This window comes from Mangrovivirga cuniculi (assembly GCF_005166025.1).
Taxonomy (GTDB): Bacteria; Bacteroidota; Bacteroidia; order Cytophagales; family Cyclobacteriaceae; genus Mangrovivirga; species Mangrovivirga cuniculi.
Map to the genome: position 1 here is coordinate 115,343 of NZ_CP028923.1, position 230,686 is coordinate 346,028.

General features: G+C 36.7%; 218 protein-coding genes, 1 tRNA gene, 4 pseudogenes and 1 riboswitch (2 of these 224 cut by a window edge). Of the genes and pseudogenes, 103 read left to right on the plus strand and 120 right to left on the minus strand.

The annotated features are described in order from the left end of the window. From DCC35_RS00515 to DCC35_RS00540, 6 genes are all read right to left on the minus strand, one after another. Positions 1-41, minus strand: partial view of a hypothetical protein gene (locus tag DCC35_RS00515; RefSeq protein ID WP_137088935.1) — the 5' end (the start) only. 388 nt of this gene lie to the left of the window's left edge; only the first 41 of its 429 coding nucleotides appear in the window; its start codon is at positions 39-41; the stop codon falls past the left edge of the window. Between the two features lie 1,157 nt (positions 42-1,198). Further along, entirely contained in the window at positions 1,199-1,474 is a 276-nt protein-coding gene (locus DCC35_RS00520) for a hypothetical protein (protein WP_137088936.1), read from the minus strand. 336 nt (positions 1,475-1,810) lie between these two features. After that, entirely contained in the window at positions 1,811-2,050 is a 240-nt protein-coding gene (locus DCC35_RS00525; protein ID WP_137088937.1) for a hypothetical protein, read from the minus strand. Between the two features lie 665 nt (positions 2,051-2,715). After that, on the minus strand, positions 2,716-2,925 hold the full coding sequence (locus DCC35_RS00530; protein WP_137088938.1) for a hypothetical protein: 210 nt from the start codon (positions 2,923-2,925) through the stop codon (positions 2,716-2,718). Between the two features lie 583 nt (positions 2,926-3,508). Continuing rightward, complete coding sequence (locus DCC35_RS00535; protein WP_137088939.1) at positions 3,509-4,444, minus strand: hypothetical protein; 936 nt, start codon at positions 4,442-4,444, stop codon at positions 3,509-3,511. A gap of 23 nt (positions 4,445-4,467) precedes the next feature. Then, complete coding sequence (locus tag DCC35_RS00540) at positions 4,468-5,127, minus strand: hypothetical protein (protein WP_137088940.1); 660 nt, start codon at positions 5,125-5,127, stop codon at positions 4,468-4,470. A 277-nt stretch (positions 5,128-5,404) separates the two neighbouring features. Here DCC35_RS00540 and rplU point away from each other — a divergent pair, with 277 nt between their 5' ends. The 3 genes from rplU (at position 5,405) to DCC35_RS00555 (ending at position 7,394) form a co-directional block, all read left to right on the plus strand. Then, positions 5,405-5,713 carry a 50S ribosomal protein L21 gene (gene rplU / locus DCC35_RS00545; RefSeq protein ID WP_137088941.1) on the plus strand — a complete coding sequence of 103 codons (309 nt, stop codon included), beginning with the start codon at positions 5,405-5,407 and terminating at the stop codon, positions 5,711-5,713. Between the two features lie 12 nt (positions 5,714-5,725). Beyond that, positions 5,726-5,989, plus strand: a complete 264-nt coding sequence (gene rpmA / locus DCC35_RS00550; RefSeq protein ID WP_137088942.1) for a 50S ribosomal protein L27 — start codon at positions 5,726-5,728, stop codon at positions 5,987-5,989. 511 nt (positions 5,990-6,500) lie between these two features. Beyond that, positions 6,501-7,394, plus strand: coding sequence for a TolB family protein (locus tag DCC35_RS00555; RefSeq protein WP_137088943.1), 894 nt, complete (start codon positions 6,501-6,503; stop codon positions 7,392-7,394). Positions 7,395-7,465: 71 nt separating this feature from the next. Here the strand turns inward: DCC35_RS00555 and DCC35_RS00560 are convergent, their stop codons facing one another. From DCC35_RS00560 to pgi, 10 genes and pseudogenes are all read right to left on the minus strand, one after another. Then, positions 7,466-9,658, minus strand: a complete 2,193-nt coding sequence (locus DCC35_RS00560) for a S9 family peptidase (protein WP_137088944.1) — start codon at positions 9,656-9,658, stop codon at positions 7,466-7,468. A 29-nt stretch (positions 9,659-9,687) separates the two neighbouring features. Next, positions 9,688-10,281, minus strand: coding sequence for a rhomboid family intramembrane serine protease (locus DCC35_RS00565; RefSeq protein ID WP_137088945.1), 594 nt, complete (start codon positions 10,279-10,281; stop codon positions 9,688-9,690). A 2-nt stretch (positions 10,282-10,283) separates the two neighbouring features. Further along, the gene (locus tag DCC35_RS00570) at positions 10,284-11,267 is read right to left on the minus strand and encodes a polyprenyl synthetase family protein (protein ID WP_137088946.1); all 984 of its coding nucleotides are present in this window, start codon (positions 11,265-11,267) and stop codon (positions 10,284-10,286) included. After that, positions 11,260-13,428, minus strand: a complete 2,169-nt coding sequence (gene rnr, locus DCC35_RS00575; protein WP_137088947.1) for a ribonuclease R — start codon at positions 13,426-13,428, stop codon at positions 11,260-11,262. The genes DCC35_RS00570 and rnr overlap by 8 nt, the downstream gene beginning before the upstream one ends. A gap of 20 nt (positions 13,429-13,448) precedes the next feature. Then, positions 13,449-15,281 (minus strand): ABC transporter ATP-binding protein, encoded by a 1,833-nt coding sequence (locus tag DCC35_RS00580; RefSeq protein ID WP_317128965.1) that lies wholly within the window; start codon positions 15,279-15,281, stop codon positions 13,449-13,451. Between the two features lie 93 nt (positions 15,282-15,374). Next, on the minus strand, positions 15,375-16,094 hold the full coding sequence (locus DCC35_RS00585; RefSeq protein WP_137088948.1) for a ribonuclease H-like domain-containing protein: 720 nt from the start codon (positions 16,092-16,094) through the stop codon (positions 15,375-15,377). Next, entirely contained in the window at positions 16,095-16,490 is a 396-nt protein-coding gene (locus DCC35_RS00590; protein WP_137088949.1) for a hypothetical protein, read from the minus strand. A gap of 3 nt (positions 16,491-16,493) precedes the next feature. After that, positions 16,494-17,227, minus strand: a pseudogene (gene lipB / locus DCC35_RS00595) (lipoyl(octanoyl) transferase LipB). Between the two features lie 5 nt (positions 17,228-17,232). Continuing rightward, complete coding sequence (locus DCC35_RS00600; RefSeq protein WP_137088950.1) at positions 17,233-18,216, minus strand: type I phosphomannose isomerase catalytic subunit; 984 nt, start codon at positions 18,214-18,216, stop codon at positions 17,233-17,235. 12 nt (positions 18,217-18,228) lie between these two features. Continuing rightward, entirely contained in the window at positions 18,229-19,881 is a 1,653-nt protein-coding gene (gene pgi / locus DCC35_RS00605) for a glucose-6-phosphate isomerase (protein WP_137088951.1), read from the minus strand. Positions 19,882-19,954: 73 nt separating this feature from the next. On the opposite strand from pgi, the gene DCC35_RS00610 reads away from it, so the two are divergent. Then, positions 19,955-20,314 carry a YraN family protein gene (locus tag DCC35_RS00610; RefSeq protein ID WP_246070112.1) on the plus strand — a complete coding sequence of 120 codons (360 nt, stop codon included), beginning with the start codon at positions 19,955-19,957 and terminating at the stop codon, positions 20,312-20,314. Here the strand turns inward: DCC35_RS00610 and DCC35_RS00615 are convergent. The 3 genes from DCC35_RS00615 to DCC35_RS00625 form a co-directional block, all read right to left on the minus strand. Next, positions 20,293-21,171 carry a toxin-antitoxin system YwqK family antitoxin gene (locus tag DCC35_RS00615; protein ID WP_175402668.1) on the minus strand — a complete coding sequence of 293 codons (879 nt, stop codon included), beginning with the start codon at positions 21,169-21,171 and terminating at the stop codon, positions 20,293-20,295. The genes DCC35_RS00610 and DCC35_RS00615 overlap by 22 nt on opposite strands. 113 nt (positions 21,172-21,284) lie before the next feature. Beyond that, entirely contained in the window at positions 21,285-23,186 is a 1,902-nt protein-coding gene (gene htpG, locus DCC35_RS00620; protein ID WP_137088953.1) for a molecular chaperone HtpG, read from the minus strand. A gap of 180 nt (positions 23,187-23,366) precedes the next feature. Further along, a complete protein-coding gene (locus DCC35_RS00625) occupies positions 23,367-23,870 on the minus strand; it encodes a DUF4293 domain-containing protein (RefSeq protein ID WP_137088954.1) in 504 nt (167 codons plus the stop codon). Positions 23,871-23,971: 101 nt separating this feature from the next. Between DCC35_RS00625 and truA the strand changes: the two genes are divergently transcribed. Both truA and DCC35_RS00635 read left to right on the plus strand, forming a co-directional pair. Beyond that, positions 23,972-24,742: a tRNA pseudouridine(38-40) synthase TruA gene (gene truA, locus DCC35_RS00630; protein ID WP_137088955.1), complete on the plus strand. Its 771-nt coding sequence runs from the start codon at positions 23,972-23,974 to the stop codon at positions 24,740-24,742. After that, the gene (locus DCC35_RS00635; protein WP_246070114.1) at positions 24,735-26,495 is read left to right on the plus strand and encodes an ABC transporter ATP-binding protein; all 1,761 of its coding nucleotides are present in this window, start codon (positions 24,735-24,737) and stop codon (positions 26,493-26,495) included. The genes truA and DCC35_RS00635 overlap by 8 nt, the downstream gene beginning before the upstream one ends. Before the next feature lie 2 nt (positions 26,496-26,497). On the opposite strand, the gene DCC35_RS00640 is transcribed toward DCC35_RS00635, so the two are convergent. After that, on the minus strand, positions 26,498-26,956 hold the full coding sequence (locus DCC35_RS00640) for a hypothetical protein (protein WP_137088957.1): 459 nt from the start codon (positions 26,954-26,956) through the stop codon (positions 26,498-26,500). Positions 26,957-27,214: 258 nt separating this feature from the next. On the opposite strand from DCC35_RS00640, the gene DCC35_RS00645 reads away from it, so the two are divergent. The 10 genes from DCC35_RS00645 to rodA all read left to right on the plus strand — a co-directional run bounded on the left by DCC35_RS00645 (position 27,215) and on the right by rodA (position 37,243). Further along, positions 27,215-27,808, plus strand: a complete 594-nt coding sequence (locus tag DCC35_RS00645) for a hypothetical protein (protein WP_137088958.1) — start codon at positions 27,215-27,217, stop codon at positions 27,806-27,808. A 4-nt stretch (positions 27,809-27,812) separates the two neighbouring features. Further along, positions 27,813-28,601, plus strand: a complete 789-nt coding sequence (locus DCC35_RS00650; protein WP_137088959.1) for a Rossmann-like and DUF2520 domain-containing protein — start codon at positions 27,813-27,815, stop codon at positions 28,599-28,601. After that, complete coding sequence (locus DCC35_RS00655; protein ID WP_246070116.1) at positions 28,582-29,289, plus strand: geranylgeranylglycerol-phosphate geranylgeranyltransferase; 708 nt, start codon at positions 28,582-28,584, stop codon at positions 29,287-29,289. The genes DCC35_RS00650 and DCC35_RS00655 overlap by 20 nt, the downstream gene beginning before the upstream one ends. Before the next feature lie 202 nt (positions 29,290-29,491). Continuing rightward, positions 29,492-30,076, plus strand: coding sequence for a phosphoribosylglycinamide formyltransferase (gene purN / locus DCC35_RS00660; RefSeq protein ID WP_137088960.1), 585 nt, complete (start codon positions 29,492-29,494; stop codon positions 30,074-30,076). A gap of 31 nt (positions 30,077-30,107) precedes the next feature. Further along, positions 30,108-31,637, plus strand: coding sequence for a bifunctional phosphoribosylaminoimidazolecarboxamide formyltransferase/IMP cyclohydrolase (gene purH, locus DCC35_RS00665; protein WP_137088961.1), 1,530 nt, complete (start codon positions 30,108-30,110; stop codon positions 31,635-31,637). Between the two features lie 95 nt (positions 31,638-31,732). Next, positions 31,733-32,761, plus strand: a complete 1,029-nt coding sequence (locus tag DCC35_RS00670; RefSeq protein WP_137088962.1) for a rod shape-determining protein — start codon at positions 31,733-31,735, stop codon at positions 32,759-32,761. 28 nt (positions 32,762-32,789) lie between these two features. Beyond that, positions 32,790-33,623, plus strand: a complete 834-nt coding sequence (gene mreC / locus DCC35_RS00675) for a rod shape-determining protein MreC (RefSeq protein ID WP_137088963.1) — start codon at positions 32,790-32,792, stop codon at positions 33,621-33,623. Next, positions 33,613-34,137: a Rod shape-determining protein MreD gene (locus tag DCC35_RS00680; RefSeq protein ID WP_217495899.1), complete on the plus strand. Its 525-nt coding sequence runs from the start codon at positions 33,613-33,615 to the stop codon at positions 34,135-34,137. Before mreC ends, DCC35_RS00680 begins: the two co-directional genes overlap by 11 nt. Beyond that, positions 34,137-35,954: a penicillin-binding protein 2 gene (gene mrdA, locus DCC35_RS00685; protein ID WP_137088965.1), complete on the plus strand. Its 1,818-nt coding sequence runs from the start codon at positions 34,137-34,139 to the stop codon at positions 35,952-35,954. Before DCC35_RS00680 ends, mrdA begins: the two co-directional genes overlap by 1 nt. 2 nt (positions 35,955-35,956) lie before the next feature. Then, a complete protein-coding gene (gene rodA, locus DCC35_RS00690) occupies positions 35,957-37,243 on the plus strand; it encodes a rod shape-determining protein RodA (RefSeq protein ID WP_137088966.1) in 1,287 nt (428 codons plus the stop codon). A 45-nt stretch (positions 37,244-37,288) separates the two neighbouring features. Here the strand turns inward: rodA and DCC35_RS00695 are convergent, their stop codons facing one another. Continuing rightward, positions 37,289-38,377: a hypothetical protein gene (locus DCC35_RS00695; RefSeq protein ID WP_137088967.1), complete on the minus strand. Its 1,089-nt coding sequence runs from the start codon at positions 38,375-38,377 to the stop codon at positions 37,289-37,291. 126 nt (positions 38,378-38,503) lie between these two features. On the opposite strand from DCC35_RS00695, the gene DCC35_RS00700 reads away from it, so the two are divergent. Genes DCC35_RS00700 through recO form a run of 4 tightly spaced genes read left to right on the plus strand, consistent with a single transcriptional unit; the run spans position 38,504 to position 42,270 of the window. Further along, positions 38,504-38,836: a 2Fe-2S iron-sulfur cluster-binding protein gene (locus DCC35_RS00700; RefSeq protein ID WP_137088968.1), complete on the plus strand. Its 333-nt coding sequence runs from the start codon at positions 38,504-38,506 to the stop codon at positions 38,834-38,836. 15 nt (positions 38,837-38,851) lie between these two features. Continuing rightward, the gene (locus DCC35_RS00705; RefSeq protein ID WP_137088969.1) at positions 38,852-39,448 is read left to right on the plus strand and encodes a thymidine kinase; all 597 of its coding nucleotides are present in this window, start codon (positions 38,852-38,854) and stop codon (positions 39,446-39,448) included. Beyond that, positions 39,396-41,585 (plus strand): type IX secretion system anionic LPS delivery protein PorZ, encoded by a 2,190-nt coding sequence (porZ, locus tag DCC35_RS00710; protein WP_175402669.1) that lies wholly within the window; start codon positions 39,396-39,398, stop codon positions 41,583-41,585. The genes DCC35_RS00705 and porZ overlap by 53 nt, the downstream gene beginning before the upstream one ends. Position 41,586: 1 nt before the next feature. Beyond that, the gene (gene recO / locus DCC35_RS00715) at positions 41,587-42,270 is read left to right on the plus strand and encodes a DNA repair protein RecO (RefSeq protein WP_137088971.1); all 684 of its coding nucleotides are present in this window, start codon (positions 41,587-41,589) and stop codon (positions 42,268-42,270) included. 50 nt (positions 42,271-42,320) lie between these two features. On the opposite strand, the gene DCC35_RS00720 is transcribed toward recO, so the two are convergent. After that, positions 42,321-43,136, minus strand: coding sequence for a phosphopeptide-binding protein (locus DCC35_RS00720; protein ID WP_137088972.1), 816 nt, complete (start codon positions 43,134-43,136; stop codon positions 42,321-42,323). A 91-nt stretch (positions 43,137-43,227) separates the two neighbouring features. Between DCC35_RS00720 and DCC35_RS00725 the strand changes: the two genes are divergently transcribed. Both DCC35_RS00725 and chrA read left to right on the plus strand, forming a co-directional pair. Beyond that, positions 43,228-44,199, plus strand: coding sequence for an isopenicillin N synthase family dioxygenase (locus DCC35_RS00725; RefSeq protein ID WP_137088973.1), 972 nt, complete (start codon positions 43,228-43,230; stop codon positions 44,197-44,199). A 15-nt stretch (positions 44,200-44,214) separates the two neighbouring features. After that, a complete protein-coding gene (gene chrA / locus DCC35_RS00730) occupies positions 44,215-45,375 on the plus strand; it encodes a chromate efflux transporter (RefSeq protein WP_137088974.1) in 1,161 nt (386 codons plus the stop codon). On the opposite strand, the gene DCC35_RS00735 is transcribed toward chrA, so the two are convergent. The 12 genes from DCC35_RS00735 to DCC35_RS00790 form a co-directional block, all read right to left on the minus strand. Continuing rightward, positions 45,365-46,273, minus strand: a complete 909-nt coding sequence (locus DCC35_RS00735; RefSeq protein ID WP_137088975.1) for a S66 peptidase family protein — start codon at positions 46,271-46,273, stop codon at positions 45,365-45,367. The genes chrA and DCC35_RS00735 overlap by 11 nt on opposite strands. 71 nt (positions 46,274-46,344) lie before the next feature. Next, a complete protein-coding gene (locus DCC35_RS00740) occupies positions 46,345-46,887 on the minus strand; it encodes an OmpH family outer membrane protein (protein WP_175402670.1) in 543 nt (180 codons plus the stop codon). A 25-nt stretch (positions 46,888-46,912) separates the two neighbouring features. Then, positions 46,913-47,446 carry an OmpH family outer membrane protein gene (locus tag DCC35_RS00745; RefSeq protein ID WP_137088977.1) on the minus strand — a complete coding sequence of 178 codons (534 nt, stop codon included), beginning with the start codon at positions 47,444-47,446 and terminating at the stop codon, positions 46,913-46,915. Next, entirely contained in the window at positions 47,446-49,710 is a 2,265-nt protein-coding gene (locus tag DCC35_RS00750) for a BamA/OMP85 family outer membrane protein (RefSeq protein ID WP_246070117.1), read from the minus strand. The genes DCC35_RS00745 and DCC35_RS00750 overlap by 1 nt, the downstream gene beginning before the upstream one ends. A gap of 415 nt (positions 49,711-50,125) precedes the next feature. Next, a complete protein-coding gene (locus DCC35_RS00755; protein ID WP_137092566.1) occupies positions 50,126-50,866 on the minus strand; it encodes an isoprenyl transferase in 741 nt (246 codons plus the stop codon). A gap of 104 nt (positions 50,867-50,970) precedes the next feature. Continuing rightward, positions 50,971-51,660, minus strand: a complete 690-nt coding sequence (porG, locus tag DCC35_RS00760) for a type IX secretion system protein PorG (RefSeq protein ID WP_175402671.1) — start codon at positions 51,658-51,660, stop codon at positions 50,971-50,973. A 66-nt stretch (positions 51,661-51,726) separates the two neighbouring features. Continuing rightward, positions 51,727-52,788, minus strand: a complete 1,062-nt coding sequence (locus DCC35_RS00765) for a hypothetical protein (protein ID WP_137088980.1) — start codon at positions 52,786-52,788, stop codon at positions 51,727-51,729. A 40-nt stretch (positions 52,789-52,828) separates the two neighbouring features. Then, positions 52,829-53,707, minus strand: coding sequence for an NAD kinase (locus DCC35_RS00770; protein ID WP_137088981.1), 879 nt, complete (start codon positions 53,705-53,707; stop codon positions 52,829-52,831). 3 nt (positions 53,708-53,710) lie between these two features. Beyond that, positions 53,711-54,376 carry a CBS domain-containing protein gene (locus DCC35_RS00775; protein WP_137088982.1) on the minus strand — a complete coding sequence of 222 codons (666 nt, stop codon included), beginning with the start codon at positions 54,374-54,376 and terminating at the stop codon, positions 53,711-53,713. Next, a complete protein-coding gene (locus DCC35_RS00780; protein ID WP_137088983.1) occupies positions 54,373-55,140 on the minus strand; it encodes an alpha/beta fold hydrolase in 768 nt (255 codons plus the stop codon). Before DCC35_RS00780 ends, DCC35_RS00775 begins: the two co-directional genes overlap by 4 nt. A 53-nt stretch (positions 55,141-55,193) precedes the next feature. Then, the gene (locus tag DCC35_RS00785) at positions 55,194-55,727 is read right to left on the minus strand and encodes a CvpA family protein (protein ID WP_175402672.1); all 534 of its coding nucleotides are present in this window, start codon (positions 55,725-55,727) and stop codon (positions 55,194-55,196) included. A 7-nt stretch (positions 55,728-55,734) separates the two neighbouring features. Then, complete coding sequence (locus tag DCC35_RS00790; protein ID WP_137088985.1) at positions 55,735-56,187, minus strand: GatB/YqeY domain-containing protein; 453 nt, start codon at positions 56,185-56,187, stop codon at positions 55,735-55,737. A 57-nt stretch (positions 56,188-56,244) separates the two neighbouring features. On the opposite strand from DCC35_RS00790, the gene DCC35_RS00795 reads away from it, so the two are divergent. From DCC35_RS00795 to metK, 4 genes are all read left to right on the plus strand, one after another. After that, entirely contained in the window at positions 56,245-56,958 is a 714-nt protein-coding gene (locus DCC35_RS00795; protein WP_137088986.1) for a pyridoxine 5'-phosphate synthase, read from the plus strand. After that, a complete protein-coding gene (locus tag DCC35_RS00800) occupies positions 56,955-57,728 on the plus strand; it encodes an alpha/beta fold hydrolase (RefSeq protein WP_137088987.1) in 774 nt (257 codons plus the stop codon). The genes DCC35_RS00795 and DCC35_RS00800 overlap by 4 nt, the downstream gene beginning before the upstream one ends. After that, complete coding sequence (locus tag DCC35_RS00805; RefSeq protein WP_137088988.1) at positions 57,718-58,434, plus strand: SAM-dependent methyltransferase; 717 nt, start codon at positions 57,718-57,720, stop codon at positions 58,432-58,434. The genes DCC35_RS00800 and DCC35_RS00805 overlap by 11 nt, the downstream gene beginning before the upstream one ends. 67 nt (positions 58,435-58,501) lie before the next feature. Further along, positions 58,502-59,755 carry a methionine adenosyltransferase gene (metK, locus tag DCC35_RS00810; RefSeq protein WP_137088989.1) on the plus strand — a complete coding sequence of 418 codons (1,254 nt, stop codon included), beginning with the start codon at positions 58,502-58,504 and terminating at the stop codon, positions 59,753-59,755. Between the two features lie 51 nt (positions 59,756-59,806). Here the strand turns inward: metK and hpf are convergent, their stop codons facing one another. From hpf to DCC35_RS00830, 4 genes are all read right to left on the minus strand, one after another. After that, on the minus strand, positions 59,807-60,106 hold the full coding sequence (gene hpf / locus DCC35_RS00815; RefSeq protein ID WP_137088990.1) for a ribosome hibernation-promoting factor, HPF/YfiA family: 300 nt from the start codon (positions 60,104-60,106) through the stop codon (positions 59,807-59,809). Positions 60,107-60,131: 25 nt separating this feature from the next. Beyond that, complete coding sequence (locus DCC35_RS00820) at positions 60,132-61,028, minus strand: tyrosine-type recombinase/integrase (RefSeq protein ID WP_137088991.1); 897 nt, start codon at positions 61,026-61,028, stop codon at positions 60,132-60,134. A gap of 78 nt (positions 61,029-61,106) precedes the next feature. Then, a complete protein-coding gene (gene rpsU, locus DCC35_RS00825; RefSeq protein ID WP_137088992.1) occupies positions 61,107-61,304 on the minus strand; it encodes a 30S ribosomal protein S21 in 198 nt (65 codons plus the stop codon). Positions 61,305-61,369: 65 nt separating this feature from the next. Continuing rightward, on the minus strand, positions 61,370-62,509 hold the full coding sequence (locus tag DCC35_RS00830; protein WP_137088993.1) for an acyl-CoA dehydrogenase family protein: 1,140 nt from the start codon (positions 62,507-62,509) through the stop codon (positions 61,370-61,372). Positions 62,510-62,708: 199 nt separating this feature from the next. On the opposite strand from DCC35_RS00830, the gene DCC35_RS00835 reads away from it, so the two are divergent. From DCC35_RS00835 to galE, 3 genes are read left to right on the plus strand one after another with little or no spacing between them, the layout of a single operon-like run. Then, a complete protein-coding gene (locus tag DCC35_RS00835; RefSeq protein ID WP_137088994.1) occupies positions 62,709-64,022 on the plus strand; it encodes a UDP-glucose dehydrogenase family protein in 1,314 nt (437 codons plus the stop codon). Beyond that, entirely contained in the window at positions 64,019-65,011 is a 993-nt protein-coding gene (locus tag DCC35_RS00840; protein ID WP_137088995.1) for a UDP-glucuronic acid decarboxylase family protein, read from the plus strand. The genes DCC35_RS00835 and DCC35_RS00840 overlap by 4 nt, the downstream gene beginning before the upstream one ends. Before the next feature lie 6 nt (positions 65,012-65,017). Further along, the gene (gene galE / locus DCC35_RS00845) at positions 65,018-66,049 is read left to right on the plus strand and encodes a UDP-glucose 4-epimerase GalE (RefSeq protein WP_137088996.1); all 1,032 of its coding nucleotides are present in this window, start codon (positions 65,018-65,020) and stop codon (positions 66,047-66,049) included. Positions 66,050-66,085: 36 nt separating this feature from the next. Here the strand turns inward: galE and DCC35_RS00850 are convergent, their stop codons facing one another. Both DCC35_RS00850 and cysS read right to left on the minus strand, forming a co-directional pair. Continuing rightward, positions 66,086-67,093 carry a M28 family peptidase gene (locus DCC35_RS00850; protein ID WP_137088997.1) on the minus strand — a complete coding sequence of 336 codons (1,008 nt, stop codon included), beginning with the start codon at positions 67,091-67,093 and terminating at the stop codon, positions 66,086-66,088. Beyond that, a complete protein-coding gene (cysS, locus tag DCC35_RS00855) occupies positions 67,083-68,567 on the minus strand; it encodes a cysteine--tRNA ligase (protein ID WP_137088998.1) in 1,485 nt (494 codons plus the stop codon). Before cysS ends, DCC35_RS00850 begins: the two co-directional genes overlap by 11 nt. Positions 68,568-68,756: 189 nt before the next feature. Here cysS and DCC35_RS00860 point away from each other — a divergent pair, with 189 nt between their 5' ends. The 3 genes from DCC35_RS00860 to infB all read left to right on the plus strand — a co-directional run bounded on the left by DCC35_RS00860 (position 68,757) and on the right by infB (position 73,580). After that, positions 68,757-69,239, plus strand: coding sequence for a ribosome maturation factor RimP (locus tag DCC35_RS00860; RefSeq protein ID WP_137088999.1), 483 nt, complete (start codon positions 68,757-68,759; stop codon positions 69,237-69,239). A gap of 8 nt (positions 69,240-69,247) precedes the next feature. Then, a complete protein-coding gene (nusA, locus tag DCC35_RS00865; protein ID WP_137089000.1) occupies positions 69,248-70,489 on the plus strand; it encodes a transcription termination factor NusA in 1,242 nt (413 codons plus the stop codon). A 97-nt stretch (positions 70,490-70,586) separates the two neighbouring features. Further along, positions 70,587-73,580 carry a translation initiation factor IF-2 gene (infB, locus tag DCC35_RS00870; RefSeq protein WP_137089001.1) on the plus strand — a complete coding sequence of 998 codons (2,994 nt, stop codon included), beginning with the start codon at positions 70,587-70,589 and terminating at the stop codon, positions 73,578-73,580. 204 nt (positions 73,581-73,784) lie between these two features. Here the strand turns inward: infB and DCC35_RS00880 are convergent, their stop codons facing one another. Further along, a complete protein-coding gene (locus DCC35_RS00880; RefSeq protein ID WP_137089003.1) occupies positions 73,785-74,438 on the minus strand; it encodes a hypothetical protein in 654 nt (217 codons plus the stop codon). Positions 74,439-74,499: 61 nt separating this feature from the next. Beyond that, the gene (locus DCC35_RS00885) at positions 74,500-79,611 is read right to left on the minus strand and encodes an amino acid permease (RefSeq protein ID WP_137089004.1); all 5,112 of its coding nucleotides are present in this window, start codon (positions 79,609-79,611) and stop codon (positions 74,500-74,502) included. A gap of 104 nt (positions 79,612-79,715) precedes the next feature. On the opposite strand from DCC35_RS00885, the gene DCC35_RS00890 reads away from it, so the two are divergent. Continuing rightward, the gene (locus DCC35_RS00890) at positions 79,716-81,077 is read left to right on the plus strand and encodes a cation:proton antiporter domain-containing protein (RefSeq protein ID WP_137089005.1); all 1,362 of its coding nucleotides are present in this window, start codon (positions 79,716-79,718) and stop codon (positions 81,075-81,077) included. 30 nt (positions 81,078-81,107) lie between these two features. Here DCC35_RS00890 and def read toward each other — a convergent pair whose 3' ends face one another. From def to DCC35_RS00905, 3 genes are all read right to left on the minus strand, one after another. Further along, on the minus strand, positions 81,108-81,659 hold the full coding sequence (gene def, locus DCC35_RS00895) for a peptide deformylase (protein WP_137089006.1): 552 nt from the start codon (positions 81,657-81,659) through the stop codon (positions 81,108-81,110). A gap of 95 nt (positions 81,660-81,754) precedes the next feature. Next, entirely contained in the window at positions 81,755-82,123 is a 369-nt protein-coding gene (ruvX, locus tag DCC35_RS00900; protein ID WP_317128966.1) for a Holliday junction resolvase RuvX, read from the minus strand. Between the two features lie 3 nt (positions 82,124-82,126). After that, positions 82,127-82,885 (minus strand): iron-sulfur cluster repair di-iron protein, encoded by a 759-nt coding sequence (locus DCC35_RS00905; protein ID WP_137089007.1) that lies wholly within the window; start codon positions 82,883-82,885, stop codon positions 82,127-82,129. Between the two features lie 135 nt (positions 82,886-83,020). Here DCC35_RS00905 and DCC35_RS00910 point away from each other — a divergent pair, with 135 nt between their 5' ends. Together DCC35_RS00910 and DCC35_RS00915 are read left to right on the plus strand one after the other, a co-directional pair. Continuing rightward, positions 83,021-84,658: a S41 family peptidase gene (locus tag DCC35_RS00910; protein ID WP_137089008.1), complete on the plus strand. Its 1,638-nt coding sequence runs from the start codon at positions 83,021-83,023 to the stop codon at positions 84,656-84,658. Positions 84,659-84,697: 39 nt separating this feature from the next. Continuing rightward, complete coding sequence (locus DCC35_RS00915) at positions 84,698-85,858, plus strand: homogentisate 1,2-dioxygenase (protein ID WP_137089009.1); 1,161 nt, start codon at positions 84,698-84,700, stop codon at positions 85,856-85,858. A gap of 72 nt (positions 85,859-85,930) precedes the next feature. Here DCC35_RS00915 and DCC35_RS00920 read toward each other — a convergent pair whose 3' ends face one another. From DCC35_RS00920 to DCC35_RS00930, 3 genes are all read right to left on the minus strand, one after another. Then, positions 85,931-86,662, minus strand: a complete 732-nt coding sequence (locus tag DCC35_RS00920) for a 1-(5-phosphoribosyl)-5-[(5-phosphoribosylamino)methylideneamino]imidazole-4-carboxamide isomerase (protein WP_137089010.1) — start codon at positions 86,660-86,662, stop codon at positions 85,931-85,933. Positions 86,663-86,735: 73 nt separating this feature from the next. After that, positions 86,736-87,431, minus strand: coding sequence for a response regulator transcription factor (locus DCC35_RS00925; protein WP_137089011.1), 696 nt, complete (start codon positions 87,429-87,431; stop codon positions 86,736-86,738). Next, positions 87,418-89,091 carry a sensor histidine kinase gene (locus DCC35_RS00930; protein WP_137089012.1) on the minus strand — a complete coding sequence of 558 codons (1,674 nt, stop codon included), beginning with the start codon at positions 89,089-89,091 and terminating at the stop codon, positions 87,418-87,420. Before DCC35_RS00930 ends, DCC35_RS00925 begins: the two co-directional genes overlap by 14 nt. Positions 89,092-89,285: 194 nt before the next feature. Here DCC35_RS00930 and lysA point away from each other — a divergent pair, with 194 nt between their 5' ends. Beyond that, a complete protein-coding gene (gene lysA, locus DCC35_RS00935; protein ID WP_137089013.1) occupies positions 89,286-90,521 on the plus strand; it encodes a diaminopimelate decarboxylase in 1,236 nt (411 codons plus the stop codon). On the opposite strand, the gene DCC35_RS00940 is transcribed toward lysA, so the two are convergent. Next, entirely contained in the window at positions 90,518-90,868 is a 351-nt protein-coding gene (locus tag DCC35_RS00940) for a hypothetical protein (protein WP_137089014.1), read from the minus strand. The two genes, lysA and DCC35_RS00940, sit on opposite strands and share 4 nt — an antisense overlap. 81 nt (positions 90,869-90,949) lie before the next feature. Between DCC35_RS00940 and DCC35_RS00945 the strand changes: the two genes are divergently transcribed. Further along, the gene (locus DCC35_RS00945; protein ID WP_137089015.1) at positions 90,950-93,445 is read left to right on the plus strand and encodes a bifunctional UDP-N-acetylmuramoyl-tripeptide:D-alanyl-D-alanine ligase/alanine racemase; all 2,496 of its coding nucleotides are present in this window, start codon (positions 90,950-90,952) and stop codon (positions 93,443-93,445) included. Here DCC35_RS00945 and DCC35_RS20525 read toward each other — a convergent pair whose 3' ends face one another. Then, positions 93,446-93,598: a hypothetical protein gene (locus DCC35_RS20525; protein ID WP_175402673.1), complete on the minus strand. Its 153-nt coding sequence runs from the start codon at positions 93,596-93,598 to the stop codon at positions 93,446-93,448. It abuts the gene before it with no gap. A gap of 34 nt (positions 93,599-93,632) precedes the next feature. On the opposite strand from DCC35_RS20525, the gene DCC35_RS00950 reads away from it, so the two are divergent. Genes DCC35_RS00950 through DCC35_RS00970 form a run of 5 tightly spaced genes read left to right on the plus strand, consistent with a single transcriptional unit; the run spans position 93,633 to position 98,976 of the window. Next, positions 93,633-95,423: a MutS-related protein gene (locus DCC35_RS00950; RefSeq protein WP_137089016.1), complete on the plus strand. Its 1,791-nt coding sequence runs from the start codon at positions 93,633-93,635 to the stop codon at positions 95,421-95,423. Between the two features lie 30 nt (positions 95,424-95,453). Further along, on the plus strand, positions 95,454-96,596 hold the full coding sequence (locus DCC35_RS00955) for a 5-(carboxyamino)imidazole ribonucleotide synthase (RefSeq protein ID WP_137089017.1): 1,143 nt from the start codon (positions 95,454-95,456) through the stop codon (positions 96,594-96,596). Next, positions 96,593-97,096 (plus strand): 5-(carboxyamino)imidazole ribonucleotide mutase, encoded by a 504-nt coding sequence (gene purE / locus DCC35_RS00960; RefSeq protein ID WP_137089018.1) that lies wholly within the window; start codon positions 96,593-96,595, stop codon positions 97,094-97,096. Before DCC35_RS00955 ends, purE begins: the two co-directional genes overlap by 4 nt. A gap of 6 nt (positions 97,097-97,102) precedes the next feature. Further along, positions 97,103-97,426, plus strand: a complete 324-nt coding sequence (locus DCC35_RS00965; RefSeq protein ID WP_137089019.1) for a hypothetical protein — start codon at positions 97,103-97,105, stop codon at positions 97,424-97,426. Beyond that, complete coding sequence (locus DCC35_RS00970) at positions 97,426-98,976, plus strand: hypothetical protein (protein WP_137089020.1); 1,551 nt, start codon at positions 97,426-97,428, stop codon at positions 98,974-98,976. The genes DCC35_RS00965 and DCC35_RS00970 overlap by 1 nt, the downstream gene beginning before the upstream one ends. Positions 98,977-98,982: 6 nt before the next feature. Here the strand turns inward: DCC35_RS00970 and DCC35_RS00975 are convergent, their stop codons facing one another. The 4 genes from DCC35_RS00975 to gpmI all read right to left on the minus strand — a co-directional run bounded on the left by DCC35_RS00975 (position 98,983) and on the right by gpmI (position 104,109). After that, complete coding sequence (locus DCC35_RS00975; protein ID WP_137089021.1) at positions 98,983-99,954, minus strand: TerC family protein; 972 nt, start codon at positions 99,952-99,954, stop codon at positions 98,983-98,985. Positions 99,955-100,094: 140 nt separating this feature from the next. Next, the gene (locus tag DCC35_RS00980; RefSeq protein WP_137089022.1) at positions 100,095-101,900 is read right to left on the minus strand and encodes an ABC transporter ATP-binding protein; all 1,806 of its coding nucleotides are present in this window, start codon (positions 101,898-101,900) and stop codon (positions 100,095-100,097) included. After that, positions 101,901-102,479, minus strand: coding sequence for a hypothetical protein (locus DCC35_RS00985; protein WP_137089023.1), 579 nt, complete (start codon positions 102,477-102,479; stop codon positions 101,901-101,903). 97 nt (positions 102,480-102,576) lie between these two features. Beyond that, positions 102,577-104,109, minus strand: a complete 1,533-nt coding sequence (gene gpmI / locus DCC35_RS00990; protein ID WP_137089024.1) for a 2,3-bisphosphoglycerate-independent phosphoglycerate mutase — start codon at positions 104,107-104,109, stop codon at positions 102,577-102,579. A gap of 155 nt (positions 104,110-104,264) precedes the next feature. On the opposite strand from gpmI, the gene DCC35_RS00995 reads away from it, so the two are divergent. The 7 genes from DCC35_RS00995 (at position 104,265) to DCC35_RS01025 (ending at position 108,668) form a co-directional block, all read left to right on the plus strand. Next, entirely contained in the window at positions 104,265-104,666 is a 402-nt protein-coding gene (locus DCC35_RS00995) for a DUF4783 domain-containing protein (protein WP_137089025.1), read from the plus strand. Further along, positions 104,663-105,523 carry a carboxylating nicotinate-nucleotide diphosphorylase gene (nadC, locus tag DCC35_RS01000; RefSeq protein ID WP_137089026.1) on the plus strand — a complete coding sequence of 287 codons (861 nt, stop codon included), beginning with the start codon at positions 104,663-104,665 and terminating at the stop codon, positions 105,521-105,523. Before DCC35_RS00995 ends, nadC begins: the two co-directional genes overlap by 4 nt. A 191-nt stretch (positions 105,524-105,714) precedes the next feature. Then, complete coding sequence (locus tag DCC35_RS01005; protein ID WP_137089027.1) at positions 105,715-106,188, plus strand: YcxB family protein; 474 nt, start codon at positions 105,715-105,717, stop codon at positions 106,186-106,188. Positions 106,189-106,215: 27 nt separating this feature from the next. Then, complete coding sequence (locus tag DCC35_RS01010; RefSeq protein WP_137089028.1) at positions 106,216-106,407, plus strand: hypothetical protein; 192 nt, start codon at positions 106,216-106,218, stop codon at positions 106,405-106,407. A gap of 2 nt (positions 106,408-106,409) precedes the next feature. Beyond that, the gene (locus DCC35_RS01015; RefSeq protein ID WP_137089029.1) at positions 106,410-106,880 is read left to right on the plus strand and encodes a regulatory protein RecX; all 471 of its coding nucleotides are present in this window, start codon (positions 106,410-106,412) and stop codon (positions 106,878-106,880) included. 3 nt (positions 106,881-106,883) lie between these two features. Next, positions 106,884-107,603: an NRDE family protein gene (locus tag DCC35_RS01020; RefSeq protein ID WP_137089030.1), complete on the plus strand. Its 720-nt coding sequence runs from the start codon at positions 106,884-106,886 to the stop codon at positions 107,601-107,603. A gap of 36 nt (positions 107,604-107,639) precedes the next feature. Continuing rightward, entirely contained in the window at positions 107,640-108,668 is a 1,029-nt protein-coding gene (locus DCC35_RS01025) for a radical SAM/SPASM domain-containing protein (protein ID WP_137089031.1), read from the plus strand. On the opposite strand, the gene DCC35_RS01030 is transcribed toward DCC35_RS01025, so the two are convergent. From DCC35_RS01030 to DCC35_RS01045, 4 genes are read right to left on the minus strand one after another with little or no spacing between them, the layout of a single operon-like run. Continuing rightward, entirely contained in the window at positions 108,665-109,873 is a 1,209-nt protein-coding gene (locus DCC35_RS01030; protein WP_137089032.1) for a lipoprotein N-acyltransferase Lnb domain-containing protein, read from the minus strand. The two genes, DCC35_RS01025 and DCC35_RS01030, sit on opposite strands and share 4 nt — an antisense overlap. Beyond that, complete coding sequence (locus DCC35_RS01035) at positions 109,870-110,664, minus strand: inositol monophosphatase family protein (protein WP_137089033.1); 795 nt, start codon at positions 110,662-110,664, stop codon at positions 109,870-109,872. The genes DCC35_RS01030 and DCC35_RS01035 overlap by 4 nt, the downstream gene beginning before the upstream one ends. Next, a complete protein-coding gene (rsmI, locus tag DCC35_RS01040; protein WP_137089034.1) occupies positions 110,664-111,356 on the minus strand; it encodes a 16S rRNA (cytidine(1402)-2'-O)-methyltransferase in 693 nt (230 codons plus the stop codon). Before rsmI ends, DCC35_RS01035 begins: the two co-directional genes overlap by 1 nt. Continuing rightward, the gene (locus DCC35_RS01045) at positions 111,356-111,586 is read right to left on the minus strand and encodes a 4a-hydroxytetrahydrobiopterin dehydratase (RefSeq protein WP_137089035.1); all 231 of its coding nucleotides are present in this window, start codon (positions 111,584-111,586) and stop codon (positions 111,356-111,358) included. Before DCC35_RS01045 ends, rsmI begins: the two co-directional genes overlap by 1 nt. Before the next feature lie 245 nt (positions 111,587-111,831). On the opposite strand from DCC35_RS01045, the gene DCC35_RS01050 reads away from it, so the two are divergent. Further along, positions 111,832-112,140, plus strand: coding sequence for a hypothetical protein (locus DCC35_RS01050; RefSeq protein WP_137089036.1), 309 nt, complete (start codon positions 111,832-111,834; stop codon positions 112,138-112,140). Positions 112,141-112,145: 5 nt separating this feature from the next. Here DCC35_RS01050 and DCC35_RS01055 read toward each other — a convergent pair whose 3' ends face one another. The 9 genes from DCC35_RS01055 to DCC35_RS01095 all read right to left on the minus strand — a co-directional run bounded on the left by DCC35_RS01055 (position 112,146) and on the right by DCC35_RS01095 (position 121,822). Beyond that, the gene (locus DCC35_RS01055) at positions 112,146-112,418 is read right to left on the minus strand and encodes a DUF493 family protein (RefSeq protein ID WP_137089037.1); all 273 of its coding nucleotides are present in this window, start codon (positions 112,416-112,418) and stop codon (positions 112,146-112,148) included. Between the two features lie 81 nt (positions 112,419-112,499). Next, the gene (locus tag DCC35_RS01060; RefSeq protein WP_137089038.1) at positions 112,500-114,632 is read right to left on the minus strand and encodes a peptidylprolyl isomerase; all 2,133 of its coding nucleotides are present in this window, start codon (positions 114,630-114,632) and stop codon (positions 112,500-112,502) included. Between the two features lie 97 nt (positions 114,633-114,729). Next, on the minus strand, positions 114,730-116,013 hold the full coding sequence (locus DCC35_RS01065) for a hemolysin family protein (protein WP_137089039.1): 1,284 nt from the start codon (positions 116,011-116,013) through the stop codon (positions 114,730-114,732). A 1-nt stretch (position 116,014) separates the two neighbouring features. Next, positions 116,015-117,235: an arginine deiminase gene (locus DCC35_RS01070; protein ID WP_217495900.1), complete on the minus strand. Its 1,221-nt coding sequence runs from the start codon at positions 117,233-117,235 to the stop codon at positions 116,015-116,017. Between the two features lie 41 nt (positions 117,236-117,276). Next, positions 117,277-119,817, minus strand: a complete 2,541-nt coding sequence (gene ccsA, locus DCC35_RS01075; RefSeq protein ID WP_246070118.1) for a cytochrome c biogenesis protein CcsA — start codon at positions 119,815-119,817, stop codon at positions 117,277-117,279. A 5-nt stretch (positions 119,818-119,822) separates the two neighbouring features. Further along, a complete protein-coding gene (locus DCC35_RS01080) occupies positions 119,823-120,239 on the minus strand; it encodes a cytochrome c maturation protein CcmE domain-containing protein (protein ID WP_137089040.1) in 417 nt (138 codons plus the stop codon). 8 nt (positions 120,240-120,247) lie between these two features. Next, positions 120,248-120,493 (minus strand): CcmD family protein, encoded by a 246-nt coding sequence (locus DCC35_RS01085; protein ID WP_137089041.1) that lies wholly within the window; start codon positions 120,491-120,493, stop codon positions 120,248-120,250. Continuing rightward, positions 120,493-121,164 (minus strand): cytochrome c biogenesis protein CcsA, encoded by a 672-nt coding sequence (ccsA, locus tag DCC35_RS01090; RefSeq protein ID WP_137089042.1) that lies wholly within the window; start codon positions 121,162-121,164, stop codon positions 120,493-120,495. Before ccsA (DCC35_RS01090) ends, DCC35_RS01085 begins: the two co-directional genes overlap by 1 nt. Before the next feature lies 1 nt (position 121,165). After that, positions 121,166-121,822: a heme exporter protein CcmB gene (locus DCC35_RS01095; protein ID WP_246070119.1), complete on the minus strand. Its 657-nt coding sequence runs from the start codon at positions 121,820-121,822 to the stop codon at positions 121,166-121,168. Between the two features lie 270 nt (positions 121,823-122,092). Between DCC35_RS01095 and rfbA the strand changes: the two genes are divergently transcribed. Genes rfbA through DCC35_RS01130 form a run of 7 tightly spaced genes read left to right on the plus strand, consistent with a single transcriptional unit; the run spans position 122,093 to position 128,470 of the window. After that, a complete protein-coding gene (rfbA, locus tag DCC35_RS01100) occupies positions 122,093-122,956 on the plus strand; it encodes a glucose-1-phosphate thymidylyltransferase RfbA (RefSeq protein ID WP_137089044.1) in 864 nt (287 codons plus the stop codon). Next, entirely contained in the window at positions 122,953-123,510 is a 558-nt protein-coding gene (rfbC, locus tag DCC35_RS01105) for a dTDP-4-dehydrorhamnose 3,5-epimerase (RefSeq protein ID WP_137089045.1), read from the plus strand. Before rfbA ends, rfbC begins: the two co-directional genes overlap by 4 nt. 1 nt (position 123,511) lies before the next feature. Further along, positions 123,512-124,525: a dTDP-glucose 4,6-dehydratase gene (gene rfbB, locus DCC35_RS01110; protein ID WP_137089046.1), complete on the plus strand. Its 1,014-nt coding sequence runs from the start codon at positions 123,512-123,514 to the stop codon at positions 124,523-124,525. Further along, positions 124,525-125,775: a nucleotide sugar dehydrogenase gene (locus DCC35_RS01115; RefSeq protein ID WP_137089047.1), complete on the plus strand. Its 1,251-nt coding sequence runs from the start codon at positions 124,525-124,527 to the stop codon at positions 125,773-125,775. The genes rfbB and DCC35_RS01115 overlap by 1 nt, the downstream gene beginning before the upstream one ends. A gap of 4 nt (positions 125,776-125,779) precedes the next feature. Beyond that, positions 125,780-126,922 (plus strand): DegT/DnrJ/EryC1/StrS family aminotransferase, encoded by a 1,143-nt coding sequence (locus DCC35_RS01120; RefSeq protein WP_137089048.1) that lies wholly within the window; start codon positions 125,780-125,782, stop codon positions 126,920-126,922. Next, positions 126,912-127,499, plus strand: coding sequence for an acyltransferase (locus DCC35_RS01125; protein WP_137089049.1), 588 nt, complete (start codon positions 126,912-126,914; stop codon positions 127,497-127,499). The genes DCC35_RS01120 and DCC35_RS01125 overlap by 11 nt, the downstream gene beginning before the upstream one ends. Before the next feature lie 8 nt (positions 127,500-127,507). Next, positions 127,508-128,470, plus strand: a complete 963-nt coding sequence (locus tag DCC35_RS01130) for a Gfo/Idh/MocA family oxidoreductase (RefSeq protein WP_137089050.1) — start codon at positions 127,508-127,510, stop codon at positions 128,468-128,470. A 32-nt stretch (positions 128,471-128,502) separates the two neighbouring features. On the opposite strand, the gene cysQ is transcribed toward DCC35_RS01130, so the two are convergent. Next, the gene (gene cysQ, locus DCC35_RS01135; RefSeq protein WP_137089051.1) at positions 128,503-129,270 is read right to left on the minus strand and encodes a 3'(2'),5'-bisphosphate nucleotidase CysQ; all 768 of its coding nucleotides are present in this window, start codon (positions 129,268-129,270) and stop codon (positions 128,503-128,505) included. 98 nt (positions 129,271-129,368) lie between these two features. Here cysQ and cysC point away from each other — a divergent pair, with 98 nt between their 5' ends. The 5 genes and pseudogenes from cysC to DCC35_RS01160 all read left to right on the plus strand — a co-directional run bounded on the left by cysC (position 129,369) and on the right by DCC35_RS01160 (position 134,468). Continuing rightward, on the plus strand, positions 129,369-129,971 hold the full coding sequence (gene cysC / locus DCC35_RS01140) for an adenylyl-sulfate kinase (protein ID WP_137089052.1): 603 nt from the start codon (positions 129,369-129,371) through the stop codon (positions 129,969-129,971). 57 nt (positions 129,972-130,028) lie between these two features. Then, positions 130,029-130,934, plus strand: coding sequence for a sulfate adenylyltransferase subunit CysD (cysD, locus tag DCC35_RS01145; protein WP_137089053.1), 906 nt, complete (start codon positions 130,029-130,031; stop codon positions 130,932-130,934). A 20-nt stretch (positions 130,935-130,954) separates the two neighbouring features. Further along, positions 130,955-132,235 (plus strand): sulfate adenylyltransferase subunit CysN, encoded by a 1,281-nt coding sequence (cysN, locus tag DCC35_RS01150; protein WP_137089054.1) that lies wholly within the window; start codon positions 130,955-130,957, stop codon positions 132,233-132,235. A gap of 13 nt (positions 132,236-132,248) precedes the next feature. Further along, positions 132,249-133,273 (plus strand): annotated as a pseudogene (gene pheS / locus DCC35_RS01155) (phenylalanine--tRNA ligase subunit alpha). Positions 133,274-133,409: 136 nt separating this feature from the next. Further along, the gene (locus DCC35_RS01160; protein WP_137089055.1) at positions 133,410-134,468 is read left to right on the plus strand and encodes a hypothetical protein; all 1,059 of its coding nucleotides are present in this window, start codon (positions 133,410-133,412) and stop codon (positions 134,466-134,468) included. A gap of 52 nt (positions 134,469-134,520) precedes the next feature. On the opposite strand, the gene DCC35_RS01165 is transcribed toward DCC35_RS01160, so the two are convergent. The 8 genes from DCC35_RS01165 to guaB form a co-directional block, all read right to left on the minus strand. Then, the gene (locus tag DCC35_RS01165) at positions 134,521-135,486 is read right to left on the minus strand and encodes an AAA family ATPase (protein ID WP_137089056.1); all 966 of its coding nucleotides are present in this window, start codon (positions 135,484-135,486) and stop codon (positions 134,521-134,523) included. Between the two features lie 3 nt (positions 135,487-135,489). Beyond that, complete coding sequence (locus DCC35_RS01170) at positions 135,490-136,863, minus strand: peptidylprolyl isomerase (RefSeq protein ID WP_137089057.1); 1,374 nt, start codon at positions 136,861-136,863, stop codon at positions 135,490-135,492. Next, complete coding sequence (locus DCC35_RS01175) at positions 136,835-137,719, minus strand: peptidyl-prolyl cis-trans isomerase (protein ID WP_137089058.1); 885 nt, start codon at positions 137,717-137,719, stop codon at positions 136,835-136,837. Before DCC35_RS01175 ends, DCC35_RS01170 begins: the two co-directional genes overlap by 29 nt. Beyond that, a complete protein-coding gene (locus DCC35_RS01180; protein ID WP_137089059.1) occupies positions 137,694-139,598 on the minus strand; it encodes a peptidylprolyl isomerase in 1,905 nt (634 codons plus the stop codon). Before DCC35_RS01180 ends, DCC35_RS01175 begins: the two co-directional genes overlap by 26 nt. Before the next feature lie 86 nt (positions 139,599-139,684). Further along, complete coding sequence (locus DCC35_RS01185; RefSeq protein WP_137089060.1) at positions 139,685-140,104, minus strand: ATP-binding protein; 420 nt, start codon at positions 140,102-140,104, stop codon at positions 139,685-139,687. Beyond that, entirely contained in the window at positions 140,094-140,438 is a 345-nt protein-coding gene (locus DCC35_RS01190; RefSeq protein ID WP_137089061.1) for an STAS domain-containing protein, read from the minus strand. Before DCC35_RS01190 ends, DCC35_RS01185 begins: the two co-directional genes overlap by 11 nt. Before the next feature lie 31 nt (positions 140,439-140,469). Then, positions 140,470-142,497 (minus strand): PP2C family protein-serine/threonine phosphatase, encoded by a 2,028-nt coding sequence (locus DCC35_RS01195; protein WP_137089062.1) that lies wholly within the window; start codon positions 142,495-142,497, stop codon positions 140,470-140,472. Positions 142,498-142,597: 100 nt separating this feature from the next. Continuing rightward, positions 142,598-144,073 (minus strand): IMP dehydrogenase, encoded by a 1,476-nt coding sequence (gene guaB / locus DCC35_RS01200; RefSeq protein ID WP_137092569.1) that lies wholly within the window; start codon positions 144,071-144,073, stop codon positions 142,598-142,600. Between the two features lie 132 nt (positions 144,074-144,205). Here guaB and pnuC point away from each other — a divergent pair, with 132 nt between their 5' ends. Both pnuC and DCC35_RS01210 read left to right on the plus strand, forming a co-directional pair. Beyond that, entirely contained in the window at positions 144,206-144,832 is a 627-nt protein-coding gene (gene pnuC / locus DCC35_RS01205) for a nicotinamide riboside transporter PnuC (protein WP_137089063.1), read from the plus strand. Continuing rightward, positions 144,787-145,323, plus strand: coding sequence for an AAA family ATPase (locus tag DCC35_RS01210; protein ID WP_137089064.1), 537 nt, complete (start codon positions 144,787-144,789; stop codon positions 145,321-145,323). Before pnuC ends, DCC35_RS01210 begins: the two co-directional genes overlap by 46 nt. On the opposite strand, the gene DCC35_RS01215 is transcribed toward DCC35_RS01210, so the two are convergent. After that, complete coding sequence (locus tag DCC35_RS01215; RefSeq protein ID WP_137089065.1) at positions 145,316-146,110, minus strand: SDR family oxidoreductase; 795 nt, start codon at positions 146,108-146,110, stop codon at positions 145,316-145,318. The two genes, DCC35_RS01210 and DCC35_RS01215, sit on opposite strands and share 8 nt — an antisense overlap. Before the next feature lie 74 nt (positions 146,111-146,184). Next, positions 146,185-146,282: riboswitch (TPP riboswitch) on the plus strand. A gap of 72 nt (positions 146,283-146,354) precedes the next feature. Here DCC35_RS01215 and DCC35_RS01220 point away from each other — a divergent pair. Genes DCC35_RS01220 through DCC35_RS01230 form a run of 3 tightly spaced genes read left to right on the plus strand, consistent with a single transcriptional unit; the run spans position 146,355 to position 150,353 of the window. Next, positions 146,355-148,718, plus strand: coding sequence for a TonB-dependent receptor (locus DCC35_RS01220; protein WP_137089066.1), 2,364 nt, complete (start codon positions 146,355-146,357; stop codon positions 148,716-148,718). 1 nt (position 148,719) lies between these two features. Beyond that, positions 148,720-149,763: a DUF6687 family protein gene (locus DCC35_RS01225; RefSeq protein ID WP_137089067.1), complete on the plus strand. Its 1,044-nt coding sequence runs from the start codon at positions 148,720-148,722 to the stop codon at positions 149,761-149,763. A gap of 23 nt (positions 149,764-149,786) precedes the next feature. Beyond that, on the plus strand, positions 149,787-150,353 hold the full coding sequence (locus DCC35_RS01230) for a hypothetical protein (RefSeq protein WP_137089068.1): 567 nt from the start codon (positions 149,787-149,789) through the stop codon (positions 150,351-150,353). Here DCC35_RS01230 and DCC35_RS01235 read toward each other — a convergent pair. Continuing rightward, the gene (locus tag DCC35_RS01235; RefSeq protein ID WP_137089069.1) at positions 150,345-150,743 is read right to left on the minus strand and encodes an Hsp20 family protein; all 399 of its coding nucleotides are present in this window, start codon (positions 150,741-150,743) and stop codon (positions 150,345-150,347) included. The genes DCC35_RS01230 and DCC35_RS01235 overlap by 9 nt on opposite strands. 95 nt (positions 150,744-150,838) lie before the next feature. Here DCC35_RS01235 and DCC35_RS01240 point away from each other — a divergent pair, with 95 nt between their 5' ends. After that, positions 150,839-152,596 (plus strand): M14 family zinc carboxypeptidase, encoded by a 1,758-nt coding sequence (locus DCC35_RS01240; protein WP_137089070.1) that lies wholly within the window; start codon positions 150,839-150,841, stop codon positions 152,594-152,596. A 115-nt stretch (positions 152,597-152,711) separates the two neighbouring features. On the opposite strand, the gene DCC35_RS01245 is transcribed toward DCC35_RS01240, so the two are convergent. Beyond that, positions 152,712-154,373 (minus strand): carboxypeptidase-like regulatory domain-containing protein, encoded by a 1,662-nt coding sequence (locus DCC35_RS01245; protein ID WP_137089071.1) that lies wholly within the window; start codon positions 154,371-154,373, stop codon positions 152,712-152,714. A 162-nt stretch (positions 154,374-154,535) separates the two neighbouring features. After that, a complete protein-coding gene (locus DCC35_RS01250) occupies positions 154,536-156,131 on the minus strand; it encodes a hypothetical protein (protein ID WP_137089072.1) in 1,596 nt (531 codons plus the stop codon). Between the two features lie 293 nt (positions 156,132-156,424). Between DCC35_RS01250 and DCC35_RS01255 the strand changes: the two genes are divergently transcribed. Together DCC35_RS01255 and DCC35_RS01260 are read left to right on the plus strand one after the other, a co-directional pair. After that, a complete protein-coding gene (locus DCC35_RS01255) occupies positions 156,425-157,831 on the plus strand; it encodes an MATE family efflux transporter (RefSeq protein ID WP_137089073.1) in 1,407 nt (468 codons plus the stop codon). After that, complete coding sequence (locus tag DCC35_RS01260) at positions 157,831-158,067, plus strand: hypothetical protein (protein ID WP_137089074.1); 237 nt, start codon at positions 157,831-157,833, stop codon at positions 158,065-158,067. The genes DCC35_RS01255 and DCC35_RS01260 overlap by 1 nt, the downstream gene beginning before the upstream one ends. A 42-nt stretch (positions 158,068-158,109) precedes the next feature. Here the strand turns inward: DCC35_RS01260 and lgt are convergent, their stop codons facing one another. Next, on the minus strand, positions 158,110-158,967 hold the full coding sequence (gene lgt, locus DCC35_RS01265; protein WP_137089075.1) for a prolipoprotein diacylglyceryl transferase: 858 nt from the start codon (positions 158,965-158,967) through the stop codon (positions 158,110-158,112). A 169-nt stretch (positions 158,968-159,136) separates the two neighbouring features. Between lgt and DCC35_RS01270 the strand changes: the two genes are divergently transcribed. The 5 genes and pseudogenes from DCC35_RS01270 to DCC35_RS21120 all read left to right on the plus strand — a co-directional run bounded on the left by DCC35_RS01270 (position 159,137) and on the right by DCC35_RS21120 (position 163,911). Further along, the gene (locus tag DCC35_RS01270; protein WP_137089076.1) at positions 159,137-160,792 is read left to right on the plus strand and encodes a hypothetical protein; all 1,656 of its coding nucleotides are present in this window, start codon (positions 159,137-159,139) and stop codon (positions 160,790-160,792) included. 128 nt (positions 160,793-160,920) lie between these two features. Beyond that, entirely contained in the window at positions 160,921-161,373 is a 453-nt protein-coding gene (locus tag DCC35_RS01275; protein ID WP_137089077.1) for a MarR family winged helix-turn-helix transcriptional regulator, read from the plus strand. Between the two features lie 39 nt (positions 161,374-161,412). Next, positions 161,413-161,835, plus strand: coding sequence for a DoxX family membrane protein (locus DCC35_RS01280; protein ID WP_137089078.1), 423 nt, complete (start codon positions 161,413-161,415; stop codon positions 161,833-161,835). A gap of 167 nt (positions 161,836-162,002) precedes the next feature. Continuing rightward, the gene (locus DCC35_RS01285; protein WP_137089079.1) at positions 162,003-162,848 is read left to right on the plus strand and encodes a UDP-2,3-diacylglucosamine diphosphatase; all 846 of its coding nucleotides are present in this window, start codon (positions 162,003-162,005) and stop codon (positions 162,846-162,848) included. Then, a pseudogene (locus DCC35_RS21120) lies at positions 162,845-163,911 on the plus strand (glycosyltransferase family protein). Before DCC35_RS01285 ends, DCC35_RS21120 begins: the two are co-directional and overlap by 4 nt. Before the next feature lie 9 nt (positions 163,912-163,920). Here DCC35_RS21120 and DCC35_RS01300 read toward each other — a convergent pair. The 4 genes from DCC35_RS01300 to DCC35_RS01315 form a co-directional block, all read right to left on the minus strand. Then, the gene (locus DCC35_RS01300; protein WP_137089082.1) at positions 163,921-164,607 is read right to left on the minus strand and encodes a response regulator transcription factor; all 687 of its coding nucleotides are present in this window, start codon (positions 164,605-164,607) and stop codon (positions 163,921-163,923) included. 181 nt (positions 164,608-164,788) lie between these two features. Then, positions 164,789-166,213, minus strand: a complete 1,425-nt coding sequence (locus tag DCC35_RS01305) for a zinc-dependent metalloprotease (protein ID WP_137089083.1) — start codon at positions 166,211-166,213, stop codon at positions 164,789-164,791. Positions 166,214-166,332: 119 nt separating this feature from the next. Continuing rightward, entirely contained in the window at positions 166,333-167,199 is an 867-nt protein-coding gene (locus DCC35_RS01310; RefSeq protein WP_137089084.1) for a DUF5117 domain-containing protein, read from the minus strand. A 78-nt stretch (positions 167,200-167,277) separates the two neighbouring features. Beyond that, positions 167,278-167,766, minus strand: a complete 489-nt coding sequence (locus DCC35_RS01315; protein ID WP_137089085.1) for a DUF6702 family protein — start codon at positions 167,764-167,766, stop codon at positions 167,278-167,280. A gap of 86 nt (positions 167,767-167,852) precedes the next feature. Between DCC35_RS01315 and DCC35_RS01320 the strand changes: the two genes are divergently transcribed. The 3 genes from DCC35_RS01320 (at position 167,853) to DCC35_RS01330 (ending at position 172,979) form a co-directional block, all read left to right on the plus strand. Next, positions 167,853-168,422, plus strand: coding sequence for a HupE/UreJ family protein (locus DCC35_RS01320; protein ID WP_137089086.1), 570 nt, complete (start codon positions 167,853-167,855; stop codon positions 168,420-168,422). A gap of 44 nt (positions 168,423-168,466) precedes the next feature. Then, entirely contained in the window at positions 168,467-170,680 is a 2,214-nt protein-coding gene (locus DCC35_RS01325; RefSeq protein ID WP_137089087.1) for a M1 family metallopeptidase, read from the plus strand. Positions 170,681-170,762: 82 nt separating this feature from the next. After that, entirely contained in the window at positions 170,763-172,979 is a 2,217-nt protein-coding gene (locus DCC35_RS01330; protein ID WP_137089088.1) for a M1 family metallopeptidase, read from the plus strand. Between the two features lie 133 nt (positions 172,980-173,112). Here DCC35_RS01330 and DCC35_RS01335 read toward each other — a convergent pair whose 3' ends face one another. The 4 genes from DCC35_RS01335 to polA all read right to left on the minus strand — a co-directional run bounded on the left by DCC35_RS01335 (position 173,113) and on the right by polA (position 179,827). After that, positions 173,113-174,741 carry an ArnT family glycosyltransferase gene (locus DCC35_RS01335; protein WP_175402674.1) on the minus strand — a complete coding sequence of 543 codons (1,629 nt, stop codon included), beginning with the start codon at positions 174,739-174,741 and terminating at the stop codon, positions 173,113-173,115. Positions 174,742-175,020: 279 nt separating this feature from the next. After that, a complete protein-coding gene (locus DCC35_RS01340; RefSeq protein ID WP_137089090.1) occupies positions 175,021-176,094 on the minus strand; it encodes a twitch domain-containing radical SAM protein in 1,074 nt (357 codons plus the stop codon). Beyond that, a complete protein-coding gene (locus DCC35_RS01345) occupies positions 176,094-177,044 on the minus strand; it encodes a pyridoxal-phosphate dependent enzyme (RefSeq protein WP_137089091.1) in 951 nt (316 codons plus the stop codon). Before DCC35_RS01345 ends, DCC35_RS01340 begins: the two co-directional genes overlap by 1 nt. Before the next feature lie 2 nt (positions 177,045-177,046). Further along, positions 177,047-179,827 (minus strand): DNA polymerase I, encoded by a 2,781-nt coding sequence (gene polA, locus DCC35_RS01350; RefSeq protein WP_137089092.1) that lies wholly within the window; start codon positions 179,825-179,827, stop codon positions 177,047-177,049. A gap of 147 nt (positions 179,828-179,974) precedes the next feature. Between polA and DCC35_RS01355 the strand changes: the two genes are divergently transcribed. After that, complete coding sequence (locus DCC35_RS01355; RefSeq protein WP_137089093.1) at positions 179,975-181,111, plus strand: hypothetical protein; 1,137 nt, start codon at positions 179,975-179,977, stop codon at positions 181,109-181,111. Positions 181,112-181,178: 67 nt separating this feature from the next. Here the strand turns inward: DCC35_RS01355 and DCC35_RS01360 are convergent, their stop codons facing one another. The 3 genes and pseudogenes from DCC35_RS01360 to DCC35_RS01370 all read right to left on the minus strand — a co-directional run bounded on the left by DCC35_RS01360 (position 181,179) and on the right by DCC35_RS01370 (position 183,818). Beyond that, positions 181,179-181,409 carry a hypothetical protein gene (locus DCC35_RS01360; protein WP_137089094.1) on the minus strand — a complete coding sequence of 77 codons (231 nt, stop codon included), beginning with the start codon at positions 181,407-181,409 and terminating at the stop codon, positions 181,179-181,181. Between the two features lie 2 nt (positions 181,410-181,411). Next, entirely contained in the window at positions 181,412-181,993 is a 582-nt protein-coding gene (locus DCC35_RS01365) for a thioredoxin family protein (RefSeq protein ID WP_137089095.1), read from the minus strand. Positions 181,994-182,509: 516 nt separating this feature from the next. Further along, positions 182,510-183,818 (minus strand): annotated as a pseudogene (locus tag DCC35_RS01370) (DEAD/DEAH box helicase). 58 nt (positions 183,819-183,876) lie between these two features. Between DCC35_RS01370 and DCC35_RS01375 the strand changes: the two are divergent. From DCC35_RS01375 to DCC35_RS01390, 4 genes are all read left to right on the plus strand, one after another. After that, entirely contained in the window at positions 183,877-185,217 is a 1,341-nt protein-coding gene (locus DCC35_RS01375) for a dihydroorotase (RefSeq protein ID WP_137089096.1), read from the plus strand. Between the two features lie 65 nt (positions 185,218-185,282). After that, a tRNA-His gene (locus tag DCC35_RS01380) sits at positions 185,283-185,358 on the plus strand. Between the two features lie 93 nt (positions 185,359-185,451). Beyond that, on the plus strand, positions 185,452-185,808 hold the full coding sequence (locus DCC35_RS01385) for a hypothetical protein (protein ID WP_137089097.1): 357 nt from the start codon (positions 185,452-185,454) through the stop codon (positions 185,806-185,808). A 17-nt stretch (positions 185,809-185,825) separates the two neighbouring features. Further along, positions 185,826-186,056: a hypothetical protein gene (locus DCC35_RS01390; RefSeq protein ID WP_246070120.1), complete on the plus strand. Its 231-nt coding sequence runs from the start codon at positions 185,826-185,828 to the stop codon at positions 186,054-186,056. On the opposite strand, the gene coaE is transcribed toward DCC35_RS01390, so the two are convergent. The 7 genes from coaE to DCC35_RS01425 all read right to left on the minus strand — a co-directional run bounded on the left by coaE (position 186,029) and on the right by DCC35_RS01425 (position 191,090). Then, positions 186,029-186,637, minus strand: a complete 609-nt coding sequence (gene coaE / locus DCC35_RS01395; RefSeq protein WP_137089099.1) for a dephospho-CoA kinase — start codon at positions 186,635-186,637, stop codon at positions 186,029-186,031. The two genes, DCC35_RS01390 and coaE, sit on opposite strands and share 28 nt — an antisense overlap. After that, entirely contained in the window at positions 186,624-187,583 is a 960-nt protein-coding gene (locus tag DCC35_RS01400) for a YbbR-like domain-containing protein (protein ID WP_137089100.1), read from the minus strand. Before DCC35_RS01400 ends, coaE begins: the two co-directional genes overlap by 14 nt. A 5-nt stretch (positions 187,584-187,588) precedes the next feature. Continuing rightward, positions 187,589-187,915, minus strand: a complete 327-nt coding sequence (gene yajC, locus DCC35_RS01405; RefSeq protein WP_137089101.1) for a preprotein translocase subunit YajC — start codon at positions 187,913-187,915, stop codon at positions 187,589-187,591. 24 nt (positions 187,916-187,939) lie between these two features. Continuing rightward, positions 187,940-188,473, minus strand: coding sequence for a DUF1573 domain-containing protein (locus DCC35_RS01410; RefSeq protein ID WP_137089102.1), 534 nt, complete (start codon positions 188,471-188,473; stop codon positions 187,940-187,942). A 10-nt stretch (positions 188,474-188,483) separates the two neighbouring features. Continuing rightward, positions 188,484-188,774: a YtxH domain-containing protein gene (locus DCC35_RS01415; RefSeq protein WP_137089103.1), complete on the minus strand. Its 291-nt coding sequence runs from the start codon at positions 188,772-188,774 to the stop codon at positions 188,484-188,486. Between the two features lie 7 nt (positions 188,775-188,781). Then, complete coding sequence (nusB, locus tag DCC35_RS01420) at positions 188,782-189,888, minus strand: transcription antitermination factor NusB (RefSeq protein WP_217495901.1); 1,107 nt, start codon at positions 189,886-189,888, stop codon at positions 188,782-188,784. 80 nt (positions 189,889-189,968) lie between these two features. Continuing rightward, a complete protein-coding gene (locus DCC35_RS01425) occupies positions 189,969-191,090 on the minus strand; it encodes a Glu/Leu/Phe/Val family dehydrogenase (RefSeq protein WP_137089105.1) in 1,122 nt (373 codons plus the stop codon). Between the two features lie 190 nt (positions 191,091-191,280). On the opposite strand from DCC35_RS01425, the gene DCC35_RS01430 reads away from it, so the two are divergent. Both DCC35_RS01430 and DCC35_RS01435 read left to right on the plus strand, forming a co-directional pair. Next, positions 191,281-193,080, plus strand: coding sequence for an ABC transporter ATP-binding protein (locus DCC35_RS01430; protein ID WP_137089106.1), 1,800 nt, complete (start codon positions 191,281-191,283; stop codon positions 193,078-193,080). Then, positions 193,077-193,823 carry a hypothetical protein gene (locus DCC35_RS01435; protein ID WP_137089107.1) on the plus strand — a complete coding sequence of 249 codons (747 nt, stop codon included), beginning with the start codon at positions 193,077-193,079 and terminating at the stop codon, positions 193,821-193,823. Before DCC35_RS01430 ends, DCC35_RS01435 begins: the two co-directional genes overlap by 4 nt. Here DCC35_RS01435 and DCC35_RS01440 read toward each other — a convergent pair. Both DCC35_RS01440 and ribD read right to left on the minus strand, forming a co-directional pair. Beyond that, positions 193,820-194,302, minus strand: a complete 483-nt coding sequence (locus DCC35_RS01440; RefSeq protein ID WP_137089108.1) for a GAF domain-containing protein — start codon at positions 194,300-194,302, stop codon at positions 193,820-193,822. The two genes, DCC35_RS01435 and DCC35_RS01440, sit on opposite strands and share 4 nt — an antisense overlap. Before the next feature lie 2 nt (positions 194,303-194,304). Beyond that, a complete protein-coding gene (gene ribD / locus DCC35_RS01445; RefSeq protein ID WP_246070121.1) occupies positions 194,305-195,342 on the minus strand; it encodes a bifunctional diaminohydroxyphosphoribosylaminopyrimidine deaminase/5-amino-6-(5-phosphoribosylamino)uracil reductase RibD in 1,038 nt (345 codons plus the stop codon). A 37-nt stretch (positions 195,343-195,379) separates the two neighbouring features. Here ribD and prmC point away from each other — a divergent pair, with 37 nt between their 5' ends. After that, a complete protein-coding gene (gene prmC / locus DCC35_RS01450) occupies positions 195,380-196,237 on the plus strand; it encodes a peptide chain release factor N(5)-glutamine methyltransferase (RefSeq protein WP_137089109.1) in 858 nt (285 codons plus the stop codon). On the opposite strand, the gene DCC35_RS01455 is transcribed toward prmC, so the two are convergent. Further along, entirely contained in the window at positions 196,234-197,130 is an 897-nt protein-coding gene (locus tag DCC35_RS01455; protein ID WP_137089110.1) for a DMT family transporter, read from the minus strand. The genes prmC and DCC35_RS01455 overlap by 4 nt on opposite strands. A 7-nt stretch (positions 197,131-197,137) precedes the next feature. After that, the gene (dusB, locus tag DCC35_RS01460) at positions 197,138-198,133 is read right to left on the minus strand and encodes a tRNA dihydrouridine synthase DusB (protein WP_137089111.1); all 996 of its coding nucleotides are present in this window, start codon (positions 198,131-198,133) and stop codon (positions 197,138-197,140) included. A 35-nt stretch (positions 198,134-198,168) separates the two neighbouring features. On the opposite strand from dusB, the gene DCC35_RS01465 reads away from it, so the two are divergent. The 4 genes from DCC35_RS01465 to DCC35_RS01480 all read left to right on the plus strand — a co-directional run bounded on the left by DCC35_RS01465 (position 198,169) and on the right by DCC35_RS01480 (position 202,164). After that, a complete protein-coding gene (locus DCC35_RS01465) occupies positions 198,169-199,128 on the plus strand; it encodes a CPBP family intramembrane glutamic endopeptidase (protein WP_137089112.1) in 960 nt (319 codons plus the stop codon). Between the two features lie 93 nt (positions 199,129-199,221). Next, a complete protein-coding gene (locus DCC35_RS01470) occupies positions 199,222-200,052 on the plus strand; it encodes a phosphatidate cytidylyltransferase (RefSeq protein ID WP_137089113.1) in 831 nt (276 codons plus the stop codon). 82 nt (positions 200,053-200,134) lie between these two features. Beyond that, positions 200,135-201,409, plus strand: coding sequence for a Glu/Leu/Phe/Val family dehydrogenase (locus tag DCC35_RS01475; protein ID WP_137089114.1), 1,275 nt, complete (start codon positions 200,135-200,137; stop codon positions 201,407-201,409). Between the two features lie 98 nt (positions 201,410-201,507). Then, positions 201,508-202,164 carry a phosphatidylserine decarboxylase family protein gene (locus tag DCC35_RS01480; protein WP_137089115.1) on the plus strand — a complete coding sequence of 219 codons (657 nt, stop codon included), beginning with the start codon at positions 201,508-201,510 and terminating at the stop codon, positions 202,162-202,164. Between the two features lie 9 nt (positions 202,165-202,173). Here the strand turns inward: DCC35_RS01480 and DCC35_RS01485 are convergent, their stop codons facing one another. From DCC35_RS01485 to DCC35_RS01500, 4 genes are all read right to left on the minus strand, one after another. Beyond that, a complete protein-coding gene (locus DCC35_RS01485; protein WP_137089116.1) occupies positions 202,174-202,383 on the minus strand; it encodes a hypothetical protein in 210 nt (69 codons plus the stop codon). Beyond that, the gene (gene lptC / locus DCC35_RS01490) at positions 202,376-202,924 is read right to left on the minus strand and encodes an LPS export ABC transporter periplasmic protein LptC (protein ID WP_137089117.1); all 549 of its coding nucleotides are present in this window, start codon (positions 202,922-202,924) and stop codon (positions 202,376-202,378) included. The genes DCC35_RS01485 and lptC overlap by 8 nt, the downstream gene beginning before the upstream one ends. Before the next feature lie 86 nt (positions 202,925-203,010). After that, positions 203,011-204,315: a tetratricopeptide repeat protein gene (locus tag DCC35_RS01495; RefSeq protein ID WP_137089118.1), complete on the minus strand. Its 1,305-nt coding sequence runs from the start codon at positions 204,313-204,315 to the stop codon at positions 203,011-203,013. A 12-nt stretch (positions 204,316-204,327) separates the two neighbouring features. Further along, complete coding sequence (locus DCC35_RS01500) at positions 204,328-205,536, minus strand: hypothetical protein (protein ID WP_217495902.1); 1,209 nt, start codon at positions 205,534-205,536, stop codon at positions 204,328-204,330. Positions 205,537-205,757: 221 nt separating this feature from the next. Here DCC35_RS01500 and DCC35_RS01505 point away from each other — a divergent pair, with 221 nt between their 5' ends. From DCC35_RS01505 to DCC35_RS01515, 3 genes are all read left to right on the plus strand, one after another. Continuing rightward, positions 205,758-206,846 carry an anhydro-N-acetylmuramic acid kinase gene (locus DCC35_RS01505; RefSeq protein ID WP_137089120.1) on the plus strand — a complete coding sequence of 363 codons (1,089 nt, stop codon included), beginning with the start codon at positions 205,758-205,760 and terminating at the stop codon, positions 206,844-206,846. Positions 206,847-206,903: 57 nt separating this feature from the next. Beyond that, complete coding sequence (locus tag DCC35_RS01510) at positions 206,904-208,130, plus strand: Glu/Leu/Phe/Val dehydrogenase dimerization domain-containing protein (protein ID WP_137089121.1); 1,227 nt, start codon at positions 206,904-206,906, stop codon at positions 208,128-208,130. A gap of 202 nt (positions 208,131-208,332) precedes the next feature. After that, on the plus strand, positions 208,333-209,916 hold the full coding sequence (locus DCC35_RS01515; RefSeq protein ID WP_137089122.1) for a sodium:proton antiporter: 1,584 nt from the start codon (positions 208,333-208,335) through the stop codon (positions 209,914-209,916). A 76-nt stretch (positions 209,917-209,992) separates the two neighbouring features. On the opposite strand, the gene DCC35_RS01520 is transcribed toward DCC35_RS01515, so the two are convergent. The 4 genes from DCC35_RS01520 to pdhA all read right to left on the minus strand — a co-directional run bounded on the left by DCC35_RS01520 (position 209,993) and on the right by pdhA (position 213,694). Further along, positions 209,993-211,321, minus strand: coding sequence for an aspartate kinase (locus tag DCC35_RS01520; protein WP_137089123.1), 1,329 nt, complete (start codon positions 211,319-211,321; stop codon positions 209,993-209,995). Next, positions 211,321-211,809 carry a 6,7-dimethyl-8-ribityllumazine synthase gene (gene ribH / locus DCC35_RS01525; RefSeq protein ID WP_137089124.1) on the minus strand — a complete coding sequence of 163 codons (489 nt, stop codon included), beginning with the start codon at positions 211,807-211,809 and terminating at the stop codon, positions 211,321-211,323. The genes DCC35_RS01520 and ribH overlap by 1 nt, the downstream gene beginning before the upstream one ends. Positions 211,810-211,881: 72 nt before the next feature. After that, entirely contained in the window at positions 211,882-212,589 is a 708-nt protein-coding gene (locus DCC35_RS01530) for a YfgM family protein (protein ID WP_137089125.1), read from the minus strand. Positions 212,590-212,656: 67 nt separating this feature from the next. Beyond that, positions 212,657-213,694, minus strand: coding sequence for a pyruvate dehydrogenase (acetyl-transferring) E1 component subunit alpha (pdhA, locus tag DCC35_RS01535; RefSeq protein WP_137089126.1), 1,038 nt, complete (start codon positions 213,692-213,694; stop codon positions 212,657-212,659). A gap of 115 nt (positions 213,695-213,809) precedes the next feature. Here pdhA and recF point away from each other — a divergent pair, with 115 nt between their 5' ends. Together recF and DCC35_RS01545 are read left to right on the plus strand one after the other, a co-directional pair. Then, entirely contained in the window at positions 213,810-214,919 is a 1,110-nt protein-coding gene (recF, locus tag DCC35_RS01540) for a DNA replication/repair protein RecF (protein WP_137089127.1), read from the plus strand. 36 nt (positions 214,920-214,955) lie between these two features. After that, positions 214,956-215,273, plus strand: a complete 318-nt coding sequence (locus tag DCC35_RS01545; protein WP_137089128.1) for a DUF721 domain-containing protein — start codon at positions 214,956-214,958, stop codon at positions 215,271-215,273. On the opposite strand, the gene ftsY is transcribed toward DCC35_RS01545, so the two are convergent. From ftsY to DCC35_RS01580, 7 genes are all read right to left on the minus strand, one after another. Further along, the gene (gene ftsY, locus DCC35_RS01550) at positions 215,268-216,239 is read right to left on the minus strand and encodes a signal recognition particle-docking protein FtsY (protein WP_137089129.1); all 972 of its coding nucleotides are present in this window, start codon (positions 216,237-216,239) and stop codon (positions 215,268-215,270) included. The genes DCC35_RS01545 and ftsY overlap by 6 nt on opposite strands. Before the next feature lie 124 nt (positions 216,240-216,363). Next, complete coding sequence (locus tag DCC35_RS01555; protein ID WP_137089130.1) at positions 216,364-216,519, minus strand: DUF4295 domain-containing protein; 156 nt, start codon at positions 216,517-216,519, stop codon at positions 216,364-216,366. Positions 216,520-216,521: 2 nt separating this feature from the next. Next, the gene (gene rpmG, locus DCC35_RS01560; protein ID WP_137089131.1) at positions 216,522-216,704 is read right to left on the minus strand and encodes a 50S ribosomal protein L33; all 183 of its coding nucleotides are present in this window, start codon (positions 216,702-216,704) and stop codon (positions 216,522-216,524) included. 27 nt (positions 216,705-216,731) lie between these two features. Further along, a complete protein-coding gene (gene rpmB / locus DCC35_RS01565; RefSeq protein WP_137089132.1) occupies positions 216,732-216,971 on the minus strand; it encodes a 50S ribosomal protein L28 in 240 nt (79 codons plus the stop codon). Between the two features lie 114 nt (positions 216,972-217,085). Further along, on the minus strand, positions 217,086-217,769 hold the full coding sequence (gene mnmD / locus DCC35_RS01570; RefSeq protein ID WP_137089133.1) for a tRNA (5-methylaminomethyl-2-thiouridine)(34)-methyltransferase MnmD: 684 nt from the start codon (positions 217,767-217,769) through the stop codon (positions 217,086-217,088). 3 nt (positions 217,770-217,772) lie between these two features. Next, complete coding sequence (ispF, locus tag DCC35_RS01575; RefSeq protein WP_137089134.1) at positions 217,773-218,249, minus strand: 2-C-methyl-D-erythritol 2,4-cyclodiphosphate synthase; 477 nt, start codon at positions 218,247-218,249, stop codon at positions 217,773-217,775. Beyond that, positions 218,246-219,490 (minus strand): M16 family metallopeptidase, encoded by a 1,245-nt coding sequence (locus DCC35_RS01580; RefSeq protein ID WP_137089135.1) that lies wholly within the window; start codon positions 219,488-219,490, stop codon positions 218,246-218,248. The genes ispF and DCC35_RS01580 overlap by 4 nt, the downstream gene beginning before the upstream one ends. Positions 219,491-219,628: 138 nt before the next feature. Between DCC35_RS01580 and DCC35_RS01585 the strand changes: the two genes are divergently transcribed. The 4 genes from DCC35_RS01585 to ytxJ all read left to right on the plus strand — a co-directional run bounded on the left by DCC35_RS01585 (position 219,629) and on the right by ytxJ (position 223,875). Continuing rightward, positions 219,629-221,605, plus strand: coding sequence for an alpha-ketoacid dehydrogenase subunit alpha/beta (locus tag DCC35_RS01585; protein WP_137089136.1), 1,977 nt, complete (start codon positions 219,629-219,631; stop codon positions 221,603-221,605). 162 nt (positions 221,606-221,767) lie between these two features. Then, positions 221,768-222,910, plus strand: a complete 1,143-nt coding sequence (locus DCC35_RS01590; protein WP_137089137.1) for a hypothetical protein — start codon at positions 221,768-221,770, stop codon at positions 222,908-222,910. 88 nt (positions 222,911-222,998) lie between these two features. Further along, positions 222,999-223,589 (plus strand): hypothetical protein, encoded by a 591-nt coding sequence (locus tag DCC35_RS01595; RefSeq protein ID WP_137089138.1) that lies wholly within the window; start codon positions 222,999-223,001, stop codon positions 223,587-223,589. Beyond that, complete coding sequence (gene ytxJ / locus DCC35_RS01600) at positions 223,525-223,875, plus strand: bacillithiol system redox-active protein YtxJ (RefSeq protein WP_137089139.1); 351 nt, start codon at positions 223,525-223,527, stop codon at positions 223,873-223,875. The genes DCC35_RS01595 and ytxJ overlap by 65 nt, the downstream gene beginning before the upstream one ends. On the opposite strand, the gene DCC35_RS01605 is transcribed toward ytxJ, so the two are convergent. Next, positions 223,868-224,275 carry an OsmC family protein gene (locus DCC35_RS01605; protein WP_137089140.1) on the minus strand — a complete coding sequence of 136 codons (408 nt, stop codon included), beginning with the start codon at positions 224,273-224,275 and terminating at the stop codon, positions 223,868-223,870. The two genes, ytxJ and DCC35_RS01605, sit on opposite strands and share 8 nt — an antisense overlap. 60 nt (positions 224,276-224,335) lie before the next feature. On the opposite strand from DCC35_RS01605, the gene DCC35_RS01610 reads away from it, so the two are divergent. The 3 genes from DCC35_RS01610 to DCC35_RS01620 all read left to right on the plus strand — a co-directional run bounded on the left by DCC35_RS01610 (position 224,336) and on the right by DCC35_RS01620 (position 226,733). Beyond that, positions 224,336-225,070 (plus strand): hypothetical protein, encoded by a 735-nt coding sequence (locus DCC35_RS01610; RefSeq protein ID WP_137089141.1) that lies wholly within the window; start codon positions 224,336-224,338, stop codon positions 225,068-225,070. Between the two features lie 45 nt (positions 225,071-225,115). Next, positions 225,116-226,003 (plus strand): lipoyl synthase, encoded by an 888-nt coding sequence (gene lipA, locus DCC35_RS01615; protein WP_137089142.1) that lies wholly within the window; start codon positions 225,116-225,118, stop codon positions 226,001-226,003. 178 nt (positions 226,004-226,181) lie between these two features. Then, entirely contained in the window at positions 226,182-226,733 is a 552-nt protein-coding gene (locus tag DCC35_RS01620) for a hypothetical protein (protein WP_137089143.1), read from the plus strand. 77 nt (positions 226,734-226,810) lie between these two features. Here DCC35_RS01620 and gcvP read toward each other — a convergent pair whose 3' ends face one another. Beyond that, complete coding sequence (gcvP, locus tag DCC35_RS01625) at positions 226,811-229,726, minus strand: aminomethyl-transferring glycine dehydrogenase (protein WP_137089144.1); 2,916 nt, start codon at positions 229,724-229,726, stop codon at positions 226,811-226,813. Positions 229,727-229,917: 191 nt separating this feature from the next. On the opposite strand from gcvP, the gene DCC35_RS01630 reads away from it, so the two are divergent. Then, positions 229,918-230,686, plus strand: the 5' portion of a protein-coding gene (locus DCC35_RS01630) for a M28 family peptidase (RefSeq protein ID WP_137089145.1). It continues 749 nt past the right edge of the window; 769 of the gene's 1,518 nt are visible here — the first part of the coding sequence; its start codon is at positions 229,918-229,920; its stop codon lies off the right edge, out of view.

Sequence of the window (230,686 nt, forward strand, 5' to 3'; positions counted from 1 at the left end):
AAGTATCCTGAAAGCTTCAATAAGTATTTAAATAATTGCATGGTAAGATGGATTGAATACTAGCTAATTCTTAAAAATCATTACGTTTTCATCGTCTATAAAACCACCCAGTCCATTGAGATTATTTAGTGACAGACTATAGATATTATTAAAAGACAAAAAATAAAACCTGGGCAAAAGATTTGTTCTATTACCCAGATTCATTCAATATTAATAGTTATTTACTTTTTTTAATCAATATTTTCGCTAATAGGTAATCGAAAAAGACTAACAGAAGACACTGCGATAAGATAAAAATCACAATATATATATTTATCATTCCGAATGAAATATTTGAAGAAGTTATGATATATAAAATAATAGGCGTGATTATACTGAAAATAGATATAAAATATTTATTGATTTTAGTTTTGTTTTTTAAAACATAAAATATTGTTGTAGGTATTAAATAGTACCAAAATGTTATTAACAAAATCAGTGGGCTGATACTATTAAAACTACTTGATATAATTTCAGTTTTAATCATAATTAATATCAATGAAGTAGAAATAAAATTCCACATAAAACTGACTAGGAAAACTTTTTTTAGATATTTCATTTACTTAGTTACACTCTAGTTCACTAATTTCTTTACTTCCATCTAATACTGCCTCCAAATCTTCAAAATTTACCCCGCTGTTTGGAGTGTTCCACAGGAAAACTCCGAACTTTTTTATGAAATGCAGAGTCTGTGACTCGGGCATGCTAAAACTAGATAACATTATTTAAACCGTGTTCAAGATTATAAAGAAACAAGCTTTTTTAATTGACCGGGATACAATCCCTGCTTTTCATTTTTAAAGTCTGAAGTTATGCTGTTTCTAAACTCCAGACAGCATGTGGATGCTTGGTTTAGACGATCGCTATTGTTGACTTAATAAAAAACTTCCTGGAATGGGGCACCTCTAAAAAAGAGATTCATATATAACCAAAATAAAAATTAACTTAAAAGGAAAGACCAGCCTGTTAGTCTGTAAATCTTTCTCAAATCTTGTGACTTGTCATTTCGTAAAAGCGCTAACCAAATTAAGAAGAGACATACTATTAAAATCCAATAATATCCTATTGTTAGATTCATGTATCCTTCAGATATATAAATCATAAATACTGGCCTTAGCCATAATATTGTAAGTGTACTAATTAAAAAGGTTTTCATATCTTAATTGCATGGAATAACTTGTATAACATCATCTATTTGTGCCTTGCCATCAAAAAAATCTTTTATTTCCTGAAAATTAGGTCTCTTGTAAAATTCCACGCTTTCATTTGCTATACCCCCGCTTTCTATTACATAGTTTTTTACTGCACTCTGTAGTGCGTTCCATCGTCGGCTGCCCTGATCCAAAAGGTCATAAATTTCAGTGGCATTTAAAGCATCACGAACAAAACCAGATAGTTGATCTACAGCCCTATCAGTACCTCTTGTATAGAACATATAACCACAGTCAGGTTTAGGTTCTAAACCGAACATCCTATTTCCACTTACAGGAAGAGACCATTTTTTTCAATCCACGGAATCACAAAAATATCTTCATAGCTATTATTACGCCCGTAAGGATAAATAAAAATGACCATCCATATATTCTGTATAACCTTTTCTCAACATTATTTTTATTATGTTTAAGCAAGGCAAGCCATATTAAACTCATACATATCCATCCAGTTATAATGTAAATATGAGCCATGTAAATGTAGCCTCTAATTATATAATATAAATTGAAGCCAAAAGTCAGCCAAATGATTGCAATTGCTAAAGTCAAAAATACTCTCATTAGATACATGGTATTATGTTAGTGATTTCTTCCAAACTTTTTGTCCCGTTGAGAAAATCTTCTATATCATCAAAATTCGGTCTTCTGTTAAAGTCCACTCCAATACTTGATTGCCCTTCCTGCTCTTGTATATATTGATGGATTTTTGCTTGTAAAGCTCGCCAAGGCTTACTGCCCTGGTCTAATAAATCAATATCTATAGCCCCCGCTGTTTGGAGTGTTCCGCAGGACAACTCCAAACTTTTGCATGAAATGCTGAGTCTGTGACTCGGAAATGTTAAAAATAAATATCATTAATCAATCAAGGTTCGGATTATAGCGATTCACATTTAATTCACCGGGATGCAGTCCCTGCTTTTTATTTTTAAGTCCCAAGTTACGCTGTCGCTAAACTCCAGACAGCATTGGGATTAGATATAAATCAAACGAGCTGACTATACAAAAAAATAAACCTGGATTAAAGATGCGTTTTCTTAACCCAGGTTTATCCAACATTAATAGTTATTTAGTTTTTTTAATCAACATTTTCGCCACCAGATAATCGAAAATGACTAACAATACAATTTGAGTTATAAGAAAGGCAGGAACCCGCCAAACCAATTCCTGAAAATATTCATTATCCAAAATTAGAGGGGTTATTATCAATAAATATATGACAATTACCCCAATTGATGCTGTAATCCATATATTCCACTTTAATTTATTATTCAGTATTAAATGAATATAAACTGCTCCTAAATAAAACCAATAAGTAAGAACAAATAAGGCAAGAGGGTTAACCAATGGAATATATCCCTGAGGTTGTATCACATTTGTTAAAATAAGAATTGTTCCTATACAAATAATAAATACACACCATAATAAACTAATTAGTATTGCGTGTTTCCACATATTATCAAATCTTTTAATTATTACATTTTAATTGATCTACTGATTTTTCTCCATTAAGTACAGCTTCTAAATCCGCAATATCGATTCTTTCCACAGTAGTCGGCAATTTGATAGAATTCCCTCCATTTTCGGGATCATTGATCCAATTATCAAGATTTGATTGCAATGTACTCCATAATTCTTCCCCACCGTCAAATGCACTATATCCTGTATAATCAGCCACCTTTTCATCTGTCCATTCAGCAATTCTATCTACACCGCTAGTATAAAAGGTATAACTTCCATCTGCATTATATACTAAGCCAAATTCACGATTTCCGCTAACAGGGTGATCATAGTCTTGACTTGTATGAATTGTAGAAAAAACCCATGATTGGTGTTGTTGGTCCGTACAGAGAACTGAACCATCTTGTTGGGCAATTTGAATACCCTGCTTTTCATTTTTAAAGTCTGAAGTTATGCTGTTTCTAAACTCCAGACAGCATGGGAAAGCTTACATCCAATCAATTAGTCTCTTAGCTCCGTTCCAAATAGTAAAAATTAGAAAAAGATTCCTCCCTTAAAAAAAAGAATAGTGCCAAAATAATTTATAAGGTTAGAAATCAATAATGACCATCCAAAAATTTGATAAAATCTATTTTTCCTTAAGGCTTTTTTTGTGGAATAACTAAGCCAAAACAAGAGAAGAACTATACTTCCAATTAAATGATATCCGAAATAAATACTAGCATACCCACCTGATGTGATAAAATATATGACAGTACTTATCCAAATGAGGAGAATGCCACCTATTAATATGATATTTTTCATTTGCATGGAATTGTTAGTTCATTAATATCGATAGTTCCATCGAAATATCTATTTATGTCTTCAAAATCTGGTCTTTTATAATAATCTTCTCCTATTTGAGCACTGCCTCCTTTAGAATCAATATAGTTTTTGATGACTTTTCTTAAAGCAAACCAAGGTCGACTACCCTGATCAAGTGGATCAATGGTTTCTGCAGTGATCCAATTAGCGAAATCGCGAAAACCTCCTGATAGCTCGTCTACCATCCTATCTGTACCCCTTGTATAAAACGTATACCCTCCAGAACCATTTGGTTCTAAACCAAATTGTCTGTTTCCACTTACTGGATGTGAGAGATTGTAGGGATCGCTAATGGTGGCAAACGTCCAGGAGTAAGTATCATGATCAATACATATTACCGATCCATCGTTAGCGGGAAATGCTATATCAATACTAAATATGGATCCAATGGCCGGAATGTTTGTCCATTCTGGATTTGAATTTTCAAATAAAGGATGGGGACTGAAAGTAGTATTGTCCAGCGTCTCAAAAAAGAGCTCGGTTCGGATATGTTCAAACAGATCTTGCGCACTCTGGCCCGGAGGTAACTGGTCGATTTCTACAGAGAAATAATCCATATTGATCACTGCTCCTCCAGCATCTTCCAGGTCTTGAATTGCCCAATCATTATTTGTCCAAAAATTATCCCAGTCATTGTTTGGGGTGGTATCTTCCAATTCCTCTAATCTATCTGTTACTGCCTGCGGTACGGGGGTGGTAGCTAATGCTTTCCATTTCTCAAGTTCATCACAATCAATATCTAACAACAAGTACGGGTTTTCATCAAGGGCTAGTTCGAGTGCTTCTACTCTACGCTGATAAGCTAATTCTTCCTCTATATCAATATTGTTTTCTTTAACGCATGTTCCTTCCTGCATTACATACCCATCCAAACATTCCAGGCCTTCAATAACACCTATAACATCTCCTCCATCAGCATCGCCAAGGTCATTACTATTGCTATCAGATGATCCATCTCCTCCACCTCCGGAAGAATCATAAATTTCTTCTCCAATACCATCACCGGACCAAAATCTCCAACTTCAGTAACAGGCACATAATAGCAATTACAAAGTTCATATGTTTCCGAGGTGCGACTATTCATATCAGAAGAAGATATTAACCTACCCTGTTCAGAGCATGCCTCGTATTTTATATTCCTTTCCATATCTAAAATACGAAATGTTCCATTAAATTTTTCTAAATCATTTAGACTAGACAGGTTATCGCTGGAGTATTGGATAATATATGCTCTGTAACCATTGTTGATTTTATTTAAAATTAAATATTCTCTTGAATATGGCAATGGGTTTTCAGGGTAAAGAGGAATTGAATAGGTTGTCTTCCCACTACTTGTTACGGTTTTGACAAATTTCTTAAAGTTTAACTCACCGAGTGTTGAGAAATCCAACCGAGAGTTTGGAGAGTGAAAAAAATTATTTAATGAGGGTTCGCTTTTTAAACTTGTAATAATTATTCCATCCGTATCTTCTGAGGGCTTGATTTTTTCTTTTTGACATGAGCAAAATAAAAATAGTAAAAAAATAACCCATACAGGTATCATTCCACTTTTCATAAAATTTATATTTATTTAGTTGATAAAATTGTTATTCCTAAAAATTGAAAGATTCGTAATCATAGTATAATCAAATAAGAAATAAAAAAAATCTATTAAAACTATTTCAATAAACATGAATGCCATAAATGCTATAAGAATAAAGTAACTTTCAATTAAATTCCTTGTTTAAACACTGCTGCCAAGTAACTAATTATCATAAAGTTTAAGCATTTCTTTGTTTTATTTTATTAGTTGACTATTTTTGCAAACCATTTAAAAATGTAAAGTTTTTATCATGTACGCAATTGTAGAAATAGCCGGAAAGCAGTTCAAAGTAACGCAAGACCAGTCTATTTACGCTCCAAAGATGGAGGGTGAGGCAGGCGCTTCCGTAGAGTTTGACAAAGTATTGTTGACTGACGACAATGGCACCGTAAGTATCGGAGAGCCAACAGTAAAAGGTGTAAAGGTCAGCGGTAAGATCGTTGAGCACGTGAAAGGTGATAAGATCATTGTTTTTCACAAGAAAAGAAGAAAAGGTTACCGTAAGAAAAACGGACACCGTCAGCAGTTCACTAAAGTATTAATTGAAAAAATAGCTTAAACGAAGTAAACTATGGCACATAAGAAAGGAGCCGGTAGTAGTAAAAACGGTAGAGAGTCGGAAAGTAAACGACTAGGCGTAAAAATATACGGTGGCCAGGATGCCATCGCAGGAAACATCATCGTTCGTCAGCGTGGTACTAAACACCACCCGGGTGAAAATGTAGGTATGGGTAAAGACCACACCTTATTCGCTCTTACTGACGGAACTGTTGAGTTTAAGAAAAGCCGAAACAGATCTATCGTTTCTGTTACTAATGGAAAGGCAGAAGCTTAAGAAAGCTACGGAAAAAACAAAAGCTCTTCTCTAATCAGGGAAGAGCTTTTTTTTGCTCTGATTTGAATTCTATAATAAGATTAATAAACGTATGCCACCCTAAAATTGCTGGATGAAGTAATGTATACTAAACTTTCATGGAAAACTAAAAGTATACTAGATACCCAAAACGGATAAATTTACTTGCTGAGTGAATTACTTCACCTGGTTTTTTTATATCTATCAGGCTACAGGCTAGTGGACCATCATACTTACTGAATGGTTTTATTAGAGTTAATCTTATTCACTAATACTTCAATTCTTTGGTTCGGTTTTGTGCTATTCATCACAGGTCTTCCTCCGACTGGCCAAATAACTATTCCTCGTTCCATTTCAAAATAACTATTCGGGCTTTTTTTATTATTTGGCAGAAAAAGTGGAAGGTATTACTAACTAATTAATCAATTATTGATGATAAAAATTTGACTTATGATTATAAAATATTTAATATTAGGCCTTATCAACATCAACTATGCGATTTTACAGTTTATTATTAATAACAGTTTTGGTATGTATTTCATGTGCAAACCCACCCTTTCCTGAAAAACATCCCCAGAATTATGAACTATTTGTCACTCAGCGAGACACTTATGCTGCCGTTTCTCCTGATGGGGCTAAAATTGCTTATTATCATAGTAGTGGGCAAATCCCTGAACCAATAGATTACCCTTCTGGTCTTTATGTAATAGATAAAGATGGCAATAATAGAAATTTAATTATTCGTGGTTCTATATTAGATCCATCATGGTCTCCAGACGGACAATGGATAGTTTTTTCTCGTTTAGGAGCAATTCAAAAGATCAAATTAAACGGTGATAGTTTAACCACTCTGGAGAACCCAAATTCTTATGGTTTTTTTCACCCTGATTGGTCACCAGATGGTCAAAATATATATTTTGACCGCGCTGATGCAATTGGAGATTTAAGTAGCATATATAAAACCGATAGTGATTTAAATAATGCAACTCCTATTTTAAGTGGTATAGGGGTTGGGTTAAGGGCTCCAGAAATCTCCCCAGATGGACAAACTCTAATAGGTATGAAAGCATCTCATGAGTTTGAAGGTTGGCAGATATTTACAGTTAGTTTTGGTGAAGATAGTATAGAGCAACAATTAACTTTTAATGGTGATAATAGAAATCCTACATGGTCAAAATCAGGGAATGAAATCTGCTGGAGTAAAAATGTTCAAATATTTATCATGGATGAAAACGGCTCCAATTCCAAATTTTTACATTATGGTATTAGTCCAGATTGGTTAAATGCCAATACAATTGTTTTTAGTTTTGCTAATGGAGATTATAGTAAAGAGGTTCTTTACACTATAAAAACTGATGGGTCTGAAATCAATCAACTAACATTTTAAATTTTATAAATTCTATGAAAAGAGTCCGGTGATGTGATTCAACGGACTCTTTCATAAATTATCTGATATTACTATTTCAAATACTTATCCAGGTAGTCTACATACTGCTGATAAAGAAGCAAGTAACTTGGACCACTATAAGCAACTCCATGAGCTCCAGGAGGATAAATTCGTAAATCGGCATCTTTACCATTGTCAATCAGTTTTTTAACTAACTGGAATGTGTTTTGAACGTGCACATTCTCATCCATCGTACTGTGTGCGATAAACATATGGCCATCAAGATTACCAGCATAGGATTGCGGACTGGAATCGATCCATTTTTGATCATTTCCGTCAATTAATCCCATATATCTCTCCGCATAAATACTATCATACAATCTCCAGTCTGTAACCGGTGCACCAACTAGAGAAACTTTGAATATTCCAGGATGCCTCAACATAGTCATCGATGACATGTAACCGCCATAACTGTGTCCTCTGATTGCCATATTATCACCATCGATCCAGCTATGAGTATCAGCAAGATGTTTTACTGTTGCCACAAAGTCCTTACTTTCATAATTACCGAGATCCTCGTAAACTATCTTTTCAAATGCTGACCCGTAGCCTCCGCTACCTCTGTTGTTCACACTAACAATCACGTATCCTTCCTGGGCAAGATATTGTTCCCAGCCATTGGTCGCGAATTCATTATATACAGACTGTGCACCAGGACCTCCATAAATATTTAATACTAATGGATATTTCTCATTTTCATCAAAATCTATTGGCTTAATAATATAACCATCTAGTTGAGTACCATCTTCAGTGGTAAAAGAAAACAATTCTTTATCCGCATAAATATGATTCTCTACATATTCCTTTACCTCTTTATTATCTACGAAATGCTTTATCGTATTATTCTTTTTTACATCTTTTAATATTACCTGTCTTGGTGTATTGACATTACTGTAGTAATCAAGATACATTTCTGAAGATGGAGAAAAATCAATTTTATGACGACCAGGTTCAGTTGTCATTTTTGTCTTTTTCTTTCCGTTGAATTTTATACTATATAAATGTCTTTCCAACGGTGATTCTTCAGTCGAACTATAATAAATAGTTTTTGACTTTGGATTTACCTCATAGACATAAACTACTTCCCAATTTCCATCAGTTACCTGGTTAATTAATTCGCCATCGTAATCATATCTGTAAATATGGCTAAACCCATCCCGATCAGAAATCCAGAAAAACTCTTCTACATCTTCTGGAAAAAAGAACAGGTGATCTATACCTGCAAAAAAGTCAAAAACATCAATCCAGGCATCTGACTTTTCTTCAAAAATTACCTTTGAATCACCGGATTTAATATCCGACATAAATAGCTTCAAATGATTTTGCTTTCTGTTCAAGTGAACAATCGCCAGTTTTGAATCATCAGCTGTCCAGTAAATTCTTGGGATGTAATCATCATTCATCGGGACTTTCATCCACTCTTTAGAACCTGAGTCAATATTAATTACACCGATTCTAACTTTTGGATTAGTATCTCCAACTTTTGGATACCTGATTTTTACATAATCATTGTGTCCTGTGTTTTGATAATCAGTCATTCTGAATACTGGAACCTCTCTTTCGTCAGACTGCCAGAATGCAATATTCTCACTGTCTGGAGACCATGACCACGCCTGTGCCAGGCCAAATTCTTCTTCGTATGCCCAGCCAAAACGACCATTGTAGAACTGATCTTCTGCATCATCAGTTAGCTGAGTTTCTTTTTCTGCCTCCAGATCGTATACAAACAGGTTTCCACCTCTTTCATATCCGACTTTTGTACCATCCGGTGATAATTCAGCAGTTTGAGCATCCTTGGCAACTAACTTAAAACTCTCATCCTCCAGGCTGTAAAGAAAATAATCTGAAATTCCGGATCTTCTCCAAACAGGTCTGAAGTTGGTCTTGAAAAGTATAAATCTCGAGTCTTGAGACCACTGAAATGAATTATAAGTGAATTCAGTGGCAGTGTTTGGAAATGTCTTTCCAGATGGATCGAATATGACACTTTCACTTCCGGTAGAAGGATCATATCGTTTAATAATATTTCCATCCATAAAAGAGAATTGCTCTCCTTCATTGATCCAGTTTACGCTCGCCGGTCCGGACTGACCAGATAATTTTCCGGCATTGAATAATGCATCTCTGAGATCACTATATCTCTCTTGTGCATCTAATGCTATAAAAGAGATAAAAAACAATACAGCTATAAAACGTTGCTTCATGAATCTATCGTGGTTATTTGTTGTTTCAATTAAAATAATTCACTCAAAAAAGAACCAAAAAGACCTGGTTCAAGTATCAAAGTAAATATTATTCCAAAAACCGCACCATAAAAGTGTGCGTCGTGGTTGATCTGATCCCTGGCATTCCTTGTCTGGTACCATGAATAGATCAAGTAAAGCACGCCAAAAACTATTCCAGGAACAAAATAAATCTCTCGCCATGGGTCAAAAATAATACATGAAAAAATCACTGCGGCTACTGCTCCAGAAGCTCCAAGGCTGTTATAACCTGGGTTTTCCTTGTGCTTTAAAAACGTCGGTATTTCAGATACAATTATAGCAACAAGGTAAAGTCCCAGAAATACAAATGGGGCAGAATCACCAACAAGGACCCTTAAATAATATTGTTCCAGGTTTCTTCCGAAAAAGAATAGAGTAAACATATTAAATCCCAGGTGTACATAATCGGAATGAATAAAACCGGACATCAGAAACCGGTCATATTGGTTATTTCTATTTACCTGGTATGGATTCATCATCCATCGATATTGCTTATCCGGATTATTCCAGGCATAGAAACTGATTATTACCGTTACGGCAATTATTATTATAGTAAGACTCATAATTAACTTTCTCTTTTAATCAACGCATCTGCCAGTAATCTGATCTTATCTTTTTTGCTCTCTGCCACAGGAAAATGATCTAAATTATTAAATGCTTTACTGAAATAATCATTCATTCTTTCTTCGATTGCATCTTTTACGCCTAATCGATTATAAAGATCAGTTACCGCCTTTACCTTTTCTTCATTATCAAACTTCTCAGCATTCAGCCACTTCTCAAGCTCCTTCTTGTCTTCTCCTTCGGCTCTTTTTAAAGCCTCGATCAGCAGCATGGTTTTTTTATTGGCAATAATGTCTCCACCAACCTGCTTACCGAATTTTTCCTGGTCAGCATAAACATCCATCAGGTCATCCTGAAGCTGAAATCCGATTCCAAGATTTATCCCAAAATCTCTTATCTGACGACAAACTACTTCTGTTGCCCCGGCAATTTCTGCACCAACTTCAAGCGCAAAACCTAAAAGCACTGAGGTTTTCTTCCTTATCATCTCCAGGTACTCTGATTCAGAAACGTTATCGCTGGTCTCGAAATTCATGTCTTCCTGCTGTCCTTCGCATACCTCTGCGGCACAAACATTGAATTTACCGAGGATGGATTTTAATTTTAATGGATCGATATCTAACTCTAGAAATTGATCATAAACTTTCACCAGCATCACGTCACCGGAAAGAATACCAACATTTTGATTCCATTTGCTATGAACAGTTGGTTTACCTCTTCTTAATGGGGCTTCGTCCATGATATCGTCATGAACGAGAGTGAAATTATGAAAAAGCTCAACAGCTACCGCAGCAGGCATTGCTTTTTCTATATCGTCTGAAAAAAGTTTATATCCCAGTATGGTAAGCAATGGTCTCATCCGCTTACCTCCTAAATTCATTATATATTTTATGGGATCATAAAGTTCTGCCGGCTGGTGCGGTAGCGACATTTCATCGATTTGCTTGTTTAGCTCTTCAATGAGCGGATTGAATTTTTCAATCATTATTTACTAATTCGAGATCTATGTTTCGTTTATCTAAATCTGTTCTTACTACCTTGACTTGCAATTTGTCACCAAGGGTAATAATTCTTTTATTTCGCTGACCAATAAGTCTCATGTTTTTTTCATCAAACTCATAGTAATCATCTTCAAGGTCTGATACACGAATCATTCCTTCACACGCTGTATCGACAATTTCTATGTAAACACCCCAATCTGTCACCCCAGACACAATGCCTTCAAAATCTTCACCTATATGGTCAGACATATACTCAACCTGCTTGTATTTTATGCTCGCTCGCTCAGCCTCAGTGGACCTTCGCTCCATTTCTGAACTATGTCTGCATCTGTTTTCATAAAGTCCTTTTTCAGCAGATTCCTGGTCATCGAGGTATCGTTGTAACAATCTATGCACCATTACATCCGGATATCTTCTGATAGGGGAGGTAAAGTGAGTATAATGATCAAAAGCTAATCCAAAATGACCTTTTGGTTCAGTTGTATAAATAGCTTTAGCCATCGTGCGAATTGCAAGTGACTCCAGAATATTCTGCTCGGGTTTTCCTTCGATGTCATCCATCAGACTATTCATTGCCTTTGCAATATTATCTGAATTGAGATTCAGTTTATGGCCAAATCGACCGGCAAATTTGCTAAATGTCTCCAATCTGTCGGGATCGGGATTATCGTGAGTACGGTATACGAAGGTCAGTTTATCATTTCCTTTTTTCTTATGATAAACTTTTTCAGCTACTGATTTATTCGCAAGAAGCATGAATTCCTCGATCATTTTATGAGCATCTTTTCTAACCTTTGGTATTACACCAAGTGGTTTCCCTTCCTCATCAAGTTTGAATTTCACCTCAACTGTCTCAAAGTTGATCGCTCCTTTATTATATCTTTTTTGTTTTAACTCCTTAGCAATATTATTGAGTGTCCGGACTTCATGAGCAAACTCACCATCTTTGCCTTCGATCAGTTCCTGAGCATCTTCATAGGCAAACCTTTTATCTGAATGAATCACTCCTCTTCCAAACCATTTTTCTTTTACATCTCCTTCAGCATTCATCTTAAATGTTGCTGAAAATGTTAACCTGTCTTCGTTTGGCCTTAGTGAACAAAGATCATTTGATAGTCTTTCCGGCAACATAGGTATAGTTCTATCTACAAGATAAACCGAAGTTGCCCTGGAAAAAGCTTCTTTATCTAGAATGCTGTCTGGTGTGACATAATGAGAAACATCAGCTATGTGAACGCCAATTTCAAACATTCCATTTCCAAGATCAACAAAGCTTAAAGCATCATCAAAATCTTTTGCATCAGCCGGATCGATCGTAAATGTCGTCGTATCTCTAAAGTCTCTTCGCCTGGCAATTTCATCGTTGGTGATTTCGCCGGGTATCTTATCTGCTGCTTCAATGATTTTTTCTTCAAATTCAAAAGGCAAACCGAATTCAGCCATAATACTGTGCATTTCTGCAGTATTATCACCGGCTTTACCAAGTATGTTAACTACTTCACCAATTGGACTTTTTTCACCTTCAGGCCAGCTTACTATCCTGACAATAACTTTATCATTATCCCGGGCACCTTTTAGTTTACCTTTGTGCACAAAAATATCAGTGTGCATTCTTTTATTATCCGGTATTACAAATGCAAACCGGTCACCCATATCCAGTCTTCCGACAAACTCCATTCGAGACCGTTTAATGATCTGAACCACGCGGCCTTCCGGATTTCGTCCATCGACTCCTTCTTTAAACACCTGGACTTCAACTTCGTCACCATCAAGTGCCTGTCCCATATCTCTGGAAGACACCTTGATGTCGTCATCTTCACCTTCCACTACAATAAAACCAAATCGTGGATTTACAAAGTCAACCTTCCCGGTTAATAATTCTCCTTCGAATATAGATGTGTAGTATCCTTTACCGGTTTCTCTGATTTTTTCATCGAGCTCTAAGTCCACAAGGGCGTGAACAACCATTGCTCGGGCTTTTTTATTATCTGCACCGGTTTTTCGGGCTATTTGTTTTTCGGTAAATGCTTTACCTGAATTGCTATTTAATAATTGGAGTATCTTATTTTTATAAAATTCAATATTATCCTTGGTGCGTTTCTTCTTCGAACGCTTATTACTTTTTCCTTTTCTTTTTCTACTCATGTTGTGAATATTTTTTCACATTAATAACCGTATGTGTCGGTTTTCGCTTTTCGCTGGAGAGTACGCTTTCGTATATCTTCGATGTTACCATGTGGGATAGCATTCATTAATTTGATGGTATAATCAGATTTTGGCGCATCGTAAATACTTTCTGAAAATCCGGCCTCAACTATCTTTCCTTCATTCATCACCATAATACGGTCTGCCATAAATTTGACAACCGACAGGTCGTGTGAGATAAAGATATAAGTAAAGTCGTGATTTTCCTTAAGTCTGTTGAGAAGATTCAGTACCTGTGCCTGAACTGACACATCAAGTGCTGAAACTGACTCATCGCAAATAATGAATTTAGGATCAACAGCCAAGGCCCGGGCAATTACAACTCTTTGTCGCTGACCTCCACTGAATTCATGGGGATATCTTGTATAAAAATCAGCAGAAAGACCTACCTCTTCCAGGAGATTCTCTGCTATGCTTTTTCTTTCCTTATCTGAAGAACCGATTCTGTGGAAACGCATCGGCTCTACAATTGCGTCACCAATTGTTTGTCTTGGATTTAATGATGAGTAAGGATCCTGAAAGATAATCTGCATATCTTTTCGCAGTTGCATCATTTCTTTCTTGTTATAATCCAGGATATTTTTACCAAAGAAAAGGACTTCTCCTTCTGTTGGCTCAATAAGCCTCATCATGCTTCGTCCGAGTGTTGTTTTACCACATCCTGACTCTCCAACAAGACCAAGTGTTTCTCCTTCGAAAACCTTGAAGCTTACATCGTCAACTGCTTTAATTACTTCCTTACTCTTTTTAAAGATCCCTTCTCTTACCGGAAAATACGTTTTTAAATTCCTAACCTCGATTATCGGTTGATCCTTTAGCATTTTCAACTGCTTTTCCTGGACCTCATCTTCTGAAACAAGGTTGCTTAGAACGGCTAATGCGGCAGATTTATATTTCGAATCTTTCTTTTCAACAATTTCTCCTTCCTGGTTTACTTCCATGAAGTCAGATACGGTAGGCAACTCTCTTAATTTTACATCAAGTCTCGGACGACATGCTAATAAACCTTTCGTATATGGATGTTGAGGGTTATTAAATATATTAAATATTGGCCCTTGCTCGACAATCTTTCCCTGGTACATTACAACAACTTTATCTGCAATATCAGCAATAACACCGAGATCGTGGGTAATGAATATTGTCGCCATATCATTATCCTCATTCAATTCTTTCATCAGATCTACAATACTCCTCTGAACAGTTACATCAAGAGCAGTGGTAGGCTCATCAGCAATCAGAACTCTTGGATCACATGACATTGCCATGGCAATCATTACTCGTTGCTTTTGACCACCTGAAATCTGGTGAGGATAGGTATCGAATATTTTTTCCGGGCGAGGTAGCTTTACTTTCTTAAATAAATCGATTGTTTTCACCCGGGCCTCTTTTCTACTCACATTCCTGTGAAGCATAATAGCTTCCATTACCTGGTTGCCACAAGTATAAACGGGGTTTAACGAACTCATAGGCTCCTGAAATATCATTGCGATATCTTCACCCCTTATTTTTCTCATGGTCTTTTCATCGACCTTAGTTACATCTACCGGGCCAAGGCCAGGGCTATTTAATATAATATCTCCACCTTCTATGGAAGCCTGAGGTTTAGGCAGAAGTCCCATCATTGTAAGGGCTGTTACCGATTTTCCCGAGCCACTTTCTCCTACTATCCCAATCGTTTCTCCCTTATGAATCGTAAAACTGATATCATCCACTGCTTTCACTACTCCTCTTTTGTTAGTGAAATAAGTTTTTAGATTTTTTACATCAAGAATTACATTTTCCTTCATCGCCATCGCTCAAATATTAAAAAGTGGTCGAGTTATTTTAGCTCTACCCTGTTATTATAAGAGCCTAAAATACTAAATCCATATGAGTTATAAAACGGTTCAAACGTATTGTGTTGTACTGATGTCAGTCTTACCGATCAATTTCAGATAAATATGCATCATAACCTCCACATCTTGCATGCAATATGTGGATATAGCCTCCAGATTATTCTCTTTGTAGTAAGCAGAATGAATCTTACTTCCATCTAAATTGCTCTTACTGGTTGGAATGTCAAATATAGCAGCCAGTGCTTCCAGGGAGGTGAAGTTTTTGCGGTCTCCAAATTTCCAATAGTCCATTGTGTCAAGGTGTTGCACTTCCCATGGCTTTTTTCCAGCGAGATTTAAGACATAAGGAATCTGGATCTGGTTAACTACCATCCTACGACATAAATAAGGAAAATCAAATTCCTTTCCGTTATGGGCACATAAAAAAAGTTTATCCTGATTGAACTTTTCTCTTACAAGGGTGGAAAACTGATGTAAAAGTTCATTTTCGTTATCATTATTCAGATGCGTAATTCGCATTTGCCATTCGTCATCGACCTGCCTTATCACTCCAAGGCCAATACAAATAACTTTACCGAATTCAGCATAGATAGCAGCTTTTTTACTCCATATTTCTTCGGGTGAATACATTTCGGATTCGCGCAAAGTCTCTGCCTTCCTGATCCAGATTTTCTGCATTCTATCTGAAAGCATACTAAAATCAGGCTCTATTGCTGCTGTTTCGATGTCTAAAAATAAAATGTGGTTGAGAGGTGGTTGAAATATTTCCATTTATAATCTACTGAGGACCACATCTTGCCCTATCTCTGCTACAAATTCTGTATTATCTTTTTTAATAGAACCGGATTCAAATGTGATCACACCATCATAAAGTTGATTGTCTTTAAAATAAGTAATTTTAAATTCGTTATCCAACTTAAATACCTCCTCAACCATTGACTCAAAAGCCACAGCTTTATTTGGACCAACACTATCAATAATGTGTCGCAATACTGAAGTTTTCACTTCTTTCCCTTCAATCTCTCCCGTCCCACAAGAATTTATCAACACATTTTTTAAGCTGGTATCATGAAAGTTTATAAAGTATACAGTCCAATCACCAGTTTTTTGTTTTGATAATGCCACTCCTATCTTTTCGGCCTTTCGTTCTAAAATATCTTTTTTCATATTTTATGCCTCCTCGATAGGGTTATATATCTTCATTTCAAATATTTCAATCAAGTGTCTTTTTACTTTCTCTTTAACTTCATTCATGTCAACTTCACGTCCTAACTCCTTGTCTAATGAAGTTACTGCTTTATCATCAATCCCGCACGGAATAATATGACCAAAATAGGAAAGATTAGCATTAACATTGAAAGCAAATCCGTGCATTGTGACCCACCTGCTTGATTTTACCCCCATGGCACAAATTTTTCGTGGATTTTTTTGCTCTTCATGGTCTAGCCAAACCCCGGTAAGACCATCTATCCTTCCTGATTTAATCCCGTAATCATCTAATGTTTTAATTATACCCTCTTCCAGAAAACGCATGTATTTATGAATATCTGTAAAAAAGTTTTCCAGATCTAAAATGGGGTATCCAACAAGTTGCCCGGGACCATGGTATGTAATATCTCCTCCACGGTTAATTTTATAGTAAGTAGCCTCGTGTTGTTTTAACCCTGTTTCATCTAACAACAAATTTTCCGGCTTTCCACTTTTCCCCAGCGTATAAACATGGGGGTGTTCACAAAATATTAGGTAATTATTAGTTTTCGTTTGTTCCTCAACCGGCACCTTTCTGTTAGCTATTTTTGATCAACTGAACGCTTGAACATAACTTCCTGCTGATCCCATGCCTGTTGATAATCAATCAGGCCCCAGTCAATTATTTGTACTTCTTTATTTATTATTTCATTCATTTCTTCTACAAAATGCAGGACTTTAATGCCTTTGCACTACCTTTTTTTGCTTCAAGGATAATTTCTTCACATGATGCAGGAAGAAGTATCGATTCACCTTTTACAAGATCATATTTTTTATCCTGATAAGTGATTGCAAATTCTCCTTCAATACCCATCATTACAACAAACGAATCAAGTGACTGTGGGTTTATCTTATAAGACGATTTTACCTCCAGCAGTGTGGTAGAAAAATATTCATTTGATACAAGAGTTACTTCCGAATCCGGGTGTGGCTCAGGGTGTGTTTTGTATTGTTCTTTTAATTCGTAATCCAGGGCATCATATGACTGTTCAAGATGCAACTCCCTTTTTTTTCCTTCTTTGTCAACACGATCAAAATCATAGATTCTGTAGGTAATATCAGAGCTTTGCTGTATTTCGGCAAGCAAGATGCCTTTGCCAATAGTATGAATTCTTCCGGCCGGGATATTGAAAACATCGCCTGCTTTAGCTTTATGTTTTAATAAAACTTCCTCTAAAGTACCTGCTTCCACATTTTGCTTTAACTTTTCCTTATTCATTTCTTCTTTGAAGCCGGAAATAAGGGTTGATCCTTTTTCAGCATCAAGAATATACCACATTTCATTTTTACCAAAAGGCAATCCGTGCTTTTCTTGAGCAAGCTTATCATCCGGATGGACCTGAACAGAAAGATCTTGTCTGGCATCCAGAAACTTAAATAGTAAGGGAAATTCTTTGCCATATTTTTGAAAAACCTTCTTTCCCATCAAACCAGCAGGATCCTTTTCGACCAAATCAGTAATTTTCATACCATCAAAAGGACCGCTTTTGACCACACTTTCTTCACCTGGACATCCGGAAATCTCCCAGCTTTCTCCAACAGAATCAGTGTTATCAACTGGTTTGTTGAGTTTGGTTTTCAGTTTATTACCGCCCCATATTTTTTCTTTTAATATGGGATGAAATTTTAATGGCTCAAATTTCATGTTCTAAAAAAATTATTTCCTGAATTCTTTATAAGCGTTAATCAATCCATTTGTTGAAGGATCATGTGTTGTAATTTCATTTTCATTTTCTAATTCAGGCAGGATGTTCTTAGCTAGTTGCTTACCTAATTCTACTCCCCACTGATCGAAACTAAAAATGTTCCAGATAACGCCCTGGACAAACACTTTATGCTCATACATGGCTATTAACGAGCCGAGTGTTTTAGGGTCTAGCTCTTTAAATAATATTGAATTCGTCGGACGATTACCCTCAAATATTTTGAATGGCAATAAAAACTCAATTTCTTTTTCAGACTTACCGGCTGATTTAAGTTCTTGTCTAACCTCTTCTTCCGTTTTCCCTTTCATTAATGCCTCTGTTTGGGCAAAATAATTTGAAAGAAGCTTTTGATGATGATCCCCTATTAGATTATGGGTTTTAGCCGGAGCAAGAAAATCACATGGTATCAATTTGGTTCCCTGATGGATAAGCTGATAAAAAGCATGTTGTCCGTTAGTACCTGGTTCACCCCAGATTACAGGACCTGTTTGATAATTAACATTTCCACCTGATCGATCTACATATTTACCATTGCTTTCCATATCTCCCTGTTGGAAATAAGCTGCAAAACGATGCATGTATTGATCATAAGGCAGGATAGCAAGCGATTCAGCCCCGAAGAAGTTATTATACCAGATGCCTAACAAAGCCAATATTACCGGTAAATTCTCATCTGCTTTCGATGTTCTGAAATGTTCATCCATGTCGTGAGCACCCTCTAATAAAGCTTCAAAATGATCAAACCCGATTGTACAGGCTATTGACAAACCAATAGCTGACCATAGAGAATATCGGCCTCCTACCCAGTCCCAAAATTCGAACATATTATCCGGGTCAATTCCAAATTCCTGAACCGATTCTGTATTGGTACTAAGTGCGACGAAATGTTTTTTTACAGCTTCTTTATTATCAGCTGCTCTTAGAAACCATGCTTTTGCTGTTTCAGCATTAGTCATCGTTTCCTGTGTCGTGAAAGTTTTAGAAGCTATAATAAATAAGGTATTTTCAGGATTAACTGCCTTTAACACTTCTGCAATATGAGATCCATCAACATTTGACACGTAATGGGTTTTGATATGAGGAACCGCGTACGGCTTTAATGCTTCTGTAACCATATATGGCCCCAGATCACTACCACCAATCCCAATATTAACAATATGCTCTATCCTTTTGCCTGTAAATCCTTTCCATTCACCACTGATCACCTTGCCACTAAAGGATTTCATTTTCTCTAAAACCCTGTTTACTTCCGGCATTACATCCTCTCCATCAACTTTTACAGATTTACCAGAACGGTTTCTCAAAGCTGTATGCAATACTGCACGGTCTTCGGTTTCGTTTATGTGTTGCCCGGAAAACATCGACTTTATAGCATCACTGATCTTGCAATCTTCTGCAAGTTCATTAAGCAAAGACATTGTTTCACTGTTAATTCTGTTTTTAGAATAATCAAGCAAGATATTATTAAATCGAACAGAAAATTTCTCAAAACGCTCCGGATCTTCACTGAACATATCTTTCATATGAACATTATTGATCTGTTTAAAATGAGCTTCAAGTTTCTTCCAGCTTTTTGTTTCTATTGGATTAATTTTTGGTAGCATGTTCCTTGCTTTTTATTCTAATAATAAATGTCTATTGTGCTATATTAGTCGATTATCAACTATAAATGTAAAATTGGAAAGAATTTTTAATAGAAACAGGCAAATTGGCAATAAAGGTGAAGAGAAAGCATCATTATTTTTAATTAGCCTTGGATATGATATCCTGGAAACTAATTACCGATACCGTAGATCTGAGATTGATATCATTGCTATCAAAGAAAAAACCATTCATTTTATTGAAGTGAAAACCCGTTCTGACGACAGATTTGGCAATCCTGAAGAAGCTGTCAATAACAAAAAAATCGAATCAATTATGACAGTAGCAGATCACTATGTACATGAAAACAACTGGGAAGGAAATATTCAATTTGATGTGATTTCAATTCTTATTGGCAAGGAACTCAGAATCGATCATTTCGAAGACATCAGTTGAACATACTTTTCCGGAACTTCGGCATTATATACCGGATTATATTCAAATATCAACTTTCCTCTGATATCCCATTCTCTTACTATATAAGGTATAAAGTCGTTGTCATATGGGTTTTTCCTGTATTGTATCTGTCTTTTCCTTCTTCTCCTTTCATAATATTCTGTCCAGACACCTACTTTCTGCCCATTTTCATATTCACCAACCACGGCAGGAAGTCCATTTTCATGAAAATAGTAGTAATACCCTTCTTTTTCTCCAAACTCAATCGGAATCACTTCTTTAAGCTTTGTGCGGTCGGCATCGTAATAGCTGGCAAAAGAATTCTTTGGCCATCCGCGATAGTATTTTTCTTTATCCTTCAGGACATAGTAGTCATACATTTTACCAAATGATTCCCACCGTCCATGCTTCGTGCCTTTATAAAATATTCCCTCCATCAGGGTATGTTCACTATTAAACTGTCGAAATGGCCCATGAAGAAGCGGGCCCAGCTCAGAAGTATATTTATCAGGGGTTGTCACCTTTATACTGCGATCCTCATAACTGTAATAATGTATATCCCTGACGTATTTATTTGGCTTTTCATTCTCTTTTAACACATAAAATTTCTCATAAACCACTTTGCTCCCAACCCCTCGTTTGGTAAACATTTTCCTGGTTTTAATGCCGTAAAAAACCTTCTTTTTCCTCTTTTTTTTCAGTTTTACTTCTTCCTCCTCCTCTTCCTCTTTACCAATATCAAGATTTACAGACTCAGGAACATCCGAACTGATGACCGAATATTCAGTATCCTGACCCATAATTGCGCCGGAAAACAAGAGGATTATAATACCTGATATATAAAGTGTTCGATTCATCTAATATTTATAAACGTATCAGATTGAAAAAGATTTCATCTGTCAGAACTGAAAGTAAAAAAAAGAGGTCTCGCCTGAATTAGCAAGACCTTCTTTATTTAATTTACTAATAATTACCTGGCAAGGTAGTCAACGCTACGCTGAATAAATTTAGTCAATGACTCCCCTTCAAGCATATTTTGTGAAAGTAAGGCAAGATCAAAAACCTGTTTAGCTAATCCTACCTGCTTATTTTCATCACCGGCATTTAGAATCTTTTCTGCCATAGAATGGTTTGCATTTACAGAAACTTCGAATTGATCTGGCATTGCTCCATACATGTTCATTCCCCCTCCGGTTTTAGCCATATCTTTCATTCTTCGCATAAACTCCGGCAAGGTTACAACTAATGGCATTTCAGATTCATCCATCGGTTCTACTTTAACATTGTAGTTTTCATTACCAATAGCTTTCTCTACTACAGACTTCAATGAATCTTTTTGCTCATCAGTCAATTTAGATTCTTTTTCTGTTCCTTTGTCAATAAGCTTGTCGATCGTTTCTGAATCCACTCTCTTCAAGGTGATATTTTCAAGCTTTTGCTCCAGCATATTGATAAAATGACTGTCAATCACTCCATCGAGCTTCAACACATCATACCCCTTGCTTTTAGCAGTTTCGATATACGTATTCTGCTTGGCAACATCGGTAGAGTAAAGGATAACGATCTTTTTATCTTTATCAGTTTGCTCAGGCTCAACTGCGGTCTTATATTCTTCAAAAGTGAATTTTTTGTCATCAACATTTGTTAGTAATGCAAAGTCTTTCGCCCTGTCATAGAACTTATCTTCACTAAGCATACCATACTTTACAAATACGCTAATGTCTTCCCACTTTTTCTCAAATTCTGATCGCTCATTCTTAAAGATCTCTGAAAGTTTTTCAGCCACCTTTTTTGTGATGTAGTTGTTGATCTTTTTAACGTTGCTGTCAGATTGTAAATAACTTCTGGAAACGTTTAGTGGGATATCCGGTGAATCAATAACACCATGTAACAGCATTAAGAATTCAGGCACAATATCTTTTACCTCATCAGTAATGAATACCTGGCGGCTATAAAGCTGGATCTTATTTCTGTTAACATCGATATCGTTTTTAATCTTAGGAAAATATAAAACTCCGGTAAGATTAAACGGGTAATCCACGTTTAGATGGATCCAGAATAATGGCTCTTCTGAAAATGGATAAAGCTTTCTATAGAAGTTTTTATAATCTTCATCTTTCAATTCAGATGGAGCTACAGTCCAAATCGGGTTGGTATCATTAATTATGTTATCAACCTTTACTTCCTTGTATTTAGGATTTCCCTCATCATCTTTACCATCCTCAATTCTTTCATCCTTCTGGCCAAATCTTATTGGAACAGGCAGAAAACGGCAATATTTTTCAAGAATATTATTTATTCTGGCTTCTTCAAGGAATTCTTCACTTTCACTATTGATGTGAAGAATGATTTTTGTACCTCTTTCTTTTTTATCAATTGAAGCAATCTCAAATTCGGTACTCCCATCATTTATCCATTTGGCAGGTGAAGCACCTTCCTGGTAAGAGAGAGTTTCAATTTCTACTTTCTCTGCTACCATAAAAGATGAGTAGAAACCTAATCCGAACTTACCAATGATCTCATTCGCATCTTTTGCATCCTTGAATTTTTCAACAAATTCTGTTGCTCCGGAAAATGCGATCTGGTTAATATATTTCTTAATTTCTTCCGCAGTCATACCAATACCGCGGTCTTCAATTGTTAGCGTTTTTGCTTCTTTATTTATACTGATATCAATGGTAAGATCTCCAAGCTCTTCAGTCATTTCTCCCAGAGAACTCAACCTTTTGAGCTTCATAGTAGCATCTACTGCATTCGAAACCAATTCTCGGAGAAAAATCTCATGATCAGAATACAAGAATTTTTTTATGATCGGAAAAATATTTTCCGTGTGGATTGATATCGTTCCTTTTTCTTCTTTCACCTTACTCATATCAAATTTTATTTTAATATTTTATTCAGGGTTTATCAAAAGACATACCGAATACCAAAAAGTGACAACAAACTGACAACATGACACTTTTCATTCACTTCAACTACAATTTCATTGACAAATGGACATAAAAAAAGAGCCATCAGACATCGAATGGCTCTTTTCTTATGATATTATTTTTTATCTCAATCGATCTACTGACCGTACGAGCTTTTCATCTTTCCTGATAAAAATATTTGACAGGATATTGCAGATCACTGCTCCTGCAGGCAACAATAAACTGATGATATAGTAGGTTCCAGGTACTTCAGGATTAAATAAATTCTTTGCATCTGTAACTAAAAGCAAGGGAACTATTAATGAGGCAAGCATCAATAATGAATTAAAGGCATTTAACTTTAATTGTGTTAAGCGCTTTTTAAAGCTAAATAATGAAAACAAAGCAACTACCGCAGACAGAACTGCTATCCCGGCTACGTACATAATGTTAGTTCGCTCCTTAACTTCTGTAAAGACTATCCCTTGTGAATCAGGCTCAATATTTCCATACTTTATTTCAAAAGTACTCATTACCACAGCCTGGTTATTTTCTTTATCAACCTTTTCCCAGATAGGCATTACTGCGTAGGTTCCCATAAACACTGCCACAAGCAGAAGAAAAATTGTCTGAATTCGTTGAATCATAACTCGATAAATTATTGTTAGACCCTGCAAAAGTAGTTAATTATTTATTTTGGGCTAATATTTTAAACAATTTAGAGCGCTACAACTTAATTTTGCGGCTCATGGAAATTAACAGGTATCTATTTTGCACTGCTTTTAAAGGCACAGAGTATACTGGCTGGCAAACTCAGCCAGACAAGCGATCTGTGCAGGATGCAATTGAGAAAGTGTTTCATCAGCTTTACGGAGATTCAAAATTATCTTTGATGGGTAGTGGCCGGACTGACACTGGGGTTCATGCAACAAATCAATATTTTCACATAGATCTGCCAGAAAAATTTGATATTGAGACGTTAATTTTCAAAATGAACCTGATGCTTCCGGGCGATATCCTGATCAAAAATTGCCAGATTGTAGATGAAAGTTTTCATGCAAGGTTCTCTGCAAAATCCCGAAGCTACATTTACTATATCAGTAAACAAAAAAACCCTTTCAGGCAAAATGAAGTTTATGTTTTTAGCAAGGAGCTGGATTTAACTAAAATCAATAAAGCCTGTAAATATTTGATCGGAGAACAGGATTTTAAAAGTTTTTGCAAGAGCCGGACTAATAATCACCACTTTAGGTGTAACGTTACAGAAGCTTTTTGGGTAGAAGGGAACCAAGGATATGAATTTCACGTTAGTGCCAACAGGTTTCTTAAAGGGATGGTAAGAGCGTTGACAGGAACGTTAATCAATGTTGGACTTGGGGATTTACAGCCTGAAGACATTATTGAAATAATAAATAAAAGAGACCGGAAAGCAGCTGGCAGAGCAGCACCCGCAGATGGACTTTATCTTACAGCGGTGGAATACCCGGGGTTTAATATTAAAAACGACAATCTTGAATAAGGAACAAGGAAATAGAAAAATATACGACTACGCAGTTTTAAAAAGACTTCTGTCTTTTGCAAAACCTTATAAAGGAAAGTTTTTTTTATTGATCTTCCTTACTTTAATGGTTTCTATCCTCGGACCGATCAGACCTGCTATAATTGGCTGGACAATAGATAACCCAGTGGCTGAAGGCAACTACGAGTTATTGGTACAGATGATCCTTATCCTTCTTGGCCTTTTGATATTCCAGTTTATAGCGCAATATTTTCACACCTATTTATCAGGATGGTTAGGTCAGCATGTGATAAGAGATATCAGAATTCAACTTTATCGCCATCTGTTAAAACTTAAATTAAAGTTTTTCGACCGTACTCCTATTGGCAGGCTCGTAACGAGAAATGTTTCAGATATAGAAACCCTGGCCGATGTATTTAGCCAGGGATTTGCTGCAATCATCAGTGATCTGCTACAAATAATAATCATTCTTGCAATTATGTTCTGGACTGACTGGAGACTTACTTTAGTCACGCTATCTACTTTTCCATTGCTTATTATTGCAACATATGTATTTAAAGAAAAAGTCAAGTCTTCTTTCAACGCAGTAAGAAATGCTGTTTCAAACCTTAACAGCTTTGTTCAGGAACATATAACAGGAATGAACATCGTTCAAATCTTCAGTGCTGAAAAAAAGGAGTTTGGTAAATTTAACGATATAAATAACGAGCATCTACAAGCTAATTTACGCTCTGTTCTTTACTACAGTGTTTATTTTCCTGTAGCAGAGTTTATCCAGGCTACGGGGATCGCCCTGATTATTTGGTATGGTGGACGAGGAGTGATATTCGAACAATTTCAACCAGGTGTTTTAATTTCTTTCATTCTATATGTTGGAATGTTCTTCCGACCGGTGCGTCTTATAGCTGACAGATTTAATACACTCCAAATGGGAGTTGTTTCAACAGAGCGGATCATGAAGCTTCTGGATAATAATGATTTCATTACAGATGAAGGTGACCATGTTCCTGAAAAGATCGATGGCAATGTTGAATTTAAAAATGTCTGGTTTGCCTACAATGAAGGCGAAGATGTATTGAAAGATATCAATTTTAAAGTTGCACATGGAGAGAGTTGCGCATTGGTTGGAGCGACCGGAGCCGGTAAATCCTCTATTATTAATCTACTCAATAGATTCTATGACATAAATGAAGGAGAAATTCTGGTCGATGGGACAAGCGTTAAAGATTATGATCTGGCCTCACTAAGAGAAAATATTGGTGTTGTAATGCAGGATGTATTCCTGTTTTCTGGTTCCATCAGAGAAAATATCAGACTGGGAAACACTGATATTACTGATAAACAAATTGAAGATGCTGCGAAGCTTGTGGGTGCTGATAAATTTATAGAAAAATTACCAGGTGGTTTTGATTACGATGTAATGGAAAGAGGAGCCACGCTTTCTGTGGGTCAGCGACAATTAATCTCTTTTGTCAGAGTTATGGTTTATAATCCGAAAATCATTGTTCTGGACGAAGCAACCAGTAGTGTGGACACTGAAACTGAAGAACTCATTCAGAGTGCGATTGAAAAAATGATGAAAGGACGTACAAGTATCGTAATTGCTCACCGATTATCTACCATTAAGCATGCTGATAAAATCATTGTGCTTGATAAAGGCGAAATAAAAGAAGTGGGTAATCACGACGAGCTTCTGAGTAAAGACGGGTTTTATACCCAGCTTCATAAAATGCAATACAAAGAAGTTGTTTAAATCTACTTCTTGAGGACCAGGTTTGCTTTCTTAATTTTTAATGTTGGGTTTTCAGAAGCTATGAGCACTCCTTCAAAAGTATAATTACCATTTTCCTCGATCTCTATTGAAGTGTTTTTACCGAAAAAACTCCAGTCTGTATCTCCATTGATCGTTTTCTTCACCTCTCCGAGAGTAATATTCTTATCAAATGGATCTACCTCAAATTGTCGGTAATCTTCCCCGTTTTTATAAATTTTTATTCCAAACCTAAGTTGTACCGTGCCTTCAAACGCCAGATCCATATCTGACCAGATTCCTATTTCATCACCTTTATTTAATGCGACGCTGGCCTTTTTAATCCTGAGGTCATTTTCATTGCTTACTTTATCAATTTCTAATCTGGCGATTTCTTTACCTGTAAGGGCCTCACAGGAACTGAATAAAAATGGGATCATCAACAGTAAAAAATACCTTTTCATTAATTCGGATTTTTAAGTTTAAAATTAAGTGAAAGCGAAAATATGAATTGTTAATCACAATTTAAATTTTCAGAACTTCCCAAAGTTGAGTCCGGTTTAAATATTATTCCTCCTCAATCCTTACATATCCCTTTTCCCGAGCTTTTAAACGACTATATTTACTTTCTCAAACCAGCTATTTTTATGAACAGAAAGATATTTTTTATTCTGTGCTTTACTTTTTCTATCCTATCTTTTCAGGATTTAAAAGCTCAGAAAATGAGGCACAATAAAAGACAGCAAGATGTTTTATTATGCCCGATTAAATATAAAAGGAAACTATTTACTCATTCGCTTGGAGCCAGGATCGGAGAGCCGTGGGGCCTGAGTTACAAATTATCTTATAAGCAGAAAATCGCTGCAGAAGTAGTAGCAGGAGTTGGTTTTTCAGGATTATTTGACCCCTATCTTGAAAATCAATTTTATCAGCAAAGCTTTGTCGAAGATCTGCAATCACCAAAATACCTTGATCATTCCGGCAACATTTATGCTCTATTGACTCGAATAATGTATCAAGGTAGAATAAGCAAAGACTATACTGCTGACTGGTATGCAGGCATTGGCTTTTCATTCAGGAGATTTGAGACCAAATACCTGTATGATTATCAAACCCAGGAGGGAGTAACTTCCGAACCTACCTCGAGAAATACAGAAGTGACTTTCAGAAGTCCGGATATATTTGCCGGCTTTGAATACAGCCATCCTAAAACTCCGGTGTCAGCATTTGCAGAAGTGGGCTTGTTTGTTAATTTTGGAGGTGCTGACGCTGCACCTGATTTTCAGGGAGGCATGGGAATCAGATATACACTTTAAGTAAATGTTCGGAACAAAACATTTTAATATTTGCCTGGTTGGAACCGGGAATGTTTCACAAGCCCTTTCTTCAATTTTAGAAGAAAAAGGCCATACTGTCTCGGCTGTTTACAGCAGGCAATATGAACGTGCGGCCAATATAACCCGCTCACTTTATGAGGCAGAACCTGTTACCGATCCGGACTTCAGAGCTTTCGATCCGGATATTGTTATCATAGCCGTAAAGGATGATGTTATAGAAGAAGTTTCACAATCCATTGTTGTTCCTGATGATACAATTGTAATTCATACTAGTGGAGTAAAATCATTTGAAGAATTAAGGCCTCATTCAAATATTGGAGTTTTTTATCCATTACAGACTTTTCTGAGAAAAAATCCTCCGGATTGGCAAAACACTCCTTTCCTTGTAGAATCTGATGACCCACAAATTGTAAAAGCATTACTTTCACTGGGAAAAAACATTGGGAGATCAGCTGAGGAAATGAGTTCAGAAAAAAGAGCTAAACTTCATGTTGCGGCAGTGTTTGCATCTAACTTCACCAACCATATGGTAAGAGTGAGCAAAGAACTGGCTCAAAAAGGCAAGCTAAACTTTGACCTATTGGAACCTCTAATAAGACAAACGATAGAAAACAGCCTTTCGTTTGGACCTGAAAAAGCACAAACCGGACCAGCAAAAAGAGGGGATCTGCAAACTCTTGACAAGCACCTTGAATCACTTGATTTTGATGAAGGAATAGCAGAAATATACAAAGTCATTAGTCAACACATTCTTGATACATATAATTCCTGAAATGTCGTTAACTACTAAATTTCTAGCCTTTATTAAAGTTACCCGCTGGCCGAATCTTTTGATTATCGTCCTTGGTCAATACCTAACCGCCATATTCCTGATCGAATACAGTGACTGGCAAAGCATCCTTTTTAGTCCAAGGATGGCTGCTCTTTCATTCTCAACAGTCATTCTTGCTGCATCAGGTTACCTGATCAACGATTATTATGATATCAAAATTGACTACGTTAATAAACCTCAGGAAGTAATAATAGGAAAGTATATAAAGAGAAGGCATGCGATGCTCGCTCATACCACTTTAAACTTTCTGGGTATATCCATCGGACTTCTGATCGATTATAAGGTAGGACTGGTAAACGTACTCGCAGCCTATTTACTCTGGCTCTATAGTAATCGATTAAAAAGACTCCCTTTTTGGGGTAATTTCTCTGTGGCAATTCTGACGGCTCTAAGCATCTTTAGTGTTTTCCTTGTATTTCCTCAAAACATAGAGAAGGTACTGTTATATAGTTATTTCGCTTTTACACTTACCTTAATCCGTGAAATAATTAAGGATATGGAAGATATAAAAGGTGATGAAGAATTTGGATGCAGGACGATTCCAATCGTTTTAGGATTGAGAAAAACAAAAAAATCCTTTATGGTATCATTATTTTTTTCACATTCAGCTGTGTTTTTGTGTGTTTGATATATAATTTAAAATCACTTGGTATATTTTTCACTATATTGAGTTTGCCGTGGATATTTTTCATCTATCAAATATACCGGGCGGACACTAAACGATCGTACAGATATTTAAGTACAACTGCTAAGCTGATCATGCTTCTCGGATTAGTCAGTATGACAATGCTTTAATATATTTGCAAAAGAATTTTCAAATAAATTCAGTATTGAAAACCAGGAGAAAAAAAATAGCAATATTTGCATCGGGATCCGGAACAAATGCCAAAGCAATAATTGATCATTTTAAAGATTCCAAAGAAATCGAAGTTTCACTTGTTCTCACCAATAAGCCTGATGCAGGAGTAATAGATTACGCAGTAGAAAACAATATCTCTCACCTGGTATTTAACCGCGAATCATTATACGACAGCAACGAACTGATTATTCTAATGCAAAGTGAAGGCATAGACCTGATCGTCCTTGCAGGCTTTCTCTGGTTGATCCCGGAATCCATGGTTAAAGCCTTCCCCGGTAAGATCATTAACATACACCCGGCCTTATTACCAAAATACGGGGGCAAAGGAATGTATGGTAAAAAAGTCCATAAAGCAGTAATCGAAGCTGGCGAAAAAGAAAGTGGCCTTACCATTCATTATGTTAATAACAATTACGATGAAGGAGATGTAATTTTCCAGGCTAAGGTAAAGGTTGAACCGAAAGATACACCCGAAACTCTTGCCCAGAAAGTTCTTCAACAAGAGCACAAGCATTACAAAAAAGTTATAGAAAAAATATTAACTGATAAAGCATAACACCTAAAACGCTAAAAACAATTATCACATCATGTCTAACATAAAAATCTCTTCAGCATTAATTTCAGTTTTTTACAAAGACGGGTTAGCCCCGATAGTGAAAAAACTTCATGAAGAAGGAGTAACTATTTACTCCACTGGTGGAACTCAAAAATTCATCGAAGATCTTGACATTCCTGTAGTTCCGGTTGAAGACCTTACTTCTTACCCATCAATTTTTGGAGGAAGAGTTAAAACACTTCACCCGAAAGTATTTGGAGGAATTCTTCAGCGACGTGATGATGATAATGATAAAAAACAAGCAGAGGAATATAAAATCCCTTCTATAGACCTTGTAATCGTAGATCTTTATCCTTTCGAAGAAACTGTTGCCAGCGGTGCAGTTGAACAGGATATAATTGAGAAGATCGATATCGGAGGTATTTCCTTAATAAGAGCTGCCGCCAAAAACTTTAAAGATGTCTGGATAGTATCTTCCCGTAACCAATACGATGATGTCCTAACCGTTCTGGAAAATGGCAAGGGCAACACTGATATTAGTACGAGGAAAAGATATGCTGCTGAAGCATTTCATATAAGCTCACATTATGACAGTGCGATCTTTAATTATTTTAATGAAGAAAACACTGTCGAAGCATTTAAAGCCAGCTATAGTGAAGGGAAAACATTGAGATATGGAGAAAACCCTCACCAAAAAGCTGCTTTTTACGGACCTTTATCTGATCTGTTAAACCAATTGCACGGTAAGGAATTGAGCTACAATAACCTTGTGGATATTGACGCAGCTATTAATTTGATCGAAGAATTTGATGAAAGTGACACTGCATTTGCAATCCTTAAACATACAAATGCCTGTGGATGTGCTACCGGGGCAACTGTGAAAGATGCATATTTAAGAGCCTTTGAAGCTGACACTATTTCTGCATTTGGCGGAATACTAATTACTAACAAGCCGGTAGACAAAGATGCTGCTGAAGAAATCACAAAATTATTTTGTGAAGTTTTGATCGCTCCATCTTTTGATGAAGATGCTTTAGAGATACTTAAGACTAAGAAAAATAGAATTTTACTCGAAAAGAAAGCGAATCTTACAGATAAAAAACAGTTTAAATCACTTCTTAACGGCGTAATCGTTCAAGACAGGGATCTTAAAACTGATCAAAAAGATGATTTCGAAACAGTGACGAAAAAAACAGCTACCGAAGCAGAAATTTCTGACCTTGTTTTTGCTTCTAAAGTTTGTAAGCATACTAAGTCAAATACAATTATTCTTGCTCGCGGAAATCAGCTTTTAGCTAGTGGAGTTGGCCAAACATCACGCGTAGACGCCCTTAAACAGGCAATTGAAAAAGCTAAGCAGTTTGGTTTTGAGCTTGAAGGTTCGGTAATGGCATCAGATGCATTCTTTCCTTTCCCGGATTGCGTGGAAATAGCTGATAAGGCAGGAATTACAGCAGTGGTACAGCCAGGGGGATCTATAAAAGATAAAGATTCTATTGACTACTGCGATAGTCATAACATGGCAATGGTCTTTACCGGTACCAGACACTTTAAACATTAATCTTACAATCTTTCCTTTGAAAAATAAGATATTTGTATATTGCAACTTTTAATGGAAAGAAAGACTTATTAAAATAGCCTAATTAAATTCACAGCATGGGATTGTTTGACATTTTTTCAAGCGACATTGCAATTGACCTCGGAACGGCCAACACCCTTATTATTCAAAGGGATAAAATAGCTGTTGATGAGCCAAGCATTATCGCTATTGATAAAGCAACTAATAAAGTACTTGCAATTGGCCGACAAGCCATGCAAATGCACGAAAAAACTCACGAGAGTATAAAAACCATTCGTCCACTTAAAGATGGTGTTATTGCAGACTTCCATGCTGCAGAACACATGATCAGAGGAATGATCAAGATGATTGATGGTAGCAAGCGTAGTTTTCTTCCTCAGTCACACAGAATGGTTATTTGTATCCCCTCAGGAATTACTGAAGTAGAAAAACGTGCTGTCCGTGACTCTGCTGAACACGCAGGTGCAAAAGAGGTATACATGGTTCACGAACCTATTGCCGCTGCTATTGGTATTGGAATCGACATCGAACAACCAGTTGGATCAATGATAGTTGATATCGGTGGTGGTACTACTGAAATTGCTGTTATTGCTCTTTCAGGTATTGTTTGTGATCAATCAATACGTGTTGCAGGTGACTCATTTAATAAGGATATTCTCGACTATATGAGGAGACAGCACAACCTACTGATTGGTGAGCGTTCTGCAGAAAAAGTTAAGATAGAGGTTGGCGCAGCGATGACTGAACTTGATGATCCTCCTGAAGAATACGAGATCAGAGGTCGTGATTTAATGACAGGTATTCCTAAAGTTATAAAAGTATCTTATAGCGAGATCGCATTTGCTCTCGATAAGTCTGTTTCAAAAATAGAAGAAGCAGTTCTAAAAGCGCTGGAGATTTCTCCACCAGAACTTTCTGCGGATATCTATGACAGAGGTATTCACCTGACCGGCGGTGGGGCACTACTTAGAGGACTGGACAAGAGACTGGCACTTAAGACCAAACTACCTGTACACATTGCAGATGATCCGTTAAGAGCAGTTGTTAGAGGAACAGGACTTGCTCTTAAGAACCTCAATACATTCAAAAACGTATTATTGACCTGATTTTTTAATTTAAGACTGACCGGAAGGTATGCAGCAGTTGTTTTTATTTCTAATCCGGTTTAGAGCTTTCTTTGTTTTTGCAGCATTGGAAATTCTATGCTTCTTTCTGATAGTAAATAACAATAGCTATCAGTCTGCAGTATTCTTTAATTCCTCATCTGCAGTGGCTGGAAGGGTAGCTGAATACACTCAGAATGTGAATGACTATTTTACTCTGAAAAAAGTCAATGAAGAGCTCGCCAGGGAAAACGCTTTATTAAAAAGACAACTGATTAAATACTCGGATAAAATCCATAGTGACAGTGTTGAAAATCTATTGGTTTTTGATAGAAAGTTTGAAACTATGGCTGCTGAAGTAGTTGATAATTCAGTAAACAGATTTACCAATTATATCACTCTGGATAAAGGGTCAGATCACGGCATAACTCCTGAGATGGCAGTTATTGGCACAGATGGTGTTGTGGGAAAAGTGATGCATGTTTCTGATCAGTATAGTGTCGTTAAATCGGTATTGCATACTGGCACCAATATCTCTTCTACAATAAGCAGATTTGGTAATTTTTGTACTCTGACCTGGGATGGCAAATCTCCGACGCATGGGAAAATATTATATGTGCCCAGACACTATGATATTCAGGAGGGAGATTCAGTTTTTACAAGTGGATATAATTCAATTTTTCCTAATGACATCCTGATTGGAACCGTATCCGAATACTCCATTGATGAAGGAGATATTTTTTATGACATAACAGTGGAGCTTAGCACTGACTTCCAGGCACTTTCTTATGTTTTCGTTGTAAAAAGCTTTAAAAAGCAGGAGTTAGACAGTCTTCAACAAGTAACTATACCAAATGAGGAGTAATAGTAACCTAAAATATATTTTGGGATCATTACTAATTATTTTGATCCAGATAACCATATTGAAGAATATTGTGCTTTTTGATGTTGCTTTTTGCTTCTTATATGTAGCCATATTATTGAGTATACCTTTTACGGTCGGAAGAGTCTGGCAACTTATAATTGGTTTTTTAGTAGGACTATTAATCGATGTTTTTTACAATAGTATTGGTATCCACGCTTCTGCCTGCCTGCTATTGACTTTTATAAGACCAATATTTTTACAGTATAACTTTCCAAGAACTCCGGACCCGATTAATGTTCCCAATGTGAAAAACACAGGGTTTAGTTGGTACATCGGTTATTCTTTCTTTCTTGTTTTCTTACACCAGTGCGTAATCTTCTTCGTAGAGGCTTCTAACAAATCACTTTTCTTCTTAACTTTATATAAAGTTTTTGCCAGTACTATTTTTACGGTACTTGTTATTCTAATTGTACAATATTTAACCGTTAGTGGAAGAAAAGAGAGGCTACTGTAATGTTTAAAGAGAGAAAGGTAATCATTCAGTCAGTGGTGATTTTTGTAGGAATTATTCTTCTGACGCGACTCTTTCATTTACAAATCATAGACGAAACATCCAGACTTGCTGCTGATAATAATAGCCGTAGAAAGTTTGTTGAATACCCCTATCGTGGTCTGGTCTACGATCGAAATGGGGAAATAATAGTTTACAACAAACCTGTTTATGATATAATGGTGGTGCCCAGTGAAGTCGACATGGAAGACACCACTAAATTTTGCTCACTTCTTGATATAGACAAGCAAAACTTTATTGAAAGAATGTCTGAGGCTAAGGGATACAGCTATGTAAAACCTTCAGTATTCTATTCGCAAATGTCAAATGAAGAATTTGCCAGAATCCAGGATAGATTTTCCGAATACAGTGGCTTTTATGTCACTCCAAAAACCAATAGGTATTATCCATATAGTGGAATGGCGAATGCCCTTGGCTATATCGGAGAAGTAACTCCGGGAATTCTAAAAAGAGACACGACCAATTATTATAAGAGTGGTGATTTAATCGGTATCAGCGGACTTGAATCCAGATATGAAGACGCTCTTAGAGGAAAAAGAGGGGTTTCATATAAAATGATCAATGTTCATGGTGTGGTCAAGGGTAAATATAAAGAAGGAAAGGCTGACACTATTCCTGAACCGGGATTGAATATTACTACAACAATTGATAGCGAACTGCAAAAATATGGTGAAAAATTAATGGATGGAAAGATCGGTAGTGTGGTGGCAATAGAACCGGCAACCGGAGAAATCCTGTCAATCGTATCTGCTCCTTCTTATAATCCCAATTTACTTACTGGTAGGGAATTTAGTAAGAACTATTCTTTAATTAATTCTGACACCACAAAACCATTATATAACCGTCCTATCCAGGCGGATCAATATCCTCCCGGTTCAATTTTTAAAATGATCCAGGCATTGATAGCATTGGAAGAGGGTGTTATAACTCCGCAAACCAGGGTTGTTTGTAATCGAAGTATTATAAACTGTCACGGACCTCATAGCTATGAAGACCTTAGAGGCGCAATTAAGCACTCATGCAATCCTTATTTTTATGAGACTTTTAAGAGAATTATTCAACAAGGGGAAGTCAACTCTTTTAATGCTGACGCTGCTGTAGGTCTCGAAGGCTGGATCAAGCACCTCAAAACTTTCGGATTAGGACAAAGGCTGGGTATCGACCTACCAAACGAACGAACAGGTGTTGTACCAACAGTAAGTCTTTATAACAGAATTTATGGAGAAGGATCATGGAACTTTTTTACAGTTTACTCCCTATCTATTGGTCAGGGTGAGCTAGGGGTTTCACCTTTACAAATGGCAAACCTGTCAGCAATCATCGCTAACAGAGGCTTTTATATAACACCTCACCTGGTTAAAGAAATAGGCGGCTCTAAAGAATTAGTACCTGAAAAATATAAAAAGAAAAATTATACATCTGTATCTCCGGACAAATATGGAGTTGTGGTAGATGCGATGGATGCTGTGGTTAACAGTGGGTGGTCAGGTACTGGCGCAAGAGCACACATTGATGACATTGTTGTATGTGGAAAAACCGGTACAGCTCAAAACCCTCATGGAGAAGATCACTCTGTATTTATGGCTTTTGCACCAAAGGATAACCCAAAGATTGCAGTTTCAGTTTATGTAGAAAATGCAGGCCAGGGAGCAAGGGCTGCAGCATCGATAGCCGGACTAATGATAGAAAAATATCTGAAAGGTGAAATAGAAAGAAAGAACATTGAAGATTACGCACTTGAAGGCGACTTTATATATTAAAAATGAGAGAAAGAACAGATATATTTGCTAATGTAGACTGGATCACAATATTCCTTTACTTTGCCCTTGTCCTGTTCGGGTGGTTTAATATTTATGCTGCGGTTTATGATGCATCAGCAAATCAGAGTATTTTCGATCTTAATCTGAATTCCGGAAAGCAGTTAGTATGGATTGGTGCTTCTGTCGTTACCATAATTATCATCTTTTTTGCTGATTTCAGGTTGATAGACTCATTGGCCTATGTTGCCTTTGGAGTTGTTTTACTGTTACTAATAGCTGTATTATTCTTCGGAAGGGAAGTGGCAGGTTCTACCTCATGGTTTGAAATTGGCAGCTTCAGATTCCAACCCTCAGAATTCGCTAAATTTGTTACTGCATTAGCTCTGGCTAAATATTTGGGAGACCCCCAGGCAAAGCTCGACCGAATCCCTGATCTTATGGCAGTCGGCGCTATTTTGTTTTTACCTGTTGCTTTGATCCTTCTTCAAGGGGATGCGGGTACTGCAATGGTATTTAGCATTTTTATTCTGGTATTATTTAGAGAAGGATTATCCCCAATACCACTAATACTCGGGGTACTGGGGGCTATTGTATTTTTACTTGCAATTTACCTCACGCAGATTCTAGAGTTAAATCAAATTTATATTTACTCAGGCATAATTGTTATAGGTGCTTTAGCAACATTTTTAAACAGGGCTAAGCGATCTAAATTAATAACATCAATTCTGATAACCGTTGCAATCTGTGGTGTTGTTAGAAGTGTGGATTTTGTCTTTGAGGATGTACTTAAGCCCCACCAGCAAACAAGGATCCTGGTACTATTTAATCCTGATCTTGATCCACAAGGTGCCGGGTATAATGTTAACCAGTCAAAAATTGCAATCGGCTCCGGAGGTTTTGATGGAAAGGGGTTTTTAGAAGGTACTCAAACAAAATACGACTATGTTCCTGAGCAAAGTACTGACTTTATATTCTGTACTATAGGAGAAGAACATGGTTATATCGGTTCATTTATAGTAATCGTTTTATTTAGTGCTCTTATCCTTAGAGTAATTCAATTAGCCGAGAGACAGAAGATGAGGTTTAGCCGGGTTTATGGATATTGCGTAGCAATGATCTTGTTTTTCCACTTTTCCATCAACTTAAGCATGACTATCGGGCTTTTCCCGGTAATTGGCATACCTCTTCCATTCTTCAGTTATGGGGGTTCATCTCTTATAGCTTTTACAGTATTGCTATTCACAATGGTAAAACTGGACTCACATAGAATGCAAGTCCTGTCTCACTAATATTAACTAAAACTGTTATATTAAATTCAAATTAAGATTTGGCTATTAGTCAGGAAATCTTCGATTAACCATGTGCATAAATTCACTTACCTCATAAGAGTCCATATTCCAATGGTTGTTTGGAGCAAACTCTTTTTCTATAAGGCTGATAACTTCGTTGTATTCCGAGCAATCATCTAATTTTTCTATCGCTTGATCAAACATTTGTGGATCACCACCAAAAAGTTCTCTGGTGAACATATATCTCTGGTTAAGTGAAAGCCCTTTTTTAATTGAATTTAGATTTTGATCGGCAAGTGTCTTCACTTTCCCTCTTTCAGAAGCCACCTTATCATTTAAAGTTTCATAATCAGACTGATATTTATCCACTATAGGTTTTGGGTTGTTTGAATCCTCCTCCTCTATATTTTCGTTGATCATTTCATCTGTTTCTTTCAGACTAACTTCACTTTCAACTACTTTTTCTTCGTGAACAGGATCAGCATCATAATCTCCACGACTCTCTGAATAGAGCTTACCCTCTTCTATTGGCTGATATTCACCCAAATCTTCAATTATATGGTCTATCGAATCGGGTTCATGACCACTTTCTTCGCACACCTTATTAAACTCAGATTCCAGATAGCCCGCTGTAAATTCTTCTTCTGAGGAATTTTTCAAACTTGCAATTAATGAATCCCATAGTTTCTTATTTATAGTCAGATACTTTCCTTTTTCCTCAAGTGTTTTAACCTTTAAAGGAGCTGACTGCTTAAATTCAGCAATGAAATAATCATAAGGAGAATACATCAACATCAAAGTATCCTTCACAGACTCTTTAACTAATGGCTCAAGGTCATTCTCAGCAATCAAAATATGATTTGAGACCTTATTTTTAAATGTGATTAGCGCTTCTTTAACTTCGGGATGATCATAATTAAAATAAGGACTGGCAGTGATTTGCTTCATCTCCTTTTTCCAATTCTGGAACAGATATTTGATAACGAAATAATTGACCTGCCTGACTGAAGTAAGCTTTTTAATATCAGAACCCGAGACTTTCTCTGTTTCTGAAAAAGTAGCTGCACAAATCTGCCGTGCTACATTGCTTGCATAATCGTTAAGGTAATATTCATTTAAAGCAGGTGAAGACATAATTCTTAGTTTTATTCCAAAAATCAATACCAAAAAAAGTATCCTTAAGCAATGTTAGAATTTATTTCTATTTTAACGAACAATTTGTAAGGTTATTGATTAATCTGATAGATCAATTTATGGATAATGGAAAATGTAATTGTAATTACAAGTCTAAAAGATAGGTCTATCATTTTTTCAGATAACGAAGAGTCATTCCTGGACATTTTTAAAAAGGAAAAAATTCAATGGATGAACATCTGCGGGGGAAAAGGTAAATGCACAACCTGTAGAATGTTAGTGGTGAATGGTAGTGAGAACATTTCAAAGCCTGCCGAGGTAGAAGAGAGGTTCCTGTTTTTAAATAGATTAAAACCGGGAGAAAGGCTTGCATGTCAGGCCAAACCGATAAAAGGACGTATAGAAATAAAAACACCTCGAGATTATAAACTTCCACATATTAATTATTCCGATGATTAGCTTTATCTTTGGAGCATGTTTATTGAACCATCTTTAGAGCAATATGGAGACGGAGAGAAATACTCCGGTTGGATAGAGGTGATTTGCGGATCGATGTTTTCCGGAAAAACTGAAGAGTTAATCAGAAGACTTAATCGTGCAGTCCTGGCAAATCAGAAAGTAGAAATTTTTAAACCTGTCATTGATAATCGGTATTCTGAATCAGAAATAGTTTCCCACAACAAAAATGCTATTCGTTCAACTACGGTTAATTTTGCAGATGATATTTTATTAAAAGCCGGAGATTGCTCGGTAGTTGGTATCGATGAGGCTCAATTTTTTGATAAAAGAATTGTTGATGTCTGTAATGAACTTGCAAACGAGGGAAAAAGAGTAGTTGTTGCGGGTTTAGACATGGACTATATGGGCAGGCCTTTTGGTCCTATGCCTTATTTAATGGCTGTAGCAGAGTTTGTCACTAAAGTTCATGCGATCTGCATGAAAAACGGATCCCTTGCTAATTATTCTTTCAGAAAAGTAATCAATGATGATAAAGTCCTGGTTGGAGAAACCGAAAGTTATGAAGCGAGATGTCGAAAATGCTTTTTTACCGGCCTTAAAAATTCTAACTAGATTCTTAAGGTTTATTTTACCTTCCCTATTCTTTCTGAATATTTCAGCACAAAATAATATTCCGACAGGTACATGGGAAGCACATTATTCCTATAATACTACAGAATTTGTAGTCGGGTTTAACGATGAAATTATCGGAATCAGTAACCCGGGTATTTTCTCCTACGTCCCGATTGAAGGATGGATCTCTAAAGTTAATACTGATGAATTACCGGCTGAAAACATATCTTCTGCTTTTAGCTCCTCTGATTATCTTATTTATGGCTTCGCAGATGGTTCTTTATATAAAGTTCAGAAAAATGAAATAATCATAAATAATGAGCTTGTTTCTCCATCAACCAATTTTTACATCAATTCAATCAAAGAGTTTAACGGTCTTCTCTATCTGGCTACAGATGAAGGATTAGTATTAGCTAATTTAGAAGATCTTTCTATAAGAGATGCTTTTTTGCAAATTGGAGATAGTGCCAAATCTGTTAAAGTATTTGATATCACTTTTCTATCTGACAGTATTTATATTTCGACCGATGAAGGAATCAAAGCAGCTTCAAGGAATTCTAATCTAGCTGACTTTAATCAATGGAAAGTCAGGTCAGAAATTGCAATAAAAGAGTTTTTTGAATTAGGAGGTGAAGTTTTAGCAATAACTAAAGCTGGAGGTCTCCTGAAAAAATCGATTGATGGAACCTGGTCAACTGTAGAAAACCAACCGGTAGATGGATGGATAGCTGGATCTACTTACAATTCACAATTATTTCTTGTCAACGAAAATAATGTTTACACCTGGAATAATGGTGTTTTTACAAACATAGCAGACCTCTCGTCCACTATAGACCCGCTTGATATCGTTGTTAATAATGACATAGTGTTTCTGGGCACCAGAAATTCAGGATTGATCAGGATTGATAATAATAATACTACATCCCTGAAACCTGATGGACCGGAGAATAACTTTCCTTCAGCAATTCGATTTACCGGCAGCAATCTATTCGCCCTTAATTCTAATGAAGCTGAATTAATTTCATATTTAGAAAACTCCGAATGGAAAGAAACTTCTTTATTCGATGCCATAATTACCGATGTTGCATACCATAACCAGAAATATTATTTCGCATCCATCTCCCGTGGTCTAATATCAGACTTAGAAAACCCCGTACTGTTAACAGGAGAAACGTTAGAAATAGATGTAATAGCCGGTGAAGGCCCTAACGATTATGAATTTACTGCAATCACTTCTTTTGCGGATAAATTATTATTTGCTCAGACAAATAGTACAGCCTATTTATACACCGAAGATCTGGAAACCACTACTCCCTTTCCAAAAGCAGATAGCAGATTAAACTATATAAGAAACCTCAAAATAGTTGACGGAAATATCATAGCCTTAACAAGCCAAAATCCAGATGGTAAAATAGTAATTATTAATCCTGAAGATCAGGAATTTCGGATATTAACCTCCAGTGAGAACAATGGTGGCTTACCTGGTACGATCTATAATTTAGGTTCGGATAGCGATGGGAGAATATGGATTGCTTCCAATAATGGCGTTTGGTTTTTAGATGTTCCATTTGGGGTATTTGATTTTGTTGCAATGAATGCTTCAAGACCAATTATAGATGGCCGCTACTTATTAGAAGGCAGAAAAGTGAATGATTTATTTATTGATACCGGCGACAGGCTCTGGACTGCAACCGCATTGGGAATACGATTATTTGACTCTAATCTGGAAGAGGAACTTGCTTTTTTTAATACCGAAAATTCCCTTCTGCCATCTAATAATGTATTACAATTAGAATATGACCCTTCTTCTGGTAAGGTTTATGCATTAACAGATAGAGGAATAGTCGCATATCAAAGTGATGCCACATTACCTGCTACAGATTATAATTCCGTAAACATTTATCCAAACCCTTTCTCTGTTGAAAGAAATGAAATCATAACCATTAGTGATATCAAAGGGAACAGCAATATTAAAATCACGACTGCATCAGGAGTTTTCGTTGACGAAATTGAAAGTAAAGGAGGCTCTGCTTCATGGAATCCACCTTCGAATATACCTCCGGGAGTTTATCTTTTTTTCATGGCAGACCAATTCTATGAAGATGGCTATATTGGTAAGGCTGTAATTATTCCGTAAAATGCTTACTAATACACAAGGAATAGTTTTCAATTACATCAAATACGGTGAATCATCAATAATATGCAGGATTTTCACCAGGGATAAAGGATTGAAATCCTTTATTATTAACAGTGCCAGAACATCTAAAGGAAAAGGTAAAATCGCTCTTTATCAGCCTTTGAATCTTCTTGAAATGGTTATTTATGACAGAAACGATGATAAAATAACCAGGATAAACGAAGCCCGAATTGATTTTCATTATAAAACAATTCCATTTGACCCGGTAAAAAGGGGGATTGGCTTATTTTTATCTGAGATTCTTTTCAAAATAGTAAAACAAGATCAGGACCCACAACCTGTACATGACTTCATTAGAAACTCAATTTGCATTTTCGATCAGATCGACCAGGACATTAATAACTTTCATTTAAAATTTCTGATAAAACTAAGCCCTTACCTGGGCCTAAATATGGAAAGCGGATATGTCCTGGCTGATGAAATGGAATCATTTTATAACCTGAAAATCAACCAGCCAATTTTGGATGGATTTGAAGAGTTGAGTTCCTCTGATTATGGAGAAAAATCTGAAATAAGTAATACGGTAAGAAGAGAGTTACTTCATGTATTGATCGATTTTTACAGGTATCACCTGGACATCGGTGAACTAAAATCTCTTCCCGTTTTAATTGAATTATATTTATAAAAAAACCCGGCATTGCACCGGGTTCGTTTATATTATTAGTGGATTTCTTTCTATTCTGTCAATGTAATGGTTCTTTCAACAGTATTGAATGGACCAGGAACTACATTTCCCTCGCTGTCGATAAGTTCTAACATAATAGTGTTTTCTCCCATCGGCATTCCTTCAATAAAATAAGGTTGCCATTTATCAATAAGGAAAGTTTCTTCGTTTATGGTAGCTCTTACCTTGTTACCATCTGCTGAAAGGTCAGTATTTAACAGGTAAAAATCTAAAAGCACCTTTTCTGTATTTGCTCCACTGTACTCACCTTTAGGTCGGCTATAAAACATATGAGGCTGTGTTAAATCAGCAGGCTCAGCGTCAACATCTCCAACTGTGAACTGACGAATTACATATGCATCAGGATTTTTAAGACTCTCATGGTAAGATCTAGAAAGAAAAGCCAGAGCCACGTAGTGACCTTCTTCCATTTCTTTGTCAAACTGAGCGTCGTAGTGAGCAGAATAAGGCTCATTATTTAAAATAAGGTGAATATGTTGTCCTTTATCTGAATTTGCACAATTCTTTATATCGGCATCAGGAGTCTGACTAGCCAGAGTATAATTCTTCACATTAAAATTAAAATTCACAGTACCAGGTTTTAGTTCTGCTGATTCTGATGGTGAATTCATTTCCAACATCGAATCATTAAATTCTGGAGAATTTGTTACCGGTGAGATGCTGATTGGAGCATCCTCAGTCATTGTTTCTTCTGCCATTGCAGTTGAATCTTCTGCAGATTCCTCATCCGATCCTTCCTTAGTGTTACAAGAAGTAACTGCTAAAATAGCTAACAAACAGATAGTTGTTATTCTAATTTTCATCATATCTTGTTGATTTTGTCGATATTGTGTGTATTTCGGTTTATTAATATTAAGAAAAAATAAGTAGTTTGCAATGCAATAAATACATTATAAAATGTCTGACATACTATATAACGATATTCCATCACTGGATTTGAATGACTTCAGGAGCAATGACCCTGAAAGGAAAGCTGAATTTGTGAAGGCTTTAGGAGATGCTTATCAGAACATTGGTTTTGTAGCAGTCAAAAACCATGGACTGAGTGACGAACTCCAGGAGAAATTATATAATAATGTGAAAGAGTTTTTCCGCCTGGACGACGAAGTGAAAAAGAAATATGAGAGACCGGATATCGCTGGCCAAAGAGGATATAACGGTAAGATGAAGGAGCATGCAAAAGGAAGAAATGTTGGTGACTTGAAAGAATTCTACCATGTAGGACAACCAAATGACTCTTCTCATCCACTTACGGATGAATATCCTGATAATGTATGGCCGGAAGAAGTTCCTGAATTTAAAGATGCCTGCCTTCATGCTTTCAAAACGCTTGAGCAAGCAGGATTAGATATGCTAAGTGCTATTGCTATTCACCTTGGCCTTCCTGAAAATTACTTCCAGAATAAGGCTTCATATGGTAATAGCATCCTCAGAGCAATCCATTATTACCCAATCACTAACCCTGACGAAGTACCAGATGATGCTGTAAGGGCCGCCGAACATGGGGATATTAATTTGATCACACTCTTAATGGGTGCAAGTGCTGATGGACTCCAGGTATTGAGAAAAGACGGTAAATGGATTCCAATTACTGCTCTGCCAGATCAAATCATTGTTAATGTTGGAGATATGCTGGCAAGACTTACTAATGATAAGTTAAAGTCTACCATCCATAGGGTGGTGAATCCTCCAAAAGAAAAAATGAACACTTCCAGATATTCAATTCCATTTTTCATGCACCCAAGATCAGAAATGGATTTAACATGCCTGGAAAGCTGTATTGATGAAGAAAACCCGAAACAATATGAGGATATGACAGCTGGTGAATTTCTGGATCAGCGATTAGCTGAAATCGGATTAAAAAAATAAGCCCGATTTTCCTTTATGCGGAAAATTCGATCTTTAATTTACCTCAAAGAAGTGTTAAAGTTAGGTGTGTCTGCCTTTGGAGGCCCCCAGGCACACCTGGCTTTATTTTTTGATATTTTTGTTGATAAAAGAGCATACCTGACTAATAAGGAATTAATTGAACTTCATGCTCTTTGTCAGATCCTGCCAGGCCCTACTTCCACTCAAACAATTACAGCAATAGGTTATAGAATCGGTGGGCCAAAACTAGCCTACTTAACTTTATTGGTTTGGTGTTTACCTGCTGTAACAGTGATGACTGGCGTTGGGTTAGCATTATCGTATTTGAACGACCCCCTGTCTGTTACAGAATTTATTCAACCAATGGTGGTAGGAATTGTAGCCGTTGCAGCAATTAGGGTCAGTAATAAAGTGGTAGTATCAAACCATGGAATGATTGTCTTGGTTCTAACTGCAGTAGCTGCCTATTTTTACAGAAGTCCTTTTGCCTACCCGGCGTTAATTATTTTTGGAGGGCTTTCAACAGCTATAAATTTCAGGTTACACCCGAAGGTTGAAGACAAAGCCTTAAAAATTAACTGGAGCAATTTCTTACTCTGGGGTGGTGTCCTGATTTTCGCAGCTTTGTTAGGAGCAATAACTCATAAAAGAGAAATTCTTTTATTCGAAAACTTTTATAGAAACGGATCTCTGATTTTTGGAGGCGGGCAAGTTCTAATACCTTTACTCTATACAGAGTTCGTCGAGTTTAAGCAATATCTCACTTCAAACGAATTTTTATCCGGGTATGGATTTAATCAGGCTGTTCCGGGCCCGACTTTTAGTTTTGCTGCATTTGTTGGTACATTATCAATGCGCGAATTCGGTCCATTAGCCCAGGTAATAGGAGCTCTTTTAAGTGCTGCAGGTATATTTCTTCCAGGCACTTTTTTAATCTTCTTTATTATAAGGTTTTGGGATGACCTTAAAAAATATAGAATAATTAAGGCGTCACTAGAGGGAGTAAATGCCGCCGGGTCAGGCCTGGTTGTTGCTGCTGCATTTTTGTTATATGAGCCTATCGATAAAAACCCGATGAGTTTTGGGATAATTCTTATTACTGTAGGGCTGATGCTAATCAGGGTAAGAACGCCTTATATTATTATCGCCGGAATAATCGCTGGATTTATTTTTTAACGATCAAGTGCACCTTTTCTTTATCAGCCCTTATCTTAGATTGAAGTCCGCAAGGAATCAAATGATTTTCATCTATGTGGCCAAAGGGAACATCAAAATATACGGGGAAATCATAATCACTAACATGACTTAAAATAATTTCATTTGCTTCCAACCCAAACGGTTCTTCATCATATGGTACATCCGTTACACCTCCGACTAATAATCCACTAATTTCACTTAAAATACCTGCCCTTTTTAATTGAACCATTGACCTGTCTATCCGATATAAATCTTCACCCACTTCTTCCAGAAAAAGAATCTTATTTTTAAAAGTCAGAGGAAAAGACTTTGTCCCAATATTATTAGCAATCATTGAAAGGTTTCCTCCTATAAGGCTACCATCACAATTATGAACTCGATCAATTGAAGTTTGATCCCATTCTAACTTATAATCTTCAGGCTCCATTAAAAAAAGCCTGATAGAATTGAGTGCTTCCTTACTTGTCTTATTTTTAAAAAGTGCTGGCATTGAAGAATGAGCAGAAGCAACTCCTAATCGCTCCAATTGCAATAATAATGTTGTTATGTCAGAAAAGCCTAGTATCCATTTAGGATACTTATAAAGAGGTTTAAAATCGATATTATCAACAATTCTGGTAGTTCCATAACCCCCACGGACACAAAAAACAGCTTTTATGTCAGGAGATGAAATAGCATATTGAAGATCTTCCGACCTGGCGGAATCTTTACCGGCAAACCTAAAATCTTTGTTAAGAAGGTTTTTACCTTTAAGAACCTTCAAGCCCCACTGTTCTAAAATTTCTACTGCATGATCAACAGCAGTAGAATCAACAGCTCGGGCAGTCGCTACAATAATTACTTTATCGCCTGGAGAAAGAAATTCCGGTATGATCATATTTGAAAAATATTGATTAAAAACAAAAAAAGCCTCAAAAAGAGGCTTTTTTTATTCTTAGGAATATTTTTTTACTCAGTTGGAGGAGTTACTCCAAGTTTAACGAAGATTTTATCTGTTACATCAGATTCATCATTTGCAAAAAGAAGAATATCAGTACCAGGAGTTCCACTGTTAAAAATGTGAGTATAACCTTCTTCCTCAGCTACCTGCTTAATTGCAGTCTCTATTTTTTTGTATAGAGGCTGTAATAGCTCAGTGTACTTAGCCTGCATACTCTTTTGAGCATCCTGAGCAAATTTTTGAAGATTTTGATCCATTTGCTGAAGCTCTCTTTCTTTGTCAGCTCTTACTACATCTGACCACTGATTAGCCTGAACATTTTGTTCATATTCAGTCACTTTACTTCTAAGAGTTTGTTGTTTAGCCTGAATCTGATTCTGCAGTTGCTTTTGATATGTCTCAAACTCGCTTTGTACATTCTTCATTTCAGGCAAGTTAGAAAGTACATAGTCAACATTTGTATAACCTATTTTCAGCGACTGGCCTTGAGCCGACATGCTGAATCCGGCGATAATAATTCCAAAAACAATAAGAAAAAATTTACTTTTCATCATTCTCCAATTTAAATTATAAGTTTTACTCAATAGTGTCATTTTTGTCTCCCAACCCAAGTTCTTCTAATACATAATCTGTATAATCATGAACAGGATTGGTATAAATCATTACCAGATCACCTGACTTATCAAATACGATCTGGAGTCTCTTATCTTTTGCGACCTTACTGACCGCTTCAAAAACCTGATCCATCACAGGTTTTATTATTTCTTCTTTCTTCAAATAGAAAAGGCCTTTAAAACCAAATACCTTTTGCTGGTAATCCTGAATTTCTTTTTCCTTTTCCTTTATTTCTTCTTTCCGTTCTTTGATCATTTCTTCAGTAAGAAGAACTTTTTCTGCTTCAAGAGCCTCATACATCGATTCCTTCTCAGCAATCATCTCTTTTATTTCCTCCTGCCAACTTCGTGCCAATTCTTGAATTTTTGATTGAGCCTCCTTGTATTCAGGCATTTGATTCAATACATAATCTGTATCAACATAGCCGAATTTCTGGCTAAAGCCAGTAAATGAAAGGCCTATAAAAAGAAGATGTAGAAGAAATATTTTTCGCATTATCTTAACTGATTTCCAATTGTAAAGTGGAATTGTGGTCCACTTATATCAATCTGGCCAGGCAACTGATCGAACCCATATGCCCAGTCAATTCCAATCAAACCAAATGCCGGCATAAATATTCTGGCACCTACACCAGCTGAACGATATAAATTAAACGGATTAAAGTCCTGATAATTATTCCAGTTATTTCCTGCCTCAGTAAATCCGAGTACATAAATAGTTGCACCCGGGTTAGTTGAGATCGGATATCTTAATTCCATAGTGTATTTTGAGAACACAACACCACCATAAATTTCATCACCAGCAGGTGAGGCACTTCCGCTGTATGCAGGAGGTGTAACAGCATTATCATCGTATCCTCTTAATGCAATAATTTCCTGGCCGATCTGGAAATTTGTTCCTGCCAGTCCACTACCTCCCATAACATATCTTTCAAAAGGAGAAATTCCTTTATCTATATCATAGGTCCCAAGGAATCCAAAATTAGCTTTTGCATGAAACACAAGGTCTCCGGCTATAGCAGAAAAATAACTTATATCCAGATCCCATTTATGATACTCAATCCATTCATTAACCTCTTCTGAATCTTCCACTTCTGCGCCTTCGGAAAAGTCGAAAGATGAAAATGGAGGTGTTAATGCAACAGATAAACTAATCGATGAGCCTGATCTGGTGTAAATCGGGTTATCAATGTTACTTCTGGATATAGTTGTGTTTAAAGTTAAGCTATTGAATCTACCGTCGTCCACGGAAAGACCCAAATAAGGATAATTATCCAGATCGTAAATAGAATAGGCTATTGAATTTGATACCTGGAAGAAATCATCAGGCCACCTTACTCTTCTACCTAAACCAACAGAAAGAGACGTAAGCTTTAAGCTACCTGTGAAACTAGTCGGATCAAAAAAGCTCGCACCTGACCTTACCACAGTGTGACTTAAGTTAACTGAAAATGCATTTGGCTTTCTTCCTCCGAGCCATGGTTCCTGGAAAGAAAATGAATAAGACTGGAACTGTCGTCCACTAGCCTGGACTCTTATACTAAGTCTTTGACCATCACCTCTTGGAACTGGTCTCCATTTACTTAAATCAAATAAATTTTTTGTTGAGAAATTATTCAGAGATAATCCCAGAGTACCAACAAATCCATAAATACCTCCCCAACCTCCAGACAATTCAATCTGGTCATTTGATTGTTCAGCCAGAACCCAGTGAATATCTACAGTACTTTCTTCAGCATCCGGAAAATATTGCGGCTCTATTTGCTCAGGATCGAAAAACCCTAATTGAGCAAGTCTCTGGTTAGTTTTAATCAAATTGCTTCGACTAAACTTTTCTCCTGGCCTGGTCGATAATTCTCTTAATATAACATGGTCATGTGTCTGATTATTCCCTTTTACCAGCACCTGGTCTATGGTAGCAATACTACCCTCCATTATTCTCATCTCAATATCTATAGAGTCTCCCTCTACTAACACTTCGACTGGTTGAATATTGAAGAATAAGTAACCATTATCCGTGTAAAGTGAGTTGATATCACGATTACCGGTAGGGTCGAAATTCAACCTCTTACTTAACTTTTCTTTATCGTATACATCTCCCTTTTCAATTCCAAGAACAGTTGATAAAGTTTCATCAGTATACAGGTAATTTCCTGTCCAGATTATGTCTCTGAAATAATATCTATCTCCTTCGTCTACCGTAATATTCACATTAATATTTCGGTTGTCATTGTAGTAAACCGTATCACTAACAATTTCTGCATCGCGATATCCTTTGCTATTGTAGAAATCAACAATCAGGTTTCGGTCATTGCGATATTCCTTAGGAATAAATTTTGATGCATTAAAAAAGTTTAATTTGACATGTTCATTCACATATTCTGTCACTTTATCTTTTGTGATTGAACCTTCAGGAGTTAAAACCTGGGTGACATTTTTAGGTTTGAAATTAAACAGTCTGGAAAACATGTCTTTGAATATGCTAACTCTGGCATATTCATTTGTTTTCTTCATCTTATTTCTCAAACGGACATCCGTAAAATGGTCATTGCCATCAAAGCTTACTTCATTTATTCTTACTTTAACTCCCTTGTCAATATTAATACGCAATTTGGCATAATTGCTTAACGCCGTATCTGCTACCTGAATAATTTCAACATCAGCTTTTGGGAAGCCTTTCTCAACAAAATATTTTTTTATTGTGAGCTGAGTGTTTTTCTTTAGTACATCAGTAACAACACTACCCCTTATCAGTCCCATCTCATCTTGCAGATTTTCCTGGGTAGTTTTGTTTACTCCATTAACTTCATAAGTGGAAAGCCTTGGTTGTTCCTTTAATGCAAGTTCAAGATAAACCTTTTCTCCCTGAACTTTGGTTATATTGACTTCTACATCACCAAGGATTCTTTGTTTCCAAAGATTCTTTACTGCATTTGAAATTGCCTCCCCAGGAATCTTAATCTTATCACCAACTTTTAATCCTGAAAGGGATATTAAAGCATTATTATCAAGATACTCAACGCCCGAAACTGTTATTTCAGCTATTTCGTATTCCTTTGGGTCTGAATAATTCAGTTCAAATTTCTTATTTTCTTTTTCTGAAATCTGTCCAACCCTATTTGTCCAAAAGCGGTTGATACAAAACCTGCTAAAAAAACAAAAACTATTAATTTTCTCATGCGTCGCTTTTCAATTGTTCACTGATTTTTCCAAAACGTCTCTCTCTTCTTTGGTAAGAAAGAATAGCTTTTGCTAATTCTTCCTTATTAAAATCAGGCCATAATGTCTCAGTAAAGTATAATTCAGTATATGCTGACTGCCATAACAGATAATTACTTATCCTCATCTCACCACTGGTCCTTATCATTAGTTCCGGATCAGGAAAATCGGCAGTCATCAAGTTATTTTTAATTGTATTTTCATCAATATCTTCAGTCTTTAAATTTCCTTTTTCAACCTCTGAAGATATTTTTTTCATAGCCTGGGTTATTTCCCATCTACCGCTATAACTTATTGCCAAAATTAAATTTAAACCGGAGTTCTCGCGGGTCCTTTCTATCGCTTCCAATAACTCCCTTTTACATTTTTTAGGTAAAGAATCAGTATCCCCAATTGTATGGAGTTTAACATTATTCTTTGTTAGTGTCTTTAACTCCTTACGAATTGTACTAACTAACAGTTCCATTAAACCAGTCACCTCGTCTTTCGGGCGACTCCAGTTTTCTGTGGAGAATGCATATAACGTCAGATACTCAACTCCAATTTCTGCACACCCTTCAGTCACATCTCTAACTGCATTTACTGCATTTCGATGACCGAATAAACGGACTGCGCCCTTTTTCTTGGCCCATCTTCCATTTCCATCCATAATCACAGCTATGTGAGAAGGAATATTTGACTTATCGATATGCTCCATTAAATGTTCCACAACCCGCAAAAATATAGCGCAATCTACAAAAAAGCTATGGTTAAGCTAAATAAGATGAAGTTAATCTTTGTTAAGTTGAAATTTAAGGATTTTTAGTTCGGATCGACGGGGCAAGGAATCTTTATTATGACATAGTTGAGGGTAAAATGAAGGTTATAATACCAGTCATTATCATACTTATTGCCATATTGATAACTATACCCATTGGCACCTTTATTTAAACCGGCATTTGTATCTGGCAACTCAGATACTCCGTCTATATAATCAAAGAATGTTTTTCTGAAACCCAACTCAACGCCCAGATGCCAATGGCGATTCAGCTTCCATTTCATTCCGGCTCCAAATGGTATGACTGGTTGAATATTGCTATAGGAATAAGGCCCGGGATCGTCTCCAAATAACCAGAAGCCTCCAAGCCCAGCAAAAATATAAGGACTGGTTTTATAAGGTGATTTGATCTGTCGATAGTCAAGAAAATGAAATTCCCCAACAGCCATCAATTCTAATATCGAAACATTAAAGGATGAATTTCTTCTGTCACTGAAGTTATCAGCAGGTCTTGAATCGTCTCCTGATAAATTATTGTAAGTTAGCTGTGCCCTCCACCCCATAAATTCATTCATGTTTTGTCGATAAAACATTCCTATTGAAGGCCTTAAATAAAGTGGATTAACAGATTTAACAACTTCTCCGATATAGGCTGCACCTCCTGCTGCCACACCGACTTCTTTATATGTCGGCAATTCTTGTGACTTCAGGTTAGCTCCAGTAAAAAAAATCACCAAAAAAATGGGAGTATGTTTCCAAGTTTACTCCCTAATATTTTAATTAAATTATTATGATTCACTTTATCTGAATTTTGATCTTCTAATTCTACCAGATCCCAAAATATACGACAACTTAACCCTGGTTACAATAAATATATCATTATCATCCTGATTTCCTCTCATATTAGCCAAATCACCTTCACCTCCCCGGCTTCCAAAGCCTCGGTAAACGTTATATCCACCAACATTCTCCATATTAGCACTAGTCATCAGTGAGTTTCCAGGCCTGGCTTCACCCTCAGAAGAAAAATCCTCATCTGACCTGTAGGACATCGCTCTGGCTAAATCAGAGTTTAATTCATTCAGATCGACATAATAGCCACTTACATCATCGATATAATCGGTAAAAAGTAAATTATACTCAAACTCAACAGCCAAATTTAATGAATTAGTAAGCTTGAATGTAGTACCTATACCGAATGGAACTGCAATAATAGTTTTACTGTAGGGTTCAACGTTATAGGCATCGCTATATTGTCCTTCTGTACCTAAAGGTTCCAGATCAACCCATTCACCTGCCTCTGCAAGTGTATTACCCCAGGAATCTACTTCTCCAACTTTTCCCTGTGGATTATGAAAAACAGCTGATACACCCGCAAAGATGTATGGGTTCCAATCATTTCGAGTTACATAGGTGCCGTTGTTACTGTAAAGAAATAATTCAGCTCTGGCTCCTACCTGAAAGATTCTATTTCTAAAACTTAAATTTCTTACATACCGATATTGCCCATCATCATCATTTGGATCTGCAGATTCAAAATCATCACCTCTTAGGGTACCATAAGTGAAAAATCCTGATGCTTGAAATCTTTGCCCCAGTCTTCTTGTTACTGATAATGTAAATGCAGGTCGGGTAAATTTTAGATCGGTACTAAATGAGCTGGAGGTAGGAGTAATGTCTCCAAAATAATTCATTGCTCCTATGCCAATATCTATCGTAGTATATTGAAATCTACGATCAAACTTTTTCTTAAACCCTCTGAAGTTCGATACAGTTTGGCGACCGCGACGGCCCTGAGCATATGTGTCAGCTACAGATATAGATAAAAAGAGAATTACAAGTGAAAATATTAAGGATCGCATATATTTTTAGATATCTTATCAGAAAGTTAATTGATTTATATTAATTTCTTAAATCGAGACCCCAATTTAATTTTTGCCTCAATGTATTTAAAAAATTAATTCCCTCCAATTTTATTAGGTTACAATGAAAACTTTCTCGACGAACTGCCATTTCAATACTATCATCCACTGTGAATGACCTTGAATCCAGAGATACCAGAAAGTTTTTTGCTCTTCCTTCTATTTCAAAAGAAATCACACTGTTATCACTAACAACTAATGGCCTGACATTTAAATTATGCGGACTGATCGGTGTGATGATGAAATTTTTGGACTCAGGCATTACAACCGGACCCCCACAGCTTAATGAATACCCGGTGGAACCGGTAGGTGTTGCAACAATCAGACCATCAGACCAATATGAATTTAAATATTCCCCATCTATATAAGTATGCACCACAATCATTGAAGAAGTATCCTTTTTTGTGATAGCAATTTCATTTAATGCAAATCGCTGGTTACCAAAAATTTCGCTTTCAGACTCCAAATGCAGTAAGCTCCGGTTTTCAATGCTGTATTGGCTGTTTAGCAACATGTCGATAGCATTTTCAATATTCTCCTTTGGAGTTGAAGCAAGAAAACCCAGTCTGCCAGTGTTGATCCCAAGAATTGGAGTCATCAGACTACCAATATGAGTCACCGTTTCAAGTAGGGTTCCATCTCCACCCATACTTATCATAAATTTTGCATTCCGAAGATCATCTCTTCCATCATAGACTTTGATTCCCTCTAAAGCATTTTCAGAGATGTCTTTTAGGTAATTTCCAAAGTCCTTGGAAACCAGGATGTGTATGCCGTGCTTTTTAAGGAGAGAGGTAACTTGTTTGAAATATTTCAGGATTCCGGAATCACCCGTACGTCCATTTATAGCTATTTGCATAAATCAAATATCAAGAAACTTGAAGAGAATATCCAACCTTTCCTGGTTTACATCATTCCCGAGACTCTCCTCAAATGTTGCGATTATTTTATAATTAAATCGTTCCAGTGTTGCGACTGTTCTGGATACGTCAATCGTATTAAGTTTTAATGTTAACTTAATTTTTTCCGGGTCTAAAAGATCACTTTGTATACTACTTGATAAGATTTTAACATCATCTGCCTCAATCAATCTGGCCAATTCGGCCATTGAATAATCGATTTTTTTCATTGACAAAACCAGTATTCCCCCCTGACTTTGAACTGCAGCAGATTGAGCGAAGGCAATCAATGCATCCTGAATAGTAATCACACCAATATATTTATCTTCCTTATCAAGTACAGCTACAACTTGTGAATCATTATCGGTAGAAACTTTCATTACATCATATAGATGTTTGTCTTCGTAAACAAAACAGCTTTGACCTGAAAGTAAAAAATCACCGACTTTAGAAGAAAGCTCGTTAGAAGTAAAAATTATATCTTCAGATATTAATCCCTTGAAACTTTCCTCATCAATAACCGGAAGCTCCTTGACCCGCAGTTCCTCCATCCAGGTGATTGCTTTCGCAGAATCATCTGTCAGTTTTAAAGGAGGAATCATGTGATTGATCAATTCGTGAGCGATCATACAGTTACGTTTTCCAGAAAGTCTTCAAGTATTTCATTAAATGTTTCAGGGTGTTCCATCATTGGAGCATGACAACATTTATCGATAAATCTAAGTGTGCTATTTGGTATAAGTCTGTTAAATTCATGTGCCACCATCGGTGGAGTAATAGTGTCATTTAACCCCCATATTAACAATGTCGGAGCTTTAATGTTTACTATTTCTTTAGCCATGTTGTTTCTTTGGGCACTCTTGGCAATAGCTACAATTCTCATACACTTAGGAATGGAATTCGTAGTTTCAAATACCTCATCAATATATTCGTCAGTAATTACTTCAGGATCATAAAAGGTGTATTCAACACGTTCTTTTATGTATTCATAATTTCCTCTTTTTGGAAATGATCCCCCCATGCTATTTTCAAAAAGTCCTGAAGAACCTGTAAGTATAAGGCTTTTGACCTTATCAGGATGCTTTAAAGTATATATTAAAGCTATATGACCTCCAAGAGAATTCCCCATCACAGTCATATCATTTATTCCCATTTCATCAACAAAGCCTTCAACATATGCATTCAATCCTTCCAATCCAGCCTGTCTTAAAGGCATTTCATAAATTGGTAACAGAGGAATCAAAATCCTGTAGCGATCAGAAAAGTGATTAACAACACTATCCCAGTTGCTTAGCGCACCAAATAGTCCATGCAAAAGAACTAAAGTTTCTCCTTGCCCTTCATCGATATAGCTGTAATCCTTTATTGTTTTTATATCTACAGTTTTACTCATCTGTGTTTCTTTCTAAATAAATATAATTAAAAAACCTTTAAAATGTAGTTATGTTATGCCTCTTCTTCTCCGAACATATCCTTTATATCATAGAACATTTCATTGATAGATGGAATTATTTTACTGAGTAAAACACCTATCTGAGGCGCTATCGGCTCAACCATTGGGATCATTAGCGAGCCTTCCACAAAACTCAATGGCAATTCTACATCCAGTATTGCTATGATCCATAAGATTATACTTGCTCCCAGCGCCCACTTAAAGGCTCCAAAAACAGCACCGGCTAATTGATCAACGTTGCCTAAAATTGTCTTGTCAAGTATTGACTTAAATAACTTTACAAGGGTATTGACCAAAAATATTACCCCAACAAAAATGATTATAAAAGCAATTAAGGGAATTAATGGCCCCAGGCTTTCAAAATATGTCGAAAGTAATCCAATACTAAAATGTAATAGCTTAAATCCTAAAACTATTGCCAGAATAAATGCCACCAGACCGGCAAACTCAAGTAAAAACCCTTTTTTATATCCACTATAGGCACCAATGCCCAGTAGTATAATAATAACAATATCTATTATTGCCACTCTATAATTATTTATTTAAAAGTTGCTTCACTTTATCGGCAATCACTTTACCGTCAGCTTTTCCTGCAAGCTTCTTCGTAGCAGCACCCATTACTTTACCCATATCCTGTGGGCCTGAAGCTCCAACTTCTTTAATAATATTTTCGAGCTCTATTTCTATTTCCTCCTCACTCATTTGCTTCGGCAGGAACCGTTCTATTACAGCTAGTTCCTTTTTCTCCTTATCGGCAAGATCTTCCCTGTTTTGCTGCTCAAAAAGCTCTATCGATTCTTTTCTTTGTTTAGCTGCTTTTGTTAATAGCTTGATCTCCTCACTCTCTCCAACTGCACCTTTACCACCTTTTTCAGTCTCTGCCAGTAGAATTAATGACTTTATTGCTCTCAAAGCTCTCAATTCATCCTGGTTTTTGGCTTTCATTGCAGCTTTTATTCCTTCTTCTACCTGTTGTTTAAGACTCATATCTGTATCTTTGAAATAAAGTTAGTTTGTCGCAAGATATACATTTTGAAATAAATTATGACAAAGCTTAGTGTAAATGTCAATAAGTTTGCCACTATCAGGAATGCTCGTGGTGGCAATAATCCCAACTTAATTCAAGTAGTAAAAGATTGTGAGCGGTTTGGTGCTCAAGGCATTACTATACATCCACGGCCAGATGAAAGGCATATTACAACAAAGGATGTTTACGATATAAAACCGTTAGTTACAACTGAGTTTAATATAGAGGGATATCCCGATGAAAGATACCTGAAACTGGTTAGGGAAAATAAACCTGCTCAGGCTACATTAGTTCCTGATGGGCCGGATGTACTGACTAGTAATAAAGGATGGGATACTATCAAAAATGAATCATTGCTTTCAGAAATTATTGCTGAGATCAAATCATACGGAGTACGGACTTCAATTTTTGTTGATCCGGATCCTGAAATGGCTGAAGGCGCTGCAAAGGTAGGAACAGACAGGGTAGAGTTATATACCGAAGACTTTGCAGTCAATTACGAAAAAGATAAAAATAAAGCCATCGAACCCTATCTAAAAACAGCAGAAATTGCTAAAAACGCAGGATTAGGAATAAATGCAGGGCATGATCTTGACTTAACCAATCTAAAGTTTCTGGTGGAAAAAATTCCTTTTATCGATGAAGTATCAATCGGCCATGCGCTGGTATGTGATGCGCTCTACTACGGATTGGAGAACACTATTCAGCTTTATCTAAAACAGCTATCATGAATTTATTTTACAGAGAATATGGGAGTGGAGATAATACACTTGTAATTCTCCATGGATTATTTGGTTCATCTGACAACTGGATGTCAATAGCAAAAACGCTAGAAGATGAATTTCATATTTATGCTATTGACCAACGTAACCATGGCCAGTCACCTCATAGTGATGAATGGAATTACGAAGTTATGGCACAGGACATTTCAGAATTCATTGATGAACACATCGGCCATTCTACTGCAGTACTTGGGCATTCAATGGGCGGGAAAGTTGCCATGACACTTGCCATGCAACACCCTGAAAAGGTAAAAAAACTATTGGTGGCTGATATTGCTCCACGACATTACCCGGTACATCATCGCCAAATTCTTGACGGGTTACTCAAAGTAGACAAATCTAATCCATCAAGCAGAAAAGAAGCTGATGATGTCCTATCAGATTATATTTCTGAAAAATCCATCAGAATGTTTTTATTGAAAAACCTGGGGAGGGGCGATGATAAAAAGCTTAAATGGAAAATTAATCTGCAAGTTATCGATGATAATATCGAAGAGGTGGGCAAATCACAAGAAGAGCTCGAACCAACGAATGTTCCTACTCTTTTTGTAGGAGGTGAAAAAAGTGACTATATAAGAGATGAAGACAAGGATCTAATCAAAGAATTGTTCCCAGAATCAAACGTAATCCAGCTAAAAAATGCCGGCCACTGGCTACATGCTGAACAACCTGAATCCTTTACTACTGTTATAAAAGATTTTATGAATTATGACGGCTAAAGGAAAGCTATTTCTACTTCCATTACCGATTAGTACCGGTGAAATAGACAAAAGTATCACTCCATTTGAAAGGAGCCTGATCAAAAAACTTAAATATTTCGCTGCTGAAAACATTCGCACAGCACGGCGGTTTATCAGTAGTTTAAATGAAGAGATCGTTATTGAAGATTTGATTTTTTTTCAGGTCGACAAAAAAACAGATCAGCAGAAAGTTAATGAAATAATTAATTTGATAGAAAAAGGAAATAATGTTGGAATGATGTCTGAAGCAGGTTGCCCGGGTATTGCAGACCCAGGCTCAATGCTAGTAGACCTGGCGCATAAAAATAATATTGGAGTAATACCGGTATCCGGACCTTCCTCGATGTTTCTGGCTTTAATGAGTTCAGGATTTAACGGGCAGCAATTTGAGTTTTGTGGGTATATTCCCGTAAAAAATCCGTCAAGAAAAGTTGCAATTAGCAAAATGGAAAAAAAAGCTTCGAGCGAAAATATAACACAAATTTTCATGGATACACCATATAGAAATAACGCTCTTTTTAACGACATCCTTGCAAATTGTAATCCCAATACCTTTTTATCGATCTCATGTGATTTAACTGGAGAAAATGAATTTATTAAAACGATGAGAATCAAAAACTGGAAAAAGCAAACAATTGATTTACATAAAAAGCCTGCATTATTTTTATTCGGGCAATGTCTTTAATTGATATCATTAATATTTTACCTTAAAAAAATTATCTTTGCATCTTTAATTAGAAATCAAACTTCATATGTCATATTTCTTTACATCCGAATCAGTATCTGAGGGACACCCTGATAAAATAGCCGATCAGATATCTGACGCTTTGTTAGACAATTTTTTGGCTTTTGATAAAAACTCAAAAGTAGCACTTGAAACTTTAGTTACAACCGGACTGACGGTATTGAGTGGCGAAGTAAAATCTGACGCTTATGTAGACGTTCAGCAAATCGCCCGAAATGTAATCAATAACATCGGTTATACTAAAGGGGAATACATGTTTGATGGTAATTCTTGTGGCGTTATCAGTGCGATACATGAGCAATCACCTGATATAAGCATGGGAGTTGACAGAGGAGCCCCGGAGCTCCAGGGTGCTGGTGATCAAGGTATGATGTTTGGATATGCAACAGATGAAACTGAAGCATTAATTCCATTACCCCTTTACCTTTCTCACATGATATTGCAGGAACTTGCAGATGTGAGAAGAGAAAATGCTGAAATTAAGTATTTAAGACCAGATGCTAAATCTCAGGTAACAATTGAATATTCAAACTCTCACAAACCTCAAAGCATTTCCTCAATAGTTGTTTCAACTCAACATGATGAGTTTGACAAAGAAGAAGAAATGCTGGAAAAGATCTATAAAGACATTAAAGATATCGTCATCCCAAGAGTGAAAAATAAGCTTTCACCTGAATTGCAATCTTTATTTAACGATAAGATCAAATACCACATAAACCCAACTGGTAAATTCGTAATTGGTGGACCTCATGGAGATACCGGGTTAACTGGCCGAAAAATAATTGTAGACACGTATGGAGGACGTGGTGCCCATGGAGGTGGAGCATTTAGTGGTAAAGATCCTTCAAAAGTAGACCGCTCAGCTGCCTATGCCACAAGACATATTGCAAAAAATATGGTTGCAGCAGGAGTCGCTAAAGAAATTCTTGTTCAGGTTAGTTATGCAATTGGTGTAGTAGAGCCTACAAGTATTTATGTAAACACCTACGGAACTTCAAAAGTCGATCTTACAGACAGCGAAATAGCACACAGAGTAAGTGAAATTTTTGACATGCGCCCATTTGCAATTGAAAACAGATTAAAATTAAGAAATCCGATCTATTCGGAAACAGCGGCATATGGTCATATGGGAAGAACTCCTGAAACTAAAAATGTCACTTTTACTGATAGTTCAGGAAATAAACGAGACTTTGAGGTGGAGACTTTCACTTGGGAAAAGCTCGATTATGTGGATGATATAAAAAAGGCTTTTGAGCTATAAATAAAAAAGGGGCGATGAAAATCGCCCCTTTGTTTTTTAGGTTACACAATTTTATCTTCCTAGTTGTTTTTCTTTATATTTTTTAATCTGTCTTCTTAATGCTTCAACAGCTTTATCAGCAGCTGCTTCAAAAGATTTTGATTGCTCACTTGCAAACAATTGATTTCCGGGAATATTAAGCATTATCTCAACGATTTTATTCTCCTTCTGGTCATTTTTCTCAATTCGGAAAAAAACCTCTCCATCAGTAATTCGATCATAAAATGTTTCCAGTTTTTCAGTTCTTTTTTGTACAAAGTCCAACAGCTTTTGATCAGCGTCGAAGTGGATGGAGTGCATTTGTAATTTCATAATCGTTAAAATTTAATAGTTAAACTTATGCTTTAGGGTGAGCTTGTTCAAAAACTCTCTTCAGCTCCTTAATGGAACGGTGTGTATAGACCTGCGTAGCTGCAAGTCCAGCATGACCCAATAATTCTTTAACTGAGTTAATATCCGCACCATTAGACAGCAGATGTGTTGCATAGCTGTGTCGGAGCACATGCGGACTACGCTTGTTAACCTTTGTTTTCTGTGCATTCAAAAGCTTTTTGATTGTAGTTTGAACAAGCATCGGATATGATTGATCTCCACTATTATTAACGATTAAATAGCTACTATCGTTGTTATTAAAGTGGAGTTTTTTTAATTCAATATATTTTTTTACATCTTTTAGAATAAACTTAGGTAAAGGAATAATACGTTGCTTATTTCTCTTACCTGTAACTTTAATTCTTGCATTAAAAAAATTTATATCCTCTTCTTTCAGGTCAATTAATTCTGCCCTTCTCATACCAGTAGTATAAAGAAGAGAAAAGATAATATATTGCCTCCAGGCATTGAAATCTTTCTCATTCTCCTCGGAAGGTTTGATATCATCAAGTAATTCAACAATATCCTCCTCCAGAATAAACTGAGGTAACCTGGATGGCTTTTTTAAAGACCGAACCATCAACGCAGGATTAGATTCGATCACTTCGTGTTTCAATAAATACTTGTAAAATGCTTTAACCGAAGCGAGTTTTCGGTTTATCGTGGTTGGTTTAGCATCGACCTCAATCATTGAAACTATCCAGCTTCGTATATGATTGTAATCGGCTTCTGCCTCATCTTTTATTTCAAAGGTTTCTTCCAGATAGGTTAGATATTGACTTAAATCTCTTTGATACGCCTCTACCGTGTTCCCGCTGTACCTCTTCTGATGTGATATATAATTTAAGAAAGATTCAAGCATAAAAAATTAGTACTACATAATCACTAAGATTGCGTAGTACTAATCTATTAAAAAAGAGTCAAAAAGAATAACTAATTCTTAGTTATTGTTATCCTGATCTCTCATTTTTTGACGGTAAGCCGCCTTAATCAATTCGTTTCTTCTACTTACAGAAGGCTTTTCAAAATATGAACGGCTTCTTAGTTCTCTTAAAACTCCAGTGCGCTCAAATTTTTTCTTAAATCTTTTAAGTGCCTTCTCTATTGACTCGTTTTCTTTTACGTTAACTATAATCATGTTATTTCTTGTTTCGCTTCCAAACAGGGGTGCAAATTTAGGTAAATTACCAACAAATCAAAACCTTATTTGAGAATTTCTCTTGAAATCACAAGTTTTTGTATTTCAGAGGTTCCTTCTCCGATTGTACACAGTTTTGAATCACGGTAAAACTTCTCTACAGGGTAATCTTTAGTGTATCCGTATCCTCCAAAAATTTGCACTGCTTCAGTTGAGGCTTTTACCGCTACCTCGGATGCAAAATACTTTGCCATTGCAGAAGCTTTGGTTACTTTCTCTCCAGCATTCTTTAATTTTGATGCATTTTCTATCAACAATCTTGAAGCTTCGATTTCAGTAGCCATGTCCGCAAGTTTAAATGAAATGCCCTGGAATGATGAAATTGGCTTATTGAACTGTTTTCTTTCTTTTGAATATTGCACAGCAGCCTCATATGCTCCTATCGCTATACCAAGACTCAAAGCTGCAATTGAAATTCTTCCACCATCTAATATTTTAAGAGCCTGCTTAAAACCATCTCCAACCTCACCCAAAATATTTTCTTTAGGTACTCGACAATCAGTAAAGATCATTTCAGCAGTTTCACTAACTCTCATTCCCAGCTTATTTTCTTTTCTGCCTCCTTCGAATCCCTTCGTCCCTCGCTCTACTACTACAGCAGTTGAATTTTGACTTTCCCCCGGGTTTCCTGTTCTGGTCATTACAACAGCTATATCTCCACTTATACCGTGTGTAATCCAGTTTTTTGCTCCTTCAATTACTACTTCGTCTCCCTCTACTTTAGCAGTTGTCTGCATATTACCTGCATCAGAACCGGTATTTGGTTCAGTTAGCCCCCAGGCTCCAAGCCATTCGCCTGAAGCCAGTTTGGGAAGCCACTTTTTCTTTTGTTCTTCAGTACCAAACTGCATAATGTGTCCGGTACAAAGAGAATTATGCGCGGCAACGCTGAGTCCGATTCCGGGATCAACCTTACTGATCTCTACTATTATATCAACATATTCATGATAGCCAAGACCGGCTCCACCATATTCCTGAGGTACTAAAACTCCCATCAGGCCAAGCTCTCCAAGTTGTCTGAAAAGATCCCTTGGAAACTCTTGTGTTTCATCCCACTCCATGACATTAGGACGGATATTCCTCTCGGAAAAATCCCTTACCATGTCTATGATCATCTTTCTGTTTTCAGCCACTGCCGTTGCCATAATCTTTAAAGGTTTAGTTGTTTATTAATAGGGCGCATCAAATATAAGAAAATTTTAAGAACTAACTAACGCTTGTTAGTATAAACTTTCTTCTAATAAATATAATTATTTTAGTTTTTTGTTTCATATTGATGTTATCCCTTGTATTTTAGCCACTTCAAATTTTTATGCTATCTAAAACAACCGAAATTATACTTTTATGAAAATAGCAGTCGTAGGAACAGGTTATGTCGGTCTTGTTACCGGAACATGCTTCTCAGAAACCGGAAACAACGTTACATGTATTGATATTGACGAATCTAAAGTTGAAAAACTTAAAAACGGAATCATTCCAATATATGAGCCCGGTCTTGATGTTTTATTTGAAAGAAACGTTAAGCAAGACAGACTTCATTTCACTACTAATCTTAAAGAAGGAATAGAAGGAGCAGAAATCATATTCCTTGCGCTGCCTACACCTCCTGGAGAAGATGGCTCTGCTGACCTTCAATATGTTTTGAAAGTTGCTGATGACCTGGGACCTTTATTGAAACAATATACTATTATAATAGATAAGAGTACAGTACCTGTCGGAACAGCCGAAAAAGTTCACAATGCTATAGCTAAAAACGCAAAAGTTGATTTTGATGTTGTTTCAAACCCTGAGTTTTTAAGAGAAGGTGTTGCCGTAGAAGATTTCATGAAACCGGACCGCGTAGTCGTTGGAACGGAATCTGAAAAGGCTAAAAAAACAATGGAAAGGCTATACGCCCCTTTAGTAAGGCAGGGGAATCCAATAATTTTCATGGACGAAAGATCAGCTGAATTGACTAAATACGCAGCTAATTCATTCCTTGCTACCAAAATTACTTTTATGAATGAAATAGCTAACCTTTGTGAATTACTTGGCGCAGATGTTGACGCTGTAAGAAGAGGTGTTGGTACAGATAGCAGAATTGGAAAAAGATTTTTATTTGCAGGGATAGGATATGGCGGAAGCTGCTTTCCAAAAGACGTACAAGCATTAGCCAAATCAGCCAAAGACGTTAATTACGATTTCAGAATTCTTAATGGCGTCATGGATATTAACCAAAAGCAAAAAACTAAGCTGATACCTTCCATAAAAGATTATTTTAATGGCGACCTGAAAGGTAAGAAAATTGCAATTTGGGGACTGGCCTTTAAACCTTATACTGATGATATTCGTGAAGCTCCGGCTTTATATAATATTGAAGAATTAATCAAAGAAGGAGCAGAAGTAAGTGTTTTCGATCCGGAGGCAATGGAAAATGTCAAAGGTATCATGGGAGACAAGATCACCTATGCCGAAGATCAATATTCTGTATTAGAAGATGCAGATGCTTTAATGATTGTAACCGAATGGCCGGTGTTCAGAACGCCTGACTTCAACAGAATGGATTCACTTCTAAATAATAAGGTGATATTTGATGGAAGGAATCTTTACGAACTTTCTTCAATGGAAGAATTAGGTTATGAATATTTCAGCATTGGAAGAAAATCAGTAAAAAAATGAATAAAGGCAGAGTTTTAATTACCGGAGCAGCAGGTTTTCTTGGCTCTCATTTATGTGACAGATTCATAAATGAAGGCTTCGAGGTTGTGGGTATGGACAACTTAATCACAGGAAACCTTGAAAACATTGAGCATTTGTTCGAACTGAAAGAGTTTGAATTTTATAATCACGATGTCAGTAAATTCGTTCATGTTAGTGGCGAACTCGATTATATCGTTCACTTTGCTTCTCCTGCAAGCCCGATTGATTATTTAAAGATCCCGATACAAACTTTGAAAGTAGGTTCTCTCGGCACTCATAATTGCCTGGGCCTTGCAAAAGCAAAAAATGCACGCATAATAGTAGCCTCTACTTCTGAGGTATATGGAGATCCACTCGTACATCCACAGACGGAAGATTATTATGGCAATGTGAATCCGATAGGCCCGCGTGGTGTATATGATGAAGCAAAAAGATTTCAGGAGGCCATGACCATGGCATACCACACTTATCATAAACTGGAAACAAGGATAGTCAGAATCTTTAACACATACGGACCAAGAATGAGGCTGAACGATGGCCGGGTACTTCCTGCATTTATTGGCCAGGCCTTAAGAGGTGAAGACTTAACCGTATTTGGTGATGGTTCACAAACCCGTTCTTTTTGTTATGTAGATGATCTTGTTGAAGGCATCTACCGATTATTAATGAGTGATTATCCTTACCCGGTTAACATTGGAAACCCTGATGAAATAACCATCAAAGAATTTGCTGAAGAAATCATTAAACTAACAGGGACTGAACAAAAAGTTATTTACAAACCTTTACCAAAAGATGACCCGATGCAAAGGCAACCTAACATTGACCGCGCAAGGGAAATCCTGGGCTGGGAACCAAAGGTATCCAGGGCTGAAGGGTTAAAAATAACATATGATTATTTCAGATCTCTTCCTGATGAAAAGCTCTATAAAAAAGAGCATAATGATTTTAAAGACTATATAAAGAAATAGCATTACATGCCCGATAAAATCTTAGTTACCGGTGGAGCAGGTTACATTGGCTCTCATACTGTTGTAGAACTAATTAACGCCGGATATGAACCTCTGATTATTGATGATTTTTCAAATTCAGATCCGGCAGTGATCAGCCAGTTAGAAAGAATCACCGGAAAAGCTGTTACTTTTTATGCATTAGACTGCAATAATCCTGATAACCTCAGTAAAATTTTCAGGGAGCATCCTGAAGTTACCGGCGTCATTCATTTTGCTGCTTTTAAAGCTGTAGGAGAGTCAGTGTCCGAACCACTTAAGTATTATAGGAATAATATCAGTTCCCTGGTCACATTATTAGAGTCGATGGTGAATCACAATATTTCCAACCTTGTTTTTTCTTCCTCTTGTACAGTATATGGCCAACCAGATGAATTACCAGTAAAAGAAGAAAGTCCAAAAAAACAGGCTGAATCTCCGTATGGTAACACTAAGGCTGTATGCGAAGAAATACTTGAAGACTCATTTAACGCCAAGATACCGGTAAAGTCAATGGCATTAAGGTATTTCAACCCAATCGGTGCGCATCCGAGTTCATTGATTGGTGAATTGCCAAAAGGGGTACCAAATAATCTTGTACCTTTTGTTACTCAGACTGCTGCAGGCTGGAGAAATGAGCTTACTATTTTTGGTGATGATTACGACACAAAAGATGGCACCTGCGTCCGTGATTATATCCATGTTGTCGATCTCGCCAAGGCCCATGTTAAAGCGTTAAATTATTTAGAAAGCAAACAAAATGAAATAGCACATTTTGAGGCAGTAAATATTGGCACTGGAAATGGAAATAGTGTAAAAGAGGTTGTTGATACATTCGAAAAAGTAAATAATATCTCTCTCAATTATAAGTATGGAGAAAGAAGGCCCGGTGATGTGGAAAAAGTTTATGCTGACGCATCAACTGCAAAAAAGGTACTGGGCTGGAAAGCTGAAAAGTCGCTCGAAGAGGCACTAGAAGATGCCTGGAATTGGCAGAAGACATTAAAAAAGCCCGAATAGTTTCGGGCTTTTTTAATCTTCTTGGTAGTAAATCTTTTATTCTCTGTATATAACGGTTAATACTGTCTGTCCAACCGCCTCCAATGTTTGTTTTGAAATCACATCCATATTATCATTATGAGTATGATGATATTTCCCAAATGTCATTTCCTGATCAAAATCAATAATATCAATCATTGGTATCTTTCTATTCTCAATGATTGGAACATGATCATCTTCTATTGGCGCTCCATCCTGATCAATAAAATATTGGGAATAACCTAATTCCTTCCCAGTATTCCACACGTGCCGAAGTATTCGTGGAGCATACTCCTTACTATATAATTCGTAATGAAATTTTGCATTCTTTGCCCCAACCATATCCAGCAGGATACCATAATAGGCAGAATAGTTTGGCTTATGAGGGTTTTTTGACCAATATCGAGAACCCAGGCACCAGTTTTTAAAAAGCTTACCAGTTTCTAACAACTCAACATTTTGTGAAGCTGCACCATTATCTTCCGCATCAAAAAATATGATGTCTACTCCAACATTTCCTAAGCTATCTGCATTGATCTGTCTGGCTACTTCAAGTAGAACTCCCACTCCACTACCTCCATCATTAGCACCATCGATTGCTTCTGACTGCCTGGCACTATCTTTATCAGCAAATATTCGGGTATCCCAATGTGCTGCCAGTAAAATTCTTTTTTGAGCTCGTGGATTAAACTCTCCGATGATATTAATGAAGTCAAACTGTTCTCCCGAATTATTTTCTGCTGTAAAGTCCTGTTGGGTAACTTTAGCGCCAAATTCTTCAAGCTTGTTACTCAGATATTCTGCAGTTTTTTCATGAGATTCACTTCCGGGAACTCTCGGCCCAAAAGAAACTTGCTTTTCAATATAATGATATGCAGAATCTTCATTAAAGTCAGGAACATAAATATTCCTTATCTCTTCTCGAACTTCTTCATTGCTTGTTTCGGTGTCACAACTAACTAAAAAAATTAATAAGCTGAGTACTGACAAGGAAAATACTGTATTTAAAAAATTTTTATTGTTCATCGTAAGCCCAGTCAATTTTATGTTTCATATCCTTAACAACAACGCCAGCCGATTTTAGCATCGCCCTGATCTCATCAACCTTATCGTATTCTTTTTCTTCTTTCGCTTTTTTATAAATTTCCAGAAGGCCATCAATAAGTTCCTCCGTATTATTTACCTTTTCTTCCTTAAAGCCCAACACATCAGTCACCATCTCGCGATAAACCTTCAGCATTTTATTAAAAAGTTCTTCTCCTAAGGCTCCCGAACTCAACTGCCCGGTATATATTGAATTGATCTTCTTCAATAAATTAAAAAGTTGTCCGATAGCCAATGCAGTATTGAAATCATCATTCATGGCGCGGTAAATATTTTGGATGATCTTTTCAACTGTATTCTTTACTTTATCATCCTCTTCTCCTGCCTCAAATGTTAATTCATTGACAACCTTCAACCCATTGATCATTTTCTTGTATCCTTTATGAGCTGCAAGTAATGCTTCATTACTAAAATCAAGTGTGGAAGCATAGTGAGACTGCAGCATAAAAAACCTGACAGTCATCGGGCTATATCCACGATCCAGTAATTTATGATCACCGGTGAATAACTCCCTGGGTAGGAAACTATTGCCTAAGCTTTTACTCATTTTCTGACCATTAACAGTCAGCATATTTGTGTGAAGCCAGTATTTAGCAGGTGATTCTTCATTTGCTCCAACACATTGAGCGATTTCACATTCGTGATGAGGGAATTTCAAATCCATTCCGCCACCATGAATATCAAATTTATTTCCAAGATATTTAGTACTCATTACCGAGCATTCCATATGCCATCCCGGAAATCCTAATCCCCAAGGTGACTCCCATCGCATTATATGCTCAGGAGATGCTTTTTTCCATAATGCAAAATCGATCTTATTTCTTTTCTCATCCTGTCCATCTAATGATCTGCCACTATCCATAAGATCTTCTATCTTTCTTTTAGACAGGATACCATAGTTGTGTTCCTTATTATATTTTTCAACATCAAAATATACAGATCCATTCACTTCATATGCAAGACCTTTTTCTACGAGTTTTCTGGTCATATCAATCTGTTCGACAATATGACCGGTGGCTGTTGGTTCAATACTTGGCGGAAGGATATTAAAACTTCTTAATACATCATGGAAGCCATTGGTATACCTTTGAACGATCTCCATTGGTTCTAAATTTTCCAGCTTTGCCTTTTTAGCTACTTTATCCTCTCCTTCGTCGGCATCATTCTCGAGGTGACCAACATCAGTAATATTTCGGACATACCGTACTTTATATCCTAAATGAATTAAATAGCGATACATCACATCAAAGCTTAAAAAAGTTCTGACATTGCCTAAGTGTACATCATTATATACTGTAGGTCCACAGACGTACATTCCAACATATGGAGCGTTGTAAGGTTCAAATACCTCTTTATCGTGAGTTAGCGTATTATAAACTTTCAATTTGTCTTGCATGCCGCAAAGATAGTTAAAAAGGTTTTGTAATGTATAAACTTTTAAACCATAACGTAGACATAAAAGATTGGTTTAATGGAATCAAAGTATTGAGTTTGACAAAAATAATATCTATATTTGCAGAGATTTTAGACCAATGTAATGAGGGGACAATCGAGTCCCCTCTTTTATTATGGTTTTTTTGAAAATATGATGAAAGATAAAATAACCACATTTGTTGAAAAGTATTTACCAGATGAAAGTCACTATATTGTTGACATTATCACTAAAGGTAATGAACAACAACAAAAAGTTATCGTATTGATAGACAGTGACGAAGGGTTAAATATTGACACTTGTGCCTCAGTAAGCCGTCAGTTAGGAGCAGATGAAGATTTCGATAATTTGTTCGATGGCCCTTACAGACTTGAAGTTTCATCTCCAGGCGTAGATTTTCCGATTAAACTTGAGAGACAATATAAAAAGAACATCGGAAGATCTGTTAAAGTGACCCTGAATGAGGATGAAAAAATTATAGAAGGTTCGTTAAGCAAGGTAGAAGATGATGGAATTATTCTTTCACCTGAACCTAAAATTATTAAAGGAAGAAAAGTTAAACCTGATCTAAAAGAGGATACTAAGATCAATTTTTCGGATATTAAGGAAACTAAAATATTAATAACATTTAAGTAGTAACGATAATGAACTCATCAGTTTTAATTGAATCGTTTGCCGAATTCGCGAAGCAGAAGAACATAGACAGACCAACTATGATCAGAATTCTGGAAGATGTTTTCAGAACTATGATCAGGAAGAAGTATGATCTTGACGAAAACTTTGATATTATCATTAACGTGGACAAGGGAGACCTTGAAATTTGGCGTACGCGAATTATCGTTGACGATGATTCTGAAGATATCTGGGATCCGGATAAAATTCCTTTATCAGAAGCGAGAAAAATAGAAGCTGACTTTGAAATAGGAGAAGAAACAGCTGAAGAAATAAAACTTGAGGATTTTGGTCGCAGAGCAGTAATGACAGCTCGCCAGACTCTTATACAAAAAGTTAAGGACCTGGAGAAAGATCTTATCTTTAATAAGTATAAAGAACTTCTAAATGAGATGATCACTGGAGAAGTTTACCAGATTCTTAACAGGGAAGTTCTTTTAATAGATGGAGAGGGGAACGAATTATCGATTCCTAAAAACGAGCAGATTCCAAAAGACAGATTTCGTAAAGGCGAAACTGTCAGAGCGGTTGTAGATCGTGTAGAAATGATCAATAGTAATCCTAAGATCATTTTGAGCAGAACTTCTCCTGTATTTTTGGAAAGATTGTTTGAAAATGAGGTTCCAGAAGTTTATGATGGACTTATAACAATAAAAAATGTAGTTCGTGAACCAGGCGAAAGAGCGAAAGTAGCTGTTGAGTCTTATGATGATAGAATTGATCCGGTCGGTGCCTGCGTTGGTATGAAAGGATCACGAATCCACAGTATTGTTCGAGAATTACAGAATGAAAATATTGATGTGATCAACTTCACTGATAATAAAGAGCTTTATATAGCCAGAGCATTGAGTCCTGCAAAAATTTCCACTATGGAAATCGATGAAGAAAACTCAAGAGTATCTGTTTATTTAAAGCCTGATCAGGTTTCATTAGCAATTGGTAAAGGAGGTCAAAATATTAAGTTGGCATCCAAACTAGTTGGTCTTGAGATTGATGTATTCCGTGAAATGGTCGGTGAAGATGAAGAAGATGTGAAGCTTGAAGAATTTTCTGACGAAATAGAAGCTTGGATCATTGACATTTTAAGAAAAGTTGGTTTAGATACAGCTAAAAGTGTTTTAGCAGTACCTAAAAGTGAACTTTTAAGTAGAACAGACCTCGAAGAAGAAACAGTTGACAATATTTACAGTATTCTAAAACAAGAATTCGAATAAATAAAAATGGCTTATCGCCGATCTTTCGCTATTTTTGTATTTTAGTTTATTAGGGGTCATAAAAACAACGACTTAGAGAAAAGGGAAAAATTAATATATGGCAGAAGAAAAAACCATGCGTTTAAACCAGGTAGCCAGAAAACTCAATGTAGGTATATCTACAGTTGTGGAGTTTTTGGGTACTAAAGGACATGAAGTCGAAAGTAAACCTACCAGCAAGATTACTCAGGAACAGTTTAATTTGCTGGCTAAGGAATTTGAGGCTTCTGCACAAGAAAAAGAAGAAGCGTCCGGTTTGAAAATTGGCGCAAAAAGAAAGGACGAAGCCAAGAACGAAACGATTACTTACAAAGACGAGACCACTACGCCGGAAACTTCTGACGATGATGAAGAGGAAATTTTCATCAAAAATGTTCCCTTGGAAAAGAAGTCGGCCCCTGAAGCTGCTGAAGGTGAAGATTCTACCGATGAAAAGAAGAAAGAAGACACCTCTGATAAAAAAGAAGAGTCTTCTGAAAAGGTTTCATCTGAATCTCATAAACTAAAAGGCATTAAGGTTGTAGATAAGATTGATCTCGAATCTGTGAACAAGGCAAAATCTTCTAAGAAAGAAGAGAAAAAAGAGGAGCCTAAGAAAGAGGAACCTAAAGCCGAAGCTAAAAAAGAAGAAAAGCCAGCTGAAAAAGCTCCGGAAAAAGAGGAGCCTATAGCTAAAAAAGAGGAGCCTAAGAAAGAAGAAAAGAAAGTAGAGGCTAAAAAAGAAGAGCCTAAGGGTAAAAAAGAAGAGAAAGCTCCTCAGGATAAAAAAGAATCAAAAGACAAAAAGAAAGACAAACCTAAAAAGCCAAAGGCAGAAGGTAAAAAGTCTGATGATTCTGAAAGCAAGAAGAAATCCGACAAAAAAGAGGATAAGGAAGATAAGGAAAGTAAGATTCATGGTAAAGCTGACCAGCTTAAGGGTCTTACAGTAGTTGGTAAAATTGATCTTCCTGAGAAAAAGAAAAAATCTAAAGGTAAACCTGTAGCTTCTTCTGATGATAAAAAAGAAAGAAGGAAGAAGAAACGTAAGCGTATCTCTAAAGATTCTCCTCAGGGACAAGGAGGAAATCAGGAGAGAAGAGGTAGATACCAAAATAAACGCGGAGATAAAGGCCGCAAAAAACCTGTTAAAAAGGAGGAGCCTACTGAAGCTGAAATTCAGGAGCAAATCAAACAAACACTGGCTAAACTAAGTGGTGGTAAAGCAGGAGATAAAGGTAAAGGTTCAAAATACAGAAGAGAAAAGAGGTCTGCCAAAGCTGAAGCTGCTGAAAGACAGCAACAGCAAGAGCAGGATGAAGCAAAAGTATTGCAGGTTACCGAATTTATTTCGGCTAACGACCTTGCTTCTCTAATGGATATCAGCGTAAATGATATTATCAGTGCATGTATGTCACTTGGAATGTTCGTTTCGATCAACCAGAGACTGGATGCTGAAACAATTACTATTATAGCAGACGAATTCGGATACGAAGTTAAATTCTCTTCTGATGAGGAAGAAACTGATGTCGTTGAAGAAGAAGATAGCAAAGAGGATCTTGAATCAAGAGCTCCGATCGTTACGATAATGGGTCACGTTGACCACGGTAAAACATCTTTACTTGACTTTATCAGAAGCTCTAAAGTGACTGAAAGCGAAGCTGGAGGTATTACTCAGCACATCGGTGCTTATGATGTAATGACAGAAAGCGGTAAGCGTGTTGCCTTCCTTGATACACCAGGTCACGAAGCATTTACAGCGATGCGTGCCAGAGGTGCAAAAATCACAGACGTTGCAATTATCGTAGTTGCTGCTGATGATAACGTGATGCCGCAGACTAAAGAGGCATTAAATCACGCTCAGGTTGCAGGCGTACCTATTGTAATAGCAATAAATAAAATTGATAAACCAAACGCCAACCCGGATAAAATTCGTGAAGAATTAGCCAATAATAATGTATTGGTTGAAGATTGGGGTGGTAAATATCAGTGTCAGGAAATATCTGCCAAAACTGGTCAGGGTATTGAAGACCTGTTAGAAAAAGTTCTTCTGGAAGCAGAACTTCTGGAACTTGAAGCTAACCCTGAAAAATCAGCTGTTGGTACTGTTGTAGAGGCTTCTCTTGATAAAGGCCGTGGTTATGTTGCCACAGTGATGGTTCAGGCCGGCACTCTTAAGATAGGTGATGTATTACTTGCCGGAAGTCATTTCGGTAAGGTTAAAGCCATGTTTGATCACCGAGGTAAAAAGCTTGATGAAGCTGGTCCTTCAACGCCAGTACTTGTACTTGGTCTGGATGGAGCACCTCAGGCTGGAGACAGATTTAATGTGATGGAAACTGACAGGGAAGCAAGAGAAATTGCTAATAAGAGATCTCAGATTCTCCGTGAGCAAACTCTAAGAACCCGCAAGCACATTACTCTTGATGAAATTGGTCGTAGATTGGCTATCGGATCGTTTAAAGAACTTAACATTATTGTTAAAGGTGACGTGGACGGTTCTGTTGAGGCACTTTCTGATAGTTTATTGAAATTGTCTACTGAAGAGATTGCAGTAAACATCATCCATAAAGGTGTAGGTCAGATCTCTGAATCAGATGTGCTATTGGCTTCTGCTTCTGATGCAATTGTAATTGGTTTCCAGGTTAGACCATCTGGTGGAGCAAGAAGAATTGCAGAAACTGAAGAAATTGAAATCAGACTATACTCTATTATCTACGACGCAATTAATGACGTTAAGGATGCGATGGAAGGAATGCTTGCTCCTACTGTTGAAGAGGTTATTACCGGTACTGTAGAGGTTAGAGAGATCTTTAAAATATCTAAAGTTGGTACTGTTGCAGGTTGTATGGTTACTGAAGGCTATGTGAAGCGAAACAACCAGATCAGACTTATCCGTGATGGTATTGTGGTCTACACCGGAGATATCGATCAGCTTAAGCGATACAAAGATGATGTAGGAGAAGTTAAGAAAGGTTACGAATGCGGTATGAGCATTAAAAATTACAACGACATTAAAGTTGGTGATGTAATTGAAGGCTTTGAAGAAAAAGAGATCGCTCGTAAACTTTAATATAAATATTCAGAAATTGAAAAAGGTTGTATCTTTAAATAATGGATACAACCTTTTTTTTATTGGTAATAAAAATTACGATCTATTTTTTAGCCTTCTGTATTGTTCTTGGGTTAATTGAGCCCTGGAGAGCTTTATGGTGGGCAGAAAGACAAAACAGATTACTCGTCTTGAAATATTACGGTATTCCTTTAGTCTTACTGATTATTGTTTTACTGATGGTAGATTAAATTTATCTTCCAATGCTGCCTCAAGTATTTTAGCCGCACGGTCATTGATAGTATGAACAACTAATTCCAACTCATAAATACCCTCTTTTTCATCTACGATAGTAATTGTTGGATTATGCTTTGTTAAAATATAGGGAAGTGATAGAGTATAATCTTTTATTTCACTGATTCTATTTTGTAGCGTTTGAAAAGAATCAGCTTCAACAAAAAGCTTAACCAGATTACGGTTTTTATATTCTGCACTTTGCTTTTTATAAATATAATTGCTTAATATCTGATCATAAGAAATCTTAACCCGGTCACCCTGATTGGTCTCTATAATTACAAATAATAGATACATACCGACCAGCTTTCCATCAAGATGAGTTGTTTTTATGCCCTCTCCTAACTTAAAATTAAAATGATATCTGAAAAGAACTCCCATTAATGCGATTCGGTGTACATACCAAAGGATTAAGACTATCAACAGAATGATTGGAACACTAAAAGACCACGGAATTTCTCTAAACTGGATAGTGAATTTCCATACCAGGAAAAAGAAAAAGCTCGTGTAAAAGATCAATTCAAGATACGCCAGATTCAAGCTGAAATAAATCTTTTTGTCCGTTTGGCCATAGATCAGTCTCACTATCTTGTTGATTAGGCGAAAAGCACCCCAAGCTATTACGAATATTAAAATATAATTCATCTTAAATAAATTCTTTTTCTCTTAATACCTGAATGATAAAATGTTCAACATGACTGTTTACCCCAAAGATTTTATTATTCTTTTCCTGTACCAGTCCCTGTCTTTTAAGATTGTCCAGTTTGATTAGGCAGTTTTGTCTGTCATTGAACATTATCTTAGCCATTCTGTTTACGCTTAATCTCTTATGCAGCACAAATTGCTGGAGATAAGACAGGTCTTCATCGGTTATATTGTACAATATTTTAAAACCTGTTTTGTCCGGAGTCTGGATTTCAATTTTGCGATCAGTAGCTGCTGAAATATTGGCTAACCATGATTTTAGAGCTATACCAGGTACGCCGTTAGAATAATCGAAGTACGCATTAAACAAGGACGCAAGTCTCATTTCAGAGATCTCATCTTCTTCTCTACCTTTCCAGGTAAACTTAATCCCACTGCTTCGATGTCTCAATAATAATAAATGCTTGATCTCTTCGGCATCAAATGGTTTACAGTATAATTCATTAAGAAAATACTTATTAAAATCTCTTTGGTTGATCATTAATCTATAGAAATACGGATTACAATTGATCATGAAAAATATCTTTTCAGAATATTTATCAATTGCATTTGTTATAAGGTCGATCACTTCCATACCACCTTCTTTACGTGTCCACCACAGCTCAAGGTCGCAGATCATTAATACAGAACCATGAGGCATCGATTGAAAAATTCTTTCAGCATTGCCATTAAAACCAGTTACGTCTCTTAGAGATTTTTCAAATGTCTTAACTAAAGAAGTGCCATCAGCCATAGGCCTTAAGTGGTAGGTATGCTTATGACTAAAAAATTTGTTGGCTATTTGCCTGGCTAAAGCTGTTTTACCAGCATTTCGTTCACCCAGTATGATCAGGCCTCCAGAAAGCCCTTTTTGATGTCTTTTATATGCCTGATTTGCCACAGCCATTTCTTCAGGTCTTTCTACCCAGAAATCCCCACTCACAAAAGATCGACCGCTAAACAGATTTTGATAATAAACCGGTAGTTTACCAATGATCTTTCTATCAGGACTAATTTTTTCAACAAATGACAAGACTGAAGAGACTGTATAAAAATCCTGTCCATTAGCAACAATGCTTTTCGCCAAAATAACACCTTTACTTTTAGAATACAGTAACCTGGTAAGCTTTTCCTGGGCGGTTGTAGCTAATTTCTCAGACCATTCAGTGAATTTACCTCTTACTTGTTTATTCTTATAATCAACAATAAACTGTTTATAGTCTTCTGTATTTGCGGATAAAATAAATACAGAAAGCGGGTCAAGTGCTTCTTCAAGATCTGCTTTTATTTTACGTGTTGCGTTGTTGATCTCTTCTTTTAACTTTTCAACGTCTTGCTCTATCAACCTTGCGGATTGATCCAGAACCGCCTTTTCCTTTTCTTCCTTATCCTCACTTAGTTTATTATTTGTTAAAATAAAATCATGTTGATAGTTAGTGTGATTTACAAGGTCTTTAAATGCATTATTATACTTTATGATCACCTGCTCAAATTGAACTACCTCTTGCTGAGCTGGAACGATGAGCTTTGAGTCGATCAAAAACTCGGAAATCCTTTTTACTTCAATCGTAACAGGTTCCGGCTCACCTGTAAACTTTCTGTCCTGCGACAGATGACCGGTTTTTAATACTTCACTTTCCTCGGGTAATTGTCTGAATAAATCCGTTATAGTTTCTGAAACAGCAGAAAAACGGGTTTCCAGGTCCATTGCTGAATGACCTTCAAACTTTAGTTTTAACTCGACATCGTTACCAACCTCTTCAGATGATTCTTCAATTTCAGCCTTTAATTTTTCTGCTGGCCTGATGAGATGGTGTTTAGTATCATTCTCCAGAGCCTCTATAAACTCCATTATTTCTTGTCGAACCCTATATTTAAAGCTATTGAGTTGAACTTCAAGATTTAGAGCGCCAATGTACCAACTCAACTCCTCATAGGTTGAACTGCTGAAGTTTCTATTATTAACTTCAATATTTTGATAAACCTTTTGGCGTTTTGCAAGATTTGATAAAAGTGGTTTTACATTAAGCTTCGACAGATTGAAAGCCAGTTCCTGAGTCATCTTTCTCCAGAGTAACCTTAACCTGTTTTGAAGCTTTTCATATTGTTTTTGTTCAACCTCTTTCATTTTATCCAATTGATCATAAACAGGTTGAAGAAGTGCCTCAATATCTATTTCTTCATTCTTTTCCTGATCAATCTTAATATGAAGCTTTTGTAATGCCTGGTCTATACCAATCAGGTAACCCCGGATATTCTTTAAATTATCTCTCTCATATCTTTTTACCTCAGACAACCAGCCTGATAGATATCTTTGCCACTGTCCGTATAGTGCAAACTCAACTGTCTTGCGGAACAATACTTTCCTGTTGATCGATTGGACGCCCATACTTCGCTTTATACTTAACCATCTTTTATATACCCTCAGTCCAAAAGAATCTCCCTTATTAATCTTTACATCCTCAGTTTTAAAGGTTACAGAAATGTTTTGAGGAGTTCGTTCGATATCTTGTTTTAGTTTATCAAGGTACCAATTGACGGCCACCTCCATTCGCTGACCGTTATTTTGTAATCCATCTTCTGATAATTGTTCCAGAATTTCTTTACTGTGGTAGTAAAAATCGTTTTTGATTTTAATAAGCTGCTTTTGAGCACGATAATCAGCATCTGTAGATTTTACCTTTTTCAGATGATCCTTGATTGAATTAACCTGCTTTTCCCACTTGTGAATATATTCATTGTAGTTTCCGTGAAGCTCTCCTATTCCTTTTGCAAAGAAAACATCGAGTTCTTTTAACCCGTGTTTATCAATGAGCATCACATCAGAATTAATATTTTCATATCGAGTTGGAAGCAGTCTTGGCAATTCAACAAGATAATTTTTTTCCTCAGAAACAGGTGCTCGCTTAGTAGTCAGGCTATCAATAGCGATTGTTTCAAATTTTTCTGATGGAAGAGTAAGGATACTGGTTCCGAGCCTGTTTGATAAAAGATGGTTTTTAATAAAATGTTCTTCTTTATCAATTTCATCCTCATCAAGGCCCACTATAACAAGATCTACATTTTTGGATTCCCGCTCCATTATTTCTGGTACAGGACCATTTTCCAGGGAATTATCAATGATCTTGATTTTATAATCCAGACGGAACTTTTCCAGGGTACTTTTTAACAGGGAATATAACTTTTCATCCTGATCGGCAGTCTGACTAATGGCAAGAACACGGATTCTAACGTCTTTCCAATCAGGAGAGCTTTGTAAATGTCTTAGCAGACTGAAATGGAAAGTAAGTCCCTTGCCTTTTCCTTTCCACCACAAATCGATAAATTTTTTCCTTCCAAAGCCTTTTTCCTTATCGTAATTCAGCCAGATTCCATTTAGGTCTTCCTTATGAATTGTCTGAACTAACTGCCTGAAATCTTCCTTATTGCTCTCATCTGCAGTCCATCCCATCAAAACAGTATTAGGCCTTACTCCTGAAAAGCCATAAACCCTGATGAGACCTTCCATTCCATCATAAATCTTTTTGCAGTCGACAGTATATTTAAAATAACCATTGCCTGTATCTGCAATATCTTTCCATTCACCCTCACTGCTTATTCTTAAGGCGTCTCCTTTTTCTTTTAATTCAAAGGCAGTCATTATGCCGAGTCTTCCGCTAATAGCGGTCCCAAACTCAATTAAATGCTTTCTTTGAACTTCATCGCCTGAAAAAACAAGACTGTTTGGCCTCCAGTTGCGATAATGCTCTTGCTTTTGAGTAAGGTTTTGTAATCCACTTTTCACCAGTGAAGACCAAACACCACTCCATGAGTCCCCACTTTCAAGAACCATCTGCTTTCTCCTGAAATAAACATATATTCCGCCTAATAGAACCACAGCGCCAATCATTGCAGGCAGGTCAAGTTGAATCATGACTATTAAACAGGCAAGTGCACCTAAGATACTTACCCAGGCCGGAGTTTTGAATTGAGGCCTGAAATCAGCACTGGTTAGTTTTTCAAATGCACAACTGAGGTTGATAAAACCATAAGTGGTAATAAAGAATATCGAGACAATTCGTGCGATCACATCCAGTTCTCCAATCAAAATCCCTAATTCAGCAATTATAAAAGTCAGGATTAGAGCATTCCTTGGTTCATTTGCTTCGCCGGTACCTTTTGCAAACCATTTCCATGTGATTTTATCAATCGCCGTAGCCTGAAGGATTCTCGGAGCCCCCAATATACTTCCCAATGCAGAAGAGATCGTTGCTCCCCAAACACCAGCGATTACCAATTCAGGTATCCATGCAATTTCAAAAAGTACATTTGGATTGTTTTTTAAAGCTTCGCCATCGACTGTAAAAGCGAAAAAAGTTGCAATGATTATATAGGCAATCAGTCCAAATACGATTGCGGATATTGTACCAACAGGAATTGACTTTTTCGGATCTTGTAAATCCCCTGACATAGACACACCAGCCTCAAAACCTGTAACAGCAGGGAAGAAGATACCAAAAAGAAGCATGATACTGGTTTCTCCGCTGAAGGGTTCAAAAAGTGGCTTGGATGTTTCGTGAGCATCGTTTCCAATAAATATTGACAACAAGGATAATCCAATTGCTGCCATTATAAAGAACTGTGATTTTATTGCTAAGGACGTACTAATAAAAGTAATCGCTGTTACCGTAAATAAGGCTATACTTCCTACAAGCCGGATGGTATTTTTGTCAGTAGGCAGATCGAAATAAGAAAGTAAACTTTCACTAAAACCGATCAAATACAGAGAGGTACTAAATGACAATCCTACAAAAAGTGCGAGCCCTAGAGTACCACCGATAGGTAATCCCAGACTTCGGCTTATTATATAATATGTTCCTCCTGCTTCAACTTTTTTATCTGTCGCAATGGAAGAAACACTTAGTCCTGTACTGGCTGAAATAATATGTGCTACTAAAATAATACCGAGAGTGTACCAAAGTCCGGCAGAACCGACTATCATTGGTAACCTCAGATACATTATAACACCTAAAATAGTTAAAATGGATGGGGTGAAAACACCACCAAAAGTTCCAAACTTTTTGATTTTGGCCATAAAGGTCAAATTTTATTATATAAAATATCTAAAGTTATCGTTAATTTAATAATTTGAATGCAACCTGAAACTTTAATTTTCAGGATTGTTGTAAAATATACTACATGGAAGAGTTAAACCAATTATCACCTTATATTCTTGTTATCGCTGCCTCAGTGATAATTATTGTCTCCTATTTATTTAATATAGTGAGTCAAAAAACTAATATTCCAAGTGTAATATTATTGATTTTAACCGGAATTGGAATTAATCAGGGACTTAAATATATCGGTCTTGATATTGAGAACATTCTATTCAAGACTCTAGAGATACTCGGAATTCTTGGTTTGATCATGATTGTACTTGAAGCAGCTCTGGATCTGAAACTAGGCCGTGATAAACTTAAATTAATAACAAACTCCTTCCTTGTGGCTTTTATCAGCCTTGGAGTCACCTGCTTTGCTATTGCCTATATCCTGGTGTATTTCCTGGAAATGGATATGTTAAATGCGGTATTATACTCCGTGCCTCTTTCAGTAATGAGTAGTTCAATCATTATACCTAGTGTTGCCAATTTAATTGGTTCCAAAAAAGAGTTTCTGATCTACGAAGCTACCTTTTCAGATATTCTCGGCATCATGGTTTTTTATTTTATCATTGGTAATGCACATGCCAGCGATGCTAAAGAAGTATTTGTTGATATATCAAGTAATATTACCTTAACAGTAATACTTTCAGTTATTTTAGGGTATGCATTAGTTTATCTCATCCAAAAACTGGATTCCAAAGTAAAATTATTTTTGCTTATATCATTTTTGATCCTTCTATATTCTGTAGGTAAATACTACAAACTATCTAGTTTGATTATAATTTTGTTGTTCGGTCTGATATTAAACAACCATAAATTATTTTTCAGAGGTTGGTTTAAAAGGCTCACTAATGAGAAGAAACTAAATGAAGCCCTCGAAGACCTCCATTTAGTAACACTTGAAACTGCCTTTGTAGTTAGAACATTTTTCTTCGTCATTTTTGGAATGACATTGAAACTTGACACACTTCTTAGTCTTCAGACTGCAATCGTAAGTTTGATCATTATATTGGCAACTTATATAATCAGGTGGCCACTATTAAAAATCTTTTCTAACAGATCTTTAAAACCTGCGTTCTTTGTCACTCCAAGAGGGTTAATAACAATATTATTATTCTTTAGCATCCCAGCTGAATTTACTTTCGAAGAATTCAGACCGGGAATTTTACTTTATGTAATTATGTTGACGAACATAATAATGACCTATGGTTTAATCACTGATAAATCCGATAAATCCGAAGACATTGAAAAACTTGAATTTGACGACTGGGACGAATTAGACGAGGAATTAAAAATGCTTAAAAATGAAGATCAGGATGACCCCGATGATTCAACTTCCACAGATTCATCAGAGGATTCAGAAAGAACCCGAATAGAACAGGCAGAAAGTAGAAAATAAAAAAAGGGAGCAATTAGCTCCCTTTGAATTTTATTTTAATGAAGGAAATTTCATTCTGTAACCAACTTTGACCTTTCCTTTTGAAATATTATTAAGCTTTCCTTTTAAAAGCCTTTTTTTCAACCCACTAAGGTAGTCGGTAAATAATACTCCTTCTATGTGATCATATTCGTGCTGAATTATCCTGGCAGCGACACCTTCATACGTTTCAGTGTGTTCATTCCAGTCTTCATCGAAATATTTTATGGTAACTGTTTCTGGACGATATACATCTTCACGAATTCCGGGAATGCTAAGACAACCTTCTTCAAAAGCCCAGTCATCTCCATCTTCATCAATAATTTCAGGATTAATAAAAGCTTTTTTAAAGCCTTCAGTGGTCTCATCTTCCATAGGCTCTCCATCTACAACAAAGATTCTTAAACCTTTGCCAATCTGAGGACCAGCAAGACCAACTCCACTTGCAGAATACATTGTTTCGAACATGTCTTCCACAAGCTCTTTAATATCAGTGCCTTTTTCTATATCTACTGCTTTCTTCTTTAAAATCGGGTGTCCGTATGCAACAATCGGATAAATCATAAGTACCTTTTCATTTTAAAGCTGCAAATCTACTCAAAATACCTCAAATAGTTAAGATACAGACTCAAGGTATTCTTGAAGTATCAATACGGCACTTACCTTATCAATGTTTTCTTTTTTCTTCTATCCTTTTTTTTAGATCCGGCAGCAATCATAGATTCCATAGCCCTGACCGAAGTAAAAGCTTCATCCACTTCATAAACAGGCATTCCGGGAAATTGCTTTTTGAGAGTAGTAATAAATCCTTTGCAGTGCTGGGTGTTGTTTGTCGGTGATCCATCTTCTTTATATGGAACTCCAACCACAAATGCTTCGACGTCTTCTTTAGAAAGGTAATTTTTTAAATAATCTACAACGTCTTTTGAATGAACTGTATCCAGGCCGGTTGCAATTATTTTTAATGGGTCAGTTACTGCGAGGCCAACCCGTTTAGTTCCATAATCGACAGCTAAAATTCTCGCCATAGATCAGTTTGACCCTTTATTATCGGAAAGCATTTTTTTAACTTCCTTTTCCAGCATCAAGGCTTTTGGAAAAAGAATTTCATCTTCTATTGACGCGTGGATCTTCAATTCTTTTTCAAAAGACTGCAATTCTTTCATGATTACATTCATGTGAATGTCACTTTGATCTTTCAAATCAAAATTGTTAGTAATCTTCTTAAGTCCCTCAAGCTCATCTTCATGAATCTCGTGATCAACAGCATATTTTCTAACGGAATGTTTCTCCAATTCAAAAAACAACTTAGCAGCAGGAAGATCTCCGGAAACTACTTTTTGAAGTTTGGTTATATAAGTAAAAAGTGTGTCCTCTTCCTGATAAATATGGTGAATAAAATCTTCGACAAATATGGGATAAACGAATTTCAGATCCTGAATGATCTGTTCGTGTTCAGGCTTAACTTTTTCAGCTCCTCTAAGAAGACTTGATATATAAGGCAACCTTCTTTTAATAAAAATATGATGAGCGTGTTTTAAATATTCAATAATAAGATCTACAGGTAAGGTAAATAGCTTTAAAGACTCTATACTGTTGTCATCCTTATATTTCTCAAGCTGACTGATGACTTTTTCAATTAAAAGCCCCCGGTTCTTACATACTTCCTCAAGGGTAAGTTCAGGATATTCATAAAACCTGATACCGAAGTCATTAAGAATTGAAGCAAAAATATGATTTGCTCCTACTAATTCATTTAAAGTCTTATACTTGTATATTTTGTAGTCCATTATTTTGCAAAGATAATGTATAATATAGATAAATAACTGACTTAAGTCACCTCTTTAACAAACTGTTGTGGTTTGAATGCGTTAAATATTTACTAAATATGTAGATTTGTTATAGTGCTTTAGAATTAAATATATATGCTTAAGGAGAATAAGTCAAGAAATAAAAAATTTGTCAGGCTTCCGATATACCTAGCAATTGCAGTGGTAGCGGGGATGTTTATGGGTACTACATTAAGTAGTAGCGACTCAACACCAATCAGCTTTAAGCCGAAATTAATGGGTGACAAAGTGAGGGAAGTGATGGCACACATTCAAAAGCATTATGTTGATGATGTTAACGAAGATGAGTTATCAGAAAAGGCAATACAGGCCATACTTTCAGATCTGGATCCACATAGTGTATATATCCCCAAACAGGATGCAGAATTAACAAAATCACAATTTGAGGGTGCTTTCGAAGGAATCGGAATTGAATTTACAATACTAAATGACACTCTCACTGTTGTGGCTCCATTAATTGGTGGGCCTTCTGAATCAGCTGGAATTATTTCAGGTGACAAAATAGTGACTGTTGACGGTGATACTATTGCCGGAACAGGCTTAACCAATCGTGATGTTTTTGAACTATTAAGAGGAGAAAAAGGATCAGAAGTGACCTTAGGCATCAAACGAAATGGAAAATCCAGTCTTCTTGATTTTACTATTGAAAGAGATGAAATACCTCAATATACAGTTGAGTCTGGCTATAAAATAAACGATTCTACAGGCTATATAAAGGTTACTCGCTTCGGACTTGAAACGTATAATGAGTTTGAAAAGAAGGTAAGGGAATTGAAGATGAAAGGAGTCAAAAATCTCATTGTAGATCTTCAGGGAAACCCCGGGGGAATCATGAGTTCGGCAGTAAATATGGCAGACGAGTTTCTCGAAGAGGACAAAATGATTGTCTATACAGATGGCCGGATTGATTCATACGATGATGAATATAAATCTACTTCAAAAGGGTTATTTAAAGATATGCCGGTTATTGTACTGATAGATGAAGGTAGTGCTTCAGCTTCAGAAATAGTCGCTGGTGCTTTACAAGATAATGATAGAGCATTGATAGTTGGAAGAAGGAGTTTTGGTAAAGGGCTGGTTCAAAGCCCGATAAGATTGAAGGATGGAAGTACTATCAGGTTAACCATATCAAGGTATTACACACCAAGCGGACGATCCATTCAAAAACCATATAGCGATAATTCCGAATACACGAATGATATAATGGACCGGTATGAAAATGGTGAATTCTTTTCTCCTGATAGTACCCAATTAAATGATTCATTAGAATACAAAACGCTGCATGGCAGGATCGTCTATGGAGGCGGAGGCATTATGCCAGATGTATTTGTTCCATTAGATACTACCAATACAGCTGAAGTTTTAAATAACTTGATTTATAAAAATATTCTTTCTTCATACGTTATCTCTTACCTTGAAGAAAACAGGGCAGAGATCAAAAAAATGGGACTCGGAAAATTCATTAATGACTACGAAGTCTCTGACAAAATGATTAACGAGCTAATCATTAAAGCCCAAAATTCGGAAATGGAAGTAAAAGATGCAGAAGTAATAGAAGCATCTGACTTAATTAAGTTACATATTAAAGCACAGATTGGTAGAAATATCTGGCGTGGTGATGGTTATTACCCTGTTATCAATCAAATGAACGAATCATTACAAACTGCTTTAAAACTATTGCCAGAGGCTGAAAAGCTTAATGATAAATTGTAACTTTATATTGATATATTAAACAACAACTAACCCCTAATTATGTCTTACTATTACAAATTGGGAGATATACCTCATAAAAGGCATACTCAATTCAGACAGCCTGACGGTTCTTTGTATGAAGAAGAATTGGTAAGTAGTATCGGTTTTTCGGGAATTTATTCATTGCTTTATCACAAGCATCCTCCTACTAAAGTTATTAGAGTGGGAGATCCTGAGCCTTATAAGGTAGAAATGCCAGAGGAATCTCCATTACTTCAAACACATTTAAATACTTCCGGACTGAAAACCACCGGTAAGGATTATTTAGATTCCAGACTTACTCTATTAAAAAATAAAGATTGTTCAATGTCCATCTGCATGCCTGAAGAAAGAAGTATGGATTACTTCTACAAAAATGGTGAAGCAGATGAAATCGTGTTCATCCACGACGGCTCCGGAACTTTGATTTCTCAATTTGGTAAAATTGAAGTTAAGCCGGGTGATTACGTAGTAATACCAAGAACGACGATTTATAAGTTCGATTGGGAAGACAAACCATTAAGGTTATTGATTATTGAGTCAAACAGCCCCATAGAAACTGTCAAACGATACAGAAATGAAATGGGACAGTTACTTGAGCACTCTCCATACTGTGAGCGTGACATCAGGCCACCTGAGGAACTTGTACATGAGGATGAAAAAGGCGAATATCTTATTAAAGTAAAAAAAGACGGATACTTACATAATTATTATTACGAAAACAGTCCTCTTGATGTAGTTGGCTGGGATGGTTGTTTGTATCCTTATGCGTTGAGCATCCATGATTTCGAGCCCATTACTGGAAGAATACACCAGCCGCCGCCGGTTCATCAAACCTTCCAGGCCGCAGGATTCGTAATTTGCTCGTTTGTGCCAAGATTATTTGATTATCACCCGGAAGCAATTCCTGCTCCTTATAACCATAGTAATATTGATTCTGACGAAGTGTTATATTATGTTGAAGGTAACTTCATGAGTAGAAAGGGTATTGACAGAGGATCATTTACGATGCACCCCGGCGGGCTTCCACACGGACCTCACCCAGGTACAGTAGAAAAGAGTATCGGCGCCAAAGAAACACACGAAATTGCTGTAATGCTTGATACTTTTGGTCCTTTATATGTGACAAAAAAAGGAATGGATTACTTCGATAAAAATTATCCAATGAGTTGGAATGAATAATCCTTGAAATAATTATAAACTAAAAAGGAGGCCTAATGACCTCCTTTTTTTTATTTCTTACTAATCTGATCTTTATACTTTTCGGGATATAAATTTCTCAAGATCTTTTAATTTAAGTCTGTCCTCATAAAAAGCTTTTCCAAAGAACACACCATAAACCCCAATATCTTCAAGCTTTTGAATATCATCAACTGAACGAACACCACCTGAAGCAAATAGCTTAAGATCAGGAAACTGCTCAAGTATTTTTTCATAAAGGTGTATTGATGGTCCTTCTAAAATACCATCTTTGGCAATATCTGTTGTCTTAACATACTTTAAACTATGGCGATAAAAATAATCAATATGCTCGATGAGATCAGTTTTGGTGCTGGTCTGCCATCCTCTGATTGCTATTTTACCTTTAAGTGCATCAGCACCCATTATGATTTTCTCTCTTCCGTAGCTGATTATCCATTGAGCAAATAGGTCAGGCCTTAGAACAGCAATCGTCGCAGCAGTAATAGAAACAGCACCGTACTCAAAAGCTTTAGTTACATCACCATCAGTGTGTAATCCTCCACTAAAATTCACTTTTAGATCTGTGTAAGAAGCTATTAGCTCCAGAGTATCATAATTAACCGGGGTTCCTTTTTGAGCACCTTCAAGATCTACAAGGTGAATTGTATCCAACCCGGCATCTTCAAATTGCTTGGCTACATCCAAAGGAGAAGCCTCATATTCTCTTTTTTTGTCAAAATTACCCTGCTGCAGGCGAATTGTCTTTCCTTTAATAACCGATATTGAAGGAATAATTTTTATCATAATGTCAGTTTTATATCTTACAAAACTAACATTTATTCGGATATCTCCTTAAAAGATTTTCTTTTTTTCTGCTCTATTCTTTCAATTCTATCAATTTAAACCCCTCTCCATGAACAGTTAGAATCTGAACTGTATCGTCTGGCTTAAGCATTTTACGAAGTTTAGCAATATAAACATCCATACTTCGGGCATTAAAATAGGAATCATCTTTCCATATTCTGTTCAACGCTACACTTCTGTCTAAAGTCTTATTTTTATTTTGAACAAGTAATTTTAAGAGTTCAGCTTCTTTAGTGGTAAGCTTGGTTGTATTTCCCTTAAAGTTTAGCATCCGTTGGGTATAGTCGAATTCGAAATCTCCGAATTTCATTTCTTCTGAACTCGAATCAATTTCAGATGCCCCGCTTCTTTTTAAAATATTATTAAGTCTCAACAACAGTTCTTCCATACTAAAAGGCTTAGTGATATAATCATCAGCACCAATCCTTAAACCATGAAGAGTATCCTCTTTCATTGATTTTGCAGTCAAAAATATCACTGGAATATCTCTGTCAATTTTTCGGATCTTTTCCAACAGAGTAAACCCGTCCATTTTTGGCATCATGATGTCAAATAAACAAGCATGATACTCTTCCTTTTTATAGGCTTCTAAACCCTCTTCTCCATCCCTGCACAAGTCAGTTTCAAAACCCTTGATTTCCAGATATTCTTTCAGGATCTGCCCTAAATTCGGATCATCCTCAACGATAAGTAATTTATATTTGCTCATTGTATAGTGGTAAACTTATTTCAAATGTACTTCCTTTTCCTGGTTCACTTTTTACTATAATATTACCGCCATGTGCATTAACCATGGTTTTAACATAGGTTAATCCTAAACCAAAACCTTTTACATCATGAAGGTTGCCAGTAGGAACCCGGTAAAATTTTTCAAATATTTTATCTATTGTATCCCTGGTCATACCAATACCATTGTCAGAAACTTTTATTCTCACATCTCCATTCAAATTATAAGTTTGAATAGAAATTTTAGGTTTGGCAGGTGAATATTTATTAGCGTTATCCAACAAGTTGTGAATAATATTAGTTAAATGAACTTTATCAGCATAAACTTTGTGCTCATTTGCTTTGAGAGCAAGTTCAATATTACCTTTCTTTTTCTCTACCTGGAGATTGATATTATCCAGTGCTTTCGAAATAACCTCCTCAACATCCACAATATCTTTCTTGAGCTTAATGTCTTCTTTCTCCAGGGTCGCCATCTGCAAAACCTTTTCGACCTGTGTCCCTAATCGATTGTTTTCATCCTTTATAATTCTCAGATATCGATCGTGAAATTCAGGGATCTTTCTTATTTCAGGGTCCTGGAGCGCTTCACATGCAAGAGAAACAGTAGCAATTGGTGTCTTGAACTCATGAGTCATGTTGTTGATAAAATCATTCTTGATCTCACTGATCTTCTTCTGCCTGATAATTATAAACAAGGCATATCCGAAACAAATCAGGATTATAAATATCAAAACGCCGGATGATCCCAATGTAATTGCGCTTTGCTTCAATAGATAGCCTGTTTCGTTAGGAAAATAAAGATATAGAAAACTAGCTTTCCCTATAATGTCATTAGGAAACAGTTTAGTCTTAAAATTCGATTCAAGTAAATTTTCCCTGTTTGAGGTATGTGCAAACATGAGTGTATCCTGGGAAATATTAGAAACACCATATTCATAATTCAGATCTATGCCATTGTTACGAAGCTCTGCAGCTAAAAGACTATCAAGTTCTTCAGGCTTTATCCTGTTAGTTATTGTCCTTTTGCCGTAAAAAAGTTCATTTAAAACAACCTTGACCATATCTGATTTATTTAGTGCTCTTGCCAGTTTAATGTCGTAATCCTGAACTTTATTTTTTAAGCTGTCAAATTGATCATAGAAATTGAGAATTTCTTTCTTGAGAGTGGCTTCATCATCATTTCTATTAAGGAAAACCTCTTTCTCCATTTCAAGATTAAATGAGCCGGTTCCATCACTAAAGGAATACTCAAAGCTTGGCTGGCCCTTGATAGATCCAAACGTTTTATTCTTTTCGGGAAACTTTATCTCCGCCTTTGGTAAAGGAGCAATTGTAAAAGAATCGGTTTCTCCGGATAAAAAGAATTTTATCGAATAATCAAGGCCGGTATAGGCATTATATAACATTTCCTGTTGCTCCAATTTCTCGGCAACATTATTCAATGCCTCCTGTACTTCCTGGTCAAACCGCTGCTCATTGATCGATAACGAATTTTTGATCCAGTATAACTGAAATGCAATTAATGCAGACAGTGCTATACTCATCAGCAGGATAATAACTATTAATGTTCTTCTCTTCTTCATTCCTTCAATTACCAAAACGAATTTATCTGCACCGGAGTTATCCCCTGAACAGAGCAATTGATTTTAAAATTAAGCCCTTAAAATCACTGTTTTATCCATTTAACAATATTTAACCCGCATTGAAAGAATGAGCAAAATGGTTAAAAGGTTGTTTAAAGCCAAAAACCATTTCCTTTAATAAACCATCTATTCAAAGTTGAGTTTGTTTTATTAGGGTCTATCGATGTATTTTTGCAAAAAAATTTGATCAGATGCAATTAAAAAATAACACCTACCAAATTCAGGGCATTGATGTTTTGGACATCTGCGAAGAATTTGGAACGCCAGTTTACGTATATGATTCGGAAAAAATCAAAGAAAGGTATGATTCACTAAAAAGTGCTTTTAGTGGACAACCTGTAAAGATTAAATATGCGGCAAAAGCTCTGACAAATATCAATGTATTAAAATACATCAAGAAGCTTGGGGCTGGTCTTGATGTAGTATCTATTCAGGAAGCACATCTAGGAGTTAAAGCAGGGTTTGATCCTTCTGATATAATGTTGACCCCGAATTGCGTTTCATTTGATGAAATAAGGGAAGCAGTTGACCTTGGGGTACAGATTAATATTGACAACATACCCCTTCTCGAGCAATTTGGTCATGAATACGGTGATAGTGTGCCTATCTGTGTTAGAATTAATCCACATATTATGGCTGGCGGAAACGCAAAAATCTCCGTCGGACATATTGACTCTAAATTCGGTATTTCAATACTTCAAACCAGGCATCTGTATAGAATAGTTGAAACTCATAATATCAGAGTAAATGGTGTCCATATGCATACCGGATCAGATATCCTCGATGCTGAAGTATTTTTACGAGGCGCCCAGGTAGTGTTCGATATAGCTAAAGAATTTAAAAATCTGGAATTTCTTGATTTTGGAAGTGGATTTAAAGTCGGTTACCGTGATGGAGATGTAACCACTGATGTTTTTCTTTTAGGGAAAAAACTCGGTGATGCAATCGACAAATTTGCCGAAGAATATGGTAGCAAGCCAGAAATATGGTTTGAACCGGGTAAATATCTTGTTAGTGAATCAGGGTTTCTGTTCGTAAAAACCAATGTGATAAAAACCACACCTGCTACTGCTTTTGTTGGAGTAGACAGCGGGATGAATCATTTGCTACGACCTATGATGTATGATGCTTATCATGACATCATTAATGTATCTAATCCTGAGGGAACAAAAAGAGTATATTCTGTGGTAGGATACATTTGTGAAACTGATACTCTTGGATGGGACCGGGCACTTAATGAAGTAAAAGAGGGAGATATCCTGGCTATAAAAAATGCCGGTGCATACAGCTTTTCAATGTCTTCCAATTATAACTCAAGATTCAGACCTCCCGAAGTAATGGTTTACAATGGGAAGGCAAATTTGATTAGGAAGAGAGAAACATTTGATGACCTGATCAGAAACCAGGTAGAAATTAGTTTTGATTAAAATGAAAAATCAAAATCAAAACTGATATCAATATATTCTGACAATTTAATTTTTGAAAGGACATTTAAAAAGAAATTATAAGAAAGTGGAGACACTTCTTCTTCACTATTTTCCTTTAATTTCTTTTTAGCTTCAACAGCTTTTTGTTTATCTGTTACTTCATTTGAAGTATTCTTATCGGTACTCTCCACTTGCTGATATAAGCTATCAGATTTTAAATGGATAGATTCGATGGTTGTGTTTGAAAGTTCTTTCGCAAACAATTGGTTGGTATTAATTCTTGCCCCTGCAAGAATCAAAACCACAGCAAATACAACTAATAATTTTGGCTTTATAGATTTGTGCATGTTTAAAATTAACAAACATTGTGCAATTTTAAAGTGAAATATTGAAATTTTACTCGCTAATAATCTAAAATTTTCGATTGAATGCCTGATATCAATAATAACGAGAATAATATTCCCTTTTCTAACCTTGAGAAAATTACTGATGGTAAAATTCTCAAATTAGACATTGAACAAAGAAGTGTGAAATATTTAATTACTGATAGTCGCAGGCCAATAATACATTCCGAATCTGTTTTTTTTGCAATAAAAGGGAACAATCATGATGGTCATGACTATATACCTTCAATGATTAACAATGGAATTAATCAATTTATTATTGAGGATAAAACTGCTATAAAGCATTTCGAGAGTAATGATTTTAATGTTTGTCTTGTAGATAGCTCAATAAAAGCATTACAAGATCTTGCATCTTATAAAAGATCATTAACTAAATCACCTATTATAGCTATTACCGGGAGCAATGGAAAAACAATTATTAAAGAATGGATCTCTCAATTACTCTATGATTCAGAAAAAGTAATACAGAGTCCCATGAGTTATAACTCTCAGATTGGTGTACCGATATCAGTTTGGGGAATAGAATCATTTCATACTGTTGGTATTTTTGAAGCTGGAATTAGTCAACCCGGGGAAATGAAAAAATTGGAAAAAGTAATTAAACCAACCCATGGTATTTTTTCTAATATAGGCTCTGCTCATGAAAGTAACTTTCATTCTATAGATCAAAAAGCTGCTGAAAAGGCTATTTTATTTCAAAACTGTGAACGGATAACCTATTGCAAGGATCATGAAATAATTCATAATGCATTAATTAATTATGACAAATCAAAATTAAACGGTTGGTCAGCTATAGATGAAAGCAGTAATTATTTTGTAGCCTATGATAAGACCGAGGATAATTTTACAAACATCACCATCCACCACCATAAAAAGAAATCGATTTTTACTGTAAAATTTACAGACCCGGGAGGTTTAGAAAATATAACTCATGGCCTGGTTTGTCTTCTGGATATGGGTTATAAAAGTGATTACTTAAAAAATCAATTACCCAGAATAAAAGAAGTTGATATGCGTCTCACAATTAAAAGAGGCATTAATCAATCTTTTATAATTGACGACACCTATAATAATGACATGGCTGGCCTGGAAGCAGCTCTTTCCAGGGTGAACCAGTTTCCCAATGTCGACAAAAGAATTGTCGTGCTATCGGATATCCAACAGAGTGCAGCTACGAAAGAAAAACTTTATGAACAGGTGAGCAACTTGTTAGAATCTTTCAAAGTTGAGATGGTAATAGCCATTGGAATTGAAATAACTCAGTATTTAAATTATAAATCCGGAGAGAAAATTTCATTCCAAAATACTAATGAGGCTCTGAATAATTTTGCCTGGGATGAAATTGAAAACTCACTCATTGTGGTAAAAGGAGGCCGGGTATTTCAGCTTGAAAAAATTGTACGGCGACTAGAGAAAAAAATCCATGGGACTACACTGGAAATCAACCTTTCAGCACTTACCAACAATCTCAACTTTTACAGGAGCAAAATCAAACCAGGGGTAAAACTTATGGTTATGGTAAAAGCTCTTGCCTATGGAAGTGGGGCAGTAGAAATTGGTAAAATTCTTCAGTTTCACCGTGTGGATTATCTGGCTGTTGCCTATCCGGACGAAGGAGTTAATTTAAGGAGAAACGGAATCTACCTACCTATAATGGTGATGAATCCTTCTCCTGAAAGTTTTGATATGCTTCATCGCTATGACCTTGAGCCAGAGGTTTATAGTCTCTCTTTTCTTAAAAAGCTTGACACTTATACAAAAGAAGAAAAAAAGTCATTTAAAGTGCATATAAAACTGGATACAGGAATGCATCGACTCGGGTTTAATACAGAAGACCTGAAAAAAGTAATAGAAATTATTTCTGCTAATAAATACATTCGTGTAGCAGCTGCTTTCAGTCATCTTGCCGGAGCTGACAGTTTTTCACATAATGAATTCAGCAAACAGCAAAATAATCAGTTCGGAAAAATGTCTGAAGTACTGATAGATGGGCTTGGGCATGGTATAATAAGACATCTTTGCAATTCAGCCGGTATAATCAGATTCCCGGAATTTCAATACGATATGGTGCGGCTAGGAATCGGATTATATGGCGTTGAAGTTACTGAGATGGAACAAAAAAACTTACTTCCCATCAGCAAACTAAAAACAATAGTATCACAAGTCAAAGAAATTAAAAAAGGACAGACTGTAGGATATGGAAGAGCCGGAGTGGCACAGAAAGACATGAAAATCGCTACAATTGCTATTGGCTATGCCGATGGTTTCAGCAGAATATTTTCTCAGGGAAACGGTTCTGTCTATATCAAAGGTGTCAAAGCTCCTGTCTTTGGTAATGTTTGTATGGATATGACCATGGTGGACGTCACTTCAATTGAAGATATTAAAGAAGGAGATGAAGTGGTGGTTTTTGAGACAACCGAACAGCTTTTAGAATTAGCTGAAGCTGGAAAAACAATCCCGTATGAAATTTTAACAAATGTAAGTGAGAGAGTTAAGCGTGTGTTTCAATCGATTTGATCAACCTCCACAACCCATTAACTTACGAAGATCAAAATCATCAGGCAGATTATCTAAGCCTTTAGGATCTTTCTCTTTGTTTTTCTTTTGGGATGAAACTTCCTCTTTTGACTTATTTTGAGCCTTTTTGGATTTCTTTTTACTATCTTTCATGGTTTATCTAACGCAATAAATAAAGATTCGATCAATGAAATTTGATAATAGTCTTAGTTATTTCAAAAGTCAAATTGAAATAGCAGATACCAAACTTCAATCATTAAGAAAAAAAGATAAGCGATTAGCATTTCTCAGACTCATCTCATTTTTAGCAGTTATCGGTTTATCGGTTTATTTTATTTCTAATTCTGAAATGCTTGTTTTCTCAATAATGCTATTTATTGCATTAATTGCATTTGGATATTTATTGAAGAATCATCAATTCATAAGAAACACAATACAATCAATAACTTTATTAAAAGAAATTAATCAAACGGAAATATCCAGATTGAAAAGAAAGCTTTCTGATATTCCGGGTGGTGATTATTTTTTTAACCCTAAGCATCCTTACCATCAGGATCTGGATATTTTCGGGAAAAACAGTCTTTATTCTTTAATTAACCGAACTACCTCAAAGGAAGGTGCTGAATTACTTGCTCACAGACTATCCAATGGAATTACTGATAATAGTAAAATAACAAATACGCAGGAAGCTATTAAAGAACTGGCACCAAGAGTCGATTGGAGGCAAAAGTTTGAAGTATTGGGGCAATCAATTGAAGAAAATCAAATTCCCGATAGTGAATCTTTAAAGACTGAAAAAATATCGACCTTCAGAAAGGTCATTCAAATATTTCTAAACCTACTCTTGCTATCGAATATTATTCTGGTAGCTCTGGATATAACAGATGTGAGGTTATTAATATTGAATATAATTGTCAATATTATTTCTACCTACACTTTCATATCTAAGACAGTCAAGCCAGCTAATGATGCAATAGTATTTTCAACAAAACTGAATAAATATAAAAACATCTTCAGGCATATTGAATCTGAGAACTTTGAATCTGAATTAAATAAAGAATTAAAAACGCGATTATATTCTCAAAGTATCTCAGCAGGTAAAAGTCTTGAGCAATTAGGTTCTATTGGGTATTGGTTAGAAAACCGGGGCAATCAGCTCTATCAGATTATTAATGCCCTATTTAATATTGATCTGTTTATTTTTATCCGATTACACAGGTGGTTTAAAAATTACCGGTCACATATTCCTGAATGGTTTCAAGTGATGACGGAATTTGAAGTGCTTAATAGTTTTGCCGGATTTTATTATGAAAGCGAAAGTTCTTATTCCTTTGCCGAAATCACAGAAAAACAATACTGTCTTGAGATAAAACAGGCTGCTCACCCTTTATTAAAACCAGGAGAAACTGTAAAAAATGATTTTTCTATGGAGGGAACAGGAGCCATTGGCTTAATCACTGGCAGCAATATGTCCGGGAAAAGCACTTTTTTAAGAACTTTAGGCGTCAATATGGTTTTAGCTTATTGCGGAGCACCTGTTATAGCTGAGAAGTTAGTCGTTTCGAGAATGCAGATTTTTACATCGATGAGGACTCAAGATTCGTTAACAGAGCACATTTCTGCTTTCTACGCAGAGCTTTTAAGAATTAAGGCTTTATTAGATGAAATTGAAAAAGGCCAGCCGGTATTTTATTTACTGGATGAGATACTTAAAGGAACTAATTCAGATGACCGGGTATCGGGTTCGTTGGCATTGATAAAGCAATTAATAAAGCTTAACGCTATGGGATTGATCGCAACACACGATCTTCAGTTAAGTGCCCTGGAAAAATCTTTACCGGAAATGGGTAATTATCATTTCAGTAGTGAAGTAAGCGGAAAGAGTATTAATTTTGACTATAAATTAAAAGAAGGTCCTTGTGAAAGCTTTAATGCAAAAGCATTAATGAAGAACATGGGCATTCAACTCGAAGATTGAGCAGTTTTAGTTATATTAAAATTTAAAGTAGTGGAAAAATTTTACCAACAATTTAAACTTGGAGTATTAGGCGGAGGACAGCTGGGAAGAATGTTGATCCAGTCAGCAATTGATTTCAATATCGATGTTCATATAATTGATCCGTCACCAAATGCTCCTTGCGCCAATATTGCTACCTCTTTTACCACAGGTGACTTACAGGATTTTGATGCCGTCTACAACTTTGGCAAAAATTGTGACGTGGTTACAATTGAAATTGAAAAGGTAAATACTGAAGCACTTAAAAAACTAAGAGACGAAGGAGTGCAGGTTTTTCCAGAACCTGAAGCGATCGAAATGATCCAGGATAAGCGTATTCAAAAAACTTTTTACAAAGAAAATAACATACCGACATCTCCATTTATTCTAATAGATAACAAAGACGAAATAAAAAATCATACTGATTTTCTTCCTGCGGTAAATAAGCTCGGTAAAGATGGCTATGATGGAAGAGGCGTTCAGGTAATTAAATCTGAATCTGATATTGAAAAAGGATTTGACAGACCTGGTTTATTAGAAAAGTTTGTAGACTTTGAAAAAGAACTCGCTGTTATCGTAGCCAAAAATTCAAAGGGAGAAATTAAAGCATTTCCTCCTGTTGAACTGGTTTTTCACCCTGAGGCAAACCTTGTAGAATATCTTTTTTCACCGGCAGATATATCACCAGAGATTTCTAAAAAAGCAGAAAAACTGGCTATGAAGGTTATTGATAAAGTGGGTATGACTGGTTTATTAGCTGTAGAAATGTTTCTGACCAGTGATGGTGAGGTTTTAGTAAATGAAATCGCTCCACGAACTCACAATAGTGGTCACCAGACAATTGAAGGGAACACAGTAAGTCAGTACGAACAGCACCTCAGAGCTATATTGGGAATGCCTTTGGGTGATACAGACATTCGGATTCCTTCTGCAATGGTCAATCTATTAGGTGAAGAAGGGTATACGGGAGAAGTTGAAATTGAGGGATTAGACGATGCTCTCGCTACCAAAGGAGTTCATTTCCATCTTTACGGAAAAAAAGACACTAAACCATTCAGAAAAATGGGCCATATTACGGTAACCGATGTGGATATTAAAGCACTAAAAGATAAAGCACTTAAAATTAAATCAATAGTAAAAATTAAAAGCAAATGAGTCAGGTAGGAATAATAATGGGCAGCAAATCAGATCTTCCTGTTATGAAGGAAGCTGCTGAAATTTTAGAAGAGTTAGGAGTAAGTTTTGAGATCGATATTGTTTCTGCTCACAGAACTCCTGAAAAAATGGTTGATTATGCTACTACTGCTCGAAAACGCGGACTAAAAGCTATAATCGCAGGAGCAGGTGGTGCAGCTCATTTACCAGGTATGGTAGCCTCGATGACCTCTCTTCCTGTTATCGGTGTTCCGGTAAAATCCAGAAATTCAATTGACGGATGGGATTCGGTATTATCTATTTTACAAATGCCTGGTGGAATTCCTGTTGCTACAGTCGCTTTAGATGGAGCCAAAAATGCCGGAATTCTTGCTGCAAGTATTGTAAGTACCTTTGATGATGAAGTTGCTGCTAATCTCGATAAATATAAAGCGAGCCTGAAAGAAAAGGTATTGAATACGGCTGATGAGTTAAAACAATCGGGTTATAAAAACATTTAATTATTAATGGATTCTGGCAAATTTATCTGGCTGATTTTTGCTTTGCCATTTTTAATTAATGGCCAGGATTACTATGATGACCCCGGAGATAAATATCAAAAATATTGTGAAGATTGTGTTATAACTCTCAACCAATTACCATCCACTATTGAATATGGCCTGACAGGCCATGGTGATAGCATATTTTTTGTAACCAATGAAAAAGAATGGTTTTTTGAGGAGTTAATCACCTCTTCAAAGGATGGTCTTGTGGTTGATGTGGTTAGTAAAGAGCTTTATAAGTGTGGGGAAAAAGTAGGTTACTCACAACGTAGTCTCCATCGGGGATAATGCTTCCACCGGTTTATGAAGATGATCTTAAAGAAAGAATTGAACAAAGAGATAATGGATATTATTATATCTATCTTGGTTCTGCCAGAGATATAAAACTGGAGTCTGATAATCTTGAATACAACCTAATTATTTTACAAAAGGGGTATCATTGTTTTTACAATACGTTTTATGATTTACCTCCACCTAACTGGAAACTTCCCCTTTCATTTTTCAGGGTTCAGGACGATACGGTATTCCTTACAGAAAAATATAAATGGACAGGTAAAGACACAGTCAGGTTCTCAGTTCCATTTGAAAAAGCAAAGAGTAGCATTAACAAACTCGCTTTAAATAAGCTGTTGTTTAATCTAAACCTTTTTCAAAATAATATTGACAGCGTTGTTATCTATGGATTTGCTTCTATTGAAGGTAGTGAGCAGCGAAATAAGATACTACAAATTAACAGGGCAAGGTCTGTAGCCGGATACATAAGGGGCTATTCTGACAACAGATTTCCAGTTGAAATTCTGACAGAAGAAAACTGGGCACAATTTTACAGAGATATAAGCAAAACATCATGGGCCTATTTGGTTGGAAAGCCTAAAACAACCATTCGAAACTATGTCAATGCAAATAGTGGAGTTTTTGAGCCAATTTTAAAAAATCACAGAGCTACTGTCGTTGACTTATACCTCAGTCCACGAGAAACCGAGATAAACAATTATGATAAAATTCCTGAAGACTTTTTTCAGTATCCCCCAACTCCCAGCAAAGTCGATGGAATTTTAGATTACATTAAGAGAAAAAACATTTCCATTGAAAACCTTCTGGGAAAGGTATTTGACGAAGCCAGAGAACCCTATAAATGGCTAAATGAAATAGTGTTAACAACACATTTTCGAAATGAAATTCCTGTAAAAGAGGCCTGGTGGTATTTTGAAAGAGCCGGAAATTATGGAGAACTCCCAAATTGGTATAAATACAACATTCTGAATTTAACCTGCAAGCTATTATTTCATGGTGATAATTTTTCTACTATAGAAGAACGAAAACATTTTAACCGATTAGATGATGTACCGGATAGTCTTGTTGAGCAGGCTTATTATAAAATCAGATTAAACAAATTCTTACTAATGGCCGAAAGAGCCAAGCAGCAAAAGGATTATAAAGAACTTGACCTGATACTTCAGGTATTAGAAATGACCCTCAAAAAAACTGAGCTTACTCCTAAAGAAACTCAACAAACAGCACGGTTTCTGGAGTACTTTGGTTTTAGTGAAATGGCAATAGATGTACTTTCAGAATATGCATATCAACAAGGAGTCAATCCGGGTGTGGTAAGCGATTACATTGCCTTTACAATTACAAGAGAGGCTTTTATGAGAAGTCCTGCATACAGGGAATTATTGAAGCGATTTTCACAAAGGGAAAAATCCTTATTTTGCAGGTTGTTTAATTCTTATAAAAATGGAGGCATTAGTTTCCAGCTCCTTGAAGACAGATACCTTAGAGACCTGTATTGTAAAAGCTGCAGTTCTCCAGAAATAATAGAAAGTGATGGCAATTAAAAAGTATTAGGATTTATTAGCTAATTTCTTTGGAAGAATAACAGACATTACAACTGATAAGAGCATCGTTCCAATAATAATGATAAAACTAACTACCGGCTCTATTAGTGGTTCTTCTCCGGGCTCTTCAAACCATGTCAGTAGCATCTTAACTCCAATAAATACCAAAATCAAAGAAAGACCTTTTTGTAAAAGATAGAATTTATCCAGAATACCCGCCAGGAGGAAAAACATCGCTCTTAAGCCTAGAACGGCAAAAATGTTCGAGGTATAAATAAGAAACTCATCAGTAGTAATTGCAAAAGCTGCAGGTATAGAATCTACAGCAAAAATCAGGTCTGTTGTTTCAATAAGTATTAAAACCAGAAATAAAGGAGTAAAGAATAATGCTCCATTTCTTATAATATAAAATTTACCTCCATAATTACCTTTAGTAATTTTAAGGTGCTTTCTGGTAAACTTAATTATCGGATTCTTCTCAGGGTTAATCTCGTCATCCTCGTTTTCGAAGAGGAGTTTAACCCCGGAATAAATAAGGAATATCCCAAAAATATATAATATCCAGTGGAACCTCTCAACAAGGGCTGCACCTACAAATATAAATACACCTCTAAATATTAAAGCACCGAGAATACCCCAGAACAGGATCCTGTGGTAATGTTTCTCTTTTACCTTGAAATATCTTAAAATTAAAAGAATAACAAAAATGTTGTCAAGGCTCAAGGCCTTTTCGAGAAGATAAGCTGTTAAATAAAGGAAGAAATTCTCTTTGGAGGAATATTGTTCAGTACTGTATTCAAAATATATGAGCACACCAAAAATAAGGGATATTATAACCCAGAAAATAGTCTGATACAGCGCACTTTTAGTACTTATTTTGTGGGATGACTTGTTTAGAACACCCAGGTCAATTACTAAAAACCCAATAATTACTACTGAGAAAATCCCTACTAATGTGTAATCAACTTCCTGAAACATAAAAAATCTTTACAACTTCGATCACGGCCTTACCTAGCTTAAAAAGTTGTTAATTATTTAACTCCTGGCTGAGAATGGATTATGATTATCCTCGCAAGATACAATAATAATTGAATTATCAATGTTTTTTTATGACTTTTTTAATCTTGAAGCTGTAATTGAACTAGATTTCGATAAACACCCTGATCTCTCTGTTTTAATTCTTTATGCGTACCACTTTCTGCTATAACACCATTCTCAATAACAAAAATATTATCAGCCTTTTTAATGGTTCCCAACCTGTGGGCTACAATTATAGTTGTACGATTCTCCATTAGTTTTTCTAGAGCATCTTGAATTAAATATTCAGACTCCGCATCTAAAGCACTGGTGGCTTCATCTAGTATTAATAGTTTAGGGTCCTTTAATATCGCTCTTGCTATAGCTATTCTTTGTCTTTGTCCACCAGAAAGCTTCACACCACGTTCTCCGACAAGGGTGTTAAATCCTTCAGGAAAAGAATTAATAAAATCTAATGCATTAGCCTTTTTGGCTGCCTCAACAATAGCTTCATCTGATGCTTCCGGGTTACCATAGCCGATATTTTCTCTAATTGTACCACCAAACAAAATAACTTCCTGAGGCACTACGCCAATCAAAGACCGGTAAGATTCCAGATCGATGGATTGAATATTTGTTTCTCCAACACAAATCACTCCACTATCGGGATTATAAAACCTCATTATAAGTTGAGTGATCGTTGACTTTCCTGCACCACTCGGCCCTACCAATGCAACTTTTTGTCCCGGGTTGATTCTGAAATTAACATCTTTCAGAACCTCCATTTCTTTCCGGGTAGGATAAGCGAATGAAACATTTTCAAATGAAACTGAAAGCTTGGTTTCTTTAGTTATCTTATTTTCATCTTCTGTTCGTGAAGGCTCACTTTCTTCATCAATGATTTCAAGAACACGTTCAGAGGCACCAACTGATCGTTGAATTTGAGGTATAATATTCCCGATTCCTGCAATTGATCCTCCCATAAATGCAGTAAAGAAAACAAAACTAGTGAGGTCTCCCATGCTTATTACTCCATCCTGAACAAGAGTGGCACCATACCAAATCACTCCAATTATACCTCCCATCATAAAGAAAATTATAAAAGAAACAAAAAGTCCCTGGTATGTTGATGTTTTAATTGCAATGCCCACTAATTCCTTTACAGACTTGCCAAACCTTGAATATTCGTACTTTTCATTCACGAATGCCTTTACTGCATGAATACCATGCATACTTTCGTCTGCAATTATATTAGTTGCAGCAAGCTTGTCCTGTGTTTTTCGTGACATTTTTCTGATAAACTTGCCGAAAATCATTGCTACGATAATTATAAGCGGAAATGTAGCAAGCATAAATAAGCTAAGTTGTGGTGTCATTATAAATATGATGACAGTACCAACCACTAAGGTTATTATTTGTCTGAAAAACTCTGCTAATGTAGTTGTAAAGGTAGTCTGGAGCTGAGAAATATCTGCAGTTAATCTTGAGACCAATTCTCCCACACGATTTTTATCATAAAAACTCATCGGTAGCGAAAGAAATTTCGAAAATAAAGCCTTTCTTAAATCGGCCATTCCCCGCTCACTAAAATTTGCAAACAGATATATTCTTAAAAATGAAAAAATACTTTGAACAAAAAGTATTCCCAAAAGCAATAAACCGAGATTTGTAATGCCCTTCACAAACCAGGTATTTACACCCTGGGCCTCATCCACGATCTTACCGATAACATAAGGTAAAGCCAATAATACACTAGATGAAACAAAAAGCGTCAGCATCCCTAAAATGAAAGTTTTCTTATAGGGAAGTACATATTTAAATACTCCGTAAACCTTACGAAGATTCTTCTTATTTAATTTTCTCTTTTCCCCTTCTTTAAGAGGTTCTCTGAATCTACCCTTCGCCATCTATTTATTAATACTTGCTTTTATACTATATTCATTAATGCCTCTTAAAGACATATCCTTCTCTTCAAAATAAAAGTAATTCCTCAGTCTTTTACTCTCAGGATCAAAATCCAATTCAATTACTTTTTCTGTGTGATAAAGAATATTTTCATCGCTGATTTCAGCACCTATGTGAGTAATCCGGTCACCTTTTAATTCAACAACAAACTTTCTTAAATTAAAATATGAGGTGTCAGTAACAATATATGTTCGTTTTTCGAATCCGCTATTCAGCTTCTCAATAGTGGAGTCAACTGCTTTAGCTCTAAAAATCTTTTCAGGCTTAAATTCTGAGAGGAAGCCAAGCTCCTTTTTCCAGTTAATTTCTTCAAGCAATACAGTTTCCTCCTTACTATTATAAGTAACTGTTTTGGTTACTTTCAGATCTTTTTCGGGGAGAATTTCCCGGTTTAAAGAATCCAACAACTGTAACTGGTGGGTAATAGGATGAACTTTATAAGCAGAGTAAGTATCCGATTTTTCCTTCGAACACCCGACTACTGTTAATATTAATGCAAATAATAAGAAACGTATTGCCATGCCTTAATAACCTGTGCCGATACAAATAAGTTGCAAACTTACAATAAAAATAAAAAAAGCCCGATCAACGGGCTTTCTGATTTTATTAATTTCTTAATTACTGACTTACAGGTTCTTTTAATAAGACATCACCGGTCATTTCTTCCGGGATATTAAGATCCATCAATGTTAAAATTGTTGGGGCAAGATCACCGAGTTTACCATCTTTCATTTTGACAGGAGATTTACTCACATGAATAGAAGGTACCAGGTTAGTGGTATGTGCCGTATTTGGAGACCCGTCTTCGTTGATCATATAATCGCTATTTCCGTGGTCAGCAATAATTATAGAGTCATAACCATGGTCAAGACCTGCTTCTGCCACTTCTTTAGCACATTGATCAACAGTTTCACATGCTTTCACTGCTGCGTCAAAATCACCCGTATGACCCACCATATCCGGGTTTGCAAAGTTCAGACAAATAAAGTCAGTTTCTTCATTCTTGATTTCTTCAACTATAGCATCAGTTATTTCACGTGCACTCATTTCTGGTTGCATGTCATAAGTTGCTACTTTTGGAGAAGGAATTAATATTCGTTTTTCACCATCGAATTCCTTTTCTCTGCCACCAGAAAAGAAAAATGTAACATGAGGATATTTTTCTGTTTCTGCGATACGAATTTGTTTTTTACCCTGGTCAGCCAGAGTTTCTCCGAGTGTTTTTCTAAGATTATCCTTTTCAAAGATGACACGCACTCCTTCAAAAGTATCGTCGTAACGAGTCATCGTCACATAGTGTAAATCAAGTTTATGCATATTCTGCTCAGGAAAATCTTGCTGAGTAAGAGCCATTGTAATCTCACGGCCTCTATCTGTTCGGAAGTTAAAACAAATTACCACATCTCCTTCTTCTATAACTGCCTTGGCTTTAGATCCGTCATCAGAAGCTATAATTGGCTTAATAAATTCATCTGTTACTCCCTCATCGTATGATTCTTTCAAGGCAGCTAAAGGATCCTTGCTGATTTTCCCTTCACCCTTCACCATTGCATCATATGCCAGTTTGACACGCTCCCAGCGCTTATCTCTGTCCATTGCATAATATCTGCCAATAATAGAGGCTAACTCTCCGGAAGTGTTTGATAAATGATCCTGAAGTTCTTTTATAAACTCTTGTCCACTTTTTGGATCAGTATCTCTACCATCTGTGAATGCATGAACAAAAACATCCTTCAGACCATATTCATCAGCGTAACTTACTAACCCTTTCAGATGATTGATGTGCGAATGGACACCACCATCAGAAACAAGGCCGATCAAATGAACTTTTTTATTATTCTTTTTAGCATAATCGTATGCCTCATTTAATACATCATTTTCCTTAATTTCTCCCTCTTCAATGGATTTGTTGATCTTGACCAAATCCTGATAGACAACCCTTCCGGCACCAATATTCATGTGGCCGACTTCAGAATTACCCATTTGTCCTTCCGGTAATCCTACTGCCATTCCGGAAGCATCCAGTTTGGAATGTGGATATTTTTCAAATGCACTATCCATAAACGGTGTATTTGCCTTGGCAATTGCAGACACTTCAGGATTTGTTCCCAGTCCCCAGCCATCGAGAATCATCAGGATAACTTTTCTCATATCAGTAGATTATATTTATTTTTAATGTAAATTTAGCAATTCGGATTCAGCAATTTTAATTTAATAGTGCCAAATTCCTTAGTTCTATTTGTTTTTTGCAACTAACTGGCATAGTTTTAGCTGAATTATGAAGATGACAATATTTTTAAAATTTCATGTTTAAAATTAAACATCTTTTTTACGGGCTAGTGTTATTTTTTGCTGCTTCAAATGCGATAGCTCAAAACGGTGCTGCATTAAATAACATTCAGGAAGCCATTAAAATTGGATCTTCGAGGGAGTTGGCAAAATATCTCAGTAACAACGTTGAGATCAATTTTGATAACGAAAGTGCTATATATTCCCAAAATCAGGCGGAGTTTGTGCTCAAGGAGTTTTTTATGAAATATCCTCCCAGGGATTTCCAGGTTAGTCACCAGGGCTCTTCCAGCAAAGGCCAATTACGATACGCTATAGGAAAATATATATGCGAGGACACAAGTTTTGTTGTCCTTATTCGCATGAAGAATATAGATGGTGAATATATTGTAATTAACCTGACATTCAATAAAGAATGATGGATTACCTTACCAAAGAATCAATTAATACCTTTATTTCTGCTGCATTAAAAGAAGATGTAGGGAATGGCGACCACAGCACTCTTGCAAGTGTTCCTAAAGAGGCAAAAGGAAAGGCTCAGCTTATTGTTAAAAATAACGGTGTTATTGCTGGCATTGAAATGGCAAAGCAGATCTTTAAATATTTTGACTCCGATTTAATAATACACTCAATAGTAGATGATGGTGCCCCCGTAAAGGAAGGCGATATTGCTTTTACTGTTGAAGGTAACGCCCGTTCTATCTTAACCACTGAGAGGCTGGTATTGAACTGCATGCAAAGAATGAGTGGCATTGCAACTTATACAAGAGACCTCAACGATCTTATATCGCATACTGAAGCAAAGCTTCTGGATACCCGGAAAACGACTCCCAACTTCAGGCTTTGTGAAAAATGGGCTGTCATAATTGGTGGTGGAAAAAATCACCGCTTCGGTCTTTACGATATGATCATGTTAAAAGATAATCACATTGACTTTGCAGGCGGCATCGATGAAGCTATTATTGCAACAAAAAATTATTTAAGCAAAAAGGGCCTGAACTTAAAGATTGAAGTTGAAACCAGAAATCTGGATGAGGTTAAACAGGTCTTGCAACATGATGGAATTTATTCTATCCTGCTTGATAATATGAATCCAGCAGAATTAAAAGATGCGGTAGAATTAATCGACGGCAAAGTTGTTACTGAAGCCTCAGGAGGCATAACAGAAAAAACTATTTCTGAAGTAGCCGAAAGTGGTGTTGATTTCATTTCCGTTGGTGCACTGACCCATTCAGCCGGAAGTATGGATTTAAGTTTAAAAGCTGTAGATGAGTAATCGATCTAAAAGAAATCTAATCACAGTATTTATAAATGCTATACTGGTCACTATCATGGTAATTTTCTTTTTTATCAATGTGTGGGATAATCAGGCGAACAATATCAAGCCTAATTATTTTATCAACCAATACAATGGAAAAAAGCCATTATTTAGCTAGTTTTGCCATCCGTTAAAGAGTAATATTCAAAATGTTAATAAGAACAAGGAAATACCAATTACCAACTAATACTTATATCAAGTTGGGAATGGTTAATGTATTAAAAGAACAGTGGTGGGTATTTTTAATCTATCTCACCATCAATGCCGGAGCTTTAATCTTGCCATCCTGGTGGTGGTTTATAGGATCAACCATCGCTTTAGTCCTTTATTTGTTATTCTGGTTAATACAATTTGCCGGCTTAACTCAGCATGAACAAGGTAAAATGCTTTTCGAAAAGTTAAGCTATGAAATCACCTCACAACAAATACTTGTGAAAATCAGCACAAAGCAGGGAATGCCAATAAAGTGGGATATGCTTAAAAAGGCAGAAAAGAAGAAAGATTCTTTTGTCTTATTCGTCAATAAAGCTCAAATTATTCACTGGCCATTTAAGCTGTTCAAATCTGAAGGTGAAATAAAATTCATCGAGGCAATACTAAAAAGAAAGAATTTAATTAAATAAATTAACCGGGTAACACCCGGTTTTTTTATGGCTGAACGAATATTTCTTTTTTTACTCGGACTTTTACTTGCCAGCCCTGGCCTGCTTACTCTTTATATTGTCCGCAAAAATCCCAGGGCATTTATACGGGAAGGATTTACCGCTTATTTGAAATTAATTCTGATAATAGCGGGCTTTGCCCTGATGATCATTTCTCTATTCGGATACTTTGCATCATAATTATGACCGACCTTATTATCAAAGAAGCTCTGATTAAATATTCCAGATACTGCGCCTGTCGTGAGGTATGTGCCACAGATCTTAAGAAGAAAATCCTTATGGATAAAAAGTTACAAGTCACATCATCGGAAGTAGAAAAAATCATAGACCAATTAATTGACGAAGGTTTTATAAACGAAGAGCGATTTGCTTCAGCTTTTGTTAATGATCATTTCAGGTTTAATAAATGGGGTAAAATCAAAATACGCTACCAATTAAGATCTAAGGGAATTCAAGAAGATTACATCCAAACTGCTCTCAACACAATTCCTGCATCTGATTACAAAGAGCTACTGAAAGAGCTTGCTTTAAAAAAATGGGATAAATTAGCATCTGAAGACGATATTCATAAAAAAAGAATGAAATGTGCTAACTACCTTTCTTCAAGAGGATTTGAATCTGATTTGATCTTCAGTGAACTAGAAAAGCTTTAAATAATGTGTACTGTAAGTTTTGTTAAAGCTGCCAACGGGGTTGAAATTACCAGTAACAGGGATGAAACCACATTAAGGTCAAATGCCATGGCTCCGGCAACTTATATTTATAAAAAGAAAGAATTAATTTTCCCTAAAGATCCTCAGGGAGGTGGCACCTGGATTGGAGGCAATAAGCAAGGAAGAATGGCTTGTCTGCTAAATGGCGCTTTTGACTTTCATCATCACCGTCCACCGTATCGCCACAGTAGAGGGATAGTTCTATTAGATGCCCTGGTTGCTGAAAATAAAGATGAATTTATAAGCAATTATGACCTTCACAATATTGAGCCTTTTACTCTGGTAATATATCAAAATGATACTTTAACAGAATTGAGATGGGATGAAAGAAAAAAGCACATCAAAGAACTTAATCCTGAAGAAACACACTTATGGGCCTCAGCTACCTTATATGGTCCGGAGATAGTGCAAAAAAGAAAAGAATGGTTTCGAAAATGGGAGAAAGGGCATGAAATATCTGCTCCATATAGCATTCGGGATTTTCATTATCATGCAGGGGAGGGAGATCCCGAAAACGATGTTGTCATGAAGCGAGGATCGTATCTACAGACAGTCAGTGTTACTTCAATGAGGCTGGATAGTGAAAAAATCAGTTTAATTCATGATGATCTTGTGGGAGATAATTCCGGTAGCAAAGAATTACTTATCGATATCAGCAAATAATTGTGATGCAATTACTAATTCGATAACTTCACATCTATGGAATTCCTTTCATCATACAAAGACGGCATAAACTTTATTAGTAAGCTCACACCTTCAAAAATACTTAATGGGATGAAGGTGGTAGGCAGCTATTATCGTTCGAGGTGGACAGGAAATGTTAGTCATCAAGGCCTTCCGGTTTCGATGAGTGTTGAACCTACTACATCATGTAATTTGCGGTGTCCTGAATGTCCCAGTGGACTACGATCTTTTACAAGAGATACCGGAGCACTTACGATAGACACATACAAAGCTCTGATTGAGGAATTAAAAGGTCAGTTAACCTACTTACTTTTATATTTTCAAGGTGAACCTTATCTCAATAAAAACTTTTTTGAGATGATAGAAATAGCTTCAAAAAATAAGATTTATACTGCTACTAGTACCAATGCCCACTATTTGACTACCGTAAATGCTGAAAAAACTGTAAAATCCGGAATCGACAGGGTAATCATAAGCATCGACGGAACAACCCAGGAAGTATATCAGCAATACCGTGTGGGAGGCAAGCTTGATAAGGTTATCGAAGGAACAAAAAACCTGGTTAATGCCCGAAAAGCGTTAAAATCGAAAACTCCATTTATTATATTTCAATTCCTCGTTGTACGACCTAATGAACACCAGATAGAGGATATAAAAAAGCTGGCGAAAGAACTACAAGTTGACAAGGTAGCTTTCAAGTCAGCTCAGATATATAACTATAAAAACGGTTCTCCTTTAATTCCTTTAAATGAAAAATATAGTCGGTATAAGAAACAAAATGATAGTTCTTACAAACTAAAATCTGAACCGGACGACAGCTGCTGGAAAATGTGGCACAGTTGTGTTATGACATGGGATGGTAAGATCGTTCCTTGTTGCTTTGACAAAGATGCGCACCATAACATGGGATCAATTAACGATAAATCATTTAAGAATATTTGGCATAGTGAACCATACGATAATTTCAGAACGCAACTTTTTGAATCACGTAATCAAATCGAAATGTGTAAAAACTGTTCAGAAGCCAGTAAGGTTTGGGTTTAAAGTTTTATCTGAAGACCTTCCCTTTTTGTTGTAATCAGATAAATATAAAAAGATCGCAAAATTGAAGTTAAAATCAGTGGAAGAAAAGCCGGATGATACCACTGAGGTAAAATCCCCCAGAATAAAACTAATAAGATCATTAACCATCCATGGACTAAGAAGTATCGCCTTAAGTAAACAGGATAACTCTTTTTTAACAGGAGAATAGCAAATACCAAATGTGTTGGCCATGCCCATAGTAAATTAAAATTATTTTCTGCTGCGCTATGATCAGTAAAAAACCAAAGCAGGGTTAAAAGCAGGCCAACAGCTCCAACAATAAAGTACCAAATAACATCGATAGCTTTTACCCATTTATAATTCTTGTAACCGATAAGGGTAATGATAAATATTATTGCAAATACAGCCCAAAAAGCAGTCATTGGAGTAAAAAGACCCGGCTTTTCATCCATTGCCAGACCTTCATTCCTGGTGTAATGGATGATCAGGCTTTCTTTATTTGCAAGAGATCTTCCAGATACCGTAGAATTAAGAAATGATTTCTCAACATATTCAGGTAAGTAAGTATACTCACGAGGAGTCATTTTTTTATCTATTGGCAAGCCAAGACAAAGATTTATCCCGAAACTTCCCCACGGTTGCCAGCCTAATAATTGATTAGTACTTTCCCTGAAACTTAGATTACTATCAATAAAAGACCAGTCAGTCGACATTTCATCTCCAAGAACCTGGTCAAATACATCATATACTTTAGTAGCACAATTATTATAGTAGTAATCGTAATAATAATTTTGATTCTCCGGGCGGATATTATTTTTAAGATATTGATGAATAGCTTCTGCCTGGTCCATTGTCAGGTTAAGGGGTAATTCTCTTACCGTCCGGTTTTCTTTTATACTGTAGTGATTTACATAGGCAGGAAAGGAAGCGCCTCCAAGCTTATATAAAAGATAACCTCGTGCAAAATTTAAATAGAAGTTTGGCTGGTTAAAATCAAATATTCCATAGTTATACATAAAGTCTATTCCTCTTACAGGGTCATAAACCCTGATACCTGAATGACCAAATGCAGCATATAATTCTCTTTGACCTGGTTCGATGGTTATTAAACTGATCTTAGCCTCATCACTAAGATCCCTGATTTGAGTAAATAATGCCTGAGAAGATAAAAGTAAGGCAAACAGGGAAAAAATTATTTTATTCATTCTTGCCAGTATTTTCTTATAGTTTCAAGGATTTCAGGATGTACTGGATTGGCAGCAACAATCTCCCGGCCAAAAACATAATCACTTCCACCGGAGAAATCAGACACAACACCACCTGCCTCGCAGACGATAAGAGCCCCGGCCGCAACATCCCAAGGCTGTAAGTTATATTCAAAAAACCCTTCAAATCTTCCACAAGCTACATAGGCAAGATCGATAGCTGCACTACCCATCCTTCTAACCCCATGAGAACTTCTCATAAAAGCCTTGAGAATCTCAACGTAATCATCCATTTTACCAAAATCATAATAAGGAAATCCAGTAGCTATAAGAGAATTAGCCAGGTCAGGGACCCTGGATACAGAAATGGGTTCATCGTTGAGAAAAGCACCCTGATCTTTTATAGCATGAAAAAACTCATCTTTTGAGGGTTCATATATAAAACCTGCCAGGATCTCTTCATCTTCCATTAAGGCCACGCTAACACAATGGACGGGAAGCCCGTGAGTGAAGTTCGTTGTTCCATCCAAAGGATCAATTATCCACCTGAAACGCCCTCCTTCTTTATCGATTGTACCTTCTTCTGCTATAAATCCTGCTCCAGGGATAAGCTCAACAAGATTTTCAACAAGCTGCTTTTCAGCTTCCTTATCTACGTAGGAGACCAGGTCATTAAAACCCTTCTTCTCGATATCCTCAATTTTGAAATTTTTTGATTCTTCTAAAATGAAGTTTCCTACATCAGAGATGATGATCTTACATTTTTCGATCAAATTACTATCTACCTGCATTAGTTTTTTCCTTGAATGATCACAACAAATTCCCCTTTGACCTTGGAAGGATTTTCGTTAAAATAATCTATTACCTCTTTGACACTACCGTTAACCGTCTCCTCGAACTTTTTAGTCAACTCACGACTAACTGATACGATTCGGTCCTCACCACATTCTTCAGATAAGGCATTGAGCAGTTTAATAAGCCTGTGCGGAGATTCGTATAGAACAACAGTTCTTTCCTCTCCGGCAATATATTTAATTCTTGTTTGCCTTCCTTTCTTTTGAGGTAAAAACCCTTCAAAGCAAAATTTATCAGATGGTATTCCAGACTTAACAAGTGCCGGAATGAAAGCAGTCGCACCTGGAAGACACTCGATTTTGATATTTTCATTCATGCACTCACGAGCTAAAAGAAAGCCGGGATCTGATATTCCCGGTGTACCTGCATCTGTAATCAGAGCAAATACTTTTCCTTCTTTCATTTGTTCAATAATATTACCCAATGCTCTGTGCTCATTATGTGCATGAAAGCTTTTCATTTGGGTATTGATCTCGTAATGAGAAAGAAGTTTACCGCTGGTTCGGGTATCCTCCGCCAGAATGGTATCCACTTCTTTCAAAATTCTAATTGCTCTTAAAGTTATATCTTCCAGATTGCCAATCGGTGTTGGCACCAGGAATAATTGAGTCGAAGAAATTTCTTCCATTAAACCAATTTATCTATTGCCTCAGCTAAATCCCTGTCTTTGTCGGTAATGACATTACCTTCATCGTGTGTAGTTAATTCAATAGTAACCTTATTGTAAACATTACTCCAGTTTGGATGGTGCTGACGCTTCTCTGCTTCAAGTGCCACACTTGACATAAAGCCGAAAGCTTGCACAAAATCATCAAACTCAAATGTTCTCGTCAGTTTATTATCTTGTTCTTTCCACATATTTTAGTTTATTTATGGTTGATAATTAATTAATTAGCCTATTTTAAATTATTGTTTTATAAATTAGGTAAACTTTTTAACTCTTTAGCGTTATAAAGTTATAAAAAGGAGCATAGAATGTCTCAGCCACTTTCAAATATTGACAAAAACGAATTTAATCATGTCAAACAGGCATATTATAATATTTATGCATTCGTAAAAAATTTTTACGACGACAATAATTCATATAAAGCCTGTATTGATAAATGGGGGAGCAATTACACATTCCTGAAAGTGCCTTGGAAGAAAGAGAAATCAGAGAATTTAAAAAGCCTTCTGACAAACTCTATGCACTCGAAGAAATTTACGACATTGTTTACATGATCTACCTCGATGGAGTGGTAGAAGATGTTGAACTTTCACTTACGATTAAGTTCGCTGAAAAGTTAGGGTTCGAAAAACACGTAGTTGGTGATTTACTAAAAGCAATCGTCACTGCTCCTTATGATGGCATTCCTAAAGAAGAAGTAAGGAACGAACTTACTACATACCTCAAACAGATTATGGAAGAGTAAATTAATTACAAAGAAATAATCCCTTCTATTTCTGAAGCTTTCAAATATACGTTTATAATGTCATCACTTGATGGTGTCATAATATCAGCCGTAATACTAACATAATTTCCCTTTTTTGAAGGTTTCGTGATCACTTCAGTTTTCGGGAATAATGCTTTTACTTCATCTACCTTATCAGAAGGAACGATAAATTTATATTTGTATAATGCAGGCCATTGATAGCTGGCATCAAGTTGATCTTTAAACTTTTTTATATCTAATTCCTTTTTGCTAGTCATATTAGTTCCTCTTTAGTGGCATAAAGTTACAAAAAAAGCCATGAGCGATTGCCCATGGCTTTAATTCAATTTATGTTTTTTTTAGAAAAACTTATATCTCAGATCTTCGATGTCAGCTGTTTCTTCAAGAACAACATTTAAATCACCAGCGATCTCACTTCTTTTTCTTTGTAGTAACTCATTTTTAACAGATGTGTAATCGGCAATTTCAGGAGCTTCAGATTTATTAGTTACTTCCACCACTATTACACCTCTTTCCTCTTCTATAGGCTGACTTCTTTGTCCGGTCTCAAGACCAAAAGCAACACCTACGGCTTTTGGAGAAGCTCCAACGGTTGTTCCAATACTAGAAGAAGTTAATTTAAGATCAGCAGTAGAATATACTTCACCATCTGCCCCAAAAAGATCTGCAAGCTCTTCCAGAGATCCTGTTTTACCCTCAAGCATTGATTTTATCTTTGCAGCTTTCTTCTGATTCTTCACTTTATCTGTTACGATAGGTCTGACATCAGAAACCTTTGCTACTCCCTCTTCTCTTTCACCAGTCATTACAGCAACAACAAATTTAGTTTCGAAATCAAAAACATCAGATACTTTCCCTGTTTCCGCTTCATTGTATAACCAGGTTACCAAACCTCTGCTGTTACTAATTCCTTTAACGTTTCTTGATTGTGCCAGTACATCATTGTCATCAAAAACACTTATTCCTTCTTCGTCTGCTTTAGATTCAAATGACTTAGCATCATTCACTTCAGACTGGAATCTTGCTGCTTCTCTGTATATGTTGTTATAAGTTTGTTTGCTAGGCACTAGTTCCTTAGTCACATTAGCAATTTTATATAATGTTTTTGTTTTAGCTTCATCAACTTTTATGATGTGAAATCCTATTTCTGATTCAACTACTTTAGGAACGATTCCCGTACCACTAAAACTAAATAACTCATCACTAAATTCTTCAAGTCTGATCTGACCTTCTTTTATCCATCCAAGCTGTCCTCCCTGGTTTTTAGATTGCTGGTCATCACTATGAGCAGCAACAAGAGAAGCAAAGTTTTCTCCTTCCAGTGCCTGAGCTAAAACATCATTTGCTTTCTCTCTCAATTCATCATTCTGAACTGAATCAGCTCCTGTTTTCTTTTCAAATAATATATGAGAAGCTTTAACAGAGTATGCAGTATCTTCTGCTACATCCGAAAACTTGTAAATAACCATTGAGTTACCTTTTTGAATTGGCCCTATAATTCCACCGGCTCTCAGACCTGGAATAGTATCCTGCAGTTCCTGTGGTAGTTCATGGTATCTTACAGATGCATATGGAACTCTCGCTTCTGATACAGCAGTTGCAATTAGTGAATCGGGTGTTGATGAAGATTTTAGATCCTCAAAGGCCTGATTCATTGCATCCATTACTACAGCAGAATCCTTTGCTGAAGGAACTACGTCAAATGAAACATACTTTAAAGAACGAGCTCTGTCCACCTGGAACATTTCTTCATTCTCATTTATATAAGCTTGTAACTCATCGTCTGTAGGCTGCTCGATTTCCGAATCAGGAATCGCAACATATGGCACATACAAGTAATTAGCTTCGACTACGCTATTATTGTTTTTATAATAATTTTTAGCTGTTGGAGTAGATACGAATGCAGACCCAACGAAGAAATTATCATACTTAACTCTTTGTCTGGCATCTCTGATTGATTTCTCAATCATTAACCACTGCTGATATTGAGCTGAGTTTATGTCCTGCTCTTTTAATGAGTTTAGGTATTGCTGAACAAAAGCTTTATCGAATTGTCCAGTCTGAGGATTGGTGAAATACTGTCTGATTTCCGGACTAATATTTTGTCCCTGAACAGCATCTTTCAACTCTTCTTCTGTTACTGTAATTCCAAGATCTTCGAATTGTTCATTGAACAATACAGTGTTGATCATGCTTTGCCAAGCAGTATTTCTCAATGAATATCGCTGAGCTTCATTTAAGCCCATTCCGCCATATTGCATTTGTTCTAATTGGTCGACTCGTGCAGAAAATTCATCAACGCTAATATCTTTCCCGTTAACTGTTCCTACAACTCTTTCATTACCCGACCCTAAAATTCCTGTTTGCTGATTGAATAAATCAGTTAAAATAAATGCTAACAGGGCCAGTCCAATTACTACCAACAAAAGGGTAGCCATCCGCTGTCTCAAAGTATTAATAATTCCCGCCATTCGTATGAGTTATTTGGTCTTTTTTAATATATAAGATTTTTCCAAAATCGTGCAAAGCTAACCAAAAGCAGCCTTATAACAAAAAATAAAGTTCTATTTAGCTCTCTCTTTCAGAATTTTTAACTTTTAATTCTACCGTGTCGATTCTGGCTTCCTCAATAGTTTTTATTGTTATTTTAAAAAATTCATTCTCAATCACCTGACCCTCCTCCGGAATATCCTCTGTTATCGAAAGAATATATCCTCCCAGAGTGTCGTAATCACCTTCCTGAATCGGCCAATCATGACGATCAATAAGGTCATCAATTTCATGTCTGGCGCTTAATAAGTAGGTGCGATCATCAATCTTTCTTTCAAGCCAGTCTTCCTCATCGTGCTCATCCTGGATATCTCCGAAGATCTCTTCAATAATATCCTCGATCGTCACGATTCCTGAAGTTCCTCCAAACTCGTCAACCACAAGCGCCATACTTTTATGCTCATTAATAAACTGAATTAATAATTCGTTGGCTTGCATAGTTTCCGGAACGATCATTAATGGATTAAGCATCTGTTCAAGGTCTTTTGGCTTTTTAAAGAGCTCCATTGAATGGCAATATCCTTTCATGTCATCTATAGACTCTTTATAAACCAATATCTTTGAATGTCCACTATCAATAAATGACTGTCTGACTTCCTCAATGTCCACATCATCCATATCGATTGTTATGATCTCAGTTCGAGGCACCATACACTCTCGCACTTTGACTGTTTTAAATTCAAGTGCATTGGTAAGTATTTTAGTATTTACCTCAACCTTCACATCATTGTCATTGGACTCTAATGTTTCTTTAACGTAATATTCCAAATCATTTAATCCAAATGCAGGTCGGTCTTCCGCATAGTTTAATCTGAATAGTTTATTAATCACAAACCTGGATAAAATCTCAATCGGGTAAACAAACAACAATAAAATGTGATATAGCACATTCATTATAGGAGCAAAAAATGACAACAATGCATTTGGATTGACAAGAAATATACTTTTAGGAAGAAACTCTGCTATTGCGAGAACTAAAAGAGTTGAAATACCTGTCTGAATGATCAGGGTAATTACTTCATTATCGACATAACCCGGAAGCCATTCATGAATAACAGGCAATAATATTTTAGCCATGAAAATACCATAAACAACCAAAGCTATGGTATTTCCTGTTAGTGTTGTGGCGATGAATAATGAAGGCCTTTTGGTAATGTTTCTCAAAGCCCGAGCAGTTATCCCAGTTTCATTCTTACCCAGTTCAAGATGCAATTTATTTGCAGAAATAAATGCGATCTCAATTCCGCTGAATAAAGCAGAGAACAATAAGCTGATAATTATAATGATTAATTCTGTACTCATTTTAGAATAATTGCCTTTCAATTGGCATAGTCATGCAACGTGGTCCACCAAGGCCCCGGCTCAGTTCGCTACTGCTTATTTCTAACACTTCAACACCGGCATTCCTCAACGCACGGTTAGTGTGTATGTTTCTATTATACGAAATTACTCTTCTAGGTCCAATTGCAAAAACATTTGCTCCATCAAACCATTGCTCCCTTCTTGCATAGTCAGGATTTCCATCTCCGGTTTCAACTACTTCAAGATGATCTATTTCATTTTGCAATACTTTCAATATTGAATCATTGATTTCTTCCTTATGAAGACTCACATTCCCTTCGGAATCTACATCATCCAATCTGTAAACATTGGTTTGAAGTACGGATTGCATAGCATCCGGGTAAGTCACAACCAGATTTTCATCTATTATGGTAAAGACCGTATCGAGATGCATACAATTTCTAACTTTCGGAAGATGTACTTCATAAACACGCTCAACACCCCCTTTTTGCAACACCTGTCTGGCGATTGCTTGAATTGCTTTAGTATCTGTTCTCTCAGAATGACCGATGGCCAGTGCTTTATCTGACAAAACTATCACATCTCCACCTTCAATACAGGTATTCACTCCTTCACCCGTATCCAGAAAATTCACCCTGCCTTTAAAGAGATCATGATTTTCGAATATGCTTCTAAGTAATTTAGATTCTCTTTGTCTACCAGGGAATTTCATTTTACTACTGATTACACCAGTTTGAATCACTGCGGCAGGATCCCTCATGAAATAAAGGTTTGGGTTTGGCTTGATCAGGTAATCATAGTCGTCGAACTTATTTAGATCTTTATGCTGATATTTTCTTTTTAACTCATTTACTTTTATCCCGTGAAGCAATATGCCTGCACATTCTGAAGTGCTATACCTGGCTATGAATTCCTCGGAGTGTTCTTCGATACCACTGCCATCCAAAGCATCAGTCATTGTTTTTAACAATAAATTATCATCGATAAGTACATCGATCAATAATTCATGCAATCGATACACTTGCGCACCTGCAGCTTGTTTTATTAAGACAGTAAACTCATCATGCTCCTTTTGCATTTGTTGTAAAAAGGGAACATCATCAAAAAGTAGTTCGGATTTATTGTATGGAGTAAGCCGGTCAATTTCTTTTCCCGGCCTGTGCATAATTACAGATTTTAACGTTCCAAACTCGGAATGTAGCGCAACTCTATCTTCAGGCATATATTATCGATTTTGCGCTAATTTAACGAAATGAGATTCAATTAGGCAGCCTTTTTTGCAGATTCTTTAAATCGTCTGTAAGTACTGATCCCAAATCCAACAGCAAGAATAATTGTTCCAAGCCATAATAAATTGATCCATGGCTTTTCAATCGATTTAATAACAACAAAGTCTTTCTGAGTAGTATATGGAATAAATTTAAATTTCTCTGTTTGCGGATCAACACCAAGGAACTGAACTTTTATTCCAAGCTCAATTAATTCATCCTCTAAAGAGGCTCCCATATCATTCCGGATCACTATCAATGGTTCAACATAATGAGTCATTGATTGGCTCGTGATCTCAAATTCGGCTTTAAGTGCCAGATCATTTTTATCAAGGCCTCTAAATTCAAGCTCCTCCGCATCAAGCTTCACTACTTCTTTTAATGTTGTAACATAATCATTGATAAAGAATTCTTCTCCTACAGAGATAACCATGGTATCACCGGCTACCCATTTTAATTCATCATCACTCGGAGGAATTACAGTAGCATAGGTGTAAAAATCCCTGGTAAAGGTATGAAGAAGGTCTGGTGATACAACTTTACCCATATCCGGATTATCCTGAACTCTCGGATACATATCAATAATTTCATCACCTCTGACATGCCTGATTTTATAATAAGTGTTTTCAGGATTCAATGAGAATGTATCTGCTTTGCTGGCAATTAACTCATTCTCATCGTTAAATATATCTCTGGATGCAACTACCTTATACGGATCATCGGTTGGAAGGACATCTGAAATTCTAACATATTCACCATTCTCATCCAGCTTGACATGCCTGCCCAGATAATTCAGGTCGTACTCTGCCATCTTTGAAGTCTCATCGAACCATAATACAAGATTTTCCCTGTTTTCCTGTGTGGTCATATTTTTATTTATAACCAGACCGGAGGTGTTTTCTGAAACCACATTTGAAAATCCTGTTGAATATAAAATTCCTACAACCATGAAAGCTACTCCGATGTGAGTTACTGCACCTCCACTCAAAACTGGTTTTTTACGCAGTAATTCGATCAATACATGTCCATTCGCTAACAAAGAAAAAACTCCTGCAATGAGCATAATGATCAATCGGAAATCACTGTAGGTAAAGCCTATTTGTAAAATGATTAATACAATTACCATCGTCAATATGATCGATGGCACAAAAGAAGCGAGGGCTTTACCCTTTTTGATATTTTTCCACCAGAAATATTGAGCTATTCCGGATGTAATTGTCAGTAGTATTGCAAACCAAATCTGGTACTTGGAATATTCAGCCGGATCAGATGGAGCTGCAGCTGTTGATATACCACCAAAAAACTCTACAATCTTATTATAAACAGGGATTGAAGTAGGTAATAATACCTGAATACCCATTAAAATCAATATTAAGGCACCGATAAATACCCAAAATTCACCTGAATATGTTTCGATATCTTTTTGTGAACTTGGTATTTTTCCTCCGTGATAAATAAGAAGGACCACACCTCCAATAAAGAAAAACAAAAGGTATATCAGCAACTGTCCGCTTAAACCAAGATCTGTAAAACTATGTACCGAAGACTCACCTAAAACACCTGACCTGGTAAGAAAAGTACTGTATAGAATCAGGGTGTACATAGAAAGCACCATGATCATCGAGGCCATTAATCCGGACTTGCTTCTTCTGAAAACAATCATAACGTGATATGAAGCAACCAGGAAAAGCCATGGTATGTAAACTGCATTTTCTACGGGATCCCAATTCCAATAACCCCCAAAGTTAAGAGTCTCATAAGCCCAATAGGCTCCCATTAGAATTCCAACGCCTAAGACACCTGCTGCCAGTAAGGTCCATGGAAGAGCAGGTTTTACCCACTCCCTATATTTACGGGTCCATAATCCCGAAATCATAAAACTAAACGGAACAAGGGTTAAAGCAAACCCGAAAAATAAAGTTGGCGGATGAATTACCATCCAGATATTTTGGAGCAAAGGGTTAAGTCCACGACCGTCTTCCGGCACAAAATCAGGATTTGAAATAAATGTCGGATCATCCAGTACGTCTCTTAATAGCATAAAAGGACTACTTCCCAATTTAAGTTCAATCCCTGGAAGAACAACACCCAAAACCATTGAGGTCAGGAAAGCCTGAACAATTGAGAAAACAGTCATTACCGGAGCTTCCCATTCCCCTCCTTTCCCCATGATAAAGACAGCTGTTACCACATGCCAGAATATCCATAAAAGGAAACTACCTTCCTGGCCTTCCCAAAATGAAGAGATCATATAATGAACCGGAAGATGTCTGCTGGAATGACTCCATGCATAGTGATATTCGAAGTAGTTATTATAAATTATTGAAAATAGGGTAGCCACTATTCCTAAAACTGCCAGACCATGAATAGCAAATAAAATTCTAGCATATTTTAATGCGCCAGATGCTTCAATAGTATTTGATTTCTTGTAGGCATTATAATATGCCCATGAAGAAGCCAATGCAGTAACAAAAGATACAATAACGAAAAGGTGACCTGTGTCACCTATCCAGTTATGAACCAGGGAAAGGATCATGCTGTTTATAATTGAGCGTTAGGATTAAGATTTTCTTCCTGATATTTCGACGGGCATTTCATCAGGATCTGGTCAGCAACAAAAACATTCTGACGGAAACTTCCCACAACTACCACTTTCTCGGATTTCATGAAATCCTGAGGCATTGGCTCGTTGTAAAAAACTTGTTTTTCTTCCTTATTGTCGTCTACTAAAGTAAATGAGAAGCTTAGCTTATCAGGTGATGGGTGAATTCCGATTACTTCTCCGGAAGCATCTTTTTTTAATTCACCAACAACATGATATTGCTTATCACTACCGTTATCAGCAAGTTCTTTGGCTTCATTGAAGGTAACATATGAACCTGCATCGAAAGAAGTAGCAAAAATAAATGCAACTACTGCTGCTACTATGACCAAAATAAAAATATATTGCTTTTTCATAATTAATATTATTTCAATTCTTCACTTTCCAACTTCTTGATTTTTCTTTCTACACGGAATAAATATGCAAATAAACCGACCAGTATTATAAGCAATACTGCCACTACCACATATATCTTTCCATCTGCTCTCAGGGCATCAGCCATGGCAACATCACTATTTACAGGAACTTCTTCTCCATTCCCTGACTGCGCCAGAGTATTAAAAGAGATCCTGGTTATTATGTTCATTAAAATTGAAAAAAGCTTATGCATTATTCTTCTTCAAGTTTGTGTTCAATTTTACGGATTCTGAAATGCAACGTTGCAATCCAGTAACCAAGAAGTGTCCACCCGATAACAGCAGGGTAAAACACCATTCGCAATCTGCTATCAAGGTCGTAAGCGTTAAACCCAGGATTTCCCGCATTGCCGGGGTGTAGTGAGTTTTCTGCCAGCCTCGGAAGGATAAACAAAAGGGATATCATTAAAGGATAAGCGAAAATATTGTAAACCGCACTAACCCTTGCTCTTTTTTGTTCATCGTTGAGACTCGATCTTAACAATAAATATGCGAAATATATTAATAAGGTAACAAATACAGCGGTGATCTTAGGATCTGCAAGCCATCCGGCCATTTTACCCCAGGTATAAGTAGCCCAAACAGCGCCAGTCACTAATCCGAGAACTCCATACCAGATTCCCACTTTAGCCAAAACGTCAGCTCCTATATCTTTGTTCAAATCATTTGAACTTAAATATCTGATAGACTGGATTACTGATCCTGTCAGAATTATAACCATGCCAAACCACATCGGAACATGGAAAAATAAATTTCTTATCGACTCATTTAAAATATTGAGCCTTGGTGCTTCGATCAAAAAACCGGCTACTACGGTGTAGATCAAAAGAACAATAGTAAGATATTTCCACCAGTTTTTCTTCATATTAACTCCTCCATAAATATGGAAACAATACCAGGCCGACAACCACTATTATAATATCGAGTGCAAAAATGCTTAATAAAGGTTTCCATACCAATAGAATCTCAAAATTGTCAATTGCCGCTTTTGAAATTTTAATAGACAACAATAACAAAGGTACCATGATGGGCAACGACAATACAGCCATTAAGGTTGCTGTATTTTCAGCATTTGATGCGATTCCTGATACCATTGTAAGAATTGCAGCAAATCCGACGGAAGTTAACACCAGATTTATCAAAAAAAGAGGTGTGTTAGCCACCGGATTACCCATGACAAATGAATAAAATACAAACGATATTAATCCGAAAACTGTAAGTAGTAAAATGTTATATGCAGACTTAGCGGCAAAAAGCAACTGAGGATCAACCAACGAATACATATATAACTGCTGTCTCTTTTCATCACCCGAAAAGCTTTTAGCAATCGCATTAATTGCTATAAATGAAAAGATGATCCAGAATATAGAATTCCAGGTTAAGGGATGAATAAGACCTCTTTGAACTCCAAGGGATAAGTAGGTGATAAAAATAGTGGTAGCCAGGTACAAAAGGATACCGTTGATGGCATATTTTTGTCTCCATTCGATTAAAAATTCCTTGCTTACCAGTTTCCTGAACACGATCTTAAAAATTCTGCCTTTACTGACAGGTGAAAATCACTTTTTTATATCTCAGAACAAAATTATACGTCTAACCATTTTTGTAGACATTCTTTTATAACTTTATCCCCTTAATTTGCTGATATTGAATATCGATGCAAAATTAGGTCATATTGAATTATTAATGAAATTTTTTTGTCAGTCATCCTATAATTGATAATTATTAATAGTATTCAAAAAATTTCATAGATTAGCATTTTGAACTATACCACGTAAAAATTTAACAATTCTATGAAAGGAATTATTCTTGCCGGTGGATCCGGCACCAGGCTTCACCCTCTCACTATCGCAGTAAGTAAGCAGCTCATGCCTATTTACGACAAACCAATGATCTATTATCCATTGTCGATATTAATGCAAGCTGGTATTAAAGAGATCCTAATCATCACAACACCTCATGATAAACCTTTATTTCAAAAACTTTTGGGCGATGGTACTGCTTTAGGATGTAAATTTGAATATGCTATTCAGGAAGAGCCTAACGGACTTGCTCAGGCCTTTGTAATTGGTGAAGACTTCATCGGCGATGACAAAGTTGCCCTGATACTGGGAGATAATATTTTTTATGGTTCCGGATTAAAAGAATTACTCCAGGCAAATAGTGATCCTGATGGAGGCGTGGTTTACGCTTACCATGTATTAGATCCCGAAAGATATGGTGTGGTAGAGTTTAATGATAACCAGAAGGCTATTTCGATTGAAGAAAAACCGGCTAAACCGAAATCTAATTTTGCGGTACCGGGTCTTTATTTCTATGATAATGATGTAATTGAAATAGCAAAAGGCTTAAAACCCAGTGCAAGGGGTGAATACGAAATCACAGATATTAATAAAGAATATTTACGAAGAGGAGATCTTCATGTTGGAATATTAGACAGAGGTACAGCCTGGTTAGATACAGGTACTTTCCCTTCTCTAATGGAAGCTTCACAGTTTGTTGAGGTTATCGAAAACAGGCAGGGATTAAAAATTGGCTGTATTGAAGAGATCGCTTATCAAATGGGCTTTATTGATGATCAACAGCTAAGAGATCTTGCAGAACCTTTGGTTAAAAGTGGATACGGAAAATATTTATTAAATCTGATAGAGGAATGAAGGTAACGAAGGGCAAGCTTAATGGAGTGTTTATCCTTGAACCAACTATTCACGGTGATGACAGAGGGTATTTTCTTGAATCTTACAATAAAAAGACTTTCAATTCATTAACCGGACTTGATGTAGATTTTGTTCAGGACAATCAATCTCGTTCAAGAAAAGGAGCTCTGAGAGGATTACATTTTCAAAAAGGAGAGCATGCACAAGCAAAACTGGTGCGGGTATTGAGTGGAAGAGTACTGGATGTTTTTGTTGACATCAGACCTGAATCGGAAACTTTTGGTCAATGGGAAGCTCATGAATTATCATCTGAAAATCAAAAGCAAATTTTCGTTCCCAGGGGGTTTGCACATGGGTTCGCAACGCTGAGTGATTCAGTAGATTTTTTCTATAAATGCGATAACTATTATAATAAAGAATCTGAAGGCGGCATTTTTTATGCAGATAAAGATCTTGATATAGATTGGCAGCTAGACGATATTTCACCAATAATTTCAGAAAAAGACTTAGCTTTACCAACGTTTAAGTCTTTTAAAGAAGAAATAACTAACTAAAATGAAGACAGTACTTATTACAGGCGGCGCCGGATTTATAGGCGCTAATTTTGTGCCTTATTTTCTGGATAAATATAAAGACTACAAAGTCATTAATTTAGATAAACTAACCTATGCTGGAGACCTCGCTAATTTAAAGGAAGTCGAAGGTCATTCCAATTATCACTTTGTAGAAGGAGATATTTGTGACTACAATATCGTAAACCAGCTTTTTAAGACAAATAATATCACTGATGTTATACATTTTGCAGCTGAATCTCACGTAGATAACAGTATTTCCGGGCCAGAGGCCTTTGTCAAAACTAACGTTAATGGCACTTTTACCTTACTAGATGCCGCACGCAGGTACTGGATGGATGGACCATTTGAAGTAAAAGAAGGAATGGAAAACAATCGCTTCCATCATATAAGTACAGATGAAGTATACGGTACACTTGGAAAAGAAGGACTTTTCACTGAAGAAACTCCGTACGCTCCAAATAGCCCGTACAGTGCTTCTAAAGCAAGTAGTGATTTCTTTGTAAGAAGTTATTTCCATACTTATGGACTAAATGTAGTTACAACGAATTGCTCCAATAATTACGGCCCTAAGCAGCATGATGAAAAATTGATTCCTACTATTATTAAAAAAGCGATTAACGAAGATAGCATTCCTATCTACGGGGATGGAAAAAATGTTCGTGACTGGTTATACGTTTTAGACCACTGCAAAGGAATAGACCTTGTATTCCATAATGGAAAATCAGGAGAAACATATAATATTGGAGGAAGAAACGAAAGAGAAAACATTTACATTGCCACTACCATTTGTGAAATTCTCGATAATAAGAGACCTTTGCCAGATGGAAAAAGCCACAAAGATCTGATCACTTATGTTAAAGACAGGCCGGGCCATGACCGAAGATATGCTATAGACGCATCAAAACTGGAAAACGATTTGGGCTGGGAAGCTGATGAGAATTTTGAAAGTGGTATTGAAAAAACAATTGAGTGGTATCTGGAAAAATATAATTAATGGATAAGATAGGAATTATTGGTTTAGGCTATGTCGGGCTACCGTTGGCAGTAGAGTTTGGCAAAAAAGTAAATACTCTTGGATTTGACATTAATCATAAGCGAATCGAAGAATTGCAAAAAGGAAAAGACAGAACGTTAGAAGTTGATCCTGATGAATTAAAAGAAGCTGAACATTTGGTTTATTCAAGCAATCTTGAAGACCTGGCTAGCTGCAATATATATATCGTAACGGTTCCAACACCGATAGACAACTACAAAAAACCCGACTTGAGACCACTAATCGGAGCAAGTACAACAATTGGGAAAGTGTTAAAGAAAGGAGATATTGTCATTTATGAATCGACCGTATATCCTGGATGTACTGAAGAAGATTGTGTTCCGGTACTTGAAAAAATCAGCGGGCTAAAATACAATGAAGACTTTTTCTGTGGTTACTCACCTGAAAGAATTAACCCGGGAGATAAGCAACACAGACTTCCGACTATTAAAAAAGTAACCAGTGGGTCAACTCCTGAAATAGCTGAAAAAGTAGATAATCTTTATAAATCGATTATTACGGCGGGAACTCATAAAGCATCTTCAATTAAAGTTGCTGAAGCAGCTAAGGTGATTGAGAATGCTCAAAGAGATATAAACATTGCCTTCGTAAACGAGCTAGCAGTAGTATTTGATAAAATGGATATTGACACCACAGAAGTACTTGAAGCTGCAGGAACCAAGTGGAATTTTCTTCCATTTCGACCAGGCTTAGTTGGAGGTCATTGTATAGGGGTCGATCCATATTACCTGACACACAAAGCAGAAAGCCTGGGTCATCATCCTGAAGTAATCCTTTCCGGTAGAAGAATAAATGACCAGATGGGATTGTTCATTGCGAGTAAGGTTATTAAGCTGATGACTCAAATGGATAATCCGATTAAAAATGCTGACATCCTTGTTATGGGTATTACTTTCAAAGAAAACTGCCCTGACATACGAAACAGTAAGGTCATTGATGTAATCAGGGAACTTCAGAGCTTTGGTGCAAATGTGGAAGTATATGATCCACTTGCCGATCCGGAAGAGGTTCAAGAAGAATATGGTTTAACTTTGATAGAAAAACCATCTAAAAAATATAATGCCATTGTGATGGCGGTAGCCCATAATGAATTTGAATCACTCGACTGGTCAGAAATTAAAAATGGCAATACCGCTGTTTATGATGTAAAAGCTAAACTTGATAAGTCAACAATAACAGCCAGACTTTAATTATATGGGTAAGATTCAAATGGTCGATCTTAAGAGTCAGTATCTGAGATTAAAACCTGAGATAGATAATGCAATAGAAGATGTAATTATGTCTTCTGCATTTATTAATGGTCAGCCAGTAAAGAATTTTGCAAGCAATCTAGAAGAATACCTGGAATGTAAGCACGTAATCCCTTGTGGAAATGGAACAGATGCCCTTCAGATAGCCATGATGGCACTGGGTTTCATTCCCGGTGATGAGGTTTTAGTCCCGTCGTTTACATATGTGGCAACTGTTGAGGTTATCGCTCTTTTAGGGTTAAAGCCCGTCTTTGTTGATGTAGATCCGGATACCTTTAATATTGATACCGAGGATCTGAAGAAAAAGATTACTCCTAATTCAGCAGGAATTGTTCCCGTTCACCTTTACGGTCAATGCGCGAACATGGAGTCAATAATACAGATTGCCGGGGATAACGATCTGAAAGTAATTGAAGATACTGCCCAGGCCTTAGGAGCTAATTATACTTTTTCCAATGGAAAAGTTCAAAAAGCAGGGACGATAGGAGATATTGGCACAACATCATTTTTTCCCTCTAAAAATCTGGGATGCTTCGGTGATGGAGGAGCTATAATGACCAATGATAGTGATCTCGCAGATCTTCTAAAAATGATCGCTAATCATGGTCAGAAAGTGAAATACCATCACGATACTATTGGTGTAAACTCAAGATTGGATAGTATCCAGGCTGCGGTCCTCAATGTAAAGCTCAAAGAATTAGATGATTTTGCCGGTAGAAGAAGGCAGGTTGCTGATAAGTACGACGCTGCATTTAAAGACAATGATCTGATTAAGACCCCAAGTCGTTCGGAGCAATCAACCCATGTTTTTCATCAATACACCCTGATTCTTGATAAGTCGATCGATAGAGATAAGTTTAAAGAAGACCTTGCTGAAAAGGGAGTTCCAAGTATGATTTATTATCCTCTTCCGGTACACCTTCAAAAGGCTTATAATAATTATGGTTTCAAAGAAGGGGATTTTCCGGTTTCTGAAGAATTAAGTAATAGAGTAATTTCACTTCCGATTCATACAGAAATGAGAGAGGAAGATCAGTCAATCATTATTGACGCTGTTTTAAATACTATAAAAGATCATGTCCGATAAAAACAACGATTATTTTGCTCATCAAACAGCAGTTATTGACGACAACTGTGAAATTGGATCTGGCACCAAGATCTGGCATTTTTCCCATATTATGAGTAATTCAAAAATAGGAGAAAAATGCAATATTGGTCAAAATGTTGTTGTGTCTCCGGAAGTAATCCTTGGTAACAATGTGAAAGTTCAGAACAACGTTTCAATCTATACAGGTGTAACTTGTGAAGATGATGTATTTCTGGGACCTTCTATGGTTTTTACTAATGTTACAAACCCACGTAGTGCTGTCAATAGAAGAGGTCAGTATGCAAAAACCCATGTTGGGAAAGGGGCTACGATCGGAGCCAATGCCACAGTAGTTTGTGGTCACGACATTGGCGAATATGCTTTTATCGGAGCAGGAGCTGTAGTAACAAAAACTATTGCCCCATATGCATTAGTAGTGGGTAATCCTGCAAAACAAATGGGCTGGATGAGCGAATACGGACATAAACTTGATTTCAATGATGATGGAATTGCAATTTGTCCTGAAAGCAAAGAAAAATATGAATTAAAAGATGGCCGGGTGATCAAACTTGGCTAAAATTGAATATGAAGGATTTCGCATTAATAGGAGCCGGAGGATATATCGCTCCCCGGCATATGAAAGCCATAAAAGACACTAACAACAATCTTGTTGCTGCCCTGGATCAATTTGACAGTGTGGGAATTATAGATAGTTTCTTTCCAAATGCAGACTTTTTTGTTGAATTCGAACGATTTGACAGACATATCGATAAGCTAAGAAGATCGGGAAAGCAAGTAGATTATGTGAGCATTTGTTCTCCAAATTATCTTCATGACAGTCATATAAGGTTCGGATTGAGGCACAATGCAGATGTTATTTGCGAAAAACCTATCGTTCTCAACCCATGGAATATTGATGCTCTGCAGGAAATTGAAAAGGAGACTGGCAAAAATGTTTATAATGTACTACAGCTTCGATTACATCCGTCTATTATTGCCTTAAAAGAAAAAATCGAAAACGGTCCAAAAGATAAAATATACGATATTGACCTGACCTACCTTACCAGCCGCGGTAATTGGTATTATACTAGTTGGAAAGGGAATATTGAAAAATCGGGTGGTATAGCCACAAATATCGGAGTCCATTTTTACGATATGCTCACCTGGATATTTGGCAAGCCTCAGAAAAACACAGTAAATATTCATACTCACGATCGTGCTTCCGGATATCTGGAACTTGAAAAAGCTCGTGTGAAGTGGTTTTTAAGCATCAACTATGATGTTATCCCGGATAAAATTAAAGCTGAAGGAAAAAGAACTTACCGATCGATTACAGTTGATGGCCAGGAAATAGAATTCAGTACCGGCTTTACCGATCTTCATACAGAAACTTACAAAGATATTTTAAGCGGTAACGGATTTGGGCTTGAAGAAACAAGGACTGCTATTGAAATCGTACACGATATAAGACATGCACAACCAGTTGGCCTGAAGGGGGAATACCATCCAATGGCCAAGTTGCCACTGGCCGAGCATCCATTTAAATAAAAAATGCCTCAGAGATTTTCTGAGGCATTTTTTTATTCTTCAAATCCCAAAACCAGGAAAGAGGGATTAAGCAAATCCTCCCGGTTATAATGAAATCTCTTTTTATTATCAAACCTAACTACTTTTCCGCCAGCAGCTTCAACCACGGCCTGTCCTGCGCCCGTATCCCATTCCATTGTGGGGCCATGACGATAATACAGATCAGCTTTTCCTTCTGCTACCATGCAAAATTTCAACGAACTACCTATTGAAATACTATTTGTACAATCATAGGCATTTAATACATCTTCTTCTTCCTCACTGGCATGTGAAGCACTTCTTACAGCAGTTCTGTCACTGGGTTTATTATTGACAACCAAACTGGAGATTTCTCCATTTTCAATTTTATACGCTCCTTCGCTATCACCATAATAAACTATGTCCGTAACAGGGGTATACACAATGCCAAGCTCCGGATAATTATCTCTGATCAAAGCTATATTTACAGTAAATTGTCCGTTTCTCTTAATAAACTCCTTTGTTCCGTCAAGAGGATCTACAAGCCAAAATTCTTTCCAGTCTTTTCTTTCATCGAAAGGAATGCTTCGACCTTCTTCAGATAAAATAGGAATATCCGGATAATATTCTTTTAGCATTTTAGTTATTACCTCATTAGCTGATTTGTCTGCCTGAGTAAGCGGTGAATCGTCAGCTTTAAAATCTACCACATTAGAAAAATCATCAAGCCGGTATACCTCCATAATGGCTTCTCCGGCAGATTTTACGATGTCTGTAAGTTGCTCTTTTACTTTATTTTGCATGATTTTTTTTAATTCAACCCTAAATCTATAAAATTAGTAGAGATTTTACTTAACCGTTATGATTTTATCAATTAGTTTTGTGTCTTTAATAAAATAATATGGCGGAAAATATACACCCTATATTCGATACTATCCTTGCAAAAAGTGATAAAGAAAAGCTCCTCAATCAAAGAGGAGTTGTTGTATGGATGGTTGGATTAAGTGGAAGTGGAAAAAGCACCCTGGCCAGAGGTCTTGAGAAAAAACTTCATGACGAAGGTGTTTTGACAATGCTTCTTGATGGAGATAACCTTAGAACAGGGGTTAATAACAACCTGGGTTTTTCAGATGAAGACAGAACTGAAAACATTCGTCGCGCTGCAGAAGTGTCAAAATTATTTTGTGAGTGTGGTGTGGTAACGATCTGTTCACTTATCAGTCCGACCAACTCGATTAGAAAAATGGCTAAAGAGATTATAGGAGAAGAAAATTACCTTGAGATCTTTGTTAATGCAAGTCTTGAAGAGTGTGAAAAAAGAGATGTGAAAGGTTTATATGCCAAAGCAAGAGCCGGTGAAATAAAATCTTTTACGGGTATAGATTCACCATTTGAGGTTCCTTCAAAGCCATTTTTAGAAATTATTACAGAAGGAAGTACAATTGAAGAATCATTGGAAACACTTATTGAAAGAGTATATCCAAAGATCCAATCAGGAAATTAAAAAATCATAAATAATTATTTTTAGCGTAAGAGCTACAAACAAACAAAAATCTATCAGATGAAAGCGTACAACCTAACACATCTGGAAGAACTGGAATCAGAGGCAATCTACGTAATACGTGAAGTTGCTGCCCAGTTTGAACGTGGAGCATTATTGTTTTCGGGTGGAAAAGACTCAATAGTTATGGCACACCTTGCCAGAAAAGCTTTTTATCCTGCAAAACTTCCATTTCCTTTAGTCCATATCGATACAGGCCACAATTTCCCTGAAACTATTGCATTCAGAGATAAATTTGTGAAAAAAATCGGAGCTGATCTTGTTGTCGGTTCAGTACAAAAAAGTATTGATGAAGGAAAAGCTGTTGAAGAAAAAGGATACAACGCTTCAAGGAATGCACTCCAAACAGTAACACTTTTAGACACCATCGAGGAGCACAAATTTGATGCTTGTATGGGTGGTGCACGCCGTGATGAAGAAAAAGCAAGAGCAAAAGAAAGATTTTTCTCTCACAGAGATGATTTCGGTCAGTGGGAACCAAAAAATCAGCGCCCTGAGCTTTGGAACATATTTAATGGTAAAAAGAACTATGGAGAACATTTCAGAGTCTTTCCAATTAGTAACTGGACTGAAATGGACATCTGGCAGTATATACTTAAAGAAAATATAGAACTTCCTCCGCTTTATTTTGCACACGAAAGAGAAGTATTTGTAAGAGATGGTGTGATCATGTCAACTGGAGAATTTATGAACCGTAAAGACGAAGAAAACATCATTAAAAAAGTTGTTCGATTCAGAACGATCGGAGATATGACCTGTACAGGAGCTGTTGAATCTGAAGCAGATACACTGGAAGGAATAATCGAAGAAGTTGCAGCCACAAGAGTTACAGAACGAGGAACACGAGCAGATGACAAGCGTTCAGAAGCTGCAATGGAAGATCGTAAAAAACAAGGATACTTTTAACCAACACTACATTGAAAATTATGAGTACTTCAAATAATAATACAGATGGATACCTGGACATGGAGCTACTTCGCTTCACCACTGCTGGAAGTGTTGATGATGGAAAAAGTACGCTTATAGGTAGACTTTTATACGACAGTAAATCAATATTCGAAGATCAATATCAGGCAATTGAAGAATCTTCAAAAAGAAAAGGTGACGAAAACGTTAACCTTGCCCTCTTAACTGACGGACTCAGAGATGAAAGAGAGCAGGGAATTACTATAGATGTAGCTTACCGCTATTTTGCTACTCCAAAAAGAAAATTTATAATTGCTGATACTCCGGGGCATATCCAATATACCAGAAATATGGTTACTGGTGCTTCAACAGCTAACCTGGCAATTATTCTTATTGATGCACGTAAAGGAGTTGTAGAGCAAACCAGAAGACATACATTTATTGCAGCTCTTCTTGGCATTCCTCATATTGTTTATTGTATTAACAAAATGGACCTTGTCGACTTTGAAGAGGAAAGTTTTGAAAGTATAAAAAAAGAGCTTGAGGGTTTTTCCAGTAAGCTGGACGTTAAGGATGTTCGTTTCATCCCGATCTCAGCATTAAAAGGAGATAACGTAGTAAATAAATCTGAAAATATGCCATGGTACCAGGGAAGTACTTTACTGTATCTCCTGGAAACTATTCATATCGGTAGCGATCACAATCATATAGATTGCAGATTTCCAGTACAGAACGTTATCAGACCACAATCTGATGAATGGCATGATTACCGAGGATATGCAGGCAGAATCGCAGGTGGCGTTTTCAAACCTGGTGATGAAGTTACCGTACTGCCTTCAGGATTCAATTCTAAAATTAAAAGTATTGATACATTTGACGGCCCGCTTGATGAAGCGTTTGCCCCACAATCTGTTACAATAACCCTGGAAGATGACATTGACATCAGCCGTGGAGACATGATTGTAAGAGAAAACAACCAGCCTTCCATTGGTCAGGATATAAACCTGATGCTTTGCTGGATGAATGACAAGAAAATGGTGCCTAGCGGAAAATATGCTGTAAAGCATACTACGAACGATGCCAGAGCCATGATCAAAGAAATAAACTACAAAGTTGATATCACCAGTCTCCACAGGGTTGAAGAAGATAAAGAGATTGGCATGAATGATATCGCCAGGGTAAAAATCAGAACTACTAAACCATTACTGTTTGATCGATATGATAGAAACAGAATTACAGGTAGTGTGATTTTAATTGACGAAGCAACTAATGAAACAGTTGCAGCGGGAATGATAGTTTGATTATTTTTGTGCCATGGAGAATATTGAAGCATTAAAAAAAGAAATTAAATCGTTTAAGGTTGAAAATGAGCAGCAGCTTGAAGAATACCGACTGAAATTTATTGGGCGAAAAAATATCATAAATGATTTATTTTCTCAGCTTAAAGACGTACCCAACGATCAAAAGAAAGCTTTTGGTCTTGCTGTAAATGAACTTAAAAACCTGGCTAAGGATACTTTCCAGGCACATATAGATGAATTAAATAATAATAAAGCAGGTGGCGCTCAATCATTTGATTTTGATCCGACTCTACCTGTTGCTCCAAACCAAACCGGGGCCTTCATCCCCTTACAATAGTAAGAAACAGAATCGTTGAAATTTTTGAACGAATCGGGTTTACGGTTGCTGACGGACCGGAAATTGAAGATGACTGGCATAACTTTACCGCTTTGAATTTCCCGCCAAATCACCCGGCGAGAGAAATGCAAGATACCTTTTTCATTGAAAGAGACCCGGACATTGCTCTAAGAACTCATACTTCATCAGTACAGGTCAGACTTATGGAAACTGACAAGCCTCCGATCAGAGCCCTAATGCCTGGTCGAGTATTCAGAAATGAGGCTATATCAGCGAGAGCACATTGTGTCTTCCATCAGATAGAAGGACTTTATATTGATGAAAATGTAGGGCTTACGGATTTAAAACAAACTCTTTATCACTTTGCTAAAGAGTTGTTCGGGCCGGATACCCAGGTGAGATTCAGACCTTCTTATTTCCCATTTACAGAACCTAGCGCTGAGATGGATGTTTCCTGTAATATTTGTAAAGGTAAAGGCTGCAATGTATGTAAATATACTGGCTGGCTGGAAATCCTTGGTTCAGGCATGGTCGATCCGAATGTATTAGAAAACTGTGGTATAGATTCAGAAAAATACACAGGTTTTGCATTTGGAATGGGAATAGAACGACTCGCAATGCTAAAATACAATGTTAAAGACCTGAGGTTGTTTACAGAAAACGATGTCAGGTTCCTAAGGCAATTTAAAGGAGCAGAATAGATATTAAACCGAATCAAAATGATTCGGTTTTTTTATGCATTTTGTAATTGATCAATTAATTCTTATCATGTAATTAAAAGCTTCAAGGCTTGTAGTTACAAGCCAGCTTCAAACTTTCAAACCAAATTGATTAATTATGAAAAGAACTATGCTAATGACTGTAGCTATTGCTATGGTGATCTTAAACTCCTGTACAAATAATGATGAAATAGTTCCTGAAAAACAACCTGAAAACTTTAAGATAGAGACGGCGAACGAAGACTTATTCAATGAAAGACACACTCAGCTTCCTGAAGAAATAACGATAAATTTCCCTGGTCTTTATCCTGAGGGAATTGCATTCAACCCCTGGAAGAAAGAGTTTTATGTTTCTTCTGCAAGAAAAGGCATTATAACCAGTGTAGACTTTGAAGGAAATATAGTGCCATTAACGGAAAAAGGTGATCTAATCACGACAACCGGAATGGACTTTTCCTATTTCACCCAAAAGTTATATGCCTGTAACGGGGATGCCGGGGTAAGTGAATATAGTTCACCATCTACTATCGCCCAATTAGCTGAGGTAGCTGCATTAAAACAAAAGCACAATTCTGATATTGAACTTAGTGGATTCGACTTATCCGGAATTTATCCGGGTCCACAATTTTTAAATGACCTTGTTCGTGATTGGTATGGCAACACTTATATCACAGATAGTTTTTCCCCTGTGATCTACAAAATTGATCGATATGGAAACGAGTCTGTATTTGCGGAAAGCGAGTTATTTCAAGCCCCTGCGGGAAATTTTGGATTAAATGGCATCATCTGGTCTCCAAAAGGATATCTTATTGCTGCAAAATATGATGAAGGAAAACTATTTAAGGTGTCAACTATTTATCCAGCTAAAATTCAGGAAATTCAAATTGATCAAAACATTGCTTCTCCGGATGGACTATTAATGATAAACCCCAACACAATACTTATGGTGGGTAACAACCTAGGTCAGGCAAATGGTCCGGTTGGTGTTTATAAGTTACAATCCTTTGATAACTGGAAAACGGCTAAAGTTGTAGATTTTATGCCTGTAAACAATAGCTTTCCAACTACGCTTACCAGAGTATATAATGAGGTTTACGTGTTGTATGGCGAAATAAATAAGCTTTTAACAGGAGCACCGGAAGTACAAAGTTTCAAGATAAAAAAGGTGAAATTTTAGCATTAAAAAAGGGGCAGTAAATCGCCCCTTTTTATCTATAATTATTTTTATACTATAATAACTTTTCAATTATTGCATCATTGTCAAGGTCTTCAGCATCAGCTTTGAAGTTAGATACAATTCTATGTCTAAGAACAGCTTTAGATACAGCTTGTACATCTTCTATATCCGGGGCAAACTTTCCATTTAATAGTGCATGACATTTAGCGCCGAGAATAAGATATTGGCCAGCCCTTGGGCCTGCACCCCACTCAATATATTCTTTAGTTATAGGGTCTGCCAACTCACTTGTTGGCCTTGTCTTATGAACTAAATTAACTGCATATTCTATCACATGGTCAGTGACCGGGACTCTTTTTACCAAATCCTGAAAAGACTGCATTTCTTCCGCTGAAAGAATAGGTTCTACTTTTTTTACACTGCCATCTGTTGTGCTTTTAACTATTTGAACTTCCGAAGCATAATCGGGATAGTCAAGCACAATGTTGAACATGAACCTGTCAAGCTGAGCTTCAGGAAGTGGATAAGTGCCTTCCTGTTCGATCGGGTTTTGTGTAGCTAAAACAAAAAATGGTTCAGGCAAACCGTATTTCTGTCCTCCGACAGTTACCTGGTGCTCTTGCATTGATTCCAGTAATGCAGCTTGAGTCTTTGGAGGAGTTCGGTTGATCTCATCTGCCAAAACGATGTTGGCAAACACAGGGCCTTTTATAAATCTGAAATTTCGATCTTTATCAAGAGTTTCAGCACCAAGGATATCCGAAGGCATCAAGTCTGGCGTAAACTGAATCCTGTTAAAGCTTAGATGCAATGCATCAGCAATAGTGTGAATTAATAGTGTTTTAGCCAATCCGGGCACCCCTACAAGTAAGCTATGGCCTCTGGAGAATATCGATATCAAAAGCAGGTCTACAACCTTTTCCTGACCGATAATTATTTTTCCAATTTCTGATTTTAGATCACTGAAAGCTTTTTGTAAAGCTTCGGCAGCTTCCTTGTCTGAGTTAAAGTTCTTCATATATTATTGCATGATCTTACATTCTTTGTATTCAGGATCAATAGCAATATAAACTTCATCTCTCGCATCCAAAAACCACTCCTCTTCTTTTTTGCCCTGTTTTTTTATCAGAGCTGCTCTTTTGATCCTTTCGAAATCATCCGTAAGGTTAGCCTCGTGAGGCTGAAACCTTTCTTTATAGTAAATAATTCTTGCTGCATCCTGTTGGTGCATTACCGTTCCCGGACTTGAAACTGTAAAGGTAAGAGGTTTTGAAATATCACCTACCTCCATCGTGTCAATTGCAAAATAAATATTTGCATCCATTTCTTCAGCCAGGACTCGTGGCACCCCACTTTGATCTGTAAAATAACCTCCTGCATCAGCAGTGTATTTATCATCGCTATATTCTTTTGCTGCCTCTTCAAAAGAAAGACTATCTTGTAATATAAGTGTTCTCATGCTGTCGAGGTAATTTTTGGCATCCTCAACATCTGCTGATGTAATCTTCGGAGCTATCAAAATATGTCTGCTTCGATATTCATTTCCTCTTCTGTCCAGTAATTGAATCAGGTGAAATCCAAAATCTGACTCCACCGGATCACTGATTTCTCCTTTTTCAATACTATATACTGTTCCTTCGTATTCAGGAACGAAATTCCCTCTTTTAGTCCATCCGTATTCTCCACCTTTCGCGGCAGAGCCAGGATCCTGTGAATATTTCATTGCAGCATCTGCAAAAGACAGTTGTCCGGATTCAATCTGGCGTTTAAGATCATTGAGGAAATCGATAACACGTTGCTTCTCTTCCTTATTGATTTCCGGATACTTGACGATCTGACCAGCTGTAACCTGTGTTGAAATAAAAGGTAATGAATCCGATATACTTTTATAAAACTGCTGAACCTCCCTTGGTGTAACAGATACATTAGCAGTAATCTCCTGCTGCATTCGCTGAATGGTCATTTGTTCGCGAATTTGATCTTTCAATTCATTTTTAATAGATTCCAGAGAACGGCCATAGAGCTGCTCCAATTGCGCTTCATTTCCTCCGACCGATTGTATAATTGAAGCTACACGTCGGTCAAGATTCGCTGTAACATCTTCATCAGAAACAATAACTGAATCAATTTCAGCTTTGGCAAGCATCAGCTTTCCAATAACCTGCTGCTGCAGAATACGACACTTCGTTTCTTGTCCGCCATAGTTACCCCGGCTTAAAAAGTCAAGGTATGCTTTTTCAAGATCGGATTTTAGTACTATGTAATCATCTACTTTCGCAATAATCCCATCTGCAGTTATTACTTCTTCATTATCCTGCGCATTAACATTTATGCATAAAAAGAATAATGCTACAACGAATGATACCTTACTGTCCAAATATTTCAAAATCTTCATTTTCTTTTGCACTTTCATATATGTCTTCTTCCAACTTATTGGATAGCTCCACTTTTCTTTTATTAATAATTATCGTTTTGATCTGATCCCTGACCACATCTACAGGAGAAATCTCATCGGTAATTTTATAATCTTTAATTCTTAAAAAATACCTGAAATTATCATCTGAAGTTTCATAAAATTTATTCCCCTTCAAAAATTGAACCTTATTAGGTATATCAGAAATTGGTGTTCCAATAATCAATTCATCAAAATTATGCCAGGTAGAATCATCAAGCATATATACCTGAGCATTATTATAGCAATATTCCTGAAGTTCCTCCTCATCTATATTAGCCGCCCTGAATTTAGTTCTGAATTCAGAAATTTTAGGGGCTTCCTTAGACAGTTTTACAAATCTTCCTTTGATAATATTTTGCATTAACTTGAAGTTGTCAGAGTGCTTTTCATAGTATTCCTGAATTTCTTCATCTGACACTTCCTGGTCTAATTGCTCATTAACATGTTTTTTCTTGTATTCGTAGATCAGTAATGAATATTTGTATTCAAGCAACCTTCTGTCAAGCTCTGCCTCGTCCATAACCATATTATCTTCAGCTTTGGCTATAATCAGTTGCTGTCGCACCCATTTATTAATATACTGACTTACCCTGTTTATACTGTCAGCAGCACTCATTTCATTACCGGTAAGCCCTTTAAGATCTGATTTATACAAATATTGATCTTCTACTTTGGCGATCGGTTTTTCGCCTTCCACCGGACTGTCATCTTTAAACTGTAACCAGTCACAAGAAGACATCAGTAGCATAACTACAATAAAAGCTATTCCTTTAAATCCTTTGCTCCTCAAGTTCATTTATAACTGATTGTAATAATTCTTCATTTACAATAACCTCATACTTTTCTTTGAGATTATCCAACCACTGCTCCTCAAGGTTTTTTTGATACCTGGAAACAACTTCTCCGCGTACTTTTGACAGTGGTTTATTTATAGCGGATAATTTCTCTTCGATAAATATTATTGCAAAATACCCATCTTTATTAACATACTGCAAACCTTTCTGCCATGGAGAGTTTTTAAAATATAAATAATCAGATCTGTCAAACACACCGTAATCAACAACTACATTTAAGGCTTGCAAATCTTTGCTAAGTATTTCTCTTTTATTCTTGTTACTAACCCAGGCTTCATCATTATCTATCAACCTCGTAACACTATCTGCAATATCTTTATTTTTAATCACTGTATACCATAACCTGGCAGATTGATCAGCAATATATTCATCTTTTATTTCTTCATAATAACTATACAGGCCTGTGCTATCATTATTGGCTTTATCCCACACTTCTCTTTCCATCGCTTCAAATAACACCATACCATCTGAATATTCATCAAGAAGGAATTTGAAATCAGAGTTCGTCTCATACAAATAGATTACTTCATTCTCTTCCAAGGCATAATCTACTGCTTTATTTATCTTTTGCTGGTTACTTCCGGCTAGCTTCTGTTCTAAAATATATGACAGAGAATAAGGCTTCTCATTTATATAAAATAAAGTGGTTGTATCAGGTATATTTTCACCCGAAACATACTTATTAAAATATTCTGTCTTTTTGAATCCAAACTTTTTTTTGAGTGAGTCTTGCAAAGACATTTCCAATTCTTTCATTCTCGACGAATTGGCTAGTCTAATTTTTAATTCTCTTTTAGTTTCTTCTAAACCGGGTACTGGTTGTTTCTGGATAAGCTTTACAATATGCCAGCCGTATCTAGACTTTAATGGTTTGGTATAATCACCGGGCTTTTCCAAGCCAAATGCCGGATCAAGGATCTCCGGATCAAGTTGCCCGGTTCCAAACCATTGTAAACGACCTCCGGCATCTTTTGATCTGACATCTTCAGAATATTTAGCGGTTAATTCATCCCAATCTTCTCCTTGTTCCAGTTTATTGTAAATCTCAGTAATTTCTTCTTCGGCTTGTTGAGAGTTATTATTATCCGCTTTTTTGTATATGTGGGCAATCAATACTTTACCCTGAGCCTTTCGTACATTCTCTACTTTAACGATGTGATATCCAAATCGTGTACGTACAGGATCTGAAATTTCTCCAACGGGTGTATTGTAAACAGCATCCTCGAAAGGCTCTACCATTTGAAAAGCTGTAAAATAACCAAGTTCTCCACTGTTAATTTTCGCAGAAGGATCTTCTGAATATTCCAATGCTATTTGACCAAAGTCAGCACCTTGATCAATTTTATTCTTCAGTTTTGAAATTTTATTATACGCTTTTAAGGTGTCCTGAGGTGAGGCCTCTTCTTTGACAGTGATTAGAATATGTGATGCCTTGATCTCTTTCTGAGTTCGGTCATACATCATCTTTACTAAAGAATCAGATACCTGAGAGGTTAAAAGATAAGGTTTGACCAGTTGACTTTTATATTGCTTGTATTCTCTTTTGAATTTTTCTGTGGTATCAACCATCATTGATCTTCCCTCAGCTACTTTCAACTTAAAATCAATGTATAAATCCAGATAATTTCTCACTCTGGAGTTTACAGACCCTGATGTATCACGGTTGTTTTTATTAAAAGCATATAAAAACTCAGCAACACTAATGCTGTCATTAGCAACCACCAATAATGGTTCTGCCTCCTCTGTTTCAAAAGTATTCACCCGGCATCCAAAAACCAGGATCGCCATCAATAAGGAAATTGTTGATAAGCTTCGGATCATCAAAAATTTAAGTTGATTATATGCAACCTGCAATGTTAAGAAAAAGTAGATGTTTAATGGAAAGGAAAGCTGTTTTTTTGCAAAGTTTAACTTAATGAAAGCTTTTTATATAATACGCAGCGGTTACCAAAGTCATCACTCTCTAATTCAATCTTATCGATAAGTCGCTTTACAAGCATTAATCCCATGCCGCCTTTGCTTCTTTTTTTAATCAAATCGTTAAGATCCGGCATTTTGTATCCATTAATATCAAATATGCATGAAGGATCTACAATATCAACGCGAATGAGATCTTTCTCTTTTTTACTGATATAAACTTCGAATATTTGTTTTGTATTACAATCATTGCCGTGGATAATAAGGTTAGCGCATACTTCATCTATGGCAGTCACTAAATTGTAGACGTCAGTTTCTGACATTTGCCAATTAGACAAGGATGTAGATACAAAATCCCTGATATGCCTTAGATTGTTTTTTCTGCAACTAGCTTTATATCTAAATTTCATTTAAATATCCCTTTGCCTCCTCTTCAGTTTGTTTTATTGTTAACACCTGGTGTAAACCAAGGATCTCAAATGTATTATATACTTTGGTGCTAAGTCCAAATATCACCATCTTCAAATCTTCCGCCTCCATTGGTTCTACATATGACATGAAAACCCCCAGCCCTGCAGAAGATATATACGATAATCCGGTACAATTGATTAGTAACTTGTTCTCGCCTTTATCCAAAGCCATTGAAATCTGCTTATCGAGTTCTATTGATGAACTTGCATCTACCTCACCTGTAATAATAATATGGTATATGCCTTCTTGTTTTTTAGTGCTGATTTCTAGCATTTTGTACGAAAAAATTTATAGTTAGTTATATCTATTTAAATTTAATTACCATCATGGTATAGTCATCCTTCAACGGATTGGTGTCACAAAAATGGTAAACTTCTCTAATAATGGCATCTTGAATATCAAGTGCGCTAAGGTCTTTGAACCTGGTTAGACAATGTTGTAATCTATCATAGCCAAACTCTACTCCATCGGGATTTGTTGCTTCAGTAATACCATCAGTATATACCACCATTATATCGCCGGATTGATAAATTGATTCAATCTCCTGAACGAATGGCAGATATTCCTTTTTCCTGATCACGCCAAGTCCTAGTCCTTTATTCTTAAAATAGAAAGTTCTGTCTTCTTCTTTTGAATAATATAAAGTCGGACAATGCCCTGCCCGAACGAATCGAACTGATTTCTCTTGTGTATTTACTATAAAATACGATAAAGTAACAAAATTATTTTTTTCAAGAATACGGCTTAGCGTTTCATTGGCCCTGACAATAAAATCTATCGGGTCAAGTCCAAAGGGTACAAGACTATGAAAAACACCTTTCACCTGAGACATATTAAATGCAGCTGAAGTTCCCTTTCCGGAAACGTCTGCTATCACCAGGGCTATGTTTTCTTCATCGATTCTGAACGTATCGTAATAATCACCTCCAACTTCATCGGCAGCCTGTGAAAAGCTGGTAATTTCATAACTTTCATGTTCGATCAGCCTGTCCGGAAGCAGACTTTCAGATACCTTCTGGGCAATCTTTAGTTCCTCTTTATATCGCTCAGTAGTTATTGCCTCTTCCATTAACCTGGCGTTTTCGATCGAAATCACAGCCTGGGCCGTAAATGTTTCGATGATCTCAAGCATATCTTTATTAAAGCCGTCCTTAACTTCTTTTAAAAGGACGAGGTCTCCGGCTGATACACCTTGAATATTAATCGGACAGACCAAAACAGATTTATATGCTCCTTTATTTAATGAATAAATCTTTCTTCTTCTGAAAATCGAGGATTTCTTATCTTTTGATGTATCAATATTAGTTTTTATTGCTGCGATATCTGAACCGGAAATTTCATAATGCAGCAACAACTCCTTTCCTTTTTCTGTTATTTCTAACCATCCGGCATCTGCCAGTACTGCACTCATCGAGCTGTTAAGCAACACATCAAAAACAAATTCATCTTTTTGTTCTGAATGAAAGGTTTGGGAAAGATCTTTAAACCTCAATACATCTCCGAGTTTTTGTTCGAAAACAGAACTTGTCGGCAGATTGAAAAGAAGAACTAACACTGAGAAAACCACATAGACCGATACAAATGTGAATAAAGCAATTATTGTCACATTAGACTGAAGAAGTGTAATGCTTGCTTCCAGATTTACTCTTACCAGTACCAGATTGATAAAGTAGTATAAATAAACCCCGGATAAAGTAAGCAACAGGATACTTTTTAATTTCTGATTGAAATTGAGATAAGCAACCCATTTCATATTTACCGACAGAATAATACTCATCACTGTCAGAAAAAAGAATACAGAAAGCGAAAAAGGCTCTGTAAATTCAAGGTCCCAAAAATTCAATAACACTGAGGCCAGTAATGTATATTCAAAAACATTCCATATTCTTAATAATGAAATGGTTTTCTGGTAAAGGATCAGTCGCTTGAATACATGATAGGATGAAATGAGCAGCGCACAGATCACTCCAATGTTTATATGATATTGAATATTAAGAACAAATGGATTTACTGCGAAACTATGGCCTTCAAAGATTGAAAGGAAATACGAAAGACCTATTGAAACAAAAATTGCCAGTAGCCCGGTAATGAAAACCCTCCAAAGCAGATCAATGAAGTTACTACTGGCATAGCGTTGTACCTGGAAATGATAGTATACAAAAAGAAATATTATAAACGAATCCAGAAATGCCCGGGAAAAGAAGTTTTCAATATTTACCGCCAGGGCATTTTTAGTGGTAAAAAGAATGACCACGTCGACAACTGAAAGGCCTATCCAACTGAATAAGGCTCCGAAAAATACCAGTCTTCTTATGATCTTCGTCGATAACATGGCGCCAATATAATATTTAACTTTTTTAACCGGAAACAAAAATAAAAGAGCTGCCCGAAGAGCAGCTCTTTTTTATCGTTATTTTTTGTTAAGTCGCTATTTAATATTTGACACTGTAGTTAGGTGCTTCTCGTGTAACCTGAACATCGTGAGGGTGACTTTCTTTTACACCGGCAGCAGTAATCTTGACGAATTTAGCTTCTTTCATTGCCTCGATATTTCCTGCACCGCAGTAGCCCATTGAAGCCTTCAATCCTCCAACTAATTGATAGATAACTTCGGAAACAAGCCCTTTGAATGGTACTCTACCGACAATTCCTTCAGGAACTAATTTCTTAATATCATCTTCAGCATCCTGGAAATATCGATCTTTTGAACCTGATTCCATTGCTTCCACAGAACCCATCCCGCGGTAAGTCTTGTATTTTCTACCTTCGTAAATCACTACCTCTCCCGGAGCCTCTTCTGTTCCGGCAAGTAATGACCCGATCATAATGCTATCAGCTCCGGCAGCTATTGCTTTTGCAATATCACCTGAGAATCTAATACCACCGTCAGCAATTACCTTTGTTGGACGATCTTTTAGCGCTTTTGATGCTTCATATACAGCAGACAACTGAGGTGCACCCACTCCGGCAATCACCCGTGTAGTACAAATACTTCCTGGCCCTACACCGACTTTTACACAATCTGCTCCGGCATCTGCCAATGCAATTGCTGCTTCAGCTGTAGCGATATTTCCGACGATCATATCAAGGTCAGGAAATTTATTCTTAATTGACTTCGCCATATCGATCACTCCTTTAGAATGTCCGTGAGCAGTATCAATACTTACTACGTCAACGCCTGCTTTTACAAGCAAAGTAATTCGCTCTTCGATATCAGGTGTAACACCTACAGCAGCTCCGACTCTTAATCTTCCAAAAGAATCTTTACATGCATTAGGCCTGTCTTTATTTTTAAGAATATCTTTATATGTAATAAGCCCGATTAGATTATTATCCTCATCAGTGATCGGTAGTTTCTCGATCTTATGTTCCTGTAGGATTGTTTCGGCCTCTTCAAGGCTGATTCCTTCGCTTGCTGTTACTACATGATCTCTTGTCATGATATCTTTGACAGGAAGGTTTAGATTTTTCTCAAATCTCAAATCCCTGTTCGTAATGATACCCACAAGCTTATTATTTGAATCCACTACCGGAATTCCTCCGATCTTGTTTTCTTTCATAATAATTGCAGCATCTCTTACCTTGGCATCAATCGCAAGGGTGATCGGATCGATGATCATACCACTTTGTGATCGTTTTACCTTCCTAACCTGCTCAGCTTGTTGTTCTTTGGTCATATTTTTATGAATAAAACCAAGACCTCCCTCAAGAGCCATAGCAATAGCCAGCTCTGATTCAGTAACGGTATCCATTGCTGCAGAAACCAGTGGAGTATTAAGCTTGATGTTTGGGGTTAAGTAGGTACTCGTATCAGTATCGCGAGGCAATACATCTGAGTAGGCCGGTACTAAAAGCACGTCATCATAAGTGAGCGCTTCGTAGAGAAATTTTGATGAGTCTATTGACATAGCAAATAACTTAATAGGAACTATTATTTGCCGTGCAAAATTAGCTTTAGTCCACCACATTTAAAACAAGTTTGGATAAATTATTTTTTATTTAGTTAGTTTTGCCTTTCATATGTCAGAAATAGTCCAATTATGATCGAATTTTTTGTTCAGGGTATTCAAAATGGTATTCAAAACATGACCTGGCTCGAAGTCATCGGAGTGGTATTTGGAATTACCAGTGTCTTTTTCTCTATCCGGAAAAGTATTTGGGTATATCCGACGGGAATTATTTCTGTGGTAGTCTATATCTACATTTGCTATAAATTCAAGCTCTATGCAGACATGGGTATCAATACCTATTATTTTATAATGAGTATTTATGGATGGTATGTCTGGTCACGGAGAGACCCAAACGACCCTGCCCATCATACTCCTGTCACAATTAATTCGACAAAAGAAAATATCATCTCTATTCTGATGACCGGGTTATTCTGGGTAACAATCGTAATGATATTAAGTCTTACTGACAGTGATGTGGTATATTATGATGCATTTACATCTTCTGTAGCGATGACCGGGATGTATTTGATGGCAAAGAAAAAAGTTGAAAACTGGATAGCATGGATCATCACAGACCTTGCCTCCGTTCCATTATATATTCATAAAGAACTGGCATTTACTGCCTTTCAATATCTTGTATTTTTAATTATGGCCGTTGTCGGGCTGATTGAATGGATAAAAACTTACAAAAAGGAACACAATTACGAATCGCAGTAACAGGACCTGAGAGCTCAGGTAAAACCACACTTACTAAAAAGCTGGCTGAGCATTTTGATGCCAGCTATGTTCCTGAGTATGCCCGGGAGTATCTTATTAATATTGATCGGGAGTATGAAGAAAGTGACCTGCCCGAAATTGCTAAAGGGCAGTGGTGGAGCTGGAATAATATCCGCAAAGACAAAAGCAACTTGTTCATTGCAGATACTGAAATGCTTGTCATTAAGATCTGGAGTGAATATAAATACGGGAAAACACACCCATTCATAAAATACCTGCTTAAAAAGCAGAATTTCGATGCCTTCATCTTAACCAAAGCAGATATTCCCTGGGAAGAAGATGAATTGAGAGAAAACCCCTTAGACAGGGACATTCTGTTTGATATGTATTTAAAAGAGCTCAAAAATCAGCCAAAGCCTTTCATCATCGTGGAAGGTGAAGACCCTGAAAGAACTCAAAAAGCAATTGATTTTATTAATTCACTCAGGTAACATCTATTTTCTCCAATACCTTAGCCATCATCCCCGGCCACAATCTTTTAAGAACCAATCCACTAGATTCTTTAAGCCCTGCTATATAGACTTCCCGCTTATTTTTCTTTAGCGAGCGAACGATTTTTCTCGCACACTTATCTGCTGGAATACCGTGAAGATTTCCAGGCTCAAGAGTTCCCAGTGGACTTCCATCAGCAGTAACTGCCTTTAATGTGATCGGCGTTTTTATAAAGCCCGGGCAAACCAGTGTAACATTTATCCCGTGTTTTGAATTTTCAGCCCGAAGAGAATCAAAATATCCATGAAGAGCATGTTTACTTGCAGCATAAGTTGATCGATAAGGTGTGCCATATTTTCCGGTAACACTACTAGTCGCTACAATGTGTCCGGCATTCCTTTCAATAAAATATGGTAAAACTATGCGAGTCAGGGCAACAGCACTAAAGAAATTTACTTCCATTATTTTTCGTGTGGCAGAAAGATCGGTTTCTGCCGCAAGAGACCGTTGGGTTACACCTGCATTATTGATCAATATATCTAAAGAGCCATATTCATTTAATACTTTATCAAATGCAGGCTGTAGGGTTTCAACATTCGTCACATCCAAAGGCAAAATCATATGACCTGTTCCTTTACATTGAGACCTGACCTTTTCAAGTTCTTCTTCTCTTCTTGCCGAAAGAATAACTTTAGCCCCATTTTCACTTAGCTCTATAGCAAGGGCCTCACCAATTCCGGAGGACGCCCCGGTAATCCAAACAATAGAATCTTTTATTTTTGTCATAGATGTTTATTTGTTCCAAAATAATATTTTCTAAACATTATTGCAGAATATGCGTCCTTATTATTAGAATTGCACTGCAAATTCAGGGGTGCCCTAAAAATTTCGGGCTGAGATCATACCCTTATCACCTGATTCCGGTAGTGCGGACGAAGGGAGTAAGATTTAAGATTAATAACAAACACCATTGAGGTTAAGGTTCAGCTACCCCTGTCTTGCTGATGTTAAACCTTTAAAACCTTAAATTATGTTTCGCTTAACTCTATTAAGCATTTTCACTTTTGTATCATTCATGATACAGGCTCAACATTCATTTTCCGGGAGCATTTCGGATGTAAATGGCGAGCCGGTTGTCGGAGCTTACGTATTGCTGGGAGAAAAATCCAAAACTGTTACTGATGCAGATGGAAAATTTGAATTCCAGGATATTCCTTCTGGCAATTACATGCTCAAAATCAGCCATATTAGTTTCCAAAAATTCAGCAAGGAAATTTCGATACCTGAGCAATCCTCTATCGATGCTGTATTAAAGGAGCAGGTAATTCAAAATCAGGAGGTGACGGTATCTGCATTAAGAGCTGGCGCAAAAACTCCAACCACTTATCAAAACATTGATAAAAAAGAGCTCAATGAACTAAACCTTGCCCAGGACATGCCATTTCTGCTCAATTTAACACCTTCTGCTGTATCAACTTCCGATGCCGGAGCTGGTGTAGGTTATACCGGGATCCGTATTCGGGGTAGTGACGCTACGCGAATTAATGTAACAATTAATGGTATTCCAATCAATGATTCTGAAAGCCACGGTACTTTCTGGGTCAACATGCCCGATCTTGCCTCTTCAGTAGAAAGTATCCAGATCCAAAGAGGTGTAGGAACTTCAACCAACGGCTCAGGTGCATTTGGAGCATCTGTGAATATAGAAACTAACAACATGCAGGATGATGCATATGGCGAAGTAGCCCTATCTGCAGGGTCTTTCGATACTTATAAGTCGACCGTAAAATTTGGATCGGGATTACTCAACGATCATTTCATTATTGAAGGTCGTTTGTCAAAAATTGAAAGTGATGGATTTATTGATCGGGCAAGTAGTGACCTAAGATCTTTAAATCTTGCTGCTGCATATACTTCTGACGATCACTTATTGAAATTTATTGTGCTTTCAGGAAGAGAAAGAACCTACCAGGCATGGTATGGAGTCAGTGCAGAAGATATCGCTACCTTCGGAAGAACTCATAACTGGGCAGGTTATTATTTCAACCAGCTTGGCGAAGAAGGGTATTATGATGACCAGGTGGATAATTATGGCCAGGATCATTACCAGCTTCTTTATACTTATAGTGGGCTGGCTAACTGGAAAATTAATACTGCATTACATTATACTCGTGGTAAAGGTTACTATGAAGAGTATCATGGTTCTGAACCATTTAGCGATTATTATCTTGAACCATTGGTTTTCCAGGATAGCACAATTAATCAAACTGACCTGGTCAGACGCAAATGGTTGGATAATCATTTTTATGGTGCCACTTTTTCAGCAGAATTTAATCCGGATGCACCTTATCAATTAACTTTTGGTGGTGCTATCAACAGGTATGACGGAGATCATTTTGGAGAGGTAATCTGGGCAAGATATGCTTCTCAGACAGAAAACGATTACGAATGGTATCGAAATACCTCTGTAAAAGATGATTACAACTTTTATGTTAAAGGATTATACGACTTCAATCAAAAGTTATCGGTTTTCGGTGATATCCAATTCAGAATGATCGATTACACAATGGAAGGCGTTTTTGATGGTTCTCCTGAAATGAGATCAATGAATTATGACTTCAACTTTGTTAATCCGAAAGTTGGATTAAACTATGCTATTAGTAATAATCTGAGCCTGTATGCCAGCTATGCAGTTGGAAGAAGAGAGCCAGTGAGAAGTGATTTTGTTGATGCTCCACAAGGTGAACAACCTAAACCTGAAAAGCTTAATGACTTTGAATTAGGATTTAGAAGCCAGGGATACAAATTTGCCGCAGAGGTTAATTCTTATTTTATGTATTATGAGAATCAGCTTGTACTTACCGGTGCTGTAAATGATGTTGGAGGATATATCAGGCAAAATGCAGGAGAGAGCTACAGGGCCGGAATTGAAGTAAGTGGTCTTTATAATTTCAGTAATCAGTTTACAGTTGAAGGAAATATTAGCTTTAGTAGAAATCGAATTGAGGAGTTTAGAACATTTGGAGAAACAGACCTCGTTACTTATGAAGATACTCCGATTGCATTTTCACCTAATGTAATCAGTTCGGTAATCCTGCGATATAATCCAACAGATGATCTGTCTATTAACCTGATCAATAAATATGTTGGTTCTCAATACCTGGATAATTCAGGAAGAGAAGTTAGTAAACTTGATGATTACTTTGTAAATGACCTGAAAGTAGGATACAATATTCCAATAAAATCAGGTATTAAATCACTTTCATTAGATTTATTAGTGAATAATATATTTGATCAGGAATATGCAAATAATGGCTATATGTGGGGAAGCACTCAGTACTTTTACCCTCAGGCCGGTAGAAACTTCCTTGTTGGTTTTACAGCCAGATTCTAGAATGAAATTCGTTCCGTTTCATAATATACCAGAACCAGAAAAGTGCCTTGCGGTGGATTGTACCCATCGTAAGGCACTTCCTTTAAGTCATTGGCGAGGGTCTTCTTCACCTGAAGACCTTCACGATGACACTTCGGCAGCAATATGCCTGAATGCAATAGAAACAGGACTTACCCAAGAGTATAAGTATGTCACCAATAATCATTTTGATATTGATGGCTTCTTAGGCGTATGGTCAGTTATAGAACCGGAATTAGCAATAAAGAATAAACAACTAATCAGACAGGCTGCCCTAATCGGAGATTTCAGAGAATTACCCGACCTGACTGATCCAATAAATGACAAGGCACTTAAACTAGTTTGCCTGATTAACAAGATTGAAAAAGATCATTTTTACGCTCCTTTTGAAGCACAGGATCAAGAGGATAAAGAAAGTTCTGCATGCATAGAAAAGTATGAGTATTTCCTTCCGAGATTAAAATCGTATTTGAATGACATCAATAAATATGCTGATTATTGGAAAGAAGAATACGATAGTGTTTTAGATGGTCTGACAAATATTACCTCAAACGACTATGACGAATCCATTCGACTCACAGTTATTCATGCTGAAAAACCTATACATTATTATTCCCTGTTCAAAGAAACTGAAAATTCCGACATGGTTCTTTCCGTTTATCCTGAAAACAGGTTTGAATTGGAATACAAATATACCACTTGGGTGGACACCAACCGCTTGAGTTATCCCCGTGTTGACCTGACTCCTTTAAGTGAGAAATTAAATGCCTTAGAGAAAAATCCGGGCATCTGGGCAGGGGATAAAATTACAGATACAGGCCCAATTTTAAGGTTATCTCGTGAAAAGCTTTCAAAAGCGCAACGGTTTGACCATCCTTTTAGTCGACCGATTCATAAGAGCAGTATTCCTAAAGAAGAGTTCCTGGATATCATCCGATCCTTCTTTGAAGAAGCTTATGGCAATGTCAAACCTCAGAATAATTACACCTGGGAAGAAATAAAAGAATGGAATAGGCTTAGGGTTTAAAACCTAATTTCTAGATTTGAGCCATGTCTTCACATCACGTAATCAGAGAAGGTCAGGAGCCAGCGATCTATTTAAGGAATAGTAACAGTATAATTCTTAAAGTTCTTCATAATCTACTTGAATGGAGTCCTTACCTAATTGTCAATTCCGAAACTATAAGCTTTTGTAATGCTCATGGCATAAAACCGGATGCTATTGTGAACGAAACAACAGATGACATTGACTTTTTTATAGAAAAAATTCCTTATATAAATAATTCAACTGATCTTGATCGCATCCAGGATTGGCTAAAAAATAAGAATTGCGATCAGTTATTGATATTTGATGACATTAATGAATTAAAAAGCCTGATAAGCGGAGACCCTTTATTTGGTGTTATCGATAGAGATATTAAATACTCGATGATCAGAGATAATATTGCCAAATGGTTTCCTGAAGGACAAAGATTGACATTGATCAAATCTGAGCCAGAACAAAAAATAGAATATATTGGTCTTAAAAAAACAAATCAGGCCTTTTTAGTAGAAACTAAAGGCCTGATTAAATTAAGTTCTAATAATTTTTTTTACCTGGGTGAGCATTTAGAATGATCTACCATCAGGATATTGTTTAACATTAATCTTTTTATAAAATCCTCCACCATCATGGTTAAAAGGAAGGTTAACAACTAATTTCTCATCTTCTCCATAAGCTTCAATACGCTGATAATCAACATCTCTTGGTAAAGTCACCATGGCATATACCCTGGGAACTTTAACATTTGATTCGTAGGTATCAATAAATTTACTAACGGTCAATTTATCATTAAATATATCTACGTTGAGTTCATCAGGATTTATCCCCGGAACTCTGACAATCAACCTGTAATTATCTTTTAATCGCTTAAAATTAACTTTGGCTTGTACACTACCTCCATTAATTGTATTCATGAAGTCCGTTGTTAACAATAGTTCTTTTGGAATTTTGTTATAAATTTTCATATCAACCTCAACTTTCTTCAATTAATTCATGATATTTAGTGCAAAGTTTGTTCCAAATAATTTTTTCATTTGTTATGACAAATAAAATAGCCAAAATGTCATCTACAACACCTTTAAAAGACTTTCTGTCAGCATCTACACTTTTATTAATCGTTTTTACTTTCTCATTTAATTTTGCATCGGGACAAAACTCTACAGTTTTTGAGCAATCCGGGGGAACAAAAACAGCTTCCTACGAGGAGGGTATAGAATTTTATAGAAACCTTGCGCAAAAACACACTTCCATTCAAATGGATTCTGTCGGAATAACAGATTCAGGAAAGCCTCTTCACCTGGTTACTTATTCTCAAAACGGTGTTTTTAACTTTCCTCAATTACACAGAAATAATAAGAAAATATTAATGATCAACAATGCCATTCATCCGGGAGAACCTGATGGTGTAGAGGCTTCTATGATGCTTTTGAGAGATGTCGCAAATGGAAAAATCGATATTGATGAAGATATAGTAATTGCTATTATTCCATTTTATAATATTGGAGGAGTTTTAAATAGAAACAGTTATACCAGGGCGAACCAAAGTGGCCCGGAAGAATATGGGTTCAGAGGCAATTCAAGAAACTTTGACCTTAACCGGGATTTTATAAAATCTGATACTAGAAACGCTTTTGCTTTTCAAAATACATTTCATCGGGTAAAACCACATCTGTTAGTAGACACACACGTTTCCAATGGCGCCGATTATCAGTATGTGATGACAATGGTTTATCCACAAAAAGATAAACTGGGAGGAGCTACGGCAAAATTGCAAGAGGAATTATTAATGCCTTTCCTGTTTGAGAAAATGGAAAAAGCAGATTTCCCAACTGTCCCCTATGTCAATGTCTTTGGAAGAACGCCGGATTCAGGCTGGAGGCAGTTTCTCGATGGTCCGCGATATTCATCAGGCTATGCTGCTCTTTTTCAAACTATTGCTTTTCAAAGTGAAACTCATATGCTAAAACCATTTAAGCAAAGAGTACTTGCTACCTACGAATGGTTAACAGCTTGCTTATCTGCTCTTGAAAAACACGGTGATGAAATAGTTGAGGCTCAGAAAAAAGATCGCCAGAATTTAATGGATCAAACAAGGTTTTCCCTTTCCTGGGAAATTGATACTACAAATTACCAGATATTAAACTTCAAAGGATACGAAGGAGAGATCATTAAAAGTGACATATCAGGTGGAGAACGTTTGTATTACAACCATGATAAGCCGTTTGAAAAAGAGGTGAAGTTCTATGATTCGTATAAGCCTAAAAATATTATAAATGCACCCTCACATTATGTAGTCCCTCAACAATGGCATGAAGTAATCAGAAGATTGAAAAATAATGATGTAGCACTCAACCCGATACAAAAAGATACCTCTATTTTAGTGGCTGCATATACTATCGAAACCTATGAAACCAGCCGGATGCCATATGAAGGGCATTACCTTCACTATAATGTGAAAATAAGTAAGGATCAAAAACGGGTAAACTTAAGAAAAGGAGATTACCTGATTGATGTAAACCAACCTTCCAAACGATACATCATCGAAGTTCTCGAACCAGAAGCGCCGGACTCATTTTTTGCCTGGAACTTTTTTGACACAAAGCTCCAGCGCAAAGAGCATTTTTCGCCATATGTGTTTGAAGACCTGGCAAAGGAAATACTAGAAAATGATCCGAAGTTAAAACAAGTCTTAGAAAATGCGATCAAAGAAAATCCTGAATTAGAAGGCAATGCCTACGGTCAGTTAAAGGTGATTTATGAAAACTCTCCTTACTCGGAGGAAGCATATATGGAATATCCGGTTTACCGAATCGAGTAAAAAGTATAAATGATCAAAGCCATGGTTAAATATTATTATTAAAAGAAGGCATTTATGTCAGATATTGCCTTACTCAACCATAGCTTTATATAGCTTAGGCGCGAATTAGAAATGTTTATAACTTTTCACAATGTTTATTATACAAACTCAATGCACCCTGATCATAAACTTTGATTTTGTTTAAGTCGGTGCATCCCTTTTTTATATCTCCGATTTCAAAATACATGCCTGCTCTATCTAGATAATACTTTATTTCTATAGGATATTTATCTATAGCTTTTGAAACCAGTTTTATTGCTTTTTCTATATCTCCTTTTTTATATTTTTGCAGGGCTCTAAAATGTAATTGATCTGCATTATGCATAAAGTGAGAACTTTCTAAGTAAAATGGAACTCTCACCTTAACTTTAGTTTCAGGTGGTATTTTGCCTCGTGAAAATGTCCAATTAGGCATTTCAGATATTATTCTTAATGCTTCACGGTCAAGCTTTTCAGTGAGTCCTGATAAAATTCTTTTATCTAATATTTTTCCATAATCATTGATTGTAATTTCTACAAATACATTACCACCAGTTCTATTTGGTGGGATATCATATTCAAAATCCTTCCTGGTCTTTTCAATAAATCTTTGAAGTGCTTCGTATCCACCGGGAAATCGGGGTGTAGCATTCATTAAATTATGCCTTTCGGAATTATCTGAAATGTTATAATTAATCAAAACACCCTTTTTATATTTTTCCGGAATTTTCTCTACATATTGCTGACTATTCTGAGTGCTATTGTCAATAATATGAAAGGGAAGGTAAACTTTTATCGGTTCCGGTAACAACTCATATCTATTTAAGTCCCACCCTCCGAAGGAAGTAATAGCATTTTTTATATTCTGTTTAAATTCTTCATGAGCTGAGCTACATTTAACATCCGTTATTTCACCATTAATCTGAATTATAAACTCAGTTATGACAGTGGTGCTAACATTTCTATTTCGCAAGTCAAAAGGGGGGTCAATATCTTTTATCAACCTATCATAGAATAAACTCAGCATTTCACTGGTTAACCCAGCTTCTTCAAAATATATTGGTTCGATATTTTTATTTCCGTAAGATACAGGAAAGCTTACACGTTGAAAAGTAGCCATATCATTCTGTATAGCTGGTAACCAGGAGTCCATTTTATACAATGCCCTTTTCAAAATTTCAGACTCTTTAATTCCTTTCGGGAAAACTTCTAAATTCATTATTTCTGCTGTCTCACTGATGGTAAACTCAAGGACAGCATCAAATGCTCTTTTATCAAAGGAGGAGTCAGAGACAACGTGCTTTTCAAATTGAGTATAAAACTCCTGCCAACCACCTTTATATGAAACATCAGCATAGGGACCTCTTTCTGATGGTGATATTTCTAAGCTGTCTTGAAATGGCAATTGAACATTACTTTCAATATCCAACCTTGGCATAGCTGAAATTGACGGTTCTATAATAACAGCGAACTTATCTTTTTCGGGAATAGAAACCCTTGACCTTTTGAAAGCAACATGCTCAATCCATAAAAATTTAGTATTATAAGATATTTCTAATTGAAAATATCCTAAGGCATTAGTATGAGCTGACGTTAGAGATTTTTCTACAAACACTTTCGCATTGAGAACCGGCTGCTGGGTTTGTTCATTATAAACTCTTCCTGTGATCTTTCTAACTTGGGCATAAGTTAAAACAGGGTTCATTAACCAAAAGACTAATACAATAGAAAGCTTAAACAATAGAATTTTTCTTAGCATATTTTATCCATAGTGATTAAAAAACTCTGCTCTAAAAATGAAATTATGGTTGAATTAAAAAGTGAAAGACAAATTTAAGTAATATTATACTTAATGCCTTTCTGGAGTATTTAACCAAATGAAAAAGGGACCAGAATATGGCCCCTTTTATCATAATGTTTTTTATTGACCTAAATTCTCATTACCGGAATTAATTAACTCTAAGAGCAGAAAGCATTCTTTCCTTCCTTTCATAGTATAAATAAACCGTCGGTTTTCATCAAGTTGATGGCCTTTAATTGGTTGGTAATAAAGCTTAACTTCATCTTTTTCAAAAAGAACACTTTTTTCAACATTTGCATTTTCATCTACCCTTACCAATAATGTAGCTAAACCATTATAACCACCTGCAGCCTTTGCCTTTTCACCTTCTTTCAAATTTATATTTGCTTTAGTACCATTATACAACAAATAAACATCATTTTTATTAACAAAAGCATTATAGGAACTCACATATTTAAGACGTTGGTCTTTTGCAATCTTTTTCCCCCATAAAAAATCACCTTTTGAAGACAATTTAACAATCAATATATCTTCAAAATGATGATATTCATCAACATCATTGGAACTCAGGGTAGAAGGAGGAGGTCCCATAAAGTTTCTAAATTTATGATTAATTATCTTTTGATTAAGTGACTTATAATAAACGTTTGAATAGTATGACTCGCAAGTAAGCATTACGGAACTATCGTCTAATACTAAAACATTATCTAAATAATAATCTTTTAATTCTATTGTATTCTCTGATTTTAAATTGTCAGGATACATTTTCCTAATTAAATCAGGAAGCCACTTTTCAATAATTTCATTATCCTCTCTGTCAAATTTCAAGTAGTAAATCCCATCTACATCTCTAGCATTTGAGTTTGAGAAGTATCCTGAACAAATAATATTTCCTTCATGATCTAATTGCAGCTGTAAATCATAAAACCTTTCATCATCTTCACCAATATCAGTTATATTTTTATCAACTCCTTTTTCTAATATCTTGACAAGCCTATAATTATTTTTGTCTGATTCATCAGAAGCATCTTCAGTTAATACATAATAATCACCCTTTTTATTAACTTTTATATTTCTTAAAACAATGTTTTCTGAATATTCAGAAAAAGCAATGTTTTTTTGCCAAATTTCATCAAAATTTGAATTGAACATCTTCACATCATATACTACGTTTTTACTTGAGTTACCTGGAAAAATAGTAGTAATAGCTACTTTACTCGAATCAGGTGAAAAGTTTATTATAAAATCATAATTACTACTCAATAAGGGGATGCTTTCTATTCTACTCAAAATTTTATAATGGCTCTCATCAACCTCAAAAGTGTTTTTATTCACTTTATGAGCCACAAGGTCAAGTCCGTTAGTTTCTTTGTTTTTAACAGAAGAAATTGCTGTTAATTGACCATTCAAAAGCAGCAATTTTTGGATTGCACATTTTTTACCGTTTACCTTGACTTTGAACTCTTCTTCTTTAACCTCATTCAGGTTGTTATCTAATTTTACAAAATAGGTTTTGGTGTTAAATGCTAAAGCTTGCGAATTTACTATATAATGTCCATTCTCATCATGACCGGCATAGTGTTGGAAAGATTCCTCAGCTCTTCTTCGCTGTTTCTCTCCCCATTTTAAATCGTATTGTATATTTCCCTTTTGGGCATAGGTGTGATTATTAAAGAATAATAAAGCGACAAAAAGCGCTAAACAGATCTTTTTCATAGTTTAAAAAATTTATAAGCTCCTAATTGACAAAAACTTAAGACAGTTTATAACAAGTTATTCTAATAACTGTCTTAACATGCAAATTAAATTGCAGTTTCAAATTTCGGAAAATATGAAAGGAGAAAAAATCAATTAATGAAATAAAATTCTTATTTTTGACAAATTACATTTCACTCATGATTCTATTCATGCCAAATATCCCCGTCACCCCCGAGGTGAAATAAACTGAGAAGAAAACTTATTCTTCTCATCTGAAAGTCAATTCTTTCTCATTATTTATTTCAATAGGCATGAATAAGTTTTTACAAAAATCTCGTCATATATTATCTATTTTCCGGCAGTCATTGAGTGGAGAAGATTACTCATTTACATCAGGAAGCCTGAAAAAAGCACTTTTTATCCTTGCTGTACCGATGATTCTGGAAATGATCATGGAATCATTGTTTGCAGTAATCGATATATTCTTTGTCAGTAAAGTAGGCACTAGTGCAGTAGCCGCAGTAGGACTTACAGAAACTGTCATTACACTAGTTTATTCCCTGGCAATCGGAATCAGCATGGCTGCTACAGCTACAGTTTCCAGAAGGACTGGAGAGGGAAAGCCACGTGCTGCATCTAAGGCGGCTGCTCAAAGTATGATCGTTGGACTATCTGTTTCTATTGTTTTAGCAATAGTTGGACTAACATACGATCAGGAAATATTGTTATTAATGGGAGCAAGCCCTGAACTTGCTGAGTATGGCAGTGTATATCTACAATGGATGTTTGGAGGAAACATCTTCATAGTGTATCTGTTCGTCATTAATGGAATATTCCGTGGTGTGGGCAAACCACATCTGGCTATGCAGTCTTTGTGGTTAGCAAATGGACTTAACATCATCCTTGACCCTTGTTTGATTCTTGGATTATGGATCTTTCCTGAGTTAGGATTGAAAGGTGCAGCCATTGCAACAAATATCGGACGGGGTGTTGGTGTGCTCTTTCAGTTATACCACTTATTTAAAGGACGACACTCATTAAAATTAAAGTTGTCAATGTTCCTTCCTAAAATATTACTGCTTAAAAGATTAATCAAAATTTCTGCAGGGGGAGTGGGACAGATGCTGATCAGTTCTGCTTCATGGATATTCCTGGCAAGAATAGTTGCCGAGTTTGGCCAGGCAGCATTTGCCGGGTATACAGTAAGTATTCGTGTTATTATTTTCGCTATCTTACCTGCATATGGGCTTGCCAATGCCGCTGCAACGATGGTTGGGCAAAACCTTGGTGCTAATAAACCATTGAGGGCTGAAAAATCAGTTTGGCTTGCAACCAAGGCGAATTTCATTTTCCTTGGTATTCTGGCTTTAGTCTTTGGAATATTCGCCAGAGATATTGTGAATTTATTCGATGATACACCTGAGGTGGTTAAAATAGCGACGCTTAGTTTACAAATAATTTGTGTTGGATATATACCTTTTGGGTTCGCTATGGTACTAAGTCAATCCTTTAACGGAGCGGGAGATACAAAGACTCCCACTGTCATTAATTTTATATGTGAATGGGTATTTCAGATCCCTTTGGCATATCTTATGGCTAAAACTTTTGGTCTTGGTCCGTATGGTGTATTTTTGACCGTTGCATTGACATCACTAGTGATGGCAAGCTTATTTTTTATTAGATTCAGAAAAGGAAACTGGAAAACTCAGAAGGTGTAATGGATAATAAAAAGCTTTTTATTTTAGATAGAGTGGCGTCAATGGGATTTTTTATAACATTGATCATTTACATGAACTATAAGTCACTAACAGTATTGTTGGTTACAACTTACGTTTTATTAGTAACTGCCATCGTGACCAAATATTTCCTGTTTAAAAGATCAGGCCAGAAAGTGTATTTATTATTTGCCTTTCTTTACCTGGCCCTCGTCGCAGCAGTATTTTATTTTAAATAACATAAAAAAAGCCATGATTCGAAATCATGGCTTTTTATATAATTAGTCCGATTGCTTTTTCTTTTTCATCCCCAGTTTAGGAACTCCCGGAGGTTTATTCCATTGTTTATACATGACATATAATCCCCCAAGGAAAAACGGAATACTTAGAAGCTGCCCCATGTTTATGAACATATCATCTTCAAATGATTTCTGATTGGCCTTGAAAAATTCTAATACGAACCTTGCTCCAAATAATAAGACGAAGAATAGTCCAAATATCACCCCTCTACCAAGCTCCTGATATTTTTTATGATATAAAATATTCAAAATTATAAAGATTCCCAGGTAAGCAAGGGCCTCATATAATTGTCCGGGGTGCCGGGGCACGTTATCTACCTGAACAAATATAAATGCCCAGGGAACGTCTGCTGGAGCACCAACAATCTCACTATTCATCAGGTTCCCTAACCTAATACACATTCCTGCAAGTGGACCAACCAATGCAAGCATATCAAGCAACCACCATTTTTCAATTTTCTTGTTTTTTGAAAACCATAACAGTGCTAATAACACTCCTAAAATACCTCCGTGACTTGCCAGACCTCTGAAACCAGTAACCTCAAATTCAGGTTCGAATCTAAAAGGTAAAAATATCTCAAGTGGATGTTGAGAAAAATAATCCCAGTCATAAAAAATACAATGCCCAAGCCTTGCACCAATTATAGTACCCAGAACTACATAAGTAACAAGAGAATCGAGATAGTCCTGCTTAAGTCCCTGGTTCTTAAAGTACTTGTTTAAAATGATATAACTTAAAATAAACCCTCCGGCAAATAGCAGGGAATAATAGTGTATGGCCAAACTTCCCAGGTCGATTAAAATTGGGTTTGGATTCCACTCTATAAAATTTAATAGCATATTTAAGTTCTGATTAAATTACTCTGGCAAATATAAAGGTAAATATTAATGAAGCTAAACCAGTCGGAGAAAATAGCCGATTATTAATGATTTTTTAATTTAAATAATACATCATGCTCTCTAAAATTATATTATTTTGTTATTTTGAGGTGAATTTTTAATATACGAGATGAGACTGTTATTTTTAATCGCCATCGTAATAAATGGATTTTTTAACTGCCTGGGGCAGGAAAAGCCTACCGTAGTAAGGCAGGTTACATATATAAACCTTCAGGATTCTGCTAATCAACCTTTCTTCAAAAGCGGCATGGAACTTTCCAAGATATTGATTGAGGCATGCTATGAAGGAGATTTGGACGCATACTATATCGATTATAAAGATAATAGTAAGATCATTGAACTGTCTCCGGAAGAAGTTGCAAATGCTCTTACCGCTGAAAGCGATGGAGAAGTAAACCCAAAGCTTTTTAATGCATGGGATGACGATAAAAGATACTCAAAAGGCGATATTGTTCTTTTCGAGGACATGCTATACATGGCTACAAAGAATGTTAGGGGAAGAAATCCTAAAAAGAATAAACGGTGGAAACTCGTAGATTCAGGAATCGGTCAAATTCCTTATAATTCTCTTTACCTTATGGGTATTGACGAAACTGTTCTGACTCATTCAGGTAATATCAAAAGATTATACAATTACATTAACTTATACCTTCATCCTTTACAAACCGGAGAAGACATTGAGTACCTGGTGTCATTTGAATTTGACGATGTCAGAAAGTATTTAAATAAAAACGACCAATTCATGTGGTATAGAAATAACCACGGATCTTGGTGGTCAGGGTCTGTTTTCAGTGATCCCGGATTAAATTATCTTCATCATACAGATTTTCTGGACGACGTTCTTCACGTTAGTAAAAACACATCTTTAAAACCTTTTTTACTCGATCAGGAAGGATATAGAGTCGACGTTCCGATTGATAATCTCAGTTCCCTACAAGAAAATGATTATTATTTGTCATTTGTAGAAGATGGGGTGATTAATGGTGAAAATATCGACTATATCGAGGTACTTAATAATGAAGGTAAATTAATTTCATTATTTGATTTCTCAGAATATAAAGCTGCGGTTTCGAAGATGTATCAGATCCAGTTTACTCCGATAATTTGCACTTTCGATATAGCTCTGATTCAGCGATACTTTCAAACAAGCTCTCTCTTCAATCCGATGGAAATTGGAAGAAACGGGGTATTTCTTTATGACGAATCAACTGAAGATCCATTATCTCAAAGCTTTACATTCGGTACTGAAACTGACTTCACACCTGTAGAAATCAGTGGACCTTTTGAAAATGAAAAAGTATCACGACTCATTCCGGGTATTCCTGGAACAGAGGCTATCGAAACCGGTTTTATGGATGAACTGGTTAAGGCTATCATTAATAAGGAAATCGAAGCTTATGAATCATTTAAGTTTGAAAAAGCCTTAAGCCTGAATTCTTTAAAACAAATCTGGCAGGATGCTAATAAGAATGCAATTGATAGTAGTAAACCTTTGGAACTACACTTTGATCACTATCAAAATGTACAGTTTGATAAATTTGGTCAAAATAAAAAATATGATTCAGAGGGATTAGCAGTAATTATTCCATATTGGGCCAATCCTGCAGGTTTTGACCAGCCTTTAGCGTATTTCACCTGGAAAGATATCAATAAACTTTTCAGAAATCAGGATAAGTATCCGAATGGAAAAGCATTTCTGAATGCCCTTGAAAATGATGATCTTCAAACAATCTACCTGTATAATACTTACATCCGAACAAAATAAAGCAGTCCGTTTTTTGCTTAGTAAACTGAAAGTCAAAGACTTGTTTAAACAAAATTTTTAAATGCGAGTTGTTTATTCATTGATATTTGTTATACTATAGCTATATTTGTTTAGACAAAATTTGTAATATGAAGATAGAGGAGGCAATTAAAACAAAAGGACTGAAAGACAATTATGAAAAATTATTTGTCAACATCATCTACACCAGCAACTGGTTCAAGTCAAAATTAAAAGATTTATTTAAGCCTTACGGAATAACTCAAACCCAATACAATGTACTCAGAATTCTTCGTGGGAAATATCCTGAGCCATGTAATCCTGGGTATATTACGAGTGTAATGATCGAAAAAATGTCTGATGTAACCCGACTCATCGATCGCCTTATTGAAAAGAAACTGGTAAAAAGAATGGTCTGCGAGACAAACCGTAGAATGGTTGAGGTATATATTACTAAAGAAGGTTTAGAACTACTGGAAAAACTTGAACCAGTGGTTGAAAAATCTAGAGATGACCTGAAAGTTTTAACAGATGATGAGGCAAATCAGCTCAGTCATTTATTAGATAAATTGAGAGGGCATTAATTTTTAACCCAAATTCATTTTTCATATAATAAATCAACAATGATCACCCAAATTTCATTTTTACAAGATCCATGGACTGTCGAATTAATCATCAAGATATGTCTTTCACTTTTTTTGGCTATTTTATTTTTGCAGTCGGGATTAGATAAAATTTTTAACTATAAGGACAATGCAGACTGGTTGAAAGGGCATTTTGCAGAAAGCCCAATTTCAGGATTGACACCATTAATGATACCGCTGATTACCCTACTTGAAACAGCCGCTGGTATTCTTTCAGCAATCGGAGTTGTTATGCTAGTTGTTTCTCAATCTGGTACTTTTGCGTTCATAGGTGCTCTATTGAGTACCATAAGCATTATCAGTTTGTTTTTCGGCCAAAGATTAGCCAAAGACTATGAAGGGGCAGCAACCTTAACAGGTTATTTTCTGATATGTATTGTCACAATGTTTATGTTTATATAACAGATCCAAAATTATTTAGAAGGGCCGGTAAATCCGGCCTTTTTTATTTTCAATTAATATTAATAACATCTACTAAACAGTAACTCCTCAAAAGAAAACACTTTCATCAATATCAGGTAATAATTGACTAATACTGTACCCTTACTTTTGTGTAAAACCATAATAATATGGACTTCAAAAGAAAAGTCGAAGTATTAGTTCTTTCTGATATTCATCTGGGTACTTATGGATGTCATGCCGATGAGCTTCTAAAATACCTCAAAAGTATCGACCCTGATACAATTATCCTTAACGGAGATATAATCGACATATGGAATTTCAAAAAAAGATATTGGCCCAAAAGCCATATGCTTGTCTTAAAAAAATTCATGTCAATGATTGCCAAGGGAAAAGATGTCATTTATATCACTGGAAATCATGATGAGACCATCCGTAAATTTTCAGGTTTTGAGTTATCTGGATTAAGAATAGTTAACAAATATTCCATGACGATTGGAGGAAAAAAAACCCTCTTATTTCATGGGGATATTTTCGACGTGGTCATGGAGCAAGCTAAATGGCTGGCTAAATTAGGTGCTATAGGATATGATGCGCTTATATTACTAAATCATTTAACCAACAAAGGATTAAAACTCATAGGAAAACCTCCAATCTCAATGAGTAAAAAAATCAAAAACTCTGTAAAAAGTGCAGTTAAATTCATCAATGATTTTGAAAAAGTTTGCGGCGAGCTTGCTATTGAAAACGGGTATGATTCTGTGGTATGCGGCCATATACATCAACCGGCTATTAAAAAAGTATCATGCGAAAAAGGATCCGTCGATTATCTCAACTCCGGGGATTGGATCGAAAACCTTTCATCTCTCGAATACGCAAATGGGGAGTGGAGACTATATGATTTCAGAAAAGACACCATTGCATCATCAATAAAAATTGAATCTGAAATAAAATCAGCATTAAACAACAAGCAATTGTTCTCTGTGCTTCAACAGCAATTTTATAATGCATCATGATTAAACGACCGAAAGTTTTATATGCCATTCAGGGTACTGGCAACGGACATATTGCAAGAGCACGTGATCTTGTTCCAAAATTTGCTCATTATGCTGACCTTGATGTTGTAATTAGTGGTAATCATTGTGAAGTAGAGCTCGGTTACCCTGTAATGAAAAGCTACCAGGGGCTGGGATTTTATTTTGGAAAGAGGGGTGGTATTGACTGGGGAAAGACACTTCGCAAAAACAACATCAGAAAATTTATTAAAGAGATATTATCGATTGATTTGACTCAATACGATTATATTATCAATGACTTTGAACCTGTTACTGCGTGGGCAGGAAAATTAAAAGGATTACCTGTTATTAATCTTTCCCACCAGGCAGCAGTTATTTCAAGGTTATCTCCGAAACCCTCGGAGAAAGACCGTGCCGGTCTGACGATATTAAAACATTATGCTCCTTCAAATATTTCCTTTGGTTTTCATTTTAAATGCTATGATCAAAAAATATATACTCCAATAATCAGGGATGAAATTAGAGCCCTAAAACCACGACAAATAATCACTTTACGGTTTACTTACCCGCATTAGGTGATAAAAAAATCATTAAAGTGCTTTCAAAAGTAAAAACAGATCACGAATGGCATATCTTTTCAAAACATGCTAAACAACCTTTCAGTGTAGATAATATTAAAATTGAACCTGTTAATAATCAAAAGTTTATTCATTCTCTGGCTTCCAGTAAGGGAATATTATGTGGGGCCGGATTCGAATCTGTCGCTGAAGCTTTTTTTCTGGGCAAAAAAGTAATGGCTATTCCTATGAAAGGACAATACGAGCAAGCCTTAAATGGAGCTGGAATCAAAGATATGGGACATCAGGTTATCAAGTCTTTTAAAAAGAAAAGAGTCCCTGCCATTGAAGCATGGATAAATTGCCCGGCACCTTCCAGGGTTAATTATCCGGATAACGCTTATACCGTTGTAAATGATGTAATGAGATATGCTAAGAAACATTTTATAAAAAATGCGGAATCACCTTTATCAGCAACTCCGCATCATATTTCTCAGCCAGTTTAGTTGGAAACTTTAATAATCAAATTTATAACCGACTCCTTTGATCGTCTTAATAAAACGATCTCCTAATTTTTCTCTAATCTTTCTAATATGAACATCCACTGTTCTCTCGGCTACAAATACATCAGCACCCCAAACATGGTGAAGTAAGATGTCTCTTCCGAAAATGTTATTACTGTTGCTTGCAAGGAAATATAACAGGTCAAATTCTTTTTTCGCCAACTGGATCACTTCTTCGCCAACTCTTACCGTATAGCTGGCTTTATCAATCATAAAATCTTTAGTCTCGATCTTTGTCCGGTCATCAACAGTTTTAGTTTCTCTTTTGAATAAAGACTCTACCTTTTTAAGCAGTGCCCTGGGTTTAATCGGCTTAATTATATAATCATCCCCTCCCACATCAAAAGCAGCTACCTCTGAATATTCTTCACTTCTCGCAGTAAGAAAGAAAACAAAGGTTTCTTTAAACTTTGGGATATTTCTGATCTGTCTGCAGGTTTCGACCCCGTCAATATCGGGCATCATGATATCCAGAATAATTAGATCCGGATTAAAATTTTTAGCTATATCGATGGCTTCCTTGCCGTTGGTAGCTTCCTGAACCTGGTAACCGGCACTGTTGAAATTATATGATAATAATTCTACTACATCCGGTTCATCATCTACAATCAAAATTTTTTTATCTGTAACAGCAGGCATTTGGTTGGTATTTTAAAATGACACCGCTAAGTTCTCATTTCTATATTACCTGAATGTTAATAGTCTTTTAAAGTTGCTTTAAGTATATCCTTGCTATATTAATTCAAGAAAAGAATCAAAATATCATTTGTCTCAAGTCTATTCTTACGAAATAAAAAAAGCTTCTTCTCGGAGCTCTCAATTAATAACATTTATAACCTGAACCAATCGGACTACCATCCGGTATTTTTGGAGGAGAAACAGGTATTGATTTCAGATCTCCATCCAGATATTGTTTTATATAATTTGACAACAATTGATCTTCAGGACTGTCAGAATTATCCAATAATTCTTTTAATGCCTCAAGGAAAACCAGGCATTCTGCTTTCACTGACACCGAAGAAATCGGGTTTTCTTTCAATGCTATTATTCTTCTCATAAACTGATTTTTCACTGTATGCATAATCTGATCTCCGAGTTCAGAATTACCAATTTCATTATCAATTTGATTTGATATGCGACTGAACACATCTTTTACAGAGATGAGTTTATCATTCCTGCTACTTTGTATCGCCAGGCGATTTATTCTCTGTGGATTTAATAATGCATCGAAAGTAAATGAAGAAGCTGTTTCTGCAATCCCAACCGGATCCAGAACAGGATCTGTTTTACCCATTAATGATTCCCGCCCTTTTCTGTCACCAAAAGATTTTGGAGGTATTACAGACAATATCCTGTCACTCAGCTGAAGATTTTCAAGTGAAATTGTCTCCAAAATAGCAGATAAAGCTTCATTTTGTATTTCAGGAGAAACAGGTTCATTTATCAATTCTCCTTCACCTTTTACATTATATCGATAATCTACCCCTCCGATAAGCTTCACTGCTGCCTCCAGCTGGTATCGATGGTAGAAATACAACGGCGCGAGCATTTCTTCTAAATCTGAATAAGATCTTCCTTCTGGCAAATTGTCCGTGCCAAATTTATCAAGTGCGATTTTTCTTATTTTCAAAACTCTTTGTAGTTCCTCATCAGGCCGTAAGCCATTATCCCACAAATGGGTTTCCGGATGAGCGCCGTAAATTGGTCTGGCATCCTGATCAGAAAGAAAATAGACCCCTTTTTCTACAGCCTCATTGATAACTTCTTTTCTTTCTTCCTCTGAATGAGCTCCATAACCAAAATTAATAGCCACTTTATCCCATTCCCCGATTCCAACATCATAGGCAGAATCAAAATTTAACTGTCCGTCTGCGCCCTCATAAACATAAGGATGAGGATAATCCATCACGGATTCTCTTCCATAAGAACTTGCTGCATAGTTATGTGCTAATCCCAGGGTATGACCTACTTCATGAGCAGATAGCTGTCTGATCCTTGCAAGTGCAAGAGCCATATGAGGAGCTGTATTTGGATTAAGCCCATAAGCTGGCACAAGAGCCTGAGCGATCAGGAAATCCTGCCTTACTCTTAAAGAACCTAAAGTCACCATTCCTTTTACTATCTCTCCGGTTCTGGGGTCTATCACCTGAACCCCATAAGACCACCCACGGGTTGATCGATGTACCCACTGAATAACATTATACCGGCTATCCATCGGGTGAATAGAGTCTGGCAATACCCTCACTTGAAAGGCATTTTTAAAGCCAGCAGCTTCAAATGCCTGGTCCCACCATCTTGCGCCGTCTAATAAAGCGGAACGAACAGGTTCCGGTGTTCCTGGATCTAAATAATATATAATTGGTTCTACCGGCTCAGAAATTTCGGCATCCGGATTTTTTTGATTAATCTATGCTTTGTGATGAATCGTTCTTCAACCGGTTGATCAATCGGTGACGCATAATTATATTTCCTTATTCCGAAATAGCCTCCTCCCGGATGAAATTTCACTGGGTCAAAACCTTCTTCAGGCAAAGCAACGAAACTATTCCTAACTTGAATAGTAACAGCTTCGGGTGATGGAGTTACGCTCCTGATTTCATAGTCCTTAGGCTCACCTCTGAAAGTAAGCATCGCCTCAAGCTCTGTATTTCGAGGGAAATTAAAGCTATTTTCAGCTAAAATCACTGAGGCTTTCTTGTCGAGAGAATAACTACCCTGGCCCTGATCTTTTAAGGTTTTTGCAATATTATGGGCGTCTCTTGTAATGAATTCTGTTATGTCGATCCAGTCACCATTTGAGCTTCCGGATTTCTTCTTTTCGATAGAAAATGAGGCAATCACCGATTTTGCAAAAGCTTCTTCTACCGCTCTAACCTCTAAACTATTATCAGAAACAGCTACATAACTGGAGTTCGGCTCAATTAAAAGGACTTTATTTCCGTATTTACTAAACTTCACCATCCGTGAATTACCTAGCTGTCCCCGGTCTAAGCCGATATCATTTGAACCAATACCAGCAGTCAGACTATTTAAATAAAGAAAAAGACTATCGTAATGCTCGACTCTCAAATATACCTTTTGAGACTCTACATCAATTTTATAATCAAAAAAGCCTTTGGTGACTTTTACTTTTTCTTCCTCAGATTGATCAGAAGTAGTTTGATTTGCTGATGCACAAGCTGAGAATATTAAAAGGCAAACGAATAACCTGATTACTTTTATATGATTCATCGTGTGTTTTATTAGTTCAGTGTATAAACACCAAATTACTAAAACACGCGATGAAAACAATTAATTTGAAGAAGGTAGTTATCTTTCAAAAATAACGTAAGGATTATCCTCATGTAATCGGGCACTGGTCACTTCATCATTATAGTTAAAATGTATAATATTAGACTGGTCATCATATTTCTCAAAAATGAGTGTGTTTCTGACGAAGAGCTTTGAAACAGTCTGTACATTTTCAACTTCCAGAAATACCATTAAGGCATCCTGATCTAACTGTGACCCAAGGTATTTTAGAGGTGTTTTCTCATCATCAACTCTCAGTTTAAAATTCTTTAAAAAATAAGGTTTCAGAATATTATCAAGTTCTCCTGATTTTGATAATGCGATCACATCCAGAGTTTCTCCGGTAACATCATTCAAAGCTAACTCGAGATCATCCAAAAAAACACGAGAGGTAATTTGAAGTGCTTTTTGATCCTTTTTGTGAACAATATCGGTTACACTTACGTGAAATGGATGTAGACTCCAAAAAAATGATAATATTGCCGTTAAAAATATTTTTGCCGCCATATTAGATAGTTTATATATGTAAAGTTACTATAGTTTATTAATATTGAACTTTTAAGGAGTCACAAAAAATATACCTGTTTTAAAATATGGATAACTTTTTGCTCTATTTCGAGCTGGGTCTCAGGCACATATTAGATATTAATGGTTATGACCACATTTTATTTGTCATTGCTTTAGGTATCATATTTATGTTTCGGGACTGGAAAAGAGTTTTGGTTTTAGTTACTGCTTTTACCGTAGGTCATTCAATTACACTGGCTCTGTCAGCATTTGACCTGATTGATTATGATCACAGGAAAATTGAAAAACTGATCGTATTAACAATTTTAGTTACCGCGGTAGCGAACCTTTTTAGAAAGAAATATTCTGAAAATAAAAAGTTAGTGAGCATGAATTCCGTTCTTGCTTTATTCTTCGGATTAATACACGGGCTTGGATTCAGCACTTACTTCAAAACGCTTCTCGGGAGAGAAAAATCAATAATCGGACCATTATTTGCGTTTAATATTGGTCTGGAAGTTGGCCAGATTATCGTGGTATTGGCAGTTTTGATTACCACATCACTCTTTGTTAATCTTGCAGGAGTCAGGCGACGCGACTGGGTATTAATTATATCCTCTGCTGTTGCCGGAATAGCGGTCAGTTTTTTAATTTAGAATACAACTTAACTATTCAATAAATTAACAATAAACAATACATTATGAAGAAAGTATTTCTATTGTTTTCTTTAGTATTTATCTATGGCACTTCATTTGGCCAGGGTAAATATGAAGGAAAATTTGAACAATTGGGATCACTGCTACGTTCTCCAAATGTTTACCGTACAGCCTCCGGGGCTCCGGGACCGGAATATTGGCAGCAACGAGCAGACTACAATATCGATGTAACGCTTGATGATGACAGGCAAACCATTACAGGTAGTGAAACAATAACCTACTATAACAATTCTCCAAACCCTTTAGGCTACCTATGGGTACAACTTGATCAAAATATGAGAGCAACTGATTCTCATACTCCAAAAGTTGCGACAAGCGGGATGAGAGATACGCTTTACAGCAAATGGGTACCTGGAATTGAATTAAATGATTATGAAGGTGGTTATAAAATCAAATCAGTAACTGATGAGAATGGGAATGATCTTAAGTATTTCATCAATAAAACAATGATGCGAGTTGAGCTTCCATCTGTGATGAATAGCGGAGACACCTTCGAATTTAATATCGAGTGGTCTTATAATATCAATGACAGAATGAGTGATGGCGGCCGTTCAGGTATGGAGTATTTCCCTGAAGACGACAACTATCTGTACACAATCGCTCAGTTCTATCCAAGAATGGCTGTTTACAGTGATTTTGAAGGATGGCAGAACAAACAATTCCTTGGAAGAGGGGAGTTTGCCCTACCATTTGGTAACTATGAAGTATCAATCACTGTTCCTTCAGACCATATCGTTGCCTCAACTGGTGTTTTACAAAATGAAAAAGAAGTTCTTACGAAGAAGCAAATAAATCGCTTCGAAAAAGCTAAAAAATCATTCGACGAGCCGGTTCTTATTGTAACAGAAGAAGAGGCTATCGAAAATGAGAAAGAAAAAGCTAAGGATACTAAAACCTGGGTGTATAAGGCAGAGAACGTAAGAGACTTTGCATTCGCATCATCGAGAAAATTCATCTGGGATGCACAGGCTGTAAAATTATCAGACGATAACACTCCTTTAGCAATGTCTTACTACCCGAAAGAAGGGAATCCTCTTTGGGAAGAAGAGTCAACTAAAGCAGTAAAAAACACTTTAGAAACTTATTCTAAGTATACTATCGAATACCCATATCCGGTTGCTATTTCTGTTCATGCAGCATCTATCGGTATGGAGTACCCAATGATCTGTTTCAACTTCGGTCGTCCAGACAAGGATGGAAACTATTCTGAAACAACTAAATACAGAATGATCGGCGTGATTATTCACGAGGTAGGACACAACTTCTTCCCGATGATCATAAACTCTGATGAGCGTCAGTGGACATGGATGGATGAAGGTTTGAATACTTTTGTTCAGTACAGAACTGAAGTAGAACAATATGACAACTTCCCTTCAAGAAGAGGGCCTGCAGCAAATATTGTAAGGTACATGAAAGGAGATAAGCAGTTTATCAGACCAATCATGACCAACTCTGAGCAAATTCTACAGTTTGGAGCCAACGCCTATGCAAAACCTGCTACTGCATTAAACATCCTTCGCGAGACTGTGATGGGACCTGAATCATTTGATTATGCATTTAAAGAGTATGCAAAGAGATGGGCATTTAAACACCCGACTCCAGCTGACTTGTTCCGTACAATGGAAGATGCTTCAGCAGTAGATCTTGACTGGTTCTGGAAAGGATGGTTCTACAGCACTGATCACGTAGACATTACAATAGAAAAAGTAAGATGGTTCAAGTACACTGAAGATAAAGAAAAACTTGAAAACCAGGTGAGTGTTTCTGCTTCCCAGGAGCCAGGAGATGCTTCTGAAGGTGAAACGGCATTAGAAGATCCAATGTATTTCACTATCACAGACACTCCTGACAGATACTATGGTGAGTTCATGAATCGAGTAGATGATAAAGAAATCGTAAACAAAGCAAAAGACAAAAACTTCTACGAAGTAACATTCGAAAATGAAGGTGGTCTTGTGATGCCGATCATCGTTGAATTCACTTATGCAGATGGAACTACTGAAACTCAAAAAGTTCCTGCAGAGATCTGGAGAAGAAACGAAAATGTTGCGGTAAAAACTTTCATTACTGAAAAAGAAGTAACAAGAATTACGGTTGATCCTAATCTTGAAACTGCTGATGTAAATCTTGAAAACAACGTGTATCCACGAAAAGATGTAAAATCTGCCTTTGATAAATTCAAGGACGGAACCGACTAAATAACATTAACAAACGTTTACATAAAAGAGGCCGGTGAATTCCGGCCTTTTTTTTACTTTTGTGTAAACTGAAACTATTATTATGAAAAGACTGCACTTAATCGCGCTTACTTTTCTTTCGATTTTTATCGCCTCTGCACAGGGCAAGTACGAAGGAAAGTTTGAACAACTTGGGACTATGCTGCCTTCTCCAAATGTATACAGAACGGCATCAGGTGCCCCGGGACCAGAATACTGGCAGCAAAAAGCTGACTACGATATCAAAGTATCAATAAATGATGAAACTCAGGTACTGACTGGTGAGGAAACTATCACTTATTACAATAACTCTCCGAACCCATTAGGCTATTTGTGGATTCAGCTAGACCAAAATATAAGAACCCAGGAAAGCATTGCCAGTACCTCAGAAAAAAGGCAAATGGGTTCTCAGATTCCTTCTAAAATATTAAAATCAACTGCTGAATTCAGTGGTTATGAAGGAGGATTTGACATTCAAAAAGTTACAGATAAAGATGGAAATGACCTTAAATATTTCATCAATGGTACGATGATGAGAATAGAGCTTCCATCAGTTCTGTCAAATGGAGACACTTTCACTTTTAATATCAACTGGTCGTACAACATTTATGACAGAATGTACATCGATGGAAGAGGTGGATATGAGTATTTCCCTGAAGATGACAACTTTGCCTATACTATTGCTCAGTGGTATCCAAGGCTTGCTGTTTATTCTGATTTTGAAGGGTGGCAAAACAAACAATTTCTTGGAAGAGGGGAGTTTGCTCTTACTTTTGGTGATTTTAATGTAGAGATCACAGTACCTGAAGATCACATTGTCGCAGCTACCGGGTCGCTACAAAATGTAGAGGATGTTTTAACCAGAAAGCAGGCAAAAAGATTTAAGAAAGCACAGAAATCATTTGATGAGCCAGTCTTCATCGTAACGGAAGAAGAGGCTATCGAAAATGAAAAAGATAAATCTACAGATTCAAAAACCTGGGTATTCAAAGCAGAAAACGTAAGAGACTTTGCCTTTGCTTCTTCCAGAAAGTATATCTGGGATGCACAGGCGGTTAAAGTTGGTGACAAAACGCCTTTGGCAATGTCTTTCTACCCGAAAGAAGGAAATCCGCTTTGGGAAGAAGAATCGACAAAAGCAGTCAAAAATACCTTGATCACTTATTCTGAGCATACTATCGAGTACCCTTATCCTGTGGCTATTTCTGTTCATGCTGCAAACCAGGGTATGGAATATCCAATGATCTGCTTCAACTATGGTCGCCCCAATAAAAATGGTTCGTATTCTCAGCGAACTAAAGAAGGTATGGTAGGGGTAATTGTTCACGAAGTTGGTCACAACTTCTTCCCGATGATCATTAATTCAGATGAGCGTCAATGGACCTGGATGGATGAAGGATTAAATTCATTCATGGAGCACGTTACTTTAAAAGAACACTATCCTGAATTTGACCTGACCTGGGGAACTCCTGAAGGAGTTGTGAATTACATGAAAGGAAGTAAAGAGTTTATCAGGCCGATAATGACTCAGTCAGATAATATTTTACAATTTGGATATAACGCTTATGGTAAACCTTCTGCCGGGTTAGTTATGCTTCGCCAGACGATAATGGGTGAAGAACTATTCGACTATGCATTTAAAGAATATGCAAAAAGATGGGCTTTTAAACATCCAACACCTGCTGACTTTTTCAGAACAATGGAAGATGCTTCTGCATTTGATCTTGACTGGTTCTGGAAAGGGTGGTTCTATTCTATCGATCACGTAGACGTAGCGGTAGAAAACGTTCATTGGTTTAAATATACCGAGGATAAGCAAGTTCTTGAAAACCAGATCGACATCAAAACATCAGCTGAGCCAGGTGGAGAAAAAGAAGGCAAAAACTCTTTAGAGGACGGTCCTTCATACTTTACTATCACTGATACCCCTGACAGATATTATGGCGAGTTCATGAACAGAGTAGACTCAAAAGGGGTAGTTAACAAAGCAAAAGATAAAAACTTCTACGAGGTAACATTCAAAAACAAAGGTGGATTAGTAATGCCTTTGATACTTGAATGGCACTATACTGATGGTACTACTGAAAGAGAAGTTATCCCGGCCGAGATCTGGAGACGAAATGAAAATGAGGTAACCAAGGTTTTTGTGAAGGACAAAGAAGTTTCAAAATTAGTTTTTGATCCTGAAGGAGAGTTAGCCGATGTAGAACCATCTAACAACACCTTCCCTCAGGCTGATCTTGAATCTGCTTTTGAGAAGTTCAAAAAAGAGAATAATTAAAGTTTTAAAGCTTTCTAATATAAAGCCATGGCATATTTGTCATGGCTTTTTTTATATCTTTAAATTCCGGGACCCTCATATAGAGGTATTTAATGATTACTAAAATTTGATTAATGACTGGTCACAAGACTAATTATTCAGTGATATGATATATCCGAATTGAACCACCACCAACTTTTGCTACAGGCTCGTATTTTCTCAACCAATCATAACGCTCTTCGAAGGGGACATCATAACCTATAAAGTCCACAAAATCACATGGGTTTTCCAGGCCCCAGTCCGGAACTTTACGATAAACAAATTCACTTATTGCTATCCAGCCAGTCTTTTTTTCTGTGGGCCCGATATATGACATATCAGGTAGATCATAATTACACAGGTTATAAGTATGAAAAACAGCTATATGGAGACTGTCGACATCTTTCCCCTCAAAAAATTCTTCTAGTTCATAAAGGCCTTGTCCCCAGTCTAAATCACTATCTACAATAATATTTCCGGGATCATTACCACCAATCAGGTTAAAATAAGAAAGCCAGTGAGGATATTGTGACCAGGAAATAGTTGCCTGGGCTCCAAGGAGCAAAGCGGTCACAATACCAGCCCAGTGTTTTCTAGAATTATCAAGCTTTTCAATTAAAATCGTCACACCGAAAGCTGAAACTAAGGAGATAAATGGGAAAACCTGGATGATATGTCGAAGTCCGATATTTAAATTACTGATAAAACTCAGCAAGAAAACAATAAAAATAACGCTAAACATACCCAAAACTTTCCAGTTAAAAAGCCGATAATAAATCGTGATTGAAATTGAGAAAAGAAACAGAAATAATAGGGTTATTGGTGTTTTTACGATAAATGAAATCGGATAAAAGAAAATACTACCGGTGGGTTTAAGATCTCCCATCAAATATCCTTTTATTGGAACCTGATTTTGACACCAGGTGTCTCCAAGACCTTTAAAAAACTCGGGGGCCGGCACTTTCCAGGTTTGCACTTGGGAAAGAATAGGATTGGATGCATAACAATCCCCAGCTTCGAGCATTCCATCATGTGGGATATCTCCAATTAATCCGAAAGAAAACCTATAGACAGCCCACACTGTTAGCAAGGAGGTAAAAATTATTACAGGAAATTTCTTAAAATAGGGAAATAGATCGACAGGCTTTTTCCAAACTTTTAATACCAGTAAAACAACCAATGAAGGTGTAACAAATAATATAGCTGTAAATTTTGTGCATACTGCCAGTGCAAAACCAATACCCATCAAGACAGAACGCTTCGAATCAGGTTTTTCTATCCATAAAATTATCAGATAAATTGATAACAGACAGGTCCCCATTGCTGGCACATCAGTAGTAGCTAAAGTAGAGTGTGCCATTACCAAAGGAGTAGTTGCCATTATAATTACAGCAATGTAGCCTGTTACTTTATCTTTAAGTTTATCCCCGACCAGATACACCAGAAACAAAGTAAGGATAAACATAATTAGGGGACCTACCCTGGCATATTGCAAAAAGCTTCGATACTCTTCACTTGAATCAAATTTCTTAGTTAATGCACCTCCTGCTGCTCCATTTGCCCAATAATTCTCATGTAAATTTTTCGGAATATTAACTCTTTCGCCTTTCAAGTACGGTATTATAGCACTCCAAATCCTTGAAAAAGGAGGGTTTTGAGGGGAAACTTCATAGGAACCCTGAAACCATTCGAGACCCGCGACTATATGACCTGATTCATCATGGGTCTGTGATAATTTCGACATACTGGAAACCATTAGTATAACACTTACTAAAACAACCAGTACAGTAATTATTGGCAAGGCGCGATTGAACCTGGTTTTGAGATTCATATATTAATTTACCAATTAATATCTTTCGATTGCCAGGAAAGGAATTAAATATTTAAAAAATAGAAAGAACCTACAAAGTAGTCAATAAACACTCATTGGGAAAAAACAGCAATAAGAAAAATCATATTTCTCTTCACGAAGAAATGTCTAAGTAGTAAAGAAAAGATACAGGTCAGACCCTCTGGTATATATCTAATTTATGAATTTAAGAATCTCACTTAGGCCTCTTGCATACTTACTATAATAAAACTGATCTTGAGATTTCTTTAATTCTTTAACAATTATGGCCTTTTCGTCCACAGGTATGCACTTAATATTAAACTCTTTAGGCCTCTGTAAGATATTAACATACCATCCTTCATCCTTTCCACCAGCATTCAACCACCAATCATATATTTCTGGCAGCTGACCAACATTTAAAGATGAAATTGTTGGAGATATTAAAACCCTCACTGCGGTGTTATCTAACAAATACCTTAAGTTATCTTCGAGCTTTTGAAAATTCTGACCGGTACGAATTGATTCCCCATGTTGTCCAATACCATCAATACTAACCATCACTTCAACATCATCAAAATGAGCCCAAAGATCAGTAACCTTTCTTCCTTTAAAGGATAATAACGAAAGATTAGTATTGTACCTGAGAGCAGGTTGCGCACCGCTATCGGTTAACAAATTGAGCAAAGAATAGTGCTCTTCCATAATCAATGGTTCGCCACCGGCAAAATAAAATTCATCTGCCTGAATGAGTAATTCTCTGTTCTCTTCAAAAAATCTATCAACATCCTCAATGTTTTTAATTATTGCCTGGTCTGCCGCTGTATTTCCATTCTCCTTAGCCTCGTCAAACCATTTTGAACTGGCTCCGTGCCAGCAAGTTCGACACTTAAAATTACAAACATTTGAAAACCGGAGATCCCAATATATCGGTTGAGAAGTTATCGATCCATCGGAATCAGTATTTTGAACCAGATCCATATGCTGGCTGAATTTTTTGTTGTTTTCCTGTCTCAGGCTTTCTGCTCCGCTGTCTTCAAGGGCATAGCAACTTTTGCATGCTTTTACTTTCTTACCGGCAAGCATTTTAGCTCTAAGCTCGCGAAATTTCTCTCCATTCCATATCTCACCGAGTGATTCCTGATTGATATTTCCCATGGGTTTAGAGGAAATACAACAGGGCTGAACCCTGCCATGTAAACCCACGTGAAAATGTATCCATGGCAGAATACAAAAAGCTTTATTGGTATCTGAAACACTACTTCCCATCAGGAAAAATAGTTTTTCGACAGATCAACATTTCCCCCGGTAAGAATCACTCCTACTTTCTTGTCTTTAAACAGCTCCTTATTTTTTAATATCGCTGCCACAGGAACAGCACAGGATGGCTCTATGATAATTTTCATTCTTTCCCAGACTAGCTTCATTGCTTCCAGTATCTGATCATCATTTACAAGAATAATATCCTCTATACCATCTCTTATTATTTCCCAGGTCTTGTCTCCTAAAGTAACCAATAATCCATCTGCTACAGTATTCGGAATATGGCTTTCTATCAATTCGCCACTTTTAAGAGATCGGTAAGCATCATCTGCACCTTCAGGCTCTCCACCATAAACCTTGATGTTTTTCCCGAAAACTTTAGCTGATAGAATAGTGCCTGAGATCAACCCTCCTCCTCCAATCGGAGCAATAATAATATCGAGATCTTCTACTTCCCCGATTAATTCTTTTGCGCAGGTAGCCTGACCCAGGATTACATCATCATGATTGAAAGGAGGAATAAAAACTGCACCTTTTTCTTTCTTTACTTCCCCCAGAGTAGATTCACGAGCTTCGAGAGTGGGTTCACAAAGTATAACCTCAGCGCCATAGCCTTTAACAGCGTTTATTTTAACTTTTGGAGCGTTATCAGGCATGACGATATAAGCCTTGACATCCAAAATTTTAGCTGCATAGGCTACTGCCTGGGCATGGTTTCCACTGGAGTGAGTCACGAGCCCATTTTTAAGCTCTACCTCTGTGAGATTTAAGGCTGCATGGACTCCACCACGGGCTTTAAAAGCCCCTACCTTTTGAAGGTTTTCGCATTTAAAAAACAACTCGGCTCCACTGAGTTCATTAAAAAACTTACTGGTTAACACCGGTGTATTATGAATATATGGGCCAATTTTATCAGCTGCTTTTTTAATGTCTTCCTTTTTAATTTCAGCTAACATAATTAGTGTGCTTCAAGCCAATTATTTCCTGTGCCTGTTTCAACCTCCATAGGTACAGCTAAATCAGCGGCACCCATCATTCTTTTTGGAATTTCCTTTTTGATCAAATCCAGTTCGTCTTTATGAACATCAAAAACAAGTTCATCATGAACCTGAAGAATCATCTTAGACTTAAGGTTTTTCTCTTTCATCCAATTATGAATATCGATCATTGCTACCTTAATAATATCAGCAGCACTACCCTGAATCGGGGCGTTGATAGCATTTCGCTCTGCAAAGCCACGGTTGGTAGCATTTCTTGAATTAATATCCCTTAAATATCTACGGCGGCCTTTGATTGTTTCTACGAATTCATTTTCACGCGCTTTGTCGATTATGTCATCCATGTATTTCTTTACTGCGGGAAACTCTTCAAAATAAGTTTCAATCAACGCAGAAGCTTCCTTCCTTGGAATGTTCAACCGTTGTGATAATCCAAATGCCGAGATACCATAAATTATCCCAAAGTTAGCTGTCTTAGCCTTTCTTCTCATATCACTATCTACCTCCTCCACATCAACCTTAAAGATCTTTGCTGCTGTGGCAGAATGAATATCTGTGCCATTTTTAAACGCTTCGATCATATGATCATCACCACTGAATGATGCCATAATTCTCAACTCTATCTGTGAGTAGTCTGCTGCCAGAAGAGTAAAATCATCATTTCTAGGCACAAAAGCTTTCCTGATTGCCCGTCCTTTTTCAGTTCTAATAGGAATATTCTGAAGGTTAGGGTTTGTACTACTCAGTCTTCCTGTTGCTGCAACCGCCTGATTATAACTGGTGTGAATTCTGCCGTCGCGTTCACTGATCAATTCCGGAAGAGCATCAATATAGGTAGATTTTAGTTTCTGAATTTCTCGAAAATCAAGAATTTTTTGCGCGATCTCATGCTCATTTGCCAATCTTGAAAGAATTTCTTCTCCGGTTGCAAACTGACCTGTTTTTGTCTTTTTAGGTTTTTTATCAACCTTGAGCTTAACAAAAAGTATCTCTCCTAATTGCTTTGGAGATGCTATATTGAATTCCTCTCCGGCAATTTCAAAAATCTCAGCCTGGATCTTTAAGAGATCTTTCTCCATTTCCTTAGATGAAACTGCAAGCTCCTCTTTATCGACTTTTATTCCTTCATACTCCATAGCCGCCAACACTTCAACCAATGGTGATTCAAGATCGGTAAGCAAGTCTTCCATCTTTACTTCCCTGATCTCCTTATCGAGCTTATTTTTCAGCCTTAATGTAATATCGGCGTCTTCAGCAGCATAAACACCTGCTTTTTCGATATCAACATCACGCATATTCCCTTGCTTTTTACCCTTTTTGCCAATCAGTGTTTCTATACTTACCGGTGAGTAATTGAGATAATTTTCCGCCAGAACATCCATATTATGCCTCTGTTCAGGCTCTAGCAAGTAGTGGGCCAGCATAGTATCATAATAAGGGCCACTAACTTTGATGCCGTATTTCTTCAAAACAAGAATATCATATTTAAGATTTTGACCGATCTTAGTGATCTTATCATTTTCAAAAATATCCTTGAATTTGCTCAGAATATCACCGGCTTTCTTCTCATCATCCGGAACCGGGATATAATATGCCTCTCCTTCTTTAAAAGAAAATGAAAGTCCAACCAGGGAAGCTTCAAAAGCCTGAATTGAATCAGTCTCAGTATCGTAACATATTTCTTTTTGCTTTTTTAAATATTTGACTAGTCGGTCGATCTCTTTTTCTTCCGTAAGAGTATAATACTCATGCTCGACCGTTTCAATTGTATCGATCTGTGGTGTAGCAGTATCTTCTGCTTCTTCCTCTGACACCTGGGCAAACATCTGAAGCTGACCTTTTGAATCTGTATCTTTTGCCTGCTCGCCAAATACCCTCTTCATAAGTGTCCTGAACTCCAGCTCTTCAAAAACTTCCTTCACCTTTTCTTCATCCGGACCTGTATATTCAAGAGCTTCAGGATCAAGGTCTATATCACAATCTATTTTAATTGTTGCCAGTTCTTTTGATAAAATACCCTGTGGACCAAATTCTATTACTTTTTCCTTTTGCTTTCCTTTTAGATCTTCAGCATTCTTAACCAGGTTTTCTACTGTACCATAGGTTTTTAATAATTTCGAAGCTGTTTTAGGTCCAATACCCGGAATACCCGGGATGTTATCTACGCTATCACCTTGTAAGCCCAACATATCTCTCACCTGGTCGACATTTTCGATGTCCCATTTCTTTTTCACCTCTTCCACTCCAAGGATGTCTACACTATTGCCCATAAAGGCCGGCTTATACAGGTAAATATTCTCTTCAACCAGCTGGGAATAGTCTTTATCCGGGGTCATCATATAAACAACAAACCCTTCCTTTGCAGCCTTTTTGCTCAGAGTTCCTATTACATCATCCGCCTCCATTTTTGGAACTTCAAGAATAGGAATATCAAAACTTTCGATAATTTTTTTGACCCATGGAACACCAACCTTTATATCTTCCGGAGTTTCTTCCCTATTCGCTTTATATTCCTCATAAACTTCCGTTCTGAAGGTTGGCCCCGGCGGGTCAAAGGCAACGCCTATATGAGAAGGTTTTCTTTTATTGATAATCTCTAGTAAAGCATTGGTAAAACCAAGCATTACTCCGGTATTAAGTCCTTTAGAATTTATTCTCGGGTTCTTACTAAAAGCAAAATGTGCCCGGTATATCAATGCATAAGCATCCAGTAGAAAGAGTGTTTTCTTATTTTCTGCCATAGGTCAAGATCATTGAAATTAAAATTTTCTTGTCAAAGTACTATTTTAAGCTAATTTGATTAAATATGAACGGGACAAACGTTTATATTGCAGCAATATTGTAAAATTGGCATAATCATTGAACTTGTTCACGTAAAAACTACAATAATGAAACGGATTCTATTTTTTAGTATTATCGCTCTGACCATTTTTCAGTCATGTAGCAGTGGTAAGAAGCAATTCGAGCAGGGAAATTACGAAGAAGCAGTATTTTTAGCTGTCAATCGATTAAGAGATAAACCTGACAACAAAAAAGCAACACAAACTTTACGTAAGGCATACCCGCTAGCGGTGAATCTCCACCTGCGAAAGATTAATCAGTACAAATCAAGTACTGACAGGTTTAAGTATGACCGAATTGCACAGTCTTATAAGCTCTTAAATAACATGAATAATGAGGTCGAAAGATGTCCTGCATGTATGAACCTGGTTGAAACCCGAGGGTTTTTAAATGAATATAATGAAGCTGCAAGGTTAGCCGCTGAAGAAAGGTATCAGGCAGGCGTCGAATTTCTTTCTAATGGAGACAGACGAAGTGCTATAGAAGCTGTAAACCATTTTAGAAGAGCTGATCAATTTGTTTCTAACTACAAAGATGTTAATGATAAAATTGAAGAAGCAAGATGGGCTGCCACCCTCAAAGTGTTGGTTGAACAAATACCTGTTCACTCCCAGACTTTTGGGTTAAGTAATCAATTCTTTCAAAATCAGATAAACGAATATCTTGCTCATCAAAACTCAAATGAGTTTGTAAGGTTTTTTACAGTTGATGAAGCTGAAAAAATGCAGCTCGAAGAATTTGATCACTATATACGTATGCAGTTTGATGATTTCCAGGTAGGCAATACCCACCTTCGTGAAAATTCTGAAGTAATTACTCGTGATAGTGTTAAAGTCGGAGATGTAGAAGTTGAAGGCGTTAAGAAACCTGTTTATGGAACTGTTAAAGCAAAGCTAACTGTATTCACTAAAAGTGTAATGTCAAGAGGTTTACTGGATGTACAAATCTGGGATGCTAGATCTAACAGAATATTAAGACAGGAAAAACTTCCTGGTCAATTCGAATGGGTTACTCAGTGGGGAAATTTTAATGGTGATGAAAGAGCCCTAACGAAAGAACAAATAGCAATTACTAAAATGAGAGAAGTTCCACCACCACCTCCTCAGGATCTTTTCATTGAGTTTTGTAAGCCAATTTACGGACAAGTAACTAATTTGGTATCCGGATACTACAGAGGAATTTAAACAATGATAAATAAGAAATAAAAAAAGGGCCAATTGGCCCTTTTTTTATTTCAAGAATTCAATCATCCTACTCCATAGACTCTAATTTTGACAGGTAATCTTCATCATTGATTGCTGATCTTTCCTCTTCGTAATTTTCCAGTTCATCTTTACATTTATAACAATAGGCTTTTATGTAAGATTTAAATTCCTGTGCCTGTTTATTATTGGCTGCCACTTCGACCCTTTCAACTTTCTTTAATGCCTTTTTATAATTCCCCTTTAATGCTTCATTAAAATATTGATTTAATTCGGCCATAGCTAATAAATCAGGATCATTAGCTTTTTCTCTACTTCTTTAAAGTAAGAATTACTGATATTAATAAATTTCATTCCGAAATCACTTTTTGTGGAAATAGCTAATTTTTGAAAACCCATTCCTATTTCAAAAGAACTATTTGGATTCTCCTCGCCAGCATTTGTAACCATTTTTTTATTAAGTCCATTTAAAGACGGTGGGATCTGTTTTAAAATTTCAATATAACTTTCTGGCATCAGAAACCCGTTTTTTTCCCAGATCACCTCTTCAGATGCTGTAATTATCATTACCCTGGGAATAGACGTTACATTATAGGCACGTGCTATATTTGGATATTGATCAATATCAATTTTAAGAGCAACAAAATTTTCAGACAACTTTTTCATCTCTGGCCTTTCCCAAAGCTGTTTATCCATTTTCTTACATGGCCCACACCAAATTGCCCAAAAATCAACTAATATCAATTGGTCTTTTTCAATAGCCTTTACCTGCGCTACCTTGAGGTTTGTTTCCCATGAAATTTGTGAAAAAAGACTGTTAAATCCGAAAAGGAAAAATACGAGTATAAAGCTCTTTTTAATCATTTGTAAAATTAAGTTTTGGTTGATAAATAAAATTATTAGAAGCAAAAATTATAATATTTAGAGGATAAAACAATTTTTTGCAAAATTAATCTATTAAAAACCAACTAGAATTCACTCCAGCTTTAAGCCTGTAGAAAAGAATAAAAATAAAGGATTTACAAACTTCGAAAGATGTATTGAAGGGAGTAAAAATAAAGAGCCCGGTTTAAAAACCGGGCTCTTAACCAGCTATGGAAAGAAAGATATACTTGTTTGAACTCTTAAAGTAATGAAAGTTATTTACGCGAAGAAGCCTATTAGACAAACGGCTTATTTTTTACGATTAAACTAGTGATTTCTTCGATAAAATCCCGGAGATGAACTCCGGGATTCCCATTCAACCAGCTATGAAATAATCAACTTCTTTTAAGCGACTAACTTCATAGGTATATTCCCTGGGAATCAAAAAGGTGAATGCAGTTTAGACCAACTATAATGATCATTCGATTAACTGATAAAATTTTTCGGTAAAAAAATTTAACGTCTTTTAGATCGGCCTTTATTTGATTTCTTTGTTGATGATTTTTTCTTTTCAGATTTTGGCTTTTTATCATGAAATGCCCCTGGTAAGTCGGATCTTCCTTTTTTCGCTGATAATCGATGGCTCTTAGAATCTGTTGGTTCTCCTCTTTAGGAGTATCGGTAATTTCTACATTTTGCGGTATATCCTTGACCGGGATGGTCATGCGAATTATTTCTTCAATTTTTTAATGTGATAATGCTCTGCCGGATTTTCAAAAGTTATCGCAGTTCCGGCCTGCATAGCCCGACCGGTCCTTCCTATCCGATGAACGTAATCTTCATAGATAATCGGCACATCGAAATTCACTACATGCGAAACCATTGAGATGTCCATTCCTCTTGCTGTTACATCGGTAGAAACTAATACCCTGATATTTCCTTCCTTAAAATCATTCATGGCATTGATACGAGAGTTTTGCCCTTTATTAGCATGGATCACTCTTACACCGCCTTCTACCGTACGTTCTAGATATTTATAAATATTATCTGCTGTCTTTTTAGTCTTAACAAATACAATAACGCGATTGAATTCATCTTGCTTTAAAAAGTAGGATAACAGATTAATTTTTGTCTTAAAGTTCGGCACCTTGTATAACTCCTGACTAATTGTTTCAGCCGTACTGGCCTGAGGAGCGATCTCAACTCTTTCAGGAAACTCGAGAAACTCTTCTGAAAGCTTTTGCACATTATCAGGGAAAGTAGCCGAAAATAACAAGTTTTGTTTTTTCTGTGGAAGTATTTCTAAAAGGCGAAGAATTTGATGAAAAAACCCCATATCCATCATCTTATCGGCTTCGTCCATTACCATCGTCTTGATGTATTTGGTCATGAAAGCTTCCTTCCTGTAAATATCCATAAATCGCTGAGGTGTCGATATGATCAGATCTACTCCTGCTTCAGCAAGTTCTATCTGAGTTTTTGGTCCCAGCCCACCGTAAAAACTAACAATTCGAAGATCGAGATATTTACTGAACTTTCTCGCTTCCTCTTCAATCTGAAGAACGAGTTCTCTCGTTGGTGCAAGAACCACAGCTCGAGGATCATCACCCTGTGCATATTTTAGCTTCATTAAAATGGGCAACAAGTAAGCAGCTGTTTTACCGGTTCCGGTTTGAGCAATACCTAATACGTCATGACCTGCAGTAACCAACGGAATAGCTTTCTTTTGAATTGGCGTTGGTGATTCATACCCCGCCTCTTCGATAGCATTTAAAAGCTGCCTGTTCAATTTAAAATCCTCAAAAGTATTTACTTGCTTCGACATAAGAGATGAATGGGTTTTGATCAAAAAAAGACACTATCTTTACAAAAAAAACAAAAAGATGCGCAGTTATTTGATTTCCAATGCAAATATAGTCAATGAAGGCAGGATATTTACCGGTGATGTCCTTATTAAAGAGGGCCGCATCGAAAAAATATCTTCTTCAATAAATGCCGACCAGGCTGATGAAGTAATCGATGCCGAGGGTAAATACTTATTTCCGGGAGTAATCGATGACCAGGTACACTTTCGCGAACCCGGACTGACACATAAAGCTAACATAGCGACAGAATCGAGGGCTGCTGTAGCTGGAGGTGTCACTTCATTTATGGAAATGCCAAACACCGTTCCCCAGGCATTGACCCAGGAACTTTTAGCTGATAAATATGCAATAGCAGCTAAAAGCTCTCCGGCCAACTACTCCTTTTTTATGGGTGCCAGCAACGACAACCTGGATGAAGTTTTAAAAACTGATCCAACTAAGGTGTGTGGAGTAAAAGTATTCATGGGTTCTAGTACTGGTAACATGCTTGTAGATAATCAACAAACCCTGGAATCAATTTTTGGTTCTACTAATATGCTTATTGCCACACACTGTGAAGATGAAGAAACAGTCCGTGCAAATACAGCTAAATATGTAGAAAAGTATGGAGATAACATTCCAGTAAAGTATCACCCGATAATCAGATCTGAAGAAGCGTGTTACAAATCTTCTTCATTTGCAGTATCACTTGCAAAAAAGCATGGAGCAAGGCTGCATGTTCTCCATATAAGCACCGCTAAAGAACTTGAATTATTTTCTAACAAACTACCGCTAGAGGAGAAAAAAATCACAGCAGAGGCCTGTATACATCATCTGTGGTTTTCTGATGAGGACTACGAAGAGAAAGGCACATTGATCAAGTGGAATCCTGCTGTAAAAAAGGCTTCTGATAGAGCAGCTATATGGGAGGCTGTTAATAATAATACAATCGATGTTATCGCAACAGACCATGCCCCACATACGCTGGAAGAAAAAGATAATCCATATACTAAAGCTCCAAGCGGTGGGCCTTTGATTCAACATACCCTGGTTGCAATGATCGATAAGCACAAGGAAGGTAAGATCACTCTGGAACATATTGCTGAGAAAATGGCTCACAGTCCTGCGCGATTATTCAGAATTAAAGAAAGAGGTTATATCAGGGAAGGTTATTATGCAGACCTGACATTAGTAGATCTGGAAGATAGCACTCCAGTAACTAAAGAATCTCTACTTTATAAATGTAATTGGTCTCCTTTTGAAGGATACACGTTTAAAAGTAAAGTAACTCATACTTTCGTATCAGGAAACAAAGTATATGAGAATGAGAAGGTTATTGATGATAAGATGGGCATGAGAATGGAATTTAAGGCTGATTGATAAAATTTAATCAATTAATCTTTGCAGTTTATCCTACCTTTTCTAAATTTGCTGCCCAATTAGACGGTGATTGTAGCTCAGTTGGTTAGAGCGCCAGTTTGTGGCACTGGAGGCCGCCGGTTCGAATCCGGTCTTTCACCCAAAAAAGCTCTCAGAATCTGAGAGCTTTTTTTGTTTTCCTGTCTTCGTTATTTAAATTCAGATCTGATTTTTTCATCAACCTCGAATTACGCTATGCTCACAAGAAAGATCTCAAAATACTCAGCGATTATTTTCACTATTCTATTGGCAGTTTTGTGTGCCGAAGTACTAAAAAAAGCAATTCATGGCTATAAGGATTTTAATAGCCCATACATTTCCACTCTAATAATCATGTCTGCGATGGTTTTGATTTATTATCCTGCGTATCATTTTATTAAGCACCTGGCAGAAAAGTTTTCAAAGTCATATATCCGCAATACTAAAAAAGTTTTTAAAAGTAAATTCCTGGGAATATTCTTTGCTATAACCGTCGGTTTGTCAGCATTATATAGTATCTTTTTATACTTATGGTTTGATATAAATGTGCTGAAATTGATTGGTGTAGTATGATTAGCCTGAATACTTTTATGCAACTTCCAAGAGATGAAAAGATCAAGTGCCTGTATCTTGAGGGAGAGTTTATTGTCTCAATTCGGTATTATAAGCATAAGGTAAATTTATACCTGTTAAGCAATTCTTATGTGGAGGTCTTTTACAATCCAAAAACAGATCGAATAGATAAAATCATTCCGCTTGATTTTAAAGAAAAGCGGATGAAGTTTTACACTGATCAGATCTCCTTACCCAGGGTTAGTTGATCGTGTAAGTTAATTACAGGTTGCAAAATGCTATTTTTATTATCGTTATAGACGACCAAATCTGCTAACTTTTTTTTCTTGCCTTCACCCCATTGTCTATCCATAATATCCAAAACCTGCTCCTTAGATCTTTCCGGATCACGAATTAATACCCTGTTCAACCTTTCATTTTTTGGAACACTGACATGAATAACATAATCTAGCGACTTATAGCTTCCGGCCTCAAAAAGTAATGCAGCTTCCTTTATCAGGTATTTATGATCATTATTTTGATCGACCCAGTTTTTAAAATCCCTACCAACAGCAGGGTGCACAAGTGAATTGATCCTTTTAGTTTTTCCCTCATCTGAGAAAACCTGACCTGCAAGGTAAGCCCTGTTGGGCATACCATCTTCATTATACGACTCTTCTCCAAAAGCTTCAATTATCTTGTGCTTCAGTTCCATGTCCGTGTGTAATAAAGACTTCGCTCGTGAATCGGCATCATACACCGGAACACCAAGTGTTGAAAAAATCTTGCAGACAGTACTTTTTCCTGCGCCAATTCCTCCTGTTACTCCTATAAGCTTAGGGTTTTTCATTTTTAACTATTTCTATTTCGCTGGAATCGTAAGAAAGGATTTTCATCATTTGAGGATAGTCTATTATTTTTGGAATAATAGTCGAATCCGATGTAAGGCTGTCATAGTTTAGTTTAATTACGATATCACTACTGTCCATACCTGTTCGGTCTTTTAAAAAATAGTAAGTTACTGCAACCTTTTCCTTAGATGGAGAAAACTCTTCGGGAAAGTTTTCAAGCTGAAAAGGCACCATTTTTTGGATTTGATTAGCTTTTTTTACTCTTACAGCTACATTAATCTCTTGAGGAGATGCTATAACCAGTTCAGAAGTGTAGGGAGGTTCAATTACTTCTTCATGGTCTTCATCAAGCGGTTCTTCATTATTTAATGAGAGTTGTATAGTGTCAGGAATACTATCAATCATGCTTTCCGGGCCAGAATATTTCAAATACCGGGCATTTAATAAAATACTATCTCCAAAATAAAATAAAGGCTTAAACTGAATTTCTGTTGAATCAAGGTCGAGATACACTCTCTTTTCTTTGAAGCTTTGAATATCAAAAGCCAGAGTATCTGTAAGAATTCTCAATATTCTCAGATTGGTAAACTCATCAGCGATGATATCCCGAACGGAGCTTGTTAGTATAAACTTTTGTTCTGTAGGATTCTGGATAGGAATTTGGATAGGCTCTTTATTTATTCCAAGAGTAGTCCTTAGAAGATCCCATCCACCTCCATTTACTTGAAGGGAAATGTTATTAGGTAATTCACCAACTACAACTGTGCTATCATTCTTGTACTTTAATTCAACAGGGTAGTTTACTGTAGCTTCGTAGTCTGCTTTATTTAAGGCATTAAAAAACCAAAAAGTAGTGGCGCCCAAAATACAGAGCGCCATTACTTTTGTGTTACTTCTTGATATAGTTTTTAAAAAACTTTTAATACTTCGAAAGAAGTCATTCATTCGGTTTATTTATCTTTTTTTGTGCCTTCATTAAGCCTTTTTGAGTTCTCCAGAGATATTGCAGATCTCTCAAAAGTTAGTTTAAATCCTCTTTCTACTTCAACGATCACAGTGTCATCGCTTGGCAGATCAAAGATCTTTCCGTGAAGTCCTCCGATAGTAACTACTTTATCTCCTTTTTTTAATTCACTGATAAATTTTTTAGTCTCCTTTTGCTTTTTCTGCTGAGGACGGATCATAAAGAAGTAAAATATAACTATGATCGCAACAAAAAATATAATCTGCGAATAGCCACTTCCATCAGCAGCCTGTAATAAAATTAAATTAAGCATTAATTAATCAGTTAATTTATAGGTTTATTTTAAAATAGAACTCTTTCCACTACCCTTTGCAACATTTCCTTTGATATAAAGAACAGTTCTTGCAGGGTTAGTGTTAGCAGTGATAGTTACTGACTTGTTTTGTGTACCCACTTTGTTCTTACTATCAAATCTCACGTGAATTTCACCCTCTCCACCAACTGGTACAGGATCTTTAGTCCACTTTGGAGTTGTACATCCACAAGAAGCCTGAACATTCCCAATTACAAGCTCAGAATCACCTGTATTCTTAAATTTGAAAACGTGCTCAACAACATCTCCTTCTGTAATATTTCCAAACTCATACGTTTTGCTATCGAAATCAAATTCCGGAGCAGGGGCATTTGGATCTACTGTAGGAGTGTTAGTATTCGCAGTAGGCACTGTATTTGAAACCGGTCTGCTAAGCGTACCGTTTTGCTCTAGTTGTGCAACCCTGTTTTCAAGGTCCTCAACTCTTTTCTCTAATTTTTCATTTGTACAGCTCGCTAAAACGAAAGCGACCAAAGCAAATAAGCTAATCTTTTTCATCTCTCTTAATTTATTTTTTCTTCAATTGTCCTAATAATTCATCTACGTCATCAAGTAGTTGCTCAGCTTTATTTTTAGCGTCTGAAACTACCTTTTCTCCATCTGTTTTTGCCTGGTTAGCATGTTCCACCTTTCCTTCTACAAGGTCATCTATCAGCTCTTCTAATATTTGCTTGTATCTGTCGAGCTGGTAAGTAACCTTATCCCTGGTGTTACTGCCTTTATCCGGGGCGAATAAAATTCCTATAAGAGCACCGGAAGCCATGCCGGTTAAAAAAGCTAATAAATTGTTTGATTTCATGGTATTACTATTTATTGTCTAAAAGTCCCCTTCCGCTCTTCTTAATCTTCCCGGCAGTCTTCAGATCATTAGCTATTACATCTAATACTCCGTTAACAAACTGACGGCTTTTAGGGGTACTGTATTTCTTTGATATTTCTATAAACTCATTTATGGTAACCTTTACCGGGATATTTGGAAAATTAATCATTTCAGAAACTGCCAGCATCAAAATTATTTTATCTGTTGTTGCCAGTCTTTCAACATCCCAGTTCTTTGTTTTTTCCGAGATAATCTCTTCATATTCTTCTTCGTTTTCAAGTAAATAATCGTAGGTATCCTCGAAAAATATTTTATCGTCTTCCCAATTATAAGATAATTCTCTCAATTCCACAGAATCTTCCTCAGATTCTTTGATTGTTTTTAGAGCAAGACTTTTAACAATATTCTTATCTTCAGCCCAGTGAATATCTTCCTGTTCGAAGAAATCCATTACCGCCTGGTTTTTAAATATAATATTTTTTATCAGGTATTGTGTAAAGATCTTATCAGATTCAAAATCACCCTCCCCTGAAGCGTATTCCTTATATTCATCAGAATCCTTAATTAAGTTTTTAAACCAGGACTCTACTTCTGATCTCATTTCTGAGGTATCGACCTTTTTCCTTAATAAGGCATTCTCAAAGCTTTCAGAATTTCTTAATAAGCTAATGACATCATTTTGAATAAAGTTGTCATCTTTTCCCTTTTTTAAATACCTGTTAAAAGAAGGATCTGAAAGGTCGGTTAATAATTTAAGTGCAAGTAAATAATGGTTATATATTTCTTCCGCTTCGATTACCATTCTGCGCTTCAGATGCACTCGATCTTTTTCATTTTGGGCATCATATTCTATTAATGCCTTTTCAACCTCGGTATTTATTTTTTCTTCAAGTGATGAATCATAGACGAATTCTTCGCCATTTTCAAAAAGCTGATCGAATTGGGACAGCGCCTTTTTTCTTTTCTCCTTGAGTTCTTCCTTATCCTGAACCTCGTTTGCATTGAGGTCTGGAAGAAAAGCATCGTGTACCAGGTTTCTTGCCAACTCCTTATTAGCATTCTTGCTTTGAAGAAATGCGAATATACTTTGCATTGCTTTTATCCGAAGAATTCGTCTATTGATCATATCAGTAATTAAAGAACGTATTATTAAATTTCTTACTCGATTCTATATTAGTACGAAAGTTTTACCTTTCCTATTTTCTCAATTCTGTCAAGAGCCATTTTCATTGCTGCCTCTTGTGGAGTGATCTTTTCTTTTTCAGCTCTGTCAAGTGCTTCAAGTAATGTATCATATATCTTATCAGATTGCTCATATGCCATTTTTGAAGTACCCATTTTCGCGTATTCCATGTAGACATTGATCACTCCTCCTGCATTTATCAGGAAGTCAGGAGCATATACGATACCACGATCAATAAGTTCTGCTCCGTGCTTTTTCTCATCTTTTAGCTGATTATTTGCAGCGCCGGCCACAATCTGGCACTTCAACTGAGGAATCGTATCATCGTTTAATGTTGCCCCAAGAGCACAAGGAGCATAAATATCCATATCAAATGAATAAACATCTTTCGGATCTACAATCTCAGCTCCGTACTGCTTGTTCACATGGTCCAGTCTGTCCTGATTAATATCTGAAATATATACTTTGGCATTTTCTTTTGTCAGGTGATTTACAAGATATTCACCGACATTTCCAACACCTTGAACAAGCACCTTTTTGCCTTCCAGCTCATCTTTGCCATACACTCTTTTTGCGGCAGCCTTCATTCCCGCATAGGTTCCGTAAGCCGTTACAGGTGAAGGATCTCCCATTCCTCCCATGTATTCTGGCAATCCGGTAACATGTTTTGTTTCAACGCCAATGTGGACCATATCAGATGTATTCATACTTACATCCTCTGCGGTCACATATTTACCATTCAGACTTTCGACAAAACGGCCAAATCTTCTTAAAAATGCTTCGTTCTTAAGCTTTTTGGGATCTCCGATGATCACAGCTTTTCCTCCACCAATATTCAATCCCGCAAGTGCATTTTTAAAAGTCATTCCTCTTGAAAGCCTCAAAACATCAGTAAGAGCTTCACTATCGTTGGCATAATTCCACATTCTGGTTCCTCCCAGGGCAGGACCTAAAACTGTGTTATGAACTCCGATAATTGCTTTTAAACCTGTTGGCTCATCATAACAAAAGACAACTTGCTCGTGCTCCATTTCGGTCATCTGACTAAATATCGCCGCTCCGTCTGAACCGGCAACCGCTTTAGCCTGATCTAAATCTTTTAATTCTTGCATTACTTTGGGTATTAATAAGTTGTTGTTTACTGTTTTTAATTACAAAATATTGCAAAAATACTCGATTTATATGAAATGACCTGCTATTAACTGATTGGTTTGCATTTTTTCCTGACATGTGCCCGGAAAAACTTACCTTATCTTAACTTTGAATTTGGAACATAATGTAAATTCAAGCGTTTTACTTATTGTGAAAGAACTTAAGCACCTCAATAAATATCTTTATAAATACAAACATTTAATCCTGCTCGGATTGCTGTTCGTCATCATAAGTAACATTTTTGTTATTGCTCCTGCTCCTATTGTCAGGCATGCAATAGATTATGTTACCGGAACGCTGAAACCTTACCATCTCATGGAGGGGACAGGTCTTCAGGATAATTTACTCGATCAGATCTTCGGGCACATTGCATGGTTTGTTATCCTTATTATTCTAATGGCTGTAGGGCGAGGTATCTTTCTTTTCCTGGTCAGACAAACGATCATTGTCATGTCACGGTATATTGAGTTTGATCTTAAAAATGAGATTTATAACCATTACCAGGAATTACCACTGGGTTTTTACAGAAAAAACAATACCGGTGACCTGATGGCAAGAATTTCAGAGGACGTCAGCCGCGTTAGAATGTATCTTGGACCAGCAATAATGTACGGATTAAACCTCGTTACCTTATTCCTGATGGTTATTCCATACATGATCTCAATTAACCCAAAACTTACATTATATGCTCTGATCCCTTTGCCGATTTTATCGATCAGTATTTATTATGTAAATAATATTATCAATAAAAGATCGGAAGAGATTCAACGATCATTATCAGGTCTGAGTACATTCGTTCAGGAAGCCTTTTCGGGTATCCGGGTGATAAAATCTTTTGTAAGAGAAGAAGACTCGGCCAAAAATTTTACTAAAGAAAGCAATAATTATAAACATAAAAATCTACGTCTTGTCTTCGTTAATGCACTTTTCCTCCCTCTAATTATGGGGTTGATCGGTCTTAGTGTGATTTTGACAGTATACATCGGGGGTAACGAGGTGATTCTTGGAAATATTACAGTTGGTAACATTGCTGAGTTTATTATTTATGTGAACATGCTAACCTGGCCGGTAACTTCACTAGGCTGGATTACAAGTATTATTCAACGAGCCGAAGCATCACAGGGAAGAATAAATGAATTCCTGAACACCAAAAATGAAATCATCTCTGAAAAAAATATCGATAAGAATTTAAAAGGAAAAATCACCTTTGAAAATGTAACTTTTAAATATCCTGACTCAGGCATTACTGCTCTAAAAGATATTTCATTTGAGATCGATAAAGGAAAGTCATTAGCTGTAATCGGCACTACAGGTTCGGGCAAATCCACTTTAGCTAACCTGATAAGTCGAATGTATGATGCAAATGAGGGACAGGTTCGGATCGATGATATTCCAATTAGAGATATAAAAGTTGAGCGACTGAGAAGTTCTTTGGGTTACGTTCCTCAGGATGTTTTTCTTTTCAGTGATTCGATTAAAAATAATATCGCTTTTGGAACCCAAAACCTCACTGACGAGCAAATTCACCAGGCAGCCAAAGATGCCGACGTGTATTATAACATTATCGACTTCCCTAATCAGTTCGAAACTGTTTTAGGCGAAAGGGGAATTACTCTGAGTGGCGGACAAAAACAACGGGTTTCTCTTGCCAGGGCAATAGTAAGAAATCCGAAAATTCTGATTCTGGATGATTCACTTTCTGCAGTTGACACTAAGACTGAAAATGCTATCCTAAATAGCTTACAGGAAATCATGAAGGGAAAAACCTCAGTCATCATATCTCACAGGGTTTCTTCTGCCAAGCTTGCTGATCACATCATTGTATTGGATGAAGGAAGAATTGTTGAAAAAGGAACTCACGATGAACTAATGAATAACAGGGGACCTTATTTCGAATTATATGAAAAACAGTTAACTTCAGAGGATTCAGGTCAAACCCAGGAATTATGAAGAAGTTAGCATTATATACATTCTTATTTTTACTTACTACATTTTGTTTTGCACAAACACCTACTACAGTAAAAATCAGAGTCCTTGCTAAGGACGCAAAATTCATTGGCACGGGAATGGGTGGAATGAATGTGATTATAAAAAACAGTTCTACCGGCGAAGTTATGGCTAGCGGTAAAATCGATGGGGCTACTGGAAATACATCAAAAATAATTGCTGATTCAATAGGCAGGTATCAACAAAAAGCAACACCTGAGAGCGCTGACTTTACTACTCAATTGACCCTGACTCATCCTCAAAAAATAACCGTCTCTGTCAATGGACCACTTTCTTTAGACCCTGATGACAGAATTAGTGCAACAGAAGAATACTGGATTATTCCCGGTCAGGATTTATCGGAGGAAGGGCTGATTTTAGAAATAGATGGCTTTGCAATTACTGCTAAAGAACCTGAGAAAAATGACGATGGTTCATACACTCTAAAAATGCATTCGGTAATGCTTTGCGGATGTCCAATCACACCCGGAGGTTTCTGGAATGCAAATAAAATGAGAGCTAAGGCATTAATTTACCTGGAAGGAAAACTTTTGAAAAAAGTAGATCTGAAACCAGGAAAGGAAAAAAATTCCTTTACAGGAAATTGGAAACCAGATCAAAAAGGCTTCTATACTATTTACTATAGCCTCTTTGATCCTCGAAACAATAATACCGGTGTTGATGAAATTTCTTTTCCTGTTGATTAAAGATTCTCTGCGATCAACTGCATTAGTTCCTCAAGGTGCTTCCTATCAACCTCATCGAAGTCATTAATTTCTTTGCTATCAATATCTAAAACACCTTTTACCCGACCTTCAGCTATCACAGGTACGACAATTTCAGATTTGGAAGCACTACTGCAGGCAATATGCCCGGGGAAAGCATCGACATCAGGAACCAACATTGTTTCAGCCTGATCCCACGCTTTACCACAAACACCCTTACCCCTTTTAATTCTGGTACAGGCTATTGGCCCTTGAAAGGGTCCCAACACCAACTCATCCTCTTTCACCATATAAAATCCCACCCAAAAAAAGTCGAACGCTTCTTTTAAAGCGGCAGCTACATTGGCTTGATTAGCTACTTTATCCGTTTCTCCACTAATCAACGCCTGAATCTGAGGCTTTATAGATTGGTAAATATCTTCCTTTGTCGCCTGGTCTGGAATTAAAAGTGTTTCTGCCATAATTAATTGTTTATCCAAATTTGAACGATATCATCTTCAATTTGTTTCTCTTTTTTAAGTTTTCCCTGCCCGGTTATAATTGGTGCCGGAATTCCATTATCAAATGTGGTGGGCGAAACAAAGACCTGGGCTTCGTCCCATTCCCCTGTGTTAATCCACCTGCCCAGAGTAATACTCCCGCCTTCGACCAAAACAGACCTCACTCCTTCTTCATATAGCTTTTCCAGTACAAAAGAAGGATCAAAATCCACTAATTTGATCTTTTGAATATTATCATTATCAGAATTTTCGGCAGAATTAAATATTATAGTTCTGGCTTTCTTATTGTAGATATTAAGCTTTCTGTCTGTCAATTCATTTCTCGGATCCAGGATAACTCTAACCGGATTCTTTCCAGGCCAGTCTCTCGTGGTTAATTCCGGATTGTCATAATAAATAGTATTATACCCAACCAAAATACCATCGATCTCAGCTCTTAATTTATGAACCTGCTGCCTCGAAAGTGAATTGCTTATCCATTTAGAATCAAAATTTTTCCTTGCGACAAAACCATCGCTTGTCTGAGCCCATTTGAGCACAATAAAAGGTCGCTCAAGCTCCATATTAGTCAAAAAGACACGGTTTTGATACCGGCATTCTTCTTCCAGCAATCCAACTTCAACTGCAATACCGGCATCTTTTAAGATCTTGATTCCTCCTCCATTAACTTTAGGATTTGGATCGCGATGGCCGATTATTACTTTCTGTACTTTTTCTTCAACCAATCTATTGGCACAGGGAGGTGTGTTACCATAGTGTGCACAAGGCTCAAGAGTAACGTAAGCTGTACACCCTTTAATTTGTGATTTATCGGAAACTGATTCAATAGCATTGACCTCAGCATGATTTTCACCATGCCTTCGATGCCAGCCTTCCCCGATAATCCGGCCATCTTTTACCAGGACACATCCAACTAACGGATTAGGGCTAACGTAGCCTCTCCCATATTCTGCTAATTGAATAGCTCTTTGCATGTATTTTTTGTCCTCTGCCGAACTCATACTGTAAAAGTATAACTAATTGACGTATTTTTGAACAATGGCATTAACAAGTTCAAAGGAATTATACGATCAGATAAACAAAAAGCTATCCGGATTTATCGATATTCAGGAAGCTCAATCATATACTTTTTTTATTCTCGAATATCTTTTCGGCCTGGAGCGAATAGATGTTATGATGGGTAAGGAGGTGGACTTCAGTGCTGAAAAACAAACTCGACTCAATAAAATTTATCACCGGGTAAAACAGCAAGAACCTGTTCAATATATATTTGAACGTGCCTGGTTTTATGGACGAACATTTAAGGTTGATCCGAGAGTTTTAATTCCCCGTGGAGAAACTGAAGAACTGGTTGATCTCATTATTAAAGAACACCGTGAAAAAAAGAACTTGCTAATTGCTGATTTTGGCACCGGAACAGGATGCATACCGATTACCCTGGCTCTGGAATTAAAAGAAGCAGAAGTTTATGGTATAGATTACAGCGAAGATATTATTCGGCTTGCATTGATGAATGGAATGATAAATAAAGCGGACGTAGGTTTTATGGTTGCTGACATTCTTAAAGACAAAATTGAACTACCGGAATTAGACATCATCGTTTCTAATCCACCATATATCCGGGAATCGGAAAAACAGGATATGAAATCAAATGTATTAGACTATGAGCCTGGGGAAGCACTCTTTGTCTCCGACGATGACCCGTTGATCTTTTATAAAAACATAGCTGATCACGCATTGGAAATGCTTAAACCAGATGGTTTTTTATATTTTGAGATTAATGAAGCACTAGGCTCACAGGTTGAAACAATGTTATTTAACAAGGGGTTCAACCTGGTTAAAGTTATCCAGGATATTCACGGAAAAGAAAGGATAGTCTCTGCCAGGAAGCCTTAACCTATTTTGGGCTTTTTATTAACCAGGTAAACACCAGCCAGGATTCCAACCATTCCTATGTAATGCATTAAATACAAATTTTCTCCATCCCATAGTCCCCAAATTATGGCAACTATGGGGATAAAATAGGTTACTGTGGAGGTAAAAACCGGGGAGGTAAGTTGAACCAATGTATTAAAGATCATCAAAGCGATAGCTGTACCAACAACCCCTAATACTGAAACAGCGAGCAATGACCACTGCGCCTGTTCATTACTGAGGATATAATCAACAACGCCTGCCTCGGAAAAGAAATATATTAATGCAATCGGAAGAACAAACACTAAAGAAACAGAAGTAATTGCTATTGGGTGCAGATGATATAATCTTACTTTTATAAAGTTCAGATTGATACCGTAACAAAATGTAGCAGCCATCACGAAGAAAGCATAGCTATTTAATGAAATCTCTCCTGATTCTCCGGCAATAATCAAAAACGCACTCCCAATAAAACCGATTAAAAGACCAACCATCTGAGAGCGCAAGGCTTTTTTCTTCCAGAACAACACCCCGATCAGAAGAGTAAACATGGGAGTTAATGCATTCAAAACACCGGTAACACCACTAGAAAGACTTGTTTGAGCAATAGCAAAAAAGAAAGCAGGTAATAATGTTCCGGAAAATCCTGGAATGAACAAGGGCAAATAATCCTTTGGCTTAATTTTTCTCAGGTGATAGATCGCTACAGGAATCAGAACGACTCCGGCAGAAATAACCCTCAACGCTCCTACCTGGGGAGCATTAAAACCCAACAGAGCTTTCTTGATCAGAATAAATGAACTACCCCAAATCAATGTGAGCACTAAAAGTAAAATCCAGGGCAGTGGCCCGGTTGGTAATTGATCTTCCTTCATAAAAAAATCAAACTATCGGAACTGCATCGGCAAACTCCTCAGCGATTCGATCCAGGGTCTTAAATACTTCTTGAGGATCGTTAGATTCAACAAGTAATTGTCGGAAAGGTTTGAAGTTGGGGATTCCCCTGAAATAATTAGTATAGTGTCTTCTCATCTCAAAAAGTCCCTTTTTATCTCCTTTCCATTCAAGGGAAAATTCAAGATGTTGTTTCGTGATCCTGACCCGTTCTTCTAGCGAAGGAGGGTCGAGAAGCTCACCTGTTTTCATGAAGTGTTTTATTTCATTGAAAATCCAAGGGTAGCCAATGGCTGCCCGACCGATCATAACACCATCAACCCCGTATTTATTCTTGTATTCTAATGCCTTTTGAGGCGAATCAATATCACCGTTTCCAAAAATAGGGATGTGAATATCCGGATGGTTTTTAACCTCTGCGATATGTGACCAATCAGCAACACCTTTGTACATCTGCTTTCTTGTACGTCCATGAATGGAAAGAGCCTGAATACCTACGTCCTGAAGCCGTTTTGCAACCTCAACGATCTTAATTGAATTTTCATCCCATCCCAGCCGGGTTTTTACTGTAACAGGTTTATTAACACGCTTGACAATTTCCTCTGTCATGGACTGCATTTTTGGAATATCCAGTAAAATGCCAGCCCCGGCTCCTTTACAAGCCACCTTTTTTACAGGACAGCCATAATTAATATCAATAATATCCGGGTCTGCTTCCTCAGCGATTGCTGCAGCCTCTCTCATCGATTCTATCTTATCACCGAAAATCTGAATACCTATTGGCCTTTCGTAATCATAAATATCCAGCTTTTCGACACTTTTAGCAGCATCCCGAATTAATCCTTCAGAAGAAATAAATTCCGTATACATGACATCTGCACCATTTTCTTTACAAACTGCTCGAAATGGCGGGTCACTAACGTCTTCCATTGGGGCTAATAATAGAGGAAAGCCCTCTAATTCTAATGATCCTATCTTTATCAAGGTATTTTAAATTTTTGCCGTAAATTTACGCGATTATGAATTATCTGGAAAACGAAAATACTGACAATAAGGTTATTTCTCCACTGAAGTACTTTTTTGATTTTTTTACATTGCTTTGTTTTGTTATAGCAGGAATGCTGTTAATCGGCCCTATCATTGGAATAATTCTGGTAGGTATTTATTCTATTATTGCTAGTATTGATGCCCAAACTATCATGGAGGGCATCATAGCCGGTGATCTCAGCGATACGCCCAAAACTATTCTCATGCTTATTCAGGCAGGAGCAGCCTTAGGAGCTTTTGTGATCGCTCCATGGTTTTTTATCCGGTTTTTTGAAAAGAAAAAACTTAGATCCTACTGGAAATTTGATATAAACCTCCCTTTGGCACTCTTGCTGACAGGAGTAATAGTAATAGTTTTTATGATCGTTGATTCTATAATAATTGAATGGAATCAAAATGTAGAATTCCCTGCTTTCCTGGAAGGATTTGAAAACTGGGCAAGACAAAAAGAAAATGAACTGGCAGATATGACAACTCTGCTGACAACGTTCGACTCATTTAGTGAATTCTTACTTGCATTTATAGTTATCGCTGTACTGGCAGCCATTGGAGAAGAAATCGTTTTCAGGGGATTAATGCAAAATCAGTTGAGCAGACTATTTGGAAACCCCCATGTAGGAATCTTTATTGCTGCTTTTATATTTTCAGCAATACATTTACAGTTTTACGGATTTTTTCCCCGCTTTTTACTCGGACTTTTATTCGGGTATCTATATTATTGGAGTGGCACATTATGGGTTCCGGTGGTTGCGCACCTTGTTAATAACGGCTTTACTTTAATAATGGTCTATTTATATCAACAGGAAATTACTGAGGCAAATATTGCAGAAACAAAATCAGCCCCATGGGTAGCTGTGATAATATCTTTTGTCGTCCTTGCAGCCCTGCTTAAATATTTCAGAGAAAGATTTTACTTATCAAAAACTGAATAATAGATTGCAGACTCATATTTCACTATGTATTTTGGTGGATATATACTGAAATCTGTCAACAGGACCATCGATAATAATTATTAAACTTTGAACATGACCCAAATTCTAAATAAATATAGCAACCTGACTCAACGAGTGATTGTTGCTTTAATCGGTGGGATTGGATTGATAGCAGCTATAATTTATTCTCCCTACACATTTTTTCTTGTGTTTTTCTTTATATGCATGTTCTCAATGCTAGAATTTTATAAGCTCGTAGGGCTTGATGGTTATATTCCATTAAAATCATTCGGAACTTTTATAGGTTTATTTTTATTTACTTCAAGCTTTTTGGTAGGCATGAACATAGTTTCTTCAACCATATTTTTTATGGTTGTGCCATTGGGAAGCATGATATTTTTTATCAAACTTTATAAAAAAGGAGAAAAAAAACCGTTCACTAATATAGCATTTACGTTTCTAGGAGTTCTCTATGTAGGACTGCCATTTGCGTTGTTAAACCTGGGAGTGATCAGAGACGGCAATTATAGCTGGCAGATCATCTTAGGTATTTTAATTATGCACTGGGCTAATGACTCCGGGGCGTATTTTGCAGGAACAAAATTTGGAAAGACAAAATTATTCGAAAGGGTGTCGCCAAAAAAATCATGGGAGGGAAGTATCGGAGGAACATTGACTACGTTAATAGTAGCATTTGTTTTAGGCGAATACTTTACAGACCTTCGCCATTGGGAGTGGCTTGTAATGTCTGCTATAGTAGTTATTGCAGGTACTTACGGAGATTTAATCGAATCCTTATTAAAAAGGAGTATGGAGATTAAAGACTCCGGAACTATTCTTCCAGGCCATGGAGGCTTCCTTGACAGGTTTGACGGATTATTACTTTCAGCCCCTTTTATCGCTGCTTTTTTAAGAATAATTTAAAAGCAGTTAGGAAATATAAAAAAAAGAGTAATTTTGTCGCATAGTCATTTAAAACGATTGCAAAACAATAATTTTTTTTCCTATGGGATACATCGAACCGGCTCCAATTAAGGACAAGGAAAATCCTTTCGAGTCGATGATGTCGCGATTTAACATAGCGGCAGATGCACTGGGACTAGACGAAGAAGTTTACAACGTATTAAAGTCACCGGCAAAACAGGTTACGGTTTCATTACCGATCACCATGGATGATGGTTCCATCAAGGTGTTTGAAGGACACAGAGTTGTGCATTCAAATATCCTTGGTCCTTCAAAAGGTGGTGTCAGGTATGATATGGATGTGACCATTGATGAGGTCAAAGCTTTGGCTGCATGGATGACATGGAAATGTGCCGTAGTGGATATTCCTTACGGTGGTGCTAAAGGAGGCATTAAATGTGACCCAAGATCTATGTCTGCAGGGGAGATCGAACGATTAACTCGTGCATTCACTGCTCAGATGGCTGAAATATTTGGTCCTGACAGAGACATTCCTGCACCAGATATGGGTACCGGACCAAGAGAAATGGCCTGGTTAATGGATGAATACTCCAAAATTCAGGGTATGACAGTAAATGCAGTCGTAACCGGAAAGCCTTTAGTTTTAGGTGGTTCTTTAGGTAGAACCGAAGCTACTGGTCGTGGAGTTATGGTATCTGCTCTTTCAGCCATGGGTAAAGTGGGATTAATTCCTTCACAAGCTACCTGTGCTATTCAGGGATTCGGTAACGTTGGTTCCTGGGCTGCCAAGTTATTAACTGAAAGAGGAGTTAAAGTAATTGCTGTAAGTGATCTTTCAGGAGCATATGTTAACAAAAACGGTTTAGATATCGACGAATGTATCGAATACCGTAATATGAATAACGGAACACTTGAAGGATATAAAAATGCAGATCACATTCCTGGAGACGATATTTTATATCTCGATGTAGATGTTCTTGTACCTGCTGCAAAGGAAGATGTTATTACTGTTCAGAATGTAGAAAAGGTAAAAGCTAAGTTAATTGTAGAAGGTGCTAACGGCCCGACTTCTGCAAAAGCTGATGCGATAATCAATGAAAAAGGCATCATGGTAGCTCCTGATATTCTTGCTAATGCAGGAGGAGTAACCGTATCTTATTTCGAGTGGGTGCAAAACCGACTTGGCTACAAGTGGACTGCGGAAAGAGTTAACCGTAGATCTGACAGAATAATGAAGGATGCTTTTGACAGAGTATACAAAACCTCTAAAGAATATAATGTTCCACTAAGGATCGCTGCTTATATTTTGGCTATTGACAAAGTAGCTAAAACGTATAAGTATCGTGGAGGTTTTTAATCGATAAAATTTATAATAAAAAAAGTGCGGTTTTATCCGCACTTTTTTTTTGCTTAGAACTATTCGATTATTTTTGTACAAAGTTTAACCAACATCAAATGACCATTCATAAAGAAGGAAGAGTTTTATTGATAGCAATGCTATTGATTTTAACAGGCATCAACTTACTTGTATATTATTTCGCAGGTGAATCTGAATATGCCTTACCACTATCTATTTCTGCATCAATAATAATTTTTTTATTGGTATTACAATTTTTCAGGAATCCTAAATTTAATGTTAACACCAATCCAAAACATATCATTGCTCCGGCAGATGGAAAGGTAGTTGTGATTGAGGATACTATTGAAGAAGAATATTTAAAAGACAAAAGAAAACAAATATCGATATTCATGTCTCCTATTAATGTTCATGTTAACAGAAATCCTGTTTCCGGAATTATCAGCTACTTTAAATATCACCCTGGTAAATATCTTGTTGCATGGCACCCAAAATCAAGCCTTGAAAACGAAAGAACTACAATAGCTGTTAAAATGGAAACCGGGCTGGAAGTTGTTTTCAGACAGGTTGCGGGTGCAATGGCAAGGAGAATAAAATGGTATGTGAAAGAAGGAGATAAAGTAGATCAGGGAGAAGAATTCGGGTTTATCAAATTTGGATCAAGGGTGGATATTTACCTTCCATTAGATGCTGAAATAAAAGTTGATATTGGAGAAAAAACTAAGGGAGGCCGAACTATAATCGCTGAAGTTTAATAAACAAAATCAGCTTTCAGTCTTTTTTCGCCTGTACCGACTCCATAATATTAATCCAAAAGACACCATAAATAGCCAGTAACTTCCGATAAAGCCTGTAGTAAATGCTTCAAAAAGCCCTATCAGGAACATTCCGATAGCTAAAAACATCAGTATAGTTGCTAATGTATCACTGCTTTTATTGTTTCGTTTATCAGGGTTTCCTTGTTTCTTATTCATCATAATCAAATTCACCGGTAGGACGTAAGATTCTATATTTAGTAAAGTTCTGATTACTGGATAACCCTTCACCATACAGTAATTCGGAAGCTGTTTTGATCGTTACGAATTTATCTGTGTATATCGAATCACTTCCAGGGAGCCAGTTTAACTCTTCCGTTTTTAGCTGTTCATCTTTTTCGATATTGGTCACAACTACATCACCGCTCACAGTATAAAGCTTACTTTCATTATTAAATTTACCTTGGTTTGCCGAAAGTGTTGAAGTTACGTCTCCTTCAGATTCTTCATCGTAAAACTCAATAAATAGTGGACCCGGAAAATCGCGATCCCCATTAAAATAATCCACTTGTTTACTCGCTCTGATAGTAAAAATAATCCGCCCGGAATCAGAATAGACAGTATACATGCTGTCTATTTCAGCCTGGGGGCCATTGTATTGCTGCCTGAGTTTATTGCTCTTTTCTTCCATGTCATCGCATGAAGCTATGACAAATAACAATATTATTGGAAGAAAATATTTTATTAAATCCCCTTTCATTTTACAAATTTAAGAGATACAAATGAATTAAAATAAAAAAGCGATCTGTGGAGTTCACAGACCGCTTTTAAATATATTAGATTTTGTTAATCTCTGGTTCTTAAAGTAACTGTTTTGTTAATCCAGCAGTTAACTTTTTTAGAATCTCCTTTCTTGCTACCTTCAACGAACAACTCTTCTTTAGAAGGAAACTGTTCTTTTGCCTTAGACATTCCGCCTCTGTTACCTGCTTTTTGGTACATCTCGTACGCTGCTATGAAAACAAGACGATCATAAACTCTTGACTTACCTTGTTTACAACTTTCGTAGCTACCATAGTAAAGGTCGCCTATGAAAGTGTAAGCTTCAGATGCCAGGCTTGCATCGGCAGAAACTGCTTGCATCGCGTAATTTCTCGCTGATGATTTAGCTCCTTTTCGTGCATTCATTCTAGCAAGCTTCAGATAGATTTCTCCTTTTTTAAGGTTATCATCAGTCATTTCTAAACCACGCTTGAAATAATCTTCTGCACAGTCATAATCTCCTTTTTGAAGACATCTTGTACCTAAAAGATTTGCTAAACCAGGCTGTGGATTTTCATCCATGATTGTCCTTGCTGCATCAGCTACCAGGTCTGAATCGAAACAGTCAAATTTGAAACCTAACTTAAAGATATTTTCTGCAAGCTCAATATTGTCTGGATTCGCTCTGAATTTATCACCGAAAGTGTTTTCGATCATGTCACAATCAATATCGATAGTGGCAACAAATAATTTGAAAACATATTCCTCTGGTTTAGACATGTCCTCACCTGCTTCTTTTTTGGCATCGATAACACCTTGGATGTCATCAAAAACAGCAATTACTTCTTCAGGAGACATTTCATCCTTATGAGTCAAATAATACCTTCTTGTTGCATCCATGTAGAATGTCAGGTTGGCATTATAAATTTCATTATCTGCAAAAGAATAAAGATCCTGGTATCCTTCGAATAAATACTCGTACTTATCCTGCTCATTTTTATAGTAATTATAAGCATCGTACATTTTTCTATTCATAAGGTCTGCAGTCTTACCACAAAGCTCCATTCGCTTATCGTAAAGAAGCATAACAGAATCCTTATAAACATCAACTTTCGATGCGTCGTCAGGATTACTTACAAGATTGTCATACAATTTCACACCATTGGCATAAATAGAATAGTGTAAACTAGGTACGTTCTTCAGCAACCAAAATAATGGTGCTTTCGCGTTTTTGTAATCATCAGCTCGTAAGTAGTCTGAATAAAGCGCATTTTTTTCTAACGCTTGCTGTTTGTTCTGAGGCCAATTCCACTCATTACAGTCAACTTCCTGAGCGAAAGTTACTGCACTTATCAAAGTCATGACCAACAATAAAACATTCTTTCTCATAATGCATACAGTTTAATTATACCACGGTGATCTCTCCCACCGTTTACCATTGAATGTTGCTCCTATAGTTATTGAAAAATATTGTTCTTTTAACAAATTGCTACTTAAGCTTCCTCTGCTTCCATAACCAAAGACGATATTTACAACCGAAGCATTCTTCACTGGCAAATGTAATCCAAGATTCATGCCAAACTCGTCAAGCCCTTGATTATTAAGGTTATATGGCGTTTCTTTGTAAAAGGTACCTAAGCGGTAAGTTATTCTTTTCAGGTAACTTTCTACATTGGCAGCATCCGGCGTATAAGAAGCACCAATAGCAAATTTACTACTATTTCTTAAATTTTCCTGCCCTTCATTATTATTATAGGCACTCCACTCTTCAAAAACAGCATCAAAACCTACCGACCAATGATTGTAACCGGATTTGAGCTTTCGATATCCAAATCCAAATCCAAATTGCTGAGGAAGAGTTTGCTTACCACTTCCGTCAAAAATTGTATCAGCATCAACTGTTCCTCCTGTCAGAGTCTGTCTTCTAAATGTAGAAAGATATTTAGTGCTCATTTTTGCTTCAGGACGGAATGTAACTCCTGCATTTAAAAATGAATTTTTATCTAGTTCATAATTATAGCCCAGCCCGAAATCAAAATTGAAATCAGATACATTTCTTCTATCTGATATCTCAATAATATATCTGGAAATGACATTATCCTCACTACCGACGAATTGACCGGTTGTTCGGGTAGTAGATCCGAAATAATAATTAAATCGAAATCCGAAGTATATACTTTTATATTGAAATCCCTGTGCAAGGAAAGCTTTACCAATTCCTCCTTCTCCATCTGAAAGCCTGTTTAAATTAACTCCCGGTTCATTAGGAATATCTCCGGTAGCTAAAAAATCGTAGTTCACTACGCTGTATGGACTTAAGCCGACAGATAAATTCCAATAATTTAGTTTTAATGGAACTCCGAAGGTCAAATATCGAACCGACCCGTTAATAGGAGAGGTTGATCCCTCAGAGGATTCAATTGTCCGCCTCTCTCCTGATAGTGCAGCTTCAAAAGTAGATAATTTGTTAAATGGTAACCAGGCCGGATTCACATTATTTAAATGCAAAAAACTTGGCAATCCAATCCCTACACCTCCCATTGACTGATTATGGCTTAGCGAATTATCTAAAACTTCGCCAACTCCATATGATGTATAGGGTGAATTCATTGTCTGAGCAAAACTGCTTTGACAAAAGCAAATTGCAAAGATCAGTACTATAGTAAATCTGTTGAAAAATAACTTCATGAAATCCTTACCTCTTTTAAATTTAGGTTAAGAGCCTACAAAGATGTCCTGTTTTATCCGAGTATCAAAAAAAAATTACATTCTATTTTATTCCATTTAGTCCTGATGGGATAGATTTATAAAAAATTAACATTACTGAGCACATGTCTGAGCACTCTGAACAATCTTATTTTTCACTTGGTTTGATGTCCGGAACTTCACTGGACGGATTAGATTTATGTTTGAGTGAGTTTATTTATGAAAGCAACTCCTGGAAATATAGAATTATCAAAACAGAGACGATTCCTTATAATGAAAAGTGGCGAAATGATCTGGCCAATGCAATAAATTTGAATTGGTCTGAATTGTTGACTCTTGACTATAAATATGGACTGTACCTTTCACAAGTGATCCTTTCATTTCTCCAAAATACAGAGGTAACGCCAGACCTGATTGGCAGCCATGGCCATACTGTCCACCATAAGCCTGATAAAGGATATACTATTCAAATTGGTAATGGGCACCAAGTTGCATTAAAAACAGGTGTAGACACAGTATATGATTTTAGAAGTTTAGACGTAAGCAAAGGTGGGCAGGGAGCTCCTCTTGTGCCGATAGGAGATAAGTTACTTTTTTCAAATTATAATGCATGTGTCAATTTGGGTGGGTTTGCAAATCTTTCTAAAAAAGATCAAGGGGAAACTATCCGCGCATATGACATTTGTGCACTTAATACAGTCCTTAACTATCTTGCATCCCTGGTCGGCCTTGATTACGATGAAAACGGCAATTTAGCTTCCTCGGGGAAAGACATCCCGAATCTTCTTGAGGAACTGGAAAGCCTGGCTTATTATTCTGAAACAGGCCCAAAATCTCTGGGTATTGAGTGGGTAAAAAGCAGTATTCTTCCTATTGTGAATAATTATTTAAAGGAGTATCCACTCAAAGATGTCATTCATACTTACACCAATCATGCAGCTAAAGCGATAGCCAGGGAGTTGCCTTCAATAGGACAATGTCTATTCACTGGCGGTGGAGCATTTAACAATTACCTGATTTCCAAAATAAACACATATAATAACGGAAAAATAGAAATACCCGGTGACCAATTAATCTCTTTTAAGGAGGCTTTAATCTTTGGGTTTCTCGCTGTTTTAAGAAAGCGCAATGAAATAAATGTTCTATCATCAGTTACCGGAGCAACAGAGAATACCAGTTCCGGAGTAATCGTCTCTAAAAACGACTTGATTTGACATTTTCTTAAAAATTATATTTTGTAAATTGCGCCAACTTAAAAACGACTTAACTCAATGAAAGACTTATTAAAGCAATTTGAAAACAAAACCCCCGAAATTGTTTTTGAATGGAAAGATTCTGAAACCGAAGCAGAAGGCTGGGTTGTAATTAACTCATTGCGAGGTGGCGCTGCTGGTGGAGGCACGAGAATGCGTCCGGGATTAGATAAAAGAGAGGTAGAATCCCTGGCAAAAACCATGGAAATCAAGTTCACTGTTTCAGGACCAAATATTGGTGGTGCTAAATCGGGAATCAATTTTGACCCGAAGGATCCGCGCAAAAAAGATGTCTTGAAAAGATGGTATAAAGCTGTTTTCCCTCTTTTAAAAAATTATTATGGCACAGGCGGTGACCTCAATGTGGATGAAATTCATGAAGTAATTCCAATTACTGAGAGTTATGGTTTATGGCATCCTCAAGAAGGAATTGTAAACGGACACTTCAACCCAACTGAACCAGAAAAAATAAAAAAATTAGGACAGCTGAGACAAGGAGTTTCTAAAGTCCTGGAAGACATAAACTTCACCATTACCGGCGACTACAAATTTACCGTAGCAGACATGATCACCGGATTTGGTGTAGCTGAATCTGTAAAACATTACTATGACCTTTGGGGTGGTAATATCAGTGAGAAAAGAGCAGTGATTCAGGGATGGGGAAATGTAGCTGGCGCAGCTGCTTTATTCCTTGCTAAAATGGGTGTAAAAATAGCCGGAATCATAGATCGGGAAGGCGGATTATTAAGTGAAGAAGGTTTTGGACTGGAAGAAGTAAAAGAACTTTTCATCCAACGTGAAGGAAATAAGTTGAAAGCTGATAATATGATCCCTTATGATGAAATAAATGATAAAGTCTGGGATTTAGGGGCTGAAATTTTTATACCTGCGGCTGCTTCTCGTCTGATTAGTCAGGACCAGGTTGAAAAAATGATTAACTCTAAACTTGAAGTTATTTCTTCAGGTGCTAATGTGCCGTTTAAAGATGATGAGATTTTCTTTGGCCCAACAATGGAATATGCTGACAGCCACGTTTCCTTAATACCTGATTTTATAGCTAATTGTGGTATGGCAAGGGTCTTTGCGTATTTAATGAGTGATGAGGCAGTAATGACTGATGAAACAATTTTTGACGACACCTCTGAAACCATTAAAATTGCAATGCAGGAAATTTACAATTCTCATAAAGAAAAAACAGGAATATCCGAAGCAGCCTTCGAAGTTGCGCTTAAAAAACTTGTATAATTTCTACAACAGGACATTAAAACCGGCCTCGAGCCGGTTTTTATTTATACTATTTTAAGAAAGAATTACAAATACCAAGCATTATACAGCTATTATATATAAACTCTCTGATTCATTTTGTAAATTTAGGCGCACTTTAAATTATACAGTCCTAACTAGCGGACTGTTTTCTTTGTAACAGTAGCCAATTGAATATAAGTTAATGGATCAAGACAATAACCGCTTTTCGACAAGAGTTATAATATTCCTGATTTTACTTTTTTCACCCCTGTTTGGTCAACTCTCGGCTGTTGAGTTGGAATCTGACAATTCCTCTACTGTAAGTGAATTATCAGTTCAAAATTCAAATAATACGGAATTAGCTACTGTTAACCAGGACCAGGATGATCAGGTTCAGCATGAAGAAGAACATGGGGAAACAGAAGGGCACGGATCAGAAGAAGCTTCTTCGCACAAACCTCCGGGCTGGTCAGTTTTGCCGTTTGTCATTTTGTTATTAATGATCGCCACCGGCCCTTTATTCTACGAACATTTCTGGCATAAAAATTATCCTAAAATAGCGATTTTACTTGCTGCTATTGTTGTTCTCTACTACCTTTTCGCTTTAAATAACGAACACGGCCCTGTTCATGCGTTTTTTGAATACTTTCAATTTATCGCTCTTCTGGCTTCTCTATATATAGCATCAGGAGGTATTCATATTGACATTGACAAGAAGTCTTCTCCGATGGCCAATTCGATATTATTGATTTGTGGCGCTGTTATAGCTAACCTTATCGGTACTACCGGAGCCTCAATGCTGTTAATAAAACCTTTTATGAGGCTTAATAAGCATAGAATTAAGCCTTATCATATTGTCTTTTTCATATTTATAGTATCAAATGTTGGCGGATCATTAACACCCATAGGAGACCCTCCGTTATTCCTGGGATTTCTTAAAGGAGTACCGTTTGAATGGACGATTACACACAACTTTCTTCCATGGGTATTTGGCATCTCATTGCTAACCCTGATATTCTATTTCTTTGATAAGAGAAACAAGGATGTGATCGATGAAGATGAAATTCAAACTGAGTTCACAAATAAAATAAAAGTCTCCGGAGCGAAAAATTTTGGATGGCTGGCTTTAGTAATCATCTCAGTTTTTATTGATCCAAACGTATTTGACTGGGTTCCTGCTATAAATTATCACGGGCAAAGGTTTTCTTTCATAAGAGAATTTATCATGTTCGGTGTATGCTTCTTTTCTTATCGTTTTGCAGATAAAGAAGCCATTCAAAGCAATGACTTCAGCTTTGAGCCGATTCGTGAGGTTGCATTTATATTCATTGGAATTTTTGGTACAATGATGCCTGCACTTGAGCTTGTCAGTGAGTTTGCAAAATCACCTGAAGGCGTGGCACTGATCTCTCAAAACACGCTTTATTGGGGAACAGGTGCTTTATCCGGTTTCCTGGATAATGCTCCAACTTATCTTAACTTTTTAGCTGCTTCAATGGCTTCTCAGGGAGCGGACATTAATTCGATCAGTGAAGTAGTGGAATATGCCACAGGCGATACCTATCCACATTCACAACTCTATTTAAAGGCTATATCCATTGCAGCCGTATTCTTTGGAGCAATGACTTATATTGGTAATGGACCTAATTTCATGGTGAAATCAATTGCCGAACAAGTAGGTATTAAAATGCCTTCGTTCTTTGGTTATATGATCAGGTTTTCAATTCCTTTCTTATTACCAATGATCATTCTTACCTGGTTGATTTTCTTCCTGTTCGCTAAATAAAAAAACTACGTTTAATAAATATAAAAGCCTGTTCGTTGAACAGGCTTTTTTAGTATCTGAAATTTCTATTTATCTATCAAGCTTCTTCCATTTGAAACACTCCCTTATTAAGGCTTTGAAGGGCTGAAGCTTTATAAGAAGTATCGATTAACACTGAGATGTTATGGCGACTCCCTCCATAGCTAATCATCCTTACCGGAATTTCTGTCAGGCTATCAAAAACTTGTTTTACTATTCCTGGTCTATCAGAAACAAAATCTCCAACAAGGCAAATAATTGATTGATTGGTATCGATCTCTATTTTACCAAATGGTTCAAGCTCCTGTTTAATTTTTTCCAGATTACTATTATCATCAATAGTTAATGAAACAGCAACTTCACTGGTAGTAATCATATCTACCGGAGTTTTATATTTCTCAAACACCTCAAATATCTTTCTGAGAAAGCCATATGCAAGCAACATACGGGTTGATTTGATCTTGATAGCCGAAATATTATCTTTTGCAGCTACAGCCTTTATACCGGTATCCTGTTCCTTTCCGGAAATAATAGTTCCTTTTGCATCAGGCCGCATTGTATTTAACAATCTTACCGGGCAATTATATTTTTGAGCCGGAAGGATAGATGCAGGGTGCAATATCTTCGCTCCGAAATAAGCAAGCTCAGCAGCTTCATTAAATGATAATTCTGAAATAGAATAGGTGTTTTTAACTACTCTTGGATCATTATTATGCATGCCGTCAATATCTGTCCATATCTGAACCTCGTCTGCATTTAATCCGGCTCCGATTAGCGATGCGCTATAATCACTTCCTCCACGCTTGAGATTGTCAACCTCTCCTTTTGAATTTTTACAAATAAATCCCTGTGTGACTAAAAGCTTTCCTTTTTTATCTAATTGGTCCTTAGCTGGAAAGTTTTTGCCTATAAATTCAACATCAGGCTCATCATCTTCATCAAGCTTCATGAAATCTAATGCATTTAACCAGTCGACATCAATTTTCTTTTCTTTCAATAATTCGATGAAAAGTTTAGTACTAAGTAATTCTCCCTGTGCCAGAAGTTCTCTACTAAGTCCTTCATTGAAAGAAAGGTTGATTGCAGAATTCAGAAGAGTAAAATGTTCATCAAGAATAGCCTTCGCTTCTGATCTTCTATCACTTTCTGAAACTAAATCTTCCACAAAGGCATCATACTTTTGTCTTAGTTCCAAAACAAGGTCTTTGGCAGCTTGTTTATCACCGGTTTTTAACAACCTTCCAAGTTCAACCAGACTATTTGTCGTTCCCGATACAGCTGAAAGCACGATAATTTTTGGCTCATCATCAGATGTGATGATAGATGCAACTTGATTCATTCGTTCGGGACTTCCGACTGAAGTACCTCCAAATTTTAAGACTTTCATTACAATGTTTCTTTTAAACCCAACATTTTGACAGCGGTAATTGCAGCTTCATCTCCTTTATTACCGTGTTTTCCACCAGCACGATCAAGAGCCTGCTTCATAGTGTCAGGGGTAAGCACGCCAAAAATTACTGGTTTATTATATTTCAGGTTAACATTGGTTATTCCATTGGCTACAGCGTCGCAAATAAAATCAAAATGCCTTGTTTCTCCTTGAATCACACACCCAAGGCAGATCACAGCATCAATGTCATCGCGTTCAGCCATCCATTGTGCTCCAAGAGTAAGTTCATAACTTCCCGGAACGTATCTTTTAACTATATTCTCCTTTTTAACACCGTTCTGCAAAAGCGTTTCATATGCTCCCTCGTATAATGCTTCTGTCACTGTGTCGTTCCATTCGGAAACCACTATTGCAAAAACTTTATCTTTAGCGCCTTGAAGATTTTTTGATGAATAATCGCTTAAACTTTTTAATGATGTTGCCATAATTTTAAATGAAAAAAGGGATGAGCCATTTGCCTCATCCCTTTGTTAATAATCTTAATTCAATTATACAAATTAATTGGAGGCCATGGCTTCTAAACGAGCCTTGTGTTTTCGTGCTTCCGAAATTTGTTTATATTTTGGATAATCAGTTACTATATCAGAATATATTGATGCAGCTTTCGACGTATTTCCAGCTAACTCATATGCCAGGGCAGCCTGCATCAAATAGTCAGGAGAGAAAACACTGTTTTCATTAGTATCAGCTGCTTCTTCGAATAATGAAGCTGCTTTTTCAAAATTCCCCTTTTCCATATATGCACTACCTAACAGGCTTTTTGAAAAAGCAGGAGAAAGCAAATCATCGTTTGAATATGACTCCAGGTATTCTATCGCCTTATCAAAGTTTTCTTGCTTCAAATAAATTGCACCAGCATAAAATTTTGCAAGATTTGCTGATTGCGTTCCTGAATAATCATCAATTATATCAAGAAATCCTGAATTTACTGTGGTTCCTTCCAAAGCAAGTGCAAGACTATCATTTTCAAACCAATACTGAGCCTGGAACATTTCTTCCTGGGCTTTGGCATTTTGGTTTTCCTGATAATACTTGTACCCGATGATACCACCAACTACTAAAAAGAGAACTGCTACAGCACCGAAAACCAGTGTTGAATTATCTCTTAAAAACTTCTCTGCTGATGATAAACTCTCCTGGATTGCTTCCGGATTTTCCAACAGCTCATTTCCTTCGTCGTGCTTATGTTGTTTATTCTTCGCCATTCTATAAAAAATTGAACCTCAAAGTTAGTGGAAATAAGTTATCCACAAATAAGTATTTTTGTTTTTTTTATTTATCGCTAATAAAAGGATAGTCAGGTTGAACGTAAACATCGTCAAATGCTTCTGATGGATCAGGCCAATCTGAGTTTTCAGAAAATTCAACACATTCCTTCACCTGGTCTTTTATCTTTTTATCAAGCTCTTTTAATTCATCCTCGTCAGCCCACTTGTTATCAAGGATTACACTTCTCACCTGCTCGATAGGATCTCGGTCTTTGTATTCCTGAAGCTCTTCCTTAGTTCTGTACTTAGCCGGGTCACTCATCGAGTGTCCTTTGTAACGGTAAGTTCTGAATTCTAATAAACTGGGGCCTTCTCCTTTTCTTGCTCTTTCAGCTGCTTCAGCTACTGCATAGTGTACTTCTTCTACTGACATCGCATCAACAGGCTTCGAGGGCATACTATAGGCTTCACCAAGCTGGTAAAGTTCAGTTACGTTAGAAGTTCTTTTCACTGAGGTCCCCATTGCATAACCGTTATTCTCAATAGCAAATATCACTGGTAATTTTAGTGTCATTGCCATATTCAAAGCTTCGTGAAATGCGCCTTGTCTCACAGCACCATCTCCCATATAGGTAATGCAAAGAAAATCAGTCTCTTTGTATTTCTCTGCAAATGCAAGACCCGCTCCAAGAGGAATCTGACCACCAACAATACCATGGCCTCCGTAAAAATGATTTTCTACATCAAACATATGCATCGAACCACCTTTACCTTTAACTATTCCTGTCTTCTTACCAAATAACTCCGCCATTACAGCTTTTGGGTCTGAACCCAGTGCTATCGGGTGAGCATGATCTCTGTAAGCAGTAATATATTTATCTCCTTTTTTTAAGGCTGAAACCGACCCGGCTACACATGCTTCCTGGCCAATATATAAGTGGCAAAACCCACGAATCTTTTGCTGACCGTATAATCGTCCTGCCATTTCTTCAAATCGCCTCATCAATAACATACTCTCAAACCACTCCATGTATTGATCTTTACTGAAGTTCGGTTTTGAAGCAGATTTGCTTTTCTTTGCCTTTGTTTTAGATGTAGCCATAATCTGTGATTTATTGCTTAATATTGGGTTGCAAATATACACTTTACAAGCATTTTTCAATAATATTAATGCGTGTTTTAGTCATACAACAATACATCTTTCATAAATTTCTGTTATGATTCTCAAGGAGATCAGCCTTTTTAATTTTAAAAACTACGAACAGGCGAAGGTCAGCTTTGGTCCGGGCTTCAACGGAATCTATGGTGAAAATGGAGAGGGAAAGACTAATCTACTCGATGCTATATACTTTTTATGCTTTACCAAAAGTGCTTTTCAAAGCAATGATAGCTACCTTATAAGACATGGAGAGTCTTTTTGCCTGGTAAAAGGAAAGTTTGAATTTGAGTATAAACAAAAAGAAGTTTCCGGAGGTATCGAAAAAGGCCCAAAAAAAACGTTTACAGAAAATACGGTAAAATACGATAAATTAAGCGATCACATTGGTGAGTATCCTGCAGTAATGGTTTCGCCTTATGACATGACATTGATAAGAGAAGGAAGTGAAGAAAGGAGAAAGTTTATGGATGGTTTACTCTCCCAGATTAACAGACCTTACCTTTTAAATATTCTGAAATACCGAAAAATCCTGAAGCAACGAAATGCAATATTAAAACAGTTTGACGAATCAGGTTTTTCAGATCCTCATTTGATAGAACCCTATACGGTAGAACTAATCAAAACAGGTAAAGAAATTTATTCTGAAAGGGTTAAACTCACAGAAGAATTAGGCCCCATTATAGAAGAACAATACTCTTTACTAACTAATGATAAAGAAAAAATATCGATCAGGTATCGATCTGACTACGATAAAGAAGATTTTGAAGAGTTGTTTTACAGGCAATTTGACAAAGAACTGATACTTGGCCGCACTACAATGGGAACACATAAAGATGAGTTGGTCTTTAGTATGAATGACAGGCCATTGAAAAAACTTGGTTCCCAGGGTCAGCAAAAATCTTTTTTGATCGCATTGAAACTTGCCCAATATAAGATTCTTAAGGAAACTAAGGAATTCACACCAATATTGTTGTTAGATGATATTTATGACAAACTTGATGATAACAGAATAAAAGGCTTAATTAAGCTTTTAGCCGGAAAAGAATACGGACAGGTATTTATTTCAGATGCCCGGCCTGAACGATCGGCAAAATTAATGGAAACTATCGGTGAAACTTCCAGGCTTTATGTAATAAATTCAGGAGAAATAGGTGAGATGGCAGATTGATATCTGGTATCTTTGCTTTTTAAACTTTATAAATCAATGGCTGGATATAATAAAAAAGGTTCGAAGAGAAATGCAGGGATATCCACATTAAAGGATAGTATACAAGAAATGTTTAAAGAGTTTAAGCTCGACGCTAAGTACAAAGAAACCGAGCTTATTAAATCCTGGCCGGAATTGATGGGTCCTATGATCGCCAAAAGGACAACCAAAGTTTTTATAAAGGACAAAAAAATGTTCGTTAAGCTAAATTCAGCTCCCTTGAAAAGAGAACTATCAATGTCCAGGTCTAAGATCCTGGCCCTTTTTCATCAAAAATTCGGAGAAATATTAATTGAGGATATTGTCTTTCTATGACAATTCTTTGTTGAAGAATGAATCGACGAATTCCATCCTGTTGAATACCTGCAGGTCTTCTACTTTTTCACCAACACCAATATATTTTACAGGTATTTGAAACTGGTCTGAGATCCCAATTACAACTCCACCTTTAGCAGTACCATCTAGTTTTGTGATAGCTAATGATGTCACCTCAGTGGCTTTGGTAAATTCTTTTGCCTGGATAAAGGCGTTTTGACCTGTTGATCCGTCGAGAACCAATAAAACTTCATGAGGGGCTTCGTCAATGAACTTCTGCATCACTCTCTTGATTTTTGAAAGCTCATTCATCAGGTTTACTTTGGTGTGAAGACGTCCGGCAGTATCAATGATAACCACATCGTAATTACCTTCAACACCTTTTTTCACTGTGTCAAAAGCTACCGATGCAGGATCTGTATTCATTCCATGACTGACGATATCAACATCTACGCGCTCACTCCACATGATCAACTGATCAACAGCAGCAGCACGAAAGGTATCAGCAGCACCCAGTAATACTTTATTTCCGGAAGCTTTAAAACGCGAGGCCAGCTTTCCAATAGTAGTGGTTTTACCCACTCCATTAACCCCGACGACCATAATTACATATGGTTTTTTATCTTGTGGGACGGTAAAACCCTGGAGTTCTTCGTAGTTATTTTCTGCCAGGAGACCAGCAACCTCCTCTTTAAGAATAGTATCTAGTTCAGAAGCATTCAAATACTTATCCCTGGCAACGCGATCTTCAATTCTTTCAATGATTTTCACCATGGTATCAACTCCTACATCAGAAGAGATCAGGATCTCCTCCAATTCATCCAACACCTCGTCGTCGACTTTCGACTTTCCGGCTACAGCCTTACCAAGTTTAGTAAAGAAGCTATCTTTAGTCTTTTCAAGACCTTTATCAAGTTTCTCTTTTTCTTCCTTGCTTTTGCTGGATTTAAAATTGAATATTCCCATGGCAGTTTTGATCAAATATCGATAACGCGATAATAATACAAAATTTGTAGCAATTCACCTTTGCCCGAAACAAAAAAAGCCCCTTAACCAAGGGACTTAGTTTTTTTAACCGGACAATATCTGATTACTTGGCCAAAGTCTCTTTTACCATATCAACCGGAACCATTTCCTCTCTGTAAGAGTAAGATCCTGATTTCTCAGACTTCACGGCTTTAATTACTCTGGCGTACTGTTTATTCGCGCCTTCTTTCTTAAGGGTTGCAACTACTTTCTTAGCCATTGTTATTTAATTTCTTTGTGAACAGTATACTTTTTAAGGATTGGATTATACTTCTTAAGCTCCAATCTCTCAGGAGTATTCTTCCTGTTTTTTGTTGTAATGTGTCTTGAAGTTCCAGGCATACCTGTATTCTTGTGCTCAGTGCACTCAAGAATAACCTGAACTCTGTTTCCTTTCTTAGCCATTTCTTTTCTCTTTTATGCTTTCGCTTTTCAGATTACTAAGGTTCCTTTAGCTTTAGCTTTCTTAAGAACAGATGACAAACCATTTTTGTTTATCGTTCTAAGAACTGAAGCTGATACTTTTAATGTTACCCACCTGTCTTCTTCTTCGATATAAAATCGTTTCTTTTGAAGATTAGGGTAAAACTTACGTTTCGTCTTGTTGTTCGCATGCGAAACGTTGTTACCTACTCTAGGTCTTTTTCCGGTTATTTGACAAACTCTAGCCATTTTTTATCTACTTTCTTAGATATACTTTTCAAAATCGGACTGCAAATATCGCAAGATTATTCTTAAAAGCAAAACATGCATGCAAAAATATTAAAAATCATGGGATTATATATTTCAGACTTTCACTCCTCTGACCATTTCTTTCTTTCCCGGAGGGCCCGGTAATGTCTCTACAACCATGCCCATAGAGGCCAGATCACGTTTAAACTGACCTTTCGCACAATAGGTAACAAGACATGAAGGTCTTTCCATCATTTGAGATACTTTTTCTAAAACATTATATTCCCACAACTCTCCTTGCTTATTTGGAGCAAACGCATCAAAATATATAATATCAAATTTATTCTCAGAATTAAAATCCTGAAGTTTTACTTTCTCTTTATTAATAATAAACCGATCTGTTATCTCAACACTTTCTCCCCATTCAGCATTATGAATTTTATAAAACAAATCTTTATAACTCTCCAGCATGTCCAGATCGGTGTAGTTCAATCCATCAATGATCTCTTTTGTCAATGGAAAAGGCTCGAGCGTGCTATAATTAATTTTTACATTCGGTAGAAGGGTAAGTTCTTTAACTGTAAGAAGTGCATTCAAACCGGTGCCGAATCCTATTTCAAGAATATTTATTTCCTTAGGGAAATGCTCAAAGTAAAAATACTTGAGCCCTTGCTTAATAAATACATGGTTTGATTCATTGTAGGCTCCATGCTGACTATGGTAAGTCTCATTCAAATCCTCATTATATAAGGAATGTGAACCATCCTCCGTTTTAATTAATTTAATTTTATCAGCCATACCCTATTTTTGAATTAACACCACTGCATGTGCACTTACACCTTTCTCTTCTCCAACAAAACCGAGTTTTTCTGTCGTGGTTGCCTTTATGGAAATATCGTCCTCATCGATGCTCATCACTTCAGCTAGTACTTTTTTCATTTCGGGAATATGCGGATTTACCTTGGGTTTTTGAAGGCAGATAGTCGCATCAATATTGCCGATAGTATATCCTTTTTGAGAAACCAACCCAATAACATCCTTCAACAATATTTTTGAATCGATTCCTTTAAATTTAGGATCTGTATCCGCAAAGTGATATCCGATGTCTCTTAAATTTGCTGCTCCTAATAGTGCGTCGCAGATCACGTGGATCAAAACATCAGCGTCTGAATGTCCAACAGCTCCTTTATCGTGAGGTATTTTTATTCCTCCAAGAATAAAGTCATGACCTTCTTCCAGCTTGTGGACGTCATATCCATATCCTACTCTTATTTTCATTGATTGTTTTTCTTTTTATACAACAAGGTAGAAGCATTACTTTCCTGCAAAACGGTTTTTGCCATATCGTTGAAACTATCAGTAGTAACATTTCTGATCATGCCAGTTTCTTCGTTGACTAAATTTGGATTGCCCAGGTTAGCGCCAATCGCTATCGACATAGCCCGGTTTAATAACTCCACTTCTCCGAACACCAGTGATGCTTCTGCTTTATTCTTAACCTTTTCCAGTTCATTTTCCCCCACCCCATTTTCAGCGAGATCGTAGACCACTGCATCAATCGCATTTTCTGCCTGTTCCAATGAAATACCATTCGGAGTTTTTCCGGCAACAACCAATAGGCCTGGGTCTACAGAACCAGTAACATATGCATTGAGTTCAAAAAAGTACTTTTTGTCTTTAACCAGTCTTTCATAAAGGCGTGATGACTTACCTCTTCCTAAAACATCACTTATTAAATCTGCATCGTGATATCTGCTATCCGATCTTCCCGGCATATGATATACTTTATATATAGCATCAGAGGGCACATCAGATTCAATAACATCTGTTCTTTTACCTTTCTGTAAGGGCTCTGTCGGTAAGTTCCTCACATAATCCTCGCCCGAAGGTATTGGCCCAAACCATTTATCAGCAAGATATTTAACTGTCTCTTCTTTAACAGGACCAGCAACTACTAAGACTGCATTATTAGGTCTGTAAAATTTAAAAAAGAATTCTTTGACATCATCCATCGTGGCATTTTCGATGTGACTGACATCCTTGCCAATGGTCGCCCATTTATATGGGTGAACCTTATACGCTAAAGGACGCAATTTTAACCAGGCCTCTCCATAAGGCTGATTTAGATATCTTTGTTTAAACTCTTCTATTACTACCTTCTTTTGAATATCCAGTACTTTTTGATCAAAGGAAAGAGACAACATTCTGTCTGATTCCAGCCAAAATGCAGTTTCTAAATTCACTGCAGGTAAAGTGATATAATAGTTTGTGATGTCTGGGGCAGTAAATGCGTTATTTTCTCCGCCGACCTTTTGAAGAGGCTCATCAAATGAGGGTATATTCTTCGACCCCCCGAACATTAAATGCTCAAATAGATGTGCGAAACCGGTTTTATTTTCAACCTCATCTTTAGACCCAACATTATATAATAAATTAAACGCAACCTGTGGAGTTGTATGATCTTCATGAACAAAGACCTGTAACCCATTATCTAACGTAAAAGATGAAAAGTTTATCATACCTGGTTATTTTCAGGACAAAGCTAACAAAATATAAATATCACTTGATAGTAATTTCTCAGAATATCAAATATCCGGGCTTTCTCTGCTTTATTTTTTGACTTGATTGTATAGATTTGTTTCCGAAACAACAAACCCATGAATTACCAAAAAAAGAAACTCAACCAAAAACAGCTTATTTCAATTTACGAAAAGCTTGTCAGACCTCGGATAATCGAGGAAAAAATGCTGGTTCTCCTTCGCCAGGGTAAAATATCAAAATGGTTTTCCGGAATAGGACAGGAAGCTATCGCTGTAGGAAGTACGCTTGCACTTAATAAATCAGAATATATTCTACCAATGCATAGAAACCTTGGTGTTTTTACTGCCAGGGAAGTTCCGTTTAAAAGGTTGTTTTCCCAATTTCAGGGAACAATGAATGGATTCACAAAAGGGAGAGATCGTTCATTTCATTTCGGTAGTAATGAACATCACATCGTTGGAATGATTTCTCATCTTGGCCCACAATTAAGTATCGCTGACGGAATTGCCTTAGCATCTAAATTATCCTCGAAAAAAGAAGCAACCCTGGTTTTTAGTGGTGATGGCGGGGCAAGTGAAGGAGACTTTCACGAAGCACTTAATGTAGCTTCAGTTTGGGACCTTCCGGTAATTTTTGTTATTGAAAATAATGGATATGGCCTTTCTACACCAAATAATGAACAATTCAGGTGTATTAATTTTGTAGATAAAGGACCGGGATATGGTATTGATGCTATCAAAATTGATGGGAACAACATTTTAGAAGTCTATCATACCATCAGTGAATTGGCTGAAGATATCCGTAAAAACCCAAGACCGGTATTAGTTGAGGCGATGACTTTCAGAATGCGAGGTCATGAAGAGGCCAGTGGAACAAAATATGTTCCTAAGGATTTAATGAATGAATGGGCGGCTAAAGATCCGATTGAAAATTTTGAAAAGTTTCTAATAGAAAAGAAAATTCTTTCCCGGAAAAAGATCTCAGAGATAAGAGCAGAGATTAAAAAAGATATAGAAAAGAGCTTAAAAGAAGCATATAAAGACAGCCCTCCAACTATTAACTCTGAAAATGAACTTAATGATGTTTATGCAGATCATCTTTATGAACAAAAACCAGTTGATAATAGTGAAAAAAGGGAGATCAGATTTATCGATGCAATAAGTGAAGGCTTGAGACAAAGCATGGAGAATCATGATAATCTTGTCTTAATGGGGCAGGACATCGCAGAATATGGTGGTGTTTTTAAAATAACTGAGGGATTTGTTGATCAATTTGGCAAAGAACGGGTTAGAAATACTCCATTATGTGAATCGGCTATAATCGGGTCAGCATTGGGACTTTCAATCAAAGGATATAAATCAATGGTTGAGATGCAGTTTGCAGATTTTGTGTCTTGTGGTTTCAACCAGATCGTTAATAACCTGGCAAAAATACATTACCGGTGGGGACAGAATGCAGATGTGGTAGTGAGGATGCCTACAGGGGCGGGAGTCGGAGCAGGACCATTTCACTCACAGTCAAATGAAGCGTGGTTCACTCATACGCCCGGACTGAAGGTTATTTATCCTTCAAATCCTGAAGATGCAAAAGGTTTATTGATATCTGCTATTGATGATCCAAATCCATGCATGTACTTTGAACATAAATATCTTTATAGATCATTAAAAGGAAATGTTCCATCAGGCTATTATAATATACCAATAGGAAAAGCTTCAATTAGTCGTGAAGGAAAAGACTTAACCGTGATCACATATGGTCTGGGGGTTCATTGGGCATTGCAGTTAGCTAATGATAATGGTTTAGACATAGAAGTAATCGACTTAAGAACTTTGATTCCATGGGATAAAGAGACTGTTTATGCATCGATCAAAAAGACCGGAAAAGCACTGGTCTTGCACGAGGACACTCAAACCGGGGGTTTTGGAGGAGAAATAGCAGCATGGGTTTCCGAAAAATGCTTTGAACTTCTGGACGGTCCTGTATATCGCGTAGGGAGTCTTGATACCCCAGTGCCTTTTAATAAAGAGCTTGAAAATAACTTTCTGGCTATTAGCGAACTGCGAGAAAAGGTTACTGAATTGATTGAGTATTAATATGCAAAACCATTCTATTTTAACGTTTACCTTACAGGAAGACTAGGAAGCCTTTTTGTTTTGTTAAAAATTGGTGACATTTGTGTCTTTTATAAGTTTCCTTATTTTAGGAAAAATTTGTATTGTCGTAAACCGGCTAATTTTTGGAATAAGAAAATACTTTTGGCTACAACAAATATTTCAAGTCTGAATTCAAATTTTAAGTCCAATAGGATTTACTGGATAGTAATACTATTCCTGGCTTTGATGTTCGGTAATTCTCCGGAAATCATGGCACAGGATACTATGCCCAATAAAAAGCTGGAACGCTCTTCAAGGCCTGAATATAAAACCAAAGGCAAACCAAAAATCAGGAAAAAGCCTCGTGGTCCTAAGACAGTTAAAAAGAAAAAAACAAAAACCAAACGGACTGAAAGACCCAGAGGTGGTGGTTTTCTCTATAAGATCAAACCCCGAACTACTCAAAGAAAGAGTAACAGAGTGCTCGATGTTCAAATCAAGCCAAGGACGACTGGTAGAAGAAGCAATGTAGCTTACGATAAAAATGTTAAGCCAAGAACTACCCGTAAGCGCGGGGTTAATGTGCCGGATGTAAATGTTACTCCCCGAAGTGTAGGTAGAAGAAACAGAGCAAAAGATGTCAATATAAAACCAAGATCTACTAAAAGATCACGAGTTGCAAGGGATGTCAATGTGACACCGCGGTCTGTCCGTCGTAATAACCGTGCAAGGGATATTCAGGTGTCACCACGAACTACCAGAAGATCTCGGACAGCCAGAGATATAAATGTAATTCCAAGAAGCATTCGTCCTGACAAAACTCAGCGTGATGTAAATGTACAACCCAGGACCACCCGTCGTTCTCGTACTGCAAGAGACGTAAGCGTTCAACCAAGAACTACGCAACGTTCTCGTACAGCAAAAGACGTTAGTGTTCAACCACGAACTACTAGAAGAGACAAGCGTTCCCGTGATGTTAATGTAACACCAAGAAGTATTTCCGGTAGAAGAGGTGCTGCAAGAGATATTACTGTGACACCTAGATCATATAAGAGAAGCCGAACAGCCAGGGATATTACTGTTACCCCGAGGTCAGTTTCCGGGGGAAGGAATGTTGTGAAGGATAAAAGGGTAAGACCTCGAAGTGTTGGAAGAAGCAATATTGTAAGAGATGTAACAATTAACCCACGCACAACGAGAAGGAGATCACAGGTACGGGACAGGGAAATAACACCGCGTTCTATAAGCAGGGGGAAGTTGCCGGTGTGCGCAATGAAAAAGCGATCAGAGAAAACAGGCCGGTAAACTTATACACTAATTATTCCGGATTCCAGAAAAGGAAAAAAGGAAGAAAAAAGCTGGTCCTGAATCAGATTATAAAGGGAAATTGAATTTGAAAAAGGTAGCTTTATTTAATGAAAGTTATTTACTCTATGATGGCAATATAAAGCAAAAGAAACCTGTCGATAACAGACAGGGAATTAAATACAAAGGCAAGGTAATTAAAGTTCGCGGTCCTTCTGACAACCAGGTGAATATTGGCTATTCAGGAAACATCAAATATAATGTCCTGAAGAAAAGAAATGCGGCCAGGAAGAGTTCAGTCAAAAAAGCAAATGCATATCAGGGACGACAAAAAGGACTTACACCTTCAGCTAAAGATCGAAAGTATAAGAAAATAACAGCCAGAATTGAAAGAGAAGAAGGTAAAACTAAAGTGCCGAAACCTGCAAAAGGAAGTCACCCAACAGCAAAATTTAAAGGAGACAACGAACAATATGATGGTGCTAATGAATCTTTAGGAAATAAATTCAAGAAATTCTGGTATTCATTGTTTGATAAAAAACTTCAACCGGCCCATATGCGTAAAAAGCCTAAGAAGCAAAAATACGATAAGGGAGAAAAAGTACTTTGGGAATATGACCTGGACAGAGATAAGAGAAGAAAAAGACCTGAAACAAGCGATAGAAATATCGAAAACTAAACCTGTTTTAATATTTAAGCACAGTACCAGATGTGCTATATCATCAATGATGTTATCTAAGCTGGAAAGAAACTGGAATGAGAAGTCAACGGAAAAAATATCCCCGTTCTTTCTCGATCTAATCAGTTACCGGAATCTAAGTAATTTGGTTGAAAGTTCATTTGGTATAATGCATGAGTCACCTCAGGCATTATTAATACATAATGAAGAATGCATTTTCGACACCTCTCATGGAGGTATTAATCACGATACTTTAATGGATAAAGCTGATAGCGCAATCAGTTAAAGTTAAACCTTACTGTTTGCTTTAATTCGCTACTAAGACTTTTAGCTACCGGACAATTAAGTGCAGCATTCTCAACCTTCTTCTTTTGTTTCGAATCAAGATTGTGTCCTTTAAAAGTAAGGTTAATCTCAATCTCTTCTATCCTTCTGGGATTGGATGCCATAATTTTAGTGACATCAGCCGAAATTTCTCCAGGATCTACATCGTTATTTTTAGCATAAATACCAATAATAGTCATCATACATTGCACTAAAGCCGTTGCAACGAGGTCCGTAGGCGAAAACGCTTCCCCCTTACCGTGATTATCTACTGGTGCATCAGTAATAATTTCATTCCCCGATTGAAGATGTTTTGCTGTAGTTCTTAACCCCCCTAAATATTTAACTTCTGAAGTTGGCATTTGATAACAGTTAAGTTTATATTTCGTTATATTAATCTTACGAGATTGTAAAATTGCAATATGAATTCTCTTAAACAAACTATTTTACCCTTGTTGCTGATTTTTTTAACAATCAGCGTATCTGCTCAAAGTGACAGGGAAAGAAACTTTTCCAGGGAATTCGTTTGGGGCATTAAAAAAAGCACGACAGGCGGGCTTATAAGCGGGTTCATGTTCAAATATGGCATGAGAAGAAGTGAGCGTCAGTGGCAAAGCTTTAACCTTGAATTAGTCAATGTCAAACACCCAAATGAATCACGTGAAACTTCTGTAATTACTGGAGAACCTTTTATATGGGGTAAAGAACATTACCTTTATGCAGTAAGGTTTCAATACGGCAGAGAATACGTGCTTTTTGAAAAAGCTGATCAACAGGGCGTCCAGGTAAATCTAATAGGAGCTGCCGGCCCAACTCTCGGGTTTATCGCTCCATATTATATAAAATATGCAACAGATAATCAGTTTAACCCGGTTTCCGAACCATACGACCCGAATAATTCAGCTATTCGCAGATCTGCAGTTATGGGAACAGGCCATCTGTTTCAAGGGTTAGGTCAATCTGATTTAACAGTTGGACTAAGTGCAAAAGTTGCTTTTTCTTTTGAGTTCAGCACATTTAATAGTTCGATATCCGGGTTTGAAGTTGGATTCCTTGTTGAAGCATATCCAAACGAAGTTATTTTAATGCCTGCACAAAATAACAGAGCAATTTTTAATGAAGTATACATAACCTTGACTCACGGTAAACGTAGATAGGAAATAGTATATAGTGTAGTAGAAATTTGATACCTTTGCGTCGTTATGATTGAATTACCGGTAATTTCTGAAGAACAAACCAAAAAAAGAACCAAACCTGACTGGCTGAGAGTTAAACTTCCGGTTGGTCATGAATATAAAAGAGTTCGAAACCTGGTAGACAAATATAAGCTCAATACAATTTGTGAGAGTGGTAACTGCCCGAATATGGGTGAGTGCTGGGGAGCCGGTACAGCTACATTCATGATTTTGGGTAATGTTTGTACTCGTTCATGTTCATTTTGTGCTGTAGCTACGGGGAGGCCTCCGGAGTACGATGAAGAAGAACCAAAGCGTGTAGCAGAAGCTATTAAGCTTATGGGCGTAAAACATGCGGTATTGACATCTGTAAACAGAGATGAATTAAAAGACAGAGGTGCAGAGATTTGGTATCAAACTGTTGTTGAAACTAAAAAAGCCTCTCCTGAAACAACTATCGAAACCCTTATTCCTGACACAAAAGGTAATTGGGATGCACTATATCGAATGATCGAAGGTGGACAGGAGGTTGTTTCGCATAACATTGAAACGGTAGAAAGGCTATACAGAAGAGTCAGACCACAAGCAAAATATTACAGGAGCTTAGAGCAGATTCAAAAGACCAAGGAAGCCGGGATGCGAACTAAATCTGGTATCATGGTTGGTCTTGGGGAAACTCAGGAAGATGTTTTCAAAGTAATGGATGATTGCGTTGAACATGGGTTAGATATCCTGACAATCGGACAATATCTTCAGCCCACTAAAATGCATATAGAAGTTGCTGAATTTGTGCATCCTGATGTATTTGAGCTGTATAGAGAAGAAGGTTTGAAGAGAGGTCTTAAGTACGTAGAATCAGGCCCATTGGTAAGATCATCTTACCATGCTGAAAGACATGTAAATGTACCAATTTAAAATATTTCTGGAATCTAAAACGAGGCAGCATTTATTTAAATGTTGCCTTTTTTATTTTGTAATAACCCCTAATTTATTACAGTAATTATCCTGTTTTAATAAATTGTTTTATTTTTACATTATTGAACGAAAAGCAGCCAATAAATAGAACTTTTTTAATATTTATTAAAATTTTTTAATGAAGACTAGATTTTTATTATTGATTATTACTGTTCTGATGGTAATCGGGTCAGTAGCCAGTTGTAGTAGCGAAGAAAATGATACACAACCTGAGGACATTTCAGTAGCAAATGTAAACACTGAAAAACAGGATCAGGGGGCTTCAAATATTGAAAGTCTGGCGACTCAATTAGTATCTACGTTAAAACAAAAAAACTTCCCTGGCTATATTGACTTATTGCTTTCGAGAGATCATCACATCGAAATAGCTGAAAACATACAGTCTGACAGTTTGAAAAGTCAATTTCTTATAAAGTATGATTTTCGTTTACAGGAACAACGTGAGAAGTTTAATCAGATAACAGATCTTTTAGTCATCAACAACATTAATCTTGATAATGCCCTCATTAATGAAATGGTCGTTCTGGAAGATACTGAATCTTCGATCAACAAGATTATGGTGTCAGAAGTATTGATCCCAATTTCACAAAACGGTAAAGAATATGAATTAAGGTTTTTTGTTATTAAGAATAAAGGAAAATTTTTCTTAACTTCGGATATAAACCTATAACCTTAATTTAACCCGTATAACCATGAAAAAAGGCTGCTAAATAGCAGCCTTTTTTATTTATTAAGCCTTTTCTGAATTTACATGTTTTCTAATATCTCCTCTGTTTCATTTTCTTCTGAAAATGCAGAAGTAGGAATACATGCACACATCAAGTTTCTATCTCCGTATGCACTATCTATACGGCTAACGGAAGGCCAGAACTTTCTTGCTCTTACAAACTCTATCGGGAATGCCGCCTTTTCTCTTGAATAAGGAAAATTCCATTCATTGTCGGTCACCTTGGCAAGAGTATGAGGAGCATTTTTCAAGACATTGTTATCCTCGTCTGCTACTCCATTTTCAATTTCAGCGATCTCATTTCTGATTTCGATCATCGCATCACAGAATCTGTCTAGCTCATTTTTCCCTTCACTTTCCGTTGGCTCAATCATCAGTGTCCCCGCAACAGGGAAAGAAACGGTAGGAGCATGGAATCCATAATCCATCAACCTCTTTGCAATGTCTTCAACTTCAACACCAACTTTTTTGAATTGTCTGCATTCAATGATCATTTCATGTGCCGCTCTTCCTTTAGAACCAGTGTAAAGAATAGGGAAATGCTCTTCTAATCTTGATTTTATATAGTTGGCATTTAAAATTGCCATTTTAGTAGCTTGGGTTAATCCATCACCACCCATTAAAGCAATGTATGCATAAGAAATCGCCAGTATACTTGCACTACCATAAGGAGCAGAAGATATAGCAGTAATGGCCTGTTCTCCACCGACCTCATTGACAACAGCATTACCCGGAGAGAAAGGAGCAAGGTGCTCTGCTACACCGATAGGTCCCATTCCCGGTCCACCTCCACCATGAGGAATACAGAATGTTTTATGCAGATTTAAATGACAAACATCTGCACCGATTATTGCAGGTGAAGTTAACCCTACCTGGGCATTCATATTAGCCCCATCCATATAAACCTGTCCACCATGATCATGGATTATCTGGCAGAATTCCTTGATATTTTCTTCAAAAACACCGTGAGTTGAAGGATAAGTTACCATCAGACCAAAAAGGTTGTCGCTGTGCTTTTCAGCTTTTTCTTTAAGATCTTCAAGGGATATATTTCCATTTTGATCACATTCAACAATAACAACCTTGGTTCCTGCCATCACAGCAGACGCAGGATTAGTTCCATGTGCTGATGATGGAATTAAAGTGATATTTCTATGTCCTTCACCTCTGCTTTCGTGATAAGCTTTAATTACCATCAATCCGGCAAACTCTCCCTGGGCACCTGAATTTGGTTGTAAAGAAACATCGTGAAAGCCGGTGATCTCAGAAAGCCATTGCTTTAACTCTTTGATCATCTCAAGGTAACCTTTTGCCTGGTCTCTCGGAATAAATGGATGTAAATGTCCTAATTCAGGCCAGGTAATTGGCATCATTTCTACCGTAGCATTTAATTTCATGGTGCATGACCCCAAAGAGATCATAGAGTGAACTAAAGAAAGGTCTTTGTTCTCCAGTCTCTTCATGTATCTAAGCATCGCATGCTCGGCATGGTACATATTAAACACCTCGTGCTCAAGGAATGAACTTTCTCGTTGAAGTCCCAGAGGAAATGCTACCTCAATACTATCCTCAGCAGTAATATTTTCTTTCCCTCTGACGTGAGCGAAAACTTCTAGTATTTCATTAACGTCATCCAGTCTGGTAGTTTCATCTAAAGAAATACCAACATGAAGACTATCATAATATCTGAAATTCAATTCTGAGCCTAAAGCAATCGACTTAAGTGCAATTCTTTCTTCCTCATCATTAATAGGAATTTTTATTGTATCGAAGAATTGATCATTTAAGGTTTCAAACCCTAGTTTTTCCAGACCCCTCGAAAGCGCTTTAGTCAGCCCGTGAATTCTTGCAGAGATTCTTTTTAAACCATCCGGACCGTGATACACTGCGTACATACCTGCCATAACAGCTAAAAGCACCTGGGCTGTACATATGTTTGAAGTTGCCCGTTCACGTTTAATATGTTGTTCCCTGGTCTGTAAAGCCATCCGATAAGCTGGCTTACCATCTTTATCGACAGAAACACCGATAATCCTTCCTGGAATTAATCTTTTAAACTTTTCAGTAGTAGCAAAATATGCTGCATGTGGTCCACCAAATCCCATTGGCACACCAAATCGCTGAGTATTTCCAAATACTACATCAGCACCATGTTCACCAGGAGGGGTAAACATTACAAGGCTCATCAAGTCTGCACCTACCGCAACAAAAACATCATTTTCTTTTGCTTCAGTAATAAAATCTTTATAGTCTTTTACAGTTCCTTCAGCATCAGGAAACTGAACAAGAACTCCATATAAATCCTCTGCAGAAAGATCAACTTTTTTATAATCACCTATCTCAAGCTCAATTCCGAGTGGAAGAGATCTGGTTTTTAAAATATCTAGAGTTTGTGGATAAACTTTTTCGTCAACGAAAAAACGATGTGCTTTTTTCTTCTTAGCTCCCTTTCTGGCCCCATGGAACATGGTCATTGCCTCAGCTGCTGCAGTTCCCTCGTCTAATAAAGATGCGTTAGCAATATCCATTCCGGTAAGATCCATTACCATGGTCTGAAAATTGACCAGCGCTTCTAATCTTCCCTGGGCGATTTCAGCCTGGTAAGGGGTGTAGGCTGTGTACCACCCGGGGTTTTCAAGGATATTACGAAGGATAACATTCGGAGTTATCGTGTGGTAATATCCCATTCCAATATAAGACTTGAAGAGTTTGTTTTTAGATAACTTTTTACGGAAAGATGATAAAAACTGATACTCACTCTTCGCTTCGGGCAGGTCCAGATCATTTTGAAGTCTGATCCCTTGTGGAACTGTTTGACTGATCAACTCTTCTACTGACCCTGCGCCGATCACTTCAAGCATTTGTTTTATCTCCTGTGTAGTCGGAGAATTGTGTCTTGAAGCAAAAGATTCATTCTTTTTTAGGTTAATGTTCATTGACATAACAATAATAAGTCCTTGTAAGTCTTCAATTTGGGTGCAAAGGTAATCTTTAAATTTTATTTGGCATTTATTATCTAAAGATAATCACACAACGATCAAAAGAAATATCACCCACTCATGTAAATACTATACTTTAATTATATCCTTTTTGTTATCTTAGTAGCTTAAAATAAAACTGTAATTTTATGAAAAAATCTATTTTGCTTGCTTTTACTCTTGCTTTTGCGGGAGTGGGAATCAATGCCCAGGATAGCACGGCGATAAAATACGGACAGACAATAACTCAGGGTGACCTGAAAGATAATCTGACAATATTAGCTTCGGATGCTCTAGAGGGTAGAGAAACAGGTACCAGGGGGCAAAAAATGGCTGCTGCATTCATTTCTTCACATTATGATGCTATCGGATTAAAACCCGGCACAAACGAAGGATGGTATCAACCAGTTATTCTTGAAAAAGTAAAACAAGGGGATGCCTTCATTTCTAACGAAGATAAAAAATGGAATAACTATGATAATATCATAATTTATTCAAATGAAAATATGGAAGAAGCGGTTGAACTGGAAACTGCTTTTCTGGGAAATGCTGGTGAGGCCGAGCTTGAAGCGACTAATATTGAGCAGAAAGCTGTGGTTATAATGAATAAAGATAATAGAAGTGCAATTCCTTTTGCGCGTCAAATGATCGAAAAAGGTGCTAAGACTGCCATCATTGTGAGTAGCGCATCTGAAGAAGACTTCCAAAAGTATCTTAATCAGTTCAAATATTATATGAGCAATGGCAGAATGCAATTGCCCTCTGAGAAAGAAACAAAAACATTCTCAATAATTTTTGCATCTAAATCTGCTGCCGCTGAACTTCTTGACACTAAAGTTGAAAAGATGGAAAAGGCTGCATCAATGGCTGCTGAAGGAAAAGTTAAAAAACTGAGATCCATCAAGCCACAAGATATCA

What these genes read in the sequence shown, in the direction of transcription:
- DCC35_RS00520 (WP_137088936.1), bottom strand. Translation starts at nt 1,474, where the DNA reads ATGTTCTATACAAGAGGTACTGATAGGGCTGTAGATCAACTATCTGGT.
- DCC35_RS00540 (WP_137088940.1), bottom strand. Translation starts at nt 5,127, where the DNA reads ATGAAAAGTGGAATGATACCTGTATGGGTTATTTTTTTACTATTTTTA.
- rplU (WP_137088941.1), top strand. Translation starts at nt 5,405, where the DNA reads ATGTACGCAATTGTAGAAATAGCCGGAAAGCAGTTCAAAGTAACGCAA.
- rpmA (WP_137088942.1), top strand. Translation starts at nt 5,726, where the DNA reads ATGGCACATAAGAAAGGAGCCGGTAGTAGTAAAAACGGTAGAGAGTCG.
- DCC35_RS00555 (WP_137088943.1), top strand. Translation starts at nt 6,501, where the DNA reads ATGCGATTTTACAGTTTATTATTAATAACAGTTTTGGTATGTATTTCA.
- DCC35_RS00560 (WP_137088944.1), bottom strand. Translation starts at nt 9,658, where the DNA reads ATGAAGCAACGTTTTATAGCTGTATTGTTTTTTATCTCTTTTATAGCA.
- DCC35_RS00565 (WP_137088945.1), bottom strand. Translation starts at nt 10,281, where the DNA reads ATGAGTCTTACTATAATAATAATTGCCGTAACGGTAATAATCAGTTTC.
- DCC35_RS00570 (WP_137088946.1), bottom strand. Translation starts at nt 11,267, where the DNA reads ATGATTGAAAAATTCAATCCGCTCATTGAAGAGCTAAACAAGCAAATC.
- rnr (WP_137088947.1), bottom strand. Translation starts at nt 13,428, where the DNA reads ATGAGTAGAAAAAGAAAAGGAAAAAGTAATAAGCGTTCGAAGAAGAAA.
- DCC35_RS00580 (WP_317128965.1), bottom strand. Translation starts at nt 15,281, where the DNA reads ATGGCGATGAAGGAAAATGTAATTCTTGATGTAAAAAATCTAAAAACT.
- DCC35_RS00585 (WP_137088948.1), bottom strand. Translation starts at nt 16,094, where the DNA reads ATGGAAATATTTCAACCACCTCTCAACCACATTTTATTTTTAGACATC.
- DCC35_RS00590 (WP_137088949.1), bottom strand. Translation starts at nt 16,490, where the DNA reads ATGAAAAAAGATATTTTAGAACGAAAGGCCGAAAAGATAGGAGTGGCA.
- DCC35_RS00600 (WP_137088950.1), bottom strand. Translation starts at nt 18,216, where the DNA reads ATGAAATTTGAGCCATTAAAATTTCATCCCATATTAAAAGAAAAAATA.
- pgi (WP_137088951.1), bottom strand. Translation starts at nt 19,881, where the DNA reads ATGCTACCAAAAATTAATCCAATAGAAACAAAAAGCTGGAAGAAACTT.
- DCC35_RS00615 (WP_175402668.1), bottom strand. Translation starts at nt 21,171, where the DNA reads ATGAATCGAACACTTTATATATCAGGTATTATAATCCTCTTGTTTTCC.
- htpG (WP_137088953.1), bottom strand. Translation starts at nt 23,186, where the DNA reads ATGAGTAAGGTGAAAGAAGAAAAAGGAACGATATCAATCCACACGGAA.
- DCC35_RS00625 (WP_137088954.1), bottom strand. Translation starts at nt 23,870, where the DNA reads ATGATTCAACGAATTCAGACAATTTTTCTTCTGCTTGTGGCAGTGTTT.
- truA (WP_137088955.1), top strand. Translation starts at nt 23,972, where the DNA reads ATGGAAATTAACAGGTATCTATTTTGCACTGCTTTTAAAGGCACAGAG.
- DCC35_RS00640 (WP_137088957.1), bottom strand. Translation starts at nt 26,956, where the DNA reads ATGAAAAGGTATTTTTTACTGTTGATGATCCCATTTTTATTCAGTTCC.
- DCC35_RS00645 (WP_137088958.1), top strand. Translation starts at nt 27,215, where the DNA reads ATGAGGCACAATAAAAGACAGCAAGATGTTTTATTATGCCCGATTAAA.
- DCC35_RS00650 (WP_137088959.1), top strand. Translation starts at nt 27,813, where the DNA reads ATGTTCGGAACAAAACATTTTAATATTTGCCTGGTTGGAACCGGGAAT.
- purH (WP_137088961.1), top strand. Translation starts at nt 30,108, where the DNA reads ATGTCTAACATAAAAATCTCTTCAGCATTAATTTCAGTTTTTTACAAA.
- DCC35_RS00670 (WP_137088962.1), top strand. Translation starts at nt 31,733, where the DNA reads ATGGGATTGTTTGACATTTTTTCAAGCGACATTGCAATTGACCTCGGA.
- mreC (WP_137088963.1), top strand. Translation starts at nt 32,790, where the DNA reads ATGCAGCAGTTGTTTTTATTTCTAATCCGGTTTAGAGCTTTCTTTGTT.
- DCC35_RS00680 (WP_217495899.1), top strand. Translation starts at nt 33,613, where the DNA reads ATGAGGAGTAATAGTAACCTAAAATATATTTTGGGATCATTACTAATT.
- mrdA (WP_137088965.1), top strand. Translation starts at nt 34,137, where the DNA reads ATGTTTAAAGAGAGAAAGGTAATCATTCAGTCAGTGGTGATTTTTGTA.
- rodA (WP_137088966.1), top strand. Translation starts at nt 35,957, where the DNA reads ATGAGAGAAAGAACAGATATATTTGCTAATGTAGACTGGATCACAATA.
- DCC35_RS00695 (WP_137088967.1), bottom strand. Translation starts at nt 38,377, where the DNA reads ATGTCTTCACCTGCTTTAAATGAATATTACCTTAACGATTATGCAAGC.
- DCC35_RS00700 (WP_137088968.1), top strand. Translation starts at nt 38,504, where the DNA reads ATGGAAAATGTAATTGTAATTACAAGTCTAAAAGATAGGTCTATCATT.
- DCC35_RS00705 (WP_137088969.1), top strand. Translation starts at nt 38,852, where the DNA reads ATGTTTATTGAACCATCTTTAGAGCAATATGGAGACGGAGAGAAATAC.
- porZ (WP_175402669.1), top strand. Translation starts at nt 39,396, where the DNA reads ATGAAGCGAGATGTCGAAAATGCTTTTTTACCGGCCTTAAAAATTCTA.
- recO (WP_137088971.1), top strand. Translation starts at nt 41,587, where the DNA reads ATGCTTACTAATACACAAGGAATAGTTTTCAATTACATCAAATACGGT.
- DCC35_RS00720 (WP_137088972.1), bottom strand. Translation starts at nt 43,136, where the DNA reads ATGATGAAAATTAGAATAACAACTATCTGTTTGTTAGCTATTTTAGCA.
- DCC35_RS00725 (WP_137088973.1), top strand. Translation starts at nt 43,228, where the DNA reads ATGTCTGACATACTATATAACGATATTCCATCACTGGATTTGAATGAC.
- chrA (WP_137088974.1), top strand. Translation starts at nt 44,215, where the DNA reads ATGCGGAAAATTCGATCTTTAATTTACCTCAAAGAAGTGTTAAAGTTA.
- DCC35_RS00735 (WP_137088975.1), bottom strand. Translation starts at nt 46,273, where the DNA reads ATGATCATACCGGAATTTCTTTCTCCAGGCGATAAAGTAATTATTGTA.
- DCC35_RS00740 (WP_175402670.1), bottom strand. Translation starts at nt 46,887, where the DNA reads ATGAAAAGTAAATTTTTTCTTATTGTTTTTGGAATTATTATCGCCGGA.
- DCC35_RS00745 (WP_137088977.1), bottom strand. Translation starts at nt 47,446, where the DNA reads ATGCGAAAAATATTTCTTCTACATCTTCTTTTTATAGGCCTTTCATTT.
- DCC35_RS00750 (WP_246070117.1), bottom strand. Translation starts at nt 49,710, where the DNA reads ATGGGACTGATAAGGGGTAGTGTTGTTACTGATGTACTAAAGAAAAAC.
- DCC35_RS00755 (WP_137092566.1), bottom strand. Translation starts at nt 50,866, where the DNA reads ATGGAGCATATCGATAAGTCAAATATTCCTTCTCACATAGCTGTGATT.
- DCC35_RS00765 (WP_137088980.1), bottom strand. Translation starts at nt 52,788, where the DNA reads ATGCGATCCTTAATATTTTCACTTGTAATTCTCTTTTTATCTATATCT.
- DCC35_RS00770 (WP_137088981.1), bottom strand. Translation starts at nt 53,707, where the DNA reads ATGCAAATAGCTATAAATGGACGTACGGGTGATTCCGGAATCCTGAAA.
- DCC35_RS00775 (WP_137088982.1), bottom strand. Translation starts at nt 54,376, where the DNA reads ATGATCGCTCACGAATTGATCAATCACATGATTCCTCCTTTAAAACTG.
- DCC35_RS00780 (WP_137088983.1), bottom strand. Translation starts at nt 55,140, where the DNA reads ATGAGTAAAACTGTAGATATAAAAACAATAAAGGATTACAGCTATATC.
- DCC35_RS00790 (WP_137088985.1), bottom strand. Translation starts at nt 56,187, where the DNA reads ATGAGTCTTAAACAACAGGTAGAAGAAGGAATAAAAGCTGCAATGAAA.
- DCC35_RS00795 (WP_137088986.1), top strand. Translation starts at nt 56,245, where the DNA reads ATGACAAAGCTTAGTGTAAATGTCAATAAGTTTGCCACTATCAGGAAT.
- DCC35_RS00800 (WP_137088987.1), top strand. Translation starts at nt 56,955, where the DNA reads ATGAATTTATTTTACAGAGAATATGGGAGTGGAGATAATACACTTGTA.
- DCC35_RS00805 (WP_137088988.1), top strand. Translation starts at nt 57,718, where the DNA reads ATGACGGCTAAAGGAAAGCTATTTCTACTTCCATTACCGATTAGTACC.
- metK (WP_137088989.1), top strand. Translation starts at nt 58,502, where the DNA reads ATGTCATATTTCTTTACATCCGAATCAGTATCTGAGGGACACCCTGAT.
- hpf (WP_137088990.1), bottom strand. Translation starts at nt 60,106, where the DNA reads ATGAAATTACAAATGCACTCCATCCACTTCGACGCTGATCAAAAGCTG.
- DCC35_RS00820 (WP_137088991.1), bottom strand. Translation starts at nt 61,028, where the DNA reads ATGCTTGAATCTTTCTTAAATTATATATCACATCAGAAGAGGTACAGC.
- rpsU (WP_137088992.1), bottom strand. Translation starts at nt 61,304, where the DNA reads ATGATTATAGTTAACGTAAAAGAAAACGAGTCAATAGAGAAGGCACTT.
- DCC35_RS00830 (WP_137088993.1), bottom strand. Translation starts at nt 62,509, where the DNA reads ATGGCAACGGCAGTGGCTGAAAACAGAAAGATGATCATAGACATGGTA.
- DCC35_RS00835 (WP_137088994.1), top strand. Translation starts at nt 62,709, where the DNA reads ATGAAAATAGCAGTCGTAGGAACAGGTTATGTCGGTCTTGTTACCGGA.
- DCC35_RS00840 (WP_137088995.1), top strand. Translation starts at nt 64,019, where the DNA reads ATGAATAAAGGCAGAGTTTTAATTACCGGAGCAGCAGGTTTTCTTGGC.
- galE (WP_137088996.1), top strand. Translation starts at nt 65,018, where the DNA reads ATGCCCGATAAAATCTTAGTTACCGGTGGAGCAGGTTACATTGGCTCT.
- DCC35_RS00850 (WP_137088997.1), bottom strand. Translation starts at nt 67,093, where the DNA reads ATGAACAATAAAAATTTTTTAAATACAGTATTTTCCTTGTCAGTACTC.
- cysS (WP_137088998.1), bottom strand. Translation starts at nt 68,567, where the DNA reads ATGCAAGACAAATTGAAAGTTTATAATACGCTAACTCACGATAAAGAG.
- DCC35_RS00860 (WP_137088999.1), top strand. Translation starts at nt 68,757, where the DNA reads ATGATGAAAGATAAAATAACCACATTTGTTGAAAAGTATTTACCAGAT.
- nusA (WP_137089000.1), top strand. Translation starts at nt 69,248, where the DNA reads ATGAACTCATCAGTTTTAATTGAATCGTTTGCCGAATTCGCGAAGCAG.
- infB (WP_137089001.1), top strand. Translation starts at nt 70,587, where the DNA reads ATGGCAGAAGAAAAAACCATGCGTTTAAACCAGGTAGCCAGAAAACTC.
- DCC35_RS00885 (WP_137089004.1), bottom strand. Translation starts at nt 79,611, where the DNA reads ATGGCCAAAATCAAAAAGTTTGGAACTTTTGGTGGTGTTTTCACCCCA.
- DCC35_RS00890 (WP_137089005.1), top strand. Translation starts at nt 79,716, where the DNA reads ATGGAAGAGTTAAACCAATTATCACCTTATATTCTTGTTATCGCTGCC.
- def (WP_137089006.1), bottom strand. Translation starts at nt 81,659, where the DNA reads ATGATTTATCCGATTGTTGCATACGGACACCCGATTTTAAAGAAGAAA.
- ruvX (WP_317128966.1), bottom strand. Translation starts at nt 82,123, where the DNA reads ATGGCGAGAATTTTAGCTGTCGATTATGGAACTAAACGGGTTGGCCTC.
- DCC35_RS00905 (WP_137089007.1), bottom strand. Translation starts at nt 82,885, where the DNA reads ATGGACTACAAAATATACAAGTATAAGACTTTAAATGAATTAGTAGGA.
- DCC35_RS00910 (WP_137089008.1), top strand. Translation starts at nt 83,021, where the DNA reads ATGCTTAAGGAGAATAAGTCAAGAAATAAAAAATTTGTCAGGCTTCCG.
- DCC35_RS00915 (WP_137089009.1), top strand. Translation starts at nt 84,698, where the DNA reads ATGTCTTACTATTACAAATTGGGAGATATACCTCATAAAAGGCATACT.
- DCC35_RS00920 (WP_137089010.1), bottom strand. Translation starts at nt 86,662, where the DNA reads ATGATAAAAATTATTCCTTCAATATCGGTTATTAAAGGAAAGACAATT.
- DCC35_RS00925 (WP_137089011.1), bottom strand. Translation starts at nt 87,431, where the DNA reads ATGAGCAAATATAAATTACTTATCGTTGAGGATGATCCGAATTTAGGG.
- lysA (WP_137089013.1), top strand. Translation starts at nt 89,286, where the DNA reads ATGCAATTAAAAAATAACACCTACCAAATTCAGGGCATTGATGTTTTG.
- DCC35_RS00940 (WP_137089014.1), bottom strand. Translation starts at nt 90,868, where the DNA reads ATGCACAAATCTATAAAGCCAAAATTATTAGTTGTATTTGCTGTGGTT.
- DCC35_RS00945 (WP_137089015.1), top strand. Translation starts at nt 90,950, where the DNA reads ATGCCTGATATCAATAATAACGAGAATAATATTCCCTTTTCTAACCTT.
- DCC35_RS20525 (WP_175402673.1), bottom strand. Translation starts at nt 93,598, where the DNA reads ATGAAAGATAGTAAAAAGAAATCCAAAAAGGCTCAAAATAAGTCAAAA.
- DCC35_RS00950 (WP_137089016.1), top strand. Translation starts at nt 93,633, where the DNA reads ATGAAATTTGATAATAGTCTTAGTTATTTCAAAAGTCAAATTGAAATA.
- purE (WP_137089018.1), top strand. Translation starts at nt 96,593, where the DNA reads ATGAGTCAGGTAGGAATAATAATGGGCAGCAAATCAGATCTTCCTGTT.
- DCC35_RS00965 (WP_137089019.1), top strand. Translation starts at nt 97,103, where the DNA reads ATGGATTCTGGCAAATTTATCTGGCTGATTTTTGCTTTGCCATTTTTA.
- DCC35_RS00970 (WP_137089020.1), top strand. Translation starts at nt 97,426, where the DNA reads ATGCTTCCACCGGTTTATGAAGATGATCTTAAAGAAAGAATTGAACAA.
- DCC35_RS00975 (WP_137089021.1), bottom strand. Translation starts at nt 99,954, where the DNA reads ATGTTTCAGGAAGTTGATTACACATTAGTAGGGATTTTCTCAGTAGTA.
- DCC35_RS00980 (WP_137089022.1), bottom strand. Translation starts at nt 101,900, where the DNA reads ATGGCGAAGGGTAGATTCAGAGAACCTCTTAAAGAAGGGGAAAAGAGA.
- DCC35_RS00985 (WP_137089023.1), bottom strand. Translation starts at nt 102,479, where the DNA reads ATGGCAATACGTTTCTTATTATTTGCATTAATATTAACAGTAGTCGGG.
- gpmI (WP_137089024.1), bottom strand. Translation starts at nt 104,109, where the DNA reads ATGAGAAAAGTTATCCTGATGATTCTCGATGGCTGGGGACTGGGAACA.
- DCC35_RS00995 (WP_137089025.1), top strand. Translation starts at nt 104,265, where the DNA reads ATGTTTAAAATTAAACATCTTTTTTACGGGCTAGTGTTATTTTTTGCT.
- nadC (WP_137089026.1), top strand. Translation starts at nt 104,663, where the DNA reads ATGATGGATTACCTTACCAAAGAATCAATTAATACCTTTATTTCTGCT.
- DCC35_RS01005 (WP_137089027.1), top strand. Translation starts at nt 105,715, where the DNA reads ATGTTAATAAGAACAAGGAAATACCAATTACCAACTAATACTTATATC.
- DCC35_RS01010 (WP_137089028.1), top strand. Translation starts at nt 106,216, where the DNA reads ATGGCTGAACGAATATTTCTTTTTTTACTCGGACTTTTACTTGCCAGC.
- DCC35_RS01015 (WP_137089029.1), top strand. Translation starts at nt 106,410, where the DNA reads ATGACCGACCTTATTATCAAAGAAGCTCTGATTAAATATTCCAGATAC.
- DCC35_RS01020 (WP_137089030.1), top strand. Translation starts at nt 106,884, where the DNA reads ATGTGTACTGTAAGTTTTGTTAAAGCTGCCAACGGGGTTGAAATTACC.
- DCC35_RS01025 (WP_137089031.1), top strand. Translation starts at nt 107,640, where the DNA reads ATGGAATTCCTTTCATCATACAAAGACGGCATAAACTTTATTAGTAAG.
- DCC35_RS01030 (WP_137089032.1), bottom strand. Translation starts at nt 109,873, where the DNA reads ATGAATAAAATAATTTTTTCCCTGTTTGCCTTACTTTTATCTTCTCAG.
- DCC35_RS01035 (WP_137089033.1), bottom strand. Translation starts at nt 110,664, where the DNA reads ATGCAGGTAGATAGTAATTTGATCGAAAAATGTAAGATCATCATCTCT.
- rsmI (WP_137089034.1), bottom strand. Translation starts at nt 111,356, where the DNA reads ATGGAAGAAATTTCTTCGACTCAATTATTCCTGGTGCCAACACCGATT.
- DCC35_RS01045 (WP_137089035.1), bottom strand. Translation starts at nt 111,586, where the DNA reads ATGTGGAAAGAACAAGATAATAAACTGACGAGAACATTTGAGTTTGAT.
- DCC35_RS01050 (WP_137089036.1), top strand. Translation starts at nt 111,832, where the DNA reads ATGGGGGAGCAATTACACATTCCTGAAAGTGCCTTGGAAGAAAGAGAA.
- DCC35_RS01055 (WP_137089037.1), bottom strand. Translation starts at nt 112,418, where the DNA reads ATGACTAGCAAAAAGGAATTAGATATAAAAAAGTTTAAAGATCAACTT.
- DCC35_RS01060 (WP_137089038.1), bottom strand. Translation starts at nt 114,632, where the DNA reads ATGGCGGGAATTATTAATACTTTGAGACAGCGGATGGCTACCCTTTTG.
- DCC35_RS01065 (WP_137089039.1), bottom strand. Translation starts at nt 116,013, where the DNA reads ATGAGTACAGAATTAATCATTATAATTATCAGCTTATTGTTCTCTGCT.
- DCC35_RS01070 (WP_217495900.1), bottom strand. Translation starts at nt 117,235, where the DNA reads ATGCCTGAAGATAGAGTTGCGCTACATTCCGAGTTTGGAACGTTAAAA.
- ccsA (WP_246070118.1), bottom strand. Translation starts at nt 119,817, where the DNA reads ATGATCCTTTCCCTGGTTCATAACTGGATAGGTGACACAGGTCACCTT.
- DCC35_RS01080 (WP_137089040.1), bottom strand. Translation starts at nt 120,239, where the DNA reads ATGAAAAAGCAATATATTTTTATTTTGGTCATAGTAGCAGCAGTAGTT.
- DCC35_RS01085 (WP_137089041.1), bottom strand. Translation starts at nt 120,493, where the DNA reads ATGCATAAGCTTTTTTCAATTTTAATGAACATAATAACCAGGATCTCT.
- ccsA (WP_137089042.1), bottom strand. Translation starts at nt 121,164, where the DNA reads ATGAAGAAAAACTGGTGGAAATATCTTACTATTGTTCTTTTGATCTAC.
- rfbA (WP_137089044.1), top strand. Translation starts at nt 122,093, where the DNA reads ATGAAAGGAATTATTCTTGCCGGTGGATCCGGCACCAGGCTTCACCCT.
- rfbC (WP_137089045.1), top strand. Translation starts at nt 122,953, where the DNA reads ATGAAGGTAACGAAGGGCAAGCTTAATGGAGTGTTTATCCTTGAACCA.
- rfbB (WP_137089046.1), top strand. Translation starts at nt 123,512, where the DNA reads ATGAAGACAGTACTTATTACAGGCGGCGCCGGATTTATAGGCGCTAAT.
- DCC35_RS01115 (WP_137089047.1), top strand. Translation starts at nt 124,525, where the DNA reads ATGGATAAGATAGGAATTATTGGTTTAGGCTATGTCGGGCTACCGTTG.
- DCC35_RS01120 (WP_137089048.1), top strand. Translation starts at nt 125,780, where the DNA reads ATGGGTAAGATTCAAATGGTCGATCTTAAGAGTCAGTATCTGAGATTA.
- DCC35_RS01125 (WP_137089049.1), top strand. Translation starts at nt 126,912, where the DNA reads ATGTCCGATAAAAACAACGATTATTTTGCTCATCAAACAGCAGTTATT.
- DCC35_RS01130 (WP_137089050.1), top strand. Translation starts at nt 127,508, where the DNA reads ATGAAGGATTTCGCATTAATAGGAGCCGGAGGATATATCGCTCCCCGG.
- cysQ (WP_137089051.1), bottom strand. Translation starts at nt 129,270, where the DNA reads ATGCAAAATAAAGTAAAAGAGCAACTTACAGACATCGTAAAATCTGCC.
- cysC (WP_137089052.1), top strand. Translation starts at nt 129,369, where the DNA reads ATGGCGGAAAATATACACCCTATATTCGATACTATCCTTGCAAAAAGT.
- cysD (WP_137089053.1), top strand. Translation starts at nt 130,029, where the DNA reads ATGAAAGCGTACAACCTAACACATCTGGAAGAACTGGAATCAGAGGCA.
- cysN (WP_137089054.1), top strand. Translation starts at nt 130,955, where the DNA reads ATGAGTACTTCAAATAATAATACAGATGGATACCTGGACATGGAGCTA.
- DCC35_RS01160 (WP_137089055.1), top strand. Translation starts at nt 133,410, where the DNA reads ATGAAAAGAACTATGCTAATGACTGTAGCTATTGCTATGGTGATCTTA.
- DCC35_RS01165 (WP_137089056.1), bottom strand. Translation starts at nt 135,486, where the DNA reads ATGAAGAACTTTAACTCAGACAAGGAAGCTGCCGAAGCTTTACAAAAA.
- DCC35_RS01170 (WP_137089057.1), bottom strand. Translation starts at nt 136,863, where the DNA reads ATGAAGATTTTGAAATATTTGGACAGTAAGGTATCATTCGTTGTAGCA.
- DCC35_RS01175 (WP_137089058.1), bottom strand. Translation starts at nt 137,719, where the DNA reads ATGAACTTGAGGAGCAAAGGATTTAAAGGAATAGCTTTTATTGTAGTT.
- DCC35_RS01180 (WP_137089059.1), bottom strand. Translation starts at nt 139,598, where the DNA reads ATGATCCGAAGCTTATCAACAATTTCCTTATTGATGGCGATCCTGGTT.
- DCC35_RS01185 (WP_137089060.1), bottom strand. Translation starts at nt 140,104, where the DNA reads ATGAAATTTAGATATAAAGCTAGTTGCAGAAAAAACAATCTAAGGCAT.
- DCC35_RS01190 (WP_137089061.1), bottom strand. Translation starts at nt 140,438, where the DNA reads ATGCTAGAAATCAGCACTAAAAAACAAGAAGGCATATACCATATTATT.
- DCC35_RS01195 (WP_137089062.1), bottom strand. Translation starts at nt 142,497, where the DNA reads ATGTTATCGACGAAGATCATAAGAAGACTGGTATTTTTCGGAGCCTTA.
- guaB (WP_137092569.1), bottom strand. Translation starts at nt 144,073, where the DNA reads ATGTCAATAGACTCATCAAAATTTCTCTACGAAGCGCTCACTTATGAT.
- pnuC (WP_137089063.1), top strand. Translation starts at nt 144,206, where the DNA reads ATGATCGAATTTTTTGTTCAGGGTATTCAAAATGGTATTCAAAACATG.
- DCC35_RS01210 (WP_137089064.1), top strand. Translation starts at nt 144,787, where the DNA reads ATGGATAAAAACTTACAAAAAGGAACACAATTACGAATCGCAGTAACA.
- DCC35_RS01215 (WP_137089065.1), bottom strand. Translation starts at nt 146,110, where the DNA reads ATGACAAAAATAAAAGATTCTATTGTTTGGATTACCGGGGCGTCCTCC.
- DCC35_RS01220 (WP_137089066.1), top strand. Translation starts at nt 146,355, where the DNA reads ATGTTTCGCTTAACTCTATTAAGCATTTTCACTTTTGTATCATTCATG.
- DCC35_RS01225 (WP_137089067.1), top strand. Translation starts at nt 148,720, where the DNA reads ATGAAATTCGTTCCGTTTCATAATATACCAGAACCAGAAAAGTGCCTT.
- DCC35_RS01230 (WP_137089068.1), top strand. Translation starts at nt 149,787, where the DNA reads ATGTCTTCACATCACGTAATCAGAGAAGGTCAGGAGCCAGCGATCTAT.
- DCC35_RS01235 (WP_137089069.1), bottom strand. Translation starts at nt 150,743, where the DNA reads ATGAAAATTTATAACAAAATTCCAAAAGAACTATTGTTAACAACGGAC.
- DCC35_RS01240 (WP_137089070.1), top strand. Translation starts at nt 150,839, where the DNA reads ATGTCATCTACAACACCTTTAAAAGACTTTCTGTCAGCATCTACACTT.
- DCC35_RS01245 (WP_137089071.1), bottom strand. Translation starts at nt 154,373, where the DNA reads ATGCTAAGAAAAATTCTATTGTTTAAGCTTTCTATTGTATTAGTCTTT.
- DCC35_RS01250 (WP_137089072.1), bottom strand. Translation starts at nt 156,131, where the DNA reads ATGAAAAAGATCTGTTTAGCGCTTTTTGTCGCTTTATTATTCTTTAAT.
- DCC35_RS01255 (WP_137089073.1), top strand. Translation starts at nt 156,425, where the DNA reads ATGAATAAGTTTTTACAAAAATCTCGTCATATATTATCTATTTTCCGG.
- DCC35_RS01260 (WP_137089074.1), top strand. Translation starts at nt 157,831, where the DNA reads ATGGATAATAAAAAGCTTTTTATTTTAGATAGAGTGGCGTCAATGGGA.
- lgt (WP_137089075.1), bottom strand. Translation starts at nt 158,967, where the DNA reads ATGCTATTAAATTTTATAGAGTGGAATCCAAACCCAATTTTAATCGAC.
- DCC35_RS01270 (WP_137089076.1), top strand. Translation starts at nt 159,137, where the DNA reads ATGAGACTGTTATTTTTAATCGCCATCGTAATAAATGGATTTTTTAAC.
- DCC35_RS01275 (WP_137089077.1), top strand. Translation starts at nt 160,921, where the DNA reads ATGAAGATAGAGGAGGCAATTAAAACAAAAGGACTGAAAGACAATTAT.
- DCC35_RS01280 (WP_137089078.1), top strand. Translation starts at nt 161,413, where the DNA reads ATGATCACCCAAATTTCATTTTTACAAGATCCATGGACTGTCGAATTA.
- DCC35_RS01285 (WP_137089079.1), top strand. Translation starts at nt 162,003, where the DNA reads ATGGACTTCAAAAGAAAAGTCGAAGTATTAGTTCTTTCTGATATTCAT.
- DCC35_RS01300 (WP_137089082.1), bottom strand. Translation starts at nt 164,607, where the DNA reads ATGCCTGCTGTTACAGATAAAAAAATTTTGATTGTAGATGATGAACCG.
- DCC35_RS01310 (WP_137089084.1), bottom strand. Translation starts at nt 167,199, where the DNA reads ATGAATCATATAAAAGTAATCAGGTTATTCGTTTGCCTTTTAATATTC.
- DCC35_RS01315 (WP_137089085.1), bottom strand. Translation starts at nt 167,766, where the DNA reads ATGGCGGCAAAAATATTTTTAACGGCAATATTATCATTTTTTTGGAGT.
- DCC35_RS01320 (WP_137089086.1), top strand. Translation starts at nt 167,853, where the DNA reads ATGGATAACTTTTTGCTCTATTTCGAGCTGGGTCTCAGGCACATATTA.
- DCC35_RS01325 (WP_137089087.1), top strand. Translation starts at nt 168,467, where the DNA reads ATGAAGAAAGTATTTCTATTGTTTTCTTTAGTATTTATCTATGGCACT.
- DCC35_RS01330 (WP_137089088.1), top strand. Translation starts at nt 170,763, where the DNA reads ATGAAAAGACTGCACTTAATCGCGCTTACTTTTCTTTCGATTTTTATC.
- DCC35_RS01335 (WP_175402674.1), bottom strand. Translation starts at nt 174,741, where the DNA reads ATGTCGAAATTATCACAGACCCATGATGAATCAGGTCATATAGTCGCG.
- DCC35_RS01340 (WP_137089090.1), bottom strand. Translation starts at nt 176,094, where the DNA reads ATGGGAAGTAGTGTTTCAGATACCAATAAAGCTTTTTGTATTCTGCCA.
- DCC35_RS01345 (WP_137089091.1), bottom strand. Translation starts at nt 177,044, where the DNA reads ATGTTAGCTGAAATTAAAAAGGAAGACATTAAAAAAGCAGCTGATAAA.
- polA (WP_137089092.1), bottom strand. Translation starts at nt 179,827, where the DNA reads ATGGCAGAAAATAAGAAAACACTCTTTCTACTGGATGCTTATGCATTG.
- DCC35_RS01355 (WP_137089093.1), top strand. Translation starts at nt 179,975, where the DNA reads ATGAAACGGATTCTATTTTTTAGTATTATCGCTCTGACCATTTTTCAG.
- DCC35_RS01360 (WP_137089094.1), bottom strand. Translation starts at nt 181,409, where the DNA reads ATGGCCGAATTAAATCAATATTTTAATGAAGCATTAAAGGGGAATTAT.
- DCC35_RS01365 (WP_137089095.1), bottom strand. Translation starts at nt 181,993, where the DNA reads ATGATTAAAAAGAGCTTTATACTCGTATTTTTCCTTTTCGGATTTAAC.
- DCC35_RS01375 (WP_137089096.1), top strand. Translation starts at nt 183,877, where the DNA reads ATGCGCAGTTATTTGATTTCCAATGCAAATATAGTCAATGAAGGCAGG.
- DCC35_RS01385 (WP_137089097.1), top strand. Translation starts at nt 185,452, where the DNA reads ATGCTCACAAGAAAGATCTCAAAATACTCAGCGATTATTTTCACTATT.
- DCC35_RS01390 (WP_246070120.1), top strand. Translation starts at nt 185,826, where the DNA reads ATGCAACTTCCAAGAGATGAAAAGATCAAGTGCCTGTATCTTGAGGGA.
- coaE (WP_137089099.1), bottom strand. Translation starts at nt 186,637, where the DNA reads ATGAAAAACCCTAAGCTTATAGGAGTAACAGGAGGAATTGGCGCAGGA.
- DCC35_RS01400 (WP_137089100.1), bottom strand. Translation starts at nt 187,583, where the DNA reads ATGAATGACTTCTTTCGAAGTATTAAAAGTTTTTTAAAAACTATATCA.
- yajC (WP_137089101.1), bottom strand. Translation starts at nt 187,915, where the DNA reads ATGCTTAATTTAATTTTATTACAGGCTGCTGATGGAAGTGGCTATTCG.
- DCC35_RS01410 (WP_137089102.1), bottom strand. Translation starts at nt 188,473, where the DNA reads ATGAAAAAGATTAGCTTATTTGCTTTGGTCGCTTTCGTTTTAGCGAGC.
- DCC35_RS01415 (WP_137089103.1), bottom strand. Translation starts at nt 188,774, where the DNA reads ATGAAATCAAACAATTTATTAGCTTTTTTAACCGGCATGGCTTCCGGT.
- nusB (WP_217495901.1), bottom strand. Translation starts at nt 189,888, where the DNA reads ATGCAAAGTATATTCGCATTTCTTCAAAGCAAGAATGCTAATAAGGAG.
- DCC35_RS01425 (WP_137089105.1), bottom strand. Translation starts at nt 191,090, where the DNA reads ATGCAAGAATTAAAAGATTTAGATCAGGCTAAAGCGGTTGCCGGTTCA.
- DCC35_RS01435 (WP_137089107.1), top strand. Translation starts at nt 193,077, where the DNA reads ATGAAGAAGTTAGCATTATATACATTCTTATTTTTACTTACTACATTT.
- DCC35_RS01440 (WP_137089108.1), bottom strand. Translation starts at nt 194,302, where the DNA reads ATGGCAGAAACACTTTTAATTCCAGACCAGGCGACAAAGGAAGATATT.
- ribD (WP_246070121.1), bottom strand. Translation starts at nt 195,342, where the DNA reads ATGAGTTCGGCAGAGGACAAAAAATACATGCAAAGAGCTATTCAATTA.
- prmC (WP_137089109.1), top strand. Translation starts at nt 195,380, where the DNA reads ATGGCATTAACAAGTTCAAAGGAATTATACGATCAGATAAACAAAAAG.
- DCC35_RS01455 (WP_137089110.1), bottom strand. Translation starts at nt 197,130, where the DNA reads ATGAAGGAAGATCAATTACCAACCGGGCCACTGCCCTGGATTTTACTT.
- DCC35_RS01465 (WP_137089112.1), top strand. Translation starts at nt 198,169, where the DNA reads ATGAATTATCTGGAAAACGAAAATACTGACAATAAGGTTATTTCTCCA.
- DCC35_RS01470 (WP_137089113.1), top strand. Translation starts at nt 199,222, where the DNA reads ATGACCCAAATTCTAAATAAATATAGCAACCTGACTCAACGAGTGATT.
- DCC35_RS01475 (WP_137089114.1), top strand. Translation starts at nt 200,135, where the DNA reads ATGGGATACATCGAACCGGCTCCAATTAAGGACAAGGAAAATCCTTTC.
- DCC35_RS01480 (WP_137089115.1), top strand. Translation starts at nt 201,508, where the DNA reads ATGACCATTCATAAAGAAGGAAGAGTTTTATTGATAGCAATGCTATTG.
- DCC35_RS01485 (WP_137089116.1), bottom strand. Translation starts at nt 202,383, where the DNA reads ATGAATAAGAAACAAGGAAACCCTGATAAACGAAACAATAAAAGCAGT.
- lptC (WP_137089117.1), bottom strand. Translation starts at nt 202,924, where the DNA reads ATGAAAGGGGATTTAATAAAATATTTTCTTCCAATAATATTGTTATTT.
- DCC35_RS01495 (WP_137089118.1), bottom strand. Translation starts at nt 204,315, where the DNA reads ATGAGAAAGAATGTTTTATTGTTGGTCATGACTTTGATAAGTGCAGTA.
- DCC35_RS01500 (WP_217495902.1), bottom strand. Translation starts at nt 205,536, where the DNA reads ATGAATTCACCCTATACATCATATGGAGTTGGCGAAGTTTTAGATAAT.
- DCC35_RS01505 (WP_137089120.1), top strand. Translation starts at nt 205,758, where the DNA reads ATGTCTGAGCACTCTGAACAATCTTATTTTTCACTTGGTTTGATGTCC.
- DCC35_RS01510 (WP_137089121.1), top strand. Translation starts at nt 206,904, where the DNA reads ATGAAAGACTTATTAAAGCAATTTGAAAACAAAACCCCCGAAATTGTT.
- DCC35_RS01515 (WP_137089122.1), top strand. Translation starts at nt 208,333, where the DNA reads ATGGATCAAGACAATAACCGCTTTTCGACAAGAGTTATAATATTCCTG.
- DCC35_RS01520 (WP_137089123.1), bottom strand. Translation starts at nt 211,321, where the DNA reads ATGAAAGTCTTAAAATTTGGAGGTACTTCAGTCGGAAGTCCCGAACGA.
- ribH (WP_137089124.1), bottom strand. Translation starts at nt 211,809, where the DNA reads ATGGCAACATCATTAAAAAGTTTAAGCGATTATTCATCAAAAAATCTT.
- DCC35_RS01530 (WP_137089125.1), bottom strand. Translation starts at nt 212,589, where the DNA reads ATGGCGAAGAATAAACAACATAAGCACGACGAAGGAAATGAGCTGTTG.
- pdhA (WP_137089126.1), bottom strand. Translation starts at nt 213,694, where the DNA reads ATGGCTACATCTAAAACAAAGGCAAAGAAAAGCAAATCTGCTTCAAAA.
- recF (WP_137089127.1), top strand. Translation starts at nt 213,810, where the DNA reads ATGATTCTCAAGGAGATCAGCCTTTTTAATTTTAAAAACTACGAACAG.
- DCC35_RS01545 (WP_137089128.1), top strand. Translation starts at nt 214,956, where the DNA reads ATGGCTGGATATAATAAAAAAGGTTCGAAGAGAAATGCAGGGATATCC.
- ftsY (WP_137089129.1), bottom strand. Translation starts at nt 216,239, where the DNA reads ATGGGAATATTCAATTTTAAATCCAGCAAAAGCAAGGAAGAAAAAGAG.
- DCC35_RS01555 (WP_137089130.1), bottom strand. Translation starts at nt 216,519, where the DNA reads ATGGCTAAGAAAGTAGTTGCAACCCTTAAGAAAGAAGGCGCGAATAAA.
- rpmG (WP_137089131.1), bottom strand. Translation starts at nt 216,704, where the DNA reads ATGGCTAAGAAAGGAAACAGAGTTCAGGTTATTCTTGAGTGCACTGAG.
- rpmB (WP_137089132.1), bottom strand. Translation starts at nt 216,971, where the DNA reads ATGGCTAGAGTTTGTCAAATAACCGGAAAAAGACCTAGAGTAGGTAAC.
- mnmD (WP_137089133.1), bottom strand. Translation starts at nt 217,769, where the DNA reads ATGGCTGATAAAATTAAATTAATTAAAACGGAGGATGGTTCACATTCC.
- ispF (WP_137089134.1), bottom strand. Translation starts at nt 218,249, where the DNA reads ATGAAAATAAGAGTAGGATATGGATATGACGTCCACAAGCTGGAAGAA.
- DCC35_RS01580 (WP_137089135.1), bottom strand. Translation starts at nt 219,490, where the DNA reads ATGATAAACTTTTCATCTTTTACGTTAGATAATGGGTTACAGGTCTTT.
- DCC35_RS01585 (WP_137089136.1), top strand. Translation starts at nt 219,629, where the DNA reads ATGAATTACCAAAAAAAGAAACTCAACCAAAAACAGCTTATTTCAATT.
- ytxJ (WP_137089139.1), top strand. Translation starts at nt 223,525, where the DNA reads ATGACCTGGACAGAGATAAGAGAAGAAAAAGACCTGAAACAAGCGATA.
- DCC35_RS01605 (WP_137089140.1), bottom strand. Translation starts at nt 224,275, where the DNA reads ATGCCAACTTCAGAAGTTAAATATTTAGGGGGGTTAAGAACTACAGCA.
- DCC35_RS01610 (WP_137089141.1), top strand. Translation starts at nt 224,336, where the DNA reads ATGAATTCTCTTAAACAAACTATTTTACCCTTGTTGCTGATTTTTTTA.
- lipA (WP_137089142.1), top strand. Translation starts at nt 225,116, where the DNA reads ATGATTGAATTACCGGTAATTTCTGAAGAACAAACCAAAAAAAGAACC.
- DCC35_RS01620 (WP_137089143.1), top strand. Translation starts at nt 226,182, where the DNA reads ATGAAGACTAGATTTTTATTATTGATTATTACTGTTCTGATGGTAATC.
- gcvP (WP_137089144.1), bottom strand. Translation starts at nt 229,726, where the DNA reads ATGAACATTAACCTAAAAAAGAATGAATCTTTTGCTTCAAGACACAAT.